The organism is Butyricimonas paravirosa, assembly GCF_032878955.1.
Classification (GTDB): Bacteria; Bacteroidota; Bacteroidia; order Bacteroidales; family Marinifilaceae; genus Butyricimonas; species Butyricimonas paravirosa.
The window spans coordinates 634388-865073 of sequence record NZ_CP043839.1 but is presented as its reverse complement, the minus strand read 5'-3'; the positions used below and the strand labels follow the sequence as shown (position 1 = coordinate 865073).

Annotated in this window: 218 protein-coding genes, 2 tRNA genes and 3 pseudogenes (1 of these 223 only partly in view); 99 read left to right on the top strand and 124 right to left on the bottom strand. The window is 45.0% G+C overall.

Annotation, left to right across the window (positions count from 1 at the left end; genetic code table 11):
* The 6 genes from ftsZ to dacB form a co-directional block, all read left to right on the top strand.
* Window positions 1-680, top strand: partial view of a cell division protein FtsZ gene (ftsZ, locus tag F1644_RS03830; RefSeq protein WP_087420581.1) — the 3' portion only. Its footprint begins 532 nt before the window's first position; only the last 680 of its 1212 coding nucleotides appear in the window; the start codon falls outside the window, past its left edge; it ends in the stop codon at window positions 678-680.
* A 133-nt stretch (window positions 681-813) separates the two neighbouring features.
* Window positions 814-2652 carry a DEAD/DEAH box helicase gene (locus F1644_RS03825; protein ID WP_118302060.1) on the top strand — a complete coding sequence of 613 codons (1839 nt, stop codon included), beginning with the start codon at window positions 814-816 and terminating at the stop codon, window positions 2650-2652.
* 89 nt (window positions 2653-2741) lie between these two features.
* Complete coding sequence (gene yihA / locus F1644_RS03820) at window positions 2742-3344, top strand: ribosome biogenesis GTP-binding protein YihA/YsxC (protein WP_118302812.1); 603 nt, start codon at window positions 2742-2744, stop codon at window positions 3342-3344.
* Window positions 3345-3428: 84 nt separating this feature from the next.
* Entirely contained in the window at window positions 3429-4808 is a 1380-nt protein-coding gene (gene xseA, locus F1644_RS03815) for an exodeoxyribonuclease VII large subunit (RefSeq protein ID WP_118302061.1), read from the top strand.
* 13 nt (window positions 4809-4821) lie between these two features.
* The gene (gene xseB, locus F1644_RS03810; RefSeq protein WP_034502262.1) at window positions 4822-5019 is read left to right on the top strand and encodes an exodeoxyribonuclease VII small subunit; all 198 of its coding nucleotides are present in this window, start codon (window positions 4822-4824) and stop codon (window positions 5017-5019) included.
* Entirely contained in the window at window positions 5016-6392 is a 1377-nt protein-coding gene (gene dacB / locus F1644_RS03805) for a D-alanyl-D-alanine carboxypeptidase/D-alanyl-D-alanine endopeptidase (protein ID WP_118302062.1), read from the top strand. The genes xseB and dacB overlap by 4 nt, the downstream gene beginning before the upstream one ends.
* Before the next feature lie 47 nt (window positions 6393-6439).
* Here the strand turns inward: dacB and F1644_RS03800 are convergent, their stop codons facing one another.
* The gene (locus tag F1644_RS03800) at window positions 6440-6769 is read right to left on the bottom strand and encodes a DUF5684 domain-containing protein (RefSeq protein WP_027201036.1); all 330 of its coding nucleotides are present in this window, start codon (window positions 6767-6769) and stop codon (window positions 6440-6442) included.
* A 218-nt stretch (window positions 6770-6987) separates the two neighbouring features.
* Here F1644_RS03800 and F1644_RS03795 point away from each other — a divergent pair, with 218 nt between their 5' ends.
* Window positions 6988-8931 carry a response regulator gene (locus F1644_RS03795; protein ID WP_118302063.1) on the top strand — a complete coding sequence of 648 codons (1944 nt, stop codon included), beginning with the start codon at window positions 6988-6990 and terminating at the stop codon, window positions 8929-8931.
* Window positions 8932-9080: 149 nt separating this feature from the next.
* Here F1644_RS03795 and dnaK read toward each other — a convergent pair whose 3' ends face one another.
* Window positions 9081-10991: a molecular chaperone DnaK gene (gene dnaK / locus F1644_RS03790; protein WP_087420576.1), complete on the bottom strand. Its 1911-nt coding sequence runs from the start codon at window positions 10989-10991 to the stop codon at window positions 9081-9083.
* Window positions 10992-11316: 325 nt separating this feature from the next.
* On the opposite strand from dnaK, the gene F1644_RS03785 reads away from it, so the two are divergent.
* Together F1644_RS03785 and F1644_RS03780 are read left to right on the top strand one after the other, a co-directional pair.
* Window positions 11317-14367 carry a tetratricopeptide repeat protein gene (locus F1644_RS03785; protein WP_118302064.1) on the top strand — a complete coding sequence of 1017 codons (3051 nt, stop codon included), beginning with the start codon at window positions 11317-11319 and terminating at the stop codon, window positions 14365-14367.
* Between the two features lie 11 nt (window positions 14368-14378).
* A complete protein-coding gene (locus F1644_RS03780; RefSeq protein WP_118302065.1) occupies window positions 14379-15116 on the top strand; it encodes a glycosyltransferase in 738 nt (245 codons plus the stop codon).
* 218 nt (window positions 15117-15334) lie between these two features.
* On the opposite strand, the gene F1644_RS03775 is transcribed toward F1644_RS03780, so the two are convergent.
* Complete coding sequence (locus F1644_RS03775; RefSeq protein WP_118302066.1) at window positions 15335-15601, bottom strand: GNAT family N-acetyltransferase; 267 nt, start codon at window positions 15599-15601, stop codon at window positions 15335-15337.
* A 103-nt stretch (window positions 15602-15704) separates the two neighbouring features.
* Here F1644_RS03775 and F1644_RS03770 point away from each other — a divergent pair, with 103 nt between their 5' ends.
* A complete protein-coding gene (locus tag F1644_RS03770; protein ID WP_118302067.1) occupies window positions 15705-16547 on the top strand; it encodes an endonuclease VIII in 843 nt (280 codons plus the stop codon).
* Window positions 16548-16586: 39 nt separating this feature from the next.
* Here the strand turns inward: F1644_RS03770 and F1644_RS03765 are convergent, their stop codons facing one another.
* Together F1644_RS03765 and F1644_RS03760 are read right to left on the bottom strand one after the other, a co-directional pair.
* Window positions 16587-18086, bottom strand: a complete 1500-nt coding sequence (locus tag F1644_RS03765) for an IMP dehydrogenase (RefSeq protein ID WP_027201042.1) — start codon at window positions 18084-18086, stop codon at window positions 16587-16589.
* A gap of 182 nt (window positions 18087-18268) precedes the next feature.
* A complete protein-coding gene (locus F1644_RS03760; RefSeq protein ID WP_117689357.1) occupies window positions 18269-18448 on the bottom strand; it encodes a hypothetical protein in 180 nt (59 codons plus the stop codon).
* 69 nt (window positions 18449-18517) lie between these two features.
* Between F1644_RS03760 and F1644_RS03755 the strand changes: the two genes are divergently transcribed.
* Entirely contained in the window at window positions 18518-19741 is a 1224-nt protein-coding gene (locus tag F1644_RS03755) for a site-specific integrase (protein ID WP_008766703.1), read from the top strand.
* A 22-nt stretch (window positions 19742-19763) separates the two neighbouring features.
* Window positions 19764-21071, top strand: a complete 1308-nt coding sequence (locus F1644_RS03750; protein WP_168044564.1) for a site-specific integrase — start codon at window positions 19764-19766, stop codon at window positions 21069-21071.
* A 59-nt stretch (window positions 21072-21130) separates the two neighbouring features.
* On the opposite strand, the gene F1644_RS03745 is transcribed toward F1644_RS03750, so the two are convergent.
* The 9 genes from F1644_RS03745 to F1644_RS03705 all read right to left on the bottom strand — a co-directional run bounded on the left by F1644_RS03745 (window position 21131) and on the right by F1644_RS03705 (window position 32330).
* Window positions 21131-21442: a helix-turn-helix domain-containing protein gene (locus F1644_RS03745; RefSeq protein WP_025076665.1), complete on the bottom strand. Its 312-nt coding sequence runs from the start codon at window positions 21440-21442 to the stop codon at window positions 21131-21133.
* A complete protein-coding gene (locus F1644_RS03740) occupies window positions 21439-21732 on the bottom strand; it encodes a helix-turn-helix domain-containing protein (protein WP_008766700.1) in 294 nt (97 codons plus the stop codon). The genes F1644_RS03745 and F1644_RS03740 overlap by 4 nt, the downstream gene beginning before the upstream one ends.
* A gap of 5 nt (window positions 21733-21737) precedes the next feature.
* Window positions 21738-22067 carry a helix-turn-helix domain-containing protein gene (locus tag F1644_RS03735; protein ID WP_008766699.1) on the bottom strand — a complete coding sequence of 110 codons (330 nt, stop codon included), beginning with the start codon at window positions 22065-22067 and terminating at the stop codon, window positions 21738-21740.
* 214 nt (window positions 22068-22281) lie between these two features.
* Complete coding sequence (locus tag F1644_RS03730; protein WP_008766698.1) at window positions 22282-22698, bottom strand: hypothetical protein; 417 nt, start codon at window positions 22696-22698, stop codon at window positions 22282-22284.
* A 304-nt stretch (window positions 22699-23002) separates the two neighbouring features.
* Window positions 23003-24319 (bottom strand): sigma-54-dependent transcriptional regulator, encoded by a 1317-nt coding sequence (locus F1644_RS03725; protein ID WP_008766697.1) that lies wholly within the window; start codon window positions 24317-24319, stop codon window positions 23003-23005.
* Window positions 24294-26618 (bottom strand): ATP-binding response regulator, encoded by a 2325-nt coding sequence (locus tag F1644_RS03720; protein WP_008766696.1) that lies wholly within the window; start codon window positions 26616-26618, stop codon window positions 24294-24296. The genes F1644_RS03725 and F1644_RS03720 overlap by 26 nt, the downstream gene beginning before the upstream one ends.
* Window positions 26619-26739: 121 nt before the next feature.
* A complete protein-coding gene (locus F1644_RS03715) occupies window positions 26740-28098 on the bottom strand; it encodes an efflux transporter outer membrane subunit (RefSeq protein WP_005809240.1) in 1359 nt (452 codons plus the stop codon).
* Entirely contained in the window at window positions 28099-31212 is a 3114-nt protein-coding gene (locus F1644_RS03710; RefSeq protein ID WP_122350854.1) for an efflux RND transporter permease subunit, read from the bottom strand.
* Entirely contained in the window at window positions 31209-32330 is a 1122-nt protein-coding gene (locus tag F1644_RS03705) for an efflux RND transporter periplasmic adaptor subunit (protein WP_005809248.1), read from the bottom strand. Before F1644_RS03705 ends, F1644_RS03710 begins: the two co-directional genes overlap by 4 nt.
* A gap of 61 nt (window positions 32331-32391) precedes the next feature.
* Between F1644_RS03705 and F1644_RS03700 the strand changes: the two genes are divergently transcribed.
* From F1644_RS03700 to F1644_RS03675, 6 genes are all read left to right on the top strand, one after another.
* Complete coding sequence (locus F1644_RS03700) at window positions 32392-33369, top strand: IS982 family transposase (protein ID WP_065538169.1); 978 nt, start codon at window positions 32392-32394, stop codon at window positions 33367-33369.
* A gap of 109 nt (window positions 33370-33478) precedes the next feature.
* Window positions 33479-34051 (top strand): Ig-like domain-containing protein, encoded by a 573-nt coding sequence (locus F1644_RS03695; protein ID WP_007655484.1) that lies wholly within the window; start codon window positions 33479-33481, stop codon window positions 34049-34051.
* Between the two features lie 294 nt (window positions 34052-34345).
* Window positions 34346-34621, top strand: a complete 276-nt coding sequence (locus F1644_RS03690) for a hypothetical protein (RefSeq protein WP_007655485.1) — start codon at window positions 34346-34348, stop codon at window positions 34619-34621.
* A 266-nt stretch (window positions 34622-34887) separates the two neighbouring features.
* A complete protein-coding gene (locus tag F1644_RS03685; protein WP_016270806.1) occupies window positions 34888-37173 on the top strand; it encodes an outer membrane beta-barrel family protein in 2286 nt (761 codons plus the stop codon).
* Between the two features lie 155 nt (window positions 37174-37328).
* Window positions 37329-39122, top strand: coding sequence for an LTA synthase family protein (locus F1644_RS03680; RefSeq protein WP_032560190.1), 1794 nt, complete (start codon window positions 37329-37331; stop codon window positions 39120-39122).
* A gap of 261 nt (window positions 39123-39383) precedes the next feature.
* The gene (locus tag F1644_RS03675) at window positions 39384-39923 is read left to right on the top strand and encodes a GNAT family N-acetyltransferase (RefSeq protein ID WP_117616111.1); all 540 of its coding nucleotides are present in this window, start codon (window positions 39384-39386) and stop codon (window positions 39921-39923) included.
* Between the two features lie 39 nt (window positions 39924-39962).
* Here the strand turns inward: F1644_RS03675 and F1644_RS03670 are convergent, their stop codons facing one another.
* The 5 genes from F1644_RS03670 to F1644_RS03650 form a co-directional block, all read right to left on the bottom strand.
* Window positions 39963-40940 carry an IS982 family transposase gene (locus F1644_RS03670; RefSeq protein ID WP_065538169.1) on the bottom strand — a complete coding sequence of 326 codons (978 nt, stop codon included), beginning with the start codon at window positions 40938-40940 and terminating at the stop codon, window positions 39963-39965.
* 151 nt (window positions 40941-41091) lie between these two features.
* The gene (locus F1644_RS03665) at window positions 41092-41244 is read right to left on the bottom strand and encodes a hypothetical protein (protein ID WP_016270804.1); all 153 of its coding nucleotides are present in this window, start codon (window positions 41242-41244) and stop codon (window positions 41092-41094) included.
* Between the two features lie 5 nt (window positions 41245-41249).
* Complete coding sequence (locus tag F1644_RS03660; protein ID WP_229782505.1) at window positions 41250-41723, bottom strand: hypothetical protein; 474 nt, start codon at window positions 41721-41723, stop codon at window positions 41250-41252.
* A gap of 249 nt (window positions 41724-41972) precedes the next feature.
* Window positions 41973-43262: an IS1380-like element IS612 family transposase gene (locus F1644_RS03655; RefSeq protein WP_008766692.1), complete on the bottom strand. Its 1290-nt coding sequence runs from the start codon at window positions 43260-43262 to the stop codon at window positions 41973-41975.
* 68 nt (window positions 43263-43330) lie between these two features.
* The gene (locus F1644_RS03650) at window positions 43331-44509 is read right to left on the bottom strand and encodes an IS4 family transposase (RefSeq protein ID WP_168044627.1); all 1179 of its coding nucleotides are present in this window, start codon (window positions 44507-44509) and stop codon (window positions 43331-43333) included.
* Between the two features lie 238 nt (window positions 44510-44747).
* On the opposite strand from F1644_RS03650, the gene mef(A) reads away from it, so the two are divergent.
* The 5 genes and pseudogenes from mef(A) (at window position 44748) to F1644_RS03625 (ending at window position 48287) form a co-directional block, all read left to right on the top strand.
* On the top strand, window positions 44748-45965 hold the full coding sequence (mef(A), locus tag F1644_RS03645) for a macrolide efflux MFS transporter Mef(A) (protein WP_055167363.1): 1218 nt from the start codon (window positions 44748-44750) through the stop codon (window positions 45963-45965).
* A gap of 77 nt (window positions 45966-46042) precedes the next feature.
* Window positions 46043-46614: pseudogene (locus F1644_RS03640) on the top strand (aminoglycoside adenylyltransferase domain-containing protein); the annotation flags it as partial.
* A 102-nt stretch (window positions 46615-46716) separates the two neighbouring features.
* Window positions 46717-47034: a hypothetical protein gene (locus tag F1644_RS03635; protein WP_428844997.1), complete on the top strand. Its 318-nt coding sequence runs from the start codon at window positions 46717-46719 to the stop codon at window positions 47032-47034.
* Window positions 47015-47755 carry a class I SAM-dependent methyltransferase gene (locus tag F1644_RS03630; protein WP_005816203.1) on the top strand — a complete coding sequence of 247 codons (741 nt, stop codon included), beginning with the start codon at window positions 47015-47017 and terminating at the stop codon, window positions 47753-47755. Before F1644_RS03635 ends, F1644_RS03630 begins: the two co-directional genes overlap by 20 nt.
* A gap of 37 nt (window positions 47756-47792) precedes the next feature.
* The gene (locus F1644_RS03625; protein WP_007897426.1) at window positions 47793-48287 is read left to right on the top strand and encodes an HD domain-containing protein; all 495 of its coding nucleotides are present in this window, start codon (window positions 47793-47795) and stop codon (window positions 48285-48287) included.
* A gap of 159 nt (window positions 48288-48446) precedes the next feature.
* Here the strand turns inward: F1644_RS03625 and F1644_RS03620 are convergent, their stop codons facing one another.
* The gene (locus F1644_RS03620) at window positions 48447-48812 is read right to left on the bottom strand and encodes a hypothetical protein (RefSeq protein WP_168044566.1); all 366 of its coding nucleotides are present in this window, start codon (window positions 48810-48812) and stop codon (window positions 48447-48449) included.
* 127 nt (window positions 48813-48939) lie between these two features.
* The gene (locus tag F1644_RS03615) at window positions 48940-49242 is read right to left on the bottom strand and encodes a hypothetical protein (protein WP_007664625.1); all 303 of its coding nucleotides are present in this window, start codon (window positions 49240-49242) and stop codon (window positions 48940-48942) included.
* Between the two features lie 788 nt (window positions 49243-50030).
* On the opposite strand from F1644_RS03615, the gene F1644_RS03610 reads away from it, so the two are divergent.
* A complete protein-coding gene (locus F1644_RS03610; protein WP_168044575.1) occupies window positions 50031-52397 on the top strand; it encodes a beta-L-arabinofuranosidase domain-containing protein in 2367 nt (788 codons plus the stop codon).
* Window positions 52398-52518: 121 nt separating this feature from the next.
* Window positions 52519-53085 (top strand): DapH/DapD/GlmU-related protein, encoded by a 567-nt coding sequence (locus F1644_RS03605; protein ID WP_168044574.1) that lies wholly within the window; start codon window positions 52519-52521, stop codon window positions 53083-53085.
* Between the two features lie 50 nt (window positions 53086-53135).
* On the opposite strand, the gene F1644_RS03600 is transcribed toward F1644_RS03605, so the two are convergent.
* The 4 genes from F1644_RS03600 to F1644_RS03585 are packed head-to-tail and all read right to left on the bottom strand — an operon-like array spanning window position 53136 to window position 55782.
* Window positions 53136-53705 carry a helix-turn-helix domain-containing protein gene (locus F1644_RS03600; RefSeq protein WP_229782490.1) on the bottom strand — a complete coding sequence of 190 codons (570 nt, stop codon included), beginning with the start codon at window positions 53703-53705 and terminating at the stop codon, window positions 53136-53138.
* A 43-nt stretch (window positions 53706-53748) separates the two neighbouring features.
* Window positions 53749-54414 carry a DUF5034 domain-containing protein gene (locus tag F1644_RS03595; RefSeq protein ID WP_032934843.1) on the bottom strand — a complete coding sequence of 222 codons (666 nt, stop codon included), beginning with the start codon at window positions 54412-54414 and terminating at the stop codon, window positions 53749-53751.
* Between the two features lie 15 nt (window positions 54415-54429).
* The gene (locus F1644_RS03590) at window positions 54430-55104 is read right to left on the bottom strand and encodes a porin family protein (protein WP_016270801.1); all 675 of its coding nucleotides are present in this window, start codon (window positions 55102-55104) and stop codon (window positions 54430-54432) included.
* A 30-nt stretch (window positions 55105-55134) separates the two neighbouring features.
* A complete protein-coding gene (locus F1644_RS03585) occupies window positions 55135-55782 on the bottom strand; it encodes a hypothetical protein (protein ID WP_032934842.1) in 648 nt (215 codons plus the stop codon).
* A 325-nt stretch (window positions 55783-56107) separates the two neighbouring features.
* Between F1644_RS03585 and F1644_RS03580 the strand changes: the two genes are divergently transcribed.
* Window positions 56108-57199, top strand: a complete 1092-nt coding sequence (locus tag F1644_RS03580) for a sensor histidine kinase (protein ID WP_168044573.1) — start codon at window positions 56108-56110, stop codon at window positions 57197-57199.
* Window positions 57180-57935, top strand: a complete 756-nt coding sequence (locus tag F1644_RS03575; RefSeq protein WP_168044572.1) for a LytR/AlgR family response regulator transcription factor — start codon at window positions 57180-57182, stop codon at window positions 57933-57935. Before F1644_RS03580 ends, F1644_RS03575 begins: the two co-directional genes overlap by 20 nt.
* Window positions 57936-58022: 87 nt before the next feature.
* Here the strand turns inward: F1644_RS03575 and F1644_RS03570 are convergent, their stop codons facing one another.
* The 10 genes from F1644_RS03570 to F1644_RS03525 all read right to left on the bottom strand — a co-directional run bounded on the left by F1644_RS03570 (window position 58023) and on the right by F1644_RS03525 (window position 67192).
* Window positions 58023-58811 (bottom strand): PRTRC system ThiF family protein, encoded by a 789-nt coding sequence (locus tag F1644_RS03570; protein WP_008766689.1) that lies wholly within the window; start codon window positions 58809-58811, stop codon window positions 58023-58025.
* On the bottom strand, window positions 58808-59527 hold the full coding sequence (locus tag F1644_RS03565; protein ID WP_008766688.1) for a prokaryotic E2 ligase family D protein: 720 nt from the start codon (window positions 59525-59527) through the stop codon (window positions 58808-58810). The genes F1644_RS03570 and F1644_RS03565 overlap by 4 nt, the downstream gene beginning before the upstream one ends.
* Before the next feature lie 3 nt (window positions 59528-59530).
* Window positions 59531-60619, bottom strand: a complete 1089-nt coding sequence (locus F1644_RS03560; RefSeq protein WP_008766687.1) for a hypothetical protein — start codon at window positions 60617-60619, stop codon at window positions 59531-59533.
* A gap of 49 nt (window positions 60620-60668) precedes the next feature.
* Window positions 60669-60890, bottom strand: a complete 222-nt coding sequence (locus tag F1644_RS03555) for a PRTRC system protein C (RefSeq protein ID WP_008766686.1) — start codon at window positions 60888-60890, stop codon at window positions 60669-60671.
* Between the two features lie 4 nt (window positions 60891-60894).
* The gene (locus F1644_RS03550) at window positions 60895-61875 is read right to left on the bottom strand and encodes a PRTRC system protein E (protein ID WP_008766685.1); all 981 of its coding nucleotides are present in this window, start codon (window positions 61873-61875) and stop codon (window positions 60895-60897) included.
* Window positions 61876-61906: 31 nt separating this feature from the next.
* A complete protein-coding gene (locus F1644_RS03545; RefSeq protein ID WP_025076690.1) occupies window positions 61907-62128 on the bottom strand; it encodes a hypothetical protein in 222 nt (73 codons plus the stop codon).
* Window positions 62129-62495: 367 nt separating this feature from the next.
* The gene (locus F1644_RS03540; protein WP_008766683.1) at window positions 62496-62732 is read right to left on the bottom strand and encodes a hypothetical protein; all 237 of its coding nucleotides are present in this window, start codon (window positions 62730-62732) and stop codon (window positions 62496-62498) included.
* A 196-nt stretch (window positions 62733-62928) separates the two neighbouring features.
* Entirely contained in the window at window positions 62929-65025 is a 2097-nt protein-coding gene (locus F1644_RS03535; RefSeq protein ID WP_032585083.1) for a type IA DNA topoisomerase, read from the bottom strand.
* A 96-nt stretch (window positions 65026-65121) separates the two neighbouring features.
* The gene (locus F1644_RS03530; RefSeq protein ID WP_008766681.1) at window positions 65122-65382 is read right to left on the bottom strand and encodes a DUF4099 domain-containing protein; all 261 of its coding nucleotides are present in this window, start codon (window positions 65380-65382) and stop codon (window positions 65122-65124) included.
* 40 nt (window positions 65383-65422) lie between these two features.
* Window positions 65423-67192: a DUF3945 domain-containing protein gene (locus tag F1644_RS03525; protein WP_008766680.1), complete on the bottom strand. Its 1770-nt coding sequence runs from the start codon at window positions 67190-67192 to the stop codon at window positions 65423-65425.
* A 713-nt stretch (window positions 67193-67905) separates the two neighbouring features.
* Between F1644_RS03525 and F1644_RS03520 the strand changes: the two genes are divergently transcribed.
* Both F1644_RS03520 and F1644_RS03515 read left to right on the top strand, forming a co-directional pair.
* Window positions 67906-68709 (top strand): type IV toxin-antitoxin system AbiEi family antitoxin domain-containing protein, encoded by an 804-nt coding sequence (locus F1644_RS03520; protein ID WP_008766679.1) that lies wholly within the window; start codon window positions 67906-67908, stop codon window positions 68707-68709.
* Window positions 68706-69500, top strand: coding sequence for a nucleotidyl transferase AbiEii/AbiGii toxin family protein (locus F1644_RS03515; protein WP_008766678.1), 795 nt, complete (start codon window positions 68706-68708; stop codon window positions 69498-69500). The genes F1644_RS03520 and F1644_RS03515 overlap by 4 nt, the downstream gene beginning before the upstream one ends.
* A gap of 259 nt (window positions 69501-69759) precedes the next feature.
* On the opposite strand, the gene F1644_RS03510 is transcribed toward F1644_RS03515, so the two are convergent.
* The 11 genes and pseudogenes from F1644_RS03510 to F1644_RS03460 form a co-directional block, all read right to left on the bottom strand.
* A complete protein-coding gene (locus F1644_RS03510) occupies window positions 69760-70053 on the bottom strand; it encodes a DUF4120 family protein (RefSeq protein ID WP_008766677.1) in 294 nt (97 codons plus the stop codon).
* A gap of 11 nt (window positions 70054-70064) precedes the next feature.
* A complete protein-coding gene (locus tag F1644_RS03505; RefSeq protein WP_008766676.1) occupies window positions 70065-70562 on the bottom strand; it encodes a hypothetical protein in 498 nt (165 codons plus the stop codon).
* Between the two features lie 11 nt (window positions 70563-70573).
* Window positions 70574-70828, bottom strand: a complete 255-nt coding sequence (locus F1644_RS03500; RefSeq protein ID WP_008766675.1) for a DUF6926 domain-containing protein — start codon at window positions 70826-70828, stop codon at window positions 70574-70576.
* An 11-nt stretch (window positions 70829-70839) separates the two neighbouring features.
* Window positions 70840-71106 carry a hypothetical protein gene (locus F1644_RS03495; protein ID WP_008766674.1) on the bottom strand — a complete coding sequence of 89 codons (267 nt, stop codon included), beginning with the start codon at window positions 71104-71106 and terminating at the stop codon, window positions 70840-70842.
* Window positions 71107-71139: 33 nt separating this feature from the next.
* Entirely contained in the window at window positions 71140-71673 is a 534-nt protein-coding gene (locus F1644_RS03490; protein ID WP_008766673.1) for a DUF4326 domain-containing protein, read from the bottom strand.
* Window positions 71674-71890: 217 nt separating this feature from the next.
* Window positions 71891-73000, bottom strand: a pseudogene (locus F1644_RS03485) (TraM recognition domain-containing protein); the annotation flags it as partial.
* Between the two features lie 121 nt (window positions 73001-73121).
* On the bottom strand, window positions 73122-74774 hold the full coding sequence (gene ltrA, locus F1644_RS03480; RefSeq protein ID WP_005647985.1) for a group II intron reverse transcriptase/maturase: 1653 nt from the start codon (window positions 74772-74774) through the stop codon (window positions 73122-73124).
* Window positions 74775-75414: 640 nt separating this feature from the next.
* Window positions 75415-76335 (bottom strand): annotated as a pseudogene (locus tag F1644_RS03475) (YWFCY domain-containing protein); the annotation flags it as partial.
* A gap of 36 nt (window positions 76336-76371) precedes the next feature.
* On the bottom strand, window positions 76372-77625 hold the full coding sequence (gene mobB, locus F1644_RS03470) for a conjugal transfer protein MobB (protein ID WP_008766671.1): 1254 nt from the start codon (window positions 77623-77625) through the stop codon (window positions 76372-76374).
* Window positions 77615-78082 carry a conjugal transfer protein MobA gene (gene mobA, locus F1644_RS03465; protein ID WP_032560424.1) on the bottom strand — a complete coding sequence of 156 codons (468 nt, stop codon included), beginning with the start codon at window positions 78080-78082 and terminating at the stop codon, window positions 77615-77617. Before mobA ends, mobB begins: the two co-directional genes overlap by 11 nt.
* A gap of 415 nt (window positions 78083-78497) precedes the next feature.
* Window positions 78498-78629, bottom strand: a complete 132-nt coding sequence (locus F1644_RS03460) for a hypothetical protein (protein WP_262640236.1) — start codon at window positions 78627-78629, stop codon at window positions 78498-78500.
* Between the two features lie 126 nt (window positions 78630-78755).
* On the opposite strand from F1644_RS03460, the gene F1644_RS03455 reads away from it, so the two are divergent.
* From F1644_RS03455 to F1644_RS03440, 4 genes are all read left to right on the top strand, one after another.
* A complete protein-coding gene (locus F1644_RS03455; protein ID WP_071149229.1) occupies window positions 78756-79523 on the top strand; it encodes a ParA family protein in 768 nt (255 codons plus the stop codon).
* Window positions 79520-79957 (top strand): DUF3408 domain-containing protein, encoded by a 438-nt coding sequence (locus tag F1644_RS03450; RefSeq protein ID WP_071149228.1) that lies wholly within the window; start codon window positions 79520-79522, stop codon window positions 79955-79957. The genes F1644_RS03455 and F1644_RS03450 overlap by 4 nt, the downstream gene beginning before the upstream one ends.
* A 2-nt stretch (window positions 79958-79959) precedes the next feature.
* On the top strand, window positions 79960-80415 hold the full coding sequence (locus F1644_RS03445) for a DUF3408 domain-containing protein (RefSeq protein WP_071149227.1): 456 nt from the start codon (window positions 79960-79962) through the stop codon (window positions 80413-80415).
* 89 nt (window positions 80416-80504) lie between these two features.
* Window positions 80505-81173 carry a DUF4122 family protein gene (locus F1644_RS03440; protein ID WP_235817066.1) on the top strand — a complete coding sequence of 223 codons (669 nt, stop codon included), beginning with the start codon at window positions 80505-80507 and terminating at the stop codon, window positions 81171-81173.
* Window positions 81174-81336: 163 nt separating this feature from the next.
* Here F1644_RS03440 and F1644_RS03435 read toward each other — a convergent pair whose 3' ends face one another.
* Entirely contained in the window at window positions 81337-81642 is a 306-nt protein-coding gene (locus F1644_RS03435; RefSeq protein WP_071149226.1) for a hypothetical protein, read from the bottom strand.
* 13 nt (window positions 81643-81655) lie between these two features.
* Window positions 81656-82237, bottom strand: coding sequence for an SLOG family protein (locus F1644_RS03430; protein ID WP_071149225.1), 582 nt, complete (start codon window positions 82235-82237; stop codon window positions 81656-81658).
* 35 nt (window positions 82238-82272) lie between these two features.
* Here F1644_RS03430 and F1644_RS03425 point away from each other — a divergent pair, with 35 nt between their 5' ends.
* The 15 genes from F1644_RS03425 to F1644_RS03355 are packed head-to-tail and all read left to right on the top strand — an operon-like array spanning window position 82273 to window position 93836.
* Complete coding sequence (locus tag F1644_RS03425; RefSeq protein ID WP_189021512.1) at window positions 82273-82545, top strand: hypothetical protein; 273 nt, start codon at window positions 82273-82275, stop codon at window positions 82543-82545.
* A 59-nt stretch (window positions 82546-82604) separates the two neighbouring features.
* Window positions 82605-82901 carry a DUF4134 domain-containing protein gene (locus tag F1644_RS03420; protein WP_005801791.1) on the top strand — a complete coding sequence of 99 codons (297 nt, stop codon included), beginning with the start codon at window positions 82605-82607 and terminating at the stop codon, window positions 82899-82901.
* Between the two features lie 2 nt (window positions 82902-82903).
* Window positions 82904-83236, top strand: coding sequence for a DUF4133 domain-containing protein (locus F1644_RS03415; protein WP_005801790.1), 333 nt, complete (start codon window positions 82904-82906; stop codon window positions 83234-83236).
* Window positions 83233-85731 carry a TraG family conjugative transposon ATPase gene (locus F1644_RS03410; RefSeq protein ID WP_032944426.1) on the top strand — a complete coding sequence of 833 codons (2499 nt, stop codon included), beginning with the start codon at window positions 83233-83235 and terminating at the stop codon, window positions 85729-85731. Before F1644_RS03415 ends, F1644_RS03410 begins: the two co-directional genes overlap by 4 nt.
* 33 nt (window positions 85732-85764) lie before the next feature.
* Window positions 85765-86379, top strand: coding sequence for a hypothetical protein (locus F1644_RS03405; protein WP_032944423.1), 615 nt, complete (start codon window positions 85765-85767; stop codon window positions 86377-86379).
* A 40-nt stretch (window positions 86380-86419) separates the two neighbouring features.
* Window positions 86420-87052, top strand: a complete 633-nt coding sequence (locus F1644_RS03400) for a DUF4141 domain-containing protein (protein WP_055172651.1) — start codon at window positions 86420-86422, stop codon at window positions 87050-87052.
* Window positions 87053-87070: 18 nt separating this feature from the next.
* Window positions 87071-88075: a conjugative transposon protein TraJ gene (traJ, locus tag F1644_RS03395; RefSeq protein WP_032944415.1), complete on the top strand. Its 1005-nt coding sequence runs from the start codon at window positions 87071-87073 to the stop codon at window positions 88073-88075.
* Window positions 88076-88095: 20 nt separating this feature from the next.
* Window positions 88096-88719: a conjugative transposon protein TraK gene (gene traK / locus F1644_RS03390; protein ID WP_029426967.1), complete on the top strand. Its 624-nt coding sequence runs from the start codon at window positions 88096-88098 to the stop codon at window positions 88717-88719.
* 12 nt (window positions 88720-88731) lie between these two features.
* Window positions 88732-89025, top strand: a complete 294-nt coding sequence (locus F1644_RS03385; RefSeq protein WP_071149221.1) for a TraL conjugative transposon family protein — start codon at window positions 88732-88734, stop codon at window positions 89023-89025.
* 4 nt (window positions 89026-89029) lie between these two features.
* Window positions 89030-90322: a conjugative transposon protein TraM gene (traM, locus tag F1644_RS03380; protein WP_168044571.1), complete on the top strand. Its 1293-nt coding sequence runs from the start codon at window positions 89030-89032 to the stop codon at window positions 90320-90322.
* A gap of 20 nt (window positions 90323-90342) precedes the next feature.
* The gene (gene traN / locus F1644_RS03375) at window positions 90343-91314 is read left to right on the top strand and encodes a conjugative transposon protein TraN (protein ID WP_032944397.1); all 972 of its coding nucleotides are present in this window, start codon (window positions 90343-90345) and stop codon (window positions 91312-91314) included.
* Window positions 91315-91316: 2 nt separating this feature from the next.
* Window positions 91317-91889 (top strand): conjugal transfer protein TraO, encoded by a 573-nt coding sequence (locus tag F1644_RS03370; RefSeq protein WP_168044570.1) that lies wholly within the window; start codon window positions 91317-91319, stop codon window positions 91887-91889.
* Between the two features lie 6 nt (window positions 91890-91895).
* Entirely contained in the window at window positions 91896-92774 is an 879-nt protein-coding gene (locus F1644_RS03365) for a toprim domain-containing protein (protein WP_168044569.1), read from the top strand.
* Between the two features lie 32 nt (window positions 92775-92806).
* Window positions 92807-93310 (top strand): DUF3872 domain-containing protein, encoded by a 504-nt coding sequence (locus tag F1644_RS03360; RefSeq protein ID WP_005801773.1) that lies wholly within the window; start codon window positions 92807-92809, stop codon window positions 93308-93310.
* 13 nt (window positions 93311-93323) lie between these two features.
* Window positions 93324-93836 carry a glycoside hydrolase family protein gene (locus F1644_RS03355; RefSeq protein WP_071149218.1) on the top strand — a complete coding sequence of 171 codons (513 nt, stop codon included), beginning with the start codon at window positions 93324-93326 and terminating at the stop codon, window positions 93834-93836.
* A 58-nt stretch (window positions 93837-93894) separates the two neighbouring features.
* Here the strand turns inward: F1644_RS03355 and F1644_RS03350 are convergent, their stop codons facing one another.
* The 3 genes from F1644_RS03350 to F1644_RS03340 form a co-directional block, all read right to left on the bottom strand.
* The gene (locus F1644_RS03350) at window positions 93895-94959 is read right to left on the bottom strand and encodes a DUF1848 domain-containing protein (protein WP_168044576.1); all 1065 of its coding nucleotides are present in this window, start codon (window positions 94957-94959) and stop codon (window positions 93895-93897) included.
* A 116-nt stretch (window positions 94960-95075) separates the two neighbouring features.
* Entirely contained in the window at window positions 95076-95999 is a 924-nt protein-coding gene (locus tag F1644_RS03345; RefSeq protein ID WP_071149216.1) for a DUF932 domain-containing protein, read from the bottom strand.
* Window positions 96000-96044: 45 nt separating this feature from the next.
* Window positions 96045-96335 (bottom strand): DUF4120 family protein, encoded by a 291-nt coding sequence (locus F1644_RS03340; protein ID WP_071149215.1) that lies wholly within the window; start codon window positions 96333-96335, stop codon window positions 96045-96047.
* Between the two features lie 334 nt (window positions 96336-96669).
* On the opposite strand from F1644_RS03340, the gene F1644_RS03335 reads away from it, so the two are divergent.
* Entirely contained in the window at window positions 96670-97014 is a 345-nt protein-coding gene (locus F1644_RS03335) for a hypothetical protein (RefSeq protein ID WP_168044568.1), read from the top strand.
* Window positions 97015-97068: 54 nt separating this feature from the next.
* On the opposite strand, the gene F1644_RS03330 is transcribed toward F1644_RS03335, so the two are convergent.
* From F1644_RS03330 to F1644_RS03215, 24 genes are all read right to left on the bottom strand, one after another.
* The gene (locus F1644_RS03330; RefSeq protein WP_072544857.1) at window positions 97069-97782 is read right to left on the bottom strand and encodes a hypothetical protein; all 714 of its coding nucleotides are present in this window, start codon (window positions 97780-97782) and stop codon (window positions 97069-97071) included.
* A gap of 4 nt (window positions 97783-97786) precedes the next feature.
* Window positions 97787-98494 carry a hypothetical protein gene (locus F1644_RS03325; RefSeq protein WP_071149212.1) on the bottom strand — a complete coding sequence of 236 codons (708 nt, stop codon included), beginning with the start codon at window positions 98492-98494 and terminating at the stop codon, window positions 97787-97789.
* A 10-nt stretch (window positions 98495-98504) separates the two neighbouring features.
* Complete coding sequence (locus F1644_RS03320; protein WP_071149211.1) at window positions 98505-99524, bottom strand: LPD29 domain-containing protein; 1020 nt, start codon at window positions 99522-99524, stop codon at window positions 98505-98507.
* A gap of 11 nt (window positions 99525-99535) precedes the next feature.
* Window positions 99536-99745 (bottom strand): hypothetical protein, encoded by a 210-nt coding sequence (locus F1644_RS03315; RefSeq protein WP_071149210.1) that lies wholly within the window; start codon window positions 99743-99745, stop codon window positions 99536-99538.
* Window positions 99746-99756: 11 nt separating this feature from the next.
* Window positions 99757-100353, bottom strand: a complete 597-nt coding sequence (locus F1644_RS03310) for a hypothetical protein (RefSeq protein WP_071149209.1) — start codon at window positions 100351-100353, stop codon at window positions 99757-99759.
* A gap of 10 nt (window positions 100354-100363) precedes the next feature.
* Window positions 100364-100594, bottom strand: a complete 231-nt coding sequence (locus tag F1644_RS03305; protein WP_071149208.1) for a hypothetical protein — start codon at window positions 100592-100594, stop codon at window positions 100364-100366.
* Window positions 100595-100607: 13 nt separating this feature from the next.
* Window positions 100608-101189: a hypothetical protein gene (locus F1644_RS03300; protein ID WP_057254238.1), complete on the bottom strand. Its 582-nt coding sequence runs from the start codon at window positions 101187-101189 to the stop codon at window positions 100608-100610.
* A 39-nt stretch (window positions 101190-101228) separates the two neighbouring features.
* Window positions 101229-101717 carry a DUF4313 domain-containing protein gene (locus F1644_RS03295; RefSeq protein WP_025279125.1) on the bottom strand — a complete coding sequence of 163 codons (489 nt, stop codon included), beginning with the start codon at window positions 101715-101717 and terminating at the stop codon, window positions 101229-101231.
* Between the two features lie 31 nt (window positions 101718-101748).
* Window positions 101749-102681: a hypothetical protein gene (locus F1644_RS03290; RefSeq protein ID WP_057254240.1), complete on the bottom strand. Its 933-nt coding sequence runs from the start codon at window positions 102679-102681 to the stop codon at window positions 101749-101751.
* Window positions 102682-102765: 84 nt separating this feature from the next.
* The gene (locus F1644_RS03285; RefSeq protein ID WP_022460396.1) at window positions 102766-103053 is read right to left on the bottom strand and encodes a hypothetical protein; all 288 of its coding nucleotides are present in this window, start codon (window positions 103051-103053) and stop codon (window positions 102766-102768) included.
* Window positions 103054-103065: 12 nt separating this feature from the next.
* Window positions 103066-103380 (bottom strand): hypothetical protein, encoded by a 315-nt coding sequence (locus F1644_RS03280; RefSeq protein WP_005801751.1) that lies wholly within the window; start codon window positions 103378-103380, stop codon window positions 103066-103068.
* Between the two features lie 12 nt (window positions 103381-103392).
* Window positions 103393-103884 (bottom strand): hypothetical protein, encoded by a 492-nt coding sequence (locus F1644_RS03275; protein ID WP_057254243.1) that lies wholly within the window; start codon window positions 103882-103884, stop codon window positions 103393-103395.
* 1 nt (window position 103885) lies between these two features.
* Window positions 103886-104095, bottom strand: a complete 210-nt coding sequence (locus F1644_RS03270) for a hypothetical protein (RefSeq protein ID WP_225226238.1) — start codon at window positions 104093-104095, stop codon at window positions 103886-103888.
* 11 nt (window positions 104096-104106) lie between these two features.
* Complete coding sequence (locus tag F1644_RS03265; RefSeq protein WP_118686911.1) at window positions 104107-107109, bottom strand: N-6 DNA methylase; 3003 nt, start codon at window positions 107107-107109, stop codon at window positions 104107-104109.
* 80 nt (window positions 107110-107189) lie between these two features.
* On the bottom strand, window positions 107190-108131 hold the full coding sequence (locus F1644_RS03260; protein ID WP_072544855.1) for a hypothetical protein: 942 nt from the start codon (window positions 108129-108131) through the stop codon (window positions 107190-107192).
* A gap of 12 nt (window positions 108132-108143) precedes the next feature.
* Window positions 108144-108974 (bottom strand): DUF4121 family protein, encoded by an 831-nt coding sequence (locus tag F1644_RS03255; RefSeq protein WP_118686912.1) that lies wholly within the window; start codon window positions 108972-108974, stop codon window positions 108144-108146.
* A gap of 796 nt (window positions 108975-109770) precedes the next feature.
* Entirely contained in the window at window positions 109771-110949 is a 1179-nt protein-coding gene (locus F1644_RS03250; protein WP_118302068.1) for a TlpA disulfide reductase family protein, read from the bottom strand.
* Window positions 110946-112100, bottom strand: coding sequence for a TlpA disulfide reductase family protein (locus F1644_RS03245; RefSeq protein ID WP_118302069.1), 1155 nt, complete (start codon window positions 112098-112100; stop codon window positions 110946-110948). Before F1644_RS03245 ends, F1644_RS03250 begins: the two co-directional genes overlap by 4 nt.
* A gap of 11 nt (window positions 112101-112111) precedes the next feature.
* Complete coding sequence (locus F1644_RS03240) at window positions 112112-113518, bottom strand: RagB/SusD family nutrient uptake outer membrane protein (protein WP_118302070.1); 1407 nt, start codon at window positions 113516-113518, stop codon at window positions 112112-112114.
* Window positions 113519-113534: 16 nt separating this feature from the next.
* Window positions 113535-117038 (bottom strand): TonB-dependent receptor, encoded by a 3504-nt coding sequence (locus F1644_RS03235; protein ID WP_118302071.1) that lies wholly within the window; start codon window positions 117036-117038, stop codon window positions 113535-113537.
* Between the two features lie 88 nt (window positions 117039-117126).
* A complete protein-coding gene (locus F1644_RS03230; RefSeq protein WP_118302072.1) occupies window positions 117127-118269 on the bottom strand; it encodes a FecR family protein in 1143 nt (380 codons plus the stop codon).
* A gap of 199 nt (window positions 118270-118468) precedes the next feature.
* Complete coding sequence (locus F1644_RS03225; RefSeq protein WP_118302073.1) at window positions 118469-118810, bottom strand: type II toxin-antitoxin system RelE/ParE family toxin; 342 nt, start codon at window positions 118808-118810, stop codon at window positions 118469-118471.
* Complete coding sequence (locus F1644_RS03220) at window positions 118800-119042, bottom strand: hypothetical protein (protein WP_308424616.1); 243 nt, start codon at window positions 119040-119042, stop codon at window positions 118800-118802. The genes F1644_RS03225 and F1644_RS03220 overlap by 11 nt, the downstream gene beginning before the upstream one ends.
* Before the next feature lie 63 nt (window positions 119043-119105).
* On the bottom strand, window positions 119106-119663 hold the full coding sequence (locus F1644_RS03215; RefSeq protein WP_158571855.1) for an RNA polymerase sigma factor: 558 nt from the start codon (window positions 119661-119663) through the stop codon (window positions 119106-119108).
* A gap of 79 nt (window positions 119664-119742) precedes the next feature.
* Here F1644_RS03215 and lgt point away from each other — a divergent pair, with 79 nt between their 5' ends.
* On the top strand, window positions 119743-120570 hold the full coding sequence (gene lgt, locus F1644_RS03210) for a prolipoprotein diacylglyceryl transferase (RefSeq protein ID WP_118302076.1): 828 nt from the start codon (window positions 119743-119745) through the stop codon (window positions 120568-120570).
* A gap of 570 nt (window positions 120571-121140) precedes the next feature.
* Here the strand turns inward: lgt and F1644_RS03205 are convergent.
* Window positions 121141-122058, bottom strand: a complete 918-nt coding sequence (locus F1644_RS03205) for a PCMD domain-containing protein (RefSeq protein WP_370819008.1) — start codon at window positions 122056-122058, stop codon at window positions 121141-121143.
* A 272-nt stretch (window positions 122059-122330) separates the two neighbouring features.
* Here F1644_RS03205 and F1644_RS03200 point away from each other — a divergent pair, with 272 nt between their 5' ends.
* The gene (locus tag F1644_RS03200) at window positions 122331-123404 is read left to right on the top strand and encodes an NAD(P)H-dependent flavin oxidoreductase (protein WP_118302814.1); all 1074 of its coding nucleotides are present in this window, start codon (window positions 122331-122333) and stop codon (window positions 123402-123404) included.
* Window positions 123405-123567: 163 nt separating this feature from the next.
* On the opposite strand, the gene F1644_RS03195 is transcribed toward F1644_RS03200, so the two are convergent.
* On the bottom strand, window positions 123568-124269 hold the full coding sequence (locus F1644_RS03195) for a phosphatase PAP2 family protein (RefSeq protein ID WP_118302079.1): 702 nt from the start codon (window positions 124267-124269) through the stop codon (window positions 123568-123570).
* Window positions 124270-124585: 316 nt separating this feature from the next.
* Between F1644_RS03195 and ispE the strand changes: the two genes are divergently transcribed.
* Window positions 124586-125401: a 4-(cytidine 5'-diphospho)-2-C-methyl-D-erythritol kinase gene (gene ispE / locus F1644_RS03190; RefSeq protein ID WP_118302080.1), complete on the top strand. Its 816-nt coding sequence runs from the start codon at window positions 124586-124588 to the stop codon at window positions 125399-125401.
* A 233-nt stretch (window positions 125402-125634) separates the two neighbouring features.
* On the opposite strand, the gene F1644_RS03185 is transcribed toward ispE, so the two are convergent.
* Window positions 125635-126183: an HdeD family acid-resistance protein gene (locus F1644_RS03185; protein WP_118302081.1), complete on the bottom strand. Its 549-nt coding sequence runs from the start codon at window positions 126181-126183 to the stop codon at window positions 125635-125637.
* A gap of 128 nt (window positions 126184-126311) precedes the next feature.
* Between F1644_RS03185 and F1644_RS03180 the strand changes: the two genes are divergently transcribed.
* A complete protein-coding gene (locus F1644_RS03180) occupies window positions 126312-127214 on the top strand; it encodes a bifunctional methionine sulfoxide reductase B/A protein (RefSeq protein ID WP_118302082.1) in 903 nt (300 codons plus the stop codon).
* Window positions 127215-127294: 80 nt separating this feature from the next.
* Window positions 127295-127681 carry a NifB/NifX family molybdenum-iron cluster-binding protein gene (locus F1644_RS03175; RefSeq protein ID WP_118302083.1) on the top strand — a complete coding sequence of 129 codons (387 nt, stop codon included), beginning with the start codon at window positions 127295-127297 and terminating at the stop codon, window positions 127679-127681.
* 159 nt (window positions 127682-127840) lie between these two features.
* Here F1644_RS03175 and F1644_RS03170 read toward each other — a convergent pair whose 3' ends face one another.
* The 5 genes from F1644_RS03170 to F1644_RS03150 form a co-directional block, all read right to left on the bottom strand.
* Window positions 127841-129118 carry a hemolysin family protein gene (locus tag F1644_RS03170; RefSeq protein ID WP_118302084.1) on the bottom strand — a complete coding sequence of 426 codons (1278 nt, stop codon included), beginning with the start codon at window positions 129116-129118 and terminating at the stop codon, window positions 127841-127843.
* 261 nt (window positions 129119-129379) lie between these two features.
* Entirely contained in the window at window positions 129380-131647 is a 2268-nt protein-coding gene (locus tag F1644_RS03165) for a cation:proton antiporter (protein ID WP_168044567.1), read from the bottom strand.
* A 20-nt stretch (window positions 131648-131667) separates the two neighbouring features.
* Window positions 131668-134604 carry a calcium-translocating P-type ATPase, PMCA-type gene (locus tag F1644_RS03160; protein WP_118302086.1) on the bottom strand — a complete coding sequence of 979 codons (2937 nt, stop codon included), beginning with the start codon at window positions 134602-134604 and terminating at the stop codon, window positions 131668-131670.
* 15 nt (window positions 134605-134619) lie between these two features.
* Window positions 134620-135240 (bottom strand): DedA family protein, encoded by a 621-nt coding sequence (locus F1644_RS03155; RefSeq protein ID WP_087420555.1) that lies wholly within the window; start codon window positions 135238-135240, stop codon window positions 134620-134622.
* A gap of 68 nt (window positions 135241-135308) precedes the next feature.
* On the bottom strand, window positions 135309-135704 hold the full coding sequence (locus F1644_RS03150; protein ID WP_118302087.1) for a hypothetical protein: 396 nt from the start codon (window positions 135702-135704) through the stop codon (window positions 135309-135311).
* Window positions 135705-135832: 128 nt separating this feature from the next.
* Here F1644_RS03150 and F1644_RS03145 point away from each other — a divergent pair, with 128 nt between their 5' ends.
* Window positions 135833-136441 (top strand): MarC family protein, encoded by a 609-nt coding sequence (locus tag F1644_RS03145; RefSeq protein WP_087420553.1) that lies wholly within the window; start codon window positions 135833-135835, stop codon window positions 136439-136441.
* Here F1644_RS03145 and F1644_RS03140 read toward each other — a convergent pair.
* From F1644_RS03140 to F1644_RS03075, 14 genes are all read right to left on the bottom strand, one after another.
* Window positions 136419-136994, bottom strand: coding sequence for a GrpB family protein (locus F1644_RS03140; protein WP_209279565.1), 576 nt, complete (start codon window positions 136992-136994; stop codon window positions 136419-136421). The two genes, F1644_RS03145 and F1644_RS03140, sit on opposite strands and share 23 nt — an antisense overlap.
* A gap of 25 nt (window positions 136995-137019) precedes the next feature.
* Window positions 137020-137607: a phosphoglycerate mutase family protein gene (locus F1644_RS03135; RefSeq protein ID WP_118302089.1), complete on the bottom strand. Its 588-nt coding sequence runs from the start codon at window positions 137605-137607 to the stop codon at window positions 137020-137022.
* 549 nt (window positions 137608-138156) lie between these two features.
* The gene (locus tag F1644_RS03130; protein WP_118302090.1) at window positions 138157-138933 is read right to left on the bottom strand and encodes a class I SAM-dependent methyltransferase; all 777 of its coding nucleotides are present in this window, start codon (window positions 138931-138933) and stop codon (window positions 138157-138159) included.
* A gap of 283 nt (window positions 138934-139216) precedes the next feature.
* The gene (locus tag F1644_RS03125; protein ID WP_118302091.1) at window positions 139217-140068 is read right to left on the bottom strand and encodes an urea transporter; all 852 of its coding nucleotides are present in this window, start codon (window positions 140066-140068) and stop codon (window positions 139217-139219) included.
* A 26-nt stretch (window positions 140069-140094) separates the two neighbouring features.
* Entirely contained in the window at window positions 140095-140928 is an 834-nt protein-coding gene (gene nudC / locus F1644_RS03120; RefSeq protein WP_118302092.1) for an NAD(+) diphosphatase, read from the bottom strand.
* A 270-nt stretch (window positions 140929-141198) separates the two neighbouring features.
* On the bottom strand, window positions 141199-141744 hold the full coding sequence (locus F1644_RS03115) for a hypothetical protein (protein WP_118302093.1): 546 nt from the start codon (window positions 141742-141744) through the stop codon (window positions 141199-141201).
* A gap of 20 nt (window positions 141745-141764) precedes the next feature.
* A complete protein-coding gene (locus F1644_RS03110) occupies window positions 141765-142967 on the bottom strand; it encodes a DUF4857 domain-containing protein (protein ID WP_118302094.1) in 1203 nt (400 codons plus the stop codon).
* Between the two features lie 20 nt (window positions 142968-142987).
* A complete protein-coding gene (locus F1644_RS03105; protein ID WP_118302095.1) occupies window positions 142988-143656 on the bottom strand; it encodes a hypothetical protein in 669 nt (222 codons plus the stop codon).
* A gap of 20 nt (window positions 143657-143676) precedes the next feature.
* Window positions 143677-144561 carry an ABC transporter ATP-binding protein gene (locus F1644_RS03100; protein WP_118302096.1) on the bottom strand — a complete coding sequence of 295 codons (885 nt, stop codon included), beginning with the start codon at window positions 144559-144561 and terminating at the stop codon, window positions 143677-143679.
* Between the two features lie 19 nt (window positions 144562-144580).
* On the bottom strand, window positions 144581-146101 hold the full coding sequence (locus tag F1644_RS03095; RefSeq protein ID WP_118302097.1) for a DUF6850 family outer membrane beta-barrel protein: 1521 nt from the start codon (window positions 146099-146101) through the stop codon (window positions 144581-144583).
* 19 nt (window positions 146102-146120) lie between these two features.
* Window positions 146121-147320 carry a DUF4876 domain-containing protein gene (locus tag F1644_RS03090; protein ID WP_209279564.1) on the bottom strand — a complete coding sequence of 400 codons (1200 nt, stop codon included), beginning with the start codon at window positions 147318-147320 and terminating at the stop codon, window positions 146121-146123.
* A 24-nt stretch (window positions 147321-147344) separates the two neighbouring features.
* On the bottom strand, window positions 147345-148544 hold the full coding sequence (locus F1644_RS03085; protein WP_158572087.1) for a DUF4876 domain-containing protein: 1200 nt from the start codon (window positions 148542-148544) through the stop codon (window positions 147345-147347).
* A gap of 18 nt (window positions 148545-148562) precedes the next feature.
* Window positions 148563-151334 carry a TonB-dependent receptor gene (locus F1644_RS03080; RefSeq protein ID WP_118302099.1) on the bottom strand — a complete coding sequence of 924 codons (2772 nt, stop codon included), beginning with the start codon at window positions 151332-151334 and terminating at the stop codon, window positions 148563-148565.
* A gap of 322 nt (window positions 151335-151656) precedes the next feature.
* Window positions 151657-152445, bottom strand: coding sequence for a M48 family metallopeptidase (locus F1644_RS03075; RefSeq protein WP_118302100.1), 789 nt, complete (start codon window positions 152443-152445; stop codon window positions 151657-151659).
* 186 nt (window positions 152446-152631) lie between these two features.
* Between F1644_RS03075 and F1644_RS03070 the strand changes: the two genes are divergently transcribed.
* The 3 genes from F1644_RS03070 to F1644_RS03060 all read left to right on the top strand — a co-directional run bounded on the left by F1644_RS03070 (window position 152632) and on the right by F1644_RS03060 (window position 154928).
* A tRNA-Arg gene (locus F1644_RS03070) sits at window positions 152632-152704 on the top strand.
* Between the two features lie 129 nt (window positions 152705-152833).
* Window positions 152834-153214 (top strand): ASCH domain-containing protein, encoded by a 381-nt coding sequence (locus F1644_RS03065; protein ID WP_118302101.1) that lies wholly within the window; start codon window positions 152834-152836, stop codon window positions 153212-153214.
* Window positions 153215-153830: 616 nt separating this feature from the next.
* Complete coding sequence (locus F1644_RS03060; protein WP_118302103.1) at window positions 153831-154928, top strand: SIR2 family protein; 1098 nt, start codon at window positions 153831-153833, stop codon at window positions 154926-154928.
* Window positions 154929-155059: 131 nt separating this feature from the next.
* Here F1644_RS03060 and F1644_RS03055 read toward each other — a convergent pair whose 3' ends face one another.
* Window positions 155060-156223, bottom strand: a complete 1164-nt coding sequence (locus F1644_RS03055; RefSeq protein ID WP_008666211.1) for an IS4 family transposase — start codon at window positions 156221-156223, stop codon at window positions 155060-155062.
* Window positions 156224-156440: 217 nt separating this feature from the next.
* Here F1644_RS03055 and F1644_RS03050 point away from each other — a divergent pair, with 217 nt between their 5' ends.
* The 13 genes from F1644_RS03050 to pbpC all read left to right on the top strand — a co-directional run bounded on the left by F1644_RS03050 (window position 156441) and on the right by pbpC (window position 176009).
* Window positions 156441-157721, top strand: a complete 1281-nt coding sequence (locus F1644_RS03050) for a cysteate synthase (protein WP_118302818.1) — start codon at window positions 156441-156443, stop codon at window positions 157719-157721.
* A 119-nt stretch (window positions 157722-157840) separates the two neighbouring features.
* The gene (locus F1644_RS03045; RefSeq protein WP_229128236.1) at window positions 157841-158410 is read left to right on the top strand and encodes an RNA polymerase sigma factor; all 570 of its coding nucleotides are present in this window, start codon (window positions 157841-157843) and stop codon (window positions 158408-158410) included.
* A gap of 49 nt (window positions 158411-158459) precedes the next feature.
* Window positions 158460-159644 (top strand): FecR domain-containing protein, encoded by a 1185-nt coding sequence (locus F1644_RS03040; protein ID WP_158572088.1) that lies wholly within the window; start codon window positions 158460-158462, stop codon window positions 159642-159644.
* Window positions 159645-159766: 122 nt separating this feature from the next.
* Entirely contained in the window at window positions 159767-163099 is a 3333-nt protein-coding gene (locus F1644_RS03035) for a SusC/RagA family TonB-linked outer membrane protein (protein WP_229782433.1), read from the top strand.
* A gap of 28 nt (window positions 163100-163127) precedes the next feature.
* Window positions 163128-164534 (top strand): RagB/SusD family nutrient uptake outer membrane protein, encoded by a 1407-nt coding sequence (locus tag F1644_RS03030; RefSeq protein WP_087420531.1) that lies wholly within the window; start codon window positions 163128-163130, stop codon window positions 164532-164534.
* A gap of 9 nt (window positions 164535-164543) precedes the next feature.
* Entirely contained in the window at window positions 164544-165254 is a 711-nt protein-coding gene (locus F1644_RS03025) for a DUF4843 domain-containing protein (RefSeq protein ID WP_118302106.1), read from the top strand.
* A gap of 32 nt (window positions 165255-165286) precedes the next feature.
* Window positions 165287-166765 carry a PKD-like family lipoprotein gene (locus tag F1644_RS03020; protein ID WP_118302107.1) on the top strand — a complete coding sequence of 493 codons (1479 nt, stop codon included), beginning with the start codon at window positions 165287-165289 and terminating at the stop codon, window positions 166763-166765.
* Between the two features lie 11 nt (window positions 166766-166776).
* Window positions 166777-169215 (top strand): TlpA family protein disulfide reductase, encoded by a 2439-nt coding sequence (locus tag F1644_RS03015; protein WP_118302108.1) that lies wholly within the window; start codon window positions 166777-166779, stop codon window positions 169213-169215.
* Window positions 169216-169323: 108 nt separating this feature from the next.
* Entirely contained in the window at window positions 169324-170673 is a 1350-nt protein-coding gene (locus F1644_RS03010) for a YihY/virulence factor BrkB family protein (RefSeq protein ID WP_087420527.1), read from the top strand.
* 85 nt (window positions 170674-170758) lie between these two features.
* Window positions 170759-171136 carry an START-like domain-containing protein gene (locus F1644_RS03005; RefSeq protein ID WP_118258286.1) on the top strand — a complete coding sequence of 126 codons (378 nt, stop codon included), beginning with the start codon at window positions 170759-170761 and terminating at the stop codon, window positions 171134-171136.
* A gap of 77 nt (window positions 171137-171213) precedes the next feature.
* Window positions 171214-172671, top strand: coding sequence for an LptF/LptG family permease (locus F1644_RS03000; RefSeq protein WP_118302109.1), 1458 nt, complete (start codon window positions 171214-171216; stop codon window positions 172669-172671).
* Window positions 172658-173620 (top strand): methionyl-tRNA formyltransferase, encoded by a 963-nt coding sequence (fmt, locus tag F1644_RS02995; protein ID WP_229782434.1) that lies wholly within the window; start codon window positions 172658-172660, stop codon window positions 173618-173620. Before F1644_RS03000 ends, fmt begins: the two co-directional genes overlap by 14 nt.
* A 10-nt stretch (window positions 173621-173630) precedes the next feature.
* Complete coding sequence (pbpC, locus tag F1644_RS02990; RefSeq protein WP_229782432.1) at window positions 173631-176009, top strand: penicillin-binding protein 1C; 2379 nt, start codon at window positions 173631-173633, stop codon at window positions 176007-176009.
* A gap of 221 nt (window positions 176010-176230) precedes the next feature.
* Here pbpC and F1644_RS02985 read toward each other — a convergent pair whose 3' ends face one another.
* From F1644_RS02985 to F1644_RS02975, 3 genes are all read right to left on the bottom strand, one after another.
* Window positions 176231-176953 carry a hypothetical protein gene (locus F1644_RS02985; protein ID WP_118302111.1) on the bottom strand — a complete coding sequence of 241 codons (723 nt, stop codon included), beginning with the start codon at window positions 176951-176953 and terminating at the stop codon, window positions 176231-176233.
* Window positions 176954-176990: 37 nt separating this feature from the next.
* Window positions 176991-178160, bottom strand: a complete 1170-nt coding sequence (locus F1644_RS02980; protein WP_118302822.1) for an ATP-binding protein — start codon at window positions 178158-178160, stop codon at window positions 176991-176993.
* A gap of 210 nt (window positions 178161-178370) precedes the next feature.
* Window positions 178371-179126: an SDR family oxidoreductase gene (locus F1644_RS02975; protein WP_087420522.1), complete on the bottom strand. Its 756-nt coding sequence runs from the start codon at window positions 179124-179126 to the stop codon at window positions 178371-178373.
* A 166-nt stretch (window positions 179127-179292) separates the two neighbouring features.
* Here F1644_RS02975 and F1644_RS02970 point away from each other — a divergent pair, with 166 nt between their 5' ends.
* From F1644_RS02970 to F1644_RS02935, 8 genes are all read left to right on the top strand, one after another.
* A complete protein-coding gene (locus F1644_RS02970; RefSeq protein WP_118302112.1) occupies window positions 179293-180837 on the top strand; it encodes an NAD(P)/FAD-dependent oxidoreductase in 1545 nt (514 codons plus the stop codon).
* Between the two features lie 145 nt (window positions 180838-180982).
* The gene (locus F1644_RS02965) at window positions 180983-181252 is read left to right on the top strand and encodes an HU family DNA-binding protein (RefSeq protein WP_027202174.1); all 270 of its coding nucleotides are present in this window, start codon (window positions 180983-180985) and stop codon (window positions 181250-181252) included.
* A gap of 184 nt (window positions 181253-181436) precedes the next feature.
* Complete coding sequence (locus tag F1644_RS02960; protein ID WP_118302113.1) at window positions 181437-182111, top strand: TrmH family RNA methyltransferase; 675 nt, start codon at window positions 181437-181439, stop codon at window positions 182109-182111.
* Between the two features lie 3 nt (window positions 182112-182114).
* Window positions 182115-182972, top strand: a complete 858-nt coding sequence (locus tag F1644_RS02955) for a hypothetical protein (protein ID WP_118302114.1) — start codon at window positions 182115-182117, stop codon at window positions 182970-182972.
* The gene (locus F1644_RS02950; RefSeq protein ID WP_118302115.1) at window positions 182969-184873 is read left to right on the top strand and encodes a dipeptidyl-peptidase 3 family protein; all 1905 of its coding nucleotides are present in this window, start codon (window positions 182969-182971) and stop codon (window positions 184871-184873) included. The genes F1644_RS02955 and F1644_RS02950 overlap by 4 nt, the downstream gene beginning before the upstream one ends.
* Before the next feature lie 11 nt (window positions 184874-184884).
* The gene (locus F1644_RS02945) at window positions 184885-186951 is read left to right on the top strand and encodes a cation:proton antiporter domain-containing protein (protein WP_168044330.1); all 2067 of its coding nucleotides are present in this window, start codon (window positions 184885-184887) and stop codon (window positions 186949-186951) included.
* A 201-nt stretch (window positions 186952-187152) separates the two neighbouring features.
* Window positions 187153-187857, top strand: a complete 705-nt coding sequence (locus tag F1644_RS02940) for a hemerythrin domain-containing protein (protein ID WP_229128239.1) — start codon at window positions 187153-187155, stop codon at window positions 187855-187857.
* Complete coding sequence (locus tag F1644_RS02935) at window positions 187844-188452, top strand: response regulator transcription factor (RefSeq protein WP_087420514.1); 609 nt, start codon at window positions 187844-187846, stop codon at window positions 188450-188452. The genes F1644_RS02940 and F1644_RS02935 overlap by 14 nt, the downstream gene beginning before the upstream one ends.
* Window positions 188453-188990: 538 nt before the next feature.
* Here the strand turns inward: F1644_RS02935 and F1644_RS02930 are convergent.
* Window positions 188991-190190, bottom strand: coding sequence for an MFS transporter (locus F1644_RS02930; protein WP_118302117.1), 1200 nt, complete (start codon window positions 190188-190190; stop codon window positions 188991-188993).
* Between the two features lie 150 nt (window positions 190191-190340).
* On the opposite strand from F1644_RS02930, the gene F1644_RS02925 reads away from it, so the two are divergent.
* Together F1644_RS02925 and F1644_RS02920 are read left to right on the top strand one after the other, a co-directional pair.
* Window positions 190341-191177, top strand: coding sequence for a PepSY-like domain-containing protein (locus F1644_RS02925; RefSeq protein WP_118302118.1), 837 nt, complete (start codon window positions 190341-190343; stop codon window positions 191175-191177).
* 288 nt (window positions 191178-191465) lie between these two features.
* Window positions 191466-192056: an RNA polymerase sigma-70 factor gene (locus F1644_RS02920; protein WP_118302119.1), complete on the top strand. Its 591-nt coding sequence runs from the start codon at window positions 191466-191468 to the stop codon at window positions 192054-192056.
* Here the strand turns inward: F1644_RS02920 and F1644_RS02915 are convergent.
* Entirely contained in the window at window positions 192040-193224 is a 1185-nt protein-coding gene (locus F1644_RS02915; RefSeq protein ID WP_118302120.1) for an ATP-binding protein, read from the bottom strand. The two genes, F1644_RS02920 and F1644_RS02915, sit on opposite strands and share 17 nt — an antisense overlap.
* Window positions 193225-193372: 148 nt before the next feature.
* Here F1644_RS02915 and F1644_RS02910 point away from each other — a divergent pair, with 148 nt between their 5' ends.
* The 6 genes from F1644_RS02910 (at window position 193373) to F1644_RS02885 (ending at window position 201791) form a co-directional block, all read left to right on the top strand.
* Complete coding sequence (locus F1644_RS02910; RefSeq protein ID WP_118302121.1) at window positions 193373-194518, top strand: FecR family protein; 1146 nt, start codon at window positions 193373-193375, stop codon at window positions 194516-194518.
* A 109-nt stretch (window positions 194519-194627) separates the two neighbouring features.
* Entirely contained in the window at window positions 194628-198188 is a 3561-nt protein-coding gene (locus F1644_RS02905) for a SusC/RagA family TonB-linked outer membrane protein (protein ID WP_118302122.1), read from the top strand.
* A gap of 4 nt (window positions 198189-198192) precedes the next feature.
* Complete coding sequence (locus F1644_RS02900; protein ID WP_118302123.1) at window positions 198193-199737, top strand: RagB/SusD family nutrient uptake outer membrane protein; 1545 nt, start codon at window positions 198193-198195, stop codon at window positions 199735-199737.
* Window positions 199738-199761: 24 nt separating this feature from the next.
* A complete protein-coding gene (locus tag F1644_RS02895) occupies window positions 199762-200403 on the top strand; it encodes a hypothetical protein (protein ID WP_118302124.1) in 642 nt (213 codons plus the stop codon).
* 10 nt (window positions 200404-200413) lie between these two features.
* Window positions 200414-200938: a hypothetical protein gene (locus F1644_RS02890; protein WP_147344525.1), complete on the top strand. Its 525-nt coding sequence runs from the start codon at window positions 200414-200416 to the stop codon at window positions 200936-200938.
* A gap of 250 nt (window positions 200939-201188) precedes the next feature.
* Window positions 201189-201791, top strand: a complete 603-nt coding sequence (locus tag F1644_RS02885; protein ID WP_229782431.1) for a GNAT family N-acetyltransferase — start codon at window positions 201189-201191, stop codon at window positions 201789-201791.
* A gap of 46 nt (window positions 201792-201837) precedes the next feature.
* On the opposite strand, the gene ung is transcribed toward F1644_RS02885, so the two are convergent.
* The 3 genes from ung to F1644_RS02870 form a co-directional block, all read right to left on the bottom strand.
* Complete coding sequence (gene ung / locus F1644_RS02880) at window positions 201838-202500, bottom strand: uracil-DNA glycosylase (protein WP_118302126.1); 663 nt, start codon at window positions 202498-202500, stop codon at window positions 201838-201840.
* Window positions 202501-202582: 82 nt separating this feature from the next.
* Window positions 202583-203893, bottom strand: a complete 1311-nt coding sequence (locus F1644_RS02875) for an RtcB family protein (RefSeq protein WP_118302127.1) — start codon at window positions 203891-203893, stop codon at window positions 202583-202585.
* 448 nt (window positions 203894-204341) lie between these two features.
* Window positions 204342-205922 carry a TROVE domain-containing protein gene (locus F1644_RS02870; protein WP_158572083.1) on the bottom strand — a complete coding sequence of 527 codons (1581 nt, stop codon included), beginning with the start codon at window positions 205920-205922 and terminating at the stop codon, window positions 204342-204344.
* A 113-nt stretch (window positions 205923-206035) separates the two neighbouring features.
* Between F1644_RS02870 and F1644_RS02865 the strand changes: the two genes are divergently transcribed.
* The gene (locus F1644_RS02865; protein WP_168044327.1) at window positions 206036-207055 is read left to right on the top strand and encodes a helix-turn-helix transcriptional regulator; all 1020 of its coding nucleotides are present in this window, start codon (window positions 206036-206038) and stop codon (window positions 207053-207055) included.
* Window positions 207056-207058: 3 nt separating this feature from the next.
* On the opposite strand, the gene F1644_RS02860 is transcribed toward F1644_RS02865, so the two are convergent.
* From F1644_RS02860 to F1644_RS02850, 3 genes are all read right to left on the bottom strand, one after another.
* Entirely contained in the window at window positions 207059-207601 is a 543-nt protein-coding gene (locus tag F1644_RS02860) for a DUF2500 family protein (RefSeq protein ID WP_117722522.1), read from the bottom strand.
* Window positions 207598-208515 carry a DMT family transporter gene (locus tag F1644_RS02855; RefSeq protein ID WP_118302130.1) on the bottom strand — a complete coding sequence of 306 codons (918 nt, stop codon included), beginning with the start codon at window positions 208513-208515 and terminating at the stop codon, window positions 207598-207600. The genes F1644_RS02860 and F1644_RS02855 overlap by 4 nt, the downstream gene beginning before the upstream one ends.
* A 265-nt stretch (window positions 208516-208780) precedes the next feature.
* A complete protein-coding gene (locus F1644_RS02850; RefSeq protein WP_118594399.1) occupies window positions 208781-209401 on the bottom strand; it encodes a nuclear transport factor 2 family protein in 621 nt (206 codons plus the stop codon).
* Window positions 209402-209570: 169 nt separating this feature from the next.
* On the opposite strand from F1644_RS02850, the gene F1644_RS02845 reads away from it, so the two are divergent.
* On the top strand, window positions 209571-210158 hold the full coding sequence (locus tag F1644_RS02845) for a hypothetical protein (RefSeq protein ID WP_118302131.1): 588 nt from the start codon (window positions 209571-209573) through the stop codon (window positions 210156-210158).
* A 4-nt stretch (window positions 210159-210162) separates the two neighbouring features.
* Here F1644_RS02845 and F1644_RS22705 read toward each other — a convergent pair whose 3' ends face one another.
* Window positions 210163-210228: a hypothetical protein gene (locus tag F1644_RS22705; protein ID WP_370819010.1), complete on the bottom strand. Its 66-nt coding sequence runs from the start codon at window positions 210226-210228 to the stop codon at window positions 210163-210165.
* A gap of 909 nt (window positions 210229-211137) precedes the next feature.
* Here F1644_RS22705 and F1644_RS02840 point away from each other — a divergent pair.
* From F1644_RS02840 to F1644_RS02820, 5 genes are all read left to right on the top strand, one after another.
* Window positions 211138-211764, top strand: coding sequence for a Type 1 glutamine amidotransferase-like domain-containing protein (locus F1644_RS02840; RefSeq protein WP_004315354.1), 627 nt, complete (start codon window positions 211138-211140; stop codon window positions 211762-211764).
* The gene (locus F1644_RS02835) at window positions 211761-212693 is read left to right on the top strand and encodes a helix-turn-helix transcriptional regulator (RefSeq protein WP_005645910.1); all 933 of its coding nucleotides are present in this window, start codon (window positions 211761-211763) and stop codon (window positions 212691-212693) included. Before F1644_RS02840 ends, F1644_RS02835 begins: the two co-directional genes overlap by 4 nt.
* A gap of 31 nt (window positions 212694-212724) precedes the next feature.
* Window positions 212725-212964, top strand: coding sequence for a hypothetical protein (locus F1644_RS02830; RefSeq protein WP_005645908.1), 240 nt, complete (start codon window positions 212725-212727; stop codon window positions 212962-212964).
* A complete protein-coding gene (locus F1644_RS02825; RefSeq protein WP_005645906.1) occupies window positions 212918-213337 on the top strand; it encodes an RteC domain-containing protein in 420 nt (139 codons plus the stop codon). The genes F1644_RS02830 and F1644_RS02825 overlap by 47 nt, the downstream gene beginning before the upstream one ends.
* A gap of 130 nt (window positions 213338-213467) precedes the next feature.
* Entirely contained in the window at window positions 213468-213800 is a 333-nt protein-coding gene (locus F1644_RS02820) for a helix-turn-helix domain-containing protein (RefSeq protein WP_005645903.1), read from the top strand.
* Window positions 213801-213842: 42 nt separating this feature from the next.
* Here the strand turns inward: F1644_RS02820 and F1644_RS02815 are convergent, their stop codons facing one another.
* The 6 genes from F1644_RS02815 to F1644_RS02790 form a co-directional block, all read right to left on the bottom strand.
* Entirely contained in the window at window positions 213843-214568 is a 726-nt protein-coding gene (locus F1644_RS02815; protein WP_117673324.1) for a hypothetical protein, read from the bottom strand.
* Window positions 214569-214572: 4 nt separating this feature from the next.
* Window positions 214573-215496: a relaxase/mobilization nuclease domain-containing protein gene (locus tag F1644_RS02810; RefSeq protein WP_117673322.1), complete on the bottom strand. Its 924-nt coding sequence runs from the start codon at window positions 215494-215496 to the stop codon at window positions 214573-214575.
* Complete coding sequence (locus tag F1644_RS02805; RefSeq protein ID WP_117673319.1) at window positions 215462-215845, bottom strand: MobC family plasmid mobilization relaxosome protein; 384 nt, start codon at window positions 215843-215845, stop codon at window positions 215462-215464. Before F1644_RS02805 ends, F1644_RS02810 begins: the two co-directional genes overlap by 35 nt.
* Window positions 215846-216001: 156 nt before the next feature.
* Complete coding sequence (locus F1644_RS02800; RefSeq protein ID WP_168044325.1) at window positions 216002-216982, bottom strand: toprim domain-containing protein; 981 nt, start codon at window positions 216980-216982, stop codon at window positions 216002-216004.
* 325 nt (window positions 216983-217307) lie between these two features.
* Complete coding sequence (locus tag F1644_RS02795; protein ID WP_005645989.1) at window positions 217308-218540, bottom strand: virulence-associated E family protein; 1233 nt, start codon at window positions 218538-218540, stop codon at window positions 217308-217310.
* Window positions 218521-218829, bottom strand: a complete 309-nt coding sequence (locus F1644_RS02790; protein ID WP_005645988.1) for a helix-turn-helix domain-containing protein — start codon at window positions 218827-218829, stop codon at window positions 218521-218523. Before F1644_RS02790 ends, F1644_RS02795 begins: the two co-directional genes overlap by 20 nt.
* A gap of 337 nt (window positions 218830-219166) precedes the next feature.
* On the opposite strand from F1644_RS02790, the gene F1644_RS02785 reads away from it, so the two are divergent.
* Window positions 219167-219454 carry a helix-turn-helix domain-containing protein gene (locus F1644_RS02785; RefSeq protein ID WP_005645986.1) on the top strand — a complete coding sequence of 96 codons (288 nt, stop codon included), beginning with the start codon at window positions 219167-219169 and terminating at the stop codon, window positions 219452-219454.
* 4 nt (window positions 219455-219458) lie between these two features.
* Window positions 219459-219740 (top strand): helix-turn-helix domain-containing protein, encoded by a 282-nt coding sequence (locus F1644_RS02780; RefSeq protein ID WP_005645984.1) that lies wholly within the window; start codon window positions 219459-219461, stop codon window positions 219738-219740.
* Window positions 219741-219886: 146 nt separating this feature from the next.
* Here the strand turns inward: F1644_RS02780 and F1644_RS02775 are convergent, their stop codons facing one another.
* From F1644_RS02775 to truA, 4 genes are all read right to left on the bottom strand, one after another.
* Complete coding sequence (locus F1644_RS02775) at window positions 219887-221104, bottom strand: site-specific integrase (RefSeq protein WP_005645982.1); 1218 nt, start codon at window positions 221102-221104, stop codon at window positions 219887-219889.
* A gap of 251 nt (window positions 221105-221355) precedes the next feature.
* A tRNA-Phe gene (locus F1644_RS02770) sits at window positions 221356-221428 on the bottom strand.
* Between the two features lie 76 nt (window positions 221429-221504).
* Window positions 221505-222659 (bottom strand): Lnb N-terminal periplasmic domain-containing protein, encoded by a 1155-nt coding sequence (locus F1644_RS02765; RefSeq protein WP_118302132.1) that lies wholly within the window; start codon window positions 222657-222659, stop codon window positions 221505-221507.
* A gap of 11 nt (window positions 222660-222670) precedes the next feature.
* On the bottom strand, window positions 222671-223417 hold the full coding sequence (gene truA, locus F1644_RS02760) for a tRNA pseudouridine(38-40) synthase TruA (RefSeq protein WP_118302133.1): 747 nt from the start codon (window positions 223415-223417) through the stop codon (window positions 222671-222673).
* 265 nt (window positions 223418-223682) lie between these two features.
* On the opposite strand from truA, the gene F1644_RS02755 reads away from it, so the two are divergent.
* From F1644_RS02755 to F1644_RS02745, 3 genes are read left to right on the top strand one after another with little or no spacing between them, the layout of a single operon-like run.
* Window positions 223683-224363 carry a YggS family pyridoxal phosphate-dependent enzyme gene (locus F1644_RS02755; protein WP_118302134.1) on the top strand — a complete coding sequence of 227 codons (681 nt, stop codon included), beginning with the start codon at window positions 223683-223685 and terminating at the stop codon, window positions 224361-224363.
* 38 nt (window positions 224364-224401) lie between these two features.
* Entirely contained in the window at window positions 224402-225397 is a 996-nt protein-coding gene (locus tag F1644_RS02750; RefSeq protein WP_087420492.1) for a dihydroorotate dehydrogenase-like protein, read from the top strand.
* A 3-nt stretch (window positions 225398-225400) separates the two neighbouring features.
* Window positions 225401-226582, top strand: a complete 1182-nt coding sequence (locus tag F1644_RS02745; RefSeq protein WP_087420491.1) for a transglutaminase-like domain-containing protein — start codon at window positions 225401-225403, stop codon at window positions 226580-226582.
* Window positions 226583-226784: 202 nt separating this feature from the next.
* On the opposite strand, the gene F1644_RS02740 is transcribed toward F1644_RS02745, so the two are convergent.
* The 4 genes from F1644_RS02740 to F1644_RS02725 all read right to left on the bottom strand — a co-directional run bounded on the left by F1644_RS02740 (window position 226785) and on the right by F1644_RS02725 (window position 230686).
* The gene (locus tag F1644_RS02740; RefSeq protein WP_118302136.1) at window positions 226785-227630 is read right to left on the bottom strand and encodes a PepSY-like domain-containing protein; all 846 of its coding nucleotides are present in this window, start codon (window positions 227628-227630) and stop codon (window positions 226785-226787) included.
* 59 nt (window positions 227631-227689) lie between these two features.
* The gene (locus F1644_RS02735; RefSeq protein ID WP_118302137.1) at window positions 227690-228520 is read right to left on the bottom strand and encodes a PepSY-like domain-containing protein; all 831 of its coding nucleotides are present in this window, start codon (window positions 228518-228520) and stop codon (window positions 227690-227692) included.
* Window positions 228521-228734: 214 nt separating this feature from the next.
* Entirely contained in the window at window positions 228735-230003 is a 1269-nt protein-coding gene (locus F1644_RS02730; RefSeq protein ID WP_118302138.1) for a sensor histidine kinase, read from the bottom strand.
* Window positions 230000-230686, bottom strand: coding sequence for a response regulator transcription factor (locus tag F1644_RS02725; RefSeq protein ID WP_087420487.1), 687 nt, complete (start codon window positions 230684-230686; stop codon window positions 230000-230002). The genes F1644_RS02730 and F1644_RS02725 overlap by 4 nt, the downstream gene beginning before the upstream one ends.

Genomic DNA, 230686 nt, shown 5'->3' with positions numbered 1-230686 from the left:
TCGGATCGCAAACATTGTCGAGTGCATTTGCCAAGGCTAACGACGTGTTGAATATTGCTGCCAAGGGTATTGCGGAGATTATCACGTTACCGGGATATATAAACGTCGATTTTGCCGACGTGAGAACGGTGATGACGGATAGTGGAATTGCTATTATGGGTGCGGCGAAAGCCTCCGGTGAAGACCGGGCGAAGCGGGTGATTGCCGAGGCTTTGAATAGCCCTCTGCTGAATAAGAGCGATATACTGGGAGCTAGTGACATCTTGTTGAATATTACATCCGGGACGGATGAAATTACGATGGATGAGATGAGTGAAATCACGAATTACGTGATTAAGGAAGTAGGTGATAATGCAGCTATAATCTGGGGAGTGGGAACCGATGAGGCGCTGGAAGATGCAATTTCCGTGACGGTGATTGCTACCGGCTTTCCCATGGAGGACGTGGAAAACACGTTCACGAAACCCTTGAAGGGAGTTGCGTCCGTGAATGATGTTTCGGAAGAGGCGGTGGATGCCGCCCGTACGAAAAAAATCAAGGACGGGGTAAAGGATTACGTACAGGTCATTTTAAAGGAATCGGAGGTTGTGCTTCAACCGGATCTGTCACCCGAAAAAATAGAAGAATTGGCAACGACTCCGGCGTATACACGGAGACATTTAAAAATAGACAGACCCTAGCGATTTAGTGATTTAATGATTTAGCGATTACGTGATTTCTGGTTATAAGTAGAGGTGTTAGCCTCGTGGGGAGGAATCTAAAATCAAAAATCACTAAATCCGAAATTGTAAGGGGGTAATTTAAAACAGTTTAATGGAAAAATTTAGAGAATTAGGATTAGACGGGGACATTCTTAAAGGAGTCGCAGATTTAGGGTTTGAAACACCGAGTCCGGTACAAGAGAAGGCTATCCCTGTTATTTTGGGCGAAGAAAATGATTTGGTTGTGTTAGCCCAGACCGGGACGGGAAAAACAGCGGCTTTCGGATTGCCGTTATTACAGAAAATTAATCCGGAATGGAATAGTGTACAGATATTGGTTCTGAGTCCCACGCGAGAGTTGTGTATGCAGATCGGGAGTGATTTGAAGAACTATGCAAAGTATCTTCCGGATATTCGTGTGACCTGTGTATATGGGGGTACGGATATTAGGAGACAAATGAAAGAGTTGCAGAAGGGAGTACACGTGGTTGTGGCTACTCCGGGACGTTTGGTTGACTTGTTGAACCGGAAGGCATTGAATATCGAGACCGTGTTTGCTGTCGTGCTGGATGAGGCCGACGAGATGTTGAACATGGGATTCCAGGAAGATCTGGACTTTATCTTGAGTAACACGCCTAAGGATAAAAATACATATTTGTTTTCGGCGACAATGCCGAAAGAGGTAGAGCGGATTGCCCGGAATTATCTGGTGAACCAGAAGGAGATTTCCGTGGGTAAGAAGAATCAGGGTGCAGACACGGTGTCTCACCAATATTATATGGTTCGTGCGAAGGATTGTTACGAGACATTACGCCGAATCGTGGATTGCGCTCCCAGTATGTACGCTATTATTTTTACCCGCACGAAGAATGATGCGCAGGATATTGCGAAACATTTGCAGCGTGATGGGATTGATTGTGATGCATTACATGGGGATTTGAGTCAGGCACAGCGGGATAACGTGATGAACGCTTTCCGGGCGAAACGGCTGAAAGTGTTGGTGGCAACCGATGTGGCAGCTCGTGGGTTGGATGTGGATTGCCTGACACACGTGATCAATTATAATTTGCCGGAAGACGTGGAGAGTTACACGCATCGTAGCGGTAGAACGGGACGTGCCGGAAAGGAAGGAATCTCTATTGCGATTATTCACTCGAAAGAGAAAGGGAAATTGCGTCGGATTGAAGGTATCTTGAAAAAGAAGTTCGAGTACAAGCAAGTTCCGGTAGGGGAAGAGATTTGTCGGGCTCAGTTGGCATTCTATGCAGATAAGATTTTAGCATCGGAGGATCAAGAGGATATGGATCTGTATGCTCCGGATGTGTACGAAAAGTTCGCAGAGCTGACGAAAGAAGAGTTGATCCAACATTTGGTATCTTATGAGTTCGGTAAGTTACTGAAGAAGTATAAGAATACGGCTGATTTGAATATTAGCGAGGATGACCGTGGAGGTCGTTCAGAGCGAGGTGAACGTGGAGATCGGGGAGATAGACGTGACCGTCGGGGACGTGGAGAAGAGACTGTGTACAGCACGTTTATGCTGAATGTCGGTCGGGAAGACGGGCTGACACCTCGTGATTTGATGGGCTTGATTAATAAATATTCTCGTCGTCGGGGGATTGGTGTCGGAGGTATTCGTATTTTTGATACAGATACTAAATTCGAGATTGACGAGGAGAGTGCATCTGATTTCGCCGTAGATTTCAGCAAGGTTCTCTTTAATGGTATTCCATTGGAGATAAAGGCTATCCCGACTCGGGACAATGGACGTCGTCGGGATGACCGGAGTCGAGGCGAGTTTTCTGGAAGACGGGAACGTCGAGATCGGGACAAACGAGATAGCCGAGGTGGCGGACGTCGGGAAGAAAAGAGTGGTGGAAAGAGAAGAGGAAGACCGGGAAGTGATCCGAAAAAGCCGAGAAATTTCAATAGATCGTCTTCTCGCGGCTAGAAAATAATTTGTACATTTGAACATGGGAAATGTAAAGTTTACTTTACATTTTCACATGTTCAATGTTTATATATTCAAATTAAAAAATGATGGAAATTAAGAGTGCCAATTTTGTGATAAGTAACACGGATGTGAAGAAGTGTCCGGATCCGGATAGACACGAATATGCGTTTATCGGGAGATCGAACGTGGGGAAATCTTCGTTAATTAACATGTTGACGAACCACAGTAAACTGGCCAAGACATCCGGCAGTCCGGGAAAGACACAGTTAATCAATCATTTTTTGATTAATGATGAATGGTATCTGGTGGATTTGCCCGGATACGGCTATGCCAGAACATCTAAATCTCAGCGAGGACAATTCAGTTCCATGATAAAGAATTATATTTTAAAACGGGAGAATATGGTATGTCTTTTCGTGTTGATTGACAGCCGGCACGATCCGTTGAAGATTGACCTCGATTTCATGGAGTGGCTGGGAGAAAACGGGGTACCTTTTGTTATGGTCTTCACGAAGGCTGATAAGTTGACGACCACGGAACGAATGAATTGTATTGCCAAATATCAGGAAAAGATGAAAGATACATGGGAAAGTATGCCCATGGCGTTTATTACTTCTGCTGAAACAAAATTGGGACGGGTGGAGTTGTTGTCTTATATTTCTGAGTTGAATAGATTAGAACTAGAATAGTTTTAGATTGTAGATTCCAGTGCGCAAGGCTAACGTTAGGGAATCTTTTAATCTGAAATCATAAATTGTAAATCACAAATTACCATGGAGGCTATTGGATTATACCAATTGAATAGTTTGGTGAAACGGGAGTTAAAGAATCGTTTCCCGGATAGTTTTTTGGTTATAGCCGAGATTGCTGATGTGAAAGAAAATCGGTCTGGGCATTGTTATCTGGAGTTGGTGGAGAAGAGGGAGGAAGATGATGCGGTGATTGCCACGGCTCGGGCTACGATATGGGCGTTTACTTATCGGATGCTAAGACCTTATTTTGAAACAACCACGGGAAAATCTTTACAGAAAGGGATCAAGGTGCTGGTTCGTGCGGAGATCGTTTTTCATGAGTTGTACGGGTATTCTTTAAATATAAAAGATATTGATCCGACTTTCACGGTTGGAGATCTAGAGCGGAAACGTAAAGAGATTATTGATCGATTGACGCAAGAGGGGGTAATTGATATGAATCGGGAACTGGAATTTCCGATGTTGCCGAAGACTGTGGCTATTATATCTTCCCCCACGGCTGCCGGGTATGGTGATTTTGTGGATCAGTTACATCGTAATGTTTACGGGTATGCTTTTCATACCAAGTTGTTTCCTGCCGTTATGCAGGGGGAGAAAACAACAGAATCTATTATTGCTGCCTTGGAAAGAATTTACGAGTATGAATCACTTTTTGATGTGGTGGTGATTATTCGAGGGGGTGGTTCACAAACGGATTTGGGTAGTTTTGATTCCTACGAGCTGGCAGCTAACGTGGCGCAGTTTCCTATTCCTATTCTTGCTGGTATTGGACATGAACGGGATGAAACGATCGTGGACCGGGTGGCTTATCGAAGTGTGAAGACCCCCACGGCAGCGGCGGCTTTTCTGATTGAGTGCTTTAACGAGGTGGATAGTGTATTGGAGGACGCTAAGGAAACCTTGGTGAGAGAAACCAGAAGAATTTTGCAAGAAGAAAAAACTCGTCAGGTAGTACGAATTACGGAGTTCAAGCAATTTACCCGTCTTTTTTTAGAGGGGCAAGCAAATAATTTGACCTTGTCGTCCCGGAGAGTAGAACATGCCTCAAGGCTTTTTGTACAGGGTCGGATCAATGGATTGAATCAATTGAAGATGAAGGCAGAAGGGAAGGTCGGAGCCTTGTTTGAGCGTCAGAGGAATCGTTTGGACGATATGCAAAAGACAATGGTACGTAAAACAACAGAATTGTTTACGGCTAATCGTTATTTTCTGGAGTTGGCAGAAACGAAAATGAAGTATGTTGATCCGAAAAATATACTGGAAAAGGGATTTTCGATCACTCGTGTCAACGGAAAAGCGGTTCGGGAGACGGCTCGTGTGAAGAAAGGGGATGTACTTGAAACAGAGTTGTTCAAAGGAGTTATTCGAAGTGAAATTAAAGATATTGAGACAAACATCTAATATATAATCGGTTATGGAAGAAAAATTGACATATAAATCCGCTATGGAGGAGATAGAAAGTTTAGTGAAGTTGTTAGAAGAAAATAAGTTGGATGTGGATGAATTGAGCGAGAAAGTAAAACGGATGGCAGTACTTGTTGAGTTTTGTAAGGGCAAATTACACCGGACGGAAGAAGATGTAAATAATGTATTGAAATCAATTACCGAATGATGAAATCCGGTTGGCTGTTGTTTTTCATGCTGGTTTCAGTGGCTTCTGCGTTAGGGCAGACTCGAACAGCAGAACGAAATTTGTGGGGAAGGGATGAAGTGAAACATGCAGCGATAGGGGTTTGCGTGAAGAACGTGGAGACGGGACAGGTTGTGTACGAGCATAATCCGGGAATGGCATTGCGTCCGGCCTCCGTGGTTAAATTGCTTTCTTCTGCATTAGCATTAAAACGGGAAGGAGATTCTTTAACTTACACAACAAAGGTTTTTTACACCGGGGAGATTGATGAAGGGAGACTTTTGGGAAATATTGTTGTACAGGCAGGAGGTGATCCAACATTAGATTCAAAGTATTTTCCCAAAGCATGTTTTATGGATAGTCTTGTTTCTAAGGTTGTGAGCTTGGGAATCAAACAAATTCATGGAAATATTATTATAGAGACAGAGGGAGAACCAGTTCGTATTCCGGGGTCTTGGCCGTGGGAAGACGTGGCAAATTATTACGGGGCTCTTTATCATTCATTTAATTACCGGGATAATACGTACACGATAAACTTGAAATCCGGAAAACCGGGCACTCGAACCAAGATCGTGTCTGTTGAGCCTTCTGTTCCGGGAGTAAAATTGCGGAACGAAGTGATGGCTTCTGCCAAGAATGCGAATGATGCGTGGATATACGGGGGGCCAGAGACTGCGACGTTATTAATTCAGGGGACTATTCCAGCCAATCGTTCTTCTTTTGCGGTGAAGGGAGCTATGCATCATCCGGATGCTTGTTTTAGGGCTGAACTGGAAAAACGATTGAAGGAGAAAGGAGTTTTGTTGGATAAACAAAGGATAGAGGAGGGAGAACGTCATGCATTGCTGGCTATGGATTCTCCTTTTTTGAAGGATATTGTTTATTATACGAATAAGAATAGTGTTAATCTTTTCGCCGAGGCTTTGGGCGAATTGATCAGTCCGACAGATTACGCGAGAACGGTAAAGGTAGAATTAAGTCATATCGGGATAGATTCATGTGGAATTACGTTGAAAGATGCCAGTGGTTTATCGCCGGCAAATGCTGTTCCGGCGGAAGTGTTCACGGATTTATTAATTTGGGCAAAGGGGCATTTAAGTGATGCTTTTGTTGCCTCCTTACCACAAGGAAATGTGGATTGGGGATTACGAATTTATTCCGATCATCCGGTTTTAAGGGAGAATGTTATTGCCAAGACCGGCTCTATGTCAGGAGTCCGGGCTCTTGCCGGATACTTAAAAAATCAGAAGGGAGAAACGTTAGCTTTTACGATTCTTGTGAATAATTACGTGGGTGATCCCGTAAAGGTTCAGGAGACTATTAGGGATTTATTGAAAGATATAGCAGATAAATGAAAAAACCGGCACGTTGCCGGTTTTTATTCTAAAATATATAGAAAGAATTATTCATTCTTGAACTGATCATCTCCGAATGCTAACATCGGGAAAGTGATAAAGGGAAAGAAAATAGTTGCAATGGTAAATCCAATACCTTTTCCGAATTTCTCCAAGAATTCTTTTAAAGCGATGATAGAGAAGATGATGTTTGCAATCGGAACAAAAATCATGATCAAAAGCCACCACCACGGTCTGTTAATGATTTGGAGCATTACGTAAAGATTGTAAATAGGGATAATGCCTTCCCAACCTTGTCTTCCTGCTTTTTCGTACACTTTCCACATGGAAACAAGTAATAATACGACAATAAGCAAGTAAATGATAGATACTAACATAGTTCTGATTTTTTAGTTAAACATTTATAAGTAAACTCGTTTTTTCCTTTCGTATACACACAGCATTTTCGTTCGCAAATGTATAAAAATCTATACGATTGTCAAAGTTTTTTCTTTCTATTATCTGTGTTTTTACCGTTAAAACTTTTATTATCTGTTTTTTTAGACAATAGATTTCTTTTGTATTTGTTTTTTAATACATTTGTAATATCGAATGTATGCTATTTATGGGCGATTTGGAGAATGGTGTATTAGGAAAAGAAAATGTTGCGGGGGATAACGGAAATGAAAGTTCTAAAAACGAGATTGATGTTATTCGTTACGCACTGGATCACGTGGATCAGGAAATTTTTGTATTCCGTCCAGGTGGAGAACTCGTGTATACCAATCAACCGGGTAGAGACAGGTTCCATCTACCGGAAAATCTGACTGGAATTTACGCATGGACGTTAGATCCGACGTTAACATTAGAGTCTTGGAACAAGAGAACTCAGCCAGTTAGGGAGCGTGGGGAGAACTTCGAGAGTATGTTGTATTTAAACCGGCCCGGTGGGGGATGTGATGTCTTGAAAATGTTTGCTCACTCGACGATTCGTGTTTCCGGGGAAGAGTTAATCTGGGTCTTTGGACGAGATGTATCCCTGCATGTGAAAAATGAGAATAAAATTAAAGAGCTTAATTCCATTATGAACACCGTACTAGACAATATTCCCGTGTATTTGTTCGTGAAAGATGCCGGACCGGAATTTCGTTACGTGTATTGGAATAAAGCTTTTGAGACATATTCTCATATTTTACGGGAGAATGCTCTAGGTAAAACCGATTTTGAGGTTTTTCCCAATCCAAAAGATGCAGAACGTTTCAGACGAGATGATAAAGAATTACTTCATACGGGAAAAGATATTGAATTCTTGGAGACCTATGAGACGAAAAAAGGGGAGATAAGAACTGTGAAGACGTTGAAGACTTTGGTCCGGAATGACTCTGGTGATCCCTGTTTTCTAGTTGGTGTTTCGTGGGATATAACAGATTTAAAAAGTACGGAACAAGAGTTGGTTAAGGCTCGTTTGAAAGCGGAACAGTCGGACAAATTAAAGTCTGCTTTTCTGGCGAACATGAGCCATGAAATTCGTACGCCTTTGAATGCTATTATCGGTTTCACTCGTTTGGTGGCAGAAACGGAGGATGCGGGAGAGAAAGATTATTATCTGAATATCGTAGAGAACAATTCGGAGTTGCTGACACAATTAATAAATGATATACTTGATTTATCAAGGATTGAAGCCGGGAGCTTGGAGTTCGTCTATAAACCGGTTAGTATCCGGGAGTTGTGCTTGAAAATTCAAGAGGTACATCGGGTACGCATGAAAGAGGATGTACAGTTGGAGTTTGAGGATGGTGGTTTAAATACCCACGTGTTAACAGATGGAAACCGACTATTTCAAGTTATATCTAATTTGATCACGAATGCCTCAAAGTTTACAGCGAAGGGATTTATACGTTTCGGTTATCAACAAGTAGATGATTTTATCGAATTTTACGTGGAGGATTCCGGGTGTGGAATTCCCAAAGATAAAGTACCTACAATCTTTGATCGTTTCACAAAATTGAATACCTTTGTGCAAGGCTCTGGCTTAGGATTGGCGATATGTAAAATGCTTGTAGAGAAAATGGGAGGGAACATATTTGTTCAATCTGAGGAGGGACATGGTTCTATATTTAAATTTACAATTCCTTATCAAAGAATTACTATCGAAACAGACATAAACGATATGGAAAATAACGAGATTAAAGAAAATGTAAGCATGGGAAGAACGATTTTAGTGGCGGAGGATGTGGAGAGTAATTTTCTTCTATTGAAAGCAATTATCGGGAAGACTTATACATTGCTCCATGCTTGGAATGGAAAGGAAGCTGTTGAGATATATGAACAATCCCAACCTGATCTTATTCTTATGGATATTAAAATGCCGGAAATGGACGGGTTAGAGGCAACTCGAATCATTCGTAAAGTTTCTCAAGAAATTCCGATTATAGCTTTAACAGCATTTGCTTTTGACGATGATCGGGTAAAAGCGTTAGAGGCTGGTTGTAATGATTATTTGACCAAGCCGTTGTCTGCTCCTTTATTAAAGGAAACGATTGCCAAATATCTGGTTTGATTGATATTATTAAAATTATTATATTTCTAATTTACGTGCATGGAAGTTCGTCATGAATTTCCATGTCGTGTATAAAGAAGGATGTCATTGGAGTATGAAAAAAGCTGTAAACGATAAGTTTACAGCTTTTTTATGTAGATGTTAGAATTTTATTTCACCTCCTCGAAGTCAACGTCAGTTACTTCTTGGTCTTTACCACCATTGTTCGCTTGTTGTTGTTGATCAGCGTGAGGGGCTCCTTGTTGTGCTCCTTGTTGTTGTTGGGCGTTGTACATTTCTTGAGATGCAGCCTGGAACACGTTGTTCAGTTCATCAATAGCCGAGTTGATAGCGGTAACGTCCTGAGCCTTGTGAGCGTCTTTCAGTTTTTGCAAAGCAGCCTCGATCGGTTGTTTCTTGTCGGCAGGTAATTTGTCTCCAAACTCTTTCAATTGTTTTTCTGTTTGGAAGATCATACTGTCGGCTTTATTGATCGTGTCGATTCGTTCTTTTTCCTTCTTGTCAGCCTCTGCATTAGCGGCAGCCTCGTCCTTCATTCTCTTGATATCGGTATCGGAGAGTCCGGATGAAGCCTCGATACGGATAGATTGTTCTTTTCCGGTAGCTTTATCTTTTGCAGATACTTTTAGAATACCGTTAGCATCGATGTCGAAACTAACCTCGATCTGTGGAACACCACGTGGGGCTGGTGGTAGTCCGTCCAAGTGGAAACGTCCGATCGTCTTGTTGTCTTTTGCCAAAGGACGTTCTCCTTGTAATACGTGAATTTCAACAGACGGTTGGTTGTCGGCAGCCGTGGAGAATACTTCCGATTTCTTGGTCGGGATCGTGGTGTTGGATTCAATCAATTTAGTCATCACTCCACCTAAAGTTTCAATACCTAAAGAAAGCGGGGTTACGTCAAGTAACAACACGTCTTTTACTTCTCCGGTTAATACACCACCTTGGATAGCGGCACCAACGGCAACAACTTCGTCCGGGTTAACTCCCTTGGAAGGAGCTTTGCCAAAGAACTCTTCAACTTTCTTCTGTACAGCCGGGATACGGGTAGAACCACCTACCAGAATTACCTCGCTGATGTCTGATGCACTCACGTTTGCATTCTTCAATGCACGACGGCAAGGCTCGATGGTTGCTTGTACCAGATGGTCTGTCAATTGCTCGAATTGTGATCGGGTTAAGGTTCTTACCAAGTGTTTTGGAATTCCATCAACCGGGAATATGTACGGCAAATTGATTTCCGTGGAGGTTGAGCTGGAAAGTTCGATTTTAGCTTTTTCAGCAGCTTCTTTCAGACGTTGGTGAGCCATCGGGTCTTTCCGGATGTCCACGTTCTCGTCTTTCTTGAACTCGTCAGCCAACCAGTTGATAATCACGTCGTCGAAGTCATCTCCTCCTAGGTGGGTATCACCATCAGTTGATTTTACCTCGAACACTCCGTCACCTAATTCCAAGATAGAAATATCGAAGGTACCACCTCCCAAGTCGAAGACGGCGATCTTCATATCTTGATCTTGTTTATCCAATCCGTAAGCCAATGCAGCAGCAGTCGGCTCGTTGATAATACGTTTCACGGTCAACCCGGCAATTTCTCCGGCCTCTTTCGTCGCTTGACGTTGAGCGTCGTTAAAATATGCAGGAACGGTGATTACCGCCTCTGATACCTCTTGTCCCAAGTAATCTTCGGCTGTCTTCTTCATTTTTTGAAGAATCATGGCAGAGATTTCCTGCGGGGAATATTTACGATCACCAATTTCAACACGCGGGGTGTTGTTTTCTCCTCTTACCACCTTGTAAGGTACACGATTGATTTCTTTATCTACCTGATCATAGGTTTCACCCATGAAACGTTTGATAGAATATATTGTTCTCGTCGGGTTCGTGATAGCCTGACGTTTTGCAGGGTCACCTACTTTTCTTTCGCCATTGTCAACAAAAGCAACAATAGATGGTGTTGTTCTCCTACCTTCACTGTTCGGGATCACCACCGGCTCGTTACCTTCCATTACGGCAACGCAAGAGTTTGTGGTTCCCAAGTCTATACCAATAATCTTTCCCATATTGTTTAATATTTATAATGTTATTATTTTCTATTTACTTTTTCGTTCTTTGTCCCTGAATAGTTTCAAGAACATTTATCTTTTATCAAACGGTGTGCCAGTTCCCAAATAAGACTTATTTTCATAAAAATCTCTTACAGGCACGTGGTTGGTGTCATATTTACTGACAGAACGTCATAAATTGAACGGGTCAAGACGTTTCAATCTGACAATGAAATGGCAGAAAGAGTATTGGGAGTTGATAACTTATTTTATATCTTTATACCCGTTAAAGGTCGTAAGTAGGCGGTAAAATATATTAACTAGTTGTGTAAAAGATTTTACAGTGGAAGAAGTCGTAAATAAGTCTATTCAGGTAATTGGTTTCTCGAGAAATGCCGATTTTCAATTACCCGTTTTAAATACCAATAAAGAATTCTTGCAGGAGAATATCATCCTGCTACGGGTTGGTTGTCAACATGAAGAGTTTCTAAACGTGTTACAAGAGGTACGGGCCGAGGATATAATGCTTGTCGATCTGGACCGGGTGGCCTTGCCTGTGTTGAACGCTCTTGGGCAAGCTTACGGAAAAACGGAACGAAAGGATCATGTTTATTACGTGAGTAACCGGAAACGTAAGCTGTGGCTTGGGTTTGTGGATGCAGTCCTGTGGCGGGGTGATCGGAGTATCACGGATTCTCCTGTGTTGATTGGTAACAAGGCTTTGTTCATGAAGGCTTACGCTGGGGATGACTTGGACGGAAATCTATTGCGGGCTGTGAGTTACAGTTTACAGAAAGCTTTCGTGAAATTCGGGACCTTGGAGGTGTCTGTTACCTGGAAAGATTCGGAAAACGTTTCGAACCCTGCCGTGAATTATTTTTGGAAGATACCTTTTCGTTTTTTGACCACAGGCCGTTTCTTTACCACCTTGTTTGATGTTTCCGGTCAGTCTCGTCGGGATATGACATTCCGAATGCTTATGCTGTTATTCGGTTTGTTCATCTTTTTTTATATGCCTTATATCAGTAAGGATTACGGGATTAGCGGGGACGAGTTTGTCGATCACCGGCATTCCGGTTATGTACTTGATTTTTTCACGAAAGGGGATAAGGCCGCGTTGAATCAGCCTCAAACGGCTTTACACCTTTACGGTAATTCGATGCAGGTGGTGGCGGCTGTCGTGGCTAACATGATCGGTGCGGATGATGTTTATGCCGTGCGTCATGTCGTGTGTGCCTTGGTGGGAGCTTTGGGGATAATTATGATCGGTTTGATGGGAATGCGTTTCGGGGGAGGGTTGTGTGGACTCATTTCCATGTTGTTACTCTTTTTTTCGCCTCGTTTCTTCGGGCATAGTATGAATAACCTGAAGGACATTCCGTTTGCCGTGGGATACTTGGTTGCCATATTTTACTTCGTGCGGATGTTCGATCGTTATCCCGTGGTCAAACTACGACACATGATCGGGGCCATGCTGGGAATCGCTTTGGCATTGGGAACCCGTTCCGGGGGCTTGCTTTTATTTCCGTACTTGTTGATGTATGGCGGTTTGTTTTACATCTTATGGGTCGGATTCAAGGAGTTTTATAAATTTATGAAATATCGTAAAGATGTCGAAAACATCTTGTTTTTGATTATACTCGTTTTATTTGTTGGGTATTTCTTGTCTATTATCACGTGGCCTTTTGCGTTGGCTCGCCCGTTTACTAACGTGGTTGTGTCATTGAAGGAATTCACGAATTATAATATCGGGTTGCGCACGATATTCGAGGGAGAACAGATGATGTCGAATATGCTGCCTGTTCATTATGCCCCGAAATACTTGATGATCGGGTCACCCTTGGTGGTTGTTATCGGTTTTATCGGGTATCTTTTTTTCATGGCTTTCCGGAAGAAGGAATTCTCTCTGTTGTCGTTCTTCATTTTATTCTCACTGGTATTTCCCGTGTTTTGGGTGATTTACCAGAAATCAAATTTGTACGGGGGAATTCGTCATTTGTTGTTCGTGATGCCTTTCATGGTGTTGCTGGCAGCCCGGTTCTGGACGTTAATGTTATCTGTTTCCCCTAAATATTTGAAGGGTGTCATGGTGGTTGTGCTTGTCGGGTTGTTATTTCTGCCTGCACGTCACATGGCCGTGAATCATCCCAATGACTATGTTTATTTTAACGAGTTGGTGGGAGGGTTGCGAGGTGCTTACGGAGATTACGAAACGGATTATTATTATAATTCCTTGAAAAAAGGGGTGGATTGGTTCAAGAAGAACGTGGATTATAAGGGACGTCCTCTCCGGATCGTGACGAATCATAGTGCGAATCTGCAACATTATTTCCGGAAAGATACGAATGTTACCATCGTGTATAGCCGGTATTACGATAAATTCAGCAAGGAGTGGGATTACATGATATTCGATAACGTGTATATCAATAGTTTCCAGTTGAAAAATGGTCTTTTCCCGGTGAAAGAGGGCTTTTTGTATTCGGTGGATGCCGATGGGTTGCCGATGTGCGTGGTGGGTGAGAGAACGTCTAGGGATGATTACGAGGCGATCAAGTTGGAGGAACAGAAGAAGTACCCGGAGGCGATCGCGAAATTGGAGAATTATTTGAAGGATCACCCGTGGAACGAGGAAATGTGGATGCGTTTATCCCGGATGTACTACACGATTGGCAAGCCGGAGGAGGCTCTTCGGTGTACGGGTGAATCTCTGAAATGGCAACCGCAGTTGATGGATGCGTTGAATATCCGGGCGTTGAGTGCTTTGGATTTGAAAAAGTTCACGACGGCTCATCAGGCGGTTGACGCGATGTTGGCCCAAAATGACGTGGCATCTTCTTCTTATTATTTGAAGGGGTTGATTTACTACACGGAGGGAAAGGATAAGGAGGCGCTGGATAATGTCAATAAAGCGTTGAGGTATAACGGTGGAAACGTGCAGGCGTTGGCCTTAGGTGGGGATATTTTACGGCGAAACGGGAGTTATTCGAAAGCGATAGAACCTTACGAGAAGGTGGTGAGAGCCAAACGGGCGGATGAGCGGGTGTTGCTTTCTTTGGCGGAATGTTACTGTCGTGTGAATAACTACAAGTTACTGGAACAGATCACATCATTGTTACGTGAGCAAGGACGGGATAAAGAGGCGTTGCAGAAGATTGAACTCCGGGCTTTGATTCAGCAAAAACGCATGGAGGATGCCGAGAAATTGTTGAAACAGATGAACGGGGTCAAGGAGGATAGCGAGTTTGTATTGTTACGTGCGCTATGTGAACTTGCGGCAGGACGCCGGGCTACAGCCACAGAAATGGCTCAAAAGGCGATAGAACTGGACCCGAAGAACAGGGAGGCGATTGAATTACAGCGTTTCTTGTCGAAAGAAATGGAGATTCGGAAATAAAACGATTATAAATGAAAAAGATATGTGTCATCATCCCGTGTTATAACGAGGCGCAACGTTTGGAGTTGGAGGTCTTCCGGGAATTCGTGGGTAGAGAAGAACGTTTTGATTTTTGTTTCGTGAACGATGGTAGTCAGGATAATACATCCGAGGTTTTACGGCGGGCCGTGGAGTTGGAACCGGGGCGTTTCTTGCTGGTAGACAACACGGACAACCGGGGAAAGGCGGAGGCCGTCAGGAGTGGGATGTTGTATGTCAGTTCCTTGAATCGTTACAATATCGTGGGGTATCTGGATGCCGATTTGGCCACGCCATTGGAGGACCTGTATCTGCTGGCAGAGGTGATGGACAGGAAACCGGGAGTGTGCATGACGATGGGGGCCCGTCTGAAACGCTTGGGGGCCAACGTGCAAAGGAAAGCGTATCGCCATTATTTGGGGCGGGGCTTTGCGACGTTAGTTTCGATGTTATATCAACTTCCCGTGTACGATTCTCAATGTGGGGCTAAGCTTTTGAAAAGTGAGTTAATACCTGTTGGATTTAGCGAGGAATTTCGTTCCGGTTGGCTTTTCGACGTGGAACTAATCTTACGAATCCGGGAAAAACACGCTGATTATGACCGGATTATTCATGAAGTTCCCTTGAACACATGGGTGGAGAAGGGGGACAGCCGTATCAAGTTCAAGCATTTGTTGAAGATGCCCAAGGAATTGTTTAATATTTATTGTCGATACATGGGGCGTGAATAAGGGAGCGTCTTCCGGGCTACTCTAAACTTAATATTTCGAATAAGTTACCGTCTACTCGCGTCGCAGTCTCGTTAGTAAGTTACCGATAAGTTGCCGATAAGTTATCGAGCGGGAGTGGTAACTTGTCCCAAAGTTCGTGTCGATGAATGATTGGATTACGCCCGAGTCACAGGCGGAACACCGGAGGATGTGTCTGCCAGTAGATTTGCATAATGTTTCTATTGTAAATATTCCGGATGTCGTTTCAACCACACGGCCGCATACGAGCAAGTGCCTTCCGGTTTGAGGTGATTGGCTTTTGCGTAGTCATAAGCGGCTTCCGTGAGTGCGCTAGCGATTCCTCTCCCTTCTAAAGCCGGGGGAACAAACGTGTGAATAATGTCAAGACTATTGTCCGTTAACTTGTATTCTGCATAAGCCGTCATGTTTTCCAACTCGATTTCGAAACGTTGCCGGGTAGGATAATGTGTCACTTTGTAATTCATAGTTTTTGTTTTTTGATGTAACGAAGATAAGCAATAAAATGTTTTGTATCGTTTTTTCGATTATATTTGAGGAAGAAAGAGTATAAATTTAAATGATGGAATTATGATAGAGGCACCTGAAGCGCTTTGTTTGTCGGAACAGTTGAACGGGGTTATCAAAGGAAAGGTCGTAACGGATGTTATACCTTGCTACACCCCGCATAAATTTGCCTTTTTCAACGGGGATCCGGAAAAATACCCGGGGATGTTACTTGGTAAAATGGTGGACGGGGCTTGTGCTTACGGGGGAATGGTGCAAATAAACGTGGGGGATGCCAAGGTGGTGTTTAGCGACGGGGTAAACCTCCGTTATTACGAACCTGAGGCGAAGTTACCGAACAAGCACCAGTTACTGATCGGGTTTGAAGATCAGAGTTGCATAATCGTTTCCGTGAGGATGTACGGTGCTGTATGGTGTTTCGTGGGGGATTCTTTCGAGGGTGGTTTGGTGTCATATTACGGGGGGGCAAAAAATAAACCGCAGGTGTTGTCGGATGCTTTTGACAAGGCGTATTTCATGTCCCTGATTAATGACGAAGGGGTACAGAAAAAGAGTGCCAAGGCGTTTCTTGCCACGGATCAGATGATTCCCGGTTTGGGAAATGGCGTGTTGCAAGATATTCTGTATCTGGCTCGGGTACATCCGAAGACGAAGATTGCGGTTCTTTCGCAGGCGAAAAGGGAAGAGCTTTTCGGGTGTGTGAAGAAGGTTTTGCGGGAGATATACCGACTGGGAGGACGTTGTTCCGAGAAGGATTTGTTTGATCAAAAAGGGGGGTACGTTCCTTACTTGTCTAAGGATACTGTGGGGAGCCATTGTGTGTACTGCGGGGATTATATATTAAAAGAGAATTATTTAGGGGGTAGTATTTACTATTGCAACACTTGTCAGCAAGAAGAAAGATAGAATAAAAAATCCCGGAGTTTAATCCGGGATTTTTTGATATTATCTGTTATGATCTTTTAATATCACGTCGTGGGCACCGCCTTCCACGATACTGGTTGAAGAAACCAGGGTGATTTTAGCATTCTTTTGTAATTCAAAGATAGATGTTGCTCCGCAGCTACACATCGTGGAGCGGATTTTACCGATGGTTACATCCAAGTTGTCTTTTAATTTTCCGGCGTATGGAACGTAGCTATCCACGCCTTCCTCGAATTTGAGGGATTCACTGCCGCCCATGTCATAACGTTGCCAGTTGTGGGCGCGGTTAGAACCTTCTCCCCAGTACTCTTTCACGTAGGAGTTATTCACCATTAGTTTTTTGGTGGGGGATTCATCGAATCGGGCGAAATAACGTCCCATCATCAAGAAATCGGCACCCATGGCAAGAGCCAACACCATGTGGTAGTCATGTACGAGACCGCCATCACTACAAATCGGCACGTAGATACCGGTATCCTCGAAGTATTTATCGCGGGCTTTGGCCACGTCAATCACGGCTGTAGCCTGTCCGCGGCCGATACCTTTCTGCTCGCGGGTGATACAAATGGAACCTCCACCGATGCCCACTTTGATAAAGTCAGCCCCGGCTTCCACTAGATAACGGAATCCGGCCTGATCTACCACGTTTCCGGCACCAACGAGTACTTTGCCGTTGTATTCTTGTTTAATCCATTGTAATGTTTCTTTTTGCCATTCGGAGAAACCGTCAGATGAATCGATACATAAAACGTCCACCCCGGCTTCTACTAACGCGGGAACACGTTCTTTGTAATCACGGGAGTTAATCCCGGCACCTACCAGTAATTTCTTGTCCGTGGTGTTTAATAATTCATTCGGGTTATCTTTGTGGCTATCATAGTCCTTGCGGAACACGAAGTAAGCAAGGTTTTGATCTTTATCGATGATTGGTAAGGTGTTCAGTTTATGATCCCAGATGATTTGGTTTGCCTCGCTGAGGGTCATCCCGATTTCTCCAACGGTTAATTTGGAAAAGGGAGTCATGAATTCTTTCACTTTTCTGTCTTTCGGGTCTTTTTCTCCCCGGTAATCCCGGCTGGTAACTATACCCAGCAATTTGCCGTTCGGGGTTCCGTCATGGGTAACACCCATTGTGGTATGTCCCGTGCGTTTCACCAAAGCAAGCACGTCTGCCAACGTGGCTTCCGGGGTGATGTTGGAGTCACTGGTAACGAATCCGGCCTTGAATTTCTTTACCTTGCGAACCATTTCTGCCTGTGATTCGATAGGTTGCGAACCGAAGATAAATGACAATCCCCCGTTCCGGGCAAGTGCAATTGCCAATCCAGAATCGGAAACGGACTGCATAATCGCTGAAACAAACGGGATGTTCAGTTCAATGGCTGATTTCTCGCCTTTTTTATACTTCACCAAGGGTGTTTTCAATGAAACGTTGGTTGGGATACACTGTTTCGTGGTCAGACCGGGAATAAGCAGATATTCTCCGAAAGTTCTTGATACATCGTCCAAATAGATTGCCATAGAATTTATCTTTATGCGGTTTGATTAAAAATTGGGCAAAGATAGTAAAACTCGCTCACATACGGATGGATTTCGCAGGAATAATGCAAACTATTGGAATAAAAGGGAGATATGTAGGTTTTACCTATATTCGTCCATTATATGGTTTTGCCCCGTTTTGGAGGAGTTAGGAAAATAAATTGCTACTTATCCGTTGCCTGTTCAAGGTCGAAAACAATATTGGAAAAAGGTCTATGCACTGCCACTGACATCACCGTAAAGAACGCTGTTTCACTCATATTTTGCGAGTACAAAGTTAATGCTTTTTTCGCTAAAGGGAAAAAATACGGGTTCTGAATGTTACGCATGGAGCTTCTTTCCATATTCCGCTATATTCGTCATGCCGTTCATTTGCTCGATATCCGGTAATTTTGCAAACAAAGTAAAAGGTTATGGAACAAGCGAATGTAAAGGTGTCGTTCTACCTCAAAAAGAGCGAGGCGGATGCCGATGGTATGTGTCCTGTAATGGCAAGGCTGAACATCGGCAAGTATTCTGAAGCGGCTTTCAGCCTGAAACTCCGTGTGCCGCAGGCAATATGGAGTTCGGGGCGTGCTTCAGGCAAAAGTGTGAAGGCGAAGGAAATCAACAATCGGCTGGATGAAATCCGTGCGATGGCATTGGGAATCTATGCTGAACTGTCGGTTGTTCGTGACAGTGTGACTGCGGATGATGTCAAAAGTCTGCTGTTGGGTATGGCTGGTGAACAGACAACGTTATTGAGCTACTTCCGCACGTTTATTGAGAACTTCGCGAAGCGCGTGGGTGTAAACCGGACCGAAGGCAGTTTGAGAAGCTATCGGAACGCCTACAACCATGTGGAAAGGTTCATGCGGGAAAAGTACAACTTGTCGGATATCCCGTTTTCGGCATTGACCCTCTCCTTCATACAGGATTACGATTCGCACCTTCGGACAGATTGTCGCCTCTCTCCGGGAACGATTATCAACCTGACCGTGCAGTTGAAAATCATCGTTGGTGAAGCCGTAGCGGACGGCATCATCACCACCTACCCGTTTACCGGCTATGAACCCGTACGCCCGAAACAGAAACGGAGGTATCTCACATCCGAGGAACTGCAACGGCTTATGACCATGCCTCTTCACAGACCGAACCTTTATCTCACACGGGATTTGTTCCTCTTCTCATGCTACACCGGCATCCCGTATAGTGATATGCGGCTTCTGTCGAAAGAGCATCTGTCACTTGCCGATGACGGCACATGGTGGATCAGAAGCTCGCGCCGGAAAACCGGAGTCGAGTTTGAAATCCCCCTGCTGGACCTGCCGTTACATATCATGGAGAAATACAGGGACACAGCGCCGGACGGGAAACTGCTACCCATGTATTCCAACAGCACGATGAACCTTAACTTAAAACGTATCGCAAAACTCTGTGACATAGACTGTCCGCTGGTTTTTCATGCCGGCCGCCATACCTATGCGACCGAAATCACGCTCGGACATGGGGTTCCGCTTGAAACGGTCAGCAAGATGTTGGGACACGCCCGGATTGAGACGACCCAAATCTATGCCAAAGTGACTGACGACAAGATAAATGCCGACACCCGTGTGCTGAACGAGAGGATAGCGGAACGCTTCTCCGTGGTTATTTGACAAACGACTAAAACGCAATAAGATGAAAAAGAAAAGTGAACATGCAGACAAAACCATCAGACATCGCAGTACATTCGCGATACTGTTTTATATCAACCGCACCAAAATGCGCAAGGACGGAACCTGTCAATTATTGTGCAAGGTAAGCATTGATGCCGAATGGGAACAGATTGGCACGAAGGTATCCGTCAATCCCGACATCTGGAATCCGGAAAAAGGCCTTGCCAACGGACGCAGTGCGAATGCGGTGACAGTGAACCGTGCCATAGACGAATTGACGGAGGAGATTACCGGACATTACAACCGGATTAAGAACAGCCTGGGATTCATCACGGCGGAACTGGTGAAGAACGCCGTAATGGGTGTCGGGCTGAAACCGCTTACCCTGCTGGCTCTCTTCCGGGAACATAACGAAGATTTCAGAAGACGTGTTGGGCTGGACCGCATCAAGGAAACGCTTGATTCTTACTTGAGATCGTACAAGCACCTTTCCGCTTTCATCAAGGATAAGAAAGGCGTGGAAGATGTCACGCTACGTAGCCTTGACAAGAATTTCTATGATGATTTTGAACTGTTCCTTTGCAAGGACTGCCACATGATGCCCAAGACCGTGCATGAGCATCTGTACCGCCTGAAAAAGATGACCAAACTGGCAGTCAGCCAGGGAACGCTCCGCCGTGACCCGTACTGCCGTCTCCACCCTGCGTTGCCACGACGGAAGAGCCGCCACATGAAGCTGGAAGACCTCAAGAAACTTATGGAGACTCCCGTGGAGAAACCTCAACTGCAATTCGTGAGGGACATGTTCCTGTTTTCGACCTTTACCGGACTGGCTTACGCGGACTTGAAAAGGTTGAAGACAAGTGACATCACACAGTCCGAAGACGGCGCATGGTGGATTCACATACGCCGTCAAAAGACAGACACGCTTTCATCCGTCCGCCTGTTGGATATTCCCTTACGAATCATTGAAAAATACCGGAACCAGCGACAAGGGGATAATGTGTTCAATGTTTACCGCCGCGGCTATTTTATCCTGCTGACGCGGGAACTGGGAAAGGTGTACGGTTTCGATTTGACCTTCCATCAGGCCCGGCATAATTTCGGAACCCATGTCACACTCTCACTCGGAGTCCCGATAGAGACGGTCAGCCGCATGATGGGACACATGTCGATTTCTACAACGCAACTTTACGCGCAGGTGACGGACAAGAAAGTGGACGAGGACATGAAGGCTTTGAAAGCAAGCGGTTTCAGCGGCACGACTGAACTTTGCGAGGAGGATTTCACCGCTCGGAAAGGCAGAAAAAGGACACCCCACGCTATCTGAAAATCAAGAACGGAGAAACGCATGTCCCTATGAACGAGCCGTTTCTCCGTTTTGTCATGTCACACCCACCGCATATCTTCTTTGCACCGTTTGTAGGCATCCTCTAATATTTTAAGGATGTCCGATTCCTTGTAGAGGGCCTTACCCTGTACCAGATAGTAAGGGACAACACCAAGTGTGCGGTATTCCTGCAATGTCCGTCTGCTGACCCTCAGAATTTTGGATAGTTCCTCGTCCGTCAGGAAACGTTCGCCGTGGAATACGGATTTAGGGGTGTCCTCCATCGCTGCGATTAACCGCTCCATATTGTCAAGTCCCTGAAACAGGACATCGACACGCGGGTCTTTCCGTTCTAAAAAATGATAGCTCATAGTTCTCGTTTTAAGTGGTAGTAATTCGATTCCAATAGTTTGTGTACGTCTTCGGTTTTGAAGAAAATCTTGTGCTTGATGCGTGAGTAAGGCAGGATACCCTTGTCACGGTACACCTGAAGCGTCTTTTTGGATATGCGCAATATCTCGCACACCTCCTGGTTGTCAAGCCACTTTTTTAAGCCGAGGTCTTCCACCGGACGGCACATACCCATTACCTTTTCCTCCAGTTTGCCGAAACGTACCCGAAGTTCATCGAACGTCTGTTTGTCGATACATACTATTTCCATACCAGTCATTTTTTGAGTTGAACATCCATCCGGTTTTTCAGTTTTGGGGGCAACACCTTCCCTTTTTGGTTGAGGAACGCTTCCACTTCGGAGGCCTTGTAGTAAGTCCGTCCGTCAATCATGTAATAGGTGACATACTTCTTCTGGCGGTAACGTGCCAGCGTGCGTTTGGTGATACCGAGCAATTGGCAAAGGTCATAGTTATCCAGAAGTGTGTCGCCTTCCAGACACTCTTTCAACTTGTTCATCCGCTCCAGGGTACGGTCGATCCTATCAAACCGTTCCATGATTTGCATGAGCATTATTTGGACACTTTCGCTGTTTATCTGTAGCATAATGCATTCTGTCTTTAGTGTAAATAATAGTTTTGCTTACACCTTGTCGCGCAACAGGTTATACTACATATAGGGCTAATGGCGTACCAATGACCATGTATTTCACTGAATGGCATTGGCATTCCATTGAAATACAGCGGAATAAAAATTTTTAGTATGAAAAGTGGAGATGAAAATGTTCTTGCAAAATGCAAGTTTTTTCGCAAAATGCAAGTTACATCTTGCAAGATTTGCGGTAGATCAGACGGCAGATGCCGTTGGAAAAAGAGGTGGTTTTATGCAGTTCCCAATGTTGTGGTCGGAATGTATTCAACACGGGAATCCCTTGTCCGGCAGAAAACGGCAGCTGGTAAACCACAAGTTCATCAACAAGATCATAGAGGAAAAGCCCGCGAAGCAGCTCCACCGATTCCGGTTCTATGATTTCAGCAAGGTAAATGAATGAATCGTCCCTGTTGTCTTTCTCGCAAAGCAAATCAAGGATGGAATGGGGCAATATAAGGGCCGAGCAGCGTTCACGCCAAAAGGGGAAACCCCGCCTGTCGTTTCTTACCCAGGACACAAGTGCTCCGGCCGGTTCCGGAAGGAAACCGTCCAATGTTATTGCCGTCACAACTTGAATCCTTGCCATAGCTTTAATTCTTTTTCAACCGGAAACTGTAAAAAAGAAGCGTGCAATCCACGCTATTTCTAATGGAGGCTCTGGAATGCCCTTAACAGGAATAGGTGAATGCACGCTATGCCAAGGCATAGCATAAGCAATCACGCAATAGTTCCTGTTAATGTTCATTTTCCAGATTCCCATTAGGACGCTTGCGGTCTTATGTCTATATATAAACGGCAACTGCCCATTAGACAGCACGCCGCATTTTTCGCTATTTAAATGCAAAAGTACACATATTCAGTGACATTTGCACTATTTTTAGTCGTCAAATTCATTTCAGCCCGTATTTCTTCATCTTCCTGTACAGTGTTGCCGGGTTGATGTTCAGCATTCCAGCCGCTTGTTCCCGGTGACCGTTGCAGGCTTTGAGAGCCCTGATAATGCTTTCTTTCTCAAATGCTTCACCTTTCAGAGGCAGGATTGCAAGTGTGTCTGTTTCTTCATTTCTACATACACAGACAGTTATTTCCAATCCATCCACGTCAAGCATCGGAGACTCAGAGACCAGTACGGCACGCTTGACACGGTTTCGGAGTTCACGCACGTTGCCCGGCCACCGGTAGGCAAGCATCCTCTGTTTGGTCTCTTCGGTAAATCCTTGAGTAGTCCTTTTCAGTTCTTTCGAGAAACGTTCACGGAAAAACTCCGCCAACGGAATGATATCTTCCGGGCATTCCTCCAGGGAGGGTTGCCGGATCTCAAACTCGTTCAGACGATGGTAAAGGTCTTCCCTGAACCGTCCCTCCTTGATGGCCTGTTCCATATTCTCGTTTGTCGCGGAAATGACCCTGACATCCGAAATCCGTTCCCTGCCGCTTCCTATCGGGGTATATACATTCTCCTGCAATACTCGTAACAGCATGGATTGGATTTCATGCGGCATCGTGCCTATCTCGTCAAGGAACAGTGTGCCGCCTTTCGCCAGGTCAAAATATCCGGTCTTTGCCGTGTCCGCCCCGGTGAACGCGCCTTTCTCATGCCCGAAGAACAGCGAGGCTGCCAGCTCACGGGGTAACGCGCCGCAGTTTACGGCGACAAAAGGCTTGCCGTATCGTTCGCTATTGTCATGGATGGTCTGCGCCACCGACTCCTTGCCGGTCCCGTTGGCCCCGAGTATCATCACGGACATATCGGACGGGGCGACCAGTCTGGCGAATTTCTCCACTTTCAGGATCATGGGACTTATACGGCGGAACAACTGCCGTTCCTGCTTTCTCACGGTGGCTACCGGGTGGAACACATCTTCCGCCAGTTCCAACAGATGTTCCCGGTGTACCGGTTTGGGCAGGTAGTCCCTGGCTCCCAGTTTGATGGTACGCACAACGTCCGGGACGGAAACGAATTCGGTCGTTATGATGAACGGGATGTCTTTCTTCTCCTTGCGCAACCATTCCAACAGGGAAATGCCGTCGCCTTCCGGCAACCGCACGTCCGACAATATAAGGTCGAACTGCGTTTTGCGTATCAACGAGCGGGCTATCGGCTCGCTCATGGCTGTCACAGCGTCATAACCGGCCCGGGAAAGCCAGTCTTTCTGTATTTGCGACAGCCCCACGTTGTCTTCAACTATCAGTATCTTCCGTTTCATTTGTCAGTCTTTTTATCTCGGCTTCCGCCGCCTTGATGAGCATGGCGGTGCTGTCTATTATCTGCCGGGTATATTCTTTTAACTCTTTGTCGCTTGTTTTACTGTCTTTCAACAAAGCACGGTAAGCCAGCAGGGGCTCTTCCATCCGTAGGAACTCCCACATCGGTTGCATACGGTGGGTGATTTCACGCAACTTATGCCTGTCGCCGTTTTTCATGGCGGCATCAAGTTCTTCTCGGTCTTTCTCTGATTGGGATATAAGAGAAAGCAGTGCCTTGTGCTTGTCATTGACCTCTGAAAGGACCAAACTGAAATCAACCTCCGGTTTTTTCTCCCGCCTGTCTGTCTTCATCCTCGAAAGCAGGCCGAGCAGTTCCGAGGATGAAAACGGTTTATAGATGTAGTCCGTAAATCCGGCATGGAGAAAAGCTTCCTTGTCCCTGTCTCCGCGTGCGGTCATGGCTACAATAGGGATGGTACGGGAGTTTCCGATGTTCGAGTTGCGCAATAGGGTTAATAAATCAATACCGTTGGTACCCGGCATTTGAATGTCGGAAAGCAGCAGGTCATAATCCTTGCCCCGCATCGCCTTGACCACGTCCTTGGAGGTTACGCAGGTAGTACAATTCATCCCGTTACGCTCCAGCATTTCCTTTATCACATTCAACAGCATCGTGTCGTCATCAATGACAAGTACATTCCGAGGCAAATGTGCCGGATGTGGAATTATCAAGTTCTCGCTCTCTACCGTTTCATCCGTGGTTTTCAATGGAAGTGTAACACGGAACGTGCTACCCTGGTCAATGCCGCTCGTCACGTCTATTGTCCCGCCAAGCAGGTTGACAAGACCTTTTGTTATCGGCAGGCCCAATCCGAAACCCTCCGCGTTTCTGACGGAACCCAATCGTTCAAACGGGCGGAAGATACGTAAAAGCGCATCTTCACTCATGCCAATGCCGGTATCCTTGATTTCCAACACCAACTCCCCTTTGTTATAACGAGCATTCAAGCTGATTGTGCCGGTTTCTGTAAATTTGACGGCATTGCTAAGCAGGTTGTCCAGAATCTGTTCGATACGGTCCACGTCACCGCAAAGCTTGACATCGGTACCGGTAAAATCGTGATTGAATAGGATGCCTTTGTTATTGATTACGTGGGAGAAGCCGAAGGCAATGCGTTCCAACAGGGCATTCAGGTTGAACGGCACATCGTTGCGGGTTTCCTTGGCCTCGTTCAGGCGGTACACGTCCAGCAGGTTGTTAAGCAGGTGTACAACGTGCCGGCACACGATCCTGATGTTGTTCAGGTGCGTGTTCCTGCGTTTCTTTTCACGGGTATCCACGGCAAGTTCCGCACTGCCGCTGATTACGTTCAGAGGGGCGCGGATGTCATGAGAGATTGTCAGGATGATATTCTTCCGCATTTCTAACAGCGCGATGTTCTGCTCTATCGTTTCTTCCAGATGCTTCCTGTTTTTTGCCTTGACCTTAATATCCCGTTGTATGACAAGATACGAAATGAACAACAGGATGATTGAGAATATAATCAAGCCGGTAATGACCAAAGTCGAATGTTCGTAGGAAGCTTTCAGACGCTCTTCCTTGCTCCTGAAGGCGTTCCATGTCTGCTCATCCAGACTTGTAATAAGTAAACGCAATTTCCGGTTGAGTTCCCTATTGCACAACCGCAGGCTGTCCGTATAAGTTTCTATGTCCCGTTTCCGTTTATTCAACAACGAGATCAGTTCCTTATCCGGTGCGGTTTGCCTGGTTGTAACAACCGGCATCTGTACGGTTTCCTTGCCACCGAAGAATCCGGCGATACCTTTCTTCTTTCGGGTAACGGTCCGGGTGGTTGTCTGTGTCGTTACAGTCGGTTTTTGATGAAATAGAAGGCTATCCGTTTTCTTTTGTTCTCGGGTCGCTTCCATTATTTGAAACAGATGGTCTTCTTTAGCTGCTAACAATGTACGAAGAGAATCTATCTGTTCGGGTTGTATGAAATCCTTACATTGTGTACGTAATGTTTGCAGCATGGAATCAGTCCGTACACGTCGTTCCCGGTAAGCCCCAGAATCCTCATCATTCCATACCATGACGGATTCACCATAAGTTACTAACGTGGTCACATAGCGGTGTGTGGTATTGATATTGTGCTGGGTTTGAAAAATAGCGATTGATTCATTCTCTATTTTCTGTACACGACTACGCTCGTGCAGAACAATAGCGACCATGCTGCCAATGATCGCCATTAAAAGAAAGTATCCTATAAATATTTTATGCTGCAAAAGTATTTTCATTGGCTTGATATTTTACAATCCAAATATTGCTTTCGTACAATATCTACATGCGGCAGAATCACGAAAAATATCCAAGATGAATAACACTAATAATAATTTCAAATTTTTCTATTTATTGCAGTTACATTCCTCCTCCCAACACATGATAAAGTTTGATTACACTTTGTATGCGTTCAAAACGAGTTTGTAGCTGTTGCACTTCCGCTTCGAGAAGAGACTGTTGGGCGGTCAACACTTCCAGATAGGTGGCATTGGAATGACGCATAAGCGATTCTGTCTTTCGCACAGCATCGCATAATGTTTCAACCTGTCGAGCATTGATTTCAATTTGCGATTTTGCCGTCTGCCATGCAGTCAGAGCATCGTTCACTTCTTTTCCAGCGTTCAGCAATGATTGCCGGAACAACAGTTTGGCTTCTTCCTGACGGCTTTTGGCTATCTTCAAGTTGGCGATGTTTGTGCCCCGGTTGAATAAGGGCTGTGTCAGGGAACCGATGGCATTGAGCAACCATTGTCCGGGATTTACGATTACGCCACCGCCGTTATTAGTCCATCCAAGAGTCCCCGAGAGGGTAATATTGGGATAGAAGGCGGCACGAGCCGCATTGGTGGCGTAGAACGCCTGCGCCAGTTCCATTTCAGCCTGACGCACGTCGGGACGGTTGGAAAGCAGTTGCAAAGGGACTCCAATCGAGACAGTATCGGGGAAAGCAGCCTCGGCCAGATTACTTCGTCCAATCGAGTGTGACGGCATGGCAAGTATCGCAGACAGGGCATTTTCTGTTTCGGAAATACTCTTGCGTATGGATAACAGGGATGCTTCGAGTCGCATCACGTTCGCCTTTGCCTGCAATACGCCGGCTTCGTTTGATTTCCCCACTTTTTTCAACGCTTCAAGAGTACGTACGGTAGTCCGCCAGTTCTCCAAAGTCCGGTTACTTATTGCCATTTGTGCGTCAAGCATGGCAAGGGTGTAGTAACTGTCTGCAATAGTGGCGACAAGCTGTGTCTGTACGGCCTGCCGGTAGGCACGGCTTCCTTGTAACGCGGCGGCTGCACCACGCTTTGCCGCCGTAAGTTTGCCGAAGATGTCCAGTTCCCAGCTTGCCGACGCTCCCACATTATATGTCTTTGCCGTTGCTCCGTCATGTTTATTGGCATTACCTTCGGCAGTCAGTCCCAGTGATGGAAGATATGATAGTCTGGCAGTCATCAGGACGGCTTCTGTCGCTTCCACGCGTAACCGTGCCACATTGAGGTCTGTGTTCCGTTCAAGTCCGGTTTCAATCAAGGACTGGAGTTTCGGGTCGGTAAACATTTCCCGCCACGACAGGGACGCGATGGTCGTTGTATCAATGTCCGCCGGTACGTCCCGATACAGATTCTCCGTTGAGAGGTCAGGACGATGATACCGGCTGTATGTGCCACAACCGGCAAACATCCATCCCGACAATATGATATATATTACTGTCTTCTTCATTTAATTATGCTTAACACGTTCTTGAATATATTGGAATACAATAAACAATGACGGCACAAGGAACAACAGAGCCAAAGTACCGACAATCATTCCACCGATTACACCTGTGGCAAGCGAACGGCTGCCGTTGGCACCCACTCCGTGCGCCATCATCAGCGGGACAAGACCGAACACCATGGACAGCACAGTCATCAATATAGGGCGCAGGCGGACTTTTGCCGCACTGTATGCTGCCTGTGCCAGCGTCATGCCTTCCGACCGCCGCTTGCCGGCGTATTCGGTAAGCAGGATGGCGGTCTTGGCAAGCAGGCCGATAATCATGATTAATCCGGTCTGCATGTAGATGTTGTTCTCCAGACCGAAGAGCCACGCAAACAGGAAACTGCCCATTAGTCCGCAAGGCACCGACAACAGAACCGCGAAGGGTATGAACACGCTCTCATACAAGGCGCACAGAATCAGATAGACCAGAACCATGCAGAGCAGGAATATAAGCGTGGCATTGTTGGTCGTCTTGCTTTCCTCACGCGAAATGCCGCCAAACTCGTATGTGTAATTTGACGGAAGCACTTCACGTGCCGTCTCGCCGATGGCTTCGAGCACCTGCCCTGAACTGTAACCCTGCGCCGGCGACCCGCTAATCGAGATGGCGTTGAACAGGTTGAAACGGGTGAGGTCTGACGGGCCGTTGGTCTTGGTCAGGCGCACGAACCGGCTCAAAGGCGACATGCCGCCATCGGAGGCGCGCACATACATGTGGTGCAGGGATTCCGCATTCACACGATATTCCGCCGGAGCCTGCATGGTCACATGGTAGAGCTTGGAGAACCGGTTAAAGTCGGAAACATATTGTCCGGTATAATAGCCCGACAATGTGGAAAGCACATCTGCGGGCGACACACCCGACTGCTCACATTTGGCGGCATCGATATCCACCCAGTATTGCGGATAGTCCGTGGCAAAGGAGGAATAGACTTCGCCGATTTCGGGTCGTTGCGACAAGGCTTCGACAAACTTGTCCGCCTCTTCCTTGAAAGCGGCGATGTTTCCGCCCGCCTTGTCCTGCAAATAAAGCTCGAAACCGTTTCCCATGCCGTACCCGGCAATCATCGGAGGCGACATGGCGAACACCGTGGCATCGGGAATATCTGAAGTGGCGGCATAAATCTTTCCGATGACATCATTCACCGACTGCCCCTCTCCCTTACGATCCTCCCAGTCTTTGAGTGTCACGAAATACATCGCCTGCGAGGGACCGGAACCGCTGAAAGAGAAACCGGCTACCGCACCGCTGTATTCAATCTCGCCGATGCTGTCGAGACGGCTGTTGATACGCTCCATCACCTTACTTGTCTGAGCCATGGATGTGCCGGGCTTCGTGTTCATGCTCACCATGACCGTCCCGGTGTCCTCTTCGGGAATAAGTCCCGTCTTTGTGACATTGACCAGCAGCACCAGCAACCCGAAAGAAATGCCTATGATGCTCCACAACAGCCATCGGCGATGGATAATGAACATCACTCCACGTACATAGCGTCGGCTCAGACTGTCGAAGACGGCATTGAACGCTTTACGGAAACGGGCTGCAAAATTGTTCTTAGTGTTGCCCTGCTCATCGATATAGGGTTTCAGCAGCAGCGCGCAAAGTGCCGGTGAGAGTGTGAAGGCATTGACTGCCGAGATTCCCACGGCAACAGCCATCGTGATACCGAACTGCGTGTAGAACGCTCCCGAAGTCCCGCCCATCATGGCTACGGGGAAAAACACTGCCATAAAGATTATGGTAGAGGTCAGGATAGCCGACGAAACGCCTTTCATGGCATCATCAGCCGCGAGAACTGCTGATTGATAGCCCTCATCGAACTTCGCCTGCACCGCTTCCACCACCACAATGGCATCATCGACCACGGTTCCGATGGCAAGCACAAGCGCGAACAGGGTGAGCAGGTTGATGGAGAATCCAATCATGGACATCACGGCAAATGTGCCGATGATGGAAACGAAGATGGATATGGTAGGGATAAGCGTTGACTTGATGTCCTGCAAGAACACATACACCACCACGATGACCAGAAGTATCGCTTCCAATAAGGTGCGGAGGACAGAGTGGATGGAGGCATACAGGAACTTGTTGGTATCGGTAAGCACCACGAATTCCGTCCCTTCGGGCAAGTCCCGGCTAAGGTCGTCAAGCACTTCGTGAATCTCCTTGATGGTGCTTGATGCATTGGACCCGGCTTTCTGGTTGATGAGCATCATAGCTGCCGGATGCCCGTTCACCTCGGAGGAATAGTTGTAGTATTCATCGCCCAGTTCCACATCGGCAACCTCTTTCAACCGAAGCACATTGCCGCCCGGCAGTGACTTGACGACCAGCTCACCGAACTCTTCCGCTCCGGACAAGCGTCCGCGGTATTTCATCGTGTATTCATTGGCGGTAGGATGATTGGCACCGAAGGAGCCGGTGGCGGCCTCGATGTTCTGTCGTGCAAGTACGGCAGAGATGTCATCGGGGATAAGCCCGTATTGCGCCATCTTGTCGGGACGCAGCCAAAGTCGCATGCTGTAGTTGGAACCGAACAACTGTGCCTTTCCCACGCCGCTGATACGTTTCAGCCTCGGCTCGACATTGATTTTCACGTAATTGTTCAGGAAGGTCTGGTCGAAGCGGTCATCGGGCGAATAGAGCGCGAAAGTCATCAGTTCGGCATTCTGCTGCTTTTCAGTGGTGACACCGGTCTTGGTGGCTTCCGCCGGAAGTTGGCTCAGTGCGCCGTTCACGCGGTTCTGCACGTTTACCGCCGCCATGTCCGCGTTGGTTCCCTGTTTGAAATAGATGTTGATGGAAGCATCTCCCGTATTCGATGCCGTGGAAGTCATATAGGTCATGTCTTCCACTCCGTTGATGGCTTCTTCCAGAGGGGTTATCACTGCCTTCTGCACGGTTTCAGCGTTTGCTCCCGGATAAGTTGCGAATACGTTGATGGTCGGAGGTGCGATGTCGGGGTATTGTTCCACCGGCAAGGAAAACATGGAAATCATGCCCAACAGTACAATCACCACCGAGATAACGCCCGAAAACACCGGGCGGTCTATAAAAAATCGCAGGTTCATTTCGTTTCGTTTTTAGGGGTTATGCTCATGCCTTCTCTCACCAGTCCCACGCCTTCGGCGACAATGGTGTCACCGACCGAAAGACCTTCTTTTACGATAAACCGGTTGCCGTCGTTCAGGCGGTCCACCGTGAGATAGGCGGCTTCCGCCTGTCCGTTTTTCAGACGGTAAGCGATAATCTTGTCCTGCAGTTCCACGGTGGCGGTCATGGGAATGGTTACGGCCTCCGTTTTCGGGTTTTGAAGGATGACATTGCCGATGCTGCCACTCAACAGTTCGCGGTCGGGATTGGGGAACAGGGCTTTGATTTGTACCGTTCCGGTAACAGGATCCACCACGCCGCTTACGGTTTCAATACGTCCTTTCGCCTTGTACAGGCTGCCGTCGTTGAGTTGCAGGCCCACTTCCGGCGTCCCGGCTATCATGCTGTCAATCGAGCCATAGCGAGCCGAATATCGCCGTAGCATATTCTCCGAAATGGAGAAATAGGCATACATCTCCGCATTGTCGGACACGACCGTGAAAGGCTGTGCCATATTGGGACCGACAAGCGCACCGATGCGATAGGGCAATGTGCCTACTACTCCGTTGCTCGGGCTTTTGATTTCCGTATAGGAGAGATTGTTGCGTGCATCCGATTCTTGTGCCTTTGCCTGTTCGAGTTCAGCACACGCCACTGCCAGTTGGTTCCGGGCGAGAGAAAGCTCGTAGTCGGATATGACCTTCTCGTCAAACAATGCCTGCTTGCCCCGCAGCTCGATTCTTGCCGTTTCCACTTTTGCCTGTGCCGCGCTGACATTGGCCTGCGCCGTGCGTAATGCCGCCCGATAGGGCACTTGGTCAATTACAGCCAATACTTGACCGGTCTTCACCCGTTCACCCTCTTTCACTTTCAGACGGATAATGCGCCCGGATATTTGCGGCAGGATGTCCACATCCTGCCGTCCGCGTATGGCGGCGGAATAGGACTCGGAGATTTCCACCGGACTTGCCGCGACCTTTATGACCCGATAACTCTGCACCGCATCCTGCTTGCCGTCCGCCTGCCTGCATCCGGTCGGCAGGAACAGCATGAGAGCAAATGCGGCGAAATTCGTGATAATGAATTGCTTGTTCATATTTTCTTCTTGTTTTGTATTAATTACCCGTTGGTTGAATTAAAATTCTAAATATTTACAAATGAAAAAGTTGCACAATTTGCGGATTATTATTAAATTAGTGGTAACCACACCGTTAACTACTATTGCACTGCTTATGCGCAACTTCATAGCAAATTTCGTCAGAATCCTCGGAATCTGCAAGGATTTTGCCGGAAATCGAGTTAATGAACATGGAAACGTACCCAGGTGCGGTGTTGTTCCCAAGTTTTCCGACCTTGAAGTCATTGCTCTCGGGATAACCGCCGAGTCCTTCGGCTTCGACAGCGAGAATCTTCTTTTTTATCGTCTGCACCATGAGTGTAAGGAGGATTTGCCTAACCTGATCAGTCGCAGACAATTCAATGCCCGACGCAAGCTCACGGCCCGACTTGCAGAAGAAATCCGCAAGGATGTAGCCAGAGCTATTGATGGCCCCGAAGATGTATTCTGCATTGATTCTAAACCAGTAAAGGTATGCCGGAACGCACGGGCCAAACGATGCACCATGGGACAAGACAATCCCGATGCTGCTCCCGACTGGGGATACTGCGCTTCGCAAGGCTTGCATTATTATGGCTATAAGCTCCATGTTGTCTGCGGAATACTTGGTGTTATCCATTCCTTTGACATGACTGCCGCAAGTGTTCATGACCTTCATTTTCTCAAGGACGTACGCTGGGAATATCATGATTGCATGATGCTTGGAGACAAAGGCTATCTCTGTGCTGAGATTCAGAAGAATCTCTTTGAGGCAGCAAATATCACTCTTGAAGTTCCATATCGGCTGAATCAGAAAAACTGGCATCCGCCTACATGGGCATACAAGAGATTCCGTAAACGTATCGAAACGATATTTTCCCAGCTCAACGACAATCTTATGATGATACGAAACTATGCAAAACAATCCTGCGGTCTTTTCACCCGCATAGCAGGCAAAATAGCAGCAATGACGTTCATGCAATATGTCAATTTCGTTAATCATCATCCGATTGGGCGGATAAAATATTCTCTAATTTAATTCAACCAACAGGTATGTAATTGAAGAGCTTACACTGAAGTACTACTTTTGTTTTGCAATTGCATAAAAGAGCGTTCAACAAAACAACAAGGTTTTAAAAAAAAGAACAATGAAAAAAGTAAAATTTATCAAATTCACTATGGCGTTTTTCGCCTGTGTTCTTGCAGTAACCATGGGTTCCTGCGATAAGAACGATGACCCCAAAGTTCCAGATCTCAAGTGCACCCCTTCTAAGGTAGAAGTGGCTCCCGGTAAAACAGCAACGGTGACTGTAAGCGGTGGCACGGCTCCATTTACAGTGACCTCAAGTGATAGCAAGATTGCAACAGCTAAAGCAGACAAGAACACTATTACAATTACCGGTGTCAAAAATGGTACAGCGACCATACTCATCTCCGACTCAAAGAAACTTACAGGAAAGGTTCCTGTGATGGTCAAAGATATGGCATCCGAACTTGATTTCGATAAAAAGTCTATATCCGTAACTGCCGGGAAGGAAGAGACTGTCACTGTAAAAGGTGGTTCCGCTCCTTTTACAGCAACCGCCAAGGACACGAAAATTGCCACAGTCACAATCAAAGATGGAAAGATTATTATCAAAGGTGTCAAGGCTGGCAGCACTTCAGTGACTGTTACTGATAAGGATAAGAAAGCTGGAACTATTTCAGTTACAGTAAAATAAAGTGTTAAAAATCCTATTGGGAAGGAAGAAGAAACGCATGTATTTTTTCTTTCCAATAGGATTGTTATGTATTATGGTTTGCTAACAAAAATGAATGGAGTAATGGGATATCGAAAAAGGAGTCGTATTGACAATTGTCTTTTTATTAGTTATTTGCATGACAAATTGCCGTTCATGCTGCTACGGATAAGGGTCAGTAATAATTTTGGAGATAAACATGGATTATATAAGACCCCGTTATTGTATCCTTACCTAAGTTTTGGATATACTATTAAATAACGTCAATAGTTCAAAATGGAAAATCCACTTCCTTTGAAACTCATAGAAGAGCAAGAGTTATTTGAAAAACTGTTGGAACTTCTGGTTTTATCAACGCATTCTCCCAAAGGACGATTTTCAAAAGATAATAGTTACATTATATTTAAGAAAAAGATGGAAACAACAAAAGATGGGAACACTGTAAAATTGGTATTGCCTTTCCCTCATTTTTTGTGGATACTTGCCAACCAACCTGAGATCCTCAAAGGAAAAGCAAATAAAGTCAATAAAAACGGAGAGGATAATAAGTAATATTGACATACTGTGAGGCGTTGTCTTTATTCAGATCATCATGTTGCCCCCAATTAATTATTAATGACTGCATTTACATGTGGGCTCGGTGTATTCACTTCATCCTTATGTTTTCTGAAAATTATTATGAAGTGGGATAATCTTGCGTTTTATCTGGGGATAAATTACTGGAATGCAAACATTAATGGCAGCAGCAAATGGGGAAAGAATATGGCTGACAATCGGATACGGTTCGTTATTTTGATAACATAAATATTTTGGCAAAAATGCATAGTAAGAAATCAAATATTGGCATGGCGGCAAAGGCATTCCTGCTAACAGCTATAGGATTACCTATGGGGGTAAGTGCACAGGGGGTAATCGAGGAAAAGGCAGATACGATAGTTGTTTATCCGACACAGCACCTTGAGGAGGTTGTCATCGTGCATCAGATCCCGATAGTCAAACTAAAAACCGACAAGGTGACTTATCAGGTGAGTAATGATGTGGAGTCAAAGACACGCAGTGTATTGGACATACTGCGCAAGGTTCCTATGGTGACCGTGGACGGACGAAACAATATCATGGTAAACGGCTCCGCACAGTTCAAGGTTTATGTGGACGGAAGATTGAGTACTGTCATCACTCGCAATCCAAAACAGACGTTACGCAGTATGCCTGCCAGTCACGTGAAGAACATTGAAGTTATCACCAATCCAGGTGCCCAGTATGATGCAGAGGGAACTGGAGGTGTCCTTTGCATCACCACCAAGAAAGGTGGTGCCAAACAAGCATTGGCATTAGAAGATGACGGGTATGACGGAGCCACAAGTGGCTCCGTACACCTTCTGACAGGTATTCTGAGCAACGGAGTTGACGCCAGTCTCTCCGGTCAACAAGGCAAATGGTCGTATGACGTAAATTTGAACGGAGAATATATGTATTCAACGGGTATCATTGTAGAATCGGAGGTGACCGGCAACGGGACACGTCAATGGATGCGACAAAAGTCCTCATCGAAAATGCCATTCTCAATGGGCGAAGTTGGTGTGGGATACGAGATTGATTCCGTCCAATCACTCCATGTTTCCATGTCCACGACTTGGTTTGCTACAAAAGAAAAGAGCCGTCCCTCCTATCTTTACTCAGGCGGTATGTGGGGACAGGAGATGGCTTTCAGTGGTAGTCAGAAGATGAATATGAACGAGATTTCGGTAGATGGAGGCATCGATTACCAACGTCAGTGGGGTGACAGGGGCAGGCTGTTTGCGAGTTATCAGATAAGCCATGCTCCCAACCGAAATGATACAGAGAACAGATACGATGGTCTTGACACCTCCTTGCACCCCGAAATCACTTCCACTGTGAAGGACATCCGGACAGAAATTTGTGATCGCACCACACAACACCACCTATCCACCGACCTTACCATTCCGCTTACCCGGCATCAACAACTCAACACCGGTGTGAAGTTCTCCTTCGACCGTGGAGAGAGTCAGGCTACCGAAATGCGCTTTTTGAATGGCGGTTTCGTGGAACAAAAGGCGGCTGCCATGCACTACCGACAATCTCAAAACATAGCCGCCCTGTATGCCGAATGGGAGGCTCAATGGGGATGGCTGGGCTTGAAGGAGGGCCTTCGCTATGAACATACCTGGCAGAAATCACGCTATCTGAAGGGAGAAGGGAGTAAATTCTCGCTTCACTATGGCGACCTCGTACCATCCGTCTCTCTTACTGCCAAAGCTAAGGAGAACAGCACATTTGGCGTGAGCTACACCATGCGTATACGTCGGCCAAGAATCAATGAACTCGACCCATATGTCAATAAGTCCGACCCTACCCAGCTTTCGTATGGCAATCCCAACCTGAAAGCACAACATCTAAATAATCTGGCTATTGTACATACGTTGAGGGCAAATACGTTAGCAATGCGAATCAGCCTCAATCATTCATGGAGTAACGATGGTATTGTCCGGTATTCATCAATGAAGGACGGGCGTATAAATACCACCTTTGGCAATATAGCCAGAAATCGCAAGACATCGCTGAATGCTTATGCCTCATGGAATGCGACACGTTCAACCCGCTTGATGCTGAATGGAGAGGTGGGCTATAGTGACATGCGAAGCCGGGAGATTGATGCCCGTAACTATGGTTGGCATGGTAACCTGAATCTGGGGTGGCAACAGAATCTGCCTTGGCAGTTGAAATGGAGCAGTAATCTGGAATGGATGTCGCGTCGGTACTCTCTCCAAGGTTACGATTCGGGTATGATGATGATAAGCGCAACACTCGCACGCTCCTTCCTCAATGACAAACTGGATGTGGCTATCAGTGGCATGAGCGGTTTAGGTCATGGTGGTAAAATGTATTGGGAGTCGGTATCTCGCACCAAGGACTTCACGAATATATCACGATTCATTGAACCCATGCAGGACATCACCATAGGTATCACTTATACGTTTGGTGGAAAAAGTAGGAAATATACAGAAAAAACCGTATCGGATTCATTTGAAATGGGGGACAGTCGTATCGTAAAACAGCAGACAAAACGAAGAGGAAAATTATGAATCGTATTTAGCATGAATGCAACTATCCGGACTGTTTTGAGAGCAACCCAGATTAAAATAATTGATGGTGATATATTTTATCTTATGAGACAAGATATTATCGTTCTCTGTGTAGTGAAAAATAATTAGGAAGAATCGCTAAACTGAATTAGCCAATGACTGTTGGTAAACAAGAAAGGGATGTCACGGACAACAAGATGCTGTCCGTCATTCCAGTAGCAGGAATATTTTTCAAGTTTCTCCTGTTCAATGCAATATGGTGTTATTACACCACCTTTACACCTTTTTCATGCTGGGAATCGTATGCCACTGCTTTTGTGGCAACCCTTCTGTTGTCTGTCCCTTATATATTGACAAGGCATATTGCGGCAGGCGTGCTTGTCATGTCTGTGCTGGATATATGGATGGTTGCCAACCTGATGTATTACCGTACCTATTTTTCAGCCATTCCTCTGTCAAGTTATATGTTGGCGGGAAATCTTGCAGACTTCCTGCCAAGCGTGACCGCTTCGTTACGATGGTGTGATTTATTGTTCCCAATTTCGACAGTCGTCACCGTATTCCTTACATTTCGGATAGGTTGCCGGCAGAAAATCACATTGCGATTTAGCAGACGGACATATTTCGTATTGCTGATTTTTTCATGTGCCCTGTTAAGTATCAATTTATCCGTCCGGGGAGGTTTCATTGCGATATACAGGGCATTGAGGTCATCCGCACATCAACACGCCAGTGGCCCGCCACTCTACACGCTGTTCGGCACACTTTATTTTGATTATGCGGAGGAGTTGCCCGAACTTACAGAAGAACAGGAGCGTGAGATTCATATCTGGCTCTCCGGAAGACCGCCGCTTGTTCCCGTACCGGACATTGAATGCAGGGACAACTGCATCCTTATTTTGGCTGAATCACTGGAAAGTTGGGTGTTGAATCTTACGGTCGAAAATCAGGAAATCACACCTTACCTTAACAAGCTCCTCAAAGAGCCATCCACGCTGTATGCGCCCCATGTGCTTACACAAGTCAACGGAGGGCGTTCCATTGACGCCCAGTTGCTTATGCTTGCCGGTCTGTTGCCATTGCAGACCGGCGCATACAGTTGCCGTTTCCCTTTCAATACATACCACACTTTGCCCAAAGCTATGAAGGAGCTGAAAGGCGCACGTAACTATCTTCTCACGGTGGACAAGACAAAGACATGGAACCAAGGAGCAGTGGCACGGAGTTTCGGGATAGACACAATTATCTCTTATCCCGATTTCCGAATGACAGAAACATTCGGAAATCGGAAGCGACTGGGTGATAAGGCATTTTTTGCCCAATGCATGGAAAAGATTGAAAAAGGAGAAGTTTGGCACTCCGGTGAAAACGTATTTATCCAGATGGTCACTTATTCCGGTCATTCACCGTTCAAGATGCCCGAATCGCTTAAAACCGTTCATTTCTCTAATCGGGTTCCCGAAATCATGGCAGACTATATGACAGTGGCGCATTATACAGACGAAGCTATCGGGAAATTCGTGGAATATCTGAAAAACCGTCCCGAATATGAACGTACAATGGTTGTAATAACCGGTGACCACGAGGGCTTGGCAGACCACCGGAAAGAACTGTGCCATACAAAGGCTGGGAAAGGAATAATTTCCGAAGACGAGTTCACACCATTCATAGTATTGAACTCTCCTGTTCCGATGCACTATCTCAAAGTTATGGGACAGATTGACATATATCCTACTCTTCTGAATTTACTCGGTCTGGAAAAATTCCGATGGAGCGGTATTGGTCAAAGCATTCTTGACCCTCGAAAGCCGGGCATTGCCATCAGTCCGAAAAGAAAAATAGAAGGTGATACCTTGCATATATCTGCGGATGAACTTTTACGGATGCAGCAATCTCAAGTAATCTCTGACCGGATAATACGATTCGATAAATTGAAAGATCTACGATAGCCGATACTTCGGAAGTCATTTTTGTTGTTTCAGGCGTGTTTTTCTCTGTTTCGATTGTATTCCGATTGCTACGACCTCGGATACGAAATAATTTTGCACCTAAAAAATGAATAACATGATTATCGAAACGATTAAACGGCTGTCAATAGATATGTTCATTGCAATCATGGCGATTGAAGCAATTGTCATTGCGGCAATCGCTTTGTCGCTTTTGATTGGTACGTTTTGCAAATAATCCCACAGGACATGGAGCAAAAGGAAATATATATCGAAACCGAACGAATTATCATTCGAAATTTCAAGCAGAAGGATGCCGAAGGATTGTTGGAGTATCTTTCTAATCCTCGTGTGAATTGCTTTGCCGGAGACCGCCTTTGTTCCGAAGAGGCGGCATGGGCATATATGCAGTATTCCCCGAAAGACATGCTGCGCTATGCGGTGAGTCTGAAAAAAGATGACTTTATTATCGGTGACGTGTTTGCTTTGCGTGAGAATGAGGACACTTATAATGTGGGGTGGCATTTCAACAAACGTTTTGAAGGCAAAGGATTCGCTTGTGAAGCGGCAGCCGGATTGTTGGATTATCTTTTCCGGGAGGCGGGCGCACGGCGTATCTATGGATTTGTGGAAGATGACAATATCCGCTCCAAACGCTTATGCGAACGTCTTGGTATGCGCCGCGAAGGATGTTTCAAAGAGTTTGTGACATTCGTAAACAATCCTGACGGCTCCCCAAAATATGAAGATACCTGTGTTTATGCCATTCTCGAAAAAGAGTGGAATACCATCCGTCAGTGGTGACACACCAAACCTATTATGAATTAATACCTGTTGGTTGAATTAAATTAGAGAATATTTTATCCGCCCAATCGGATGATGATTAACGAAATTGACATATTGCATGAACGTCATTGCTGCTATTTTGCCTGCTATGCGGGTGAAAAGACCGCAGGATTGTTTTGCATAGTTTCGTATCATCATAAGATTGTCGTTGAGCTGGGAAAATATCGTTTCGATACGTTTACGGAATCTCTTGTATGCCCATGTAGGCGGATGCCAGTTTTTCTGATTCAGCCGATATGGAACTTCAAGAGTGATATTTGCTGCCTCAAAGAGATTCTTCTGAATCTCAGCACAGAGATAGCCTTTGTCTCCAAGCATCATGCAATCATGATATTCCCAGCGTACGTCCTTGAGAAAATGAAGGTCATGAACACTTGCGGCAGTCATGTCAAAGGAATGGATAACACCAAGTATTCCGCAGACAACATGGAGCTTATAGCCATAATAATGCAAGCCTTGCGAAGCGCAGTATCCCCAGTCGGGAGCAGCATCGGGATTGTCTTGTCCCATGGTGCATCGTTTGGCCCGTGCGTTCCGGCATACCTTTACTGGTTTAGAATCAATGCAGAATACATCTTCGGGGCCATCAATAGCTCTGGCTACATCCTTGCGGATTTCTTCTGCAAGTCGGGCCGTGAGCTTGCGTCGGGCATTGAATTGTCTGCGACTGATCAGGTTAGGCAAATCCTCCTTACACTCATGGTGCAGACGATAAAAAAGAAGATTCTCGCTGTCGAAGCCGAAGGACTCGGCGGTTATCCCGAGAGCAATGACTTCAAGGTCGGAAAACTTGGGAACAACACCGCACCTGGGTACGTTTCCATGTTCATTAACTCGATTTCCGGCAAAATCCTTGCAGATTCCGAGGATTCTGACGAAATTTGCTATGAAGTTGCGCATAAGCAGTGCAATAGTAGTTAACGGTGTGGTTACCACTAATTTAATAATAATCCGCAAATTGTGCAACTTTTTCATTTGTAAATATTTAGAATTTTAATTCAACCAACGGGTTACATTTTATCTAAAACGGCGAAAACAGCATCCGAAACGCCATATTCATTATTTGAAATAACTTTCTTACGGGTTTTGCAATCTTATTTTAGATTATCGCATAATCATATGAACTTTATTTTATGGGCTGTTTAATAGTCACTGTCACTTGTTCCGCCTTGTTGGACGGATTGTATAGCAGATGGCTACACGACTCCATACATACCACGCATCCGCATAGCAGAATCCATACTGCAATAATCGTTATTTTGCTTTTTTTCTGTTTCATACTTGTCAATGATTAAAGAATAAACCTTTCAGGATTTGCTGGAACATCCCACCAAAATCAGCGTTTATTTCGCTGCCGTTATGCTTATACGACGGACGTATAATCGGCACAGTCCATTGCTGGTGGAACAAGTTGTTTCCATAACGTCTCATGCCCACATCCATTGACCATCGTTCTGCCAAATCAAAAGACAGATAACCGCCATAATGATAGCCGTCTAAACACCTCTTCGGTTTCATATCCAACAGATAGTATGTACCAAAGAGATGAAGCGATGTTTTGGGATAGAATTTATAGGAAACATCGGCTCCCATTCCGAATGTATTGCTACTCGAACGAGGAATACTCAGTTTGTGCGCATAGAGGCTTATGCCCAATTTCCATCTCTCGTTTGGAGAATATGCCGTTTTAACTTCAGCATAGTTCGATACGCCAACTCCTATGATGTTCTCCTGTCTGCCACGACCCCAAACATTCACCTTGTCAAACCGATGAATAACTCCGCCAACGCGATATTCGCCTTTATGTAAGGATGAACGGTCAACAGGGATTCCTAACCCTAAAATCCGCAACTATCATCCAATACACGATTAAGGGTAGATTTATGAGTCGTTAGTAGTAGCTTTCAGTAAAAAGCAACAGCACAACATCAATATGTAGCCAACATCCCCTTACCCCACGATGCGACTTGAGGTAATACGCAGATTCTAACCGGAAAGAAAGGATTCTTATCCGAATTCTGTTTTGAAGGGTTTTGCATAAGCGCGGTTCTCTGTGTAGATATTCAGCACGTATTGCCTTGCAGTCATGATCCACTTGGCAGGTACGGAGATGAATCTGAAGACAAAAGCCTTTATGCGACTCGTTTTCTTGAGCCCAAAAGCCTTGGTGTCAAGCCTGCTCATGATGGTCTTGTAGAAATTGTGTATCAATGCAGTAAGCAGAAGAAAGACAGTATTCTCCGCCATGAATGACTTGGGGAGCCTGCTCCAACCGAATCCGTTGTTCATGTCGTCAAAGATACGTTCCTTGCCGCCACGCAGATTGTAGAATTCAACAATGTCCCTTGTCGATGACTTGTAATCGTTGGTCAGAATACAACGGTAAGTGTATTCGCCTTCCCACAGGTCAAGGTCGCCACTGTTGCGTCTTTGTCTCTGGATGACAAGACGATAGCACTTGCCTTCCCATTTCTCAACGAGAATGGAATTGAGTTCGAACTGGATGCCGTTAATCTCCTCCGTCTTCCATCCTCTCAGAGCAAAGATGTCATTGTAGAGCGAACTGCATCGGTTGGCACGGATGTAGAAATGTTTGCAATGCTTCTCTATCTCACTGACGATTTCCTTCGAGCAGGAACCGCAGTCTGCCCTGAAGCGATTTACACGGATGTTCTGGGATTCCAGAAGAGCGAAGAATCTCTTATGGGTGTCTGCCTGATGAAAACGCACATTCGTGTTGCCATCGCTGTTCTCGATATAGACTATCTTGTCACCGATAACATATACGCCAGGCCTGTAGCCGAGGAACTTTTTGTAGGTCGGTTTTGCATCATACTTCTCCGTTTCAAGAAACTGATGGTCAAAGTCAACATCGTATTCCTCAATTTCCTTCAACTCGCCTGTAGAAACCAAAGCGTTTATAAGCAATGTGTTGAGTTTGTCTGCAGTATTGAAATCATAGGTCTTGCCTTGGTCGGAAGTATAGGAGATGTTTTCCTTTGTCAGTTCCTTGATGGCTCTGAGGATGGTATCAGAGCTGCATGTACGAAGGGTAGGATGATACGAGAGATGGCGCATCAGTTGTGACGTTACGTCTTCCACGCATGAGCCGCCACAGAAATAAACGCTCATCAGCGAACGGACTATCTCGCTGAACTGATATCCGATGATACTGCGGCATCTCTGACCCAGTGTTGAGTCGATAACGGGTGAAAGCATGGAGTCAAATTTCTCCATGATTGAAAAAATTCCTCCAAAAGGTGTGAGTTTCTCAGATTTTATTTGTACCTTTGCCATGCCTTGTTACGATTTTCGCTTGTTTTCTAATTGCAACATACTACTGGTGCGATAAAATCGCATTAGTTTTAAATATCATCAAATAACGAGAGTTCTTTGACATTTTGGTTTGAAATGATTGATGAGTCTAGCTTGGTTATCAACGACCGCAGGTCAGTCCTTTCCAACGCGGATATTCTAATCAGGGTAGCCACCTCGGTGATTGAATAAGGGCTGTTGCTGGCAACCTTTATTCTTACTACTGTCAGATACGATATGATGGCAGCCCAAAGATGGATTTTGACAGCATTTTCCGAATATCCCCACAGAGTTTTTACGGTAATGTTCTGTTTAATCCACTTGAAGAATACCTCTATATCCCATCGATGGCGGTACAAGTTGGATATTTCCAAGGCACTGACTTCAAAGTTATTGGATATAAAGTCCACAATAGTATCATTATCAGGGTCATAAACGCGGACAAATCTCATGGCTTCGGGATACAGCTTGCTTGAGTTATACCCCGTTACCCTTATACGGGAGTCTTCCAGTACGCCAGACTTGACATCGGAAATATCCATCTGCTCGACAGTCTCGAATTTCATGTTCTCTTTTGGACGTGATACCCAAAATGCCTGAGCCTGATGAAATCTGAAAAGTGCTTTAAAGTCAACATAGGCCTTATCCATCACGTAGAAAGCATAAGGCTCCGGTGCCAGTGCATCAAGCTCGTTGCTGTCATGCCACTTGCCGTCCGTGATATGGATATTGGCAGGTATGCTGCCTCTCAAATCCAACAGGGCGTGCATCTTGACAGCTCCTTTGCTGTATTTCCCCAAAGCCCACGTTGCAAGCCTTATACTGGTTGATATGGTCGTGGAATCAAGCGCATATATCACGTTATCAATGGTAATTTGAGACAGTTGGATATTTGAGAACATCGGTCTGACCGTGGCAATCAAATAAAGGCCCAGCCCCTCAAAAATGCGATAATCCCTGCTTTCGTTTGCACGAGACAATGAGGTATGGTTCACGGCCTTACGAAAACCGAGATGATAAAGCATCTTGTTATGGGCTTCGAGGCATAGACAAATATCCCTCAGAGAATCACATCCTGTCAACTGTCCGAAAAGCAGATGAAGGAGGTGATTGTAACTGCTGAGATTTTTGGTATGCCAATCTCCTTTATATTGCTTTACGAGTTTATCAAACTGATAACGCGGTATATACTCGACAACTTGGGAAAATACAAACTTGCCTTGATTCATAATCCTGATGTGTTGAAACTACAGGACTAATAAATCATTTTCAAATCAAAAAATCAATGAACGCTTATATTTGACTAAAAATTAATCGTTTAACTACAGTGGTGTGGTTTTTATCGCACCACTAATAATTGCAACACTAAGATAAGTGAAAAATCTGACACAGCAAAATCCTGGGCAACTTTTTGTTGCTCAGGAACTTATAAATTAATTTAAATCAAAGTGTTGCGGAATTAAGGAAATGGAAAAATACAACAATTGGAAACTTAAGTTTTATACAATATGGGCAGGGCAGGCAGTATCATTAATCACTAGTGCCATCCTGCAAATGGCGATTATTTTTTACCTTACAGAAAAAACAGGATCTGCGATGGTCTTGTCTATGGCTTCACTTGTAGGTTTTTTACCCTATGCGGTCTTTGGACCAGCCATTGGTGTATTAGTGGATCGTCATGATAGGAAGAAGATAATGATTGGTGCTGATTTAATTATCGCAGCAGCTGGGGCCGTGCTAGCTATTGTTGCATTGTATATGGAGTTACCTATCTGGATGGTTATGGTAGTATTGTTCATCCGTAGCATTGGAACAGCTTTTCATACCCCGGCTCTCAATGCGGTTACTCCACTTTTAGTACCAGAAGAACAGCTTACGAAATGTGCAGGCTATAGTCAGTCTTTGCAGTCTATAAGCTATATTGTTAGTCCGGCGGTTGCAGCACTCTTATACTCCGTTTGGGAACTAAATGCTATTATTGCCATCGATGTATTGGGTGCTGTGATTGCATCTATTACGGTAGCAATTGTACGTATTCCTAAGCTAGGTGATCAAGTGCAAAGTTTGAAACCAAATTTCATAAGAGAAATGAAAGAAGGAATGGCTGTACTACGGCAAAATAAAGGATTATTTGCTTTATTACTCGTTGGAACATTATATATGTTTGTTTATATGCCCATAAATGCATTATATCCTTTAATCACTATGGAATATTTTAATGGTACACCGATGCATATTTCTATTACGGAGATTGCTTATGCCTCTGGTATGTTGATAGGGGGTCTATTATTAGGGTTATTTGGGAATTACCAAAAGCGAATCTTATTAATAACGGCATCAATTTTTATGATGGGGATAAGCTTAACCATTTCAGGATTACTTCCTCAAAGTGGATTTTTCATATTTGTAGTCTGCTGTGCAATAATGGGGCTTTCGGTTCCGTTTTACAGCGGTTTGCAAACAGCTCTTTTTCAGGAGAAAATTAAGCCTGAATATTTAGGACGTGTATTTTCTTTAACTGGAAGTATCATGTCTCTTGCTATGCCAATTGGGTTAATTCTTTCTGGATTCTTTGCTGATAGAATCGATGTAAATCATTGGTTTTTACTATCAGGTATTTTAATTATTTGCATTGCAATAGTTTGCCCAATGATAACTGAGATTAGAAAATTAGATGCAAAATAAAATAAAGGGCGTGTTCGTATGATAGATAATATTATTCAATCAGTGACAGAAAAATTATCCTCTTTGCCTTATATAGAAACATAAATGCTATTAGACCACTTGAAGTTACGGTCATAAATCAAAAGGATGTTGTCCCTTGGAAATTTCCTCCTAAACATGAATTTATGTATGGTGAGTGGCTAAGGGAGCAGTTTGATAAGGGAGCAATTCCTGAGCCAACTTATGATCCCGATTTAGCAATTCTTTTATCTCAATTAAGAGAAAATAGTATTAACCTTTTCGGACCAGAGGCAACAGAAGTGATTGAGCCTGTACCAATGACAGATATTCGAAGGGCGATTAAAGAATCCTTACCCGGGTTGATAGCTAGCATTGAAGGTGACGAACGCAATGTGATTTTAACTTTAGCCAGAATGTGGCTGACATCCTCTTCCGGTAGAATTTGCTCAAAAGATCAGGCTGCTGAATGGGCGATACCTAAATTAGCCAAAGAGCATGCTACTTTACTTGAAAAAGCAAAAAAGGCTTATTTGGGAGATTATGATGACAAGTGGGAAGGAATGGAGACTGAGATAATTGAACTCGTTAATTATTTGAAAAGATCTATAGAGTCTTCCCTTAATATTTAAATCCTTTTCGAATAGTTTAAATACAACAGTGATTAGTTTTTAATGCGTATTATTGGTGATTATTACTTCGATATGTTCCCTCATACCTCGTTTTCTCAAAAAACAGTAAAAAATTGATAGATATGTTTCCGCATACGTCGGGCTCTAAAATTAGCCAAAGACATCAATTCCATCAACTCGAGCCACGTGGAGTGCGTAGTTTTGATGTCAAGGGTAAGCAAATAAAGGGCGAAAAGAAAGCTATAAAACTGCTTGAAACTTTTGAATATAAACCTGAAAAATATGCCGAAAGGGTTAATCATATTTTTGAAGTACTCGGTCTTTCACTTTTTGAATGCTACGATATGACCGAGAAGCTTTATAAAGAAGTGAAAAAAATTGCAACGGAGATAAATAACTTTTTAAACGAGGAGAATTCAGATGAAAGAAAACAAATATGATGATAATATATTTTTTCAAAAATACAGTCAAATGAGTCGCTCACAGCAGGGACTAGCCGGTGCAGGAGAATGGGAAACATTGAGAAAGCTGCTGCCGGATTTTAAAGATAAGCGTGTGCTTGATTTAGGATGCGGCTATGGATGGCACTGTATTTATGCGATGGAACACGGTGCTTCTTCTGTTGTAGGTGTTGATATTTCTCATAAAATGCTCGAGGTAGCCAAAGAAAAAACACATTTTCCACAGGTTGAATATAAATGCTGTGCTATAGAAGATGTGGAATTCCCAGAGGAGAGTTTTGATGTAATATTAAGTTCACTTGCGTTTCACTATGTAGCAGATTATGAGATTTTAGTAAAAAAGATATATAGAATACTGAAGTCTGGTGGTAAGCTAGTTTTTACGGTTGAACATCCTGTTTTTACTGCCTATGGAACACAAGACTGGCATTATAACGAAAAGGGAGAAATATTGCATTTTCCGGTGGATAATTATTATTATGAGGGCAAACGGACAGCTGTGTTTTTGGGAGAAAAGGTTACAAAATATCATAGAACACTGACCACATATCTAAATACACTGCTTTCAAATGGTTTTATAATAAATCAGATTGTGGAGCCGCAGCCGCCGGAAAACATGATGGATATTCCGGGGATGCAGGATGAAATGCGCCGTCCCATGATGCTGATTGTATCGGCCAACAAAAAAATGGATAGATAGAACGAAAACACCTATAAGGTATAAATGGAGGTAATTTATGTTTAAAGAAAAAATTATTATAGAGATGAAAGAAGTATTCAAAGAAATTCCTTTTGGCATAGAGCATACTCTTAAAGTTTTGAAAAATGCAGAAGATATAATGAACGGAGAAAATATCGGAGAGGAAGAAAAAGAATTCATCAGTATTATTGCTATACTACATGATATTGGTGCGGTTGAAGCACAAAAAAAATACGGTTCTATTGATGGTGTCTATCAAGAAAAGGAAGGACCAGCAGTAGCGAAAGAAATATTAAAAAAGGTAGGCTATAACAAAAATATTGATAGAATATGCTTTATAATAGGCAACCATCATACTCCATCTAAAATTGATGGACTTGATTTTCAAATACAATGGGAAGCTGATTTGCTTGAAAATTTAACGGTTATGGATAAAGAAAAAGAACAGGAAAAGATAAAAAAGTGTATAGGTGAAAACTTTAAAACAAACACAGGAAAAAGGATAGCTTATAATCGCTTTATTTTAGATTAGTAGTAGATTATTACAGTTATGTATTTTACTCAAGTTTCGGATTTAGGTTTTATGCAGTCTGAGCGATCAGTTGCATGGCCTTGAACCTGCGGTTATCCCGTATAATTTGCTCCATCAATTCGTTCTCGTCAATGGTAAAAATCTCAGCCACGATTGCTATTACATCAATAATGATTGACCAGATCTTTTCCACGACGGTGAGCTCGTGTACGCCTTCATATATATCGGCGAACAATCCTCCAATGGTCTCTTCACCATGCTCTTCAGGCGCTCAAGCTTGGATACGAAATACTCTTCCTTGCGTTTTTCGGTCTGGCAGTCTCTGTCACGCTTGCGGTTGTAGCGCCTCTCGCGCTGCCGGGCCGTAAGACCTTGTTCCTTGCCATCGACCTTCCCTCTCTCGCCGTGAATCGAGAAGTCCACGACAAATTGAGAGCGGCCGTCGCTCCAGCACAGGGCCAGCAGCTTGTAGCCGAGAATGCACCGCTGAAACACGTGCGAGAATATCTTGCCAATACACTCCATCCTCAATCCGGTCTTCGGCAGGTCGGAATCATCCACAATAAGCACTGCCGGAAGATGGCTCTTTTGATAGTCTTTCCTTATGGTCACGGCCTTGATGAGATGACAGGCGATGTGCCAGATGATGTTGCTAGTCTATATTGTCCTTGGCCATAAACGAATAGAGTAGGTCCTTCTTACCCCCGAACAGTTTCGAGATTGACGATCCGGCATAATGAGAAAAACCCGGGACGGCCATAAACGGCAGAATCAATATGATCTGGAAAAGTTGAAGGTTGGTAAGCTGACAGTTCTCACGTTTTTTCCCTCCGAGATCTTTGTCTGAAATCCTCATCCCCTCAAGGAGGGTCATAAACTTGGAAAATGCGGGATTGATTCGTTTTCCCGTGAAAAAGTTGCGGATCTCCGATGGAATTTTTGTAATTTTGCTCATGGCTTTGAGTGATTGTAATTAGTTGTTTGGGCACCTCTAAATTACTAAATTTCCGTGACATACGGAAATCCTCAAAGCCTTTTTTATGCCCAAATCTATCCTCTCAACCTAAATCCGAAACTTGAGTAAATTATAATTATGAGATGCTACGTGCTTTTGTTCAATATACCCTAAACGTCGATTTAAATGCGCCTGTGATAAAGGATTTAGTTGAAAAGTATAAGGATATAGAACAATTTAATAGGAGCATAACAGATAAATACGTTGCAATATGTAAACGCTTTTAATATTTGAATTTAGCCGTTTATGTAGAATGAAGGTGTGCAAACAAACAGACCCTGAAAAGGGTCTCACCCCCGTTAACCGCAATGTCAAAGACTTGCGGATGGCCAGATGACTCCTATACATCCGACCCCAACGGGGTCGAACCATATAATCTGTAGAAAGGTTCGACCTCCGTTGGGGTCGTGGATTAGGAAAACACCTCAACCCGCATATTGGATCATGTGCGGTTACCAAAAGCGTTGCCTCCTGACCGAAGATCCGCTTGAAGCCAATGTCTCTAAAAGGATTGATGTAATTTGCCAGATTTAATGAGTTTTGTTTGTTACGGTGGCAAAAGAACGATAATTGCACCACTTTGCCAGACGGCTGTTGGGGAAAATCAAATAAGCAATATTTTCGGTCATTATTAAAACATGGATTGGGTGGATTGTAACTTACTTTGCGCAATCCTTAAAATAAGGAGAAGTTAAAGAGCTTGGAAGACTTGGCCAAATAAGAATATCATGAGAAGAATTTATCAGTTAGCAATGGTTGCCAGTGCTTGGCTGCTGGCAGCAGAGACGAATGCCCAATTCAAGTACAACAATGATGCGGAAGTGGCTGCTACTCATTTGGGCGTGGAGCGTGCGGCGCGCATCTATTATGCGCATTACCAATCCATGGCCACAGACAACAACCAGGTGCGGTGGGTGCAGATTGATTTGGGTAGTGAGCAAACCTTTGACCAGATCAAGCTGCTGCCGGACAACTTGGAGGGTAGTTTTTTGTCTTTTGGTTTTCCATCCCATTTCAGGATAGAGGTGAGTAATGATTCTACCTTTGCGACAGCGGCCATGTACACGGACTACTGTGTGCGATTGGATGATTATCACAACGCGGAGAATGAGACATTCTCGGTCCAAAAACAGGCCACGGGACGTTATGTCCGTCTGACCGCCACCAAATTGCGCGATTCCCGGTTGGCCCTGCAAAAGATGATGATCATTCGACAAGGAAAAGATATCGCCGAAGGTTGCCAAGTGACTGAGTCAGATCCCGCTCCGGGCAATAATCCCCAAGCTTTGACCCGATCGGAACGACCGATGGGGGAATATGTCGTGACTGACCATCCGGAGAATGTCATTCTTCCTAAAGATTGGCATCCCGTGCCGAATGTAGTGGAAACCCCGGTCACAGGGGTTTCGTTGGGCAATGGACTGTTCCGACGGGTGATGGAGAACAACATTCACTATCTGATGAATACCTTCACGCTGGATGAGTTGGTCTATAACTTCCGGCAGAAGGCGGGATTTCCCGTGCCTCCGCACAGTGCACGTCATAGCTATTTCTGGACGCATCAGCTGCCCGGCTCCACGGCGGGACGCTTCTTGATGGGTGCAGGAGGGACACTGCGATGGATGGAGAACGCAGGCTTGCGGGCTCGAATGGATAGTGTCATTGAGATCATCGACCAATGCAAAGAACCGGATGGCTATCTAATGGCCTATCCCAAGCGTGCGATTTTCGACTTCGAGAACGGGGCGTATGTACGTTCTTGGATCACCCATGGATTGATTGAGGCCGGCTATGCCGGCAACCCGAAGGCGTTCGGCCTGTTGCGTGGCTTCTACGATTGGTTCGAGGCCTCGCCTTTCCTGCCGGAGATGCTGCGCAGGCCGGGGCAAGGTGTGCAAGGAGCTATCCCGCTCACACGAACTTACTTCTCACCAGTAGGCAAACCTGAGGAGATCTTAGTCATGCAACGTTACTTTCAACAGAATTATTGGATGGAATGGCTGATGGAAAGGAATCCAGATGCCATTTGGAAATATCCGTATGACCGTCCACATAACTATTTGGTCACCGCCATAGAACCCTACATGGATCTCTATCGTGCAACGGGAGCTGAAAACTACCTGGAAGCTGTCAAGGGTTTCTGGGATCTGTTCCACGACAACTGGGAGCACATCGGAGGTTCATTGGCCATCAATGAGGGCTATTTCCCTTATCCTCCCAAATCCCTTTATCTGAAGGCCAGGACAGGTGAGTTGTGTGGCAACGCTTTTTGGGTAAAGCTGAATCAACGTTTCCATAATCTATACCCCTATGAGGAAAAATATATGGCAGAGATCGAGAAGTCGCTATATAACGTGATCATACCGAATCAGGTCTCAGACCGGGGCATTTCCTACTTTGCACGGATGCACGGCAGGAAGCAGGGCTTTGAGCCCAATGCGGAGATTGCCACCAATACCTGCTGCGAGGGGCAGGGGACACGCATGTACGGCTCTTTACCGGAATACATCTATTCATTGACACCGAATGGCGTGCAGGTCAACCTATTTGAGGCCTCTACGCTGACGCATCAGGTGAATGGACACCCCTTGCGCTTGCACATGCAGACGGCGTTCCCCTACAATAATGAGGTGAGTATCGAGGTGTCGTGCGATGCTCCATTAGATGCCTGCTTGGAGATCCGAGTGCCCGGATGGGCAACGCAAGCTTTGGCCGTCAAAATGAATGGAGAACGAGTGGCGACGGGCAAACCTGGGACCTATATCAAGTTGCAACGGGTGTGGAAAGCGGGAGATAAGATCGAGTTTACGCTGCCTGCTTCCTTCCGCACGACTCAGTATGTCGGCATGGAGAGCGGCTTTGAGTCTGGTCATTATGCGTTGGAGTATGGCCCTGTATTGATGGCCGCCGTTTGCACCAAAGATAACACGGAGCCTTTCGTACCTTGTTTGGCTAAAGAGATTACCTCCAAACTAAGGCCAGTGAGTGGCAAACCGCTTCATTTCACAGTGGCTGGGTGTGACGACATTGAGTTCATGCCCTACTACGAGGTGGAAGGACAGGCATTCTCCAATTTCCCGGCATATTTATTCTGAATCTTAGCATCTTGTGCTCCCATCCACAAAAATGGTAATTATTTCCATAATAAGGGTAGGGGAGAGAGGTGTTTGGTGTCGTATTTTTGCATCGTTGAAAGCATAAAATGTAATAGATACGATGACAATAACAGAATTTAAAGCTTACGTAAGGACAGGAAAGGCACTTGATACGGATGAGATCCATGGGTTTATGCATGAGATGAGTGAAGAGGCCCGTCGTGTCACCTTCCGTCTGAACACCGCCTATCATACGGCCGATGAGGTGCGTGAACTGCTTTCCGAATTATTCGGTTATCAAGTGCCCCAATCGCTTCGTGTGTTTCCCCCGTTGTATGCGGATTTTGGAAAGAACATCTCTGTGGGTGAAGGTGTGTTTATCAATGCCTGTTGCCATTTTCAGGATCATGGTGGAGTGACCCTTGGCGATGGATGTCAGATTGGACACAATGTGGTGTTTGCCACGCTTAACCACGAACTACCACCGGAAAGAAGGGGTGTCACCCGTCCTGCCCCGATTAGGTTAGGCAAAAAGGTATGGGTCGGCTCCAACGCCACCATCCTGCAAGGCGTGACGATTGGCGACAATGCCGTTGTAGCCGCCGGAGCCGTTGTGACCAAAGACGTACCGGCCAATACGATTGTCGGCGGTGTCCCAGCACGAGTCATCAAGCGTATTGACGAGTGAATTGAGCAAGCAGTACGCTTTTAACAAGTTGTGAAGATTTTATTGCATTTCTATCGAATGCCATTCACATACTCGGAGGGTGAAAGGCCCTCCTTTTTCTTGAATAGGCGGCTGAGGTGTTGCGGATAGGCAAAGCCAAGGTCGTAGGCAACTTCGGTGATGGTTTTGCCAGCGGAGAGGAGGCTTTTCGCTTTTTGCAGGATAAACCGATGGATGTAGTTGATGGCGGTATCGCCGGTGTGTCTTCTCACCAGGTCACCCAAATAGCCTGCCGACATGCAGAGCTGGTCTGCGCAATAGGCGACGGTGGGCAGACCCGACTGGAACGGATTCTCTTGCGTATAATAGGCTAACGTGTAATCAGGGCGAAAATTCAAAAGCATTTCAGGCTTCTTGTGAATGATACCAAAATGTGGAGACAGAAATGACTTTCCATATTCAAAAGACGGCAGTTTGGTGGTGTCAATGCCCGGTGCAATCCGTTTGGTATGTTCAGGGGACAACATTGGTTTTTCTTGCCCGTACAATCGGGAGCAAACGGACAACATAGCCATGATAATGAGAACCACAATATATGCCGCCAGATTAATACCGCAAATTTTCAATTTCTGTTTCCACATAATGATACTTTAAATCTTAAAGCTAAACTTGAATAGTTTTATATTAAAATTCATATTCAATGGAATCTTTTATTTCTTTTTCTTCCAAATGAAAGACTAAATTGAATTGGAATTTTCCTTTATTCTCTGGCTCTTTTTTGAATTTTAAAACAAGGGTTGGTGCAATAAGCTTCGTATTTCTATTATTTATTTTCGTAAGTTCATCTTTCAGCATCTTTGCTCCTTCAATTCCCCAATATTCTGTCATATCTATATATTGTCCAACATCTTTATCTTCTTTCTTATAACCACTTTGTATGTAATCATAATAAGAAATATACCTACATTCTATCAAATCTGAAATATCACTTCCAGCAGGATGCGATGCATCAAAATTCTCGACAGTGTAGACTTCAATCTTGTATATACTATCATTAATTGCCGTACGTGGTCCATCAATAGTATATCTATTATAAGATAAATCATTGTAATATATTGATAAAGCATCAAAACTCCTACCAGAAGTAATCAAATCCCCCTTAAACGTGATTTTAATTCCTGAATTCATTTTTGATATGACAATAGATTCGGGTGTCAAATAACCAGTAACAAATGTTTTATTGAATGTAGCACCTGTTGGTGCATCTTCTTTTTCTTTAGAGTAGCAGAACAAACAACAGAGTGCCCCAACCATCATGATATACGTGAAAACTTTCATGGCTTTTGTCATTTGCGAATACCTATTTCAGAACATATAAGCGCAAGATGCCACAAATGTCCTGTTCTTGTTGTCCACACCACTCTTGTTTATATTCTTCATCCCCCAATCATACCCAATGGAAAGCTGGATATGGCGGGCAATCTCCGTTCCGGCACGGAATCCCAGCCCCCAATCGAAGCGATTAAGCATCTTGTCACTGAACACATTGCCTACCATCTCTTTTGTCGTGGCAGTTCCCTTATCGGGAGTGATGGTTTCTTTTGCTTTACCAAACAGGCCGATGTTAAAATATGGTCCAGCGTTGATGAACAAACTGACGTTCCGTCCTACGGGAAACTTGTAACCGATATGGATGGGAATATTCAGGTAGTAAGGGGTACACTTATTGTCTGAAGTATAGCCAGATGATGGTTTGTCCGGTTTTTCGCCTGCAGAGGGGTTATAGTTACCGTCGTAATAGTATCCCGGACTCTTCCAGCCATGTGAAGAGAGCATCAATCCGAAGTCCATGTAAAGGCCTTTTGTCACTATAGGAAGACCAAGTTCTCCCTTTACACCGACATGAAAACCGGACTGAGATTTGTAACCACTTGGAGAACTGAGATTGTAACCTCCCGTTATTCCCACTCTGAAATCTTGTGCTTTCGCCACCATGCAGAATGGCAGGGCGAGAAGCAATGTCAATAGAATTTTCTTCATACAAAAATCATTTATAAAAAAACAAATAAGTTACTTTTCATGCCTCATGGTCTCATTATGTGCCAATATGTACATACAATATAACTGGCCGAATGTACGCTTGGACAAACGTAAATCATCTTCGTTCTCAACATCTAATTTATGGAAGCCTTGGCTATCTTTTACTATATGCTTTATAAAGCGTCGTTTTGCGATTTCCCATTTAAGGAACAGGCCATCGTCCAAAGAAGGGGGCAAACTCAATTTCTTCTCAATATTCCAAAAATCAATATCAATATAGATGCTATCATTCTTTCTGATACGTTCTTGGAAACTGTGATTATGTATAGCTATTGCTTTCTTCTCTTTCTCTTGTGACGTATGAGGATAATGTAAAGTTATGCTATCTCCTTTCTGGATAGAATACAGATCAAAATCATACCTGTCATCCAACAAATAAATTTTCACCTCATCATCACTAAAGCTGTATCCGACAATCGCAGACGTTGCAATGTTCCTCTCTTCATATTTTTTTTGCAAATCCGTTGTTAAATCGACATTTGCAATAGCTAACACATAGCAAGTATCTAAAGAATTGTTTTCAAACAATTCTTTAGATTCAGCTCTCTGATAGACAAGACACAAAAGTAAGCAGAATACTATATTGGCATGTCTTCTCAAAAAACTTAAATGTTTCATGCTACTTAAAAATTTGGTTGATTCAGACTTTATCATGCGGTATTTACCCTATATGGATGCAAAATTACCCGTGTTGCTTTGGCTGTAACAGTAAAATTCGGCTGAAACGGATAAATTTATATCTGAACCGCCCAAATAGGCGGTTTATTTTGAAAAACAGATTTTCTAAATGGTATTTCGGCAAACATAAAGTGCAACTCCATCCGTTTCAACATTCATTTTCATCACTTCAATGGTGATTTTATCCGTTTCAGTCGGTTTTATCCTATCAACTAAAGATGTAAATCCCTATTTTTGCGGAATATGAAGTAACTTTGTATCTGATATGGCCAACGAGAATATAAAAATAATGAATTGGAAGAACGGTCTGTTGTTATCAACCGTTTCCTATATGCTCTACCTCATTCTGTGGTTTATACTCGATGATGAAACCGCCGGCCAATTACCGGAGATGGCAATAGCCGATTATATCATCGATTATCTGTTGTGTATGCTGTTTACCTACATCTCTTTAGGATTTTCCTTTTTGGTCTTTAGGGTATTGCCATTTAGGACATCTTATGTGTGGGTGATTGTCTATGCTTCCTGCCTTTTTACCCTGAACAACGTTGTCGCATTCGGCATGATTTCTTTGTTCAACTTCTTATGGGGTGAAAACGGCAACGGGCTTCTTGACGAGCTCCTCAACATGAAAGGCGCATATACTTTTGCCATGATTTCCACATTCTTGTCAAGCGTCTATGCCAACACGTTCTATCTTCAGTTTTACATCAAGGCACGCAACGAGAAACAGGCACTTGAAATGGCACTGATGAAAGAAAAGGAGATAGCCTTGCAGTCACAGCTCAATTCCCTGAAACTGCAAATCAATCCGCATTTCATGTTCAACAACTTCAACAATCTGCTGGAGCTGATTGAGGAGGATAGCGGACTTGCCGGAAAATTCCTGAGCAATCTGTCGAAAGTATACCGATACATCATCACCAACTTGGACCGAAACCTGATACCTGTCGCGGACGAAATCAAGTTTCTTGATTCATACTTGTACTTGATGAAAGTGCGCCACGACGAAGGTGTCATTGCAAAAGTAAGTCCGGGCGTCAGACAATGCAAAGGTTTTCTTCCACCGGCTGTATTGCAGCTTCTTGTGGAAAACGCAATAAAACATAACAGCTTTTCATCTGAACATCCGCTGGTCATCGACATAAAGCTGTCCGATGATTATATAACAGTCAGCAATCTTAAGTCACCTTTGATGTCCCCAATCGAATCAACCGGTTTAGGACTTAAAAATATCACAGAACGATACGCTTTGCTTTGTGATAAAAAGGTCAAGATAGAGAATGCCGAAAACTTCTATTCGGTAAGTCTGCCCATCATAAAAAACACCATCCCCTATGAACATACTGATTCTTGAAGACGAGCCACGCAATGCCAAACGCCTCATAAGGCTGCTGAACGACATTGACAGAACATTTATTGTCGAAGGCCCTCTTGCCAGCATCAAAGAGACGGTCGAATTCTTTCAATCCGGCAAAACCACAAACCTCATTCTGGCGGATATCCGTTTGACTGACGGTTTGAGTTTCGAAGCTCTAAAATATGCCCCGGCAACCATACCCATCATATTTACCACCGCATACGACGAATATGCGGTACAAGCATTCAAGTTCAACAGTTTCGACTATCTTCTGAAACCGTTGGATTCGGATGAACTTGAAGCGGCCATTGACAAGGCGGCCAAAGCCGGTAAGAATTACACCGACGAAAACCTACAGCAGCTTTTCGATGCCTTACAGAAGAACAAGTTCCGTTATCGGGAGCGTTTCTTGCTTCCTTACCGTGACGGATATAAGACCGTGCGCGTTTCGGACATCAACCACATCGAAACAGAAAACAAGATTGTATATCTCCGTCTTAACAACGGCACTTCCGAAGTGGTCAATGTGTCAATGGATGAACTTGAACACCAACTGAATCCCGACTATTTCTTCCGGGCAAACCGCCAATATATTATCAATGTAGAGCACGTTTTGTTCCTCGGTAATTATTTTGGAGGAAAGTTGATTGTCCGTTTGAAAGGTTATCCGAAAACGGAAATACAAGTGAGTAAGGAAAAGGTGCAGAGGCTTAAGGAATGGATTGACAGGTAATTATTAACATGTGCGTAAAGTGAAATTATGTTCGTTTAGATTTGATTCTTACAAAATTTGCATTTGGCTCATCCTCTTTTAAACAAGTTATATCATTATCGGATTCACTTTCATCGTTTCTAAATTAAGGAACAGCCCGTGATGTTCCAACATCCCGTTACGGAACATCTTCCAAAGGATATTGCATCCGAGTTGTGCCAGTGTGGAGTTGATGAACAAGTCCTGCTTTTCCAACGCCTCCGCCAAGGAGCAGCTCGGTCCTGAATCCGCCTCCTTCACCCTCGCGTATTTCACGAACCGGGTAATGACCTTCAACGAATCGACAGTCTTGTACAACTCGGAAGCGGGCTGTTTTATTTTCTTGGGTATGGTTCCCAACACAACCTGACCCGTACTTTGTGTGTTCCCGAAATCCATCCAGTAAAGCGGTGTTTCGTAATCACGGTAATTCGAGGTGGGCACGGCTTTCAATACGTTCCATAAGTCAAGCCGTGACTTGATGTTGTCGGTACAGGTGACGGTGATATTCGCCATGTCATCCCGTCTGGCATCTTTCAGCACGGTCGGGAAAATATCCGGTACCGCTTTCCAGTCATTGCCGAAGAAATTGTTCACTCGGGTAATCAGGCATTGCGCCTTGTTCAGTCCAAGGTCGGAACAGCCGAAAAGCTGGCGACCGATGTTGGCATCCGTCACTATGTCCGGGTCATAAAGTGTCACGAACAATCCCGGATGTCCGAGTGCCCGCAATGTCACGTCCAGCCGTGCCAGACAGGTCAATACCTGCGAGCCGGTTCCTCCCGCGCCGATCAGGTTCACCGTGACCGGGTGCTGCGGGTTCAGCAGATAGTTATCTATGTAGTGTACTCTTTTCATTTCAATATATCTTTCAATTTCAAGTTATTCAAAGGTTTCAGTTCGTCGAGGTTGAAAGGCTTGTCCTTTGCGGCCTTTGTCACCAATATCAGGTTTGATCTGGTCGGGTTGCCCCCTCCGCCCAGGTGTGAAAACTCCGTCAGCCAGAACTTCTTCTCCCAATACTCCAACAGGTTTTTGTAGGTCAAATCTCTCGGCTTGTCTATTTTAGCGGAACCCAGACAGACATTTGCCCCTGTCACGTTGAAGAACGGTGCGGCATAAAGCTCCGTCTTTTCCGTCAGTTTCTTGTCCTTGTAAGCATATATACTCAACGAACTGCCACCTGCCACGTAAATGACTCCCGGCAGGTTGTATTTTGCATTCTCTACTTGAAGGGATTCCTTGAAAAACATCATCCGTTTCTGTGGGGAGTTGTACCAGATATACCTCTCACTGCCCTTGCGCGGGTCGCACCACAGCATATTGGGCGGAATCCTTCCGTATGGCGTGGTGCTGTGGCTTTCGGAATAACCGCGCACCAGTTCGTTCATGAAATCCACCGTGACGGGCCGGCCTTCTCCCATCATTCCGTTATCGTCTATATCCCTTATCTCAACAAAATAGTTGTTGTCAGAGGCATAAGAGTTGTCTTTCTCGCCTGAATAGGCAATCAACGCCGCCCTCGGATGGAGCAGCGTCCTCAATTTTTGGGTAAGTTCATTCGTTTCCAACATAATTCAACTGATTAAAGATATGAATTCGTCCGCCCACCGAAAGAACCGTTCCGGGTAATCGTCCATGCTGAACAGTTCTTCGGTATCGGGCGACAGGTCAAGGGCAGTCACCGGAGTGATGTCGTAGGTCTCCCTGCTACAGGAATTGTAATAGTCAACGAGATAGTCGGATACAATGTCGTTGATGTCATACACGACCCTTATCTGCTGTTGCAGGTACATCGGGTGGAAGTCCGGATTCTCCGAGTAATAGGCGTCATAAGCGTATTGCATGATGCCCCGTGCAGGCGTCAGAAACGGGAGACCCCGTTTCATCGCATCGACCAAAGGCTGTTCAAACCCGTTTTGGGGTTCGTATGTATCCAGTGCTTTCGGCAGGTTCTTGTAGTAGGATTTCGATTCCACCCGTTTGAGCAGCCTGCCGATTTTCCCTTCCTGATAGGAGTCCAGCAGTTTCATGCGTTCTTTCCACTCCTCCGGGTCGCTGCCGTCATCCTCCGAAAGCATTTCAAACAAAAAGTCCGATTCTTCGTAATCCACGAATGTATCAATGCCGTTTGCTTTCATCAGTTTATGGATAAAGGTAATGGCAATCCTCCTTAAAATGGGATTGAGCGATTCCAGAAACTTCACCGGGAAGTAGTACAGCGTGAAACTTCCCCACTTGTGGTATTTCCACAGCCGGAAGAAAAGCCTGCCGGCTTCCTGCTCGATGTTGACATGCAGTTCGTCACCGACAAGCGTGTTCATTTCATCGTACAGATTGGCGATGCCTTCCCCGATACTGTTTCCTGGCATGTGTACGCCCTCCTTCTGCAATAGCAGGGAATACCTGAAATACGAATCACGCAGGAATTCGTAGTTATCCCGCGTGATTACGTTTATACTGTTGCATTCGCCGCTGTCGTAACAATCCACGGTAAGATTATTCTGTGCCAGCGGTATGAAGGCTGTGCTTAGAAAAGAATTACGGCCCCGCTTGGAGCCGCAATCCGTTCTTCCCTGTTCACGCCGTACCGTACATTCCTCCGCGTCTGGCCGATGATGAGCCTCGCCAGCTGCCTTGACTGTTGTTCGTCCAATGGTACACATGGTTTCCTTTTCTTGTTGTTCTTTTTCTTTCGTTCCTTCTTCATGCTTCCTATCCTTTGGTCCCGATGGTGGTCTTGAACTCGTACACGGCTTTGTCGTCCTTGATGACCGGTCCGTGTACCGTTGCCGTTGTCAGCTCCGGGTAGAAGTTGGAGTAATAGCTCATGACCATTTCGGGGCTGTCCGACGGGTTGGGATCATCGAGCGTTACCATTCCGCTGCCTTTCTTGAATGTGAATGAGCGTGCCATTCCTGTTACTTCGAGTGCCATAATCTTATACTGCTTGATATTGTGAGACATGATTTTCTAACATGGACTGCGGAAAATCGGGATATTCCTCGTAATCCTCCGGACGGTAATTGGGTTCATCCTCTCCGGCGTGATAATGTGGGGAGAGTTCTTCAGGGTGCTGTACCGGCTCCTGCCAATGTGTCCCATGGTATCCCCCGTGTGCGGGTTGTGGAGCCTGTTGCGGTACTGGCTGCTGTCCCATATAGGGTTGCGGTTGTGGCTGGGCGTAATATTGTGCCGGTCCCTGCGGCGGTTGTTGCGGTGGCCACATTGTCTGCTGTTGCTGAGGATTGGCTGCCGGTCTCTGCTGTCCGCCAGGAGCCTGAGCCGCCATCGGTCTCTGTGCCTGCGGTTGCTGAGGATACTGTGGAGCCTGCCGCGGTTGTTGGACTGGTGCGGCTGCCGGTTGTGCCTGCGGCTGTTGTGGCTGCGGAGCCGGTTCTTCCATCAGTTCAAACAGACTGCCCTTGTTCATCGCCTTTGTCTGTTCCGCCACCATCTCGTCAATCTTCTTCTGGTCCTGCGGTTTGGCGTAAAGACGTGCCTGTCCGAGTGCGGTAACCGCCTCCTTGTGGTTCTTGGCAGCGATCAGTTCCTCCGCTTTCTTGAAATGTTTCTCGTACTTCTCCCGCTTCTCCTTTTCCTCCTTCGTCTCCTTCGCTTTGGTCTCCTTTGCCGCCTTGCTCTCGGACGCTGCCTTCTCAGCCTGCGCCTCGAACTGCGCCATGTTGGAAATCAGTCCGGTAGTCTTCTGTATAGGACGTGCTACGGCTTGTAGGAAGCCTGCGTCCAGTTCCTGCGGATGCCCGCTGACGGTCAGTGGTACGAGGTGGTTCTGGGCTTCGTCCTTCAGCCCGTTCGACTTCGGCAGTAAGGATACTGTCAGTTGTCCGTTCGCTTTGCGGATGACAAGCGTGAGATCCACGCCTTCGGTCATCATCTGGTGGATTGCTGTAAAAAACATAATTTGATGTATTAAAAGTTATTACTGGGTTTTATTCTTCACTGAACAGTTTGGCCAGCAGCCTGTTCCTGTCGGGATGGCGGCTGATTTCCAGAATCGGGTTCAACAGGGTGGAGATGTGTACCGGCCCTGTCGTCCCCCGTGGCGGGAACTTGACGGCAGGTTCGGGTTCCACCGTCCTTTTTCTTCTCGTTACCGGCATGGGCATCCTCATGGGAGCCGGCGGTGCGCTTGTTGCAAATGCTTGGTTCATGTCTCTTTATTTTTTTTAATTGTGAATATTCGGGCTTTGGCAGCCCGTGAACTACAAGGGCCCGACGGCAGATGCCTTCGGTAAGGCAAGGTTTTCGGGAAAAATACCGCAAGCCTCCGGCGAGGATGATTTTTTCCGAAACCGCAAGGCTTGACCTTGCCGTCCGAACAAAGGCATTTGCCAACTTTGCCCGGTAGTTTCCGGTATGCCAAGTCTGTGTTTTCATCCCTTTTCCTTTTATTCCTGTCGTTATGGTTTCCGGTTCCACAGAGGGCGGAAAACAAAAAGAGCCGTCCCGGAAGACAGCTCTGTTCTGTAAGGTTCCACTTGATTTTGTATGGCAGTTATGTTTCATGGTCAAATATTGTCAGGATACCAGAAAACTGAGTATGCAGAAAAGTATGGCCGCAGCCACCAGAAGGCAAGCTATCCGGTACAGGAACCTGAAGAATCCCCTAAAACACACGATGGCTACCGCAGCCCACACGGGGGATATGCCCCGTGTGTACATATAACTGAACACGATGAAGGCTGCAAAGCCCAATGCGATGGTCCGTACCCATCTGTTCGCTTGAATCTTGTCGATATATTCCCTTGTTTTCATGACATTCCGGTATTAACGGGTGAAACAGTCTTTTCCAATTTCAAGGGCCGGGATGCGTACCGCCTCCACAGGCAAGGTTTTCGGAGGAAAATACCGGAGCGGCGCGAGGATGATTTTCCCCGAAACCCGGAGGGCCTGACCTTGCCGGTGGAAAAAGGCGGTGCGCTACCTTTGCCCGCGAATTGGAATGACGGTGTTATTTTTTCTTTCCGTTCCCGGTTTTCGGGAACGAGAATACCGTGTTGTATTCCGCATCGAAGGTGACGGCGGCATCGAACGGTACACCTTTCTTTCCCTTGAACCCCTTGATGAGTCTGGTGGTGCCGGAGGAGAAAAGCTGTTCCATGTGGGTGTCGGTCAGTTCCTTGTTCAGAATACGGCGGAACACCAGCAGCCCGCACCCGTCATGGTCGCACCTGGCCACTTTGGAACGGAGGATGATTTTTCCCGTCTTGCACTTGGGGCAGGTGAATGCCCTTTCCTGCATCGCCGGAAAATCCAGACGCAGGATCTCTTCGGTTGCCCTGCGGGTGTAATCCAGGATGGACTGCATGAAGGTTTCCGTATCGAGGGTATGCCTCTCCACCTGCGCCAGGGTCTTCTCCCAGCTTCCCGTCAGTTCCACGTCCGCCACACGCATGTCCTTCACCGCCTCATAGATATACATCCCTTTTTCGGTCGGGATGATGCTTTTGCCGGAGCGGGCGATATAGTCACGTTTGATAAGGGTGGTAATGATGGCGGCACGGGTGGCGGGTGTGCCTATGCCCAATTCCTTGATAGCCTCCTTTGCCTGTTCGTCCGTGATGTTTTTCCCGCAGGTCTCCATCGCCGCCAGCAGGGTGGCCTCCGTGTACAGCGGCTTGGGTAGGGTCTTCTTCTGCGCCATCCCGTGTCCCATGACCGGAACAGTCTCGCCTTCGGCAAACTCCGCCGTCCCCCCGTCACGTTCCGGCTCGTCCTTCTCCCTGTCCTCCTTTCTGGCGAACACGCCGCGCCAGCCCGGTCTGACAATGGAGGAAGAGCGGGAACGGAACGCCATTCCCTCGCAGGCACATTCCATGACCAAAAGTTCCTTCTCGCAGGGTGGCGAGAATGCTTCCAGCATCCTTCCGGCTATCAGGGTGTAAACGGTAGATTCCGCCTCGGACAACCCTTCGGGTGAAATGCCCGTGATAATCAGGGCATGGTGGTCGGTCACTTTCGTGTCATCCACGCTGCGGGTATTCAGATCGGACATGTCGAAAGACTGTCCGTATTCCCTGAATTCCGGCATGGAAACCACTTTTCCCAGCAAGGAAGGAATGTGCCGCATGACATCCTCCGGGATATGGCGGCTTCCCGTCCTCGGATAAGAAATAAGCTTCTTTTCATACAAGGATTGGGCGATGGAGAGGGTCTTCTCCGCTGTCAGGTCATAATGGACGTTGCAATCTTTCTGGAGCGTGGTCAGGTCGTACAGAAGCGGGGCCTGTTGGAAAGTCCTCTTGTGTTCCGACCCAGTGACTGTCGCCACAGAACCGGAAGTGATTTTCCGGTATGCCGCCTCTGCCGCATCCTTTTCCTTGAACTCTTCCGTGTGGATGAACATGCGGTGCGCGTCCTGCCGTTTCAGCGTGAGGTGCAGCTGCCAGTAAGGGGTGGAGACGAAATTCCGGTTCTCCTTGAAGCGGGCACAGACCATGGCGAGCGTCGGGGTCTGTACACGTCCTATGGAGTTGTTCGCCGAGCCGGAGGCTACCGCCAGGGCACGGCTCGCGTTCATGCCCACCAGCCAGTCCGCCTTTGCCCGGCAGTCGGCGGCGGCATACAGGCTGTCGTAGTCGCTGCCGTCCCGGAGGTTCGCCAAACCCTCGCGGATGGCCTCGTCGGTGAGAGAGGAGATCCACAGGCGTTTGAACGGTTTGGTATAGCCTAAGTAGGAATATATCCAGCGGAAGATAAGTTCCCCTTCACGGGCACAGTCGGTAGCCACGATGATGCTGTCGCACCGGTCGAACACGCTGTCGATGATTTTCAGTTGTTTGGCGGCGGCGATGTCCGTCACCATCCCTTTGTCCGTCCTGACCTGGCGGGACACCAGACGGAACGGGTCCGGCAGCATCGGGAGGTTTTCGGCGGAGGTTTTCGTGTAGCCATACGCACCGGGCATGGCGAGCGACACCAGGTGTCCCAACGCCCACGTGACCATATACCCGTTACCTGTACAGTAGCCGTCTTTCTTGTCGGTAGCCCCGACCACACGGGCTATATCCATGCCGACACTCGGTTTTTCTGCAATGATTGCTTTCATGTTCGGATAAAATTTAAGCCGTTCCCCGCTACCGGAACCGGAAAACGGGAAACGGCGGTTTGACATTTTTTACTTGTTATAATGGATGAGCGTTTGTCAGGCCACCGGCTTGACACCGAGGATTTCAATCAGTGCCCCGTCGTCCTTGCGCACCAGTTGCAGGGTGGCGTCCATCACCACGTCCACGCCCAGCAGCACGAGGCTGAGTGACATCACTCCTGTCTTTTCTCCCTTGAGCAACGTATCAAGTTCCCCCGACATTTCCAGCTCGTCCTTCAGGATCCCGATTCCCGCGAGTTCTTCCCAGTTCACGTCTTCCGCCTTGAATGGCGTGTTGTTTTTATTGTTTACGTTCATATTTCTGTTTTTTTGATTTGACATTCATTCTGATTCACGCTCAGGCAATGCTTGCCCCCTTGGACTTGCGGCCAGCCTGTTCCTGTCCCTGCTTCTGGGCGTTCGCCACCACGTTGCGCTGCGATGCGTCACGCTTGCGGTCCGGGTTCTCGTTATAGAAGTCCAGCCTGCCCTGGTTGAAGTTCGCCTTGACATACTGCGAGATGGTCTTTCCATCGTAGCCTTTGATGCCCTCGACCAGTACCGCCTTGCCGCTCTGGAGGTCGGCACGCTGGTTTCTCGTCAGTTTTACGTCCCATACCTTTTCCGGTATCTTGAACTCGGCACGCTGCTCGAAGCCGTCCGGCGTGCGTGAGTAGCTCAGGCGTCCCGTTTCCAAATCCGCCTTGATGAAGGAGGAGAACTCCTCGCCCTTGCGGTTCACCATGTCGTTGAGGAAGATGACTTTGCCCTCGCGCAGTTGTTGCTGTTCCTCGGCGGTGATTTTCACGCCGCCTATTTCATTCGGGATGTAAATTTCACGCGCTCCCTCCGGGGAATCGGGATTGTAGCGTGTGTAGGAAGGTCTGCCCGTGGCCTCGTCCAGCTTGACATACGAGGAGAACAACTCACCGTCCTTGCGCTCCATACCCTCCACGAAGATGGCCTTGCCCGCGTTGAGGTCTTCAATCTGCTGCTTGGTAAGTTCCACTCCGCCCAGCGACTGTCGGTTGAAGAGTTTGTCGTTCTCGAAGATGTATTCGATGCCCCTGCGTTCGGCGTTGACCTGGATGTGGGCGTCGAACTCCTTGCCGTTATTGGAAATCATGCCTTCGATGAACACTTTCTTGCCTTCCCGCAGGTCGTTGATTTCCTGGTCGGTCAGTTTCACACCTTTGATTTCTTGCGGGATGTAGGCGTTTTCCGCGCGCATGGCGACCACCTCGTTGGTGAGCTTGTCGATGCTGATGAAAGAAGGGATGTATTCGCCGTTGCGCCCTTTCAGTTCCACCACACGCCCCATGTTGCCTGTCTCCAACAGGTTCTTCTTGTCCTCTTCGGAGAAGATGTGACCGAAGTACGGGCGTTCGAGTTCGGGTTTCTGGCGGATGCCGTGGATACCTAATACGATAGGGCCTCCCACGGACTGCTGGAATGACAGTCGTGCATCGGTACGTAATACGGCGGAGCCGAAATTCATGCTGATGGGTACCACCTGGTTGGTCTTGTAGCCCCTGAGCATCTGGTCAAGGAGACCGCGCTCCATGAGGTATTCACGGGAAAGTCCGAAATTCTTCAGTTCCTCCCAGTTGATCATGGACTCGTTGTAGCGGTACTTGGGTTGCTGCGTGCCGTCACCTTGGGTGGCCTGCTGCTGTGTCTCATTTTTCTTTGCCATTTCTTCTTGATTTTGATTGTTGATACTTTGGTTTTCCTTGTCGCGTGGAACGATTTCGTATTTTTTGAGGAAGTCTTCCACGGCTTTTGTCTGCTTTCCGGCGGCGAGGTCTTCGATGGCCTGCTTCACTTCCGGGCTGTCCAGCGTATCCGCCTTGACGGAGAGGATGCCGAAACGGGTCGGGTCTTTGAGCTGGCTCCAGAAGTTTTTCACGAAATTCTCGAACATGTTGGCGTACCGGTCGATTTTCAGGAAGGAGTTGCTGTGTTCCTTGTCTGCCGGAACGGTGCTGTATTTCCCGTCCTTTCCGATTTTTGACACCGCCTGTAAAATCAGTTCCATCTTGTCGAGTATGAACACGATGTCACTCATCTGTTCGTTCTCGCTCACTTGCGGCTTCAGGGGTTCGTCCCTCACATTTTTCTTTGCCATAACTTTGAGTTTTTAGAGTTGATAACTACTATTGTCACCGCAAATATATATAGCAAAATTTGATAAATAATTGATTTTTAATTAGTTGAACTACATATTACATCATTTGTCATCACGTTTCACCGCAGGGTGACAGCACGAAAACGAAAAAGGGAAAAAACAGAGGGAAAAGGGCGGGCCACAAGGTACGGGAAGGCAGAGAGAAACCGAAGCAGGGAAAGGGACGAAGAGGGAAAAAGAAAACCTATATTATGCAGAGTTGAGAGCGAGCTGCTTTTGTCCCTACTTCCTTGTATTTCTCATAAGACAGGCGACCGAAAGGAAAAGGATTTATGATAGGATAGATGTTCCAATTGGGACGGTCTGAATTTTATAAAGTACTCCCGTCAGGTTTTGTCTTGACCTTGTTCTATGCGTCGTAGGTCGCTTCGCTTGCTAAGTCCCGACCTTTTCACCCAACTCGGACGGCGATACCGGAACGTTTTTTCGAAGAAAAATTACCGCAGGGAATTTTTTGTACGAAAACCGGAGGCCTGAACGTGAAAGGTATCGTCCTCCGAGTTACCTTCTCAGAGGGACTTAGTGAGTGAAGCGTGACTTAGGATGGTAGTTTATGGAAGAATATGGAAAAATTACCCTTTGAACGAAAATGCGCATCTTTTTAGTGCAATGGTAATCATTTTTTGAGTACCTTTGCACTAAAATTACGCATTATGACAATACGTGAATGGATTAGAGATAGAGAGATAAGTGGATTTCCAACTTTTTCGGTTGAAGAAATTAGGTTGGCATTGCCACATTATTCAGAGCAGGTCATTAAAAATGATTTGTTCCGTATATCATCACAAGGTATAATATATCCGGTCTATAAAGGTTTCTACGTTATTATTCCTCCTCATTATGCTGCCAAAAGAATGGTACCACCGATATATTACATAGATCAGTTGATGTCGTATCTAAACAAGCCTTATTATATTAGTCTCTTAAATGCGGCAGAAATTCATGGTGCAGCTCATCAACGTCCACAGAAATTTTCTGTAATGTCGGTATTTCCAAAGTCTTCTGTTTCGCAATCAAAGAACAATACACTTGTTTGGGTATACCGCAAGGAAATTCCAACAGATTTTTTGTTATCAAAAAATTCTGAAACAGGAGTGATATATTATTCGAATGCAGAATTGACAGCTCTTGACATTGTACAATATGAGCAATATATAGGTGGACTTTCAAGAGCATCTACTATATTGGAAGAACTTACAGAAAAATTAGATTTTCGTGGTGCTTCCAATAAGTTGTTTGGTTATACATCAATCGCAACTATACAACGACTGGGATATATACTGGATGAAGTTCTAAATGCAGCAGAAATTGCAGATACGCTATATATGGAATTGACTTCATATGTAAAGCGTTTCAAATATATTCCTCTAACTATAAATAAACCAAAAGATTGCGCGGAAAGGAATAACCGTTGGAAAATTTTTGTAAATACGATAATAGAAACTGACGAAATATGATAAACAGAACAGCCATCACTCAATGGAATAAGATAGTTCCATGGAATGACAACGCACAAGTAGAGCAAGACCTCATTATATCACGTGCGTTAGTCGCTATTTTTAGCGATGAGTTTCTTGCTTCACAATTAGCATTCAGGGGAGGAACTGCACTCCATAAACTATATCTGACGCCACAGCCCAGATATAGTGAAGATATTGACTTAGTTCAAATTACTCCCGGACCGATAAAGCCAATAATGTTCAGACTTGGGGAAGTTTTGGATTTTTTGCCGGATAGAGTAACAAAACAAAAACGATATAATAACACGATGTTGTTTCGTATGGAATCGGAAATACCTCCCACAATTCCTCTACGCTTAAAAATCGAGATAAACTGTTTTGAGCATTTTAATGAACTTGGATTAGTCAAAATACCATTTGAAATGGAAAATAGTTGGTTCTCAGGCAAGTGCGGAGTAACAACATATCGTTTAAATGAACTGTTGGGAACAAAACTGAGAGCCTTGTACCAAAGGAAAAAGGGGCGAGACCTTTTTGACTTGTATGTCGCTTTGTCTGAAGCATCAGTTGATGTCGAAGAAATTATGCGTTGTTACCACCGTTATATGTCTTTTGTTGTTCAACAACCACCGACATACAAACAGTTCATTAATAATATGGAAGAGAAGATGTCTGACTCTGAGTTCTTAGGAGATACACAAAATCTTATCCGTCCGGAGAGGGAGTTCAATCCTCAGTTGGGGTACGACCTTGTTCGCTCTCAATTAATAGACAGATTGCAAAAATAGCATATCAATAAAAGTAACACCTGAAAAAGAAATATTGCCGGTATCTAAATTTGCCATATAACGATTTAATCTTTGATTTTTGCGGAAAACCTGCGAGAATTGATTTTTAATCCGTCAAATACAGATTTTAGCTTTCTGATTTTGGAGATTTCAGAATGAGCAGACGGAAATAAAATATGAGCGAAGAAAGTGTAAAAGGTAATCAGATTTTGAGTACTTCTGCGCTTTTTTCGCTCAACACAAACTGCGAAACGATTTTTCAAGTGTGTATGCTCCAGCCGTGAAACGGTCCACCAATCATTACAGCAAATGACCGATCCGGCTTGCCGTGATAGAGAAGCCCTCCGACAACGCCCCTTGTCCCGTCTTTCGCCACTTCAGCGAAACCGAATGAATATGGTGCGAAATCGGTGTACAGTTCGATTTCATACCTGCCATTGGAGTTGACCTCCCATTGCTTGAGCCGTTCAATACATTTGCTCAACGTTTCATCACCGATGCTTTTCGCATACTTGACGGTATTCTCGTAGTGTTCCTGACATTTGATTTTCATGTCTGATGTTTTTAAGTTGTTTGTAACAATTCTTCGTATATCCCGAAACCAATGCATCCGGCTATGATGAAATCCTCCTTACCTTTATCCGCCAGTGATTTTAAATTTTCCAAGCTGTCGCAGTAGAAGAATATCTCATCGTCCTTTTCGTTGTCGGAATCCATCGCCAGCGCAATCCTCACTTCTTCCGTTTCCAGCGTGTCGCACCACCGGATAGTGCAGTCCGCATAATGAGGTTCACGTCCCTGCTCACAGTAGAATTTCAGGAAATGGCTACCTATTTCCTTCTTGACTTCATCCGCCTTTTTCCAGATACTATCATCCACGATTTCAAATCCGAGTCCTTCCACCAGCAGGCATGTTCCCTTGTCATATACCATCATGGTGCGCTTTCCCATGTGTTTTTCGCGTATTTCCGCCCAATTCGGCAAGTCCCAACGCTCCACGGTCCAGATCCCTCGGTAATCCTTCGGGATGGAATTGTATTCGCTTAATGTTATCTTTCTCATAGCAGGTAGTTTTAGTTTGTTACAAAAGTCACCTTGTGAGTCTTGCACGGTTTCCCGAATGCCGGACGTGGGTTGAACTCCGTGCATGATTCCCAATCCACACTCATCGTGTAGCCGTTCGGGAAATTCTCGCCGATGAACCGGCTTATCATTTCCAAATCCTCGTTCGGCAGGAACAATTCTTCCTCGATGCCGTACTCCAATGCGAAAATCGCCCATTCAGGAATGTTATCCCAAACGAGCGTCTGTCTGTTTTTCTTGTGCATAATGTCAATGTTTATTGCGGTGATACCATAAGGCTGTTGATGATTCCTTCCAGTTCCGTTTCCCATTTGTCCGTACCGTCCATGACCGACGGATAGGTCAGTTGCTGCCACTGCCGGTAATCAAACAGTTTCATTCTCAGCGGATAGTAGTCGAACAATTTCCGGTTGCCAAAAAATACTCTCAGGTGGTTGGTTCCCACCTCCATCAGTTTCAGACCATAATTGTCAAGAATCTCATGGAATCTTTTCATCGGTGTAAAGTTGCTTCTCTTTTTCATGTCATTTCTGTTTTTTATTGTTTGAATTTTATTTCAGCAGCACATTCTGTACAGGTCATCATCGGTCAGTGTACATAGTTCCTCATCCGTGCAGTAACCGTCAATCTCCTCGCTCGCTTCCATCGCTTCATAAATGCCGTTATGCATATCGTTCACCAGCTCATCGCACAGGCTTTTTACTGACACCCTGAAAATGTCATTACCGACTTGGATTTCCCGAACTGGATAAGCCACTCCTTTCCAGTAGGTCTTTTCTATGGCTATTTCATCGGTACATCCCTCCATGCGTTCCAAGTATTCCTTGATGATGTCCCCATGACAAGGATTCGGCTTGCAGAAACACCCCAATGTCTTGCCCTGCAATTCTCCGATTCGTCTGCGGAACTTTTCATCCGTACTTAAACGATAGTAGAAATACTTCCTGTAACGGTCCAGCGTGCCGCCCCTTGTCATTGTCGCTTCCAGCCTGAACGGATTTCCGAAATAACCGTCTTTCCCTTGTCCCGCTCTTCCTATATATACATCACAGGATTCCTTGCGGATATTGACCACTCTTGTATTGCTCATAACTTGTTTTTTAGTTAAACAATTCCGACCGGCGAGCCGGTATTTTATTTCTTGCCTGCCTTACCGTTCCGTGCCGGATTGTGCAAGGCTTTTCGGGAAAATACCGCAAGCGGAGCGCGGAAGATTTCCCCGAAAACCCGTAGGGCTCGACCTTGCTCAATCCAAAAGGCACGGGACGACCTTTGCAGGCTAAAATAAAAAAGCGGCCTTTCAATGGCTATTCATTATCCTTGTCATTTTCTTCCTGTGGTATCAGGTGTTTCAAATCAGGGTCGTTCTTTATACGGGTCATCTCATCTTCGATTATCCGCACCACGTCCGCTTTTATCTGGGAATAGTTCCGGTCTATCTGCTGTTGCATGATGTCGTTGCCGTCCGCATCCTTGAACTCGTTGATGACGGGTATTTTCTTGTAGGCTTTGGTTTCCGCTGCTACCTTCTCATTATCGACAATAATGCGGGCATGGAAAATCTTCTGGTCAATCTCTTCCCCGAAGTTATCCGCTACGCTGCCCACGAATGTACCCTGTGAGAGGTTGGCTATTTTCGATGCCGGAATGAGCGAATCCATCTGCGTGTTGATGGAGGTGGAGGTGTCCTGCCGGTTGATGGAAATGGACTGCCGCTGTTGGAGTATCTTACCGAAGCGTTCCGAAAGGTTCTTAGCCGTTTCTCCCACGACCTGACCGCTGAAGATGTTGCCCACCGTATTTTGGATTACCTTCGCTTCTTTTTCACCGTAGTCACGGGTCAGCTGAGAGAAGTCCTGGAAGCCGAGACATACCGCCACCTTGTTGCTTCGTGCGGTGGCAATGAGATTGTCAATACCGCGAAAGTAAATCGTGGGCAGCTCGTCTATGATGATGGAAGACTTCAGTTGTCCCTTCTTGTTCACCAATTTTACGATACGGCTGTTGTACAGTCCGAGGGCGGCTGAATAGATGTTCTGCCTGTCGGGATTGTTACCGACACACAGGATTTTAGGGTGTTCGGGATTGTTCAGGTCGAGCGTGAAATCATCACCGGTCATCACCCAGTAAAGCTGCGGGGAAATCATCCTTGAAAGCGGGATTTTTGCCGAAGCGATCTGGCCTTGCAACTGGTCTTGTGCGCCCCCTTGCCAGGCGTCCATGAACGGGGAAAGGTAGTTTTCCAAAGACGGATACGAGGTAAGAATTGTGAAAATATCGGCATACGGCTTGTTCAGAAATTCTATCGCGTGAGGGAACGTGCAGTATTTTCCGTCCTGGTAGATGCGCAAATACCATATAATAGCCGCCAAAAGAATAATCGGGGATTCCACGAAGAAATCGCCCTGTTTCTGTATATCGGGTAAGTCAAGGGCATTGCTGCCCCCTTCTCCCCTAAGAACCGTACGTGAGAGTTTCCCCTCATACGGCTCAAGCAACTCAATATTTCTATTTGTTGTTAGAAATCGGCTCATACTTTCAACATTTTCGTTTATTTCGCTTGTAGCAGTTGTTGTGGACAAGTTGCCGTACAATCGAACCACCAACAGATATTTCGTTGACGTTCCATGCTTTTGTACAGTCTATTTCCTTGCCACATAACGGACAAATCCGGTTCTGCTTGTTCCATAAATATAAGAGAGACTTACGTCCTTTGAGAGATTCCAGCATTTGTTGCTCCTTACGCTGAGAGAAATAATCATCGTATTCCGGGTCAAAAGGATTTGCCTCTCCCTTGACTTGCTTGTACGGAGTATAATGTATATCCGACAATCTTTTAAGGGTCAGGTAGTTCACTTTCATACTTTTCGTTTCATATTTCCACGCAAACGTCCATTTGCGTCCCCGAATTTCATGCCAATACCTGTCTGCGACCCAAGACTTGCGTTTCTTAGGGTGACGACGTAAGGCCCATTTCTTCGTGAGATTATAAATGTGGTAGTCGCAACCATGAAAAGCATCGGTCGATGCACCATATCGGTAATAGTTACCCCATCCTGTGATTACAGGATTGAGCATTCGTATCAGCGATTCCTGCTTACACATCTTATGTCCTTTGACTATGTCACTGATTTTTGCCCTAAAGCGTTTCTGTGCGTCTTTGGACGGAGATGTGTATAGCTTTTTGCCGAACTTCCTTACATTGAAACCCAAGAAATCAAATCCGTCATATATGTTCGTAATAGTAGTTTTCTCTTCGGATAAGGTAAGACCTCTTTCTTTGAGAAATTCTATCACTATTGGTTTGACTTCGTTTTCCAATAGTTCCTTATCTCGGCCTGTGATTATAAAGTCGTCAGCATAGCGAATAAGATTTACCTTGTAATGGAATGTCTTGTTGTTACGCCATAGTCTTTTGAATCTTTTAGCCAAGAGCGGCTGAAGCCCGTCAAGTACCATGTTTGCAAGTGTCGGTGATATGATACCTCCTTGTGGCGTACCCTCTTCTGTCGGGAATAGTTTTCCGTTGAACACAGCTCCACATTTCAACCATTTTCTGAGTATTGTCTTATCCATAGGGATATTCTCAATGAGCCAGTCGTGGCTGATGTGGTCGAAACAGCCTTTTATATCTCCCTCCAAAATCCATTCGGGAGAATGTTGGCGGTTTAAAACCGTATCAATCTGACGGATTGCGTCCATTGTCCTGCGCTTCTTTCGGAAGCCGTAGGAGAAACGGTCGCCTGTCGTTTCGGCTATCGGTTCCAATGCCATGAGATATAAAGCCTGCATCGCCCTGTCTTTCATGGTCGGTATTCCCAACGGTCGGAGTTTACCGTTCTTTTTCTTGATGTGAACCCTACGGAGTGGCTGCGGATTGTAGCCACGGCGTTTCAGTTCACTGATTGCTTTGTACTTGCGCTTGGGAGAGTCCCAAAGCTGTTTATCTACTCCAGACGTTTTCTTCCCTTTGTTGGAAGTAACCCTCTTTACAGCCAATGCCTTGGCGTAAAAAGAGTGAGTGAGCATCCATTGCAAGGCTTTCACCTTGTTATGTCTGCCTTCTTTCTGAGCCTTTACAATACGCGCTTGAAGCTTTCGGACATAGGCTTCGCACTTGGACCAGTTCATACCGTCCCAAGTCAGATTCCTGTTGTCAGCAGGCGCACACGATGTCTTAGTTTCGTTCATTTGCTTTCCTCCTTTTGAAAGTTCTAAAAGTTATCTTGTAAAGAGTTACCATATACGGAAGTCTGCCCACTTTCGTGTCGGATGATGTTATCCACAATCAGCCCGTGATGTCGATTCAATCCGTATCCTCCCCATTACAGGGAGGCGTTCGCTTTCTCCGTTATCTCATACCTGCACCCCTTTCGGCTTGCCTTGCGGTTCGCTTACTCGCGTTGTTACGAGAGAGATACAGGCTTGCCCTGTTCCACGTAATTGACAAAAGGATAGTTTAGGTTCTGTCAAGTCCACCGGCAGTGCCATGTCCGTGTAACCCCAACATGGGCAGGGGTTATCCGACTGCTTACCTTTTGGTGAGAGCTAAAGTATCTTCCGCTCCTTCAAACCTCACGATGGCTAAAGACAGTTCACTTATGTTAACCATGCTATCCAGCCTCGCCACTCGGCAGTATGATACTAACCGCCCTTGACGTTCCCTCACGGTTCAGTCTTGTCCTTTCGGAGAGTGTACTTTGTCCTATAAGCTTGGCACAACCCATCACTGGAGATGCACCTTATAGTAGGCTACCGCTGACGGAACAGCGGGTTAAATCATGCAACTAATATCACTGTTTAACAATCAATTACGCGACTTTACAGGTCACACCCAGGTCTTGTTCAAATTGAGCATAATCGTGTAGGCAGATTCGTAGGCATCCGAGATGTCCGCCATGAATTTCGGGTTGATGGGATTGCACCTGTGCGAACGTCGCGGATCATCGAAATTGATGACATAAAATTCCGGCTTCACTTTGTAATTCTGAGTGTGTTTAAGTAGATGGTTATAAGCAATTTCGGACAAATCTGGAAACTTATAATCGTAAATATACATGGCGAAGGATTTTTCAATCTGCTGTTTTATGTAGTTGTTTACCACTGCGTAGCTCTTACCCGAGCCGGGAGTTCCAAGCACGATGGACGCACGAAAAACATTTACAACATTAATCCATCCGTTCCATTCCCTGCCTTGATAGACGAACTTTGTCGGCAGGTTGACGGAATACTCGTTCTCCATGAGCCGTGTCTCCTGCATGAAACTCTCGTTGGCGGTATTGAATACATCTTCCATGAGGTTGTGTTTCAGCATCCGGCTTATCCACACGCCGGACATCAACAACAGGATATACCCGGCTGTAAGTGTTGCCGTGTACAAGGTGGCATTGACCATCGGACTGAACGGCAGGTCGAGCATCCACCAGTTCATGAAAAACAGCACCAATCCGGCAAGGAAAGAGGCATATATTTTCTGCCATGTCATCTTCTGATTCTTTACGCCTTTTGTTCCCAAACACGAGAGGGCAAGGAATATGACGGCAAATACTTTTGTGATGAGCAGGTTGCTGAAAAGCCCCGCTGTCCTCTGGAAATTCAGGAGTATCCTGTCGACTACCCCGATATTGATACCCATATCCACGAATGAACGGTAGCAGTACCAATAGACGTGGATGACAATAAACACGATGGATATGGCACGCATGAACTCCATGACCTTGGCCAGTCCCCTCAAATCATCTTCTTGTTGCATAATGAATATAGTTTTAATGGTTTATAAAATCTGTAATCAGGATATTCCGCGGGAACGGCGTTTCTTTTTCTTCTTGCGTTGCAGCCTGCGGGCAAGCGCCTCTTCCTGCGGGTCGGGACCGTTGGCGTCAATGCCGAAGATTCCGAAAGCCTGTTCGATGGAGCTTTCCATTTCGGAGGAGAAAACGCCTTGCCGATTAAGAGCAGGCATTGGCATATCCAAGTCAGGCATATTGGTCGGACTGTTAAACAGCCGCTCAAAAGCGTTTGCCGAAAACTCTTTTCCAAGTCGGGAACCGTTATATACCTCACGGTTCTTATGGTCGATGAAAGTTGCGCCATAGATACGTCCTTCATCATTTTCACGGAATACCACATCAATACCTTTCCCGGCGAGCAAACGGGTGAACTCCTCCTTGTTTCCACGGCATCCGTGCATGGCAAGCGCCACTTCGTTCCGTATCTTCGGTTGCCATTTCTTGTTCTTGTATTCACGGGCGTTGTACCCGATACGCTTTTCCAATCCCTCGTAGCCGTAGCGTTTTTCGATAAGAGAAGATTTGACGGGCGTACATATCGGCTTGCCACTATCATCGGTCATCGTATAGACAATTCCATTATAGGGTGTTCCTTCAAATTCGCCTTTTACTTGTTTCGCCTCGATATTGAAACAGGAGAGCAAGGCGCTGTACTCGCCGAAAGACTGGAAACGATAAGTGGAGAATACACTCTTGACGATATTGGAAACCTGCCGCTTCACATCACCATTTTGGTAGTCAGCCTTTTTCAGATACGGCTCCAATAGTTCCTTGCGCTTGTCATCCACCTGTTTCAACCCGAATTTCTTTTCCAGTTCCCGGCAGGCTTTCATCGAGCGGTTCCACTCGTAGGCGTCGTCTATCTTTTCACCTTTTTCGTTCACGCAGGTGGAAACGATATGGATATGCCTCCGGTCTATGTCCTCGTGCATATATACAATGTAAGGCTGGTTGCCATAGCCCATTCGCTGCATATACTCCCTGGCCAGTTCCGTGAATTGCAAATCCGTGAGCCGGTCGTCCAAAGAAGGGTTCAACGATATATGCAGGACTGGCTTTTCTGTATTCTTGTTGGCAAGCAGGTAGTTGTCAAACGCCCACAGGGTCTGTTGCATGACACGCTCCGTGTTCCCCGACACATTGGCAATCATGCGGTTCCCGTAAATGATGCGGGCTGTATTGTCGTTCACTTTCTGCTGGTTGTAGATGATTGCACCGTAGAGCGAAGCACCTCTGTTGATTTTAGCCACCATTTTCCTCCTCCTTCCGTTGTTTTATCAGATAGTTTTCTTCAAACTCACGGGTCAGCATGATAATCCGCTTGCTCAGCAACACTAAGTCTATTGTTGCTTTTTCCAGATTACGGAGCAGGACGAAAGCCCGTTTCTCCCCGAAATTTGTCTTTACGGCTTTCACCGTCTGGTTGTAGTTGTTGCCGATACTCTGGAATTGGTGGTAGAAATTGGTCAGGCGGATATAATAATCCATCGTCGCCTTGTCTATTCTCACCACCTTGATTTCCTTGCCGAAAATCATTGTCTTGATAAACTTGGAGCGTTCTTTCAATCCTGATTTTTGGAATTGAATATCAAAACGTCCGTTCTCTTCCGAGTTCAACCGTACCACATAACGATGCACGGCAGGGTCGGATTTTGGTTTCCTGCCTGCGCTTTTTCTTGAGTTTTTCTTCTTGTTTTCTTCCATACGCATTGATATTTTCAGTTTCTAATCTTCCGGCCCCGGATTCACGACTTTGGAGTGAATCCTCCCCGAGCCGTCAGGCGAGTGGCAAGTTGTTTTGAGTGCCCGAATTTATTTCGGGTGCCTCAAAACACAACTTGCTATGTTCGCTTGAACATGAATTTGCCTGAAGTCAAATTGAGTTTTGACCTTCAGCCTCATTCTTCGGCTTCGGGATAGCTCCATCCGGTATCCATTCCGTTGTTGGTGGCAAAGTTACAGCGGTATATTTATCTGTAAAACAGTGGATTATATGTAACAAGATGTCATACGGTGACAAGGGTCGTCACCGTCTCCGGATGATGGTGATCATTCGGGAAAATCCCCTTTTATTTGCAGTGCGGACGGTTGCAACCGGCCTTCTGATAGCGGAATAATGGTCATGTTATCCGATGATTCCGGTAACGGTTGGGATGATGGAAGCAATATCGGACGGGACCGTTGACGGATTGTCATGACCAACAGACAGACCGCGGATGGAAGCGATGTCGGAAAGATGCGGTAACAGTAGCATCAAAGGTTATGACACTGGATGATACCGTTAATGGATGCGGATTCGGATGGTTGGAAAGAAACGTCTGCGGATTCACGGATTAGTGGATGACACCGGTATTTATTCAATAACAATTAAAAAGAAAGACTTATGAGTAAAGAAACTTTGTTCGTTGCGATTAGCAACCAGAAAGGAGGGGTCGGGAAATCGGCCCTGTCCGTAGTGCTTGCCAGTTACTTCCATTTCGAGAAGGGACTGAACGTGGCTATCGTTGACTGTGACTCTCCCCAACACAGTCTCGTACGTATGAGGGAGCGTGACAAAAAGGCTGTTTCCAACAGCGCCTATTACCGGCAACTGATCAAACAGCAGTGGAACCAAGTGCAGAAAAAGGCTTATCCCATTGTAGGCTCCACCGCTGAAAAGGCAAGGGAAGCGGCTGATGCGATTGCGGCAAGCGGGGATTATGACCTTATTTTCGTGGATCTTCCCGGAACGGTAGAATCCACCGGGGTATTCCGAACGATTGTCAATATGGACTACGTGCTTACTCCCACCGTTCCGGACCTGATTGTGATGCAGAGTACACTGTCCTTTGCCACGACCGTGCTTGACCATATCAAGAAGATGGAAAATACCCCGTTGCTCAAGGACATCTTCTTTTTCTGGAACAAGTTGAAAAAACGTACCAATGTGGAGATTCTCAAGTCATATTCGGAAGTCATGAGGGAGCTGCATCTGACAGTCCTCGACAGCACGCTTCCTGACCTGTGCCGTTATGAAAAGGAGATTACCCATGCCAAGCGTGCCTTTTTCCGTTGCACGCTGCTGCCGCCTCCGGCCAGACAACTGGAAGGCAGCGGGCTGGTGGAACTTGCGGAAGAGCTTATGGTCAAACTTAAACTCGGACAGTCATGAAAAAGAAAATCGTAGAGGTGGACGAAGATGTCCTGAAGGAAATCATTGTCGGCGACATACCTGTTTTCGGCAAGGACAGCCTCGCCCCGAAAGAAAAGCCCGTGGAACATCAGGAAGCGAAAAGCCCCGCCTCAACCGTACCGGCAGATACTCCAGCGGAAAAGCCCTCCGTGGAGAAGCCCAAAAGGAAAAAGGATGAATCCTGCGGATACCGGGAAAGGTTTCTGGTCAATATACCCGCGTCAAACCGTTCCCATGTGTATATCAACCGTGAAGTGGCCGAGTGCATCAAACGGGTACTGCCTGTCATCGCTCCGGAGATGAGCATATCCGGCTTTATCAGCAATATCCTTGTGGACCATCTGCAGAAACACTGGGACGAAATCAACGAATTGTATAACAAAGAGTATTATAAACCATTAAAACCATTTTGATTATGACACAGATTATTTTTCAGGCCATCGTTGCCTGTTGCTGCATTTACACTGCTTACAGATTGTCATTGTTTATTTTCCGTAGGCTGTTCAAGGGCAGGAAAAGAGGAAAGGATGTCCGCGACGTTTCTGGTGAAACGGCAGACATGACAAAAACTGACAACAGGGATGACGATACATCCGAGATTACGTTTGAGATACTGAAAGACATATCTGCTTCCAGGTCTCCGGAAAGCGGTTTCTATAAATCCATCTATCTGGTAAACTATCCTGTTGGAAATCGGATACAAGTCTATATCAACAAGGAAAATCACTCCCATATCAAGCGTTTTCTGGCAGTTACCGCTCCTGAGGTGCCCATTTCCGGTTTTGTAAACAGGATTATAGATGAACATTTGAAGAAGTACGAGCATGAGATGTCAAAGCTGTACACGGAATGTATCACCAAACCTTTATAATTATGACTGCGATAGTTTATTTTACCGTAAAGGCAGTATGTGCTGTCTATATATTGTGCCATTTGTGGACATTTATTTTCCACAGACATATGTACGGAATATGGGACCTCATTTTAAGGCTGATGCGGATTGCCCGTGTCAGAGTGTGGAGATACCGCAGACAACGCAAGGAAGAGGCGGAACGTCGTGCCCGCAGAAAGGCAAGGCGCAGAAAGCCGGAAACGGATAAGTCCAAAGGAAAAACCGAAACGGCTGTTCCGTCCTCTTCTTCGGATGACGATGATGTGATAGGCAAGACAAAGGTCATCTATCTGGAAGACCCGAAAGTTGCAAGGATGACTCCAACCCGTTCCGAGCCGATGGAGAAAATTCCATTGGAGGAAGACGAGGATATCGGTTCTGATGATGTGGAGCAGGAAAACAAAGGACTGACAGAAGAAGAGCGTGAGGAACTGATGGCTCCCGTAGATGCCGAACCCGACCCGGATTTCAACACGGCATTGACAATCGAGGAAATAAACAACGTAGCGGAAGTACTTACTTCCGGGATTGTTGACGAACAGAAAGCCCTGCGTGCCGCAAGAACCATCCATTACAAACTGAGTGAAACGGAGATACTGGCTTTCCTGACCGACAAGCTGAGCAATCTGGAGAAGGTGAACGGTTTGCTTGACAAGTATCTGGGAAACCGGAGGGGTGTATCAGGAAGAAAAGGCAGTAAGGAAGATGAGCCTTTCGATATAGACAAGTATGCGTGATCAGGAAGTTCAAACGTGGCCATCCTGAAACGGTCAGATGAAGGAGATTCTGGTTGAATCTGAAAGAGTGATACATACAGGATAACTTTAGTTTCATACCCCTGCTTTCCCTTTTTAATATTTAGGGGGAAGTGGGGGTATGCGATATGAGACGGTGGATATCCTATTTCCTATCCGGGTACAAAAGGTCGGGACTGACATTGATGAAACGTACGTAATCCTCCGTATGCGCGAAAGACTCGTCATTGATTCGTCCAGCCAGTTCATCGGGTGTCAGACATTCCACATCGTAGAATGTCTCGTCTTCAGGATCATCCAGACTTCTGGCGGGGGATTTCCTCCACATCTCAATGATTTTCTCATCAGAAACGTCTCTGCTGAAAAAACCGCAGTTCCATACAAAAGCGAGTAATCGTGTTTCTCTTTTCCCTGTATGGTCAGGGATTTTAATCTGTTCCTTTGATTTCATAAGTTCCTATCTTTTAATCTGTCCATTTTATATTCGGTTTATTTGGTTCATGATTGTTTTGCAATGCAGTTATGTCCGTTATCACTTCTCCAGTAAACAGATTGATGACTTCCCGTCCAGTTTCCACGGCCTTTTTCACGGTATGGTATGTACCTCCGTTGCACACGTTGTCCCAATATGCTATTACCATTGAAGCCCTGCTGACCATATAGGTGTCACGGCGCAGGTAACATCCCCTGTAATATTTTTCTGAAAGCATCACTACCCGGTCAGCCTTCTTAAGCAGTTCCCTGTAAAGCAGCTGGTCTTGCGGGTCAAACCATTCGGCTTGGGCTCTGAAAGGGATAGCAGCCGCCAGTGTCATATCCTCATATTGTTCTTTCAGTTGCAGGACAGCTTCAGCCGCTATCATGTCGAACCCTTCTGCCATGCCCGAATAAAATTCTCTGAAACCTTCTTCATAGAGGTTTTTTATCATAGTTATGACCTTTCCCCTGATTTGTCCGCTGAAGTTCCGGTAGTCCTTGTTTTCCTGCATCAGTCTTTGCTTCCGGTGTCCCGTGAATGCCGCTACCTTTTTTTCTTCCTGTTTCATGATGTTCTGTTTTTTGTTCTACATGTGTCCGGTATATGCCGGAGTTTGATTTCTTGCAGGCTTTTCTGTCCCGTGCCTGGATACTGCAAGGCTTGTCGGGAGAAAATACCGCAAGCGCAGCGAGGATGATTTTCTCCCGGGCAACCGGAACGGCCTGCCTTGCAGATTCCGTAAAGGCACGGGCTACCTTTGCCGGAAGAATCAAAGGACGTTTTCCCAGTGTTTTTCCTTTGCCGAAATCCCCCTGCCGATGTAACGTAATGACACCCGATGTCACGCATCGTCAGTGTTGTAAATCAATGGATTAAGCGTTATATATTCGTGGTCGAAATCATTTTTTTGTCTCACCAATTAAAAGTTTCGACACATGAAAAAAAGATTCTTTTTTGCAGCCATGATGCTGCTTGCAACGACAGGGGCTTTCGCCCAGGGTAATGGTATCGGCGGTATCACTGAAGCCACCAACATGGTCACTTCCTATTTCGATCCGGGAACCAAACTGATTTATGCCATCGGAGCCGTGGTCGGCCTTATCGGAGGCGTGAAGGTCTATTCCAAGTTTTCCTCGGGAGATCCCGACACCTCCAAGACGGCAGCCAGCTGGTTCGGTGCCTGCATCTTTTTAATCGTAGCCGCCACCATCTTACGTTCATTCTTCCTCTGATTATGGCGGAGTATCCTATCAACAAGGGAATCGGCCGCAGCCCTGAGTTCAAGGGGCTGAAAAGCCAGTACCTGTTCATCTTCGCCGGCGGACTGCTCGCCCTGTTCGTCCTGTTTGTCATCATGTACATGGCAGGCATCGACCAGTGGGTATGTATCGGCTTCGGTGTCATCTGCGCTTCGGTGCTTGTCTGGGTGACTTTCCGCCTGAACGCGAAATATGGTGAATGGGGACTGATGAAATTGCAGGCGCTGCGCCGCCATCCCCGCTACATCATCAGCCGGAAGGGTTTCCTCCGGTTGATTTGTCCAACCCCGAAAAAACGTAATGTATGAGAAATGTAATGAAAGCCGCCACACTGGAAAGCCGGTTTCCTCTGATGGCCGTCGAGCACGGGTGCATCATCAGCAAGGATGCCGACATCACCGTGGCCTACAGGGTGGAGCTGCCCGAAGTGTTTACGCTGACACGCGCCGAGTACGAGGCCCTCCATTCCACATGGGCGAAGGCTGTCCGGGTTCTGCCGAACTACAGCATTGTCCACAAGCAGGATATCTTCATCGAGGAGAGTTACAGACCTGACATCTGCCGGGATGACCTGAGTTTCCTCAGCCGAAGCTTTGAAAGGCATTTCAACGAACGGCCGTACCTGAACCATACCTGCTATCTGTTCCTGACTAAGACCACTAAGGAACACAGCCGCACGACAAGCAGTTTCAATGCCCTCACGCGCGGGTTTATCATCCCCAAGGAGATGCAGGACAAGGATACCGTTGCACGCTTCCTGGAATGCTGCGGGCAGTTCGAGCGTATCGTGAACGACAGCGGTCTGCTCCGCATGGTCAGGCTGACGGACGAAGAGATTACCGGTACGGAAACCTCCGCGGGCATTATCGAAAAGTATTTTTCGCTTTCGCAGGAAAATACGACCAGCCTGCAGGACATCACTCTCGGAGCCGGGGAAATGAAGGTCGGCGACAACCTGCTCTGCCTGCATACCCTCTCCGAAACGGAAGACCTGCCGTCATCCGTGGGTACGGACAGCCGTTATGAACGGCTGTCCACGGACCGCAGCGACTGCCGCCTGTCCTTTGCCGCACCGATAGGGATACTGCTCACGTGCAACCATATCGTGAACCAGTATCTCTTCATAGACGATTCGGCGGAAAACCTGAGGAAATTTGAGCAGACCGCCCGCAACATGCACTCGCTGTCCCGTTACAGCCGCTCCAACCAGATCAACCGTGAATGGATTGAGGAGTACCTGAACGAGGCGCACAGCAAGGGGCTCACTTCCATCCGTGCGCACTGCAACGTCTTTGCATGGAGTGACGACCGGGAGAAGCTGAAGCGTATCAAGAACGACGTGGGCAGTCAGATTGCCCTGATGGAGGCCAAGCCCCGTCAGAACACGGTCGATGTGCCGACACTCTTCTGGGCGGCCATTCCCGGCAATGCCGGTGATTTCCCGTCAGAGGAAAGCTTCTACACCTTCATCGAGCAGGCCCTGTGCCTGTTCATCGGGGAAACGTCCTACAAGGATTCACTCTCGCCGTTCGGCATCCGCATGGTGGACCGTCTGACCGGAAAGCCTGTCCATCTGGACATTTCCGACCTTCCGATGAAGAACGGTACGATTACCAACCGCAACAAGTTCATCCTCGGACCTTCGGGCAGCGGAAAGTCTTTTTTCACCAACCACATGGTGCGCCAGTATTATGAACAGGGAGCGCATGTGCTGCTGGTGGACACGGGAAATTCCTATCAGGGACTGTGCAGCCTTATCCATGCACGCACGCATGGCGAGGACGGCATCTATTTCACCTATGAGGAGAGCGATCCGATAGCCTTCAATCCTTTCTACGTGGAGGACGGTGTGTTTGACATCGAAAAGAAGGAGTCCATCAAGACGCTTATCCTTACCCTGTGGAAACGTGACGACGAGCCGCCGACACGTGCCGAGGAGGTGGCACTCTCCAACGCGGTCAATCTCTTTCTGGAGAAGATACGCACGGACAGTACCGTGGTTCCGTCCTTCAATACCTTCTATGAGTTCATCCGAGACGAATTTCAGGAAATCCTGAAGACCAAGCGTACACGGGAGAAGGATTTTGACGTGTGGGGATTCCTGAATGTGCTGGAACCTTATTACAAGGGTGGCGAGTATGACTTCCTGTTGAATTCCGACAGACAGCTTGATTTGCTTGGCAAACGCTTCATTGTCTTCGAGCTGGACAATATTCGTGACAACAAGGTGCTGCTTCCGATTGTCACCATCATCATCATGGAAACTTTCATCAGCAAGATGCGAAAGTTGAAAGGTATCCGAAAGATGATACTTATTGAGGAATGTTGGAAGGCATTGGCATCCGCCAATATGAGCAACTATATCCGCTACCTTTTCAAGACCGTCCGAAAGTTTTTCGGAGAGGCTGTTGTCGTTACCCAGGAGGTGGAAGACATCATTTCGTCACCCATCGTCAAGGGAACCATCATCAACAACAGCGACTGCAAGATTTTGTTGGACCAGAGGAAGTATGTCAACAAGTTCGATGAAATCCAGTCCCTGCTGGGCCTGACCGACAAGGAACGTGCTCAGATTCTCTCCATCAACATGGCCAACAGCCCGTCCCGCAAGTACAAGGAAGTGTGGATAGGTCTCGGCGGAACACAGTCGGCGGTCTATGCCACCGAGGTCTCGCCGGAAGAGTACTGCACCTACACGACCGAGGAGACGGAAAAGCTTGAAGTAATGCGGCTTACCCGGAAGCTGGGTGGCAATATCGAGCTGGCAATCAAGCAGCTGGCCGAGAGCAAGAGGAAAAAGTGAAATCATTTATCAACCCATTAAACTTCTGAATTTATGTATAGCGATCTGGAATCTAATGAAAGCAAACGCCGTGAGGTCGTGTCATCTCTCTACTGGTCCCTGATGCAGGGCTGGAATATTCCTCTTTCCATACAGGACTATTACGGGCTCACGGAGGATTACCGTCTGTTCCATCAGCTTGAAGGGATGGCTCCTGACGAATACCTGCGGAAGAGGCAGACGGGGGAAGTACCCGACATTCTGGAGGTGGATGCAAGACTGACACACGCGGTGGAGAAGATTTTTGAAAGTGTATGTCCCCGTCCTCCGGCTGAATACCTTGACAAGCTGAACGGGGAACTGGAGAGGCTGGGCAGTATTGCCGCCTCGCCGGGTTCCGTACATGACCCGATACATATCCGCCCGGATTTTCTCGTGAAATACGGCATTGACAGGAGCAGTCCGGAGGATGTGATACGGAAACAGGCGGAGAAGGCTTACCGGGAACTGGATGCCCGATTTGTCAGGATGACCGGCAGACGTCCTTATGCGGACGAGTTCTTCAGGAATATCAGGCCTGCCCGCACGGTCTCCTCGGAAACAACACTGCGGAGGAAACCGCACATCACCGTCCGTCCTAAGCCGAAAGGCCGCAAGATGGGACTCTGAACTAACGGAAAAGATTTATCAACCATTAAAGATTAACGACATGAAGAAAAGAATTCTGACAGCCTTATGCTGTATCTGCCTCCTTTCGGCAGGCAGGGCACACGCCCAATGGGTAGTGACCGATCCCGGGAATCTTGCCCAGGGCATCATCAATGCCGCCAAGAATATCGTCCACACGTCCTCGACGGCTGGCAACATGCTCAACAATTTTCAGGAGACGGTCAAGATTTACAAGCAGGGCAAGGAGTATTATGACGGCCTTAGGAAAGTGAAGAATCTGGTACGCGATGCCCGCAAGGTGCAGCAGACCATCCTGATGGTCGGCGACATCACGGAAATCTATGTGACCAGTTATGAGCGTATGCTCAGTGACCCTTATTTCACCCCTGAGGAACTGAGTGCTATCGCCCTCGGCTACACGAAGCTGCTGGAGGAGAGTGCCAATCTGCTGACGGACCTGAAGACGGTGGTCAACGAGAACGGCCTTTCGATGAACGACAAGGAACGTATGGACATCATCGACCGCTGTTATACCGACATGCTGCAATACCGCAGTCTGGTGCAGTACTATACCAACAAGAACATCGGCGTGTCGTACCTGCGTGCCAAGAAACAGAATGATCTTGACCGTGTGATGGCTCTGTACGGTTCACCCAACGAACGTTACTGGTAATTTCAAGGAGGATTGCTTATGGTATTGTTGGCTGTGAATTTTGACAATCTGCACCAGATCCTGCAAAGTCTGTACACGGACATGATGCCGCTCTGTTCGCAGATGACCGGCGTGGCCAAGGGCCTTGCCGGATTGGGAGCCCTCTTTTATGTGGCGTACCGTGTCTGGCAGTCGCTGGCCAGGGCCGAACCTATTGACGTGTTCCCTTTGCTGCGTCCGTTTGCTCTGGGTATCTGCATCATGTTTTTTCCGACCATCGTGCTGGGTACGCTCAACAGCATTTTGTCACCCGTCGTGACCGGAACGCACAGGATTCTGGAGACGCAGACCTTTGACATGAATGAGTATCGGCAGCAGAAGGACAAGCTGGAGATTGAGGCGATGCGGAGGAATCCCGAGACGGCCTACCTGGTGGACAAGGAGGCTTTTGACAACAAACTGGATGAACTGGGAGCTCTGGACGCTATCGAGGCTTGCGGTATGTATGTGGACCGTGCCATGTACAACATGAAGAAGTCCGTGCAGAATTTTTTCCGTGAGCTGCTGGAACTGATGTTCAATGCGGCCGCGCTTGTAGTGGACACGCTAAGGACATTCTTCCTGATTGTCCTTTCCATTCTCGGACCGATTTCCTTTGCCATTTCGTGCTGGGACGGCTTTCAGGCCTCGCTGAGCCAATGGTTTGTCCGCTATATCAGCATCTATCTGTGGCTGCCCGTCTCTGATCTTTTCAGCAGCGTGCTGGCACGCATACAGACCCTGATGCTTCAGAGGGACATCGAGCAGCTGTCCGACCCCAACTTCATTCCGGACAGTTCCAATGCCGTGTACATCACGTTCCTGATTATCGGCATCATCGGGTATTTCACGATTCCGACCGTGGCCAACTGGATTGTTCAGGCCGGTGGAGGTGCAGGAAATTACGGCAAGAACGTGAATCAGGCTGCTTCCAAGACAGGCTCCATTGTGGGCGGTGCCGCAGGTGCTACTGTAGGAAATGTGGCCGGAAGACTAATCAAGTAACAATCATAAAACGAATAAGAATGGAATTCAAATCATTGAAAAATATCGAGACCAGCTTCCGGCATCTGCGCCTGTTCGGAATAGTCTATCTGGGTGTCTGCACCCTGCTTGTGGGCTATTCCGTGTGGAAGGCATACAGTTTTGCCGAAGCCCAGCGCCAGAAGATCTATGTGCTGGATGAGGGGAAGTCGCTCATGCTCGCCCTCTCGCAGGACCTGGAGCAGAACCGTCCCGTAGAGGCAAGGGAACATGTCAGACGTTTCCATGAGCTGTTCTTCACGCTGGCCCCTGACAAGAGTGCCATCGAGGGGAACGTGCAGCGTGCCATGTTCCTGAGTGACCGTTCCGCCTATTCCCATTACGGGGATCTGGCCGAACAGGGTTATTACAATAGAATAATTTCGGGCAATGTCAGCCAGCGTATCGAGATAGACAGCGTGAAATGCGACTTCAACACCTATCCGTATGATGTCATGACATACGCACGCCTTTTCATCATCCGTGAGAAGAGCGTGACGGAACGCAGCCTTGTCACGCATGGCAGGTTGCGGAATTCCACCCGCAGTGACAACAATCCGCACGGGTTCATCCTGGAAGGGTTCCATGTACTGGAGAACAGGGATATCAGAATGTATGACAGATAAAACAATGTATGTATGAGAAAAATGTATGTAAAGTTCAAGGAATGTATCGGGGGCAGGCTGCGCGGCCTTTGTGACAGACTCACACCCCGTCAGAGGGCAATCGCCATCATCGTGATGGTTTCCCTTTTCGCGCTGGTGAATTTCTACATGATTTTCCGTGCGATTTATGACATCGGACGGGAGGATGCCCGGCAGGACATCATCAGGATAACCCCGCTTGAGGTTCCCGACTTTGTGCCTGCGGATACCCTCTCCGATATGAAAGTCCGTGAGATGGAAGAGTTTTTTAACCAGTTCAACAAGTAAGATTATGAGTACAGATGCAGAAAAATTGAAACAGAAGCAGAAAATCAGGAAATATCTGGTTTTCACAGGCATGTTCCTGCTGTTCCTCGGGTGCATGTGGTTAATTTTCGCCCCGTCCGAAAAAGACAGGCAGGAGGCGGAAAGGAAGACAGGCTTCAATGCCGAACTTCCCGATCCGAAAGGTACGGGTATAGAGGCGGACAAGATGGCTGCCTATGAGCAGGCGGACATGGTTCGCCGGCAGGAGGAGAAGAAGCGTACGCTGGCCGACTTCTCCGCCCTGACCGATGGACACAGACAGGATAATATCCCGGAAACAGAACCGGCGCAGGACATTGCAAGTGAAAATGAAAGCCGTGCGTACCATTCAGGAGGAAACGGCAGGACGGGAGCCTTCGCCTCTTCAGCCTCGGCCTACAACGACATCAACGCCACTCTCGGCAGTTTTTACGAGAGTCCTGAGGAAGACCCGGAAAAGGAAGCCCTGAAAGCAGAGGTGGAACAGCTCAGACAGGCTGCCGCAGCGCAGACGGCCGGACCGAGCTACGAGGAACAGGTGGCTCTGCTGGAGAAGTCCTATGAACTTGCCGCCAAATATATGCCTTCGGGCGGCAGCACGGGAACAGCGGACAGTCAGGAGACGGAAAGTCCCTCAAGGGAGAGGAAGGCGAAAGCCGTTCCCGTCGGGCTGGTGTCCTCTCCGGTCGTGTCGTCCCTTCCTCAGCCTCTTACCGATTCGGTACAGTTCGCGAGACTGCTTTCCGGTGCTGATATCGGCTTCCATACGGCTGTGGGCAGTGCCGGGACACAGATGGCGAGGAATACCATACGGGCCTGCGTGCATGGCGACCAGACCATTATCAGCGGACAAAGCGTGCGTCTCAGGCTGCTGGAGGCCATGCGTGTGGGAAGATATGTGCTTCCCCGCAATACCCTGCTGACCGGTGAGGGACGTATCCAGGGCGAGCGGCTTGGCATTGAAATCCTGCAGGTCGAATATGACGGCAATGTCATTCCCGTGGAACTGACCGTGCTGGACAGTGACGGACAGGACGGGATATTCATTCCCGGTTCGACGGAAGCGAATGCGGTAAGGGAAGTGGCCGCCAACATGGGACAGAATCTCGGCACGACCATCTCCATCACCAACCAGTCGGCAGGTGACCAGCTTCTCTCCGAGCTTGGACGAGGGGCCATACAAGGCGTGTCGCAGTACATCTCCAAAAAGATGCGCGAGGAGAAGGTACACCTCAAATCAGGCTACGGACTGATGCTTTATCAGAACAACAATCAATAACCCATTAAAACAGTAAAGACATGAAAAAGATTCTTTTGATGCTTGCCCTCGCAGGCGGCGTTGCAAGTGCACATGCACAGTCGGCTGATACCACGGCCGTAAATGATTTGACCCTGAAGGCGGATATCTATCCGCAGCAGGAGGACGGCGACCTCTATCACGGGCTGTCCAGAAAGCTCACCTTTGATCGGATGATTCCGCCTTACGGTCTGGAAGTGACGTATGACAAGACGACCCATATCATCTTTCCCTCGGCTGTCCGTTACGTGGATCTCGGTTCTCCGAATCTGATTGCGGGCAAGGCGGACGGTTCAGAGAATGTAATCAGGGTAAAGGCTACCAGAAAGAACTTCCGTGAGGAGACCAACATGTCGGTGATTACCGAAAGCGGAAGTTTCTACACCTTCAATGTGAAGTATGCCGATGAGCCTCTGCTGCTCAACATCGAGATGGCCGATTTTGTTCATGACGGCAGCGAGGTGAACCGCCCGAACAATGCCCTTGACATCTACCTGAAGGAACTCGGCAGCGAGTCGCCCAAGCTGGTACACCTTATATCCAAGGCCATCCACAAGGATAACAGACGTCATATCAAGCATATCGGGAGCAAGGCGTTCGGCATCCAGTACCTGCTGCGCGGACTCTATACCCATAACGGGCTGCTTTATTTCCATACCCAGGTGAAGAACACGTCGAACGTGCCTTATGAGGTGGATTTCGTGACGTTCAAGATCGTAGACAAGAAGGTACTCAAGCGCACGGCCATCCAAGAGCAGGTGATATTTCCACTGCGTGCCTACAACTATGCCACGGCTGTCGCCGGAAAGAAGGATGAGCGTACTGTCTTTGTCTTTGACAAGTTCACCATTCCCGCCGACAAGATGCTGGTGGTGGAGATGCACGAGAAGAGCGGAGGCCGTCACCAGACCTTCACCGTGGAGAGTGAGGACATCGTGAGAGCGAGGGTGATCAATGAACTTAAAGTGAAATGACCATGAAGAAGTATCTGTTCCTTTTTGCCGTATGCGTATCGCTTGCCCTGTCATCGGGGCAGGCATACGCCCAGCGTTACCTTCCCGGAATGAAGGGTGTGGAACTCAGGGGAGGCTTTGCCGGAAACCTGAAATCACCGGTTGACTGGTACACGGGCTTTGCCCTTTCGGGATATACGAAAAGGGCCAACCATTGGGTGGCTGGTGTGGAATACCTGCTGAAGAACTACGGTTATCGCGGGACTTCCGTCCCACGGGCCCAGTTTACTGCGGAGGGTGGCTACTACTTGAAGTTCCTGTCCGACCCGGCGAAGATATTCTTCCTTTCTGTTGGCGGTTCCGCCCTGGTGGGATATGAGACCTTGAACTGGGGAGAAAAGGTTCTGTATGACGGTTCCATGCTTTCCTACCGGGATGCCTTCGTCTATGGCGGAGCCCTGACGCTGGAGTTGGAAAGCTATGTGACGGACCGTATCGTGCTGCTTGCCCATGTGCGCGAACGAGTGCTATGGGGCAGTTCTCTGGGAAAGTTCACGACACAGTTCGGGCTTGGAGTCCGTTTCATCATCAATTAGACGCCTATGGATATAGAGATGATAAGAGGCATTCCCATTGAGGAATTCCTGTCCCGTCTGGGACAGGAGCCGGTCAGACGGCATGGCGACGAATGCTGGTATCTCTCCCCGTGCCGTGAGGAAAGGACACCTTCGTTCCATGTGAACACCCGTAAGGGCGTATGGCATGACTTCGGCACCGGGCATGGAGGCGACATCTTCACCCTTGCGGGGGAACTTTCAGGAAGCGACGGCTTCATGGCGCAGGCGAGGTTCATCGCCGGAGTATATGGAGGAACAGTCCCCGAATATGCCGGACAGAAAAGAGAAAAGGAAAGTGTCAGGACAGAAAAGCGCAAAGAGCCTTCCCGCTTCGAGGAGGTGGTTTGCGGTCCCTTGCGCTGTAATGCCCTGCTCGACTATCTGAAGGGACGCGGCATACCTGCGGAAATTGCCCGTGCAGAGTGCGAGGAAGTACGGTTCTGGCTGTACGGCAAGCGGTATTTCGCCGTCGGCTTCAGGAACATGGGCGGAGGCTATGAGCTGCGGACCAGGTTCATGAAATGGTGCCTGCCGCCCAAGGACATCTCCGTCATCCGCAACAGATCGCTTACCTGCAACCTTTTTGAGGGCTTTATCGACTTTCTTTCATGGAAGGTACTCGGCATCAGCCGCGGTGAGGATTATCTGGTCCTCAATTCGGTGACCCTGCTTGAACGTTCGTTCCCTTTTCTGGACAATTACGGGAGGATCCGGTGCTACCTGGACAATGACGATGCCGGAAAAAGGACACTGGCCGTCCTTCGGAAACGCTACGGTGACAGGATTGACGACTGTTCCGACCTGTATGCCGGATGCAAGGACCTGAACGAATATCTGGAAAGCAATTTTCCGCCTGAACAGTAATTTTTTATAAACCGTTAAAACAAGAAATGAATATGAAACCGATTATGAACAAGAAAGGGCTGTTTGCCCTTGTATGCGCCCTGATGGGCATGACCTTCAGTATATTGACCTCGTGCAGCGATGACCTTGACGTGCAGCAGTCCTATCCCTTTACTGTGGAGACGATGCCTGTACCCAAGCGTATCGTGAAAGGCGAGACCGTGGAAATACGCTGTGAACTGAAACGGGAAGGACGGTTCTCCGACGCCCGCTATACCATCCGCTATTTCCAGCCGGACGGCGAAGGCAAACTGCGCATGGATGACGGGATGGTGCTGCTGCCCAACGACCGTTATCCTCTGGACAGGGAGGTGTTCCGTCTTTATTACACCTCAGAGTGTGAAGACCAGCAGAGTATCGACATCTATTTTGAGGATAACAGCGAGCCGGCACAGCTTTTCCAACTGACCTTTGATTTCAACAACGAGACGGAGGACGAGGATACCGTGGTTACTTCCGGCGGCAAGGAACTGCCTGTCGTCATCGTATCACAATGAACCTGACCTGCCTATGGGAATAAAAGCAAATTTGTTTGCGGCGTTTTTCGCCATCATCTGCTTCGGGAGCATACCGTTGCGGGCGGAGAATCCGGTAAAGGAAAAACAGGACAGGTTCAGCCTTGCGGTTGAGTGCATTAAGCGGTTCGAGGGCTGGCATGGAGAAAAAAGACACTGGCCTTATGTCGGGTACGGGCATAAGGTCCTTCCCGGGGAAAGGCTGACCAATGACATTACAAAAGAACAGGGGGATTCAATCCTGAGAGCGGATTTACGCAAGCTGTGCCGTATGTTCAGTTATCTGGGACGTGATTCATTGATTGCCGCTGTTTTGAGCTATAATGTGGGGGCATACCGTCTGAAAGGTTACGGCAAGATGCCCAAAAGCAAATTGTTGAAGAAGCTGGAGGCCGGAGACCGGAATATCTATAAGGAGTATGTTTCTTTCCGGTGTTACAAAGGCAAGGTAGTGCCGAGCATTGAACGGAGAAGGAAGGTGGAATATATGCTGCTCTTCGAAGAGTAAAAAAACGAGGAAGAATCTTTCAGTCTTTTGACTGTCAGTTTCTTCCTCGTCTGTTGTTCTACTTTCCGGTTATCGTTTCCGCCATAGGGTTCTGCCGGTGCATTTCCCAGTTCATGATTGCCGATTTTTTGCTTGAATTTGCATAGCAGTATTCGCAGAGATGAGGGCAGGTATTGTATTCCCCAATATCCTTGGCTGCCATACATCCGCATGAGGCACGTTGTCCCGGATCCTTTTTGTGATTGCTGACGAAGTATTTGTTGCCAGGTAGAAGCACAGCACCGTAAGGAAGGTCATTCATGTCGAAAAAGGCTGGAGACGGCATTTCCTGTATGGTGACTCCCAATGCAGACATCAGTTCCTTGTCTTTCCATGCCAGACGTGCTATCAGGTCACCGTCGATGCAGCGGTTATGGGATATCCTGTATTTGCCAAAATCCAGATTTTCGCCGCAGGTAGCCAGCTCCAGATTCCATCCTCTGTTACGGTTCAGTACCGTCAGTTTTCCGGCAAGTTCCTCCATTTTTTCTTTATTCCATTCATGATACGGGATTCCGCTGTCTGTCATGTTGGCCTTGACCTTTCTGTACGAGTCTATGTCTGCAAAACTGAAAACCAGCTTTTCCGTACAATTGTGTATCTCCGTTCCTACACGTTCGATCTTTTCAATCAGAGTATCCACGGATATGTTGTCTGTGAGTATCAGCGGATCGAACCGCCATATTACGGCTTCTTTACCCAATATCTCAGAAAGGGTCCTGAATGTTTCAATACGTTCTGTCAGCGGAGGAACACCGGTTTCCAGTCCGTCTTCCTCATAATCATTCAAAGTGAACTGGATATAGCAACCGATACCTCTTTCTTTCAGGATCGGCAGATAAGGAAGAAGAGGTTTGGGATTTTTCGACCAGAACACTATGAATCTTGTATTCCGGTAAGAGATATAGCTCTTTTTTCCGTTGAACGGGTTGTTCCACACGGAATAGCCGGTTTCGAGCCGATGGAAGAACCAGTCCGCATAAAATGCCGGGATGTCCGTGCTGCGGCTTGCCGATATGATGTCGGGAGCCGGGACTTCCATCTTTCGGCCGTCTATGATGATATTTGCTTTTTTCCAAGTCATATTGTTAAAATTATATAGTAAAGACAGGCGTCGGTTATGAACGCCTGTCCGGGTTGTTGATATGTCATTGGTTTGCTTGCGGCAAAAATAATATGAATATTTCATTCTGTAGCCGTTCAGCTTACCAGAACCGCATCCTGTATTTCCACCTCTGCTGGAAGACGGGAAAGCAGGAGTTCCGCCATTGCCCCATTCTGTGGAATCAGTGCCGGGAAATCCGTTCTGCCCGGCTTATATATCTCAGTCGCTACGTTATACAAGTCCCAAGCGGTGATTTGTCCCTTTTCGCGGACCAGTTTCAGCACCTCTTCCGTGAAGATGGAAATCTGGCTCTGGTTCAGCGGGTAGGTTTCCACGGAGGATGACAGGTTCCTGTCCGAACTGTCATGGGAGACGCGCAATGCTGTCAGCAGCCCGATATACATATACACTTCCTCCAGGGAGACAATTCTGCGTTTCAGCCGCTGAATCCTTGCGATGTCCTCGTTCATGTTCACCTCGAAGTTTGCCAGCCAACCGTCCACCGTTTCGAATACCCCTTCCGTTGTCACCTTGTTTTTTCCGTAATTGCAGATGCTCCTTTCCGGTGATAGGATACACTGGTTATGGCATATCTTCACGCACGGGCCTATGGCCGCTTGTATGCCGTCCTGATGGTAGGCGACGACCAGCGTAGTCGTCAGCTCGTCCGTTTCCCAGTCCTTGATCCGGATGGTCGCGAAGATGCGTCGGAGGATGTGCGCTTCCACTGCTTTTTCACCAAGTGTCTGTTCCACCTGCGGGAGAATGCTTACTCCCGGCTGTGTCTTGTTCCTGTTCTGTGCCGCGAAGATTTCTTCCACCTCGTAATCGAGGTTGTACTTCTCGCAGATGTCCATCATACGCTGCAGGACCTGGTAGTGATAGATGCCCTGGACAGGCTTGCCGTAGATGTCATTTTCTTTGTAGGTACGCTGGAGAGTCTCGAAGTTCATTACTTCGATTCCGTTGTTCTGAAAATCAAACTGCTGTTGTTTTTCCAATACTGCCATTGCTTCCATAATCTTGAATTTTATAAAGTTAATACTATGATTGTCTATCTTTTTTCAGGTATGTATCTGCCATCCGTGGAACGGTTCAAGTGTCACGGCAAAAGACCGGTCCGGTATTCCGTGATAGAGCAGACCGCCTACGATGCCGATGCTTCCGTCGGGATAGCGTTGCGTGAAGCCGAACGAGTACGGTGCATGGTCATAATAGAGCGAGATTTCGCTTGGATGGTCTGGATTCTCCTCCCATTTTTTCAGTCTATCCAGACAGTTCTGGAGTGATGTGTCACCGATGGATTCGGCGTAACGCTTTACATTCTGGAAATGTTCTTCATTCAGGATTTTCATGAGTCATTGTATTTTATCTGTTAAACACGTCCGGCTTCGGGAGCCGGTATTTTTTATTTTTCGCCTGCCTGACTGTCCCGTGACCGTACCCGCAAGGTTTGGCGAAAGAAAATACCGCAGCCACCGGCGAGGATGATTTTCTTTCAGCCAACCCCATAGGGGCCTGACCTTGTCCGGGTACGTTGGACACGGGACTACCTTTGCTGGAGGAAAATAAAATATACAGGTTGTGTGTCGTTGTATTTTCTTGCAGCTATGTCGGTGAGAAACCCATTGATTTGTTCGTCTTTGACAAAGGAATGGTGTACTTTTGCAAATCCTAATTTGAAAAATCATGGAAGATTATATAAAGAAAGCTGCGGATGCTTTCCTTGTGGAGCGTCCGTATGGTATGCGTGTGGATTACAGTAAGCAGGGATACGTGCTGTTCAACCGTAACCTCAATGTGTTGGGCAATGGGGAACATGCCCGCCTGGAGGAACTGCCTCTGGAAGAGTTTGATGTGGACGAGATTCCCTTGGAAGGAGAAATCATAAAGGAACATGCGGGTTTTACCGATGTGTTTTTCTATTCGGATTGTACCAATCCCTATGCAGGGTATGTGCTGGATCTGAAGAAGCTCAAGGTCTATAACCAGTTTATATATCCCTTGGCGATGGTACTGAACAGAAAGCTGTAAAATTCAGATAATAGCGGTAACAGTTGCATAGGAGAGCTGTTACCGCTTTGGATCTTATTTTCTGATTTCATTTCCGGCAAGAAATGCAAGATAGTCTGCCACAGCCTTATGGCACCCGGTAAAGTCGGGAGTACGGCGGCCTTTGTATTTTCGGAAACTGACGGTTCCGTTCCTGTCGATTGCTGTCACATGCCTGTTGAATGTCCCTTTGGTTCTGATATGGATGTCAAAGCCGTCCCTTCCGGTAATTTCAAGAAACATTTCTGCCGTTATTTTCTCACCGTCCAGGAATTTCCGCTTGTTCTCGTCAAGCAACTGTTGCCATCGGGTTTCTTTCTCCTTTCTTTCCAGTTCTTCTTTTCTTTTCCGTTCCAGTCGCTTTTCTTCCTGCTTTTTTGCATATTCCTCACGGGCCTGTACCAAAGGGGTGGAGTCAAGACCGAGTGCATTGAATACATGGACAGACAAGAGGGGAATGATTTTTCCATCCTCTACATCCTTCAGGGTGTTTTCAATCCAGTTCTTGCAATAGGTCGCCGCTTCTTCCCGGTGCCCCTCCTTGTCAAGTATTCTGCGTGAATACTGTCCACAGGAAAAATGGACATCACCTATCTTGCAGATTATATGGAAACTGTCTTCACTTTCGTTTCCGTATTCGTTTTTTCTTGCCAGCGAGATGAATACATTCTCCGCATACGGCTCAAGTTCCATGTATGGGGCAACGATGGTGTTGCCGTCAAACTTGTATTTCAATACTTTTGCTTTCATGTTTCTATTCTGTTTTTCTGTCGGTAGATATTTCATCTATTATCTCATTCTCTTTTCTCTCACCTTTGAGGAAGGCAAGCAGCCGCCCGAAAAAGAACGGGGCTTGGTCTGTCCCCAGCTGTGAGCTTTCCCCGTTCCGGGTGGCGCATATTGCAAACCGTCCCAGTCCGAGACTGTCCTGTGGAGGTAGGATATGGAATGACAGGTTTCCCGTACCGTTGATATGAAGCCCGCCACGGTAGGTGTAGAATGTCTTTGCGGTTCTTCTGTCCGTATCAATGTCCACCCGGCTGTAGCCTGTTTTTTCCAGGTGCTCAATTATTTCCCGGACGGATATTTCCATGTCTGTACAACAGTTCGTCCAGTCCATGTTTGCCAGCACCGCCTCATAACGGTCATAAACCGTGTTGAACTGCTTCTGATATTCTTCAAGAAAATTTCCTTCGTCATCGCACATATCTTCAAGCGCAATGCCGCTTCTTTTCACGAGGGCGATATCCGCCAGTCCGCATACCGTTTCGATAAGCAGCGACCGTTCCATATCCCCGTTTTTCCCTATCCCGAATATTTTCATCCGGCAATACCGGAACATGGCAACCCGTGTCGACATGTCAAGGTCTTTCCATACATTGATATTTTCCTGTACATATAGCTTTTTTCTGATTTCTTCCGGCAACGAGTACCACCATTTGTTCAAATTTTCCGTATCCATAAATTTTGATTTAAGTTGTTTTAAAATTCCGCCTTGATTGCCATGTGCGGTATGCAGTGGCATATTCCTGCCTTTCCCGTTCCAGATTGCTTTCCGTTTCCGGGGTATATCCGAGCAGGCGTATGTATCCGCCGTTGCAGCCTGTCAGTTCGCAGCGCATTCCGGCTGCCTCCAGTTTCCCGATGCGTTTCTGTGCCGTCTTCGCACTCGAATATTCCTTGGGCCAGAAATAATGTTCGCCCTGTGAGCCGTAAAAGTCCTCTCCAAGTATCATTTCCCCGATATGTCTTCGGTTCTCGATGAAGCCGAACCGGGCCTTGCCCAGTGCCTGACGTATAGCCTTGTGTGCCGCTCCTTCGGGATGTCTGAAAGCTTCAGGATTGTCTTTTCCCGTAATTTTCGGCAGTTCCATCCGGTACGGCTGTCTGTAGCTGCCGATTCCGAGCGTGAGATAGAAGTTGGTGTGGAAATAGTCGGTCATGGGGTCGCTTTCATCGAAATTGTATGACATCACAAAATCCCTGACGTTTGTCATCACGTCCTTGGCCCGGTCGGTCAGACTGTCTGATGTCTGGATGTTGTAGTGGTTGATGTCTCCCTGTATTTTTCCTGACTCTTTGGTGAAAGCCTCGAAGTCTGCTTTCATCAGCCGGATAAGGATTGAATTGTATCCGTCCCTGCGGACCGAGAAGGTATATCTCGGGTAGGTTTCCTTGAGCCATGCCCTGACCAGTTCCGTGATCTCCGGTGCGGACTGTCCGGTATAGTTGTGTCCTTTCCAGCGGTATTCATTGTACACATATTCGGTGTATTCCTTTGCGGTGGCACCCTGAAAGTCGTGTTCGTAGCCTGTTGGAGCTGTGGAAACGCAGGGCTTGTCTTTCCAGACCTCGAACAATTTTCCGAATTCGGTGTTCACCTGCTGCATGAGGGCAGTGTCACCACCCTTGTCCGGGTGGTGAAGCATTGCCAGACGGCGGTATTCCTTTTTCAGGTCCGCCAGAGAGTGTATGTTTTGAAAATAAGTCATGTCTGTATCCGTTAAAGTCCCGCGAGACGGTTGATGAAATATATCTGCCAGTCCAGGTCAAGCCCGAGGTTGCTGCACGCGATTTCGAAGTCTTCGCTTCTCAGGTCGTTGTCCTCCTGAAGTTCCTGCAGGTTTCTTATCTCGTCGTCCAGGTATTCCTGTGCCTCTTCCTTGCCGCAACTGCATGAGTTGCAGATCAGGTCAATGATATTCCGTGCCATATCTGTTGTCTTTAATTGTTTGTCAGGTATATGTTCCTCTTCTCGTCATAGTTTTTGCCGTTCCACCATTCGTCGGCGGCCTCGGAGAATGTTTGCCCGGAATTGGCTGAAGGGAAATCGGATGTCTTGAATCCGGTCAGGTATTCAAGGTTATCGGTATTGTTGGATTTCCACCATTCCTGCATCTTTTCCAGAAAGGATTGCTTGGAGCAGGTCTCCACATTGTCCTCGCACTGGGAACACCAGATGTCATCGTCCACGTCACTGTGGTATTCGTTCGTGTTTACATCCACCCATGCCTGAATCTCAATCTCTGTTGAACCGCAGTCACTGCACACTTTGATTTTGGAATCGTCCGGGTGTTTGCGCCTGGCCTTGCCGTCATACAGGCTGACGGCCCGTTCCACCAGTTTTTCCCTGTAGCGGTCCGTCAGTTCCGCATAGAACCGTTCGGAGGCTCCGAATACACCCTTGTCCGTCATCAGACTCCATTTTTCCCAAAAATGTGGGTACATTTCCTTGAAGACTGTCTTGCACTCTTCCTCGCACCAGGTATTCCACATGTAGTAGAAGTAGCTGGACACTGCATTTTCCGCTTGATATTTCATACTGTTGTTTCTATTTGAGGTTATACATTTTTGCAAAATGGCTGTTCACTTCAGGAATCCTTTTCTTGTAATAGGGTTGGTTGTCCCTGCACCAGTCCGCCAGTTCCTGTTTGTTTCTGAAAGGTTCCCTCCAGCTTTGCCCGCTCATGATCATTTCCACCTGCGGGGCCAGCTCCCTGATGAACGCTCCGACAGTCCATCCCTCCCGGACGTGTCTGTCCATATTGACTTTTGTTGCCATATTGTCTTTCGTTTTAAGAGTTCCCGTTTGTATTTTCAAGTTGAAGCCTGACTGCTTCGTACATTTGATTGAGCCAATCAATGTTGCTGGCTCCAAGTTCGAAAGGACTCTGACAGAAAACCTCTTCCATACTGTCCTTTATTGTTGCCAACACGGTAATGAACTTGTCAGTAACCTCAATTCCTGTAACATAACACTCGTATGGGTCTCCATTATCGTCAAACCAGATAATCCATACGGGGTCTTCTTCGTTGTCGGTAAACGTGATTTCTTTCAGTCCCTGCGCATCAAGCAGCTCCCTGATGGCTTCGATTATGTCCTTTCTCAGTTCTTCAATCCTGTCGCTGAAACACATGGACGTGTATCTGACCTTGCCTTTGCCACCCCGTTCCCTGAAAGAAAGGATCTGCATGTCGGGGTGACAGCCGAATCTCCAGTCTGTCACCTCGTCATCATCGCAGGTAGTGTGGATGTTTCCGCCCAATACCAGACCGCAGTCTTCCGTTACAATTCTTTCCGCCTCGTCGCGGTCTTCCGCCACGACCTTGTAGGTACCCTCGAAGGTGTACCTTACTCTTACATCGTACTTTGCCATAATTCCTATGATTTGGTTAATGATTTCTGTTGTTGATTCTTATTCTTGGTTCTCGAACGATTCCGGTGACAACCGGTACAGTTCAGCCAGGTTCAGTTTGGCCATCGGGTATTCTACCCATCCGCTTTTGCGTCTGTATCCCGTATCTTCGGCAAGGCTGTTCCTTATGAGGAATTCCATCGCTTCCGGATTGTTGTTTATGTCAATGAATGCCTGGTCGGGAATCCCGAATGCCGGAGAGTCTTCCAGATTGACGGTAAGTACCGTGTATAGTTCCCCGTTGTCCGGTGATTCCAGACTCAGAACCGGCCATCCGTTCGGGTAGAAGCCGGTGACAAGCCTGAATTCCTTTCCATGGTACCGGAATGTCCTTTCAGACCGGTTTTTCCCGGATTCCTGAATTTTGAAGTCGTCTTCTCCTTCAGTGAATGTCCTCACCGGGCAGGACACATCGTAATGGCAGCCGTCTTCGTGTCCGCACAGGTATTCTTTTCCCTTGAATAGGATGATTGCATATTTCTTTTCCATGATTTGATATCTTTAATTGACCATACTTGATTTATGAAGCGACAAGACCTATCTTTTCTCCGAAGAAGGAATCGCATACCCCGTACACATGCTTGATGGAGCATTCATATTTTGAGTTCTCGCTGTCAAGACGGAAGCGGAATCCGTGATAGTCCCTGACTTCCAGTTTCAGTCTGACATCTTTCAGGAGTTCCATTTCCAGGAGGCTTCCACCGCCGTACATGGAGCTGAAGATGCCGCAGCAGTTGCCTTTGGGAATAATGACTTCCCCAAGCGAGAATCCGGCATCATAAAGTTCCTGCAGGCTTACCTTGCCGATATAGGTCAGCAGGTTGGCACCGCAGCAGGAGTTGATAAGTTCATGGTAGAACTGTTCATAGGATACCTGTTCCTTGCCGTCCCTGTATTTTTTGTCGGGGAACCGGCCATATACCGTGTAGCCTTTCTCCACCAGCATTTTCTTCACTTTGGCTGGATTGAGGTTCAGCGCGTCTATCATATCCCCGAAATAGGATTCCTTGTACCGGTATCCTTCCTGCGATTCCAGCCAGTTGGAATTGATGCAGTCGTAGTTTGACAGCATCTCGACACGCACGGGGATGTCATCCGTGTTTTTGAGAAGTTCTTTCAGCGTGTCAGAGTCGTTTCTGTCATAGATTTCTTCCCTGATTTCGTCTTCGTGTTCTTGAAAGAACTTGTCCACTTCCTCTTCCCCGAAATCATGGAAACGGATACATTCATCCTTCAGCTTTGAGACGATTTCACGGACAGCTTCCCATTCGGCGTCACCGTACCATTCGTCCACTTTCTCCCACAGACTTTCACAGCTCCTTTCTTCCAGACACTTCTGGATGGTGTCACGGCAGTTGTCGAGATTGTCGTTGTAGTCCACCCATACCAGCGTGTAGGACTTGTCCATGAGCGATTTCACGAGTTCCATTGTCAGTCTTTCCTGTTCTTCCATTTCTGTTACCTGTGTACGGCAGGATTCTGTTTCCCGTACATGTCGTTTATAAATGAGAAGAGCGACCTTTCGGCCGCTCCCTTGTCATTCGTACTCTTCCTTGAGCCTTTCATATTTCTCTGTTTCCATTTCCGTCTCGCCGTCGAAGTGGAAATGTGCCATATGACCGTATCCGGTTTTAGGCTCACCGCCGCATTTGTGCAGTGCGGTGTCTATTTCCCAGTCGGTATCACCGATGCCGAGGGATATGTATGTCCCTCTGAGCATACACCCGGCCAGCCTCAGTGCGGCATCCTTCCTTTTTTCCCGGCGGAGCCTGTCAAATGCCGCGAGCGCGATTTCCCGGTTGGGTATTTTTATCGTAGTTTCCATATCGTTTCATTTTCAGTTTGCCGTTTCCTTGTCTTTCCCGCTGTCTTTTGCTGCCAGGACACCGAAAGGCAGATCGAGTATCCTGTGGTTAAAACATAGCGTTGAATTGTAGTCCGTGCGTTGCCAGAGGGTAAAATGGTCTCCGGCGAACGACCATCTGAAATAGCCTGACAGTGAGCCGAACTGCGGATTGACATTCCTGCTTATGAGGAAGCGGTTCACATCCACGATGTGTCCCGCCGTCAGTAGTATGTTCAGTATTTCCACGAATGCCAGCTGCGAGTATGGGTCGATAGGCATTACAGGTCCTTTGAAGTTGATTTCCATATCTTTTGTCTTTTAGTCATAATTGTCATCAAATATTTCGTAACGGAATGTAAGCATGTCGCAGTAGTAGCTTGATACGCCCGTGTATATCAGGGCATCTTCTCCCGTGTCCGCGTCTTCTTCCGTTTCCGTGACGGTATCCCCGTACAGGTCATGGTAGTGTGATACCATCATGTGCGGGTCATCCGTGGTGATGTCATATCCGTAACTTCTGCTCCAGCTTATGAAAAACTCCGTTTCTTCCTCTTCGAGCCTTTCAAGGGCATCCCTGATCTCGAAGAAGTTGGGACAGAGCCATTCACGGCTGATCAGTGTGTCCGGAATGTTTTCCCATTTCGGATACCGGTATTCCGGTTCCTTTTCCCCGGGAAACAGGTCGGAACAGGCACTCAGGAACTCGCCCATGTCGCTGTAGTCGGACAGGTGCAGCCAGTAGTCCCTGTAATCCTTTATGTCAATGAGATGCTGTGTGGTCACGGCAATCTCTGCATTGTTCAGATCCATATTACTTGTCTTTTATGTATGTGGATGCCGGGGATTCCATTCCACCGACCTCGACAAGGTGCCGTGTCCCGGCTGTGCAGGGTTTTTCGGGAAAATACCGCAGCTCCGCGAGGATGATTTTCCTGAAAACCGCCTGCGGCCTGACCTTGCTCAGCCGATGGGGACGCGGCTTACCTTTGTCGGTGGGAATGGAACTCCCGGTCTTCTTCATACGGTTCATATTTATTCTGTTATGCGCTGGCTTCCCCAGCTGATGTGTATTTTGCCTTCACTGTCCTGCGTGCGGATGAGCAGGCTGTCGATGACAGACATTGTGATGTCGAACTCCTCGAAGATTTCTGACTGTTCTTTGACCTCACCGGTCTTGATGAATTCGTTCAGACGCTCCTTGGTCAGTACCAGTGCCATCAGGTTCTGTTCGACCGAATCTTCGTAGGTGACGTAGTGGACATCCTTCATTTCTTTGGAATCGAGACGGATGAAACGGAAGTAGAACTGTTCCATACGGGGGATGTTCCACTGCAGGGATTCCAGTATCACGTCGTTGCAGGTAGGTATGTTCACGGAGCTGCTCAGGCTCTGCTGTGTGCATATCAGGATGCCGTTGATGGTGGAGTCGAATTCGGTCACGATGCTCTGCCGTTTCTTGAAGGCTACATCTCCCTTGACCACAAATACAGGTCTGTCGGGAAAATGTTCCCGGATATAGCTCTCGTAGAGGTCGAAGGCCGCCAATGTGGTACATCCGATGGCAACCTTACCCGGTATTGTCCTTATGAGCCTTTCAATATAGCGGGTCTTGGAAGGATAACTGTCACCGTAGTATCCCTCTATCAGGTGAGGTACCGAACAGGCTTTGATAAGCAGCTTGATCTGCCTCATGAGTCTCAGTCCTGCATCCTTTTTCGTGTCTCCCGTGCTGTTGTAGTACAGCTCACAGATGCGGCAGAATTCCTCGATGATGACACGGTATACCTCGTGTTCTCCTTCCGAGGGACGGACGGTATGTGTCCGTATCCGGTATTTCTCTCCTGCGAAGTCCCTGAATTTACGGGTGATGACCGTTTTGCCGATAAGTTCGGAGAGTTCGTCCTTGTTGTACACGTCCTGGTTCTGTTTCTCGATGCCGAATACAGTGGCTTTCCCCGGACAGTGGCAGGCACGGAAAAGGACATGCCCCCTGAAGGCGGGGAACGGTGTTCCGTAATCCGGGTTGTTCTCTTCCTCTATCTCGTGGTCCCTGTTTTCGTGGTAGACCTGCGGGCTCCAGCATATCATATTTACGGAGTTGTTGTAGAGTAGTTCGAACTGGCTGTACAGTTCCGCGATGTTGTTGCGGGTGGTTGTTCCCGTGTCGAGGATCTTGTACCTGAGCCTCCTGAATATGCACAGGATGTTTCTTGTACGCTGCGATGTGGGATTGGTGATTTCGTCCGACTCGTCGAAGACAAGGCACAGCTTGCCGGAAGTGCGTTTCACGAAACGCATCAGTCCTCTTTTCAGTTTCCGGAGCATGGAGGTGGAGACGACAAGGAATGTCCCTTCCGGTATGTTGTTGAGGTCGCCGGCGGTCTGTATTGTACGGAAGCGTTCCTTGTTTATGGTAAGGAACGGTATCCAGGTCATGTTGGTGGCGATGGCCGGGGCAAGTATGATGACGTTCTTTGCCTTTCTGAACTTGAGCAGGTATTTCGCCCTGTGATAGACGGCGGCGGTCTTGCCTGAACCCTGCTGCCAGTTCAGCAGGGCGTAGCGTTTCTGCAACACGAGGTTCAGGTCGTGTTTCTGCAAGTCCGTGAATTCGCAGACTTCACCGTCCTTGTTGATGAATGTGGTGCGGTCCAGGTATTCCTTCAGGCCGGCATCTTCCCGCATTTCCGCAAACTGGAGATTCTGGGTCTCGTATTGCCTCTGTTTGCGCCGTATCAGTTTACTGGCGGCACGGATCTGCCGCATGTTCTTTTCTGTGACGTTTTCCGGCATCGGGAGTTCGGCCCTTCCGAGTATGAGGTCGTTGATGCCTGCGGCCTTGTGCGTGACCTTGTCAAGCAGACGCGGGGCATATTGCTTCAGCTTGAAGCCGTAGGATGTCTTCACCAATGCCACTTCCTTGCGCGGCACCACGTTCTGCGAGGTGATGTACCTGCGGATGATGCCGAGAACCTTGCCGGTGGTCAGCTTCTTGCGTTCCCATTCCTTTATCTGTTCCCGGGTGGCATTTTCCGGCGGTTTCTGGTTGCGGAATTTGGACACCAGCGCCTCCGCCTTTTCGACATGCCTGTTCAGCACGGCATGGGCTTTCAGCTCGTACATGTATTTGGCGAGCCTGTACTCGAACTGTTCCAGCTCTTCTTTGTCTATATGGTTGCACTCCCGCATCAGCTGGAGGCGCAGCCGGTGTTTCATTTTCCGCACTTCGGCTATGCGTTTCTTCAGCTCATCCATGCTGACAAACTCTTCCGCGTTGTAGGGCTGCATTTCAATATGGAGGGAACGGCGGAGGAATACCATGATTTTTGTTGCGAAATTCTGTACGCCCACCGTAGAGAAGGCTGAATGTTCCAGCCTGGTCTGGCCGATGAAGGAGAAATTCGAGTTGATTTTCGCCACGCGTGTCTTTTCCCAGAACTCGTTCTGCATGAAGGAGAGAGGGACGATGACCATCAGGATTCCGGCAGGGTTGAGCACGTCATAGGCCTTGTCCATGTAGAATTCCTGCGACAGCCTGTAATCAAATTTCAGGTTGAAGGGCGGATTTCCGACAATGATGTCGAAACGCTGTTCGGGATTGTACAGCTGTATGTCGCATTTCTCGATATGAGCTTCCGGGTAGAGGTATCTGGCAACGGCCACCGCCTTGCCGTCAATGTCGAATCCGTAGGCATTGTGCAGGTTGGGCAGATGGTTGAAGAAGTTGCCCATGCCGCAGCACATGTCAAGTACCATTTCCGCCGATGTCGGAGAAAGGGTCTCCACCATGCTCCGGCATATGTCGTGCGGGGTGAAGAACTGTCCCATCTCGAATTCCTTCTTGGCCTCGGCGTATTCATGGTAGCTGGTGAAATCCGACTGCCTGAGGTTGTGCAGTCCTCCGATTCCCGTGTAGCAGTTGTAGATGCTTTCCTTCGGAACGAGGTCCTTGCCGGAGTCTATGGCGAAAAGGATTTTCTCGTTGATCTCGGCACGCCTGTCCTGGGGAATCTGTTGGGGTATGATGGCATACATGTCTTTTCTTTTTTAATGGTTGGAAACGAAGACACCCCGCAAGGATGTCTTACGGGGTGTCTGAATAAGTATTTCATGAATCACTCTTCTCTGAGTGTGATTTCATCCAGCCGCAGCCTTCTGTAGCAGTTCTCTGCGGCCTGGCTGTCCTTGAAGCGTACGTCGATGCGTCCGTTCTTGTAGAACTTGATCTGTTCTGCGTTGCTCAGGGTGAGGTTGTACCATTCGGTTATATCCACATCGCGTCTGTCAAGGCCGATGACCATACCGCTTGAACCGTTTATCACGTCATCTGCCCCGTATGCGATACCTTCGCAGAAAATGTCCACTTTCCTTCCGCAGTCATACGAGAACTCATATTCCCGGTGGTATTCCAGATGGATGCTGTCCCAGGACACGATGTCAGGGAAAGTTATCTTGTCCTTTTTCAGTTCGGGCTTCACCTTGCTCCAGCGGGAAGGCTGTACCGTTTTCAGGAAACGGGCCAGCAGTTCTTCCTCTGCGGTCTCACGGAAACTTTTTCCGCCGAGGTGTTCAATGACCATGTCCACGTAAGTCTGGTAGACCGGACGGAATCCCATGCGCATGGCCTTCTCGTCGATTACAGGAATGGGTACGTCTACATTGTAGGTCCTGTTGAAATAGGAAATGATGCGATTCGCGAAATTCGCGTTGGCATTGCAGTTGTTGTCCGCAAGCTCGTTGATGAGGTCAAACGGTTTGAATTCGTTGTGGGTATAGTCATCCTCCCCGCTGTTGTTGAAATAGAAATTCCGTATGGAGACCTTACCGTTATCCTCATACTTGAAGCTCTTGATTTCCCGGTACCGTTCCGCTTCTTCCTTGAAGATGGCATACCAACGGTCGATACGGTCAAGCGTCTTGTAGAGCTGGTCCTGCTGGAGCTGGCAATACTGCCTGTCCTGTTCTGTAATCTTGTCCTCGTTCCTTACTTGCACGTTCAGGATACCTGTGAGCAGGTCAGTGTGGCTGCCTGCTGTTCTTGTTGCTGTTGTCTGCATAACTGTATTGTTTTAGAGATTGTCAATTTCGGGTTTGATACGGTAACAGTAGGTGATGTGGCTGTCCATGTCCTTGACCAGCTTGACCTGTTCGGGATAAAAGTTGAGACGCCGTTCCACGGCCTGGACATCTATTTTGTCCCACTCGTGCTGCGGCAGGAACCGGTTCTCATGACGGAAACACCAGAGAACGATATGGTTTTCCTGGTTGCCCTTGAACACGGTCCCTTCATAGTCCTTCAGGAACTGTAGGAAGTCCTCTTCGGTCCTGAAAGCCTTGTCGAAGCCTTGGTACAGGTTACGTGCGTCCGGACCCGTGTTTTTTGTCAGATAATACTGTCTCCATGTCTCAGTGGTGAAATCGCCGTAGAGAGGGTCAGGTTCGGAATAGGACCATAACGGCACTTTTGCCGTGAATGCGACGGCACCGTTGGCGCACGCACCGCAGTTGCCCCAGTCTTGGAATATCCCTTCCGTCCATCTGACGAACTTCAACTGGAGGGGGTCAATATGGTGGAAGGATCCTCCGCTGACACTTAAACCGATACCGTCATACTCTTCCCATATGAAAGGGATATAGGGGATTTCACAGATGGAAATCAGTCCGTCCGTATTTTTGCGTTTCTCGATGAGGGCGTTGCCGTAATATTTCCCGTATCTGTCCACATAGATGAGTCTGTCACCGACCTGTGGAATCTTTTCAGAGCGTGTCCTTTCTATCAGTTCCACATAACCGTTGGCCATATCCACGTCCTGCTGTGTCAGCCGGTGTTCATGATCGTACAGAATGTTCAGTGGTTTGAGTGTTTCCACCGTGTACTTGTTCTTTGTTGCCTGTAACATAACATTTGATTTTTTGTTAGTCCGGCTTCTGGGGCCGGAGTTCCCATAACTACAGGCTTAAAAAGGTCGTGTTCCGTACATGCAAGGCTTCGGGAAAAAATACCGCAAGCCCTCCGGGGCGAGGATGATTTTTTCCACGAACCCGAAGGGCTTGGCCTTGCTTGTACGGGAAGAACACGAATTACCTTTGCCTGTGGTTATGGGGACTCGGCTACGGTATGCTTGTTTTTCCCGATATGTTTTTATTCCGTAAGATTGCAGCCGTTTATATGGCCTTTTCAGAAAGAAATGTTATCTTTGCAGGTGAGATAAAGAGTTATTTGAAAGCATGAGAAATATGGCGGTTCGGAACAGTCCGGCTTTTTCTTATCCATTGCCCGTTCTCGTGCGAGTTTTATCCAATCTGTTGATAGTCAAATAAAACCTACCTGATTACAACAAATATAGCCAATTTCTCGGAATATGCAGGGTGTAGAGCCTTATTTTTTGTTTCGATGAATTTCATGCCATTTTTCAAGGTAGTTTAAAAAGTGATATAAAAAAGGGGCTGTCCCAAAAGTCATTTTATATCAAAAAACTCCTCCGTCACTTCGTGCCACCTCCTCTATAAACAGAGGAGGTGCTGGTGACTCTTCCCGAAAACCGGGAGTATTTCAACTCTCCCTCTGTTTATAGAGGGAGTACCCCGAAGGGGGGAGGGAGTTAAAAAATGACTTTTGGGACAGCCCCAATAAATGAATAATATAGAACTATTTACTTTTCTGATTTTAAATAATCAACAGAAAGTAAAGATTTTTTATTTCTTTTTCGCCAACCGTTCGTCCAGCCACGTTTTCAGCTCGTGCTTGTCTTTCGCTTTTCCCACGATTTTTCCGTCCGGGTCGATCAGCATCAACGTGGGGAGATAGGGGATAGCATAGAGAGTGGCCACTTTCGCCGGGGTATGGGGGATAGGGAATTCATCTATGACTTGCAGCCAGGGAAGTTGATCTTCTTCCAGTGCTTTCAACCAGTCGTTTTTCCGGCTATCATTCGTGACTCCGAGTATTTCAACCCCTTTTTTATGGTATTCGGCGTAGAGTTTCTTCATTTCAGGGAAAGAGGCTCTGCAAGGACGACACCAAGAGGCCCAGAAATCCAGAATCACGTATTTGCCTCGCAAATCGGATAGGGATAATTTTGTCCCGTCGGGTGTTTCCAACGTGAAGTCCGGGGCCGGCATACCCGGTTGTACACGAATTCTTGCTGCAATTTCCTCTCTAACATCTTTAGCGAATGAACTGTTTTGTACTTTAGGAGATAAGGCCTTGAATACTTGTTCCAATTCAGCTAACTCCATGTCGTTCTGAAGGAAATTTAAATAGTATGCTACTGCTTCTATCGTGTCATTTTTCAGGATCAATTCTTTTTGTTGCTTCCGAACCTCATTGCTGAATTCTTCGGTTATTGCCTCGGTTTCTGCTTGATACTTGTAGAAGGCTTCTTTATCCTCACCATTATGGAGTTCATTCAATTTAGTTTGTACTTCTGCGTATTCCTTAAAGCGGGGTTCTTGCATCAATTTTTCCCGAACGTTACTGATTTCCTGGTATATTTTTTCGTTTAATGAACCTGTCACATTAACATTCGGAATACTCCGATACCCGTATTGGTCGAGAACATCAGCCCATTTTCCAGCGAGAGTGATTGTGTTGTTTTCTCCGATAAAACCACAAGATGCCGGTTTTTCCTTGTCCGGACAAACTTGGATGCTGACCCAAGAGGGGGCTTCTAATTTTCCCGTGAAAGTAAAGACACCGTTTTTCATTTTTACCGTGTCTCCGGTAGTGGGTTCTTCTCTTCCGACGGGGAGTGTCATGATTGCGATCCCGTTTCCGGCACCTTCAATGTTACCTTTGATTTGGTAACCTTCCGTGTTGGATTGACAGGCTAATGCGGTTAACCCGATCCATCCGATAAATGTCATTTTGTTCATTTTCCAAATATTTCAATTAGTTTTTGATCTAAGTTTTCTTGTGGCTCACCACCTCCGCCGTAACGACCGATGATGATTCCGTTTTTATCAATTAGAATTTTCGTGGGTAGCGTGTGAATACCGTACCATTCTCCAATATCTTCGCTTTTGTCATATCCTTCGGCTGTACGTTTTATACCGCTTAACACGTGACGGAAGTTCCCGATTCCATCTTCCTCGACTGCTTTTCGCCAAGCCTGTGGTTTCGTGTCGTCAGATGCGATACACACAATCTCGAATCCTTCGGGGGCATATTTCTTGTATAGCTCTTTGAGATGCGGATTCCCCTTGCGACACGGGATACACCAGCTTGCCCAGAAATCTAAGAGAATGTATTTTTTGCCTTTTAGCTCTTCAAGATTGAGCATTTTGTCGTTAATGTCTTTCCGGTTAAACATGGTTGCGGGACTTCCGGGAGAACCTTGTTTTAGTTTTTTTATCTCTTCTGCGATCTCTTTACCGGAGCGGCTGTTTTTCACTCGTTCTGTCCAATGATTGTAAGCGTTTTCAACTTGACCGACAGGTAACGACATCAACCGGAAACGCATGAGGTAAGGGGATAGATAAGAGTCGGGATGGGTTTTGATAAACTCATCTGTGATCACGTCCATACGCTCGTTATAAGGTTCAAATTGGTCTCGAATGGCTGCGGCCTTTTCATGGTCTTTTTCTGCTTTATAAGCTTCTGTAAGTGGTCGCATCTCTTCCCGGATTGGTGCTTGCTGACGATTTAGTTCTTGTTCTTCCTCGTTTGTTTTCGAACCGGAAAGCTTGAACTCTTTGAATTTTCCAACGACAATTTCCAATTGCATATCGGAGGCCTCGATCCAGAAGTCTGTGAGATTCGGGTCATCCATGTAGCGAACGGTTGAATCCAATCTTAATGACATATTTGTCGGTTCGGAAATCGTTCCTTCCAGTTGGAACTTTCCATTTTTTACCGGAACATTCTTTTGTACGTACTGTTCGTTATTGTCTGTATAACCAAATAGGAGATGGCCGGAGGTCATTCCTTTTATTTCTCCGCGTAGCGTGAATTTATTATTTTGTGCGTGGAGTATTGTCGTGCTTAGTAAGAGCACGACAATAAAAAACAGTGATTTCTTTAACATATGGCGAATTTTTAGATTTTACTATATCCCGGATTCTGATCCCCAATCGTGGGATTTTTTTCGAACTCGGCAGCTGGGATCGGGAGAATGATATAATTTTTCTCCCGGATGGCCGGTTTTACTTTTAGGATGACTTCCATGGGGAAACGAAGTAGCATGCTCCATTCGATTCCATCTTCAAACATGAGGTTTTTCACCGTCTCTTTGTAGATTTCATAAAGCAATTCATCCCGGTTTGTGATAGCATCAATTTTTGTAAAGTCCGTGATCCCGGCGTGTCCCATGACGGTTTTCAAAGGTTCCTTGGCGTCACCCAGGTCTTTTCCGGCACGAACCGTAGCCTCTGCTTTTAACAGGTACATTTCAGTTAGTCGAATAGCATAACATTCTTCGATTTTCTCACCGACGTATTTTGTTATGGCATAAATGGTATCCTCGGGACTCAGTAACCCAAGCATCCATTCTTCCCTGGGATCATCTTTCAATAAATTTTTGAACATGGGAGTTGCTTTGTATTGAGCCGAATTATTATATATATAGGTGTCATATCGGGTAACCTGATTCGGAAGAGGTTGAATACCTAACATGACTTCTTTACTCGTCAATCCTTTTGTTTGGAAAATATCCCGCACGTGTTCTTCAAGTTCGTAAGGACCATTTTCGATGATGTCGCTTGTGAGCGTGATCACTTCTTCATAATCCTCGGTATTTCCCCGTAAGATCAGAACTCTTGCTTTTAAGGCTTTGGCGATCCAGCGGTTGCTGTAAATATTCTTATTTTCCAACGGGGCATTTTTGATGCCTTCTTCTAAATCTTCCAAAATCAGTTTATACGTGTTTGCCACGTTATCTCTTGATTGTGCAATGTTCGTGGTCGTGACAAATTCATCACGTAATAAAGCCCCATACTCGCTTTTCGTATCGTAGAATTGAGTGAAATACCGGAGTAAGTGGTAATGTCCGTAAGCACGCATGATTTTGGCTTCTGCGATGATTTCTGCTTTCCGTTCTCCCTCAAACATAGAAGTAGGAAGGGGGTTCATTTGCTTGATAACCCCATTGGCTGCATTGATTAATTTGTAACTATAACTCCAAATGCCTTCAGCAGAACCGTCCGTTGCTTGAACTTCTGCATTTTCATCTAGAGACCCTCCGTAGGTTCGCGTGATATAACCGGAAAGATAAGCAGGAACAATTTCTTGGGAATAGCCCCATTGTGTACTAGGTGTACCTCGGTCGTCCCCACCTTCAGCGAAGCAGTAATATACCCCGTTTAATGCAACCTCTGCGCTTTTTTGATCCACGATTACATTTCCCTCTACTTTTGATTGAGTGGGTAAGGCATTCAGTTGGTCATCACAACTCATTTGTGAAAGAATACCCAAAAAGGACAATATATAAATAATGACTTGTTTCATGATTTTATTTTTAGGATTAGAAATTAATTCTTATTCCAAAGGTGTATGATTTCACCGTGGGATAGGTACTGACATCCCGTCCTCCACCGATAACACTAGTCGGATCGTCACTGACTTCCGGGTCGGGTCCGGGGTAAGAGGTAATGGTGAATACATTAGTTGCTGTTCCATACACAGATGCAGATTTAATCCGAACTTTCCGACAAATGCTTTCCGGTAGATTATAGCTTAATGATAAAGTCTTTAATTTGAAATAAGAAGCATCATATACGTTAAGACTACTTAGCATATAAGTTGTTCCCCACATACTTCTTGGACGATTAGACGAGGTATTGTCTTCACTATAATGATTCAATACGCGTGTTCCTCGATTAGCCAAACTTGACATTCCGGAATCACTGACGTCTTTCTGATAGATAAGGTCATTTCCATAAGAGAATGTGAATAAGGCTGTTAATGTGAGACGTTTCCAAGTGATGGTATTCGTGTAACCTCCAAAGAAATCTGGAGTTGCATGACCAATGACATCTTGTTTCCAGCTATTATCTTCATATACATAGGCGATATCTCCTAAGTTTAAATATGGACTGGAAGAAGACCAACGGGGGAAGGCTTCTTTGGCAGCTTCTAATTGTTCTTGAGTCTTTATGATTCCTGTTGCAACTCTTCCGTAAAGTAATCCTAGAGGTTCTCCCTCTTTTACGACACTTGTACCTAGGTTTAATGCATCGCGATCATTCGGGTCGGAGAACGGACCACCGTTTATATCCAAAACTTTCGATACATTGCGAGAAATATTTAAACTTCCTGTCCAGCGGAAATCTTTTTTACGAATAAAGTCACCATGTATGTCGAACTCTAATCCTTGATTTCGTATTTTGGCAATATTGAAAACGACGGTTGAATAAGAACTACTCGGAGCCGGAGTCATGTTAAGTAAAGTTCCGTCAGTAACCTTGTGGTAATATCCGAAAGTACCTCCTAAACGCCCGCGCATGAAAGAAAAATCTAAACCAAGGTCTTTTTGTACGGTAGATTCCCATTTGATTTTGTCGTTTCCGAGTTGGGTAGGAATCAACGCATTCTTGTCTCCGTAGGATACCGGGCTGTAAAGTGTGCGCCACATATGGTCTCCAATACTTTGTGTTCCGGTTTTTCCCATACTGGCTCGAACTTTGATTTCGTCAATCCATTCGACCATGTTCAAGAAGTTCTCTTCAGAAATTCTCCAAGCGATAGCCCCGGAAGGGAAGAACCCGTATTGATTGTCCGGTGCAAATTTTGAAGAGGCATCGGCACGTCCCGTGAAGGTGAATAGATAACGATCTTTCCACACGTAGTTAGCTCTAACATAGAATGACAGTAATGAAGTCCGACTTTCCGGATTAGAACCTTTTACATTAGCCGCGATGGAGGCGGAACTTAAATTGTTCAGGTAATCATCGTCCGGATAACCGCGTCCACTTGCCGAGAAGTAGTCTTTCCGGTGATCTTCCCATGAAGTTCCCGCCAGCACGTTCAATCTGTGGTTTTCGTTGAACTCTTTGTCGTAGGTTAACGTGTTCTCGAAGAAAACGTCAATTACAGTTGATTGTGCCTGTGTACCCATTCCTCCTTGAGAATCCTCCCGTCCATAGAATCCTCCGACTTCAACAAAACTCGGAACGTAATTTAACTGGTTATAATTATTATAATTGATTGAAACGGTACTCTTGAATTTGAAATCTTTCAAAAAGGTGACTTCTCCGGCCACGGAACCCATGAAAGAATACGTTTTTGCCCGGTTTGTTCCGGCTGCTACGGCCAATGGGTTTTGATATCCCCGGTAGTCATTGTTCAAGTCGCCGAGGGCGGCATAAGTTCCGTCTTCATTATACGGGGAGAAAGTTGGAGGTGCGGTAAGTGCTTGACCGTATATACCGTTAGTGATATTGTTTTTCGTGTACCCGAAATTTAAATTGGTATATAATCTGAAGTAATTCGAAACATCGGTATCCAAACTGATTTTTCCGGAGATTCTCATGAAGTCGGTTCCGATCAAAGTTCCGTCTTGTCCGGTATACGAGAGAGAGGTATAGTACCTTGAATTGGCTCCACCTCCGGCAACTGAAACGTCTACGTTCTGAGAAGTTCCTGTACGTAAAACCAAATCAAGCCAATCCGTGTCTGCATTTCCAAAGAAAGCCGGATCGTTTATGATGCGTTGCGCTTGCTCAACCTGGCTACCCGTCATCGGTTTACCTGCATCTTCTCGTGCCGTAAGGAATCTTTGGGCCGCGTCCTTCAGTGCTGATTTATATTGCTCTGCATTCAAGACTTTTTCTTTGATCGGGTTCGTAAAGCCAATATAGTAATTTAGATTTAATTGAGGTTTCGTGTCTTTTCGTCCTTTTTTGGTGGTGATGATCACGACTCCATTGGCGGCTTTCGATCCGTAAATAGCCGTTGCTGATGCATCTTTTAAGATGTCGATGCTTTCGATATCCGCTATATTCAAACCCGATAGATTATTCAAACCGCGAGAGAAGGCTCCTTCCACGCTATTGTTGAAGTCATCCCCGTAGTTGGCAGCCTCCAACGGGTTGGTAATATCCGATTGTCCGTTGATGTAATTGTCTGAAACCACGGTTGGAATCCCGTCAATCACGTATAGCGGGTCATTCGTTCCCAACAACGATGCACCACCGCGAATACGGATACGAACTGCACCACCGGGGGAACCGTCTGCCTTTACCACGGAAACACCTGATGCTTTTCCGGCCAACGCGTCGTCCACGCTGATGAACGGTACATCCCTGATTTCTCTTGTTTTTACGGATGAAACAGATCCCGTGAAGTCTTTCTGTTTGGTGGTTCCATATCCCACGACAACCACCTCGTCAACTGCTTTCACATTTTCCCGTAAAACCACGTCGATGGTATCTTTACCCGTGTAAGTAATTTCTTGTGTCTGCATCCCGACGAACGAGAATACAAGTGTAAAGTTTTGACCGATATTGTTCGGGATAGAGAGTGTGTATGTGCCATTCACGTCAGTGGCAGCACCGAATTCTGTACCTTTTACCTGAATGGTCACTCCGGGTAAGCCTTGTTTTTGCTCGTCCCGCACTTTACCCGTGATTCGAATTGCTTTCACTTGTTGCGCTGTTTGGCTTTTTAATTTCGGAGAGATGATGATCACATCGTCTTCAATCGTGTAAGCCAATTTAGAACCGGATAAAAAGATTTGAAGAACTTCTTCGATCGTGGCATTTTTCACTTCAATTTGTTTCGCCGGTAATTGTCTGATTTCTTCGTGATTGTAAAGAAACCGATAATGGGTGAGTTCTTTTAATTGTTGGATTACCATTTCTGCCGGAATCCGGTCAACTTTGAAATTAATCCTTTCTGTTTGGGCTCTTCCCTCTGCAAATGATGCGAGGGTGAATCCCATGATCATGATAAATGTTAGTTTCATGATTCTGTAACCTTTTGACAACACTTTTCCTGTTAAGTGACAAGTGTTTCTGTTTTTTTTCATAACTTTGTCATTTAGTAATTCAACTTCGTTTGAGTTCCGCCGGAGTAGGGGTCGAAGTCTTCTCCGGCTATTTTATTGTTTTAGAATTTTATTCCGGTGTGATCGTGATTGTTTTCCCGTTGATCGAGAATGATATATTTGTCGTTAATTCAATCATGCGTAATACTTTGTCAATCTTTTCGTATCGGTCAATTTCCCCGCTAAAATGTAATTCTCTTGCTCGGGTTCCGACAAAGAAAATATTCACGTCATACCAACGTCCCAGTTGAGCCATAATGTCTTCCAGTCTCTCGTTGGCAAAGAGAAAACGTCCGTGACGCCACACGCTTTGTTGGCGGGCATCTACTTTTAAAATTTTCACGTCCTTCGAGGGGTTTAATATTGCTTGTTCGTTTGGGGTTAACCGGTATTCTTTGTCATCAACAAATAAACCGATAGAACCGCTTTCGAGCGTTGTCTTTTGGAACGAGTCGTCCGAGTAAGCTTTCACGTTGAAGGTTGTCCCGTAAACCCGGATGGTTGACTGGGATGTTTTCACGAAGAAAGGTGTTTGATCGTCGTGTTGTACCTCAAAATAAGCCTCTCCTTCCAGTTCAACTTCTCGTTTGTCACCGGAGAAAGAGGTCGGATATTTTAGACGGGAGTCAGCATTTAACCAGATTTTCGTGCCATCGGCCAGTACGAGAGAGAATTCTCCACCCTTGGGAACCACCAGGGTGTTTATTGTCGAGGCTCCGGTAACTGCGGAATGTTTTAATTCGTTATGAGCTACGACAACGGATGAATCCTGAGTTAACACGGCTTGCATATTTTCCTTGATTTCGATCACCTTATTGTCCCCGGTGTATAAAGTTGCCCTGAAACTTCCAGCCTGAATTTGAGCCGTGTGAACAGGAATAGGGGAGGTATTTTCGGGATAGAACCAGTAAGAGCCGATGGCGAGCAATAAGGCTATCGTGGCAGCTATACCTATAACCCGATAACGAATGATCCGTGTATGACGGTTTCGGGTTGCTTGCCATTTTTTCCAGCTTCCTTCAATGTCGGAATTTAAACGGTTATATTGTTCTAGCTTGTTTTCTATGTTTTGTTTGGATAAAACTTCCCGTACGATTTTCTCGTCTTCCTCTCGAGGCGAGTTTCCCGTATTTTCCTCACTCTTGTTCTTTCCCGTGAGGTACTGCCCGATTCGAAGGGCCTGTTTTATCGTTTCTTCAATTTGTCTCTTCATTTTTATTTCCTATTTTCATATAAGAAACACGCTCGTTAAGGTTTGGATGGAGACAAAAAGTGATTTTTTTTATAAAAAAATGAATACACTCTAAATTTTGCTCGTGTAAATATTGGAATTCAGTGTATTATGAAATGTGTTTTTTGAGTAAAAAAGCGTGGCAGGCTGAAAATATAAAAGAGAAGGTCCCGGTAATAGATCACTTTAACCCGTTTTTCTGGAGTAACTCCTCGATTTCTTTCTTGCTGATGGAGGTGCGTTCGGATTTGTCGTAAATATAAAGAAGATTGAGCGTGGCGTCTTGCGCGGACAGGATAACCGTGAACGAGATTACCCGTGCGCCGCCACTTTTGCCTTTTCCTTTGGAAGTAATCTTCATGCGAATTTTGCGAAGACCACCGCCGAGATCTGTTCCTAGTTGTGGGTTTTGGCTTAACTCTTCGAGTAATTTATTATAATCCCCGGCAAATGAAGCATAGTGTTTTAATAGTCTTTTGGCTTCCTTGTCAAAAGATTCCGAAGTTTCTATGTTATAGTTCATCGTATAATTCTCGAAGTAATTCTGTTGCAGGTCTTGTTCTTTTAGCTTTTACGTCTTTTAGGCCAGCATCTATCCCCGCCAGAATTTCTTCCTTGCTGATCGTATCTTCTTCCTGCTTTGGTGCTTTTTTCTTTAACTTGTCGAGCAGGCGTTTCACCTCGTCTAGCACGTTACGACTATTCGTCGTCAGTATTTCCCGTGCTAACTCGGCCTTGTAAGCTTCTAGTTCCATGCTTGTCATTGTCTATACTCCTTTCTTTTATTATAATCAAAGGTAGTGAGAAAAAATGAAATATCAAGAGAGTAAAAGTAACAATATTTTTAAATATTGTAGTTTTTCCCTTAGTACCGCGTAACCTTTTGCCTTATGGCTTTTCACGGTAGAGACGGCAATTCCCAGCTCTTGAGCGATCTCTTCGTTTGATTTTTCCTCTAGCGTGAGCAACAATACTTTTTGCTCCATTTCCGTGAGGTGGCTGATTTCTTGATGAATGACATGGAATATTTCTTCTTTCATGACAGTCTCGTGCATAAAACTTTCGCTTTCTAAGTACTGAAGGTTCTCTGCGAGATATTTATTTTGCACTTGTTGATGACGAATTAGGTTTAGACACGTATTACGGATTGATTTGTAGAAAAAAGCTCTTATGGCTATTAAATTGTCGAAATCATTTCGGGTATTCCAGTATTTTAGAAAAACATCATGTACCACGTCCTTGCATTCTTCTTCGGAAGGCAACAAATTGTTCGCAAAAGAGACAAATAGGGCAAAATACTCTTCATAAAAGCTTTTTAGTGTTCTCTCTTTTCCGTTTTTTAATTCTTCAACCAAAAGCTGATCATGGTTTTTCATACACATACACGTTATACGTGTACAAATATAGGATATTTTTGATTGGATCAACATATTTTAAAATGTATTTTTGTCCTTGATGAATTATATAGAATGGAACATAGATCCCGTTGCGTTTTGGGTAGGAGGAATCCCTGTCATGTATTACAGTTTGCTGTTGATTGCGGGGACCGTGGCGTCCGTGTGGATACTGAAACGTGTTTACCGGGAAAACGGGATACCGTGGGAGCATCTCCAGATACTCGTGATGCTGAGTATTGCCGGCTTGTTTCTAGGGGCACGTTTGGGCCATTGCCTGATTTACGAGTACGCGTATTATTTCGCACATCCATTGGAAATTTTGCTCCCGATACGGGTTAAGTCGGATGGAAGTGTTATTTTTTCCGGTTATCAGGGAATGGCCAGTCATGGAGGGCTTGTCGGGTGGATGATTGCCATGGTGATTTATTCCCGGATAACGGGTGAGAACGTGTTACGGACACTTGACACGATTGCTCTCGTTTTACCTTTAGCGGCGGGGTGTATTCGTTTGGGAAACTTGGCCAATTCCGAGATTATCGGAATCGAAACCAACGTGTCATGGGCTTTTGTTTTCGAACAGATAGATTCGGTACCCCGTCATCCGGCTCAAATTTATGAAGCCTTGGTCTATTTCTTTATTTTCGGGATAAATTTGTTGCTTTACCGACGAATCGGGTTGAAGTGTTATCGGGGAGTACTTTTAGGGAATACCCTTGTCTGGGTTTTCGTGGCTCGTTTTTTGATTGAATTTGTCAAGGAAAGGCAAGTCCCTTTCGAGGATCAAATGACCTTGGACGTGGGACAGGTGTTGAGTATTCCGTTTATCTTATTGGGTCTATTCCTGTTGATTCGCAGGTTTAAGTGTAAAAAGAATACGACACGGTGATTCATGTAACGTGTGTAAATCGTGTTTTGTTCCTGTGAAAGAAATGTTTATTGGGAGTTGTTATTAGATATGGCTATTATTATGTGATCATGCTGTTATTATAAATGTAACCAAATCATTCTATATACTAATAAATGTCTATTTTTTGTTATTGTGATAGGAGGGGAATAGGGGAGGAATGGGAGCGGAATGGGAGCGGCTCGCAATATGGTTCGTGTATGATTGAAATTTAGTAATGATAATTTACATGAATTTGTGAAAATTTAGGATTGAACTCGACTGAAGTTATCTTACTATGATGGTCTACCCCCTTCAAGGGGCTTTCCTAAAAGTCATTTTTCAAACTCCCTCCCGGCTTCGCCGTACTCCCTCTATAAACAGAGGGAGAGCTAAAATACTCCCTGCCTTCGGGAAGAGTCACCAGCTACTCCTTTGTTCTCCCTCCCCATCCCCCTTCAGGGTACTTCCCCTCAGGCAGGGGAAGAAAGAGGTGGCACGGAGTGACGGAGGAGTTTTTGAAATAAAATGACTTTTAGGACACCCCAGCTAATTTCCAAATGGTTACCGCTTTTAATAAGCTAACCGTACGTTATCTACCCAAAGTTTATTTCCCACGGTTCCAATGTAAGCCTCCCCGTAACTAGAGGATACACGCAAGAACAAATGGGTGGGTTTGTCGTCCGTATCTCCCCAACCTACTTCTTCCACGGGTACGGATTTACCTTTGCTGTTGATACAGTATAGAGATTGTTCTTTGGGGATTAATTGCATATAGGATTTACTACCGGGCTGATTTGCCGGGTCCCCGTAAAGAATATTCAATCTGTGGTTGTTTTTCCAGTCGGGAGTGTTTTCGGAAAGGCGTTCTATGGCTGTACCGATCCGTTTGGCATACACGTTACCATTCTCGTCTTCCCAACGTTTTTGAAGGATCACGTATACTTCGGCGGAATCCCGTCCCGCCACGTCAACAATTTTACTGAAACCGGTTGCTTTGATCCGGTGATCTGTTCCCGGGGTCTCCATTTTGTAGTCAAATACAACTGCGTTTGGGGTTTCCGTGAAAGGAATTCCGGCGTTCAGTTTACTTTGCGGGTTCTTCGTGTCCTTGATCGGTTCGTGCATCTGTCCCAGGTAAATAGTACCCGGTACAAGTACGGTGATGTTCACGATACCCAGTACTTTACATTTCTCCATGAGCGTTTCGACACGTACACAATAGCCGTCATCTCTTTTCTCCGGGAAAACAGAGATACTGCATTTCGTGACTCCACTGACTTTTGCCATGACGTTAGAAGTTCTCCACGGGGAAACCGTGGAACTGATATAGGGTTTGTCTCCTCGAATAGTGTCTACCGGGGCAACCTCGTAAAGGGTTTTCGTGTTACCACCAATGACAAATGATTCATCAATGATGCGTACCATCCAGCTATTGAAGTCCCCGAATGGGATTAATTTTTCATTTTCTTTTTCTGTCGTTTGTGCCATGGATATAACGCTTGTTCCCAGAATAATTCCTAGGCATAGCGTTTTTATAGTATTACGTGTAAATTGTTTCATATCAATTGATTTTCTTCTGTCTTGAATACTTTTATTACGATAAAATGACTTTAAGGTTTTATGCAAGAAACATGCCAGTGTTAATAATCGTGTTGAATAATGTAAATAATGTTGCTAACGTGTTTATTCTTAATGTGAAAATGAGAATGTTAAATAATAAAGAGTATCTTTGACTGTCTTAAATACTTTTATATATGATGATGAAAAAATTAAACATTGGGAATCTCTCAATCTCAGTTCCCATTGTACAAGGTGGTATGGGTGTTGGTATATCACTTTCCGGATTGGCGTCTGCGGTGGCAAATGAGGGAGGAGTTGGTGTGATTTCCAGTGCCGGATTAGGTTTGTTATATCGGAATTTATCCAAAGATTATATTCAGGCTAGTATCATGGGTTTGAAGGAAGAACTTCGTAAAGCTCGTGAGAAAACAAAGGGTGTGATTGGCGTGAATGTTATGGTTGCTATGTCTAATTTCGCGGATATGGTGAAGACTGCGATTGCTGAGAAAGCGGATATTATTTTCTCCGGAGCGGGATTGCCGTTGAATTTGCCGAGTTTCTTGCAAAAGGATAGCGTGACCAAGTTGGTTCCGATCGTTTCTTCTGCGCGTGCGGCAAGAGTTATTGCCGAGAAGTGGCATAATTTGTATAATTACCTGCCGGATGCGTTTGTCGTGGAAGGACCGAAAGCGGGGGGACACCTCGGGTTCAAAGATGAACAAATCAATGACGAGCATTTTTCGTTGGAACATATTTTGCCGGAAGTGATTGACGAGGTGAAGGATATTGAAACACATTACGGGAAAAATATTCCGGTAATCGTGGCCGGAGGAATTTACACGGGTGAAGATATTAAACGTTTTATGGATATGGGAGCTGCCGGGGTACAGATGGGTACTCGTTTCGTGACTACGGAAGAATGTGACGCATCCGATATTTTCAAACAGACTTATATCGAGGCAAAACAGGAAGATATACAGATTATCAAAAGTCCGGTGGGAATGCCGGGACGGGCGATATTCAGCAAATTTATCCAAAAGGTGAAGGAAGGGCAGAAACAGCCCAAAACGTGTATGTGCAAGTGTATCAAAACGTGTGATATAAGCAAGAGTCCTTATTGTATCATTGCGGCTTTGTACAACGCTTTCAAGGGAAATATGGATAACGGTTACGCTTTTGCCGGGGCGAATGCTTTCCGGGCCACGAAGATTGTTTCCGTGAAAGAGACTTTCCGTTCTTTATTGGACGAGTTTAATCGTGCTATCAATAAATAGTATAATCGGGAGTGTCAAAGAACCTTTGACACTCCCGATTATATTATTTATTGAGTTTATAAGGTTTATAAAGTTGAAGGTTCATAAGGTTTGCAGACCCCTGTGGGACATTTTGCTTACGGTAGCTAGAGCTGCCGAATCTAAAATCATAAATCTAAAATTATTAGATTCTCCACCAGATACTATACACGGCGAAAGCGGCAATCGTGAGTAATCCCGTGTAAATAATGATTGACGTGTGTTGCATGTGGGATGGGTGTTTTACGAGTTTACGATCTAGATGAAATTTTAGCCCGTTGGCAATGCTATCCACCCGAAGACAGAAACGGTATATTCCATAAGTGACGGCTCCCACGGCAAACCCGACAACTGTTCCGAAAAGTAGATCTCCGGGATAATGTACTCCCACGTACACCCTCGTGTAACAAGTTACAATTGCCCATAGCATAAAGAATGTAGTTAAGGCTCTGTTCTTGAACAGTAACATCATGAAACAAGCTAATGCGAACGTGTTAGCTGCGTGGCAGGAGGGGAATCCGAATTTTCCGCCTCGCTTTCCATTGACTAAATGTACCATGTCTGCAATATCCGGGTTGCGTGATGGTCGAGGACGTTCGAATATAGGGCGCAGGATGGAACTACATGTTTGGTCTGCCAATGCTATAAGCAAAGCGAACATCAAAGTAGTGAAAATGACCATGCGGATATTCATGTTTTTGTACAAAACGTACAGGATGGACGCATAAAGAGGAATCCATACAAGTTTACTTGTGAATATGTACATGAAGGAATCCAAATAAGGGGTGTGCATTCCGTTTAAGGCAAGAAATACCGTACGATCTAGTGCTTGTAGTGATTCTAACATGGAATTTGAATCTATAAGTTTAAATAAATAATGTTCAACCGCTATTTGAGGGGATGATTGAAGAGCAAATATATCATTTTTCGGTATATTTGCAAAATTGTTCTGCGAAATGGTAAAACTCCTCCGTCAGCTTCGCTGCCACCTCCTCTATAAACAGAGGAGGAGTTTTTGCTCTTGCCAAAGATGGGGAGTATTTCAACTCTCCCTCTATTTATAAAGGGAGTACGGCAAAGCCGGGAGGGAGTTTGAATGTGGAATTGAATGAATAACAAATAGTAAATCGGCAGGTGCCGGATCTTTAAATTTTGATGAGTTTATGGTAATATTTCCGAATGCAAAGATTAATATAGGGTTGTTTGTCACGGAGAAGAGATCGGATGGATTTCATAACCTAGAAACTGTTTTTTATCCGATTGATCTTCGGGATATACTGGAAATCACGGAAGTGAAGGGTGAGAAAGGGCGTTGCGTTTTTACTTCCACGGGAATCCCGATAGATTGCCCGCCGGAAAAAAACTTGGTGAGTAAGGCATACGCTATTCTGGCAGCCGAGTACGATTTGTCCTCGGTGGATGTGCATTTGCATAAGATCATACCGTATGGTGCCGGACTGGGTGGTGGTTCTGCCGATGCCGCTTTTATGCTGGTTGGGTTGAATCAGCTTTTTTCCTTGGGGTTGAACGAGGAACAATTAATGGGATATGCAGCTAGGGTGGGAAGTGATTGTCCTTTTTTCGTTTTGAATCATCCCGTGTTTGCTTTTGGGAAAGGCGAGTTGATGGAAACAATAGATTTGTCATTAAAGGACTATCATATGGTACTTGTGAAACCGAATCGGGGAGTTTCTACTCCCGAGGCATACCGGGGAATAACGCCTCGTGCGGCCTCTTTTGATTTACGAGAATTGGGAAAATTGCCGGTAGAACAATGGACCGGAGTGGTTGTGAATGATTTTGAAAATTCCGTGATTCCTAAAGTCCCGGAAATAGAAGAAGTAAAGAATATATTACGGGATCTGGGTGCGATTTATGTTTCCATGACTGGAAGTGGATCAGCCGTTTACGGGTTGTTCCGTCATCCTGTGGAGGCAGAAAAGGCGTTTCCGGAATATTTCGTGTGGCAAAGCGAGTGAATGAGTTTATAGCTTTACTGTTAAATATAAAATGACTAGAGGGTGTGTCAAAAGTCATTTTATCCTCAAAAAACTCCTCCGTCACTTCGTGCCACCTCCTCTATAAACAGAGGAGGAGCTGGTGACTCTTCCCGAAGACAGGAAGTATTTCAACTCTCCCTCTGTTTATAGAGGGAGTACCCCGAAGGGGGGAGGGAGTTTGAAAAATGACTTTTGACACACCCTCTAGTTTGTTAGCCTCTCCCCACGAATGCGTATACAAATGAAGAGATGCCGGCAAAGATGAAACTAAGGCCGGTCCAGATGATGATATTGAAAATTCCGAACAGGGGATAAAAGACGATCATGAAGGAAAAGAACAAGGTGATGATTCCCGCTATGAATATCCATCCCCATCCCCTGATTTTTAGCGATGACATCTGTAATGATTCGGCAATGTAATCAATGCTTTTGAACATGAGGATAAAGCCGACGATGTAAGGAAGTATGTCTTCCGTGATGATCGGGTGGATTAACAGGATAAAACCGATAATCAGGTCAAGTAACCCGATGAACAATCCCCATCCCCAATGCCGGGAATTACCGCCTGCAAAAGCGTTCATGATTTCACTGATTCCGATAACAATGATAACGATACTGAAATACATAGCCAGTCCGAAATAAGATGCCACCGGATGCCGGATGATGCCGACACCAAAAACGAATAACACGATACCCAGGATAAGATATAACCATCTGAATCCTTTGGGACCGGTAGATGTTGTTGCACTTGTTGTAGTCATTTCTCTGATATTTTTTAAGTTTAGTTTATTTCTTTATATGTGAAATGCATTCAAAAAGTTGTTATTTTGTCATTAAAAATAAATAACCAAATGCCGGGAAATACGTTTCAGAGTATAAAAGAGCGATGATGAGAAAAATTATATTATTCTTGATGTTGTTTTTAGTAAACTACATGATTATGGCACAAAAGAAAGAGTTGACAGCGGATGAAAAACAAGTGATTATTTATAAGGGGACGGAGAGACCTTTCACGGGTAAATATTATGATTTTAAAGCGAAAGGGACATACGTTTGCAAACAATGCGGGAGCCCGCTTTACCGTTCGGAGGATAAGTTTGATTCCCGGTGCGGGTGGCCGAGTTTTGATGATGAGATTCCGGGAGCGGTGAAACGGGTACCGGATGCTGATGGGAGGCGGACGGAGATTGTCTGCGCTCATTGTGGAGCGCACTTGGGACACGTGTTCACGGGTGAGGGACTTACCCCAAAGAATACCCGTCATTGTGTGAATTCGATTTCGATGGAATTTATTCCTGCCGAAGAATTGAAAATAGACACGGCTATTTTTGCCGGGGGATGTTTCTGGGGAGTGGAGTATTACATGAAAAAGGCACCCGGCGTGCTTGCCGTTGAGTCCGGGTACATTGGTGGAAAAGTGGAAGATCCGTCTTACGAGGAAGTATGTGAGGGAAACACGGGACACGTGGAGGCGGTACGAGTGTTGTTTGATACATCGAAGACTGATTACGAGACGTTGACAAAGTTGTTTTTCGAGATACATGATCCCACGCAACAAGATCACCAAGGTCCGGATTACGGGGAGCAATACCGTTCGGAAATTTTCTACAATAGTCCGGAACAGAAGGCCGTAGCTGAAAAGCTGATACAAGAGTTAAAAGAGAAAGGCTATGCGGTGGTGACCCGGTTAGCTCCGGCTACAACATTTTGGGTGGCAGAGGATTATCATCAGAATTACTATACTAGGAAAAGGACTTTGCCTTATTGTCATGGATATACGAGGCGATTTTGAAAAAATCATGTACCTTTGTTTGGATAAATATTTCAAAGGATAACAGAGAATTTATTTATATAAAAGAAAGGAATTGAATCATGAAAATTGCAGTACCAACAAGAGAAAACGTTGTTGATGATCATTTTGGACATTGCGCGTATTACACGCTGTTCACGGTAGATGACGATAAAAATATCACGAATACAGAAACACTCCCTTCTCCACAAGGATGCGGTTGTAAATCGAACATAGCTTCTGTGCTGAAAGAAAAAGGGGTTACCGTGATGCTTGCCGGCAGCATGGGTGACGGGGCTTTAAAGGTATTAAGTGACCAAGGAATTAAGGTTTTCCGTGGTTGTAAAGGGGATGTCCGGAAAATAGCGGAAGGTTATTTGAAAGGGTTTATCCTAGATTCCGGCATCGGTTGCCACCATCATCATGAGGGTGGTGAACACCAATGTAGTCATCATAAAGAGGTTGACTAAGAAGTCGTTTTAACTCCCTCCCCCCTTCGGGGTACTCCCTCTATAAACAGAGGGAGAGCTGAAATACTCCCTGTCTTCGGGAGGAGTCACCAGCTCCTCCTCTGTTTATAGAGGAGGTGGCCGAAGGCCGGAGGAGTTTGTTTAACAACAAATAGCACTTTAGTCAGTTTCTTTGTTTATTTTGACAAGAACTTTGTCGATTCGAGCGGCGTCCATATCCACGATTTCAAACTCGAAGTTATACCAGGTCAGTTTCTCTCCGGTCTGTGGTATATGTTCCAAAATCTTTAATATCAGTCCACTTAAGGTGTTATAATAGTGATTTGCGTACAAACTTTCCATGTCGAAATGGGCCAAGAAGTCATAGAAAGGGCATTGTCCGTCCACGAGATAAGTGCCATCTTCCCGTTGCACGATATCCGGTTCTTCCCCAAGTTCCGGCAAGTCTCCGATCAAGGCTTTCAGAATATCTTGTAAGGTAACAATACCTTCGATACTTCCGAATTCATCTGTGACCAGCCCATATTTTATATGTCCTTGTTTTAAGTGCTCCATAGCGTTGTACACGCTTTGATTCTGAGGAAAATATTGGGGAGGACGAACGATAGATTTCAAGTTAAAATCCGGAGCCTCCATTCTTCCGAAGAGGTCTTTTAGAAAAACAATTCCGACGATATTGTCCAGCTTCGTGTCTGCCACTGGGTAGATCGTGTGAAGATGTGCGTTTACCGTTTCTCGTAGAGTCTCGTTGCTGTCTTGTATGTTCAGCCAGATGAGATCACTCCGGTGTGTCATGATAGAGCCGAGATCCCGGTCACCGAGATTAAACACCCGTTCCACGATGTCTTGCTCCACTTCTTGAATCTCGCCTTCGGCGGTACTTTCTTGGATGATTGCTTTAATTTCCTCTTCCGTGATTTTGTTCTCTCCCGATTTATTCAATCCCAATAGTCTCATCATGAATGACGTGCTGGCAGAGAGTAACCACACGAAAGGTGAGGCTATACGGGAAAGAATATCCATTGGGGCGGCAATTAACTTTGCCATTCTTTCCGCGGCAACCATTCCTATGCGTTTGGGCACGAGTTCTCCGAAAATCAGCGTGAGATAAGTCACGACGATCACGATGAGCGTTTTGGATATTAGTAACGCGTGAGGTTGCAACATCTCTATTTTTTCCACCCATACGGCCAAGTCTCCAGCGAGGGCTTGCCCGGAATAAAGACCGGTAAGGATACCGATTAACGTGATTCCGATCTGTATGGTCGAGAGGAATCGATCCGGTTGATTCGCTAATTTTAATGCTCTTTGTGCGGATTTGTTCCCGCTTTTGGCTTCTGTTTCAAGACGGGATTTACGGGCAGAGACCATCGCTATTTCAGACATGGCGAGTACCCCGTTTAAAATGATAAGTCCTATGATGATTAGAAATTCCATATATTAATTTTAGATTTTAGATTTTAAATTTTAGATTTCCACCCACAAGGCCAGCGCTTCTTAATTTCCTACTTTTAGTTTTTAGTTTTTATCTTTTAGTTTTTAGATTTCCTAACTCCCTCCCCCTTCGGGTACTCCCTCTATAAACAGAGGGAGAGTTGAATTACTATCCCACTTTGGGAAGAGTTACCAGCTCCTCCTCTGTTTATAGAGGAGGTGGCAGCGTAGCTGACGGAGGAGTTGTTTTTTCCATTCTAAATTTTAAACTTTAAATTCTATTTGTTTTGGCCTTATGATTAGTAGTGAGGGTAACTTTGCAAAAAGTTCCTGATCTTTTGACAACTTTTCGCAAGTGGTATAACTCATCACTAGTAAGGTTTCTTTATTTTCAATAAAAGTGTTCATGGTTAATGGTTTGTCCAGTACAAATTTATGTGGATCAATTTGAACGAAATCATTCATGATTCTGGATTCTAGTTGTTTATCCACCTGTCCGTTGATAAAGCAAATCCGAATGGTCATGCTTTGTTCGCCCAACCGGGTTCTGGCGTAGTTGAAGAGAAACAAATCGTCTTCACTATCAACAAGAAGTAAGATATTGGAAGCCTGCGTGAAACCTCTGTTCACGAAGATTCCCACGGAACAATCCACGTGATCCATGATAGATTCCAGTTTTTGCCGGAGTAGTGTTCCCGGTAAATGTAACGGGCGATCTTTTAATTGTTTCAGCCAGCGGGCGATCGTGGTGAATCTTTTACCCAGTTTTCCGGGGGCCGTGCTATTGTCTTGCATGAATTGCTGTCCTGCTCCGACGAACAGGTAGTCCACGTGTTCTTTCTTGGCCACGTGAATCATTTCCTGAATGAGTTTGTCGGTTACCTGATAACGTTCGTCTACCTGTAAATTCAGATGTCGAGCCTCTTCCCGAAGGGGGATAAAGCTCTCTTCTGCAAACTCTTCCGCTTTGGCAGGATTTAAGTCTGTTCCCAGCGTGAAGTGGGTGGCTATAAGTTGACTGTTTTGCAGGCGATGTCCCAGTAAAAGATCGGCCATACCCAGTAAGGTTCTACCGGTTTCGGGACGACCAAAGGAGAGCAAGACTTTCTCGTGGTGATGGGCTTTTTCCTCTTGTTTGGCAAATATCTTTTCCACGAGCGACAACATGGGGGTTGCCATGAACGTGGTCAATAAAGACATGATCAATAACACCACGAACATTTGGGCAGAAAGGATTCCCATCTCGAACCCGATGTTCAGGGCCACGAGTTGCATAAGTCCCCGTGTGTTCATCAGCGTACCGACGATAAGACTATCTTTCCAGTTTTCGCCTACAGCCCGTGCAGCCAGCGTACACCCCCCAAACTTCCCGGCAATGGCTACCACGATGAACAGTAAGCACACGCCCCATAGCTCCGGTGTGTTAATCAAACCGATTTCCGTGTGTAATCCCGAAAAGGCAAAGAATAGGGGAAGGAAGAATACTAAAGAAATGTCTTCCACCTTTTCCATCATGACTTTACGGAACCCGATGTTCGTGGGCATGACCACCCCGGCGATAAATGCCCCGAAAAGGGCATGAATACCGATGATTTCTGTCGCTACCGACGAAAGTACGAGGAAGAGGAATATGAATCCCACGAAGGTCTTGTTGATGACTTCCGAGTTGGCATAAATATCCCCGATTTTACGCAGAAACGGGCGCATGACCATAAACATGAAGGCGATATAGACGAGCGTTAAGGCAATGGTGTAGAGGGCGCTGACGAAACTTCCCGCTTTAGCTAAGGCAATCACGATGGCCAGTAAACACCATGCGGTGACGTCATCATTGGCTGCCGAGGCTATGGATAACATCCCGACAGGGCTTTTTGTCATATTACGTTCCTGCACGATCCGGGCCAACACGGGGAAGGCCGTGATACTCATGCTTATCCCGATGAACATGGCAAAAGGTAAAAATTCCGCTTGCTGTGCCCCGTAGTCCGCGTATACCCAGATGGCAGCTACCACTCCTAGAAAAAAGGGAACCACGATTCCAGCATGACTGATGACTAGTGTTTCGTTTAGTTTGTCTTTTATGACACTGAAATCTAATTCCAGTCCGATGACAAACATAAACAGAACTAACCCGATTTGGCTTAACAGGTTCAAGTTCATCAGTGATTCGGGAGGGAATAGTGCGGCAGAGAATTCCGGAAAGAAATATCCCAGCAACGAAGGTCCCAAGACGATCCCGGCCACGATTTCACCCATAACACCGGGTTGCCCGATGTATTTGAAAAGGAACGAGAATATACGGACGGTGATCAAAATCACGATGATTTGTAACAACAAAATCGTTAGTGAGTTTGTCAGGTTGTCGGAAATGATTCGTTTGAATAGTTCAAATGAACTCATTTCTGTGCTTACCGTACTACTGACTTCTGAATGATCGATATGTTGACCCGTGCAAAGTGCAAAGTAAATCAAAGCACAGAAGACGGTCATCATGCCGAGATATATCCAGTAGTTTGTGTTATTCCTTTTCATGATCCCCGATGATTTTTACACTACTTTCTGTTTTTCATTCGTTTGAACGCCCTGAATATTTCTCCCACCCAAAGTACGAGGGACGTGGCAAGCGTGATCCAGATCCATTCGGTCCACGTCAACGGGATGGTTCTGAAAACAGAACCACCGAAGTTGACCACGAGCACCTGTCCCACGATAATGGCCATTCCCACGGTAAGGAAACCTTCGCTTTTGAATATATCCTTAAAGGCGGAATCATTTGTTCCGAAAGTCTTCGCGTTGAACATGTTCCAGAACTGTAACATCACGAATACCGTGAAGAAGATCGTCAGGTTACGAAGTCCTTCCGGTGTTCCGGCCTCAATACCTCCGGCATAGTTGGAGAGTACATATAGCAAGCCGAGTAGGATAACCACGAACGTGATTCCGGTGGCTAATATCAGTCGCTGCATTTGCGGGACGATGATAAAGGCATTCGAGTTTCTCGGCTTCCGTTTCATCACTTCCGGGCTAGGCGGGAGTGAGGCTAAAGCCCCGGCGGCAAACGTGTCCATGATGAGGTTTACCCACAACATCTGTGTCACCGTGATGGGGAGTTCCGAACCGAACAAAGAGCCTAGTAATACAATAATCAAGGCTGCCACGTTAATGGTAAGCTGGAACAGGATAAATCGTTGAATATTCTGATACACAGATCGTCCCCACATCACGGCAGAGGTGATGCTACTGAACGAGTCATCTAGCAAGGTAATGTCACTGGCCTCTTTAGCCACGGAGGTTCCGCTACCCATAGATAGACCCACGTGTGCATGATTCAAGGCGGGGGCGTCGTTCGTTCCGTCTCCGGTAACGGCCACGATGGCTTGTTTCTGTTGTAGCAATTGAACGAGGCGTTGTTTGTCCATCGGGCGGGCACGGGACATGATTTTTAAATCCAGTACTCGATCCAAGGCCTCTTTATCGGTTAATTGTGCGAATTCAACTCCCGTGATCACGTTCCGATCGGTATCTTTTTCCGTCCACAGACCGATTTGTCTTCCGATCTCTTTTGCCGTACCCGGTGTATCTCCGGTCACCATTTTCACTTGTATTCCGGCATCAAAACAGCGCCTTACCGCGTCCGGCACGTCCGGGCGGATCGGGTCTGAAATAGCCACGATCCCGAGGAATGTTAATTCCACGTTGTATAAACGTCCGTCTTTAAAATGCGATTCATTGTCCTCGATGACTTGGTAAGCAAAACCCAGTGTCCGCATGGCTTGATTTTGGTATTCCTGCAATTGGTTCTCCACGGTCGTTTTGTAATTGGCGATCGGTTGCCCTTCCCCGTCGATTAACGCGTTCTTACATTGAGCGAAGATGATTTCGGGAGCCCCTTTCACGTATAGGATCTTTTTTCCCATAGCGGGAGAGTCAACCAATGTGGCCATGTATTTCCGTTCCGTGGAAAAGGTTAATTGGTCGATCACCGTGGCATTTTCCCGGAGTTCTTGGTAATTAGCCTGTTGTCCGTTTAACCAGAGTAACAAGGCAGCCTCGGTCGGGTTACCTAGAGTTTTCACTTTGCCCGGATCGGAAAAGTCAAGAAACGCGGTTGTATTCACGGCAATACCCTCTTTTATCAGTCGGGAATTTTCATTATCAGCCAGTTGTTGATCTTTCAGACCGTAGAAGTTTGTTTTGTACACGGTCATCTGGTTTTGGGTCAGGGTTCCCGTTTTATCCGTACAAATAACGGTTGTAGCACCCATCGTTTCGCAAGCGTGCATTTTGCGAACGAGGTTATTGGATTTTAGCATTTTACGCATACTGAGGGCCAAGCTCAAAGTGACGCTCATCGGAAGACCTTCCGGAACAGTCACCACGATCAGGGTAACGGAAGCCATGAATGCCGACAGGATTTTCTTTCCCAGACTTAGCGAGATCCACGCTTGCGGGTCCCAAGGTTTAACCCCGAAGGCCAAACCGATGGCGAGCATGATAACCAATGCCCCTAATCCGTATAGAATCCAACGTACCCAACTTCCTTGCTCTATACTCTTGGGGAGTTCTTTTTCTTTTCCCCGTAGGGCATGAACATCGTATATGACAGGCACCCATACTTTAGCGAGTATGATGATCGCCGCGATAATCAAAGCCCCGATCAGTCCGAGTTGTCCTAATTCCGGGGTAGGGGATGCGGGATTAAAGAAGATGGCTTTAATGAATAGGATGGTGAACGTGACCGCGGCACCGCAGAATCCTACGATCCCGATGAATTTTGCCAGCGAATCCAGCTGTTTGTCGAGTGGGGTAGGTTCTTCGCTTTTTTCCGAAGATTTTTCTGCCACTTTTCCAAATTCCGTGGAGTCTCCCACGGCAAGTACCTGCATGATTCCGTGACCGTCGGAAACGGTTGTTCCTCTCATCACGTGATTGGAAGGATAGGTGGCTTCCAGGTTGAACTCGGATTCGATCACGGTTTTATTGGCGATCGGTTCTCCGGTTAAACTGGATTCGTTCACCTGTAAGGAGATAGCCTCTAGAAGTACCCCGTCGGCGGGGATCTCTTCTCCTTGCTCCAATAGCACGATGTCATCTACAACAATATCCTTTTTAGGGACTTCGTGTACATTACCGTTACGGATAACTTTGATCAACGTGTCGTCATTCACTTGATTCAGCACGTCGAATTTCTTGTTTGCATCCCATACAAACCAGGTGGCAACCCCGGTTGCAAGTAATATGGCCACGGCAATACCGATGGTTTCCGCGATCTCGATGATTCCTTCCGAGAAATACATGGATATGGCGATACCTCCCGAAAGAAATACCGCGACCATTAATATGCGAATGACGGGATCTTCAAAGTTCCCGATAAAAATCTGCCATAAAGAATCCCTTTTAGGGGGAGTTAACACGTTGGCCCCGTGTTTTTCACGACTTTCCAGCACTTGTTTATCCGTGAGGCCTGTGTAGTGTTTACGTGATTCCATGTTATAATTTAAGATTTAATTATTTTTTTTACGTGTTGACCGAATAATAAGATACGTGAAAAAGCCAATTCCAACGATTAACATGACGATGGAAATCTCGGTGAAATACTTTTCCAGTAACTCTTTTCGGGAATATAAAAAATAGCCGACGATAGCCAGTATCAAGTTCCAGATACCACTTCCGGCAGCCGTGTAAAATATAAAGCTGTTTAAAGGCATTTTGACCAATCCGGCCGGAAGGGAAATAAAGCTTCTTACCCCCGGGGTAAGCCTTCCGATCAGCGTGGAACTTTTGCCGTATTTCAAAAAATATTGTTCGGATTTTTCTACTTTTTCTTTTGACATCCGCAAAATCTTTCCCCAGCGTGATTCCGCGAAAGAATAAATGAATTTACGCCCTAACGTGTATGCTAACACGTAGTTGAAGAGGGCGCCTAGAACCGATCCGATTGTGCTGAAAATAACTACCAGCAGGAAATTGAGATCCCCGTTTGCAGCTTTCCAGGCTGCAGGAGGCACGATCAATTCCGCCGGAAAGGGAATGATGGAACTCTCAATGGTCATACATACGAGAACACTCCAGTAGTTCACGTTCTGCATATACCAATCGAGAATAGATTGAAGCCAATCGATCATATGTTGTTTCTAAATTTTTTTAATGTTTTTATTTGCTCTCACTTGTTATAATTATCGTTATGGTTTTGTCATAACAGCAATACTTTCAGCGAGTAGATATAAAAACCTTGACTATGTCGGGTGGTCAGATATTGGATAAAGTGCCGTTCTTTTTTAGCGAAAGACAATTTTATCGGAATATTTTTTCCACTCTGCATATTGTGATGCGAATACACGTTTGTTTTAGGAGTTTTGTTGAGTCCGAAACGTCGCCCGTGAGAGGTTGCGATTCCTTCGTCGGAGCCTAAATGAAGACCTCGTGAGAGGGTGTCATAATGATGGGCAATCTCGTCCGGTTCGGATAGTTGTTCTGTTTGTGTAGGCAATGCTATCTCGTCCTCGTTTCCCTCTGTCTGTAGTCCATTGACTATGAGTAGTAAAGAAAAAATAAAGATAGATATATATACAAAAAACAGCCTTTTCATTATAAAATTATTTACAGGCTCAAAAGTAATATATTTTTTGGATATATATCCAGTCTCGTTTACGCTTTTTCTTATCAATAAATCCGTTTTATTACGTACCTTTGCGGGGAATCAGAAATATTCGGATCATGACGGTAAAAATGATATTAGCTTGTATCGTGGCTCTCTTGGCGTTAGTAAACCCGGTACAGAAAGTTTTAATTGTTACTTCGTTGCAGGAGAGGTTCAGTCCTAAGGAATTGCGGTATATATCCATTAAATCATCTATTACTGCCGCGTTGATTCTGATCTTTTTTCTTTTCTTGGGAGAAGTTACTTTCAGTTACGTGTTCCATGTCGAGTTGTATTCTTTTCAAATCACTTGTGGAGCCGTGTTGATGTATAACGGTCTATCCGGTTTGTTGAAAGGTTTTTTCCTGAAAGTGGACGAGCATATCAAATTAGCCGATCTGACCACGGTACCTATCGCCATTCCAATGATCGCGGGCCCGGCAACCATTACGGCAGCCGTTACGTTTCCCGTTCAATACGGGCGTGAGATCACGATTATAGCCATCTTGATCGCTTTGGTGGTAAATCTGTTTTGTATGTTACAAGCCCGGCGAATCGGGAATTTCTTGATTAAATACAATTTCATGAACCCGTTGATCCGGATTATCGGGTTGATTGTTGCCACGATCGGGTTACAGATGATATTTGACGGAATCACGTTGTTTATAAAGTCGTTGACGGTGTAGTGTATTTGTTGCCCATTTCCTTTCTGGCCAGACGAGTGGCCTCTTGGATAAAGTCGGTTTTGGCCTCGGTGTAGGCATCCCGATCATGTTCATAGCGGAGTTGAAGGTTTTGTTTCAGTTTGCCGTATGATTTTGCCGTTTTCGGGTGGGAACGCAGGTAATCCCGAAAATAGAGTTCGTCCCAATCCCCCGGGAATCTCACGTGAAGATGAACGGCTTGGCCTCGGAAACCTTGAGGGGTATATCCTTTCATGAACATGAGGTGAGGGGCTGGGTTATTAGGCTGCATGTTGCAAATATATCCCGCAGAGATCAGGGCTGTGGTGAGAGACGGGATGTCCGCGTCAGTGGGGATTTCCAATAGAATGTCTATGGTTGGTTTGGCTATTAGACCGGGGACGGATGTACTGCCGATATGATTGATTCTGCTGATGTTTTTTGTCCCAAGAGCTGAAATGATGGTGTCTTTTTCTTGTTCGTAAAACTTTGTCCATTCTGCACGATGTTCGCTTAGGATGATCGGAAATAGAACCCAAAGTTCTTCGTTTGTCATTTTTTGTAAAGGGTTGTTCATTGTGTTAAGGTTTCCAGTCTATAATTCCGTTTGCAGGATGTGTTTTCCGCCAGTTTTGAAAAGCGGAATAATTTTTTATCCCGTCTTGAATGACGGCTTGATAGTACTCGATTCCCATGATTTCTTTGCCGTCGGGAGTCTCGTACTTTAGTTTCAATATGGTTTCCCGGATTTCGGGTGTCAATACCGCTAAGATTCGTTCGGCCACTTGCTCGAAATAGCCGTCATAGTAGGAACCTTTCAGGATGTGAATCATGTCGATTTGCCACAATTCGTAATCGGAATCCTCGTACCACGCGTGCCATTCTATACAATGTTCGTCCGTGTCGATCAGGTTTTTGTATTCGATTCGTTTGATCGCTGGGTTTGCGGCCAGTTGCGTGATTGCTTGGAAACTGATGGCCGGGGTTAATCGCGGGGTATAGACGTGGAAATCTATATCCCGGTGTTTCATCATCAATCCCATTTTTAATGACCCGACAAGATTGATTTCCGCCCCGATGGATTTCCAGATATTGATAATGTCAGTTGCTTGGACTATCTGTTTGGCTCGTTCTGTATTGCGAGCTGCAAGTTGTAATATCGTTTCCATGTGTTCGTGATTGAGAACGCGAAAATAACAATAAACTCTTGGAAAGTGGGTGAGAAGAATAAATTTATTTTTTAACGTAAAATTGGCTTAAATTAACAATGTACTTCCGTGTTTTCCCCTTTTTCCTGCCGGGAAAGGGGCGGGAGGCATGTAAGATGCTGGGGATCTTCGGGGTTCATTAACGACACCTTTTGTAAGTGTTCGATAAGTCTTCGACAAGTGTTCGATAAGTCTTCGATATAAGTCGAACACTTGTTACTCACAATCCGGTAATTTTCCCCAAAAAATGTAAACTTACAGTTAAGGTGCCTTTAAGCATTATTGAAGGTTTATTGAATCATTCAAGCGGAGGTAATATGCACGTGAAAAAAGAAAAGGAGCTGTCCAAAAAGTCAATTTTAAACAACTACCCCCACTAACTCCCCCTTACACAAGGGGAGAAACCGCTTGGTAATCAGCTCTCCCCCTGTGTAAGGGGGAGCTGGAGGGGGTAGTTGGCAAATACAAGCAGGACTTTTTGGACGGCCCCTTTTACTTGTATCTTCTTTTTTATTCATTTTTCATCCCGATATAAAAGACGTAACCGTAGTAACTTTTGTATTTCCGGTAATAGTCGATTTCATCTAATTCCCGTTGTACTAATTGTTGGGCAGGTGTACTGTTTTTATATTTTTCCAAGAAGAGAGGTATGTTTTCTTGCATGGGTTTGTAAAAACAGTCCAACCAACAATATTCAGGTAAAATGAAATGGGCTACCGGGGTGTATCCGGCTTCTTCCATTTTCTTGATTTTATTGGAAATGGTGTCAATTTCGGCATAATTAAAATTCCAGAATTGTTCAATCTCATCCGGTCGGGTATCCGTGAGCCAAGAAACTTCCGAAACGGCGATCATTCCTTCCGGTTTCAGGAATTGTTTCCATTCCCTTAGACCTCTTTCGAATCCGATGTTATAGATGGAGCCTTCCGCCCAGATTAAATTTAGTTCTCCGGGTTCAAAAGGTAGGTTCTCCATGGAAACTGCAATGCCGGAAATCCGGTCGCTGAGTCCATGACGAATGGCACGTTCCTTTAAAAGTGTGATCATCTTCGGGAATAAATCGATCGCCGTGATCTGCCCTTTCGTGTTCTCGGCAAGCGTGATGGTTTGTCCACCGCTGCCGCAACCGATATCGGCAATTTTGGCGTTATCCGATAACTCCCCGATAAAGCTCAAGGCTTGTCGGGTGACTTGTTGACTTCCGGGACCTTGACGGTTTAGACGTGAAAAAAAGTCTACGATCATGTCAAAGTCGAAGTCTGCTACTAATTGTAATTCCTGTTCCATAATTGTGATAAATATATGTGATTATATGGTGAATCCCATGCTTTAGACATAAAGATTCGGATAAAAATTTTGGAGTACCAGTAGGTACTTGAAAATCAAAAGTAAAGTCAATAGAAATAATTTCCGAGTAAGAAACCCGGGTAGGGAAATCCAGCCTGAAAGAATTCGGGCTGTTAGTTACGCATTTATCTTCTTAGAATTTGTTGTTTTCAAAAAGCGATATTTTGTTTGTCGGGACAAAGATAGATTATTTTCTTGAAAATAAACAGATTATTAATTTGATTTATTTTTTAGAGGACAAGTATTGCAAACCCATCGTGATCCAAACGGCAACCACGAATGGGGCAGTTAATGTCGTGATTCCCGCGTATATTCCCATAATTTGTATTCCTGTTGACAGGAGTATGGACAAGGTGGCCCAAACCATACTTTTGAAGGTTCGGTTTCCAAGGGCTATACTGCAAAGTACTCCGTTATATCCGAGTAATCCGGCATTGAATGTCGAAAAATCTGTTGTCAACGGTAAGGCTACCAGCAAAGGCAGAAAGGCTCCCCAAACCGTGTAAACTGCTTGTATCCGGGAATTGACAAGGATACCGATCAAGAAAAGTAATCCGGCAAAAATATTTCCTCCTTGAAACATGACCTGCCCGATGTTCAGGCAGAATGCTTTCGGCAGATGAGCTACAGCCTCGGAAACATGGGGTGTTGCGGGCAATAGGAGAGTGGGGAAAAGGTAAAGGTTCCCCAATAATAGAATCCATACCGTAATGATAAATGGTGCCGTGAAACCCGGAACTGTTCTCTGACGGTTGAATAACCGGGTGATCCCGGTGGAAAGGGCAGAGCCGAATAGTAATAAGAACATGGAACTAATGTTTATTTCCATGAACACCCCGATGGCGATACCAACCAATGTTCCATTAAAACCGTAGAGGCCGTTCCGAATGTCTTCCCGTGAGTATTTACACAGGCAGGCTGTTAATGTGCTAACTATATTTCCTGCTAAAGCGAGTAGTGCCAGTATCCAAGAATTGCAGGCAATCCCGGCTAACATAAGAAGTCCCGACAAGGCGTTATTCTGGAACATCACTTGCCCAATGCCCCGGGCTATGATAAATAGTCCTTCTTTCATAGTGTAACTGACTGAGGTGATATAAACTACTCTTGATGATTTCTAAAATACTCTATCATTTCACTGGTAAGACTAATGTCAGATTCAGAAACCGGAATGTTTTCCCGCTCAAACCATTCGGCCAAGGCCAGTTCCTCCCGGTCAAGCGTGATGCTGTCGTCTCCTTCCACTTCGGCAAAAAAGCCCATTAAAAGCGTGTCGGAGAATGACCACGGTTGACTTTTGTAGTATCTGAGGTTTTTAACGTGTAATCCGACTTCCTCCATGACTTCCCGTTTCACGGTTTCTTCGACGCTTTCCCCGATCTCGGTAAATCCGGCGAGTAAGGCGTAGCGGGTATATTCCCGGTTGGCGTATTTGGATAACAGAATTTTATTCCCGTTCGTGACGGCGATAATCACGGCTGGCATAATTTTCGGGTATTCCGTGTTATTACAAGTCAGGCAATGTAGCATTCGTTCCTTTTCATGGGGAACGAGTTTTGCCCCGCAATGACTACAAAACTGGTGGTTGTCGTACCATTTGTAGAGGCTGTATCCCGTGATGCCTGCAAATGCCAGGTGTCTCGGCTCGCTTGTCCGGAAAAGCCCGATGTCTTTTAGCTCGAATTCCGGTTGTCCTTCCGGGACTTGATGTACCAGGTAAAAACAGTCGTTGTCAATGGCGAATAAATAAATGGCTTTCTCGTAAACACTTTCTTCGATCCCGTTTAATTCTGAAAAACGGGGAAAACGTAGGGTTGCTGAAGCTTTACTTGCCAGAACCATATGCCCGTCGAAATAAAGCGCGTAGCTTGTTGCCTCCGGACGTTTGGGGGCGTAAGCATTTGAAAATATATGGGGCGCTATATCTTGTATCATACCTTATTTATTTTGCCTGTGAATTCGGGCGTCAAAGGTATTAAATTGTTGGATATGACGCTAGTTTTTAAAATGAAAAGTGGCTGTCTAAAAAGTCCATTTTAAACAACTACCCCCACTAACTCCCCCTTACACAGGGGGAGAAACCGCTTGGTAATCAGCTCTCCCCCTGTGTAAGGGGGAGCTGGAGGGGGTAGTTGTCAAATACTGGCAGGACTTTGGGACAGCCACTTTAAGAATAAAAACTTTGTAATTAAGGGTAATTGGCTCCTATTTTACCATCTCGTAATCGATGCCGTTTACATAGTAGATAGAATAGAAGTTTTTATTATGGTTTTTCATCCATTCCCGCATTTGTTGAATACTGTTCTTTTCAGAGTCACAGTGGTCGGCATCCTTGTCTCCTTTAGCCTCTTCTTCTGCAACTTCTTTTTCCCAGTTGTCGATGTATTCCTGTGATAAGCGTTGTTCCTGTAACACCCCGGTCACGACGATTTCGGAGTTAACCAGCTCTTTGTTGAAAGATTGTATGTTACCGCCAGCTTCAACACGGATTGTAAGTTTACCCGTGGAGTCCGCGATAAAACAGCGACGCCCGGAGTGAGAGCAGGTGTGTTTCACGACGCCTTTCAGAACGACCGTATCATTCAGTTGTTCTTCGGCCACGTTCAGAAGACCGTTAACGTCCAAGGCTTTGGAGGCCAAGGATATTTCAGTGGTATTCTCCTGCTTTGTTTTCTTGTTCGTGTTTTTGCATCCCACGATGGAAAGAGTTGCGATACAAGCAATAATAAAAATGAATGTACTTCTTTTCATGACGATATATTTATTTAATGTTATTTTCTTATTCTGGCAAAAAGGCATACAGTAATAAATCCGGCAATTCCCGTGAATAAGGTGATGATTCCCACAAGATATTTCCTGTATGATTTTTCTTTACGATACACGACAAAAGTAACTATTGTCAGTATAATATTCAACAAAAGAGACGGGAAATAATAACCCGAAACCCGGGGGTAGATGTAACTGTTCGTGCTATCTTGAAAGGTTACCGTGAACGGGAACAAGTAAGGTTGTGTTTTGTCCCACGTGGATTCCGGTGCCGGGCGGAACAGGCTGTCCACTTGACGCATACTTTTATTCTCCAAGGCGTAGGTACGTTCCCCGTCCGAAGAAATCTTGGCTACCGTCCAGTAGAACATATTGGCCATGATGGAAACCCGGTCTTTATCGGGATTCACGTCTTCCAACACTTTCACGAGTCGGTACCCGTCCGTGGAAAGATAGTAAAGCGTGTGATTCGTGTCGAACAGGAAGCCATACAGGCTCCGATTGTCAATTTCCATCGGGAACATACAGGAGATGTTACTTGCCTTCGTGTCCTTGACAAAAGGTTTCCCGTTTGTCATTTTTATATGGAAAAGATGTCCCTTGCTATCCAGAGCGAAATATCCTTCATCGTATGATTTCTGGCTCGTGGGAATCCCGGTGACCCACAGTGCGGGGAACGTGAAACCGGCCTTCTCCATTGCTTGCTGGAAACGGGCGGATTTCTGTTCGTCTACCCGGTTAGTGGCCATGTCGATGAATTCGATGTTCTCTTTCAGTCGGAACATATCGCTGGGGTTTTCAAGGTCTACTTTTCCCGAACAGGATTCGAACATGGGGTAGAGTTCTATGACCGGGGTATTTTTATCTTTGGGTTTGTACCAGAAGAAAAAGTTATTCCGGGCTATGGTTTGCCGGTCAACCGGGACCCCTTGGATGGAATCCGGGATGGCGTTTTCCATGGCTAACTGACGATAGTAGAACATGGGTAACACCCGGTCGAATTCCGCATCCGAGTAAACTTTCCCGCTCATGTCTTTTCCTCTCACGTTATCATTGTCCTGATCCAAATAACAGAATTGGTTAATGACAGAACTGTAATAAGTGAACGGGTACCGGGGAGAGGAATCCATGGTTAATTGAACGAGTGACGGGATAATCCATGATAATAGGAAAATGGATAATCCGATATATAGAATCTTTATTTTCATCTGCTTGAAATTTAATGATATTACTGCATTCCTTCTTTAAAGTGACGAATGGAGATTTTGGGGTATAGGGCTAAAAGTATAAGTGTCCCGAACAGGAAGGGGAGCATGTAAATGTAGCTACCCGGTACGCCTTGTACCATGAATAATGACAGGATCAATAACCCGATCACGGCATTATAGATTCGCTGGCTCCACACGGGTTCCAGAATAATCCACGCCGTAAGTAGATAGGATGCGAAACCGCATAATACTTGCGGGAGTATCGTGGCGAACCATGCCCCGACCACTTCTCTCGGGAAATCCGCGGATAGTCCCCACAGGAAACCACCATAGCTGACCGTGAAAAGGAGTAATAGGCATACTATCCCGTAACTTAGCATCAGGCATACGATCCGGTTCTCTCCAAGCGGGAGATGCAGTGTCAGTTTGAAACGTTTCTTCGTCATTTCCGGAATAAACTGGGTAATTCCCATGATGATCCCGGCAAGTAGCGGTAAGACTTTTATCTGGTCCAGCAAAACCACGTTTTTCAGGATAAATACTTCCCACAAGTGTGGCATCCCCACGTTACGGGCGGCACTTGAAATGCGAAGTGCAATGTAGCCCATGGCGAGGATAAATACCACGAACATCAGGAGAAACATCCAACGGGTTTTAATCCATTCTTTGAATAGTAGTGCTTTGTTCATCGTTTTAGTGTTGTTTTTGATTAATATTTTCCGGTTAACCCGATAAAAGCGTCTTCAAGGGATAAAGTTTCCTCCTTTAAATCTGCCACTTGTACACCTTTTGATTCCAATAATTGCCGGACGGTTTCGAGTGGTTCGAAAGAGTAGGTAATCCATTGACCGTTATTTTTTTCGGTGTTCCATAGTTTTTCATGTTCCGTGGGAACTTGCCCCTCGTTCAAGGAGAAACGGAAACGGTGGAAGTTTTCCATGATTTCCCGGGTCGGTTTGTGAATCAACAGGCGTCCGTAATCCAGAATCATACAATCGTCAATCAGCAATTCCATGTCTTGGATGATGTGGGAGGTCAGGAATATCGTTTTATCCCCTCCGGCGGCAAAATCCCGTAAGTATTCCACGAACAGACGGCGATAGCCGGGGTCCAGTCCCATGGAGAAATCGTCTAGGATCAGCAATTCCGGGTCTTGGGCAAATAGTAACCCAAGGGCGACTTGAGAACGCTGACCGCATGACATATGATTGATTTTTTGATGAGGAACAACTTTTAGTTTTTCCATCAAACCGTAGAATGCGTCTCGTTTCCAGTTCGGGAAAAAGGCCCGGTAATACTTTTCGATTTGCTCGATCGTGAAATAGGTGTGTTGCACGTGACCTTCCAGTAATAAGCCGATCTTGGCTTTCGTGGCGGGAGTGAGGTGATTCATGTTCTCGCCGAGAAGGTAACACTCTCCGGAATGGGGTTTTAAATAACCGTTCAATATGTTGATGATGGTGGTTTTTCCCGTTCCGTTTTTTCCGAGTAACCCGAGTACTTTACCTTTTTCTACTTCGAAGTTCAGGTTCTCGTAAATTAATTTTTCTCCGTAATAGTGCGTTATATTTTTACACTCGATTACTTTTTCCATGTATAAAAGATATTATGGTTTAAAAAACAATGCCGCAATGTGCTTGCAGGGTTTCCCGGTGCAAGTCGTTTTGGCAGGAGTCATGTTGCCAGTTTAATTTGATAAAGATACCCCTGTTTTTAGGCAGGGAATAATTCCAGCGGAGTTCTATATTCGTGGTCCAGTTGTCCGCGGAGAGATTGTCGTAAGCCTTGTAAACCGCAGCAAGGGCGATTTGCTCTTGGTCGATTTCCGTGAGCTGCAAATCGGCGGTTGAATTCTTACGATACACCCCGTCCAGAACGAACTGGAAAGAGTGCTTTTTGTAGCCGGTTGCGGCAAAGAAGTTCATCCCGCCGGATAAATAGTTTACTTTCATGAGGCGGGCAGGGTCAAGATATTCCATCTTGAACGAGTTGAACCCGGCTCTTGGTGACAGGTACCATGTAAAACGGTCTCCCTTGGTTTGCCCGTATACTCCCGAAACGGAAATATCTGCTTTTTTCACGGATAACTGTTCGGCCTCGCCCGTTTTTTCGTACACGTTGGTAGTGGCACTTCCGATAAGAGATTCAATCCCTTGACGATCTTGGTAGGTTGCCCGTGTCCGGACTCCCCACTGGTGCTTGTTCCGGAAAGAAGTGTAAGCGATTTCGGCTTTCATCTCGTCCTGATTCAACGTGTTCAAGGGCAGGTCGTTCAGGTCTGAAATAATCTTCTCGAAAGAGAATCTTTCATACCCGAAGGAGCCGGAGAAACCTTGTTTGTCGCGGGGGAAAATTTCAATGCTTGCCCCGTAGCGATGACCGTCGTAGAAGAGGGAAGTGGCCCCTCTGCGAAACCGGACGTAGTCCATGCCCAGACCGCTGAGATTATAGGTAATGGCGGAACCCAGTTCACTATAAAACTTCACGTCGTTGGCTTGCTTGTATTTTCCGGCATGGAAGGCGATTCCCATGGAGTATAGCTTGTTCAACTTGGCCGACATGCCGATGGAGGCTTTCAGGTCCGAGACGATGTTTCTGGGGCGGGGATCGATCTTCCGGTACTCGATAAGGGCCCGGTAATTGGCATATATCCCCCAAGTGAAACGTTTATGTTCCTGCGCGTATCCCCCGGCAAAATAATATTCTTCAAAGTCCATGTCCCCACCGACCGAGTCCGCGACCACGTAAGGATATACCATCAAATAATCGGACGTTTCGTTCCATTCTACTTTTTCCCTTTTCCCTTTTTTAAAATAGGCGTTTCCCCATGTCTTGCTGTTTTCTCCTAATGGCATATAAGAAAATGCGTGGAAGGAGAAATTACGAACTTCCGAGCCTAATTGGGGCAAAAATGCCTTGTTTGCATTCTGTTGTTCCCAACCGATTTGTAGTTCCGATATGGAGAACGTGTGAGCATAGTAATTTATAGCCGGGTTATCATAGATTTGCGACACGAAACTCTCCGTCGGGGAGAAGTAAATCCGTGCGCGGGTGTTTGCCGGAATACTATCCTGTGCCCATGCCTCGAAGGTCTGGAAAAGAAGACTAAAAATCAGAATGAAACGAAAAGTCATGATTTTGTCGGTTTAATAATTATTGTTTTAAAGACGGAGTGGCCTTGGCCTCAAAGTCTTCCGTGGAATTATTCGTGTCTTTCAGTATCTTGCGTCCGTCAGGAGTGGTGGAAAGTACTTTCCGGCGGACACTTTTGTTGTATCGGTTTTTGTCGCTTGCGACTTCCCCGCAGTAGGTGAATCCCATATCCAAAGATGGGTCAACGACATTCCAAACATATTGTGCTTTGTTACTTATGTTGACCGCATCGATGATCCATTCATTGGGAAACTTGTAGTAGTTTTTTGTCATGGTATATCCGGAATTAACATAGGAGCATTCGTATAAATAATCTTTTAGATATGTTTGTTTGTCTACACCCATACGAGCGATGGCATATGCTTTTAGACCTTGATTATTTAGGGTCCATATAGTTAGGGTGGAAGAATAGATTATATCTAAATTAGGAACCATCGGATTATCGACATCCTGATCATTATCATTGTACCATTCAAAATTTGCATTTCTCAGGTCAAACGAATTCGGTGTTGCAATAGTATGATCGATTGCTTTGTCACAAATCAGAATAGATTCTCCGGGTTGTACGGGATATTCTTTCCCGTTACCGGGTACCGCATATATATGTGTAACAGTCATGGCTTGGGACATGATGTCTGGTGTGTAGTCGTACTGGCGTGATGTTGTGAATTCTGATTCCAAGATCACAAGTCCGTCAGCATATAAAACAGAATCTGAATTGTTATATATTTTAAAATATTGATCTCCGGAATATTGTTTTCCTTCCAGTGTCGTACTTCCGGCGAAATAGACCTCTTCAATAACAAAATCCGCTTTCGAGTTGAAAAGGAATAATTTAATATTATCAGCGCTTGTTGTTCCGACAAGATTCACAGATTCTTTATATCCTTTTACCTGCCCTTCAACGTTTTTCTCGTCAACGATATAATTCATTTTCCCCTCTACGGTGATATTGTAAAGGCCTTCGTTGAGCGTGAGTTTCCCTGTGGTTCCGGTCATTGTGTTTGTTGTCAGTTTTCCGGTGTTCACGTTCTTGAACGTGACGTGCAGGTCGGATATACTTGTGACATTCAAGTCTTCCGGTTCCGTGAGTGTTAAAGTAAACTCTGTGATTTTTACTTTGTCATCATCCGTGCAGGCAATAAATCCTGCACAGATGAATAACATAAATACTAATACGTAAGAAATTTTGTTGACCATATTGTTTTTGTTTTTATAAAGTGTTTATTTCTTCAATGATGGTGTAGCTTCCGGGGTAAAATCCTCGGTTGAGTTGTTGGTATCTTGTAGAATTTCCCTTCCCTCTTCCGTGGTCATGAAAGTTTTCCGGAGAACGCTCTTTCCATATCGGTTTTCATCTCCGTCAATCACCCCGCAGTAGGTCCAGCCCATATCTATCGTGGGGGAGGTTACAATCCATTGGAATTCTGATTTGACACTTAAATTGACAGCATCTACAATCATTTCGTTCGGTACTTTGTAACAACTTTCTTCGCAGGGAATCTGGTATTCTTCAAAGACGAATAACCATTCGTAATCATAAGTGTAGTCTTGTAAAAACTTTTCGATATCTCCCAGTCGAGCTATTGCGTAGCTATTGAAACCACGATTGTGGAGTAAAAATTTGCCGTACGGGGTCAACATATTAGGAACTTCGTGGTTATCAATATCGTCACTATCTTCATAGAAGATTTCGAAATCCGCTTTACTTAAATCGATGGAGTTTGAGTTTTGGGCTTGATGATTTATCCCGTTATCTGCAATGATAATATATTCTCCGGGATTAACCGGGTATTCGGTTCCATTACCCGGGATGGTAAGAATTGCGCTTACGGCCATCGCCTCTTTCATGATGTTCGGGGTATAATCCTGCTTGTCCACGGTTTGGAATGCTGATCCCACAATGGACAATCCGTCTGCGTACAGCACTTTGTCCGTGTTGTTATATATTTTAATATATTTATCTCCGTCATATTGTTGTCCTTCTTCCGTCACCGTTCCCGTGTAAAAAATCTCGGCGATAATGAAGTCGGAAGATGTCTGGCTAATGAATAATTCGGTTGCTAAAGAGGCGGTCGTTCCCGATATGTTGACCGATTCTTCATATCCCCGGATTAGTCCTTCATGGCTTTCTCCCTCTCGCTTGTATTGAATAAAACCTTCCATGCTGATATGATACATTCCTTCCGGAAGGGTTACGTGGATTTGATTATTCTCGAACGTCGTGTTATTTGTCACTCGTCCGGTATTCACGTTGGTAAACTTTACTACCATATTGGATATACTAGGTTCTTCAAATCCTTCCGGGAGTGTTGTGTTTAATGTAAATTCGGTTGTGTTAACCGTTTTGTTATCGTCCGTACAAGACAGCACGCTAAAGATCGTCACGATCAGCGAACAGAAAATGATAAAATTGTTTTTCATATTCATGATATATTGGTGTTATAATTTGATGTTCAATTCCATGCCGAAATAGGGGACTGCTTTCCTTCTGATTTTCGCCCCGTTGGCCTCGTAGCTGGGATTGTAGTCCAGTATGTTGTTCACGAACAGGGAGAGTCCTATCTTTTGATTGAAATACTTGGTCGCCGAGAAATTGATGTTGATGGATACGGGAACCGTTGTCCGTTTGAAAGCGGCCTCGTTATAGTTCACTACCAGATGCTGGCGTTCCATGTCGGTTTGATCGGCAGCCGTGTAATCGTGTTCTTCGCCTTTGATGTCCACGTACTTGATCGGAACCCCGTTCTTTCTCATGCTCTCCTGTGCGGTAAACCACATGCATTGTACCGAAGTGGCGAAATTCAGTCCGAGCTTTTGCAGGTACGTGTCGAACATGAAGTTCGTGTTGAATTGTTCCCGAATGTACCCGTCGTCGTCCAGATATAACCCGATGTATTTTAATTCCTTCCCGTTCAATATCACGCTGGGTTTCCTGTACACCGGCTGGCTGTTGTGGTAGGTCGATTTGAACCATGCCCCGGTGACCGTGAGACGGGTGTGTATGGATTCGATACGGTTGGACGAGTATTGAAACTCAACTCCTTTTTTGATAATCATGCTACCGTTCGTGTTTATCCCGTACGTGCTGATCACCGTGTCGTTCGTGTAAGTCAGGTCACTTAATTCCGGTGGTCCCTGTAATGAGGTGTGGTCAATGGTTGAGGCGTCATATTTTTTATACTGGAAAGACCGGTAGTAATTGGTTGTTCTGAAACCGTCAGTCATTTTCTCGTAGAAATAATTCACGGAGAACAGGTGTTTGTCATAATCGAAATCCAGACGTACTTCCCATTTCTTGTTACGGGCGGGTTCCAGATCGTAATTCGTCGGGTCAATAATATAGGTCATCATGTTTAAACGCCGGAAGTCAGCGTTCGTGTGATAATAGTTCAATTGAGTCAGGTCGTAATAGATCTTCTCCGGGTAGAGTTGTGACATCACGGGCATTTTCCTTTGCCAGCCGATCCCGCCGACAAGTTGGATGTTTAATTGTCGGTCGAAGAGAAACAGGGTCGGGAATTTCCATTGCGCGTTTACCCGGGGATCAAAGTATATTTTACCCTGCATCCGGTAATCCGCATCCAAGTTGAGCGGGGAGAAGGCACGTATACCCCCGGCCACGATCAGCCGATGCCGGTCGATAGGAATATCAATCCGGTCCTCGATGAAAAACGATAACAGGTGATCTGCCGGAATCTCGTCATACGGTCTGGGGCGATAGGAGGTCGAGGGATAAAGAGGCCGTGTCAGGTCGTACACCTGACCTTCCCCTAGGTTTTTACTCATTCGCCATTCAACTCCCGCTTTCAATTTATTCGTGGTGTTGAAAAGATCGAAGTGAAATTCGCTCATCGTCTTCACGTAAGCATTGATGGGTTTGCCATCCACTTTTAAATGTGCCGTATAGCGATACGGGAGAAAAATCCCGTCGTGTTCGCCTTCTTCCGTGTTGTCGGGAATGGGGGTATCTTTATCCAGCGAGATAAATTTAGTCTGTTTGATTTTGTTGAGCGAGTAGTCCACGGCGGCGGTTAAGTTGACGTATTGCCAGTGCCGGGATTGGGTGAATACCCAGTTCAGCCTGTTTGACACGGACATCCGGTGATAGCTGGATTTGTATTTGTCTATCTTTTTGTAGCTGATGTCCGGATCGCTTTTCTCATCATCAATGGATTGCCCGTAGTCCAAGTCCAAATCCCATGATAATGACCGGGCGTTTGTTTTCCACACCCGTGCCACGTGGGTGGTTGCGGAGAGACGTTTGTAGTTTTCCAGATTGTTGCGGGGATCGATCTCTGCATCCAAGTAATCGAACCCGAAGTTGAATATCCATCCTTTGTTTGTCGCGAATCCTTTACCTAGGTACACGAGTTTACTTTCTGGGTCTGATTTTACGCGGGCTTCCCACGGATGGACTCCCGCTTTTCGTTGGATTTTGATTACTCCGCTGGTCAGTTCACCGTATTCAACGGAAGGAATTCCCCGGATCACTTCCACGCTTTCGATGAAATCAGTTGACAGCATACGCATATCAACCCCTTTGCCCGTGCTGTTCCGGTAGTAATCGTGATCGCTTTGACTGGCTCCCAGCACGTGTTGCATATTGGCATCCGTGTTGATCGGAACCCCGTTGACAAGAAAAGAGGTACCTAAGGATGAAATATCGTAATCGTCGCTGGAAACACCAACTTCCCGCAAACGGGCTTGGTTTACGCCACCGAGGGCGGGATCTTTCGTTCTTCCGCCCGGCAGTAATGCCAGTATATCCGTGAAACTTGACGGTTGCAGGAGTTCCATGGCCTTGCGGTTAATCTTGGAAGAGGTTGTAAGGCCTCTGGATTCGGATGCGGTGACAATAATGTCTTTTAGCGTGATATTGTCCGGTTGCAAGGCGATTGCAATTGTCGTATCCCGGTGGATGGACAGGGATTGATGTATCGGGGTATATCCGATAAAAGAGATGCTAAGAGAGTAGGTCCCGGTTGGAACGTTTTTTATACTGAAACTTCCTTTCGTATCACTGATCGCGTGAAGTTGCACGGAATCATTTTTTAATAATACGGTTGCGAATTCCAGTAATTCGTTCGTCTTGGCGTCTTTTATATTCCCTTGCAGGTGAAATTGTGTTTGACTTTGCGCTTGAATCGGTAGCGCGATAGATAGATAACCCAATAAACAAAGAATCTCAATAATCCCAAATCTGCATTTCATCACTTACTTCTTTTTGTCGACGCAAAGTTATAGGGTAGGATAATATGAATCCATCACCAAAAGTAAGGATATTGGGGGTGTTATTTGGAGGAAAGGTATCCCCGTTTATGGGGATAAAAAAAGAATGGGGCTGACCCCAAAGTCCATTTTAAACAACTACCCCCACTAACTCCCCCTTACTCAGGGGGAGAAACCGCTTGGTAATCAGCTCTCCCCCTGTGTAAGGGGGAGCTGGAGGGGGTAGTTGTAAATACAAACAGGACTTTTAGTCACCCTCATTCTTTTGTTTATAAGGTTATAAACCCAATGACTTTCTGGTATTTTATTTCTGTAATTTATCGGCTCTTTCTTTTAATCTTGCTGCACGAGCCTCGCTATCCGGGTGGGTAGAAAACATCTGTTGTATGCGAGAGGCTTTTTCACCCCCGGCATTGGAGAGTTCTACCAGTTTTGTCAATGCTTTTGACATGGCGTAGGGGTCAACCTTTTGTTGAAGGCAGAAATCAAAAGCGTAATCATCAGCGGCGAATTCTTGCTTTTGTGAGAATTGTGCCCCCATGAAAGCCTCTGCCAACGCTCCCAGTTGGGAATCGGTCAATTTCGACGCTGTTTCACTTACCGCACCTGCCACGTTCTTGGCGGCCGAGCGAAGATAGGCGTTTTTCATGGCGTGTTTAGTGTCTTGGTGTACCACGTGTCCGATCTCATGACCGATAACAGCCAGCACCTCGTCGTCAGTCATTAATTCCATCAGTCCGGCAAAGATACGAATGCTCCCGTCCCCGCAAGCAAAAGCGTTAACATCAACAACTTCATATATAGCAAAATTCAGTTTCAGTCCTTCAATTTTGGGGAAGTTTGCCGTGATCTTGGCCAAGCGTTTTCCTAATTCACTATCCGGTGCCGCCACTTTATTATGTGTGTCCATCCATTGTATGTATTCCTGGCTCATGTTAGCAATGTCCTCGTCGGAAAGAGTGATCGCCCCGGCTGCGTCCTTTCCGGCTTGAATAGCTTTTTTCGTGTCGATTTTCATTTTGCCGATTTTTATTTGCGCTTGTAAAGTTAAGGTTCCGGCAAGTAATAATACGCACATGAATAGTTTTCTCATCGTTGTAATGAATTTTAATGTTTGATTATTAAATATTTCCTTATTTATCGTCCGATTCTATAATACATGGCGCAAAAGTAAGCATTTCTCTTATATCTTCAACAGGAAAGAATTATTTAAAAATATTCTCGCGAGAAGTGAGCAAGTGAAGAAAATTATATTACCTTTGCATCGCTCAAATGAAAAGGACTCGTAGCTTAATGGATAGAGCACTTGGTTACGGCCCAAGAGGTTGTGGGTTCGACTCCCGCCGAGTTCACGAAAAAATGAAAACCTTGTAAATCGACTGATTTGCAAGGTTTTTTCTTTTTAGTAAGCGACAATAAAAACACTTGCAAAACAGAAGATTTCTATAACTTTGCTTCCAATCAAGGTAAATAAAATAAGAATGGAAATAAAACATAAAATACAATTTGGAACTGATAGCGATGAATTGGCAAAAAAAGTCCTGACAAAAGAAAAGATAGCAACATCTTCCTTGTATGATTATTACTGTATGAACCTAAAAGATACAATAAAAGAAAACGAATATGTTTCTATACTAGATTCACAAAATAGAGAAATATGCATCATACAGATAACTAAGATTGAAATTATTGAATTTCAAAATATCACGGAAGAATTTGCCATAGCGGAAGGTGATGGCAATCTAGAAAATTGGCAAAAAATACATACGGAATATTATTCTTTAATGTTAGAGAAAATAGGAAAAAGTCTTACGGGAGAAACAAAATTGCTTTGTGAGTGGTTCACGGTAATAACTTGTTGATAGATAACTATACAAATCCACCATCCACCATTAAAACACATTTCGTGTATATCCCGGCAGGAGCGCCTAGCACTGTTTTGAGGAATACTCAAATTCAAAATTATAAGATTTCTCCGTGTATTGCAAATTCGGGGAGAATAAAATATTTATTGGTTATAACAAAGTGTAAATCAATTATTTGTGTTTGATTTGTGTGATCAACAATATGTTCTAAAGCTTTGATCACGAAATTCGTGAGTTTGGTCTCGAATGGGTAATGCATACCTGAATTAGGGGATATTACCGGGTTATACATGGGTGAAAATATATTCTTGTTTGCCCGTAGTTTCCTTGCTGCCTAGTAGCATGAAAGTATAGTCGATGTAATTTTCATTTATCGTTTGTTAAAATGGCGGTGAGCATCGGGCGATAAGGCGGCGACAAGGCGGCGAGAGCGCCTAATTGTCGCCTAACAGTCATGCCATAGCCGGGTAATTCTCATGGCTAAGGGTAGAGAATCCCTGTAAAATCCCATGTTTTCCGTGTTTATAAAAAGAAAAGAAATTAAACCGGGATGTCATATTTTTGAAACTGATAAATGTTATTTTTGTGAAGATGTAAAAACAAAATGCGATAAATGGAGAAGACGGTTTATTTTTTGGGGTCGGGTTTTTCTAAGGAGGCCGGGGGATTGGTCCAGAACGAGATTATCAAGACTATTCTGGATGAAGATTTTACGCGGGGAAATGAGCGTCTGATCAAGGCCAAAGATAATTTTATCGGGTTCTTGAAGGAGGAATTGCATATTTACGAGGATCATTATTGTAACGTGCAGTTGGAAGATATTTTCACGCCGATTGACCGTTGCGTCTGGGACGGACTTTCTATCGGGCGGTATAGTGCGCGGGGGTTGGTGGAACTGCGGGAGGAGTTTAACGCACTGATGGGGGCGGCGGTAAATTACAGTTTTCAGAAGAATAAGGCTTGTTGTGATTATATCGATGAGTTTGCCGAGTATATTAATCAAGTTGCACGGCGGCGCATGGAGGATGGCGTGGACCGGGTATCGGTGATCACGACGAACTGGGATGTGATGTTCGACCATGCCTTGAAACGGGCCATCGAAAACGGGCATCCGGAAAAGTTGAGCGTGGTGGATTATTGTTGCTACGTGAGTTCGTGGGAGGCGAATGATGACACAATTAAACCGGGATTGCTTGCCGTGGGGTATGGGGGATATAATATTAAGTTGTTGAAGTTACACGGGTCGATGAACTGGTTTCAATGTCCCATGTGTCAGCGTATGTACGTGCGATTCGGCGAGGAGATCGAGATCATGAAGGCTGCCTATTGTCGGCATTGCCGGAAAAATTACGGGATGTCGGAGATTAACTCGATCAAGTTGCAGAGTAATTTGTTGCTACCGACTTATTTAAAGAACTTGAGTAATATCCAGATCAAGCTGGTGTGGCAGAATGCGGCGATCGAGCTGTCGGAGGCGACAAGAATCGTGTTTATCGGTTATTCTTTACCTGCTGCCGATTTCGAGATTAGGCAGTTGTTGGCTCGCATGATTCGTCCCGACGCGGAGATACAAGTTGTTCTCTATCCGAATACTCCGAACGTGGAGGCCGAGGCGGAGCGTTATCGTAATTTCTTCGGGAGCCGGATCTCTGAGCGGGACATCATGAGACTGACTGTGCCGGAATACGTGAAGGAGAAAACTAAAAACTAAAAGATAAAAACTAAAAGTTAAAAGATAAAAGTTGAGAAGAGCGGGAGATTGGGAGATACTTGTAACTTTTATCTTTTATTTTTTAACTTTTATCACTAGTGTCCACTAAAAATTTTTTGGTCACTAGTCGGTTAAAAATTAAATAAATTCGATTCACTTGAATCATTTAGCTCTTTGATATTTTTGAAATTCGATTTGTCGAACAAATCTCTAAGATGAGTTTTATCGGTTAGCGAGATGCCGAGTATTTGCAAGGTTTCGTAGATGCTTCGCTCTAACTTCATATCGTGTTGTACTATCGCCACAAGGCAGTAAGTAATTATGGCACAATATATTTGTATGCGTACAGCATTCTCCGAAGTTCCCCAAAACCTCTTTATCTTAAGGTGTTGTTTAATCCATTTGAAAAACAGCTCCACACTCCATCTATTTCGGTATAACCGAGAAATCAGCTCAGCCGAAGCGTCAAGATTGTTCGTCAGGAAAATGTATCGTGTGCCACTTTCGGGGTCTTCAACAATGAGCTTTCTAAGTTCATCGGGGTAATCCTTGGAACTTTTATAAACCGTAAAACATCCGATGACATCAGAAATGACACCTTCAGGCAATCTTCGCTTCCACGTTTTGGGCTTGATGCGTACATTGGTTTTGGCTCGTACAACGAAGAAAGCACCTATGCGGTCTATCGTATACAAGTTGCCAAAATCGTTGTAACCACGGTCAAATATATAATGCGCACCACGTTCATAAGGAATCACAGACATCGCTTTTGTATCGTGAATATTAGCAGGAGTAATATGCACAAATGCAGGAACTTCCGCTTCCACATCGTAGAGCGTATGCATCTTGATTCCGCCTTTATGCTTGCGGAATTTAGCCCACTCGAACACTGACAGACAAAGGTCAATCGTGGTGGAATCAAAAGCATAGACATGACCGTCAAGCTCAAAGATTCTTTCGATTCTACGCTTGCGCGCTTCGGCTATCATGAAGGTTGCATATTCCTGGAAGATGCGATAGTCACGTTGCTCGTTAGCCTTGCTAAGATTGCTTCGTGTTACGGACTTGCCGATTCCCAGATGATAGAGTTTTCCGGTGTGAGCCTCCAGTGACACGATGAGGTCTCTTAAACTCTCACGGTTGGAAAGTTGACCGAACATCATCGTAAGCAACTGATTCCAACAGGTATAGCTTTTAATGTATTTGTTGCCTTCATACTTCTTGACGATACGCAAGAACTTGAACTCATCAAGAAATGTGACTAATTGAGAAAAAACATATTTGTCTTTATTCATAACAGTCTGATTCAGACTGCAAAAGTAATTTCAAATCGTTGCGCACCAAATACCATTACAACAAACTGAATTTCAACAATTTCAAAGAACGACTATGATTTTTTAGTGGACACTAATGAACTTTTATCTTAAAAGTGGTATTTATACTCTATTATGGTAGGTCTGAATACTTTATTTTTGTACATATAAAGAAATGTACAATTCAAGGAAAGAATTTATGACAAGTTATCATTTAGAGTCAGCATGTTGCGGGACTACTTTTGAGGATAAAGAGTGGGAGTTGGAATGTCCCCATAAGGATGGTGCGGCTTTGATCTATGCGAATTATGCAAAACGTCAATTCGAAGTGAGAAATGATCTGCCCGGTATTTACAGGTACGCTAACTGGATGCCTATTTGCCGGACGCTGGAAGGTTCCGGTGCTCCCGTGACTTACAAGAGCGAGGGGCTGTCTGAATATTTAGGGCTGTCTAATTTGTACATCACGTTTAATGGCTATTGGCCGGAACGGAATGCCATGATGAAAACCGGGTCGTTCAAGGAATGTGAGGCGTTTACCGTGTGTGCGCGGACGAATGCTTTCAATGACAAGATCATGGTGGTGGCTTCTGCCGGTAACACGGCGCGGGCTTTCGGACGTGTGTGTTCGGAGAATCATATCCCGTTGTTGTTATGTATTCCGGAAGATAATTTGGAGGCAATTTGGGCGGATGGGCCGTGGAATGATTGCGTGAAACTGGTTTGCTCGGCTTCCGGGTGTGATTATTTTGATGCGATTCATCTTTCTAATATTATATGCGAGATGGAGTTTTTCTACCCGGAGGGAGGGGCTAAGAACGTGGCTCGTCGTGACGGGATGGGAACAACGGTGTTGTCAGCCGTGGAGAAGATCGGGCGTATCCCGGATTACTATTTCCAGGCCGTGGGTAGCGGAACCGGGGCTATTGCCGCTTGGGAGGCAAACAAACGTTTTGTTGCTGACGGGCGTTTCGGTTCGTATTTGATGAAATTGATGGTTTCACAAAATGCTCCTTTCTCGTTGATGTACGACGCGTGGAAGGCGGGTTCTCGTGCCTTGTTGCCTTTGGATGAAAATGTTGCCCGAGAACAGGTGAAAGAGATGTGTGCCAAGGTGTTGTCCAATCGTAAGCCGCCGTATTCTTTGAAAGGCGGATTGTATGATGCGCTAGTGGCAACGGGTGGCGATATGTTGTTGGTGACGAACGAGGAGGCGATGGAAGCACAGAAGTTATTCGAAAAATTGGAAGGAATTGATATAGAACCGGCGGCAGGGGTTGCCTTGGCCTCGTTGATGCAAGCTGTTAAAGAACAGCGAGTGGAGGAGGATGCCGTGATCATGTTGAATATCACGGGTGGCGGTGTGGCTCGTTACAAGAAAGAGTTTAACCCGGTGATGCAGAAACCTGATCTGGTATTCCCGGTAAACCCGGACCCGGAGATGGTGAAGGCGAAGGTGAGAGAGTTGATCGGAAAATAACAAACGCTATAAAAACCCCGTGACTTTGGTCACGGGGTTTTTCGTTATGATTTTTTTATTGAATCAGCGTGAAAAGATTCGATTTTTCATTATGTTTGTCTTGATAAATGGAAATTTGGATGAAAATGGGTGTGCCGGATTTGGAGATATTAACAGCTTTTCAAAAGGATATGAACGAGGGGGGAAAATTACTCTTCCAACGTTATTATAAGCCGTTGGTGTTATTCTCCGGGTCAATGCTTAATGATTGCACTTTCCCGGAAGATATTGTACAGGAGGTGTTTTACCATTTTATCAAGAATAATGTTTATCGACAGTTGTCTCCGGAAGCCTTGAGTACTTATTTGTTTCGTTGCGTGAAAAACGCTTGTTTAAACAAGATTCGGGATCAGAGGGAATTTGCACAAGCGGAATTACTGCGGTATGATGCCGTGGAGGAAGAGGCGATGACTGTTTCTCTGGAATTGATCGAGGCTATTCGGAAAGCGATCGAGGAATTACCGCGGAAAACTCGAATGGTGGTAATGTCTGTTGTCGTTGAAGGGAAAAAATACAAGGAGACGGCTGAGGAATTGGGCGTGTCCGTGAATACCGTGAAGACTTTATTGAGTGGTGGTTTGAAACAATTACGCCAACAATTTTCCGATGCCCTTTTGCTATTTTTCATCTTGGAGAAAAATAATTTTTAAAAAATTCTCGAAAGTTATTCACCCATTTTTCAATTCTTGTGTTTGTCTTATGAAATATGAATACAAATACGAGATGATGGATAAGAATGAAAAAGAGACACGAATCCGGGAGTATCTTTCGGGAGAATTAGGCGAGAAGGAAGAACGGGAGTTCAACGAGTGGCTTGTCGGTGACGTGGAGGCTCAACAAATTTTTAAGGAGAGGGTGAAACAGTATGATTTGATCCGTTGGGCAAAGCGGTGGGAATATATAGATGACGAGGTCGCTCGAAAACAGGTGGTAGACCGGGTGCGTCGTTATCGCTTGAAGATAGGAATTGTAAGGTATGCTGCCGTGATTGCCGTGATACTGGTGTCCGGGGTAATGGTTTGGAATTGGAAATACCGGTCGGTGGAACCTGCCACTTTGGCTACCGTTTCTGTTCCCTTGACCAATGTACCGATCCTAAAATTGGCTGATGGAGAAGAGATCCCGATTTCCTCTCGAAACATGGAGATTATTCGTTCCTCCCGGAGGGTTGATATTCAATTGGCTGATTCGGGGAGATTGGAATACGTGGCAAAATCGGATTCGATGGTAGGGCAGGTGGAATACAATACTCTCGTTATTCCCCGGGGATGTGAGTTTAGCCTCGTCTTGGCAGATGGGAGTCGGGTGTGGTTGAATGCGGGGAGTTCGTTGAAATATCCTGAAACTTTTTCGAATGGTGAACGACGGGTTTATTTGGAAGGGGAGGCTTATTTCGAAGTGGAACATGATGGGAATGCCCCTTTTATCGTGAACACGAGGTCCATGGATTTGCGCGTACTTGGGACGAGTTTTAATATAAAGGCTTATGATGACGAAAGCACGGTTATTACCACTCTCGTGTCCGGGAAAATCAGACAGGAATTCCCGGAAGTAGGTAAGGATGTCACGTTGACGCCCTCACGTCAATCGATATTCGACCGTGTTACCGGAAAGTTAGAAACGAAACAAACCGACGTACAAGCTGCCCTCGCTTGGAAAGAAGGTAAAATTATCGCAAATAACGAACGTTTGGAAGATATTTTCCGACAATTATCCCGTTGGTATGATTTTAAGGTGGTATACACTCAGCCCTCACTGAAAGATGTCCGCTTTTATCTTCATTCTAACCGGTATGCGGAAGTACATACAATTCTGGAATATCTCCAAACAACGAAAGGGATTCATTTCACTTATGCTGAAAAAACAATTTACGTGAGTCAATAAAATAAGGAGATGCCCTCACATCCCCTTACCTGTTAGCCCCTCAGCTAACACTGTATTAATTTAATAATAAGCTAAACAAAGTTATGAGAAAAAAACGGAAATTTCAACAAACGTTGAGAAAAATGAAATTACTTACGTTATTTATGCTTTTGGGTTTTTGTACCTGTCACGCTACCATTAGCGCTCAGGAGGCTCGTATCGACTTGAAAATGTCTGATGCGACGTTAAGTCAAGTGTTCAGAAATATAGAACAGTTGACAGAATATATGTTTATTTATAAATCCGAAGACGTGCAATCTATCCAGCATATCAATGTGGATGTACGTCAAACTATGGTGCGGGATGTTCTGGAGAAATGTTTGGAAAATACCGGGTTGTCATTTTTGTTTAAGGAGAACGTGATTATTATTCAAAAAAAGACTACCGATCAAGAGAAGAAAGAGAATCGGATTACAGGTAAGGTAACGGATGAAAAGAAGGAACCTTTACCGGGCGTGACCGTGATTATCAAAGGCACGAAGTTAGGCACCGTGACGGACGTGGACGGGAAGTATACCTTGGCGGTTCCGGTAGGAAATAATGCCCTGGTGTTTTCAATGATCGGGATGAAACAAAAAGAAGAGGTGATTGGAAAACGTACACAGATTGACGTGGTGATGGAGGAGGAGATAAGTGAGTTAGAGGATGTCGTGGTTACCGGGTACTATACACAGGCGAAAAATAGTTTTACCGGGGCTGCCCGGACCATCACGGCAGAGGAGTTGCAGATGGGGGGAAATCAAAATATCCTGACGGCTTTGCAAAATGTTGATCCTTCTTTCATGAAAATAGATAATAATTTGGCTGGTTCGAACCCGAACGTGGTTCCTGAATTCCAGATCCGGGGAGCTGGGAGTATTTCCGGGATCGAGAGTGAATATGAGGGAAATCCGAACACGCCGGTATTTATCGTTGACGGGTTCGAAACTACGGCAGAGAAGGTGTATGACATGGACCCTTACCGGGTGGCTTCTATTACTTTACTGAAGGATGCGGCTGCCACGGCAATTTATGGATCGCGAGCCTCCAATGGAGTCGTGGTGATCACGACTAATGCCCCGGCAAACGGTAAGATGCAGGTGAGCTATAACGTGGACGCCTCGTTTTATATTGCCGATCTGAGTGATTATAACGTGTGTAATGCGGTCGAGAAGTTAGAAATTGAAAAGTTAGCGGGGATGTATACGTCTAGTTCCGTGACTCAACAACTTACGTTAAATGAATGGTATAGCGAGAAGTTGGCGAATATAAAAAGAGGATATGATACCTACTGGCTGGATAAACCGTTGGATGCTGTGGCTGTAGCTAATAAACATTCTTTACGTTTAGATGGAGGTAATGACAATATTCGATATGGAATCGAACTGGGGTATAGTAATACGCCGGGAGTAATGAAAGAATCCGGTCGTCGTCGTTTGGCTTTGGGAATGGAGTTACAGTACATTTACAAGAATCTGACTTTTAGGAATAATTTGACTTATTCGAATGTAAAAGCGACAAACTCGCCTTATGGCTCGTTTAGTGTTTACACGAAACGTAATCCTTACGTGCGGTATAAGGATGATGATGGTAATTATATTTATAAAGTTGATGAGTATGTTCCGATCGGTGGTGGTGGATTAGGAAAGGATTACTATAATCCGTTGTATAATACGACATTGAATACGACAGATGAGGAGAAATACAATGACGTGACGAATAATTTCGGGGTGGATTGGAGTATTATGGATGGATTGCGGTTAAAAGGAAGTTTTTCGTTTACACATCAAAATACATATAAGGATAATTTTAAGCCAGCCAAGCATACGGATTTTGCGGATTATGAGGACGATGATTTTGATCGTCGGGGATCTTATGTTGGAAGTCGCGGGGAGAATTACAGTTATGATGCCAGTTTGGTAATGACCTATTTTTATCAATTGGAAAAGCATGTGATTAATGCTAATTTAGGTTGGAATCTTCAGGAGAGTGTGACAAGGGAATTTACGGTAAAGACGGAAGGATTTCCGAATGAAAATTTGGACTATATCAGTTTTGCAACACAATACGAGAAAGACGGATCTCCGGCTGGAGACGAATATACTTCTCGTTTAGTAGGTTTTTTGGGTAATTTGAATTACAGTTATGATGAACGTTACTTGTTGGATCTTTCTTTCCGTGAAGATGCATCTTCTCGTTTTGGTTCTGACAAGCGATGGGCGCCGTTCTGGTCTGTGGGTTTAGGATGGAATTTGCATAACGAGGAATTTCTGAAAAACGTGACTTTTATCAATCGGTTGAAGATTCGCGGTTCATACGGTTTGACAGGTAGCCAGAATTACAATCCTTATCAGGCGATGACGACTTACAAGTATTTGACGGGGGAGCGTTATCACCATACGGTGGGAGCCGAGGTGATGGCTTTGGGAAACGAAAAATTAGGGTGGCAGCGCACGTTGCAACAAAATTATGGAGTGGATATTGATTTGTGGGATGAACGGATTAATTTCACGGGTAACTATTACATAAAATTATCCAAAGACGTATTGACTTCAGTAACTTTACCGCCTTCTTTGGGCTTTAGTTCGTATATGGATAACTTGGGTGAAGTGAAAAATTACGGGTATGAGTTGAATCTGCGTGTGGCGTTGGTGAAGAATCTTTCCAAACAATTATATTGGAGTGTAAACGCAACAGCCTTGCATAACAAGAATAAACTACTGAAAATTTCGAATGCTTTACGTGCGTATAATGACGATCAAGATGAAGATACAATGTCCGGATCTAAAAGTAAAGAGTCAAATCGCCCTAAAGTTCGTTATGTTGAGGGGAAATCCATGAATTCTATTTGGGTAAATCAGTCATTGGGAGTGGACCCGGCAACAGGAAACGAGTTGTTTCAAGCTGTGAATGGAGATATTGTGACAACTTGGAGTACGGATAATTATGTAATTGGAGGGTGTACGGATTCAGATTTGGAAGGTACATTTGGGACAAATTTGGCGTGGAAAGGATTTCAATTAAATGTCATTTTCCGTTACAGCTATGGAGGACAAATTTACAATCAAACGTTAGTGGATAAAGTGCAGGACGCGGATTTGCGGGAGAATGTTGATCGACGTGTATTTGAGGAACGTTGGCAGAAACCGGGTGACCAGGTGATGTTTACGAAACTTATCGGTGGTGCTACCGCAAATGCGACAAGTGTGACTAAACCGACATCCCGTTTTATCGAGGATAATAATTGGCTGGAGTTGTCCACCTTGAATTTGTCGTATGAATTTAAAATGCCTTGGATGAAGAAAATCGGATTAAAACGGTTGAAAGCCTTATTCTATATGAACGATGTATTCCGGGTTTCGACAGTGAAACAGGAAAGAGGTATTGATTATCCGTTTGCCCGTAATTTTAGTATTGGTTTACAAGCCCGGTTTTAATTATTTATGAAATAAATAGGTCAGAATTATGAAATATAGAATTGTAAAATACATTGGGTTGGCAGGAGTCCTTTTGTTGGGTGGTTGCAGTGATTGGTTGGATGTGGACCCAAAATCACAAATAAAACAGGAAGCTCTGTTTGAATCAGAAGCGGGCTTTCGGGATGCATTGACCGGTATATATACGGTTATGGCGAGAACGGAAATGTATGGTGGGAATGAGACGATGGGTTTTTTAGATATGGTAGGGCAGGTGTATACGGATGTGTCAATTAATTATGAGGATGCTCTCAAGTATGATTATGAGTCAACTAAGGTTGAAGAATGTATTGATGCTATCTGGCGGGGAAATTATAACGCGATAGCGAATTGTAATCATATTCTTGCTAATGTTGATGAAAAGAAAGGTGTTTTCAGTAGCGGTGTGTATGAGGCCGTGAAGGCGGAGGCTATGGCATTACGGGGATTCTTGCATTTCGATGTGTTACGAGGGTTTGCTCCGTCGTATTTGAGGGGGGCTAATGTGGCTGCAATTCCTTATGTAGAAGAGGTGACCAATAAACCAATAGCCCAATTGACTGTAGCAGAGGTGATCGATAAGGTGATTGATGATGTGGAGGCTGCACGAAAATTGATCAAGGAGGTAGATCCGATCGGGCCATCATTTGATTCGTATACAGAGAAAGGTTACGAGACAGAGGATTATATTCAGGGAGATGGTTTTTGGCTGTATCGGAAATCCCATTTAAATTATTACGGAATGACGGCCTTGCTAGCACGTGTATATTTATACAAAGGCGACAAAACGAAAGCTTTGGAATGTGCAAAGGAAGTTATTGATGGGGAAAAGTTTACTTTGTTGGAGGAATCTCAGTTGGGGGATGGTAATACATGGGGAAATTTGTGTAGTGAAAATGAATACATATCTTCTTTGTACGTGTATGATATGGAAGAGGGGCGTTCGGATGTGTATTTTGGAGAAGAGAGTACCGTACAATGTCATATTTCTGATACTCGCCGGGCCAGTGTGTTTGGAACTCCCGGCGTGGATATAGATTGGCGGAACCAGAACACGTTTTTTTTGAAAACCGGGGAAGCTAAAACATATATTGGAAAATACCGGGGCGTGAATAGGATTCCTTTATTGAAATTGTCGGAGATGTACTTGATTGCCGCAGAGGCTTCGGGTGACAAAGGTTATTTACAAACCTTGCGTGATCATCGAGGATACGTGAATTATCCGTTGGAGGAGAATTGTGATCTAGCCGCGGAAATCGAGGCTGAGTATCGGAAAGAGTTTATGGCAGAAGGACAATTGTTTTATTATTATAAGCGGCTTGATTATAATACTTTGCCCGATATGGGTGTTGTGATGACCGGTAATTACGTGTTCCCGATGCCGGATGATGAAATGGAGTTTGGTGATATTAAATAAAGCGGAATTATGAAAAAGTTATATTATATTTTCTTGTTGTTAATTGCCTTTGGAAGTTGTAAGGATAATGCAGATTATCCTTTTACCGGGAAAGATGCCGTTTACTTCCAATTGCAGACGGAAAGTTATTATTGGACAAAGACGCTGGACAGTATAGTTTATTCTTTTGCAGGTAAAGGAGTTGACGAGGATACACTATGGGTTCGGGTAAATTTGGAAGGAAATGCTGCACCTGAAGGTCGTCCGGTGATTGTCGTGGTGGATGAGGAAAAGACAACGGCAGAGGTTGGTTTACATTATGAGGCGTTGAAGGCAGAGTATGAGTTGCCTTGCGATTCAGTATACGTGAATGTTCCGGTGATTATTTATAATACGGATAAGTCATTGGAAAACAGACAAGTTGTCATCGCGCTAGCCTTGAAATCTTCAGAAGAACTGGAATTGGGAATTACCGAGCGTTTAAGTTGTAGACTGATTGTTTCCAACATGTTGAGTAAACCGAGTTATTGGGAACAGACGATCAAGTATGATTTTGGTGATTATTCCCGGAGAAAACATGAGTTGTGTATACTTGAATTAAAACGGGATTTCCCTGTAGAAGCGAGCGAATATTCCAATGAACGTACGATGTGGCAAGTGTATGGGGCTTATATGAGTGATTATTTTAAAGAGAATTATCCGGTAAAGGATGAGAATGATGTCGTTATAGAGCCTTGGTGATTTTTGTATAATTTGGTAAATGAAAAGTATAAATGAAAAAAATATATTGTTTATTAGGGTTTATCATGTGCGCCTTTTATGCCTGTTTGGAAGATAAGGGGAATGATGTGTACAGAGAACTAAATGATGTTACTATCGAAAGGATAAAAGACACGACGGTGGAACAATTCACGCGTTTGCAGATAACACCGGAAATTACTGTACGTGATGGAGATTTTAATCCTGAAAATTACACTTATTTGTGGCAGATGTATATTACTTACAGTGGGGTTGGTAGTTCTACGAAGTTGGATACACTCTCTTTTGAGAAGGATTTGGACGTGGAAGTTACAAGTATACCAGAGACATATTCTCTTGTTTTCGAGATAACGGATAAAGAAACGGGAGTATCATATGTTCCTGATAGACGGGCACAAATTACGGTAGTCAATTCTTATTCGAAAGGGATGATGGCATTGAGTAACGTGAACGGGGAGGCTAACGTGACTTTCGTGAATGTTGTCGGTTCGGTGGTGGAGGATGCCTACCAGAAGGTAAATGGGGAAGTAGCCGGCAAAAACCCGACCGGGGTTCGTTATATAACAAGTATGATTGCTGGTGCGGAAAAGATGGTGGTGATTATGACAGATGATGAACGAGGTGGTGTTGTTGTCAAACCTTTGGATATGTCGTATGTGATGGATTTTAAAGATATGTTTTATTTCCAGCCAGAGATTGTAAAGCCACAGTCTTTTGGTACGCATAGTGTTACATTGTACGAGTATGTGAATAATAATGGAATTCTTTACCGGAGAGAGAATCGAGAGAATGGTTATCCAAAGTATGGAGTTGCTGTTAAAGGTGACTACGAAAAGATTGCTCCGTTTGATTTCTTTTTTTGTATGACTAATTATAGGGCTTATTTTTATGACCAAGGGAAAGAGCGCTTTATTTCCATGAAATGTCCTTTACAATGGGATGAAATTATCACTTTACCGGATGATCTGACGGGAGAGTTTAATCCTAATAGCGTGGGAATGCAGATGGTGTGGGGAGGATTGTTCGGTAACGAGTATTCTATGAGTAGCGGACGGGCTGTCATGGTTGATGATGCGGGCGAATATTATATGCTTTCTTTTGAGGTGGGTAAAGATAAGGACGGCAATCCTCAGTTTTCTCCGAAAAAGAAGAGGCAGTTGTCTCATCCGGGTGGTAAAGAGGCACATACTTTTACGACTTCCCAGAAAGCAAATTTCCTATATTATGGTTATGCCGGAAAGATAGCTTGTGTTAGTTTTGACACGGGAAATTTGTTGATGGAATATGAAGTGGGAGGAGGAAATGTTGATTACATTGAATGTGATCAGGTTGGAAATACTAACCAAATGTGGGTTGGTGTCAGCGATGGTTCGGGTGCAAAGAATTCGGGTTCTATCGTGGTGCTGGAGATGAGTACGGATGGTTCGTTAAAAGAAGTTGCCCGTTATAAAAATGTATGTGGGAAAGTGGTCGATTTCGAATATAAAAAATAACGATTAAAAAGATGAAAATTAGATTGATATTATGGGCCGCACTTTTGTGCGGTACCATCTTTCGTGCAAATGCTCAAGGAGTGGAATTTCGTGATCTGACTTTCCGGCAGGCTTTGGAACAAGCCCAAAAAGAGGGAAAGTTAGTGTTCATGGATTGTTATACCAGTTGGTGTGGGCCTTGTAAAAATATGTTGAACAATGTATTTACATTAGCCGAGGCAGGAGTGTTTATGAATGAAGAATTCGTATGTGTGAAATTCGATATGGAAAAGGGGGAAGGAATAGAACTCGGAAAACGTTTTGAAGTGCGTGCTTTTCCAACTTTCTTCATATTACGACCGGATGGAACGGTACAACATAAATTAGTGGGTGGTAGCCAATGGGAGCGATTCCGGATGCGTGTGGAGAGAGGTTTAAATGAAAAGACTTCATTGCTCTACTTGGAGGGGCGTAATCAAGCGGGCAAATTGTCTACAAAAGAATATGCCGCCTATGTAAATGCATTGAGAGATGCTTCGCGTGATGACGAAATTGAAACTTTTTGTCAGAAAGCGTTTGGTAAATTGAATGATAAGGTGAAATGTCGCAAGGAGAACTGGTATCTTTTTGAACAGGAGATGCAACCGAATGATGAACGATTTATTTATTTGGTAGAAAATAAGTCGGATATTGATAAAAATATTGGAAGTACAATTGTAGATGAACGGATTTGTTCCGTGTATTCGGATGCTTTGAATCGTTTACATAGTGATAAAGGGAATACGTGGGTTGAAATGTATGGATTGATAAAAACTCAATCGGGAAAGATTGAGTTTGATGGAAAGGATAAGATTAGTTGCCTGTTGGAGTATATTGTTGCTTTGAAAACCCGGGAGGTAGAGAGCGTGTTGCAATGTTTGGAGAAGAATAAGGAAAATTTACCGACTTATGTCGAGTTTGATATGCTCGGAGGCTTAAATTTTATCATGAATCTTGGTGATAACAGTCAAGTTGAACGTTATATTCATTTAGGAAGAGAGGCGGAGGATAAGGCTGAAACTCCACAATTGAAAGAGATTATAAAAAGAGTTTTCGATAAATTACAAGGAGAGTTGACAGATCGTACTACTTATGTCGAATTGAAAGGAAAGGTGACGAAGGATAAAATGGAGAATGTAAATCTGTATGAGGTGGTGGATGGTAAGGAACGTTTGGTGGCAACAACTCATATTAGTGAAGATGGGCATTATGGTTTTTCTTTTCAACCTGCATATCAGGGATTTTATACCGTGGGAGGAGAGAAAATTTTAGATCGTGTACGTCTGTATCTGGAGCCGGGTGATCGGGCTGAGGTGAACATCTTAGAAGATACGCTGATGATAACTGACCGTAATACTCCAGAAAATCTTTTACTGGCTCGTTGGGAATCAATGATGATACCTGTGAGGAAAAGGTTGGATGATATGAAATATGTTTTATTCGATTACAGAGATTTTTATCCTTATTTCGTGGCTTTTTTACCACAGGCGGAGAAGTTTAAGGATGAAATCTCTTTCCGGGATGCGGCTTTCGCGGCTTTAGTTAGGCAAACGGTTGATTATGATTTGGATTATGCTGCGTTTAGAATATTGAATGCTTTAAAAGCGACGAAAGAAGTTTATATGCGTGATGGCAGACCGACACATATTCCAAGTCGTCCGACACCGACAGATTATCCGGAATATTATAAGACAATCGTGAAAAAAGGAAAGTTATCGGATGTTTCGATATTAAGGCAACCTTATGGCTATGATTATTTACAACGTTATACGACTTTTGCTTGTGGTGGAGAAAAAGAACGGATTGCTTTGGAGAATCGTTTGGAATGGTTGTCAAGCGATCCGTTGAAAGCTGAAATGATTCTTTGGGAGATGGAAAAGTGTAGGAAGTATGAAGATTATATCGAACTTTTGGATACTTACGGGAACTATTTGACAACAGCCAATCATCAACAACGAGTTGATGCTGTTTCGGCTAAATTATACAAGGGTACTGCCGGAAAATTAGCATCTGATTTTACCTACCCGGATCGGGATGGAAAACTGGTTTCCTTGTCGGATTTTCGAGGAAAAGTAGTTGTCGTGGATGTTTGGGCTACATGGTGTGGGCCTTGTCGGGCAGAAATCCCACATTTGCTTAAACTAGAAAAGGAGATGAGGGGAAAAGACGTGGTCTTTATCGGAGTATCTGTCGACGAACAGAAAGACTATAAAAAATGGTTGGAGGCATTGGAACAGGAAGGATTGGAAGGTATTCAGCTATTTGCTAATGGTAAGAACAAGCAAGGTAGGGATAAAATAATGAATGATTATAAAATTAAAGGGATACCTCGGTTTATGGTATTTAACAAAAAAGGAAAGGTCGTTACGATTAATTCGCCCCGTCCCTCAAGTCCGGAACTGAAGAGCTTGTTGCAAAAGTTGTTGAAATAAAAAGAACTCCAAGGACAAGGAAATAATAAAATATATTAAAAACCCCGTAACGGAAGTTGCGGGGTTTTTCGTACCTTTGAAACTTGAATATTTTCAAAGAAAAGGGATATGAATAGATTGAAAGAGCATAAGGGGATAAGTCTGTTGCTTCGATATAAAAAAGAGATGCTCCGTCGTATGGATTGTCTGTTGGATTTGGATTATCATTACATGGTTTTGCGCAGGGATTATGGGAATCGTTTCGTGATCACGGAGTTCTTGCAGAAGGCGTTGTCTATCGTGGTGGTTTCTTTCAATCGTTTTATCAAGGATGCGTGTACGATTTCGGCATCGGCACTCACGTTTTATTCGATCCTGTCGTTTATCCCGCTGATGGCGTTGGCTTTCGCTTTGGCTGCCGGGTTTGGTGCCCGCGAGGCTTTGGAGAAGGAGTTTATGTTGCAATTGGGCGATAACCAGGAGTTTGCCGGGCAGTTGCTGGGGTATGTCACGAAAGCGATTGATCATGCCAAGGGCGGGGTGATCACGGGTGTCGGTATCGTGATTTTGCTTTGGTCGGTGATCAAGGTGTTGAATAGTACCGAAATGACGATGAATCGTATCTGGGGGGTGCGAAAGGGAAGGAGTTTACGGCGGATGTTCACGGATTATTTCTCGATTATCTTTATCGCCCCGATTCTGATGATTCTCGTGAGTAGCTTGAATTTGTTCATGACAAGTTCCGGGTGGCAGGAGAATTTTCCGTTGATCAGTTCCTTTCTCCAAATTGTGATCAAGTTGCTGCCTTATATGCTGGTGTGGATGCTGTTTATCTTCCTCTATATGTTTATGCCGGCGACCCCGGTGAAGTTCAAGCACGCTTTCGTGGCGGCGATGATTGCCGGGACGGTTTACCAGATCATTCAATGGTTTTACATCCGTTTCCAGATCGGCATGAGTTCTTACAGTGCCATATATGGTACGCTGGCCGCTTTGCCGTTGTTATTGGTGTGGTTGCAGTTAAGCTGGAGTGTCGTGTTGTGGGGGACGGAATTGTGCTATATTTTCCGGAACAGGCATTTCATGTACAAGAACGAGTTGTTCGGGGATACGGCTTGGATGGAGACGTTGGAATGTGCATTGAAAATCATGAGGTTCGTGGCTCGGGTGTACGTGAACGGAGGGGGTGGTCCGAGTTTAGGGATGATTAACAAGGAATTGAAGATTAATACCGGGAAATTACGTATCGTGTTGCAAGAACTGGTGGATTTACATATTCTGGTAGAGGCGAAGGAAGAGGACGATTATTTCTATTACCCGGCCTCGGATTTGCACACGATGTCGGTGGGAGATATTATCATTCGTTTTTCCCGGGTAGATGAAAGCCGGGATGAAGTCTGGAAAAAACAATTCAAGGAAACCGTGTTGTCCGGTTTTGCCGGCGATCGGTTGATTGAGGATTCTGAGGTTCAGCAATAACGGGAATGTATTCATCTTAAAGTCTCGTTTTTTCTTGTATATCCGGTAAAACTTTTATATATTGTCGGGCAAATTGAAATGAAGTATGAGGAAAAGAATCGATTTAGAGTACATTTTCTCATCGTCGGTAACAATATTGTTCTCCCGTCTAAGTTCTGCTCCCGGTTTGGCGGAGTGGTTTTCCGATGATGTGAAACATGATGGAAATATCTTCACGTTTGTGTGGGATGGTATTGGTGAAGAAGCGGAGTTAGTGGATATGAAGAAAAATTCTTACGTGCGCTTCAAGTGGCTGGATGCGGACGATGAGGAAGAATTTTTTGAATTTTCGCTCCACGTAGAGCCTTTGACGGAGGAGGTCGCTTTGATCATCACGGATTTTGTGGATGCTGATGAAGAGGGGGATGCCATTGAATTATGGAATAAACAGGTCGAAATGTTACATCGCACGGTTGGTGGATAAAGTTTTTTTCTATCTTTGTGGATTCGTTTATCACGAGTAAAGTAGAAAAATAAGAAAACCAATATAAGGTGCTAAAGATGAAGAAGCTCCACCTGTTTATGCTTAAAAGCTTTGTCGGTCCTTTCGTGGCCACCTTTTTTATCAGTATGTTCGTTTTGATCATGCAGTTCTTGTGGCGATATATTGATGATCTGGTGGGAAAAGGATTGGAAGGTCATGTTATTTCAGAATTACTTTTTTACGTGTCATTGACACTCGTGCCGATGGGTTTACCATTGGCAGTGTTGTTGGCCTCCATCATGACATTTGGTAGTCTAGGGGAGAATTACGAGTTAACGGCGTTGAAAGCGGCAGGTATTTCCCTGTACCGGATTATGAAACCGTTGATCGTGCTGATCGTTATTTTCACGATTGCGGCATTCTTTTTTTCCAACAATGTTCTTCCTTACGCTAACTTGAAGGCAAGTAGCTTATTGTACGATATAAAACGACAGAAACCGGAATTATCCTTGAAGGAGGGAGTGTTTATCAATGATATAGAGGGGTATAGTATTAAGGTGGATAAGATCGACAAGAAGTCGGGTATGATGTACAATATGTTGATTTACAATCATACGGATAGAAAGGGTAATTATGAGATGACAATTGCAGATTCCGGTATCATGGAGGCAGACCCGACGGGGCGTTTCATGGAGGTGGAATTGTATCACGGTTACACGTACACGGACGAGGGGTTGAAATCGAATAATAATAAAACCTATCCTTTCCGGCGAGTGCAGTTTGACAAGCAGTATTTTGTTATCCCCTTAGGCGATAAAGATTTGCAGCGTACGGATGAAGACTTGTTCAAGAATAGTTACGGGATGTTAAATATTGCCCAGCTGGATAGTACGGTTTCGGCCTTGTCCCTACGATTGGATAGCCGGAAACAAAGAAAAGCGCATGATATGCTCCGGGAGAATTACGTGAGGAAACAGGAGAGAAACCCCAAGCGGGATAGCGTGATTCGTGAAGAGACGAGAGGGGTTGTCAGGAATCTGGATAGTCTTTACCAGACTTTTGACGTGGAGGAACGGAAAAACACGATTGACCAGGCCGTGCAGCTTGCCCGGGGGGCTCAAACGAGTCACATGAATGATTTATCTATCAATAAACGGGACGAAGAGGCCGTTCGTAAATATAATATCGAATGGCACAGAAAGTTTACTTTGTCATTTGCCTGTTTTATTTTCTTCTTTATCGGGGCCCCGCTGGGGGGTATTATCCGTAAAGGAGGATTAGGGGCTCCGGTGGTGGTTTCGATCTTCCTGTTTATCGTGTATTATATTATTTGGATGATGGGGGAACGAGCGGCCCGGGAAGGGGTGTTGGAGCCTTGGCAGGGAATGTGGATTTCTTCCGTGGTTCTGTTACCGTTGGGGGCAGTGTTGACTTACACGGCCATGACGGATTCGGCTGTCATGAGTAGTGAATCCTATACTAATTTCATCAAGAAGATCATCGGTTTCTTTAAAAAGAAAGATAAAAATGCGTGAATTGAGAATCGTGTACATGGGAACACCGGATTTTGCGGTGTATCCGTTACAGAAGTTGCTGGAGGCCGGACACAAGGTCGTGGCTGTCGTGACCAATCCGGATAAACCGGCAGGGAGGGGACAAAAGATTCAAGAGTCTCCCGTGAAGAAGTTTGCCGTGGAGAAGGGGATTCCCGTGTTGCAGCCGGAGCGTTTCCGGGATGAACGGTTTTTGGAGGAGTTGAGGGGTTTTCAAGCGGATTTGCAACTCGTGGTGGCATTCAAGATGTTGCCGGAGGTAGTTTGGAATATGCCCCCGTTGGGAACGGTAAATTTACATGCGTCATTGTTGCCGGATTACCGGGGTGCGGCCCCGATCAACTGGGCGGTGATGAACGGGGAGACTTGTAGCGGGGTGACGACTTTTCTTTTAAAACACGAGATTGATACCGGGAATTTGATTTTTCAGGAGCGGGTGGAGATCGGACCGAACATGACAGCCGGAGAGTTGCACGATCAATTGATGTACACGGGTGCCGATTTGCTGGTGAAAACGGTGGAGGCTATGGCTGCCGGTGATTACCCGTCGCAGGATCAGGTCGGGTTGCTGGCCGGGCGTGAACCGAAACACGCACCTAAAATATTCAAGGAGGATATGAAGGTGGATTGGTCACTAGGTTTGGACGCTATTTTTAATCATATACGGGGACTTTCACCTTTTCCGACGGCGTGGACCGAATTCCGAAACAAGAAGAACGGGGAAGTTGTGTCGTTGAAGATTTTCGAGACGGAGCGAATCGTGAAAGATCATGGGAAAGAAGTGGGTCTGTCAACGGATAATAAAACTTACTTGGACGTGTTGGTAGAGGGGGGAGTCATTCGGATAAAAGAGTTACAGTTGTCCGGGAAAAAGCGGATGAAGACGGAAGAGTTCCTGCGGGGATTTCATATAGAGGATTACTCTTTGTAATCAATTTACTATGCGTGTCGGGCGAGAAACTATGCGAAGACCGATCCTTGGGTTAGGGATCGGGGGGAGTGTGTTACTCGCTTTGGTGATTGGGTGGTGGTATTTTCTACCAACCCCGTTGTTTACTGTGCCTTATTCCACGGTGATTTTGGATAAGGAGGGGGAGATTATGGGTATGACGGTGGCGAGTGACGGGCAGTACCGGGTGTCGGGCAGGGGGCGCCTTTCCATGAAGTATATGGCCGCCTTACTATGTTTCGAGGATAAGCGGTTTTTGACACACTCCGGGGTGGACCCGCTGGCGGTGGGACGGGCGTTGTGGTTGAACGTGCGGAGGGGTTCGGTGGTGAGTGGCGGGAGTACGTTGACGATGCAGGTAATTCGGCTGTCACGTGACAACCCGCCCCGAACGATTCCGGAGAAGATATTGGAAATGTTGCTGGCGATTCGTTTGGAACAGAGTTACACGAAATGGGAGATTCTGAATATGTACGTGGATCACGCCCCTTTTGGTGGGAATATCGTGGGAATACAGGCGGCTTCGTTGAAATATTTTAATCGTCAGCCGGATGAACTGAGCTGGGCCGAGGCGGCATTACTTGCCGTGTTGCCCAATGCCCCGGCTTTGATGTACCCGGGAAAGAATATGCCCGGTCTGAAAGGAAAGCGAGATGCTCTGTTGCGTGAACTTTATGAACAGGGATATTTTGAGCAAGGGGATTTAGAAATGGCGATGGCGGAACCTTTACCGGAACAGGTGTATAGTCCGGAATGTATCGCACCTCATTTGCTGGCAAGAGCTTACGGGCAGCGTCGGGGGAAGATCAGCCAGACGTTTATTGATTCCCGGTTGCAGGAACAGGTGAACGGGATTGTGAGGCGGCATATTGACGTGTTGAAACACAATCATATCTATAATGCTGCCGTGTTGGTAGCGCATATCCCGACCGGACAGGTACGGGCTTACGTGGGAAACGGGCCTAAGGTGCGTGATGATGGGGGAAATCAAGTGGATATTATCACGTCGAACCGTAGTTCGGGGAGTATTTTGAAACCGGCGTTGTACGCGCTGATGCAGCAATCCGGGTATATCTTGCCGGGGACGATCGTGTCGGACGTGCCGTCCCGTTTCGGGGGATATGTTCCCTCGAATTTTAACAAGGATTTCCAAGGGATTGTCCCTGCCGACAGGGCGTTGTCAATGTCTTTGAATATTCCTTTCGTGCGCTTGTTGCGGGAGTATGGGGTGGAGCATTTCTATGATGATTTGAAAAAGATGGGGATCACGACGTTAAATCGGAAGGCGGAGAATTACGGGTTAAGCTTGATTTTGGGAGGAGCCGAGTGTAAGTTGTGGGATTTGTGTAATATGTACGGGGGGATGGCTTCCATTTTGAGGCACTATAACGAGTGTGACGGGACGAGTTTTAACCACGAGTTTCGACGTTTACGACTTTGGGCAGGTGAACAGGTGGATAGTGTCGAGGTGCAGAATAACGTGGTCAATGCTGCGGCGGTATGGCTTACACTCAAGGCTTTGCAGGACGTGGAACGGCCGGATTTGGAGTCGGGATGGAAGAATTTTGCCTCTTCGATGAATCTTTCTTGGAAGACGGGAACGAGTTTCGGTTTCCGGGATGCCTGGGCGGTGGGGGTGAATCCGGAGTACGTGATTGGCGTGTGGGTTGGTAATGCGGATGGCGAGGGACGTCCCGGGCTGATCGGGGTACGGGCTGCGGCTCCGATTTTGTTTGAGGTGGCCTCTTTGGTGAGGACAGATGCCCGTTTTTATATGCCGAAGGAGGAGTTGTCCGCAGTTGCCGTTTGTCGTAAGAGTGGATATCGGGCATCTTCAATATGCCCGGAAATAGATACCGTTTATATTGCCCGTGCCGGGGAGAAAACAGAGGTTTGTCCTTACCATCGATTAGTGAATCTTGATTGGACGGGTAAATTCCGGGTGGATTCGGAATGTGAGTCCGTGTCACGCATGAGGATTGAACCTTGGTTCGTGCTGTCTCCCGTACAGGAGTGGTATTATGCCCGCACACATTCGGATTACAAGAAATTACCGCCTTATCGTGCCGATTGCCAGCGAGGGCAGGATGACGTGATGGAAATGATTTACCCGCAGCGGGGATTGCGGGTGTTTATTCCCAAAGATTTAGGGGGAGTGGTACGTGGTGTTGTGTTTGAAATGGCTCATCGGGAGCCTTCCACGTTGGTGTACTGGCATATCGACGATCAATTTCTGGGAACAACCCGTTATCATCACCAGTTAGAGGTAAATGTGGCCCCCGGACGACATACGCTTTATCTCGTGGATGCGAAGGGGAATTCACTACGGCAGAGTTTTGTTGTCGTGGATGGGGAAAAGGATTATAAATGAATTGGAACTTATATATGAGTTTACAGTAAACTAACTCCCTCCCGGCTTCGCCGTACTCCCTCTATAAACAGAGGGAGAGTTGAAATACTCCCTGTCTTCGGGAATAGTCACCAGCTCCTCCTCTGTTTATAGAGGAGGTGGCACGAAGTGACGGAGGAGTTTGAATATGAAAACAAGCATTACCTTAATGGACTGTAAAGTAGTATATGATTACCAACGAATTAATGTTTGTCGAGTTTTAGAAAATCATTTTTGCTGATCTTGGTGCGATGTTTTTCTTTGTCCCCAGATTTTACGACAATAGTTACCGAATCTTTCCAGTGCTGAAGGTTTACAAGTGATGAAATATCACATGATACGGTTCCGTGGTCGGTTAGAGTTTTTGACCAATCATCGGGAATATTCGGATTATAGTAAAGTTGCAATTTCAGTGAATCTTGGGTTTGTTCCTGTGGGTCATATACGATATTGATTTTACCTTGAATTTTCTCTCCGGTTACCGAGTTTACCGTGGAGAAACCTGCATGTAGATCAAAATAACCATGATACCCATAACCTACACCTAAGAATGATGGTAATTGACAATTCTCGGCTATGTTTGTATTATTGGCTTCCTCTTTGCTAATCGGGTGAATTATCTCGTATTTTGACCACGTGACGACATGGGCATTGTTGATAAACTTTTCACCGTTTGCGGAGGTTTCCCAGTCTTCCTCGTTATAATAAAAGCCGAAATAGCCTCTTTCCGCATCAGCGAGATTTTGATCGTATGAGATTACCAGTCCCCCGCCATCCAGATAGCAATGGAAACCGTTTGTCGTGTCCCCGATAATCGTGGCAACACACATGAAACCTCTTGAGCCGTCATCTTTGTTGTCATTGCAACTAGAGCTTATTACTAGACATATCAATAAGGTAATGGTAGTCAACAAATTTGTATTCATACATACTTGATTATAATACAGCAAATATAGTAAAATTTTAGTACGTCATTCCAAAATGCCAGAGTGGAATGATGTTCATGTACCCGAATTCAATATCATCTTTTACAATAAAGCTGTTTTCAATATTTTGAATTTGTTTTTGTTTTTTGTTCTTTCCCCCGACTTCAAACGTGATGTCATTGATCAGGAAATCGGATGCGGGGGATGCAATAACATCAGCAATGACTCTGGTTTGATTAAAAAAGAATGTTTCCCGGATATTCCCGATATTCGAGTTCTCGTGTGCCAGATTGTAAATTAAATTCGTGTTATCCAAGTAAATTTTGTTTACTTTTCCTAATCCTCGAACACCGCCGGTGGCATCACGTAGTTGTGAAATAAGTCCGGCTTCTTCAATGTACAGGCAATAATCGGCTATATTATTACGACTGGCTCCCAACATTTCCGCGATGCTACTTAGGTTGGGTTTAAATGGGACGCTTTTCGCTATGATCGCTAATAATTGTTTTAGTTTTCGGCCCGTGGATACATTCATATCCGCGTACAGGGGAATGTCGGATTCCAGCGTTTGGTTGATGATCTGTCGTAAACGCTGATCGTATGTGTCTTCTAGGGCAAATGGGTAGTAACCTCGTTTCAGGTAATCCTGAAAAAGGGGCAGGGGATGTATTGATTCCGGAATTTCCACCTTGTGGGTGATGATGTCCTGTAAATCGTAGATGTCGGTCGAGATTTGATGGAATAGTTGCAAGTATTCTCGGAAGGAAAGTCCCTGCATTTGGTACATGATGGCTCTTCGACTCAGATCGGAAACTCCTTTATTGATGTCTAGTATCGAGGACCCGGTAAATATGATTTTTAATTCCGGGTGGTAATCATAGATTAGTTTTAATTCTTTCGACCAATTTTTATACTTGTGTATTTCATCGATAAACAGGTGTTTACCGCCTACTTTCGTGTATGAATCAGCCAAGTCTAGGAGTTTATGGTCTGCAAAGTAGAAATCTTCTGCCGTAACGTACAATGCCGTGTTCGGATTCAAGTTCTCTTTAATGTATTGGAGTATTAGGGTGGTTTTGCCGACACCTCTTGGTCCGATTATACCGATCATTCGGCTGTTCCAATTTATTTTGGAATAAATGTATCGGTGGAAGTCGGTCTTTGTTTCTTGAAGTAGCTTGTTAAAATGTTCCAATAATTTTTCCATATCACGTTCCTTTTTCACAAAGATACAAAAAAATGCACTGCAAGAGTGCATTTTTATCTAAATCTTGCACTGTGAGAGTGCATTTTCTCTTTGTTTGGATCTCAACGGGACTGTTCAAAAAGTTTTATCTGGTAAAGCTACCCCCTCCAGCTCCCCCTTACACAGGGGGAGAGCTGATTACCAATCGATTTTCCCTTTTGAATACTCCTATTATTTCCTGTTCACGTCTCTAGAACTAGCTTGAGCGGTAGGCATAATCTGAATATCGTTCAAACAGATGTGAGCCGGACGGGTCACGGCAAACACGATCGTGTCGGCGATGTCTTCTCCCGTGAGAGGGGTAACACCCTTGTACACGTTGTCTGCGGCTTGTTGGTCACCTTTGTAGCGCACTACAGAGAATTCGGTTTCAACCATTCCCGGAGCGATGTTGGTTACCTTGATGTTGTGTTTCAACATATCGATGCGCATGGCTTTGGAAAGGGCGTCCACGGCGTGTTTGGTGGCACAATACACGTTCCCACCGGGGTAAACTTCCTTACCTGCCACGGAGGCGATGTTGACGATATGTCCTTTTTCATTTTTGATCATCAAGGGGGCTACTTCGTGGGTGATGTAAAGAAGGCCTTTCACGTTGGTGTCGATCATGCGTTCCCAATCATCCAAAATCCCATCTTGGATAGGAGAAGTTCCCACGGCAAGACCTGCATTGTTGACTAAAATATCTATATTTTGCCATTCTGCCGGTAGGTTGCTGATTGCGTTGTGAACTTCCTGTTGGTTACGAACATCGAATTGAAGAGTCAGTACTTGAATGCCTTTTGTCTTTAATTCGTCTTCCAGTGCGGTCAGACGATCGCCCCGGCGTCCGGTGATAATGAGGTTATACCCGATTTCGGCCAATTTGGTCGCTGTTGCCTTTCCGATACCGGAAGTGGCTCCTGTGATTAACGCTATCTTGTTCATAGTAGTAATTATTGTTTAAATCTGTCGTGCGAAGGTATGATTTTTTTCTTATTTTCGCACGAAATAATAGTTGCAAGTTACAGGTTACAAGTTGCAGGTTAATTACCGAACAAATAATTTTGAACTTGTAACTTGTAACCTGTAACGTGGCGAAGCCACCATATTTATGTATAAAGAAATAGAATTGAGGATTACGCCGGAAGAGGCACATGATCGAGAGATTGTTAATGAACTGTTGGCAATGATGTTGCACGTGGGGCAGGAGAGGATTGTGCATGTGGAGATTTTGCGAAAATCAATAGATGCCCGTCAGCGTAGGGTTGTTATTCAACTGAAAGTTGGTGTTCATCTGGATCGGGTGGAACAGAAGGAACGGGTATTTACTCCCCAATACCGGGATGTTTCGTCTGCCGGGACGGTGGTCGTGGTGGGTGCCGGACCGGCCGGTTTGTTTGCGGCTTTACGCTTGATCGAGTTGGGGAAAAGACCGATAGTTTTGGAGAGAGGGAAATGCGTGGAAGAGCGGAAACAGGATCTGAATCGTTTGTACAAAACCGGGGTGGCGAATGAAGATTCGAATTACGGTTTCGGGGAAGGAGGGGCCGGGACGTTCTCGGATGGTAAATTGTTTACCCGCTCGAAGAAGCGGGGGAATGTGGATCGTATTTTGGAAATCCTGGTCTATCATGGGGCGAATCCTAATATATTGATTGATGCACACCCGCATATCGGCACGGATAAATTGCCTCAGGTGATTGTGAATATGCGTAAGACGATTGAGAAGTATGGTGGCGAAGTACGTTTTAATAGTCGGGTGAGGGATATTATTATAGAGCAGAACCGGGTGAAAGGAGTGGTGACGGGTGATGAGGAGATTCGGGCAGAACACGTTATTCTTGCCACGGGACATTCGGCCCGTGACGTATACCGGATGTTACGGGCCCGGTCCGTGTTGATGCTGCCGAAGGATTTTGCCGTGGGGCTTCGACTGGAACATCCGCAAGAGTTAATTGACCGGATTCAGTACCATAACCCGCAAGGGCGGGGAAATTTTCTACCTGCGGCCGAGTATAGTTTCGTGACAAATGTGGATGGGCGAGGGGTATATTCATTTTGTATGTGTCCCGGAGGGGTGGTCGTTCCGGCTTGCACGGGACCGGAACAACAAGTGGTGAACGGTATGTCTGCATCCGGTAGAAACACGGCATGGGCAAATTCGGCCATGGTAACCTCGATCGGGGAAAGTGAATTGGCCGGGATGCGTTACAAGGGGTTATTTGCCGGGTTGGAATTTCAAGAGGATTTAGAGCGGGCGTCTTGGGAACAGGGAGGGAAAAATTTGTATGCTCCGGCTCAACGATTAACTCATTTTCTGAGAGGACATTTAAGTGAAAATTTACCAAAAAGTTCTTATAAACCGGGGGTACGGGTAACCTCTTTTCAGGAATGGTTACCCGAAGTTGTTTACCAGCGTCTTTGTGCCGGATTGGAGCAGTTCGGGAAAAAGGCCCGGGGGTTTATCACGGAGGATGCCCTTCTGTTGGGTGTGGAGAGTCGTACTTCTTCTCCATTGAGGATTCCGAGAGAAACAGAAAAGATGATGCATCCGGAAATTGTCGGGTTATATCCCTGTGGAGAAGGAGCCGGATATGCCGGGGGAATTGTCTCGGCCGCAATGGATGGAGAAGGCTGTGCAGAGGCAATTTGTTAAGAAACAAGAAGGGGCCTGATTGGTTATAACCGAATGTGTTAAAGTGACTTTGTTTTTTTGATAAAAAATTTGCATTAATCAAGAAAATATCTACATTTGCGAATGTATAAAGAATTTATTAGTTCTAATCCTAAAACTGTCTATTATGAATAAAGCTCAATTAATTGACGCGATTGCTGAAAAAGCTGGTTTGACAAAAGCAGATTCTAAAAAAGCATTAGAGGCTTTTGTAGCTACGATCGGAGAATCTTTGAAAAAAGATGAAAAAGTAGCATTGGTTGGTTTCGGATCTTTCTCTGTATCTGAAAGAAGTGCAAGAGCAGGTAGAAATCCGCAAACCGGGAAAACAATCCAAATTCCGGCTAAGAAGGTGGTGAGATTTAAAGCTGGTGCTGAATTAGAAGGCCAACTATAATTACCATTTAAGAGATTTAAAAGGGGGTGTTTTGAGACACCCTTTTTTTGTTCATCATCAAATTGATTTGGTGATGAACAAGTTGCAAGTTACAGGTTGTGAAAACCGGAGCGAAATGAACTTGTAACCTGCAACTTGTGAACTTGTAACTTTTAACGTGACGAAGTCACCTTAAAATAGCATTATGCATACTGTAAGAGAGCAGGTTGAGTATCTGAGTGAGTTTGTGACGGATTATAAGAATGATTTGTTTCGTCGGTTAATTGCGGAACGAACGAGTTATGTCACGATGGTACTTGAGGATTTTTACCAGCAACATAATTGTAGCGCCGTGTTGCGTTCGTGCGATTGTTTCGGGATTCAGAACGTTCATGTGATTGAAAATATGAATTCTTTCACGGATAATTCCGAGATTTCGATGGGAGCTGCCGACTGGCTGACCGTTCATCGGCATCGGAAGAGAGAGAATAACACGGTGGAGACGATTGAGATGTTGAAATCACAGGGATACCGGATCGTGGCGACAACCCCGCATGAACGAGATACTTTTATTGATGATATTGACCTCTACAAGGGGAAGATGGCTTTTTTCATGGGAACGGAGCTGACAGGATTGTCGGATGACGTGTTGTCGAGGGCCGACGAGTTCGTGAAAGTACCCATGTATGGTTTTACGGAGAGTTATAACGTGAGCGTGTGTGCCGCTTTACTGATGTATAGCGTGGTACAGCGTTTGCGACAAACAGATATAGACTGGCATTTACCGGAGGAGGAACGTTACGAAGTGTTATTTGCTTGGTACAAGCGTTCGATTAAGGCTTCGGCTCAGATATTGGAAAGGTTTAATCATAACGAGTGAGAGATGTATTATTTGAAATGTAAACATTGTAATCACCTGAACGAGGTGAAGTCCGAGTACTTGGTGGTATGTGGTTTGTGTAACCGGAAACTGGAAGATAATTATAAGGATTGGAAGGTGAAACATCCGGAGAAGTCATTCGAGGATTTCCAGCGAGAGGTTTGTTTGACGGAAGAACAGGTGAAGAAGGGAAATATGATGAAACCGACCGGGAAGAAAGGGAATAAGAAAGGTTTGATTGCCGGGTGCATCGGGGGAGTACTGGTCATATTGATGGTAGCGCTTGTCATAAACGGGATGAAGAATAGTTATGACGAGTTGTATGGAGATGATGCTACCCCGGTGTTGGAGCAGCAATGGCACACGGGAACATACGCGGGAGGGGTGTCCCTTGCCACGCCCAAGGCGATGAAGTCTGCGGGGTCCATGATCAATAAGTTGCCGGAAGAAGTGCGTCCTTTGATTAAAGAGATGCAAACTTTTAGTTATAAAGGGAACGGTTTGGAGTTTATGTATTTATATACCGAGTACACGCCCGAAGTCGGGCAGGTTGATTTGGAGGGGGCTGTAAACGGGGGATTGAATCAGTTGAAGAGTCAGCCGGGAGTGTTCGATCTGAAAAATGATATTGCTTACGTGGAGGAGGGTGATTTGAGCGGGGTCGTTATGCAGGGAACATACGTACAAAGAGGGACGGAATATGAATTTAAGATTACTTTATACACGACCGGATTGAAACTTTATCAATTTATTTCGAGTAATAAGAAAGGAGATGACACGGCCAGAGGTGTTGTGCGTCGAATATATGATTCGTTGAAAATCAGCGGACATGGAACATCAGAAACAGGAGGTGCAGAATGAAAGAACAAGTGTATTTATTGGAACAGTTTGACGATATAAAGATATTGCGTTACGATGTCCCCGCTTTTGAGGGATTGTCCTTGCGGGAAAAGTTATTTGTTTATTACTTGAGCCAGGCGGCTTTGGCCGGGAGAGATATTCTCTGGGATCAGAATAATAAATACAATCTTCGGGTCCGGGAGGCATTGGAAAGTATTCTTCGGGCATATCAAGGAAGCCGGGAGACGGAAGAGTTTCAGGCTTTTTTGGTGTACGCTAAAAAAGTGTTTTTTGCTAACGGGGTACATCATCATTACTCGATGGAAAAGTTTACCCCTTCCTTTACTCCCGAATATTTTAAGTCACTTCTTCGGGAAGTGGGAGCGGAACAGTTGTACGAGGAAGTGGAACGTGTTATTTTTGATCCGAAATATATGGCGAAGCGGGTGGTACTGGACGAGGGGAAGGATCTGGTGCAGGCGTCTGCCAATCATTATTACGAGGGGGTGACACAAGAAGAGGTGGAGAAATTCTACGGGGAGAAGAAAAAAGAGAATGCGTTGCTTTCTTGGGGATTAAATTCTACGTTGGTACGTGATGAAAAAGGTCAGTTGCAAGAGCAGGTTTGGTTTGCCGGGGGAAAATACGGGAAAGAGATTCGCCGTATTGTGGAATATTTGAAGAAGGCCGCGGAATATGCTTGTAACGAGCATCAGAAAGAGGTGATCGAGTTATTGATCCAGTATTACGAGACGGGTGATTTATCCTTGTTTGACCGTTACTCTATTGAATGGGTGAAAGAGGTGGCAGCCCCGATAGATTTTATCAACGGTTTTATTGAAGTGTATGGAGATCCGTTAGCATATAAGGCCAGCTGGGAATCCGTGGTTCAGATTATGGACGAAGAGGCCTGCAAGCGTACACGTAAATTGGCGGATAATGCTATGTGGTTTGAACGGAATGCACCGATTGATGAGCGTTTCAAGAAGAGTGAGGTGGTGGGTATTACGGCGAGAGTGGTACAGGCTGCCATGCTGGGTGGGGATTGCCATCCGGCAACTCCGATTGGGATTAATTTGCCGAATGCCGAATGGATTCGGGAACGTTATGGCAGTAAGTCGGTAACACTGGATAATATCACGTACGCGTACGACCGGGCTTCACTGAATTCCGGGGTACTGGACGAGTTTGCCTATTCGGACGAGGAAAAGGAATTGGTGAGAACGTACGGGTATGTCGGGGGAAACGTGCATACAGATTTGCATGAATGTCTGGGACATGGTTCCGGAAAGATGCTACCGGGCGTGGGACAGGAGGCGTTGAAAAATTATTATTCCACGATAGAAGAGGCTCGTGCGGACTTGTTCGCATTGTATTACGTGATGGACCCGAAACTGGTGGAGTTGGGGGTAATTCCCTCGTTGGAGGTGGCAAAGAGCGAATATTGCAATTATATCCGCAACGGTTTGGTGGTTCAGTTGACCCGGGTGAAGTTCGGAAATAATTTGGAAGAGTCGCACATGCGTAATCGCCAGTTAATAGCCTCTTGGGTTTACGAAAAAGGCAAAGCGGATAACGTGATCGAGCGGGTAAGTCGGGATGGAAAGACGTATTTCACGATCCGGGATTACGAGGCTTTGCGGAAACTGTTCGGGAGATTATTGGCCGAGGTGCAACGGGTGAAGTCGGAAGGTGATTTCGAGGGGGCTAGGAATTTGATCGAGAATTACGGGGTACGGATTGATCCCGTGTTGCATCAGGAAGTGCTGGAACGTTATCAAAAACTGAACGTGGCCCCATATGCCGGGTTTGTTAATCCGAAATATAGATTGGTGGAGGAAGAGGGAAAAGTGGTTGATGTGAAAATAGAATACCCGACAGATTTTCTGGCACAGATGCTGGAATACGGGGATAATAAATAATAATGATGTTTATGTTGCAAATAACACTGGCCGCGATAACCCTGCCGTTGACGGACCCGGTTTTGAAGTTCCTGTTGATTTTGGTAATTATCTTGGCGGCTCCTTTATTGTTGAATAAGTTGAGGATTCCCCATTTGTTGGGATTGATTATTGCCGGGGCAATTATCGGGCCGAATGGTTTTAACTTGGTGTTGCGGGATAGTAGTATTATTCTTTCGGGAACAGCCGGGCTTTTGTATATCATGTTCTTGGCGGGGCTGGAGATTGATCTGGGGGATTTTAAAAAGAATAAATGGAAGAGTTTGACCTTCGGGATGTACACTTTTTTGGTGCCGATGGCCTTGGGAACGCTTGTCGGGCTTTACGTGTTGAATTTCTCCATGTTGACTTCCATATTGCTGGCGAGTATGTTTGCCTCCCACACGTTGATTGCTTACCCGATTATCAGTAAGCTGGGGATCACGAAGGATAAGGCCGTGGGAATTACCGTGGGAGGGACGATGATCACGGATACTTTGGCGCTGTTGGTGTTGACGGTGATCGTGGAGATGGCCGTGGGGGATGTGGACGATTGGTTTTGGTACAGGCTGGGGGCAGCAATTATCCTCTTTTTTGCTTTCGTGATGATCGTGTTCCCGATCGTGGGACGTTGGTTTTTCAAACGGTGTGAGGATAACGTGTCACAATATATATTCGTGCTGGTCATGGTTTTCTTGGGGGCTTACTTGGCGGAATTGGCCGGACTGGAGTCTATTATCGGGGCTTTCCTTGCGGGAATGGCGTTGAACCGTCTGATTCCTTCGACTTCTCCTTTGATGAACCGGGTGGAGTTCGTGGGGAACGCGATCTTTATTCCTTTCTTTTTGATAGGGGTGGGAATGTTGATCGACTACCGGGCGTTCTTTACCAATTGGGACACGATTAAAGTGGGGGCGGTGATGATCGTGGTGGCTACCGTGGCTAAATTCGTGGCGGCTTGGCTCACGCAGAAGACGTTCCGGATGTCGGTGGACCAGCGGCGGGTGATTTTCGGATTGAGTAATGCACAGGCAGCGGCAACTTTGGCAGCCGTGATGGTGGGGTATAACGTGATATTGGGAGAGACCCCGGCGGGAGAACCGATTCGTCTGTTGAACGAGAGCGTGTTGAACGGTACGATTTTGATGATTCTGGTCACTTGCACGATGGCATCTTTCTCTGCGCAGAAAGGGGCGCATAATATCGCGATGAATGACGTGTCGGAAGAGAAAGAGGGAACCGGGGAACATCAGGAACGCATCCTGATTCCGGTGTCCTACGAGAAGAATGTGACCGAGCTGGTGAATTTGAGTACGGCAATCAAGTCGAAGAAGAATAAGAACGGGCTTTTTGCCTTGAATGTGATTAATAATCAGGCATCGGACGATAAAGCCTTCAAGCAATCCAAGAAGGTGTTGAATATGGCCGTCACGACGGCTTCGGCCACGGATAACGTGTTACAGGATTTGTTGCGATACGATCTGAACGTGGCGAATGCTATTATCAGCGTGATTAAAGAGCAGGGTATTACGGATTTGGTTTTGGGATTACATCAGGGAAAAGGTGTCGTGTCCTCCTTCTTGGGGAATATGACCGAGGCGATTCTGGGGCAGAGTAACGTGACTACATTGATTTATCGCCCCATACAACCTATAGCCACGGTGAAACGTCATCTGGTAGTGGTTCCGGCCCGGGCGGAAAAAGAGGTTGGATTCCCGATGTGGGTGAATAAGGTATGGAATATTATCCACAATTCGGGTGCGAAGGCCGTGTTCTACGCGTCAGAAGACACGATGGTGTACTTGAAGGAGATGTATAAAAAAAGACCGATCGAGGCAGAATTTTCGTCTTTTGATGATTGGGATGATTTCTTGATCATGTCCCGGGAAATAAAGAGTGACGATACGTTGTGGGTGGTGATGAGTCGTCGGGAACGGCTGTCCTATCATGCCAATATGAGTAGGATTCCCAATTATTTGAACAAGTATTTCCAATCCAATAGTTTCGTGTTGGTTTACCCGATACAGGCGGGAGAGACGAATAATCGGTATTTGGTATAGTTGAAAAGTAAAATTTAACACGCTGTCCACTCCCTATAATTGGGGAGTGGACAGCGTGTTTTTACCCGATTTTGAGGATGTGGGTTTTCAGGATGTATTTGTAATTTTGAAAGCTTGAAATATCATAAATAATTCTATAAACTAATGAATAAACTTGGTGTTGAATCAATTATTTCCAATATTTGCGGTAAAAATAAGGATATGAATTCACATCTATTTTCCGCGGATATGAAACTGGCGGACGTCATTCATGCCGATTATTCACTGTTGTTACTGTTACATCGGTTTGGAATAAATCTGGGATTCGGGGATAAAACAGTCCGGGAATGTTGCGAGGCGAATCATGTTTCGTGTACGTTATTCCTGATGATTTGTAACGTGTACAGCAACGAGCAATACTTGCCGACGGAGAAAGAGATCGAGGGAATAGGGGGGAACGTGGACCAGTTGATTGCTTACTTGAAAAATTCTCATTCTTATTACTTGGAAAACAGGATGCTTTCCATACAAGAACAGTTAAAGGAAATTTCCGAAGGGTGCGAACAGCAACATCAGCAAATATTGAATCTTTTTTTCAATGAATACAAGAATGAGGTGATTCGTCATTTTGATTACGAGGAAGTGACGGTCTTCCCTTATATCTCGAATATGGTGAAGGGCGCTCGTCCGGGAGATTACGAGATCGGGGTGTTCCGGGAAAATCATAGTAATATTGATGATAAATTGAATGACTTGAAGAATATCATCATGAAATATTTGCCGGGAGATACTTTGTCGGATATGCGTATCCGGGTGTTATTCGGGATCTTTGCCTTGGAAGAGGATTTGAGTAAACATTCTTTGATTGAGGATAAAATACTTATTCCTTTAGTAATGAAATTAGAGCAACGGTATGCAAAACAATAATAAAAGTTACAAGATTGTTATTATTGAGCCGTCAATGATTATTTCAACCGGACTGAGGAAGTTGATCGAAATGAGGAATGAGTTTGAGGTGGTAGCGGTTATTGCCGATTGTTTTCATTGTCTGGAGAGGATTAATCATTTGAATCCGGATATTATCATCATTAACCCCTCGGCCGTGGAGCTGAAAAAACGGCAGCATCTGGAAGAGTTGTTTGAAGGGGTGAAGGATACGGCTTTCGTGGCGTTAGTTTACCAGTATATCGATCCTGAGATTCTGAAACAATATCACACGACGATTGATATTGCCGATGATGGTGATAAGATTGCCCAGAAGTTACTACATTCAATCGATGCGTTAAGTGCCCCGGCTGATTTGCTTGATAAGAATGAACTCTCCGAACGAGAGAAAGAGATTTTGATTTCCCTTGCGAAAGGGAAGATTAACAAGGAGATTGCGGATTTGCATCATATATCGGTACACACCGTGATTACTCACCGGAAAAATATCATCCGGAAAACCGGGATAAAGTCTGTTTCCGGGCTTACGGTGTACGCTATTTTGAACAATCTCATCGATATTAATGAGGTGGAGTGATATTTTGATTGAAATATCCCCATTATAAGGGATTGCGGGAAAGGGTGGAATTGTTGATCTTTGTAATGTTAATAATAATATGATTTTTTTCTTTTCAACGTAAGCCATTGAAAGAATTTTGCCAAAAAAGACTGTTTAGCTATAAAAGTTATTCAGTCTTTTTTTATTTGGGGAGTCCCCGTGCGTCCCCTTGGGATTTTGGGGGTATGAAAACTGCATACCCGTGGTTGAAGGAATATTCTAGGCTTGCTAAATCTAAAATAATTTAAAATATGGTTATTAAATGATTATCAAATTCTTATCATATTGTTAGCCGCTCCCATTCCGCTCCCATTCCTCCCCTATTCCGCTCCTATCATAATAATGAAATATTGTAGAGTTATAGGATATGTTAACATTCGGATAGATGTATAATAGTAACTTGATCACGTGAATATAGCTCTATCCGGTAGAAACTTTACCCGACGATTGATTTTACGAGGATAAAACCTCGCTTTCCCTTGCGGTTTGCATGGGCGAGAGCGGATGGTTACCTTTGTTAATTTTCCATCAATTTTGAACCTTTATAAGCGATGGCGTACAGGATGAACGTGAGTAGAATCAATCCGGCGATAAACCATTGCCAACCGAAGTGGTCGAGAACGACCCCGGTGGCTGATCCCCAAACACTGGACCCCATGTAATAGAACAGGAGGTAGATGGAGATGGTGACCGAACGTTTTTGGAGGTTGTAGTCACTGACGATTCGGTTACAGATCACGTGTACCACGAAGAAATTAAACGTGAAAATGGCCAGTCCGAGCGTGACGATCCAGAAGTTGTTAATGTAAAGCAAAAGTAGTCCTGCCACGGAAAGGGCGATGATTGTTTTCAGTATTTTGAAGTGGTTGTACAATGCTGTTAATTTTGCCGTGGCGATCGAGCCGAATACCCCGAACAGGTACATGAAATAGATATAGTGAATCAAGTACGGGGAGAAGTTAAACGGTTCTTTTACCAGATAAAAACCGAGGTAGTTGTACAAGCTCACGAATATCCCTAACATGAGGGAGCCGATCAGATAGAAGGGGATCAGTTTCACGGAGACGATCAAGTGAAGGTTGGAAACGATCAATGATTTGAAATTCTCCCGTTTGGGCTTGAAATTGACAGAACGGGGACTGAATATCAGGAATGATATGGCGAATAAGGCACATAGTACACCTATGGAGACGGAGGCGATGCGCCACGAGAATTCACTACTGAGGTAGGAAGAAATTACTCGTCCACCCATTCCCCCCAGGGCGTTTCCGGCAATGTAGAGTCCGGTAATTTTTCCTTTATTCCGGGGTTGAACTTCTTCAGATATGTAAGCCAGTGAGACGGAAGTGGCTCCCGATAGCAAGAATCCTTTCAGGGCGCTTAATGCAACCAACAAGAAGAAGGAGGGTGAATAAGAGCAGATCACCGAAAAGACGGCCGACGATAATAGCGCCGCGCTAATCAGTTTCTTCCTTGGAATCGAGTCTGCCACGAACATTGCCGTGAACAGTCCTACTACCATTCCCAGCGTGGAGAATGATATGGCCAGACTACTGTAGCTGGCTGATAATCCAAACTCTTGAGCTAGATCGGGCAAGAGAGGCTGGAAATAGTATAACTGGGCAAAACAGGAGAACCCGGACAAGAAAACACAAATGGAGATCTTGCGGTCCTTGGTCATATTCTCCGGTGTGATAATTACTTGACTTGTATTCATGACTTTTCTTTATCCGGTGCAAAAGTACGTATTCTATGAGCAGGTTATTCTTTCGCGGAGAAGTTTTTCATCGGAAACTTTCTTTTCTTTTTCTCGTTAGAATGAGTATCAGAAAACAAGATTGTTAAACAGATAAATTTGAGAAAGATTATGAGAGGAAGGATTTTAATGGTAACGCTGTGGATGGCATCATTGTTTGTTTTTGCCGCTTGTCATGATGATGACGACGATGATGATAAGGGGTACACCCCGGGAAAGAGTGTCGTGGCCGCTTTTGAGGCGAAGTTCCCGAATGCCGTGGCTGTGAGCTGGGAGAAAAAGGGAGAGTATGAAAAGGCGGAATTTCATCAGAACGGGCAGGAAGTGGATGCTTGGTTTGATGCATCCGGAAAATGGATGATGACGGAGACGGACATTCTGTTTGCCAATCTCCCTACGGAGGTGAAGACGGGTTTCAACGAGAGCATATATAGCGCTTGGCAAGTGGAAGATGCCGACATGCTGGAGCGGTTGAATATGCCCACGGTTTATCGTTTGGAGATCGAGAAGGGAAACGAGGAGATGTTGATTTATTTCAACGAGAAGGGGGAGCTGGTAAAGGAGGTAAATGAAGAGGCTTCTACTTTACCGACGGCGGTGAGTAGTTTCATTACCCAGCAGTACCCGAAGGCTTTGGTTGTTACGATTGACCGTTGGCAGGATGGTATGTTGGAAGTCGGTATTCTGGATGGTAGCTTGGTAAAAGAAGTTTTGTTTGACCGGAATAACGGTTGGATGAAGACTTCTTGGCCGGTGTTGAAGGCCGATGTGCCTCAGGTGGTGCTTGACGTGTTGAAGGGCGAGGCGTATAATAGTTTTTCTATTGCCAGCGTGCAATACATAGAATACGCTTCCGGTAGTGATGTTTACCATTTTGTTTTGCAGAAAGAGCATTCGATGGATATAAGTGTAGAAATTGATCCTCAAGGGAATTTGGTTTTAGATTGATACTATATTTTATGGGAAGAGGGCTGTCCCAAAAGTCATTTTATTTCCAAAAACTCCTCCGTCACTTCGTGCCACCTCCTCTATAAACAGAGGAGGAGCTGGTGACTCTTCCCGAAGACAGGGAGTATTCCAGCTCTCCCTCTGTTTATAGAGGGAGTACCCCGAAGGGGGGAGGGAGTTTGAAAAATGACTTTTGGGGACAGCCCATTTTGTTTTATTTTAAAATTCAGGATAAAATCGTACATTATTGTAATATAATTGTTTATTTTGTGGAATCAATCTATGTGAATGAATCGATCAGAAGAAATATTGGCCGCATTGAAAAAAGGAGAAAAGAGCGCATTTCAGGCTTTTTTCTCGGAGTATTATGAGGTGCTGGTCTTGTTTGCCACGGGGATATTGAAAGACATGGATGCTGCCGAGGACGTGGTGCAGGATTGTTTCGTGAATGTTTGGGAGAATCGCCATTTTGAAAAGCTCTCGGACGGGTTGGATCGTTATATGTTTCATCTGGTAAAGAACGCCGCGTTAAATGATCTTCGAGGGACTCAACGTCGGGAGTTACGACATGAAAAGGTCATGGCGGAAATGGCCTCTGAGAATGAAAACAGGGGAGAAGGTGAGCTACATGAAATGGAAATTCTGTATGCAGCTATAAATCAGCTGCCCCTTGAACGTCGTCGGGTTTTTATGATGATCTGTGCCGAAGGCATGAAGTATCAAGATGTTGCGGATACGTTGGGTGTCAGTATTAATACCGTGCGAACGCAAATGGGACGCTCTATGAAATTTCTTCGGGAAAAATTGAAAGATCAGGTGTTCTCTTCTTTGCTTTGTTTCTGGTTGAAGGTGAAGAAACAATTTAAAACAATTCGATAGGGTTTATTTTTAGAAAATCAGCATACGGAATCCCGCCTGTGCCTACTAGTAATACCTTTTCCGGATGAAATTTTTGGGCAAAAACGCTCATGCCGGTATTATCGGAATGTATGCCGCTTTTTACTTCTAGGGCTATCGTTTTATTTCCTTTTTCCATGATAAAGTCAACTTCTTCATTTCCTTCTCTCCAATAATAGAGATTGTACCGTTCGGATATAGAATAATTAATCAAATGGGCTCCCACGGAGGATTCCACTAAACGTCCCCACTCTTTTGGATTTACACGTGTCTCTTGAAATGTCGTGTCATTTTGAGCTGTTAAAAGGGCGTTGTTGTGGACTTGGAATTTTGGAGAAGATGAACGTTTACGAATGACATCTCCGGCATATTTTTCTAATCCGCTTAAAAGTCCGCAATCAGAAAGTAATTTAAGATAGTTGGCTAACGTTGTTACATTACCGGCGTCTTGTAGTTGTCCTATAATTTTCGTGAACGATAAAATTTGTCCTGAATACAATGAACCCAATTCAAATAATTGTTTTAATAATGCCGGTTTGTCAACACGGGTGAGCATTAGAATATCTTTGGAGATACTTGTTTCAATAAGTGCATCATTGATGTAATTTTTCCAGCGATTTTCTTCTTCAATTAAAGATGCTGATCCCGGATAGCCGCCGAAATATACGTATTGTTCAACGCCCCATCCGAAAGCAGCCTGCATTTCGAGATAAGACCAATGTCCTAGATACAAAGTTTCGAATCTTCCTGTTAATGATTCTGTGAGTCCTTTTTGTATCAGAAGTCGTGATGATCCTAGTAATATAACTTTAATGTTTGTTCGTTCTCGGGAATCTTGATCCCATTGTTGTTTGATTACTTCACTCCAATTGTTGATTTTTTGGATTTCATCAATGACTAATAAATATTCATTTGTTTTACTGACCTTCATTTGCAATCGGGCTGTTTCCCAAACCTGTAATAGCCAAGTTGAGTTGGTTGCGGATATCGCATCAGCTGATTCAAACGTGTAAGGTATATTTATTTGTGATAACAATTGTGTCATCATGGTTGTTTTACCTACTTGTCTGGGGCCTAATATAACTTGAATGAATTTTCTTGATTCATTAATTCTTTTCTTAATAGTCTGTAAATGAATTCTTTCAAACATAGGTAACTAATTTACTCAATATCTTGAGTAAAATTACTCAATATGTTGAGTAAATCAAATAATAGGATTGATATTTTTTTGAAAAAAAATCACTTTTCCTGTCACATGATTTTGAATCTGCGGTGTTTTATGGGAAATATTGCAGATCATGGAAGATGAAATTTATGGAACTATAGCCAAAGTGGTCGCCGGGGAGACGCTATCGGACGAAGAGCGACAAGATTTGAAGGTTTGGAGGGAGGAACACGAGAGGGAGTATCAGTTGTTGGTCCGGTTGGAAGAACCCGTGCGATTTATTCGGGAACGAGGGGGAATTGTTCGGGAAGTCGCCTATAAACGGGTAGCAAGGCGGCTTGAACGAGGTAAACAAAGGAAGATCAGATGGTACACGTATATTTCCGCGGTTGCGGGAGTGTTGCTGGTGATAGGAATTGCCTTGACGTGGTGGGGGCTACCGTTTGGAGAGAAGGGGACGATGGAGCAACCGTTCAGACCGGGGAACGGGCAGGTAATGCTTACATTGAAACATGGGGAAGTGGTTCCGTTGAAAAGGGATGTGAAGGAAGTGATCGTGGCTGATACCACGTTGCGTGTGACTAACGAGGGTAATACTCTCGTGTATTCCGTGATGCAAGGTGAGGTGCGGGAAGATATTTACAACGTGTTGACAGTTCCGGTCGGTGGGGAATTTCGGGTTATTCTATCCGATGGAACAATGGTGTTTTTGAATTCCGGTTCGGAGTTACGTTACCCGGAAGCTTTTCGTGACGGGCAGAGGGAAGTCTTTTTAAAGGGCGAGGCTTGGTTTGAAGTGGCGAAAGATAGCGTGCGTCCTTTTAGGGTACACGCGGGAGAAATGGACGTTCGGGTACTGGGAACGTCTTTTAACGTGAAAGCGTACGAGCGGATGGAGTCGATAGCCATGACGCTCGTGACGGGGAGTGTTGAAATCACGTGTAATGATGAATCATTCCGGATTGTTCCGGGTGAGCAATTCGAATACCGTAAAGGGCTAAAATTGACAAGTGTTAGGGAAGTCGATACCGAGTTATACACTTCGTGGAAAGACGGGTACTATAAATTCAGGCAAGCCTCGTTGGAAGAGATTATGACAACTCTTTCCGTGTGGTATGGTTTGGAGGTCTTTTACCAGAATGAGGAGGCGAAGCGGCTGGAGTTTACGGGAAAAGTGAAACGGTACGAGGATGTCGGGAATTTACTTCGAAAATTTGAACAGACGGAGAACGTGGTATTTAATCGAAAAGGAAATAACGTTATTATTCAGTTGAAATAAAAAGCTGTTCACGATGGACGGGAACAGCTCTTAAAAGTAAAGCATGAGGGTAAGTCTGGTGGTACATGCAAACCCTGTATGCTATGTGTAACTTTCAAAGTATAAAAGTATGAAAAAAAATCGAATCGGCACAAGATCCGATGGTTGGATTTTTGTCCGAAAATGCGTGTTGATGATGAAATTTGTATTTATTTTTATGATGTGTTGTCTTTTTCAGATTCAGGCAGCGGTGTATTCTCAGCAGGCGAAAGTGTCTGTGGAGTTTCGGAACGTGTCGTTGGAAAAGGTGTTTCAAGAGTTGGAACGACAATCTAATTGTAGTTTCCTTTACAATCACCGGGTGGTGGAAGCCCGGGGGAGGGTGAGTATTCAAGTTGTTGATAAAGAGTTAAGTCAGGTTCTTGACGAGTTGTTGACAAAATTGGGACTGGGATTTACTTTCGATGATAATCTGGTGATTATAAAAGAACGTACTTCGATGTGGGGGAAAGATTCTGTTCAAAAAGGATTGCGGATCGTGGGGAGAGTCGTTGACGAGAAAAAACAGGCCATGCCCGGCGTGACGGTGAAATTGACGGGAACGACTTTAGGAACGGCGACGGATTCCAAGGGAATTTTCAGTATGATGTTACCTTTGGCCAAGGGGGCGTTAGAATTTTCTTTCGTGGGCTATAAGACGCAGAGCTTGACTTTTTCGGCAACCACGCGAGATACGATTCGGATCGTGATGCAAGAAGATATACAGGCTTTGGATGAGGCGGTTGTGGTGGCATACGGAACGACAACCCGTCGGGAGGCAACCGGGGCAATCTCGGTGATTAAAGCGGATGAATTGAGGGGAATTCCGTCGGGGAGTATTGCCAGCCTGTTACAAGGACGGGTTGCGGGAATGGACGTGACGAACATTACCGGGGCGCCCGGGGGAGGTGGAACGATTATTACTATCCGGGGATATAATTCTTTGGACGTGGAACAGAAGAGTCGCCAGTTTTCGAATCCCTTGTGGGTGGTTGACGGGGTGCCATTGAATTCGTTTACTTCACCGATTACGGGTACGAACCTGTTGGCCGAGATTAATCCCGATATGATTGAATCCGTGCAGGTTTTGAAGGATGCCTCGGCAGCCTCTATTTATGGATCTCGTGCCGCAAACGGCGTGATTATCGTGACAACGAAAAAAGGACGAGCGAATCAAAAGGCTACTTTTTCCGTGAATGTTTCCCAAACGTGGAGTGTACTACCCAAGTTACCGACGCTGATGGTCGGAAGGGCTGAACGATGGTGGCGGATAAAGGCATTGCGGAATATGCCTAAAGCTTATCTGGATTGGGAAAACAGGCAATATAAATATCCGAGTTCTATATCCGAGATGGAAAAGAATCGATTGTCTTTTTTGGATTGGTTTTATCCCAAAAGTGATGTACAACCGGTAGACGGGATTATTCTTCAGGATAGTTTAAATGCGTTTTATAATCATGCAACGAATTTTTTTCCAATGTACTTTGAAACAGGAAAAGTGACGAACGCGAATATACAGACATACGGAGGATCGGATAGAATAAATTATGGTTTCGGTTTGGGATATTATAATGAGGCAGGCGTGTTGAAAGGAACTGGATTTAATCGTATTGATTTGACTACCAATCTGAATGTAATCCCGGCGAATCGTTTAAACGTGGATTTGCGTTTCTATCTTTCATTGACGAATCGTAAAAGAAGTTCCGAGAATCAAATGGAGGGCTTTCAAACCAGCGCGAGCGTGGATGTTATTCCCGGTGATCCTTTTGAATTGACAACCCTACTTCCCGGTAAAGGGAGCGTGGTGTGGGATGAGGTGTTGAAATCTCTTCAGGGGATAAAGGAAAAAAATCGATCCGTGAGGGGAAGGGCCAACATAAAGATCGGGTATGATGTGCTGGATGGCTTGAACGTATCGACCTCTCTTGCCGCGGATTATTCGATTCATAGGCGGCATTATTTCTCTCCGTCTTACCTGGATACGGATGGGTATTCCATGAGTATAGGAGAGACCGGAATTAACGTGATGGCTTTGAGCGAAACCATGTTAACCTACACGAAGACGATTAAGGAAGATCACACGTTTAATTTACTTGCCGGTTTTTCCTACCAATATGATCAAGAGGAATATAATGGTGGAAGTGGCCGGAATTCTCCCAGTGATAAGATCCAGTATGTACCAAGTGGCTTCCCGACGTTGGCGGAAAAAGAAATTTACGATTATAAGGAGGTAATTCCCTTGCAGGCATACGAATCAGACATGAAAGAAAAATCCTTACTATCCTGGTTTGCCCGTTTGGAGTATGATTATCAGAAAAAGTATTTCATTTCAGCAAGTTTTCGTCGAGATGGAAGTTCAACCTTCGGGGCGAAAAATCGTTGGGGAACCTTTCCTTCCATTGCCGGGGGATGGAATTTTAGCGAGGAGAGTTTTATCAAGGATAATTTGGAATGGTTGAGTTTTGGAAAGATCAGGGCCAGTTGGGGACGTTCCGGGATGCATTTCGAGGAATGTTACCTGGCATTGGGATCGTTGTATTCCGGACAACCCTTTATGGGGGAGAGTACTTTGTCGTGGGGAAACGGGTTGTATAACGAGGAACTGTCCTGGGAGAAAACAGACCAGTATGATTTCGGGTTGGATATGGATATGTTCAATTATCGCTTGGGTTTGACGTTAGATTATTACTATCGCTATTCAAGTGATAAGTTATGGCAGATTGAATTGCCGGGGGATTATAACGGTTTTGCTTATCAGTGGAGAAATGCAGCGGCGGTATCTAACGAGGGGATTGAATTGTTGATCCGGTACGAGATCTTCCGGAAGGATAATTTGTACTGGAAAATTTCAGTGAACGGGGCCAAGAATTGGAATCGATTTGAGAAGTCATACACGGGGGAGGATATTCCTCGAATTGGTATTATCGGGAAGGCTTTAAATGGAATATATACCTTGGCGACAGATGGTTTTGTGAATAAACAGGATGAATTGCCTGTTACTTACAATAATGCGGGAATCAGTTCTTATTTGAATAATGGAGATAAAAGTACATTTTATAAGCCGGGAGATTATAAATTTATAGATGTAAATGGGGATGGAATTATCAGTGAAGAAGATCGGATTTACCAAGGGAGTGCCTTACCTGTCGTGACGGGAGGTATCGTGAACGAGGTACGTTGGAAGAATTTCGATCTGAATATGTCGGTTACCTTCCAAATCGGCCGACATATCGTGAATACACTGGCAAATTCCTCTCTAAAGACAAGTTATCCGAACGAAATCTTACATCCATTTATGATGAACATGAATAAACAACATTTTTGGCAGCAACCGGGAGATACGGGAGCAAGGTATACACAATGGCAAACCGATCAAGGGGTAGGGAATTATAATACTACGGATCGGGATGTGGAAAAGGTGAATTGGTTAAAGTTAAAAACATTGTCTATCGGGTATACGTTGCCGGCATCTTTAATGAAATCTTGTAAATTGGAACAGGTACGTTTCTTCGTGAGTGGGGAGAATCTTTTGTCTTGGCACAATTATTCCGGTCTCGATCCTGAAATCGTGGATGTGCGTACGGGATTCGATACGGGGAAAAATTATCCCTTGGCACGTAAGTTTACATTGGGTTTAACGGTTAAATTTTAAGCAGATGAGATATTTTATTATTTTAATAACAAGTATTTGGTTTCTTGTCGGGTGCGAGGATCTCTTGGATATGGAACCCAAAAATTCCTTGACTTACGGGAATAGCATGACGGAGAAAGAGTTGGAGGCATCTGTTCGGGGGGCGCAAGCGATTATCAGGACTTATATGATGATGCACTATAATAATGGTTCAAATTACGTGAATGGTAGTTACGCTGATGAAGTAGAATATACCCTTTCTTTGAGACGGAATCTGGACCCACAAGTAATTCCGGGTGGAGATTGGGGACAACACTATAACGTGATTTCCGTGGCTAACCGGACGATATATTTAGCGAAACATAGTGATCTTGATCAAGATCGGAAGAATTTGTATCTTGGTCAAGGGTATTTTTTGAAGGCTTTTATTTATTATGACTTATTGAAAGAATGGGGCGAGTGCGTGTTGATTAAAGATGAGGTCGAACCCAAGCCAGTGGCTAAATCCCCGTGGACGGAAATTGCAGATTATGCGATAGAAGTGGCACAGGAGGCCGTGGACGCTTTACCTGATTTCTCGGAAATAAAGGATTCTAAAGGACAATATGCTAGTTATAAGTCAACTCCTTGCAAGGGAGCAGCGAATGCTTTGTTAGCTCATTTATGCGCGTGGAAAGCCGGGGGAAAGTATTTTGCCCGGGAAGACCAAAGAAATTATGACGAACGGGAACTTTGGCTAAGAGCGGAACGGGCTTGTTCGTGGGTAATCGATTCATCTGTTTATCAATTGGCCTTGTCCCCGGAAGAGGTTTGCACGGAGGTCATGGTTGGGGGTAGTAAAGAAAGTATTTTTGAATCGGTGTATAAGGATCAGTGGATAGAATTGGGAAGTATGTGGCAAATGTTGAAATTTAATCCTGCAAGAGAGTACGAGAATTGGCCGATTAATAATCTTGCCACGCCTTCGGATAATGAATGGAATACTTTTAATATTAAAACAACGACTGTACGGGAGATGTTCCCGGATGGTGATTTGCGTAAAGACGCTTATTTTTATAAGTTTGAGGAAATGGCCCATCCGGATAGCGTGGAAATAACTCATGGCTTTGCTTATCCCTATAAATGGAGATATGGTTACTATCAAGATGATGGATGGATGAAATTTTTGAGTAATATTAATCAAAACAAAATCTGGTGGCGTTTAGCTGATATTATCCTATTACGGGCAGAATGTCGAGCCCGTTTGGGAGGGGAATATATTGCCGGAGCGATGGAGGATTTGAACACGATTCGTCGCCGGGCAAATGCTAAACTCTATTCTTCTTCAGAATATGGCGGGGATTTACGTTATGCAATTTTTAAGGAACGGGAGAAAGAGTTGTTGATGGAGGGATACCGCTATTATGACGTGATCCGGAATGGATACGTGCGGACGGAGTTGGAAGAGGGTTTCCGAAAAGCCTCTGATCAGGATTTTATAGACGGGTGTTTCTTTAATGCAATTGAAAGTGGTGCATTTAATAAAAATACGTTGATGCGTCAGAATTCATACTGGTTGCGGTATATGTAATTTAGAATTTTAAAATTTAGAATGATGAGAACTATAATATTGATATTGTGTTGCGTGGGGATATTGAGTGCTTGCACACAACAGGATGTGATTAATTCTGGAGTATCGTCACCTTACCATGATTGTAACATGATGGATTATATGCGTGGAGATACCTATAATTGGGAATTAACGGTACAAATGATTGAACATGCCGGGTTGACGGATTTGTTCGAGGGAAAAGTGGACACGATGCCGGAGATCACATTTTGGGGAATACCTTCTTATTCCATACAACGTTTTATTTTTGATTCACACGAGAATGAAGATTTGACGAAGGTGTACACGAAGGTTTCGGATATTCCGAAATCGCTTTGTAGGGAATTCCTGTTGAAGCACGTTACGAAAGGAAAGATTTTAAAGGAGGACATTGCTTATAAAAATAAAGAGTTCGAGATCAATGAATCGGGGCAGGACGGGGGAACTTGGATTACCTGTTTGGCGGGGAATCGTTTTATCGCTTACCGGGAGGGTAGCGATTACGCCGGGGTACCGGATGCCGGAGAAGTCAGTTTGAAATGCTGGTCGCTTTCATGGGGAAAGATTCCCATGTCTTCACCGGATATTCAACCGACGAATGGCGTGGTACATGCGTTGAATTACTCGTATCGATTAGGACATATTTAATAGGATGGTTATGAGAAATATAGTATGGATATTGTTTGTGGCGGTCTTGGCTTCTTGTCAGGATGTGACCATTGGGTTCTTAAATGTTGAGAAGGCCGGTTATGAAATTGATTCATTGGAGGTAAAGGCTGTTTTGGATAATGCTGTCCCGGAAATTATCCCTAACCCGGAATACGAGCGGTATGTTGACATGGGATTTGATCCTGAAAGGTGTATTGAAATGGGAATTTATCCCACGCTTGAAATAGGAGGAGGAGAGGATTATACACGGGATAAATATAACATCCCGTGGACGAGTACCCCGATTGAAGGGGTGGACGGAACTGCACCGATTTATGTTTCGATTAAAAGCGTGGCGAGTAATGATGGAGATGCCGGAAAATTGAAAGCCGTGTTGACCGTGAAAGGGGATGGTATGTTGAATGTGCCTTGTCATCATGATATTCCCGTGGGACGTTATGTGATTTCACTTACGTTTTCGAACGAGGGGTACTCTAAAGACGTGGATAATTGTTTCACGATTATCGTGAAGTAGTGTGTTTTTAATTTTGACGTGGTAGATTTGAAAGTCGGGTTAGCATAATATGCGGCCCGACTTTTGTTATTTTCTTTGTTGGAATACGGGATTTATCTTCGTGTTGGCTTGGCTGTTCTGTGAGATTGACGGTTGAAAAATTTATTTGAGGGGGACGGAACAAGATATTATTAAACTACGTATGTTTGCGTAGTTTTAATATACAAAAACAAAAAATGATAAAGGAGAGATTCCTTGGAATCTAGCAATTATGAAAACAGGTGTAAGCGATTTGCCCCGATCGATGAATCAGGGAAATGAGTTCTTAATGTTACGGGAAAAAAAGCACAGAGTTAGGATTGAAGGTGAGGGATTCGTGGTGCGTGAATGGCGTTTTTCGGATTGTGATTCTTTAGCCGAAAATGCTAATAATGAGAAGATTTGGAATAATGTTATGGATCACTTTCCACATCCATACACGAAACAAGATGCTTTTGATTATATCAGTATGGTTCATGCCATGCCTGTACCCCCGATGCGATTCGCGATCGAGGTGGATGGGAAAGCAGTAGGAAGTATCGGGTTTGGTTCAGAAGGTGACATTGAACGGGTAACAGCCGAAATCGGTTATTGGCTGGGAGAACCTTACTGGGGACGGGGAATCATGCCTAGAGTCGTGGCTGCCGTCACGCGATACGCGTTTGAAACGTTCGGTTACCAAAAACTTTACGCTTTGGTTTTTGATTACAATCCGGGATCCATGCGTGTATTGGAGAAAGCAGGGTATCAATTGGAGGCGGTGTTGCACAAGGCGGCCGTGAAAAATGGGAAGGTGATAGATTTCTATTATTACAGTATCATGAAAGAGAATTAATTAAAAAAGCAGTATCCGTGAGGATGCTGCTTTTTTAATTTCATGTTTACCAGTTGATTTCTTGAATACCCTTACTTCGTAGAAAAGCATTGGCTTTACTGAAATGTTTACAACCGAAGAAACCATACTCAGCAGAACGGGGAGAGGGGTGTACGGTAGTTAACACAAGATGTTTACGAGTATCAATAAGTGACATCTTTTGTTTGGCATAACTTCCCCATAACATGAAAACCAAGTTCTCCCGTTCATCACTTAATTTTTTGATCACGGCATCGGTAAAAATTTCCCAGCCTTTGTCTCTGTGAGATCCCGTTTCGTGCGCCCGAACCGTGAGTACCGAGTTTATGGGGAATACCCCTTGGGTTACCCAATGGTCCAGATTCCCGGAGGTCGGGATGGGTGTCCCCAGGTCCATGTGTATTTCTTTAAAAATATTTGCCAGAGAGCCGGGAATAGCTACCCCATCCGGTACGGAAAAACATACTCCGTAATATTGACCCGGATTAGGATAAGGATCTTGTCCCAAGATGACAATTTTTACTTTTTCAAAGGGGCAGGCGTTGAATACATGAAATATCTGGTGTCCCGGAGGAAGTACATGAGCTTTCTTGTATTCACTCTTGACAAACGCCACTAATTTCTCGAAATAGGGTTTGTCAAATTCATCCTGTAAGCGTTGTTGCCAACTTTCTTCTATTTGAACCTTCATAGATGCGTTTAGGTTGCTAAACGAAGACAAAAGTAAACATATTTTTCATTCGTTTATTTCCATTTTTTCAGAATTTTATTGTTTACAAAGCTTTGATGTTCATGATTGGTTTGATCGTGTCGATGATCGTTGCCGTGTCTTGTATCGCCAGCATGATCAAATCTTTATCTTTATACGCCATCGGGGATTCATCAAGGGTTTGTCGGCAGACGGAGGTGGAATAAATGCCTTCCATTTCTTTCGTGAATTCCTCCATATCCAGTATTTTCAGTGCTTTGTTCCGGGCAAGTACCCTTCCGGCTCCATGAGGGGCGGAACAGTTCCAGTCCGGGTTACTTTTTCCTTCGCAAATCAACAAACCGTCACGCATGTTGAATGGGATAACCATTTTTTCACCTTGATAGGCTCGAATGGCTCCTTTTCGAATGATCCAATCGGTCGTATCGATGAAATTATGCATGGAGTAAACCGTGTCCACGGCTCGGTAATTTTCACCCAAGTCTTTGAATATGGCTTTTGCCATGGCTTTATGGTTGAATTGCGCGTAAGTTTGAGCAATAACCATATCGACAAGATATTCATACATATCTTCTCCTTCAAGCATATACTCCCTTTTCCCGACGTGGTAACGTTTGTTTAACTCTTCCAGTTTCTGGGGAATATCACTTGTCGGTAGTGTATCACGCGTGATACACTTGAATTCTTCATGGTACTCTTCCGGAAGGACGGTCGTTTTATGCATTTTCTTGGCATGATAATTACACACCTTCAACCCGAAATGACGAGAACCGGAGTGAATGGTCAGGTAATGTGATCCATCCTTGGTAGATTCTCCCAATTCGATAAAATGATTTCCACCGCCTAATGTTCCCACGGAACAATAGAAGGTACTTTCTTTGATACCGATTTTTTTACACAAGCGGGAGATATATTCTTTATCGACTTGAATGGAACCTTTGGTTTCCCCGAATCGCTGGAACCATTTTTGTTGAAAGGCATGAAGGTTATTATTCACGGTTTCAAAATAGGGGGTAATCCACCAGTCTTCCAAATTCTTTTCCTTTCGGATATGCATTCCCATGGGGATGGAACGCCGGATGGCGTGGTCCAGTGTAGGGAATCGTTCTTTTTCGATTCGCTGGTTTAATTTGAACGTGGTGACGGAACAACCGATGTCCACACCAATATAGTTCGGGTTGACCATTCGTGTCACGGGCATGGTGAATCCAATCACGATACCCTTACCCACGTGGGTATCCGGCATGATTCGTACTTGTACTCCGGCAGAGATTTCCTGGTTTAGAATGTTCCGGACCAACTCGATGGCTTCGGTTTCCACTTCGTCGATGAAAATTTTACAATCTTGATTGTATGTTCCTTTTAATTCTATCATGATTTTTGTTTTTAATATACGCGGAGCAACGGGCAAACAAGGATCGTACGGGATTCGAACCCGTGGTGACCACTTTAACGAAGTAACCCTGTTTTACGGCATCCGCGTGAGTTTCATTTGTAAAAAACAGGAGTAACAAGCGAGAAAGGAAACGGGGCATGACTTGCCGGAGTCGAACCGGATAGTCTCGTCGATTTTACGACCTCACTATTCCTCCCCTAAATTGAGTCGAAGTAACCCTTCTCTACGACATCCTGTTTTAGTAATTTAAAAGCAAGGCTACAAGCGATAAGAGACTGTTTCCTGCTCTACCCACTGAGCTACACTCCCTTGTTCGTGATTTACAGATCGTGGAAGTGGCGGGATTCGAACCCGCGACCCAGGCGTTATATGCGAAGTAACTCTTGTCTACGGCACTTGCTTTATATTGTTGTTTCAAAGAACGCTTTTATATTTCTATTTTCATTATTTCGTTGACAACCGAGGAACCTTGTTCGATATAATATATCATATCGAATATTTTTTCACTCCACCCGCTGACGAGGATCACGTTGCCGTTATCTTTGGTCATGCTGTTCCCGTAACCTCTCAAGTCAATCGTATAGACCCTCACGTCCGGGTTGATCTTCAGGTATTTCTGGAAAAGGCGGTTGAAGTTTTCTCCCCGATTTCCTTTGTGATCGTACCAGTTGCATCCGTCACCGACTTGACAGTCAGAGAATATAATGATTCTGTCTACAATCGTTTTTGATTTTATCAAATATTCCATGTAGTCGAATATTCCTCTTTCCGTTGCCGGGCCGCATTTCTTGGCGGCTTGGTTAATGATGTTGAAATTCTCGAACACGTTTACCGAGCGACTCAAGTTCGCATCAATTAACCGATCACCAAACAGCCCGACGTAAGTGTCTTTGCATTTGTTCCAATACAACACGGCAAACAAGTTGGCAATATCCGAAGTTTTTCGTTCGCTCATGGCCGACACTAGGGATTTCCCACCCCGGTCCCCGTACATACTTCCGGAGTTATCGGATAGTATCACGGTTTTCCCCTCGCGGATCGGGATATTGTCACAACTGATTACCAGCGCTTTTTCCAAAGCTGTCAAGGCTTTCTTTATTTTCGCTTTTTCTCCTTCGAATATAGAGGTTTCTCTGGCCAGTTTGTCTATTTCCAGGAATGCTGACAAATAACGGAAAGGCATTTGTTTTGCTTTTCTGATCCGGTATTCGTTTGTCAGGATATTCAAGGTCATATCCAATGCTTTATCAGTGCTTTTCGTGACGATATTCCGCAAGTTGCGTAATAGAGCCATGTAACCCACTTGACCGCTTGACACTAGTTTCTCCCATTTTTCGGAAACGGCTTGGGCTTTCGCTTTCTCGTTTTCGAACGCTTGTTTACCCAGTTCGGATAATTCGGTTTCCCACGTGTAAGGAATAGCTAGTTGCCCCGATACGATTTTGTCAAATACAGCTTGTTGTGCTTCATCCTTTGCTTTCGGGTGAACCAGAAACAATGCGTCTCGCAGGCTTACAGCCGAGTTGGCATTGTATTTGGCGAATTGATACTCGTCAAACCTGTTGAACGATTCGATCAATCCTTTTTGTATTTGTTTTGACAATCGGTTCAACTTTTTGCTCCCTTCCCGTTTGTTGGCGATTTGGTAATAAGCGAGAATCTCGGTGATTTCGTCAGCTCGTTTTACTACACCCGCAACGGCACGTTTCACAATTTCGTTACCGGAATACAATCTTGCCAATTCAACAGTCAGTATCATCGGTACCGAACGCAAGTTCATTTCCGTGCGAGCATATACAGCGAGTCTGGCTACAAACTCGGGACTGCATTTCGCGATCAGATTTTTGATCCTGCAAACCCTGTCCGTGTTTGATTCGTAGTATGAATCATCGACCACGCAGGTGACTACGGTTGAATAGAGTTCCATTTCCGGCGTCATTTTGTAAGCCTTGGCTCCCATGTAATTCACGGTAGTGTCTTTTCCTTTGTTTGTAAAATTGAATTTCATAATTGTATCTTTTTTCGTTTTACACCACAAAGATGCATAGGTAGGTGCGCAAGCTTTTTGCGTAACTGAAATTATTTTCATATTTTTGAAAAAATAATTTTTATCCTGTTTTTATGCCAGCGAATCGTAATGCCCTAATCCGTTATAAAACAATAGATAACTGCCTGCGTAACAAATATAGAAGATGGACGCTTGAAGATTTGATTGACGCGTGTTCCGATGCCTTGTACGAGTACGAGGGGATCACGAAAGGAATCAGTCGACGCACGATTCAGATGGATATACAAATGATGCGTAGCGAGAAATTGGGTTATAATGCCCCGATCGTGGTATATGATAACAAATACTATAAATACGAAGACGAGGAGTATAGTATCACGAACACTCCCTTGTCGGAGCAGGATTTGAAAGTGATGTCGGAGGCCGTAGAGGTGTTGCGCCAGTTTAAAGGGTTCTCTTATTTCTCGAATATGGGGGATATTATCAGTCGTTTGGAGGATCATGTGACTTCAGCCCGTCAGAAAACAATCCCGGTGATTGATTTCGAGAAGAACGAGAGTCTGAAGGGGATTGATTATCTGGATATGATTTATCACGCGGTGGTGAGCAAACAAGTGCTGCGGATGAAATACCGGTCTTTCAAGGCCCGATCCGCGTCATCGTTTTTGTTCTATCCTTATTTACTGAAAGAGTATCGGAATCGTTGGTTCGTGTTCGGGGTAAAACAGGGAACGTCCGTGCTTGTAAACTTGGCACTTGACCGTATTCATAGTCTTGAAATCGCTAAAGAGGAATCTTACAGGGAAAGCACGGTGTTTGATCCGGTCACGTTTTTTGACGATCTTGTCGGGGTAACTAAAAACACAGGATCAAGGGCTGAAGTGGTTCGTTTTTGGGTAGATCGACTCAACGCTCCATACGTGGAAACCAAACCTCTGCATAAGTCGCAACGGGTGGTGGAAAGACAAAAAGATGGGTCTATCGTGTTCGAGATAGAGGTGGTTATAAATCAAGAGCTAAGACGGGAGATTTGTGGATTTGCCGAAGGGATTCGGGTGCTATCACCACCTATGTTGGTGCAACAGATGGCATCCAAATTTCAACAGGCAAATGATCTATACCGGCAGAACTGATTTTTATATTCCTTTTTTGATGATGGTATAACCAAAGAATCCTTTTTCCAAGGTTAGAGTTCTGGTTGCGTTAGTACGTGTCTTGTTATAGGTGGAGAGTGAAACCGGGAGTTTTTTTCGTGTCCCGTTTTCGAAAATTACTTGCAGGTAATATTCTTTTCTTTCCCCGGCTGGAACATAACGGTGGTTTCCGACTCTACGGGTTTGCTTGTGTGTTTCGATATGTTTTGATAGTACGGTTACTTTTTCTTCCCGGGTAGAAGACGGATCTGCGAGCATGAAGTTTCCGCCCAAGATCATGAGATAACAGAAAGCGCTTGCGTGAAATAGATGGCATATACCATTCAATATGTTATTATCGGAACGAGTTAGCCATTGCCATTTTTTTGCGAAAAACAGAGTTGCAATAGCGAGTATAAGAGCCATCGAGAGTGGTTCCCACCAAGCAATCAGTGTTTCTTTGTAAAGGACAGACCCGAAAGCCCAGGCCAGCATGGCGAGTAGCACAGTTACGTAAGGGATGATTTTGGAGAATAACGCTTTCATACGGCCGCCTCCATGTCTGCCCGACTTTTACTACGTGTTACCAGGAAAACTCCGGAAAAAACGCAAATAACAGCGATGATTTTTAACAGGTTGAACGAGTCCATACCCCAATAAACAGCAACACAGCTTGCGACAATCGGTTGAACATAGCAATACATACTTACCACGGTAGGACGTAAATAGCGTTGCCCGATAGGTGCCAACAAGTAACTGACGAACGTGCTACCCAGCAGGATAAAGCTGAGACCATACCATATATTGGGTTCAAGTGACAACCATTCCAGATGTGTTATGTCTTGAAAAGAAAATGGAATGATACATATTGCCGCATAAGTGAACATCCATTTCATGAGTGTGATAGGAGTGTAACGACTGATGAGTTGTTTGAACAGAACAAGATATAGGGCGAAACTAAGTTCGGCAGTGAGGCAAACAATATCTCCCCAAATATTACTGTTATGAGTTGTTCCTCCGGTATTTTGGTTACTTACGATCAATAATAAGGCTCCGGAGGCACCTAGAAATATACCCGATACTTTCTTGCTTGTGATAGGCTCTTTCAGGTAGATTGCGGCAATGATCATTGTTAGAATAGGAGTACTTGTTGTGATGATGGAGGCATCTACCGGGGAGGTCATGCCAAGTCCTATGGTGAACAATCCTTGGTTGAAAAGCACTCCTAACATGGAGGCGAAGAATAGTTTCAACAGGTCAGGAGGGGACACGTGTTCCCGTTTGGTGAAAATGGAGGCAATCCAGAATAAGATGGCAGCCCCGATAACCCGGATTTCGACAATAATGAAAGGTGTTATGATGCTGGTAATAAGTACCATTTTCGAGATGGGAGACATCAATCCCCACATCATATTGGCTGTGGTCATGGATAAATGGCCTTTTAATTCATCCTTTTTCATCTTCTGTTATTCATTTTGCGACCACAAAAGTAAAATAAGAAAAAAAAATTCCAGTATAATTTGAATAATTTATGTATTATACTACCGAAATAAGTTGCAGGATATTGGACAAAACGAAGATAAAGACGACTTAAAGCCGAGATATAGCTGAGTGGAGTCATCTTTATCTTTTAGTTATCCCCTTGTTACGTGTTGGTTGGGAGATGTCCTAGAATAATTAAGGGTTTGATATTGAATGATTCTTTTTAGTGGTGAGATGAAATTTTCATTCACATAACCATTCATCCACCTCGGTATACAATTTCTCGACTAGATCAGGGCGGTTGATACCCGGGAGGTTTTCATTAACGGTCATACCGTTTCTTTTGGTCATGTAAATAATGCTGGCATAACTCTGCCTGTATTTCGATATTTCGTCCGTGGGGATATGAATGTTATTGTTAGGAAAAACAGGTGTGATCGAATCTTTTTCATATATAGATTCAAAACCGACAATATACCATTGATCATTAATTTTTTGCGTACGGAAAATTAGTTTCGTGTCAGAGGATATTTCCACCGGGTTCCCATCAAGTTCCATGCGCATCTGAATCGTTGCCATCATGATCGTGACAGCTTTGTTGCCATTAAGCCATGTTTGAGTGTTGTGAATTTTATGTGGAGCATAATTTTTCATTTTGCTGGAAGCCTCTGCAAACCCGCGTCCTGTTCCTTGATACCATGAAATATTCACGTGAGAATCGACTGCATAGCATCTAGCCATTTCATCCCATAAGGCATTGTCCCGACAAAAACGTTCGAACTCTACCAACTCTTTTATCGCTGTTTTCTCTAAAACAGCCTTTTCGCTTTCTAAAAGCGGTCTTTTTAAGATAATCTTTGTCATTGCATGATGAATTTGGGAGTAAATATAAAAAATCGTATATAAGTTTTTTAAAAAATAATCAACAAATTGTTGCATATAACTTAAATTTTCATGTTTAATTTAGCTAAATAGTTTTATTATTAGAAATAATCTTTGTAAATTTGTATAGGATCTAACAAAAATCACGATTATGAAACGTGTGTTTATTTTATTGGTTATTCAAATTATATTTTTGGGTGTATTATCTGCCCAAAAGATGACTAGATCTTCAGAATACGATTTTTATGCAAAAAAGAAATTATGGAGAAGGTTGTTTCTTGATTCGGTAAGATTGAAAGAACAAAAAGAAATATATTTTTCATTTTCCCGTGATAGCACGCTAAAATTAGTTTCCGCAAAAGATATTTTTACGCGTGGAGATTCAATATATTTGAACAAACTGACTCTAAATAAATTTGATGTAAATTTAGATTTATTTCCTAGAGTTGATTTCAAGTATACCTTACCCGTGAAACCTTTGCTTTATATTTCATTACTGGATTATTCTTCGAAACCAGTTCTCGATCGCTACTCGCATTTTTATAACCCGTTTGATAGAAACAGAAACTCAAGGGATTTAAAATACTTGTGGTCAGGCGGTGCTACAAACTTTAAAGAGACTGGATACTCGGGCAATTTTACTAATCATACTAAACCGATGTATTTGCTTCATCTCGTAAGAGATGGGAAAAAAATTAAAGGTTTTGCATTGGAATTATTAGATGATGATGACTGGTAGTTCATCATATTGGCTTAGCTCTTCGTTTTAGTTGGATTTCTATATTCTGACTAGCTAAAGTGATTCTCATTTGAATGGGTGCTTCACTCGTTTTCAAAAGTTTTGTTTTCCTGATGAAAAAAACAGCACGCTAAAAGTTTGTTTCTGCATAATCTCTCCTGTTAAATTTGTAAATTCAAAGGTGAGGATTGCTCGATTAATGCTATTTGGTAATATGATGTAATACAGTGTTTTATCACCTCAATTGTGGGAGATTTTCGTGTAAAAAAAATCACCCACGAATTAAGCTATGTGAGATGCACTTTTTCGCTCAAATATTCGTGGATGATAAAAAAATAACCCTCGAATTTGCTTGAAATTCAAGGGTTTTCTCCGTTTTCTCTATTTTTGTGGTGCCACCAGCAACCGAAAGTCGGCTTGTATAGCACTATTTCTCAATAAGTTATATCTTTATTACGATGTTAGTCCCTTGAATAAGGTTTTCACAACTTTGCACCGTTCAACACAAGTTTGTGTCTTAGGTTCGATTTCTGCGTGCAAAGGTAGATATTTATTTGGAATTATCAATATTTCCAAGAACTTTTTTTGTATTTACTGCTAAAAGTCTGTTTGAATTTTGTTCAGTATTCTTTTAGGAGTTGTTTTGAGGATTTTTCTCTGTATCATTAAGAAGAATTGCAGGCTATGTGACGGAAGGTTTTCAATATCCATGAAGTATATAGAAAGAACTTTAGTCGAAATGTCAGGTATCAATTTTCCCAATAGATTGAATCGTAAAGGAGTATTTTTATCGAGTAATATGTATAACTACATAAACCCCACTGGTTTCGAAACGTGCAGCCACATTACAAATAGGGTAAATTTCAATAATGGATTGTTTTGATGAAAAAAACTCTTCAATATTAGACTTACTGACATAGGGCTGTCATAGAAGACGCTATCTTTGTATCAAAAAGTATTCAACTTAATATTATAGAATATGAAAAGATTATTTTTATGCTCATCATTTGCTGATGTTGCTAATCTATTTGTCGATTGTGCCAAAGAAGATTTGCAAGGGAAAATTATAGCTTTTATACCAACTGCAAGCCTTACAGAACCAATACGATTCTATGTAAAAAAGGGGAAAAAGGCTTTAGAAGAAGCAGGAATGATTGTTGAAGAAGTCGAGATTACCCAACTGCCCAAAGAGGAAATATCTTCTATATTACATAAATGCGATTATATCTACATAACAGGTGGAAATACATTTTTCCTTTTGCAAGAGTTAAAAAGAAAAGGTGTTGATAAAATTATATCTAAACAAGTGAAATTGGGTAAACTGTATATTGGGGAATCTGCCGGAGCAATAATAGCCTCTCCCGATGCAGAATATATGAGAAGTGTGAATTTTGATCCAATAGAAAAGGCTCCTGAATTGAAAGACTGTACTTCTTTAGATTTGGTCGATTTTTATACGATTCCCCATTATGGAAATTTTCCATTCAAGAAAAAAGGTGAAAAGATAGTTCAACTATATAATGAGAAGTTGCAGCTTATTCCTATAAGTAATAAACAAGCTGTTATTATTGAAGATTCAAATATTCAAATTAAAGATGCAAAATGAATAGAATAGACCGTATTTCTGCTATATTGATTCAGTTACAATCGTACTCGTTAGTGAAAGCACAGCAAATTTCAGAACGTTTTAATATAAGCATTCGCACTGTATATCGAGATATAAGAACATTGGAAGAGGCAGGCATTCCTATCATAGGAAATCCCGGTATTGGTTATTCACTTGCAGAAGGATTCAAATTATCTCCTCTAATGTTTACTCAAAAAGAGGCTTTGTCCTTTTTGATTGCAGAGAAATTAGTACATGAACTAACTGATTCAAATAGCAACGAACATTATAAGTCTGGAATAGAAAAGATTAGGTCTGTCATGCGTTTTGCAGACAAAAATATGTTAGAAACAATGGAAAAGTGCATGTCTGTATTGGATACTTATAAATCATCTACCTATAAACCTGATATTCTTTTACTTATTTTACAAAGTATATACCAAAAAAGAATTATTGAAATATCTTATTTGGGAAGTAATGCGTTAAGTGTTTCAGAACGAAAGATTGAAGCTGTTGGAATTTTCTTTTCGAGAACTAACTGGTATCTAATAGGCTTTTATCTTCCCAAAGAAATCTATCTTACATTTCGGATAGATAGAATTCAAAAAATGCACATTCTTAATGAATTACAATCACGGGAACATCCTCCTTTGGAAAAATTCATACGCGAGTTTTATGATAAAGAAAAATTACATGAAATCGTTATAAGAATAGAAAAGAATAAAACCTCCATAATGAATGATGATAAATATTATTACGGATTAACATCTGAGAAAGAGATAGGGGATATGTTTGAGCTTCATTTTCTAACATTTTCAATCAGTAAGTTTGCACATTGGTATCTGTCTTTTGCAGATAGTGCAACTATAATAAGACCAGATTCTTTAAAATATGAAGTTAAAAATATTATCAATAACATTTCTATTTGATTGCTGTCAAATAGTATTTTTAATCGACTAAATGAAAAAAATATTCGACCAAAGATTTTTCCGCTTATTGTCGGAATGCTCACAACGTAAAGTGTCTGCATCTGAATTTGCAGAAGCTATCGAAGAATTGGCGACCCATGTAGCCGATTTCAGTATCACAGAACAAGATTATAGCATTTTACTCCGCTATTTCTCTTTTGGTTTGTATCGTCTTAAATCATACCGTGTATGGTTTGAGCAGGAAAAAAATATCCTATTTGCATCTAATTGATGAAGCGATAGGGTTACTGAATACCGAAATACGCCTAATCGAATGGCGTATCAAGTACCCGGAACAGTTGCAGCAACGCACCAACAAACAAGCCCTTTCCCCTCTATATCTCGCTGACAGAACCACTCTTATCAATATCATGGAAATAGTTAGCGGGCTGTTCCTTTCCCAAAAGATTGTGTATCAAAATGGCAAGCCTGTTTATTTAGTGGACTTGACGAAAGCCTTTGAATGGCTTTTCAATATCAAGATAGGTGATTGTTACCAAAAGCATGAGGACGTGATAAAACGAAAGCCGGGCAAGCTGACAGAGTTTCTTAATGGACTGGCAGAGCTTATTCGCAAGGAACATGACAAGAAAGGGTACAGATAACCAACGGCTTACGATTTATTTATAGGGGATTCCATTAGCTCCCCCGTAATTTCTTTGCGTCCGTTTTCTGAACTTTGCTTCATCAATCGATTGACAGACCATAATGTATAATCAGAAAAATGAAGCAATCATGTATATAGACAATGACGATTTCAGCGTATGGATGCAGAAGCTGTACGCCAAATTGGAAGAACTCTGCAAGGATGTACGGGTACTGCGCAATGCCGACAGGGTGCTGCCCGAAGATGACAACCTGCTGGATAATCAGGACTTGTGCCTGCTCTTCAAGGTGAGTATCAAGACCCTGCAACGCTACCGGGCTATCGGTGCGCTGCCGTATTTCACAATCAGCGGAAAAGTGTACTATAAGGCTTCCGATGTCCGGGAGTTCATCAAGGAGCGGTTCAGCGTTACCACGTTGCGCCAGTTCGAGAAAGAACACTGCACGAAGAAAAAGAAGTGAATTAGAAAGCCGGGGCGGTTCTGCTCCGGCTTTGCTTTTGTTTTATGGCTTGCCTAATTTGTCGGCTTCCTCCTTTAGCTGCTCGGCTTGCTCGTTCAACAGCCTTGCCCGTTCCAACGCTTCCGCCTGTTTCCTGCTGCGGTATTCAAAGCCTTTCACCGAATCGGTCAGGCTTCGGATGAAAGCGTTGTCCCGTTCCCGGCTGAACTTCGTTTCCAGCAAATCAAGGCTGCTGCCGTCTGCCTTTCCTTTCATCAGGATATAGCGGTATTTTATATCGTTGTCCTGTAACCGTTGCATCCGTTCCGTAAAACGAATATTCAAGATTAGCGAAATGATACAGATAATAAAACCTGCTGAAAGAAGAAAAAACTTGGGTTTCAGGTAGGGAGTTACCCGATATATCAGTTTGCCGTACCATGAAACGGGCGTTATTTCTCCGGCTGGTGTATCATCAGCCGGGAACAACACCTTTAACCGCTCCTTGAAATATCGGTGCGAGGTCACGATAAGCCCCTTTATATCTTCAAGGTCTTGTTTTTGGTTCTCGGACTGACCTTTTCTGATACTGCCGATTTGGTTTAGAATCTCCTGCACCATGTTTTCAGGAATGCCGGATTTGCCCTGCATTTCCGAAATGCGCTGTTCGATAACGTCCAGTCGGTTAATCGTTTCCTCCCGGCTGGCTGGCGTTACCTGCTTCTCCTGCCGTTCTTTCAGTTCCGTAACCATAGAGAGAAGTCCCTCCAAAATTAAGTTATTTTCCATGTTCCTATAATTTTAAGTGTCGTTTCTTTTTCTTCTTTTTTCTTTCACCGGGATTGTCGGGTGTTTCATCAGCCGGAGAGGACGGGGCGGAGAACAGACCGCCCAAGCCTGTCAGTAACGGACTGTCGGCTTTGCCCAGTGTCTGCGATAGCTCCTGAACAGGTGCGGAAACCGTCTGTCGGTTGTTTCCGGCAGTGTTCAGCCCCGCATCCCCGAAACATTTATCCAGTTTGGAGAAACTGAAACTGCGGTCTATCTCCGAACCCTTGAACGTGTATTCACCTATGGAAAAAGATATGCCCTGCACTTCGCCAGTCTGTCCCCTGTGCTTGAAATGAATCCCGATACCCTTTTCTGCCAGCCGGGTTTGTAACTGCCGCCAGTTCCTTGATTTCCCGATTTCATCCTTTACGGCATTGTAAATCTCGTATTTGGATTTGTCCGGCTCTCTCAAACGGTGCTGTTTTACATGCTCCTTGCCTTTAGCGAAATAAAGCCCGTGTTTGGCTTTCAGCTTCTTGCATACCTGCTCGTTGCGGTACATGTCGTTCCTGTCCGAAATGGTCTTGCCGTTGTTGTCTATACGGTTGAACACGATATGTACGTGCGGATGTTCCCGGTCTTGGTGGCGCACGATGATGTACTGCGTATCGGTGATTTTCATTTCACGCATGTACTCCTGCGCAAGCTGTACCATTTTCCCGTCTGTCAGCTTGGGTGCGTCCACCGGGGAATAGCTTAGCGCAATATGTCCGACCGGCTTTTTCAGGTCGGGGTTCATCCCGGCTTGCAGTATGAAACTGCGTATGATGTCCCGGTTGCTTTCGGCTAATATTCCCTCCGCATGAAGCAAGGCTGCCTGTTCCTTGCCGAGTACATAGTTCACGCAGCCTTTAAATCTGCTTCCCTTTCTTATTTTTCCAATCATCCGACAGTTGGTTTATGATTTCAACAATCCTGTTCTTGAGTTTCACCAGTTCCACCGCTACCAGTGCAAACCCTCCGGCATTCGCCCGGTGCGCCAGCTGGTTGATGTTGTTGGCTTCGCCCGCCAGCTTGCGGATAGTGTCCGCATCCTGCCTGTTCAGCCGGGGCGTTACCTCTGCCGAAACGACCGCCTGCCGGACGTACTCGCTGACACGCAGCCCGGCTTCGGTGGCTCGCTTCCTGATTGCGTAGAACTGTAACTCGGTCAACTTCGTGCTGACTACCCGGTTCTGCTTGTCTATCCGGCTTTTTGCCGGGCGACCTCCCGGTTTGTTCCTTATCCCTGTCATACGTTTTTACTTTTAGGTGGTATCTTAAAAATTGCGACCAACGGGAGAAATTTTCTTTGCTGTCAAGCAAAGCAAGGTGTTTCGGTCTACCGAAACATAACCTTGCTCTCCCTAATCACACAGCCTGCCGTCTGTTCATGCCGCCAGTCTTGCAGGTCACATCCTTAGCCCTCTCTTTCTTTTTTCACCCGGATTTTGTCTGTTATCCTGCTCCGGCTGGGGCTTGTCGGTAACTGTCAAGTCTTGGGATTGTTTCACTTTAAGACTACGCAAATAGTCGTTCAGGTCATTGTGACCGCTGTACAGGTGTGATGCGTCACGTACACGCCATTTGTATTCCTGCCTTATGGCTTCAACCGCTTTCCTGCCTGCCTCGTCATTGTCAAGCATACAGTGTATATGCCCGTAATCAGCCAGCGGATATAAGGCTTTATCTACGTTGGCGGTGGAGTTCAGGATAACGTAGTCCTGCCAGTCGGTACAGGGCATACCCGGGCTTTTCTGTTGCCGGATAGTGAGGAATGAGAGGAAATCCATAAAGCCCTCGAACACGAAACAGGTATCTCTCGGCTCTCCCTTTTGCCTTATATGGGTGATGTCTTTCGATGTGCTGCCCTTGAAACGGGGATTGCGAAGCTCGTAACCTTCTGAATCATTCCTGAACGCCAGCGCAAAATAAGGCTTTCCACCGATGCGGTAATACATTTCCTGCACGTATGGGGCTGCCGTTCCGGGGGAAATCCCCCTTTTCTGCAAGTAGCGCATGAGTGCCGGATTCTGTAACGGCTGTATTCTGCGTATCTCTATCGGGCTGGTTGCCTGCCTTTTCGTGTCCCTTTCTGGTAGGTCTTTCCCGTGAAAGGAAAAAGAGGTGGTGCTGCCCTGTTCCAGTCGGCAGATAGCACCGTAGGCGTTGCACCCGTTCTGCTTCATCACAAGGTCGATGAGCGTCCCGCCCTCGCCAGTTCCGTAGTCACACCATAGATTGGCGTTATAATCCACCTTGAAACTCGGTGTGTTGTCCTCCCGTAAGGGGCTGCGGTACATCCCGTAACTTCCCTTTTCCGTGACGGGCTGGATTCCCAAAGAGTTCAGGTAATCCTTGATACTGATATTGTTGGCTTCCTTGTAGGTCATAATCTTTATTTTTTTGATGTTGATAAATTGCAGTAGCACAGTAAGAGGTCAGTAAGAAGAAAAGTTACTATGTTTCTGCACATAATTCTTTTTCTTTCAGCGGATTACCTCTTATACAGTAAGATAAGTAAGTTATTTCTTCAAAAGAAGATAGAAATATAACCCTGATATTTCCTGCGGTTTTTCTTTTTCCAAAAGTTTGCGGTTTTATCTTACTGCTTACTGCGCTATTGTTAAATATTTGATATACAGTATATAAAATAGGAATATATCTTACTATGGCAGTTACTGCGTTGCAGTAATAACCAATCGTAAAATGACCGTGCTAACCGTAATTGCTGTTTGTACAGGATGTTGGAACAGGCTTTATCCTGTACCCATATACCGAATAGGTCTGTTTGTCGATACGTTTCTGTACCCGTTTGAACCCGGCTTTGCGTAACGCTTCCCCCAGCCGTTTTTCGGATAGTTGCATGGGGCATATATCCCGTAAACGTGCCAGTATCTGTGCCGTTGTCATAAAGAACAGGGCTTCTTCTTCCTCTGTCGGCTTCTCAAAATATTGCGTCAGCATCTCAAACTCGACTGTCTGCACCTCAAATTCCGCATTTGTCAGGTGCAGTTCCCCAATCTCCGCATCATTGAACCAGTAGCGCACGCCCTGACGGTACAGGTACATGATTTCGGAATAGACGTTATCCATGCGGATGCTTTCTGCTGTGGGCTTGTCTATGCGCAGCACCTCAAACGGCAAAAAACGCCTGCTGCCTGTCGGGTCGGTCAGGAACTCGTTGCCGTTCACCGAAGCCATGAAGCTGGCGAGGTGGGGGTATTCCTCTATGTAAACATCATACGGTTTGCGATACTTTACCGCCGGGGTGGTGATAAGGTTCTTCAATGCGTTCTCGTTCTGCTTGTTGAGTTCCTTTAGCTGGTCGTCAATGTTGATGAATAGGTATTCGGCTATCAGTGTCAGGATGTCTTTGCCCTGCGGGTCTATCTTCCCGGTAAACAGGTAGTTTTTAAGCGGTGTCGGGCAAAGGTTGTCCAGCCACCACGATTTGAATTGTCCCTGTCTGTCCCCGGTCAGTACCAAACAGGTATGGTTCTGACATCCCGTGTCGTTCATCGCGTTGGCTACCACACCGATAAGCCATTTCGTGCAATATTCCTCCCATTTACCGGGGTTGGCTACCTGTACTGTGTTCAGAAGCCTGCCGATATGCCCGTGTTCGGCAGGATTCAGTAAGGGCAGGGCGTTGAAGTATTCCCGTATGGGATGTACCTTTCTTGCGAAATCGCTTTCCAGTATGGTACGGATGTTCTCGGCAGAGGTGACAATACCAGCGGTTGCGTCCAGCCTGCGCCTGAACGAGTTCAGGACGAATTTCGTAACGGGCTGGTACAAGTCCGAAGAACTTGCAGCCCGGTATTCCGTCCGGCTCTTTACGGTATTGAACCGGAAATCGTACAGGACGTTCAACAGGCTTTCGATGCGCTCGTTCTTTGACTGCCAGCCCTCGATATGCCGTGCATCATCACTTCTTTTCTTTTTCATCGGGAAGTCTGTTAGAAGCCGGGACATACTGCTGCTGCATCCACTTTTTGAGTTCCTCCATGTCAAAACGCAGGGTACGCCCACGCTTGACACACGGTATCATCCCCTTACTGGCTAAATGATACAGGTAATTGACCGAATACCCGGTTATGCCGCTGGCAACGGATATTTTGATTAACACAGGCTCTTTTCCGTCCTGCCGTTCTCCGGGCTGTACGCCCGTGACCGGGGCAATCATCTTTTCGATGTTCTCCAGCCGTTTGAAAATTTCTTCGAAAGGATTATTCATGAGTGCTTATTTTGAATTAGCACCACAAATAAAATAAGAAAAATCGGTAAAAAACAAAGCGTCAGCCATTTGGAATCGCTTTGCTTCGCTCTGCACCAAATTAATGTCGGCAAATAGAAAACGGTTTTGTGTTCATTACCTTACTTATTTAGTAAGTGAGGAAAAGACGGGGTTTTTGTTATCGTTTCGTTTCTTTCATGTTGTTTTTGGGTTGGTGGTGGACATTTTCGGACACGCAAGGTCATTTATGGACAGAGGAAAACAACCTATTATTCAGCCTTATATATTTGCACCAGTGAAGAAAAACGGAGTATTGACAAGAATAAATATATCGGTTATGGAAATAGTGACGATTGAAAAGAAAACCTTTGAACTATGGAAACAGAGGTTTGAAAATTTTGTGGGTCGTGTGGATGCGCTCTGCGTGCCTTTACGCAGGAAGCGTGACAAATGGCTGGATAACTGCGAAACCTGCCGTCTGCTGAACGTTTCAGCCCGGACGATGCAGACCTACCGTGACACGGGGAAACTGCCTTACTCGCAGATTAACAATAAGATTTACTACAAGGCTTCGGACGTGGAAACATTTTTGCTCAACCAAGTAAGGGACAATTCTAAAAAGTAGGCGTATGGATTTGATAACGAAAGATTCCGAAACCACGCTGGTACTGTTTTCTTCCCTTGACAGGGTGCTGGAAAACGTGGAGTATGTGGTAATGAACTATCGCCCGGTATTGAACGGTGAACACTACCTGACGAGCGATGAGGTGTGCAGGCGGCTTTGCATCAGCAAACGGACGTTGCAGGATTACAGGGACACGGGGCTGCTGGGCTACGTGCAGCTTCCGGGAAAAATCATCTACCGGGAAAGTGACATCATGGATTTGTTGGAAAGGTTCTATCAGAAATGAAATCTTGAAAACATGAAATCTTGTTTTCTTGCTTTCTTGAAATATTGAAGTATTGAAATATAGCTGTCTTGTTTTCTATATTGTTTGATTGATTGAAAGCCAGCAATCACGTTTTCTTGAAAACTGTGTTGCTGGCTTCTTCGTGGTTATATGGATAGCTGTTTCTCAACGGCTTGCATATCCCTTAGTATCGTTTGGTCTAATACTTTCGCATAATGCTGCGTCATTCGGGTGGATGAATGCCCCAGCATTTTAGCCACGTTCGGCAGTGACACGTTGTTAGCCAGTGCGATAACCGAAGCGAAACTGTGCCGGGCTGTGTGCGTGGTCAGGTTCTTTTTAATACCGCATAAGTCGGCAATCTCTTTCAGGTAGCTGTTCATCTTCTGATTGCAGGGAACGGGCAACAAAGTTCCTTTATCCATGCAGTAGGGGTTATCCTTATACTTTTCAAGTATCTGTTTGGGAATGCTCAAAAGCGGGATGTTGCAGATATTGTTTGTTTTTTCACGGGGTTTCACTATCCACAGGTTGCCGTTATTGTCCTCTGAAATGTGTTCGGGGCGCAAGTTATACACGTCTATGAATGCCAGCCCGGTATATACGCAGAAGATAAAAACATCCCGTACCAGTTCCAGCCGTTCAATCCTGAACTCTTTCTGCCATATCCGGTTTATCTCGGCTTGGCTTAGAAACTGTTTGTTTACCTCCACCTCGTGAAACTTGATTCCGGCAAACGGGTTCTTTGTCAGCCACTCGTTAGCAATGGCAAGGTTTATCACTTTCTTAAAACATTTCATGTACCGGATAACGGTATTCTGTGCGCAATGCTTCTCCGTCTTTAGGTATAAATCGAATTTGCGTACCAGTTCCCCGTTTACCTCACGCAGTAACATATCATCTACCTTGTAATCCCGTCTAACCAGTTCCATGAGGTATTTAAGGCAATTGTCGTAACGTCTTACGGTGATGTCGGCATAGTCCGTCCCGATTAGCTTCCGGCAGTTGTCGTTATGTTCCTTGAATACATTATGCAATGACTTGAAAGTTTCGTCCTTTCCCTGATAGCGGTTCACTATGGCACGTGCGGAGATAATCTTTCCCTCCAGTTCCAAATCTTGGTAAATCTGATAGAATTTCACACGCAGGGCGTCAATGTAATGGTTAAGTTCTACGGAGTTTCGGTCTTTGCCTGTCGATTTCTCTTTTTCCTGCGACCAAAGTGGGACTTTTACGCTCCGCTTTAGTTGAAGTTCCACGTATAGGCGGTCATAAGTGACACGCACACGCACGGGCGCTTCCCCGTTTTTTAACAGTTTGCTACGCTTGATGAAGAACAACACGCTGAATCTTTTTCTTTCCATACGGCTCAATTTTTAATGATACAAAGTTAGGAAATCGAACCGAGAACCCTGTTATGTAAAATAGTGCAACGTGCTGTAAAAGAATGAAGTAAATACTTCGCAGTGGAACATTCCGGGCTTTTGAAAACAGTCCCTTGAATAAGGACGTATGGTTTGCTTCAATCCCACTAATTTTGCCTATTCTTGGAAAAGAAAAATCCCTGAACTTCTTTGAAATTCAGGGATTTACATCGTTTTTCTTTCTTAAAAAGTGGTGCCACCAGGAATCGAACCGGGGACACAAGGATTTTCAGTCCTTTGCTCTACCAACTGAGCTATGGCACCATCGCTGAATTGCGAGTGCAAATATAGAGGTTTTATTTCAATCTGCAAGAGCTGAGGCAAAGAATCTCGAAAAATATTATTTCCCGCTTTGTCGAAGACGGATGCAGAGGTATATCATCCATACCATGATGACCATGGAAGCATAGGGAACTGCCGGAACGAACAGGAACCATAGCAAAAAACCGATGATCAAGAGGTAGAGGTAGATGAACAAGTATTTATTGATGATCCACGGTAGAGTGCGTTTACCGAGGAAGAATGCGGCGATGAGGTTTAACGGATTTGCCCAGAAGGCATTGAAGTTGGGGAACATCGTGGGATGTTTCGTGAAAAAACACAAAAAGACGATGAGGCACCCGACAACGCCTGTCGCGATAAAGAAGGGAATAGCGATAGCTTTTAGCAAACGGCGGCTTTTTACCTTTTGTAAAAGTAAAATGAGTGCAAGCGTACAAATGGCAAAAACAAAGAACGGGGAGAAGTACCAGGGTGTTGAAAGATCCTGCTCCGGTGCTTCATATATTGTCTCTATCGGCTGCACGAGTGGAGTTCCATTATATGCCGCGGAATCTAAACGATACATGAGGTAATCGGGAAGAAACATTTGTTCCCGGATGGTAGCCGTGGAGGTTGCGGGAGAGCCAAGGATCGTGTGAATACCCCATTGAATCCACGGGGAACGACCTAGATATTCATCCAGAAGGTTCCAAAAACTTTTCGTGGAAGGCTGAGCAATCCATGTGATTTGATTGTCTGTACTTTTCTCAATGATGTCCCGAACCCGGGTTGAACAATTGTCATATAGAAAGTTGTAAAGGTATTCCCGGTTTGCAGGTTCATAATTTTCAACGAGCAAGTCCATCAAGTATTGCTTTTGAATGGAATCCAAATTTAAGGTCTGGGAATACACGCTACGCTCGTCATAAATGTAGGAAGATAAAAAACGACGAAACTCGGAACACGATAATTGGTAGGGGAGTAGGCCACGTGCAAATTTGAAATAGAATCCCTGGGTTGCAAAATCAAACGTCCCGTAATTGAAAACAATATCCATGTTGTTTGCTTTGTCCACTACCCGGATGCCTGTGTGTCCGAACAGCGAGTAAAGTTCGTTACCCGGGGAACACGTCAGAATGCTGATCGTGGCATCTTTGGATAACTTGACGGAGGCAGAAGTACTCGTCGTGAGTAAAAACAGGAAAAAGGATATGATGAATAGTTTTGTTTTCATGTGTTTCAGTATTATAGTTTACACGGGGGATATTCAATGTCACAAAGAAACAAGGCATTGCCGGGAACGGAAGTTCCAGCTTTGCATCGATCCTTGCTTTCAATAATCTGTTGGAATTGTTCCAGCGTGATACGTCCTTGCCCTACATCCAACAATGTTCCCACGATGGCACGTACCATGTTACGCAGGAAACGATCGGCTTTGATCGTGAATACAAGTTGTTCATCCGTTTCTTCCCAGTTGGCCTTCATCAAATGGCAGATGTTCGTTTTTACATCCGTGTGCAGTTTGGAGAAACTGGTGAAATCCTCGTAACGTAGGAGAAGTTCACAAGCATTGTTCATTAACCGGATGTCCGGTAAGGGATGCGGCCGGTAGGCAAACGGGTAAGTAAACGGATTCTTGTTTTTATTGATATAATATTTGTACGTACGCGAGATAGCCGAAAAGCGAGCATGCATGTCAGGGTGTACGGTGTAAATATCTTTGATCGCAATGTTTTTTCCCAAGAAACGATTGAGCTTGTCCGTTAGGGCTTGCGTGTGGGCTATGACAACATCACTATCAAAGTGGGCCACAAAAAACGAGGCGTGTACTCCCGTGTCCGTTCGTCCGGCCCCGGTCACGTTGATTTCCTGTTTTAGCAGGAGGGTAAGTGCCTTGTTGATTTCTTCCTGGACAGAGGGGGCATTGGGTTGTATCTGCCAACCGTTATATTCACTTCCGTTATATGCTAATTCAATAAAATACCTGTGCATGTTTCCACTTTTTCAAGATTCAAAATTAACAAAATTCCGTGAGAGTAGAAGAACATGAAACGTTTTTTACTTTGTCTCTTCTTCGGGCTGCGAGAATGCCATCCACGGGTAAATTTCAATTAACTTGCAACTTGTGGCCCGAGAACCTGTAACGGAAGAATATAAACGTTAATTTTTAACGCTTGTACCCTGACATTATATCCTGATTTTACGTTATATTTGTGAGTCCGTAGTATTTCAAGGGCATGTTAAATGTTGAAAAGGAATGAGCAGTATTGTAGAAAATTTGAAAGAGATTGCCGGTAGTTTACCGGAAGGGGTAAAATTAGTAGCCGTATCGAAAACAAAGCCCGTGGAGGCGATAGTGGAGGCATACGAGGCTGGGCAGAGAGTATTCGGGGAAAATCGGGTACAGGAGTTGGCGGAGAAGTACGAGGTACTTCCTAAAGATATAGAATGGCACATGATTGGTCATTTACAAACGAATAAAGTGAAGTATATGGCCGCTTTCGTTTCTTTGATTCATGGTGTGGAGAGCTTGAAATTGCTGGAGACCATTGACAAGGAGGGGAAAAAACATGATCGGGTGATCCCTTGCCTGCTGCAATTTTATATAGCCAGTGAGGAAACCAAGTTCGGGTTGGATATGGAAGAGGCCAAAGCTCTTTTGGAGAGTGCCGATTACAAGAATATGAAGAACGTGAAGATCGTGGGCGTGATGGGGATGGCGACGAACACGGATGATGAGGTGCAGGTCAGACGGGAATTTCATCACCTGAAAGAGATTTTTGACGAGTTGAAGACAACTTATTTCGCAGAGAACCCTGAATTCAAGGAATTATCCATGGGGATGTCCGGAGATTACCGGATAGCCGTGGAGGAAGGAAGTACGATGGTACGTGTGGGGAGTTCCATTTTCGGTGCGAGAAATTACGCGAATATATAATTTGAAAGATTCATTATTAACTATTTAAATAAATCATTATGGCAGATTTGAAGACGAAATACATGGGACTGGAGTTACGGAGTCCGATTATCGCGGGAAGTTGCGGTTTAACGTCCGACGTGGAGAAGATGGTCGAGATGGAGAAAGCAGGAGTGGGAGCCGTGGTGTTGAAATCTATTTTCGAGGAACAGATTAACGAGGAGACTTCCGGTGTGTTCAAGGCCGGTTACGGGATGGGTGATGCTTACCCGGAGGCCGAGGATTATATCAAAGCGTACATTCGTTCCAACACGATACAGAAGTACGTGGAATTGGTTCGTAATGCCAAGAGTCGTTTGACGATACCCGTGATTGCCAGCGTGAACTGTTTTAGTGGTGGTGAATGGGTTTCGTTTGCTCGCCAGTTGGAAGAGGCTGGGGCAGATGCGCTGGAGTTGAATGTCTTCATTTTGCCGGTGAACGAGTTTAAGGAGAGTGCGGAAGTGGAGAATGTGTATTTTGAGATCGTGAAATCCATCAAGAGCCAGATAAAGATACCTGTTTCCGTTAAGATCAGTCATTATTTCACGAACCTTTCCGCTTTCGTGGATAAAATCAAGGCTTACGGGGCGAACGCGACCACGTTATTCAATCGATTCTACGAGCCGGATATAAATATTAATACATTGGAGATGGGGGCCGCATCCGTGTTTAGTACGGCTGCCGAATTGAGGACAACCTTGAGATGGACCGGTATTTTGGCCGGGAAGGATAAGAAGTTGGAAATTTCTGCATCCACGGGCGTGCATGGTGGTGAGGCTGCCGTGAAGTTATTGTTGGCAGGTGCGACAACGGTTCAAGTTTGTTCTGTTCTTTACGAGAAGGGTATTCACGTGATCGAGGATATAAATAATTTTATCGGGAAATGGATGGACTCGAAAGCTTTCAAGACAATCGGGGATTACCGGGGAATGCTTTCCTATTCGTCCATCGAGAACCCGGATCTTTATGAAAGAGCCCAGTTCATGAAATACTTTAGTAATAAACAATATTAATTTATGAGAAGTACATTTATCTTGTTGTTGTGTTGCATGTGCTTTGCATGTGCGAAGTATCCGGGAGTGCCGGAAAAATATCATGCTTTGTTGGACAAAGCTTTAGAAACGTCGGGAACGAATCAGCCGGAACTGGCAAAAGCGTTGGAAAGTGCTACTCCGGAAATGAAGGAAGGCGTGGCCTTTTTGATTTCTTACATGCCGGAGCGGGATTTGAAAACGATGAAAGGGGATGATTTGTTGTCGAATGTGAAATTGGCCTATGAAGCTCGTAATCGTTTTGCCTGGGCGAAGAGCGTGCCGGATTCTATTTTCTTGAATGACGTGTTGCCTTACGCTTCACTGAACGAGGAGAGAGATCAATGGCGTGCCGATTTCTACAAGAGATTCGCTCCTTACGTGGAGAATTGCAAAACATTGGAGGAGGCAATTAAAGCCGTGAACAAGAACATCCGGGATGAAGTGAAGGTGGATTACAACACGGCCCGCGAGAAACCGGATCAGAACCCGTCAGAGTCTATTCGTCAGGGAATGGCCTCTTGTAGCGGTCTGTCTATTTTATTGACGGATGCTTTGCGGTCGGTGGGTATTCCTTCCCGTATTGCCGGGACTGCCAACTGGCATGATAACCGAGGGAATCATAACTGGTGCGAGGTTTGGTTGGACGGTAAATGGTATTTTACCGAGTATTACCCGAACGAGCTCGATCGTTCTTGGTTCCTTGCCGATGCCGGGAAAGCTGATCCCAAAGATCGTATGCACGCAATCTGGGCCTCTTCTTTTAAACCGACGGGGGAGAGTTTCCCGTTAGTTTGGGATTTTAATATTAAGTACGTGCCTGCTATCAATGTCACTCAACGTTATCTGGATATTTATCAAGAGGTTTATCAATCTCAATTGGCCGGAGGAAATTACGTACCTCTAAAAGTCATGATGTTTAAAGATAAACGCAATATGCGTAAATCTGATGATCGGGTAGCTGCCAACGTGGATATTTTCTGCGGTAAAGATCAAATCGGTGGTGGACGTACTGCCGGACCTAGACAGGATATGAATGACGTGTTGGAATTTATGGTGGAAAAAAATAAAGTGTATACTTTGAATTATTTCGATAAAAACGGTCAGTGGGTTGGTGAAGAAGTGAAAGTGAAAGAGAAACCGGTAGAAGTGAAATTACACTTGTAAGAAAAATAAGAGGGGGGCAAAAATCTTTTGCCCCCCTCGTTTGTAAAGTTTATAAAGTAGAACCTTCGATTCTAAAAGTTCATAAAGTCCATTGACCCTAGCGGGCGCCTTATCTACGGCAACTTTGTTGCCGATGGATTCAGTCTGAGGGATAAACCTTATAACTTTACAAACCTTACGAACTTTTGCACCCTTTCGTTTATTAATTTTTCGGTATTGCGGATACAATTTTGAGATTGTTGGCATCTATCGTGACATCGAATTCCCGATCCCCTTGTTCAACTTCAAAAATGTAAACGAGCGAACCGTCTGCTCTTTCTTCATAATCAATGTCGTCAATCCGGTAATTCGCGTAGGAAGAAGTTTTCAGTACATTCATCACGTTGGTTGGTACATTATTGTGTGAAACTTCCCAAGTGGTGACAACCCATTGATTCTGGTGGTTGAACACGACTTCTTTCATGATTTGTTGATCAATAATATCAATCTTTAGTAACCCTTTATCCTGATCGATTTCCACGATATTGGCCTGTGGGTATTTCTGCTGAATGAATTGTAGGACTGTTTTGGGAGCGCTCTCCGGTTGATATCCCCGTCCATCGTTATCCATGAGGGTTTTTACTAGCGTTCCATTTTCCAAGTAGTGCAAGGCAACTTCTTGTTCCCCGAGTTCTGCCTCGATAATGTAAATTGTCTCCATCCCGGCTCTTTCCAGCTTGTCAACATCTTCTACTTCCCATCTCCCGTATTCTCCGGATTTAAAACTATTGCGGATTACCACGGGCAGGGAGTTATATTTGACGTCACTTTCGGTCATCACCCATTGGCCGTTGTTGTCAAACCAAGCCTCGACTTCCGTGAAGTCGATATGGAATTCGGCCACTTGATACGTGTTTTTCACTTCCCATTCTACTCGTTTTGCCGAGGGATATTTGGCTTTAAAGGCACTCACGACGTTTTTGGGTGGCGTGTAGCTGCTGTCTTTGCAGCTACTGAAAGCAAACGTGGTGGAGAGTAGGATTAGTGCGGTAACTAATGTTGTTTTCATAATTTCTAATTTAAGATCCTCTTGTTTTACGTTACTGCAATTTAAATGTTACCTGTCTATCATTTTACAACATTTCCCTCCATATTCACTGTTACGTGAATTTCTTGATTGCCTTTTTCCAATTCGAAGATGTATACTTCACTTCCGTCCGCGCTTTCTTTGTAATCAATATCATCAATTTTGAATCCCGGGTTATCATTCAGCACTTTGGTTGCAATGTCTTGAATCTCTCTTTCTCTAACATCCCAAGTCGTGTATAACCATTCGTTAGCACTATTGAAGTGTAATTCTTTTGCTTTGTTTTCGTGTAAGATGTCGATCTCGGTAATTCCTTTTTCGACTTCAATGTCCACGATGGTTGCTTGTGGATATTTCTCGTTAATGAAATTTTTCAGGACTTCAGGAACCGTGTTCGGTTGATAATTGTTGTTGTTGTCAATGTCTTCTACCGCTTTTATTAAAGTTCCGTCTTCAGCGTAGAATAAATCAAATTCCTGTTTGCTTTTTTCAACTTCGATCACGTATACGGTTTCCATTTCAATTCTTTCCAGCATGTCCACGTCGTCTACTCTCCAGTCTTTGTATTCCGACTCGTTGAATGCGGTTTGTACGGCATCCGGGAGATTGTTAAACAATATGTCGCTTTCAGTCATCACCCATTCCCCTTTGGTGGTGATCCATGCCTCCTTCTCGATGTTGTTGTCATAGAAGTCTGCCACGTAGTGGTCGTGTTGTAATTCCCAGTCGACACGCTGTGCGTTCGGGTATTTTTCGTATAGCACGTTCACGATTTTTTCATCCGGCGTGTAGTTATCGTCACTATCCTCACAGCTAGTGAAAGCAAATCCGGCTAACAATAAAGAAACGAAAATGGTCATTCTTGTTTTCATGGCATATAAATTTTAATGTTTGTATTCTTTGTTCTAATTTCTGAGAACAAAGTAAAGGGGTGATTTGGGAAAGATTTGGGAATCGAAATTATTTTAGATTTAAAAATTTGAAGATTCTGTGATTTGATGATTGCCGATTAAGTGATTTTTTCCCCGTGAATGTGTGCCTTTTTTAATCACGGAATCATTGAATCGGAAATCACAGAATGATATATTAAAATCGTAAATCGAATCGGTGTTTCCCATCGAAGGAGTAGGAAATGTGAAAATGGTAAAGGTGGACGATGCTTTGGATAATTGCCAATCCTAGCCCGGTGGAATCACTTTTTTTGTTGTCGGCTTGATAGAAACGAGTGAAAAGGCGGGATTGATCCAAAGAGGGACCATCCGTGCTGTTGGTGAAAGTGATTCCGGTTGATTGTACGCGAATAGTGATACTTCCCTCGTTCGGGGTGTGTATCATGGCGTTTTTCAACAGGTTCGTGATTAATATATTTGCTAGTGATTCATTCATGTGAACTTTACAAGCGGCATTTTCTTCCACTTCCACGTGCAGTTTTTTATGCTCGTAAATTTCTTGAAAATCTTCCACGAGTTCTTTTATGATCGGGTTGAATTCCACTTCTTTCGTTTCGTGGAATTGGCCATTCTCGATGCGGGAAAGGAGCAACAGGGATTTATTGAGTTTCACGATACGTCCCAGATTCCGGTGGATGTCCTCGATTTCTTCCAGTTGTCCTTCCGTGCAATCCGGCCGTTCTGCCAATAATTCCAGCTTGTTCCGGCAGATTGCTAACGGGGTCTGGAGTTCGTGGGATGCGTTTTCAATGAATTGTTTCTGTTGGGAATACATCTCTTCGTTTCGCCGGGTCATTTTAAGTATCGTCTCGTTTAGTTGGCGGAATTCTTTTATCTTGGTAGGGTTCTCCAATGGGGGATTTTTCCCGCCCAGGGTAAATTTGTTCAGCCAGCCCAGTAGTTTGTAGAATGGGGCCAGGCTTTTTCTGAAAACGACCTCAAAAACGATCAGTATACAAACAAGTAGCGAGACATACAGAATCACGATCGACCATAATATCGCCTCGATCATATCGTCCTGTTCCAGGGTTGAGATCATGATCGTTAACTCGTAAAACTTTTTATCCTCTCCCCGAAAGGCTGTCTTTAGTACTCGTACAGGATCAAAATCGTATTCAAGTTCGTAAAAACGTGTCGAGTCAAAGTATCGTTCTTTGTAATGAATAGCCTGCTCTTCAGGTATTTCTTTTATGAAGTATTGACTCATTAAATCGCTACTATTATTAATTGCGGCTGTATCCCTCAAAACCTGTTGAATAATAAGATGCTTGTAGTTTTCCAAGCTATCATCCGTCTCGTCCAGAATTTCATCCAGTATGCTAAAAAAGAAAAAGCCAGCCCAGAACGTGAGGATAATAATCATCACGATCGAGAGTTTGCTTATCGTGTGGTGGATGAGTTTCATGCTTCCGGTGTTGTGATTAGTTTATAGCCGAACCCGTACACGGCTTTTATTTCCGGGATAGCGTCAGCGGTTTTCATCTTTTTGCGTAAATTTTTTACCTGGGAATAGATGAAATCGAGACTGTCGGCTTGATCAATGTTATCACCCCACACGGATTCAGCCAATGTCGTTTTGTTGATCAATCGGTTCGGATTGGTGACAAAATAGTAGAGCAAGTCAAATTCTTTTCGATTGAGTTTCAGCTCTTCTCCATTGATGAACACGGTGTGATCGTCGGGACGGACGGTTAGGTTTTCAATTTCAATCTCGGTATTCCCGTCGGTTTGATGGCGTCGGATCACGGATTTCACCCTCGCGTGTAATTCTGCCAAGTGGAATGGTTTTGCGAGGTAATCATCAGCACCGAGGTCAAGCCCCGTAACCTTGTCTTCAATGGAATCCTTAGCCGACACGATGATCACGCTTTCCCGTTTCTTTAATTTCTTCAGCTCTTCCAGAATCGAAAGTCCGCTACCCCCGGGGAGCATAATATCCAGCAAGATACAATCGTAGTCGTAATCATTGATCTTTTGCAGGGCTGTAGAATAGTCTGCCGCTGTCTCCACGACAAAACGTTCTTTCTCCAGTGATCGAGTCATCACTTCTCGCAAGTCTTTTTCGTCTTCAATGATTAATATCTTCAT

What these genes read in the sequence shown, in the direction of transcription:
- F1644_RS03825 (WP_118302060.1), top strand. Translation starts at nt 814, where the DNA reads ATGGAAAAATTTAGAGAATTAGGATTAGACGGGGACATTCTTAAAGGA.
- yihA (WP_118302812.1), top strand. Translation starts at nt 2,742, where the DNA reads ATGGAAATTAAGAGTGCCAATTTTGTGATAAGTAACACGGATGTGAAG.
- xseA (WP_118302061.1), top strand. Translation starts at nt 3,429, where the DNA reads ATGGAGGCTATTGGATTATACCAATTGAATAGTTTGGTGAAACGGGAG.
- xseB (WP_034502262.1), top strand. Translation starts at nt 4,822, where the DNA reads ATGGAAGAAAAATTGACATATAAATCCGCTATGGAGGAGATAGAAAGT.
- dacB (WP_118302062.1), top strand. Translation starts at nt 5,016, where the DNA reads ATGATGAAATCCGGTTGGCTGTTGTTTTTCATGCTGGTTTCAGTGGCT.
- F1644_RS03800 (WP_027201036.1), bottom strand. Translation starts at nt 6,769, where the DNA reads ATGTTAGTATCTATCATTTACTTGCTTATTGTCGTATTATTACTTGTT.
- F1644_RS03795 (WP_118302063.1), top strand. Translation starts at nt 6,988, where the DNA reads ATGCTATTTATGGGCGATTTGGAGAATGGTGTATTAGGAAAAGAAAAT.
- dnaK (WP_087420576.1), bottom strand. Translation starts at nt 10,991, where the DNA reads ATGGGAAAGATTATTGGTATAGACTTGGGAACCACAAACTCTTGCGTT.
- F1644_RS03780 (WP_118302065.1), top strand. Translation starts at nt 14,379, where the DNA reads ATGAAAAAGATATGTGTCATCATCCCGTGTTATAACGAGGCGCAACGT.
- F1644_RS03775 (WP_118302066.1), bottom strand. Translation starts at nt 15,601, where the DNA reads ATGAATTACAAAGTGACACATTATCCTACCCGGCAACGTTTCGAAATC.
- F1644_RS03770 (WP_118302067.1), top strand. Translation starts at nt 15,705, where the DNA reads ATGATAGAGGCACCTGAAGCGCTTTGTTTGTCGGAACAGTTGAACGGG.
- F1644_RS03765 (WP_027201042.1), bottom strand. Translation starts at nt 18,086, where the DNA reads ATGGCAATCTATTTGGACGATGTATCAAGAACTTTCGGAGAATATCTG.
- F1644_RS03760 (WP_117689357.1), bottom strand. Translation starts at nt 18,448, where the DNA reads ATGGAAAGAAGCTCCATGCGTAACATTCAGAACCCGTATTTTTTCCCT.
- F1644_RS03755 (WP_008766703.1), top strand. Translation starts at nt 18,518, where the DNA reads ATGGAACAAGCGAATGTAAAGGTGTCGTTCTACCTCAAAAAGAGCGAG.
- F1644_RS03750 (WP_168044564.1), top strand. Translation starts at nt 19,764, where the DNA reads ATGAAAAAGAAAAGTGAACATGCAGACAAAACCATCAGACATCGCAGT.
- F1644_RS03745 (WP_025076665.1), bottom strand. Translation starts at nt 21,442, where the DNA reads ATGAGCTATCATTTTTTAGAACGGAAAGACCCGCGTGTCGATGTCCTG.
- F1644_RS03740 (WP_008766700.1), bottom strand. Translation starts at nt 21,732, where the DNA reads ATGGAAATAGTATGTATCGACAAACAGACGTTCGATGAACTTCGGGTA.
- F1644_RS03735 (WP_008766699.1), bottom strand. Translation starts at nt 22,067, where the DNA reads ATGCTACAGATAAACAGCGAAAGTGTCCAAATAATGCTCATGCAAATC.
- F1644_RS03730 (WP_008766698.1), bottom strand. Translation starts at nt 22,698, where the DNA reads ATGGCAAGGATTCAAGTTGTGACGGCAATAACATTGGACGGTTTCCTT.
- F1644_RS03725 (WP_008766697.1), bottom strand. Translation starts at nt 24,319, where the DNA reads ATGAAACGGAAGATACTGATAGTTGAAGACAACGTGGGGCTGTCGCAA.
- F1644_RS03720 (WP_008766696.1), bottom strand. Translation starts at nt 26,618, where the DNA reads ATGAAAATACTTTTGCAGCATAAAATATTTATAGGATACTTTCTTTTA.
- F1644_RS03715 (WP_005809240.1), bottom strand. Translation starts at nt 28,098, where the DNA reads ATGAAGAAGACAGTAATATATATCATATTGTCGGGATGGATGTTTGCC.
- F1644_RS03710 (WP_122350854.1), bottom strand. Translation starts at nt 31,212, where the DNA reads ATGAACCTGCGATTTTTTATAGACCGCCCGGTGTTTTCGGGCGTTATC.
- F1644_RS03705 (WP_005809248.1), bottom strand. Translation starts at nt 32,330, where the DNA reads ATGAACAAGCAATTCATTATCACGAATTTCGCCGCATTTGCTCTCATG.
- F1644_RS03700 (WP_065538169.1), top strand. Translation starts at nt 32,392, where the DNA reads ATGAAAAAGTTGCACAATTTGCGGATTATTATTAAATTAGTGGTAACC.
- F1644_RS03695 (WP_007655484.1), top strand. Translation starts at nt 33,479, where the DNA reads ATGAAAAAAGTAAAATTTATCAAATTCACTATGGCGTTTTTCGCCTGT.
- F1644_RS03690 (WP_007655485.1), top strand. Translation starts at nt 34,346, where the DNA reads ATGGAAAATCCACTTCCTTTGAAACTCATAGAAGAGCAAGAGTTATTT.
- F1644_RS03685 (WP_016270806.1), top strand. Translation starts at nt 34,888, where the DNA reads ATGCATAGTAAGAAATCAAATATTGGCATGGCGGCAAAGGCATTCCTG.
- F1644_RS03680 (WP_032560190.1), top strand. Translation starts at nt 37,329, where the DNA reads ATGACTGTTGGTAAACAAGAAAGGGATGTCACGGACAACAAGATGCTG.
- F1644_RS03670 (WP_065538169.1), bottom strand. Translation starts at nt 40,940, where the DNA reads ATGAAAAAGTTGCACAATTTGCGGATTATTATTAAATTAGTGGTAACC.
- F1644_RS03665 (WP_016270804.1), bottom strand. Translation starts at nt 41,244, where the DNA reads ATGAAACAGAAAAAAAGCAAAATAACGATTATTGCAGTATGGATTCTG.
- F1644_RS03655 (WP_008766692.1), bottom strand. Translation starts at nt 43,262, where the DNA reads ATGGCAAAGGTACAAATAAAATCTGAGAAACTCACACCTTTTGGAGGA.
- F1644_RS03650 (WP_168044627.1), bottom strand. Translation starts at nt 44,509, where the DNA reads ATGAATCAAGGCAAGTTTGTATTTTCCCAAGTTGTCGAGTATATACCG.
- F1644_RS03635 (WP_428844997.1), top strand. Translation starts at nt 46,717, where the DNA reads ATGTTTCCGCATACGTCGGGCTCTAAAATTAGCCAAAGACATCAATTC.
- F1644_RS03630 (WP_005816203.1), top strand. Translation starts at nt 47,015, where the DNA reads ATGAAAGAAAACAAATATGATGATAATATATTTTTTCAAAAATACAGT.
- F1644_RS03625 (WP_007897426.1), top strand. Translation starts at nt 47,793, where the DNA reads ATGTTTAAAGAAAAAATTATTATAGAGATGAAAGAAGTATTCAAAGAA.
- F1644_RS03620 (WP_168044566.1), bottom strand. Translation starts at nt 48,812, where the DNA reads ATGGAGTGTATTGGCAAGATATTCTCGCACGTGTTTCAGCGGTGCATT.
- F1644_RS03615 (WP_007664625.1), bottom strand. Translation starts at nt 49,242, where the DNA reads ATGAGCAAAATTACAAAAATTCCATCGGAGATCCGCAACTTTTTCACG.
- F1644_RS03610 (WP_168044575.1), top strand. Translation starts at nt 50,031, where the DNA reads ATGAGAAGAATTTATCAGTTAGCAATGGTTGCCAGTGCTTGGCTGCTG.
- F1644_RS03605 (WP_168044574.1), top strand. Translation starts at nt 52,519, where the DNA reads ATGACAATAACAGAATTTAAAGCTTACGTAAGGACAGGAAAGGCACTT.
- F1644_RS03600 (WP_229782490.1), bottom strand. Translation starts at nt 53,705, where the DNA reads ATGTGGAAACAGAAATTGAAAATTTGCGGTATTAATCTGGCGGCATAT.
- F1644_RS03595 (WP_032934843.1), bottom strand. Translation starts at nt 54,414, where the DNA reads ATGACAAAAGCCATGAAAGTTTTCACGTATATCATGATGGTTGGGGCA.
- F1644_RS03590 (WP_016270801.1), bottom strand. Translation starts at nt 55,104, where the DNA reads ATGAAGAAAATTCTATTGACATTGCTTCTCGCCCTGCCATTCTGCATG.
- F1644_RS03585 (WP_032934842.1), bottom strand. Translation starts at nt 55,782, where the DNA reads ATGAAACATTTAAGTTTTTTGAGAAGACATGCCAATATAGTATTCTGC.
- F1644_RS03580 (WP_168044573.1), top strand. Translation starts at nt 56,108, where the DNA reads ATGGCCAACGAGAATATAAAAATAATGAATTGGAAGAACGGTCTGTTG.
- F1644_RS03575 (WP_168044572.1), top strand. Translation starts at nt 57,180, where the DNA reads ATGAACATACTGATTCTTGAAGACGAGCCACGCAATGCCAAACGCCTC.
- F1644_RS03570 (WP_008766689.1), bottom strand. Translation starts at nt 58,811, where the DNA reads ATGAAAAGAGTACACTACATAGATAACTATCTGCTGAACCCGCAGCAC.
- F1644_RS03565 (WP_008766688.1), bottom strand. Translation starts at nt 59,527, where the DNA reads ATGTTGGAAACGAATGAACTTACCCAAAAATTGAGGACGCTGCTCCAT.
- F1644_RS03560 (WP_008766687.1), bottom strand. Translation starts at nt 60,619, where the DNA reads ATGTGTACCATTGGACGAACAACAGTCAAGGCAGCTGGCGAGGCTCAT.
- F1644_RS03555 (WP_008766686.1), bottom strand. Translation starts at nt 60,890, where the DNA reads ATGGCACTCGAAGTAACAGGAATGGCACGCTCATTCACATTCAAGAAA.
- F1644_RS03550 (WP_008766685.1), bottom strand. Translation starts at nt 61,875, where the DNA reads ATGTTTTTTACAGCAATCCACCAGATGATGACCGAAGGCGTGGATCTC.
- F1644_RS03545 (WP_025076690.1), bottom strand. Translation starts at nt 62,128, where the DNA reads ATGAACCAAGCATTTGCAACAAGCGCACCGCCGGCTCCCATGAGGATG.
- F1644_RS03540 (WP_008766683.1), bottom strand. Translation starts at nt 62,732, where the DNA reads ATGAAAACAAGGGAATATATCGACAAGATTCAAGCGAACAGATGGGTA.
- F1644_RS03535 (WP_032585083.1), bottom strand. Translation starts at nt 65,025, where the DNA reads ATGAAAGCAATCATTGCAGAAAAACCGAGTGTCGGCATGGATATAGCC.
- F1644_RS03530 (WP_008766681.1), bottom strand. Translation starts at nt 65,382, where the DNA reads ATGAACGTAAACAATAAAAACAACACGCCATTCAAGGCGGAAGACGTG.
- F1644_RS03525 (WP_008766680.1), bottom strand. Translation starts at nt 67,192, where the DNA reads ATGGCAAAGAAAAATGTGAGGGACGAACCCCTGAAGCCGCAAGTGAGC.
- F1644_RS03520 (WP_008766679.1), top strand. Translation starts at nt 67,906, where the DNA reads ATGACAATACGTGAATGGATTAGAGATAGAGAGATAAGTGGATTTCCA.
- F1644_RS03515 (WP_008766678.1), top strand. Translation starts at nt 68,706, where the DNA reads ATGATAAACAGAACAGCCATCACTCAATGGAATAAGATAGTTCCATGG.
- F1644_RS03510 (WP_008766677.1), bottom strand. Translation starts at nt 70,053, where the DNA reads ATGAAAATCAAATGTCAGGAACACTACGAGAATACCGTCAAGTATGCG.
- F1644_RS03505 (WP_008766676.1), bottom strand. Translation starts at nt 70,562, where the DNA reads ATGAGAAAGATAACATTAAGCGAATACAATTCCATCCCGAAGGATTAC.
- F1644_RS03500 (WP_008766675.1), bottom strand. Translation starts at nt 70,828, where the DNA reads ATGCACAAGAAAAACAGACAGACGCTCGTTTGGGATAACATTCCTGAA.
- F1644_RS03495 (WP_008766674.1), bottom strand. Translation starts at nt 71,106, where the DNA reads ATGAAAAAGAGAAGCAACTTTACACCGATGAAAAGATTCCATGAGATT.
- F1644_RS03490 (WP_008766673.1), bottom strand. Translation starts at nt 71,673, where the DNA reads ATGAGCAATACAAGAGTGGTCAATATCCGCAAGGAATCCTGTGATGTA.
- ltrA (WP_005647985.1), bottom strand. Translation starts at nt 74,774, where the DNA reads ATGAACGAAACTAAGACATCGTGTGCGCCTGCTGACAACAGGAATCTG.
- mobB (WP_008766671.1), bottom strand. Translation starts at nt 77,625, where the DNA reads ATGGTGGCTAAAATCAACAGAGGTGCTTCGCTCTACGGTGCAATCATC.
- mobA (WP_032560424.1), bottom strand. Translation starts at nt 78,082, where the DNA reads ATGCGTATGGAAGAAAACAAGAAGAAAAACTCAAGAAAAAGCGCAGGC.
- F1644_RS03455 (WP_071149229.1), top strand. Translation starts at nt 78,756, where the DNA reads ATGAGTAAAGAAACTTTGTTCGTTGCGATTAGCAACCAGAAAGGAGGG.
- F1644_RS03450 (WP_071149228.1), top strand. Translation starts at nt 79,520, where the DNA reads ATGAAAAAGAAAATCGTAGAGGTGGACGAAGATGTCCTGAAGGAAATC.
- F1644_RS03445 (WP_071149227.1), top strand. Translation starts at nt 79,960, where the DNA reads ATGACACAGATTATTTTTCAGGCCATCGTTGCCTGTTGCTGCATTTAC.
- F1644_RS03440 (WP_235817066.1), top strand. Translation starts at nt 80,505, where the DNA reads ATGTACGGAATATGGGACCTCATTTTAAGGCTGATGCGGATTGCCCGT.
- F1644_RS03435 (WP_071149226.1), bottom strand. Translation starts at nt 81,642, where the DNA reads ATGAAATCAAAGGAACAGATTAAAATCCCTGACCATACAGGGAAAAGA.
- F1644_RS03430 (WP_071149225.1), bottom strand. Translation starts at nt 82,237, where the DNA reads ATGAAACAGGAAGAAAAAAAGGTAGCGGCATTCACGGGACACCGGAAG.
- F1644_RS03425 (WP_189021512.1), top strand. Translation starts at nt 82,273, where the DNA reads ATGCCGGAGTTTGATTTCTTGCAGGCTTTTCTGTCCCGTGCCTGGATA.
- F1644_RS03420 (WP_005801791.1), top strand. Translation starts at nt 82,605, where the DNA reads ATGAAAAAAAGATTCTTTTTTGCAGCCATGATGCTGCTTGCAACGACA.
- F1644_RS03415 (WP_005801790.1), top strand. Translation starts at nt 82,904, where the DNA reads ATGGCGGAGTATCCTATCAACAAGGGAATCGGCCGCAGCCCTGAGTTC.
- F1644_RS03410 (WP_032944426.1), top strand. Translation starts at nt 83,233, where the DNA reads ATGAGAAATGTAATGAAAGCCGCCACACTGGAAAGCCGGTTTCCTCTG.
- F1644_RS03405 (WP_032944423.1), top strand. Translation starts at nt 85,765, where the DNA reads ATGTATAGCGATCTGGAATCTAATGAAAGCAAACGCCGTGAGGTCGTG.
- F1644_RS03400 (WP_055172651.1), top strand. Translation starts at nt 86,420, where the DNA reads ATGAAGAAAAGAATTCTGACAGCCTTATGCTGTATCTGCCTCCTTTCG.
- traJ (WP_032944415.1), top strand. Translation starts at nt 87,071, where the DNA reads ATGGTATTGTTGGCTGTGAATTTTGACAATCTGCACCAGATCCTGCAA.
- traK (WP_029426967.1), top strand. Translation starts at nt 88,096, where the DNA reads ATGGAATTCAAATCATTGAAAAATATCGAGACCAGCTTCCGGCATCTG.
- F1644_RS03385 (WP_071149221.1), top strand. Translation starts at nt 88,732, where the DNA reads ATGAGAAAAATGTATGTAAAGTTCAAGGAATGTATCGGGGGCAGGCTG.
- traM (WP_168044571.1), top strand. Translation starts at nt 89,030, where the DNA reads ATGAGTACAGATGCAGAAAAATTGAAACAGAAGCAGAAAATCAGGAAA.
- traN (WP_032944397.1), top strand. Translation starts at nt 90,343, where the DNA reads ATGAAAAAGATTCTTTTGATGCTTGCCCTCGCAGGCGGCGTTGCAAGT.
- F1644_RS03370 (WP_168044570.1), top strand. Translation starts at nt 91,317, where the DNA reads ATGAAGAAGTATCTGTTCCTTTTTGCCGTATGCGTATCGCTTGCCCTG.
- F1644_RS03365 (WP_168044569.1), top strand. Translation starts at nt 91,896, where the DNA reads ATGGATATAGAGATGATAAGAGGCATTCCCATTGAGGAATTCCTGTCC.
- F1644_RS03360 (WP_005801773.1), top strand. Translation starts at nt 92,807, where the DNA reads ATGAAACCGATTATGAACAAGAAAGGGCTGTTTGCCCTTGTATGCGCC.
- F1644_RS03355 (WP_071149218.1), top strand. Translation starts at nt 93,324, where the DNA reads ATGGGAATAAAAGCAAATTTGTTTGCGGCGTTTTTCGCCATCATCTGC.
- F1644_RS03350 (WP_168044576.1), bottom strand. Translation starts at nt 94,959, where the DNA reads ATGACTTGGAAAAAAGCAAATATCATCATAGACGGCCGAAAGATGGAA.
- F1644_RS03345 (WP_071149216.1), bottom strand. Translation starts at nt 95,999, where the DNA reads ATGGAAGCAATGGCAGTATTGGAAAAACAACAGCAGTTTGATTTTCAG.
- F1644_RS03340 (WP_071149215.1), bottom strand. Translation starts at nt 96,335, where the DNA reads ATGAAAATCCTGAATGAAGAACATTTCCAGAATGTAAAGCGTTACGCC.
- F1644_RS03335 (WP_168044568.1), top strand. Translation starts at nt 96,670, where the DNA reads ATGGAAGATTATATAAAGAAAGCTGCGGATGCTTTCCTTGTGGAGCGT.
- F1644_RS03330 (WP_072544857.1), bottom strand. Translation starts at nt 97,782, where the DNA reads ATGAAAGCAAAAGTATTGAAATACAAGTTTGACGGCAACACCATCGTT.
- F1644_RS03325 (WP_071149212.1), bottom strand. Translation starts at nt 98,494, where the DNA reads ATGGATACGGAAAATTTGAACAAATGGTGGTACTCGTTGCCGGAAGAA.
- F1644_RS03320 (WP_071149211.1), bottom strand. Translation starts at nt 99,524, where the DNA reads ATGACTTATTTTCAAAACATACACTCTCTGGCGGACCTGAAAAAGGAA.
- F1644_RS03315 (WP_071149210.1), bottom strand. Translation starts at nt 99,745, where the DNA reads ATGGCACGGAATATCATTGACCTGATCTGCAACTCATGCAGTTGCGGC.
- F1644_RS03310 (WP_071149209.1), bottom strand. Translation starts at nt 100,353, where the DNA reads ATGAAATATCAAGCGGAAAATGCAGTGTCCAGCTACTTCTACTACATG.
- F1644_RS03305 (WP_071149208.1), bottom strand. Translation starts at nt 100,594, where the DNA reads ATGGCAACAAAAGTCAATATGGACAGACACGTCCGGGAGGGATGGACT.
- F1644_RS03300 (WP_057254238.1), bottom strand. Translation starts at nt 101,189, where the DNA reads ATGGCAAAGTACGATGTAAGAGTAAGGTACACCTTCGAGGGTACCTAC.
- F1644_RS03295 (WP_025279125.1), bottom strand. Translation starts at nt 101,717, where the DNA reads ATGGAAAAGAAATATGCAATCATCCTATTCAAGGGAAAAGAATACCTG.
- F1644_RS03290 (WP_057254240.1), bottom strand. Translation starts at nt 102,681, where the DNA reads ATGGAAGAACAGGAAAGACTGACAATGGAACTCGTGAAATCGCTCATG.
- F1644_RS03285 (WP_022460396.1), bottom strand. Translation starts at nt 103,053, where the DNA reads ATGGAAACTACGATAAAAATACCCAACCGGGAAATCGCGCTCGCGGCA.
- F1644_RS03280 (WP_005801751.1), bottom strand. Translation starts at nt 103,380, where the DNA reads ATGGAAATCAACTTCAAAGGACCTGTAATGCCTATCGACCCATACTCG.
- F1644_RS03275 (WP_057254243.1), bottom strand. Translation starts at nt 103,884, where the DNA reads ATGGATCTGAACAATGCAGAGATTGCCGTGACCACACAGCATCTCATT.
- F1644_RS03270 (WP_225226238.1), bottom strand. Translation starts at nt 104,095, where the DNA reads ATGAAGAAGACCGGGAGTTCCATTCCCACCGACAAAGGTAAGCCGCGT.
- F1644_RS03265 (WP_118686911.1), bottom strand. Translation starts at nt 107,109, where the DNA reads ATGTATGCCATCATACCCCAACAGATTCCCCAGGACAGGCGTGCCGAG.
- F1644_RS03260 (WP_072544855.1), bottom strand. Translation starts at nt 108,131, where the DNA reads ATGCAGACAACAGCAACAAGAACAGCAGGCAGCCACACTGACCTGCTC.
- F1644_RS03255 (WP_118686912.1), bottom strand. Translation starts at nt 108,974, where the DNA reads ATGTTACAGGCAACAAAGAACAAGTACACGGTGGAAACACTCAAACCA.
- F1644_RS03250 (WP_118302068.1), bottom strand. Translation starts at nt 110,949, where the DNA reads ATGAACAAAATGACATTTATCGGATGGATCGGGTTAACCGCATTAGCC.
- F1644_RS03245 (WP_118302069.1), bottom strand. Translation starts at nt 112,100, where the DNA reads ATGTTAAAGAAATCACTGTTTTTTATTGTCGTGCTCTTACTAAGCACG.
- F1644_RS03240 (WP_118302070.1), bottom strand. Translation starts at nt 113,518, where the DNA reads ATGAAACAAGTCATTATTTATATATTGTCCTTTTTGGGTATTCTTTCA.
- F1644_RS03235 (WP_118302071.1), bottom strand. Translation starts at nt 117,038, where the DNA reads ATGAAAAAAAACAGAAACACTTGTCACTTAACAGGAAAAGTGTTGTCA.
- F1644_RS03230 (WP_118302072.1), bottom strand. Translation starts at nt 118,269, where the DNA reads ATGAAGAGACAAATTGAAGAAACGATAAAACAGGCCCTTCGAATCGGG.
- F1644_RS03225 (WP_118302073.1), bottom strand. Translation starts at nt 118,810, where the DNA reads ATGAACTATAACATAGAAACTTCGGAATCTTTTGACAAGGAAGCCAAA.
- F1644_RS03220 (WP_308424616.1), bottom strand. Translation starts at nt 119,042, where the DNA reads ATGGAACTAGAAGCTTACAAGGCCGAGTTAGCACGGGAAATACTGACG.
- F1644_RS03215 (WP_158571855.1), bottom strand. Translation starts at nt 119,663, where the DNA reads ATGAAAAACCATGATCAGCTTTTGGTTGAAGAATTAAAAAACGGAAAA.
- lgt (WP_118302076.1), top strand. Translation starts at nt 119,743, where the DNA reads ATGAATTATATAGAATGGAACATAGATCCCGTTGCGTTTTGGGTAGGA.
- F1644_RS03205 (WP_370819008.1), bottom strand. Translation starts at nt 122,058, where the DNA reads ATGGCACAAACGACAGAAAAAGAAAATGAAAAATTAATCCCATTCGGG.
- F1644_RS03200 (WP_118302814.1), top strand. Translation starts at nt 122,331, where the DNA reads ATGAAAAAATTAAACATTGGGAATCTCTCAATCTCAGTTCCCATTGTA.
- F1644_RS03195 (WP_118302079.1), bottom strand. Translation starts at nt 124,269, where the DNA reads ATGTTAGAATCACTACAAGCACTAGATCGTACGGTATTTCTTGCCTTA.
- ispE (WP_118302080.1), top strand. Translation starts at nt 124,586, where the DNA reads ATGGTAATATTTCCGAATGCAAAGATTAATATAGGGTTGTTTGTCACG.
- F1644_RS03185 (WP_118302081.1), bottom strand. Translation starts at nt 126,183, where the DNA reads ATGACTACAACAAGTGCAACAACATCTACCGGTCCCAAAGGATTCAGA.
- F1644_RS03180 (WP_118302082.1), top strand. Translation starts at nt 126,312, where the DNA reads ATGAGAAAAATTATATTATTCTTGATGTTGTTTTTAGTAAACTACATG.
- F1644_RS03175 (WP_118302083.1), top strand. Translation starts at nt 127,295, where the DNA reads ATGAAAATTGCAGTACCAACAAGAGAAAACGTTGTTGATGATCATTTT.
- F1644_RS03170 (WP_118302084.1), bottom strand. Translation starts at nt 129,118, where the DNA reads ATGGAATTTCTAATCATCATAGGACTTATCATTTTAAACGGGGTACTC.
- F1644_RS03165 (WP_168044567.1), bottom strand. Translation starts at nt 131,647, where the DNA reads ATGAAAAGGAATAACACAAACTACTGGATATATCTCGGCATGATGACC.
- F1644_RS03160 (WP_118302086.1), bottom strand. Translation starts at nt 134,604, where the DNA reads ATGGAATCACGTAAACACTACACAGGCCTCACGGATAAACAAGTGCTG.
- F1644_RS03155 (WP_087420555.1), bottom strand. Translation starts at nt 135,240, where the DNA reads ATGATCGATTGGCTTCAATCTATTCTCGATTGGTATATGCAGAACGTG.
- F1644_RS03150 (WP_118302087.1), bottom strand. Translation starts at nt 135,704, where the DNA reads ATGAAAAGGCTGTTTTTTGTATATATATCTATCTTTATTTTTTCTTTA.
- F1644_RS03145 (WP_087420553.1), top strand. Translation starts at nt 135,833, where the DNA reads ATGACGGTAAAAATGATATTAGCTTGTATCGTGGCTCTCTTGGCGTTA.
- F1644_RS03140 (WP_209279565.1), bottom strand. Translation starts at nt 136,994, where the DNA reads ATGACAAACGAAGAACTTTGGGTTCTATTTCCGATCATCCTAAGCGAA.
- F1644_RS03135 (WP_118302089.1), bottom strand. Translation starts at nt 137,607, where the DNA reads ATGGAAACGATATTACAACTTGCAGCTCGCAATACAGAACGAGCCAAA.
- F1644_RS03130 (WP_118302090.1), bottom strand. Translation starts at nt 138,933, where the DNA reads ATGGAACAGGAATTACAATTAGTAGCAGACTTCGACTTTGACATGATC.
- F1644_RS03125 (WP_118302091.1), bottom strand. Translation starts at nt 140,068, where the DNA reads ATGAAAGAAGGACTATTTATCATAGCCCGGGGCATTGGGCAAGTGATG.
- nudC (WP_118302092.1), bottom strand. Translation starts at nt 140,928, where the DNA reads ATGATACAAGATATAGCGCCCCATATATTTTCAAATGCTTACGCCCCC.
- F1644_RS03115 (WP_118302093.1), bottom strand. Translation starts at nt 141,744, where the DNA reads ATGAAAAGAAGTACATTCATTTTTATTATTGCTTGTATCGCAACTCTT.
- F1644_RS03110 (WP_118302094.1), bottom strand. Translation starts at nt 142,967, where the DNA reads ATGAAAATAAAGATTCTATATATCGGATTATCCATTTTCCTATTATCA.
- F1644_RS03105 (WP_118302095.1), bottom strand. Translation starts at nt 143,656, where the DNA reads ATGAACAAAGCACTACTATTCAAAGAATGGATTAAAACCCGTTGGATG.
- F1644_RS03100 (WP_118302096.1), bottom strand. Translation starts at nt 144,561, where the DNA reads ATGGAAAAAGTAATCGAGTGTAAAAATATAACGCACTATTACGGAGAA.
- F1644_RS03095 (WP_118302097.1), bottom strand. Translation starts at nt 146,101, where the DNA reads ATGACTTTTCGTTTCATTCTGATTTTTAGTCTTCTTTTCCAGACCTTC.
- F1644_RS03090 (WP_209279564.1), bottom strand. Translation starts at nt 147,320, where the DNA reads ATGGTCAACAAAATTTCTTACGTATTAGTATTTATGTTATTCATCTGT.
- F1644_RS03085 (WP_158572087.1), bottom strand. Translation starts at nt 148,544, where the DNA reads ATGAAAAACAATTTTATCATTTTCTGTTCGCTGATCGTGACGATCTTT.
- F1644_RS03080 (WP_118302099.1), bottom strand. Translation starts at nt 151,334, where the DNA reads ATGAAATGCAGATTTGGGATTATTGAGATTCTTTGTTTATTGGGTTAT.
- F1644_RS03075 (WP_118302100.1), bottom strand. Translation starts at nt 152,445, where the DNA reads ATGAGAAAACTATTCATGTGCGTATTATTACTTGCCGGAACCTTAACT.
- F1644_RS03065 (WP_118302101.1), top strand. Translation starts at nt 152,834, where the DNA reads ATGGAAATAAAACATAAAATACAATTTGGAACTGATAGCGATGAATTG.
- F1644_RS03060 (WP_118302103.1), top strand. Translation starts at nt 153,831, where the DNA reads ATGGAGAAGACGGTTTATTTTTTGGGGTCGGGTTTTTCTAAGGAGGCC.
- F1644_RS03055 (WP_008666211.1), bottom strand. Translation starts at nt 156,223, where the DNA reads ATGAATAAAGACAAATATGTTTTTTCTCAATTAGTCACATTTCTTGAT.
- F1644_RS03050 (WP_118302818.1), top strand. Translation starts at nt 156,441, where the DNA reads ATGACAAGTTATCATTTAGAGTCAGCATGTTGCGGGACTACTTTTGAG.
- F1644_RS03045 (WP_229128236.1), top strand. Translation starts at nt 157,841, where the DNA reads ATGAAAATGGGTGTGCCGGATTTGGAGATATTAACAGCTTTTCAAAAG.
- F1644_RS03040 (WP_158572088.1), top strand. Translation starts at nt 158,460, where the DNA reads ATGAAATATGAATACAAATACGAGATGATGGATAAGAATGAAAAAGAG.
- F1644_RS03035 (WP_229782433.1), top strand. Translation starts at nt 159,767, where the DNA reads ATGAAATTACTTACGTTATTTATGCTTTTGGGTTTTTGTACCTGTCAC.
- F1644_RS03030 (WP_087420531.1), top strand. Translation starts at nt 163,128, where the DNA reads ATGAAATATAGAATTGTAAAATACATTGGGTTGGCAGGAGTCCTTTTG.
- F1644_RS03025 (WP_118302106.1), top strand. Translation starts at nt 164,544, where the DNA reads ATGAAAAAGTTATATTATATTTTCTTGTTGTTAATTGCCTTTGGAAGT.
- F1644_RS03020 (WP_118302107.1), top strand. Translation starts at nt 165,287, where the DNA reads ATGAAAAAAATATATTGTTTATTAGGGTTTATCATGTGCGCCTTTTAT.
- F1644_RS03015 (WP_118302108.1), top strand. Translation starts at nt 166,777, where the DNA reads ATGAAAATTAGATTGATATTATGGGCCGCACTTTTGTGCGGTACCATC.
- F1644_RS03010 (WP_087420527.1), top strand. Translation starts at nt 169,324, where the DNA reads ATGAATAGATTGAAAGAGCATAAGGGGATAAGTCTGTTGCTTCGATAT.
- F1644_RS03005 (WP_118258286.1), top strand. Translation starts at nt 170,759, where the DNA reads ATGAGGAAAAGAATCGATTTAGAGTACATTTTCTCATCGTCGGTAACA.
- F1644_RS03000 (WP_118302109.1), top strand. Translation starts at nt 171,214, where the DNA reads ATGAAGAAGCTCCACCTGTTTATGCTTAAAAGCTTTGTCGGTCCTTTC.
- pbpC (WP_229782432.1), top strand. Translation starts at nt 173,631, where the DNA reads ATGCGTGTCGGGCGAGAAACTATGCGAAGACCGATCCTTGGGTTAGGG.
- F1644_RS02985 (WP_118302111.1), bottom strand. Translation starts at nt 176,953, where the DNA reads ATGAATACAAATTTGTTGACTACCATTACCTTATTGATATGTCTAGTA.
- F1644_RS02980 (WP_118302822.1), bottom strand. Translation starts at nt 178,160, where the DNA reads ATGGAAAAATTATTGGAACATTTTAACAAGCTACTTCAAGAAACAAAG.
- F1644_RS02975 (WP_087420522.1), bottom strand. Translation starts at nt 179,126, where the DNA reads ATGAACAAGATAGCGTTAATCACAGGAGCCACTTCCGGTATCGGAAAG.
- F1644_RS02970 (WP_118302112.1), top strand. Translation starts at nt 179,293, where the DNA reads ATGTATAAAGAAATAGAATTGAGGATTACGCCGGAAGAGGCACATGAT.
- F1644_RS02965 (WP_027202174.1), top strand. Translation starts at nt 180,983, where the DNA reads ATGAATAAAGCTCAATTAATTGACGCGATTGCTGAAAAAGCTGGTTTG.
- F1644_RS02960 (WP_118302113.1), top strand. Translation starts at nt 181,437, where the DNA reads ATGCATACTGTAAGAGAGCAGGTTGAGTATCTGAGTGAGTTTGTGACG.
- F1644_RS02955 (WP_118302114.1), top strand. Translation starts at nt 182,115, where the DNA reads ATGTATTATTTGAAATGTAAACATTGTAATCACCTGAACGAGGTGAAG.
- F1644_RS02950 (WP_118302115.1), top strand. Translation starts at nt 182,969, where the DNA reads ATGAAAGAACAAGTGTATTTATTGGAACAGTTTGACGATATAAAGATA.
- F1644_RS02945 (WP_168044330.1), top strand. Translation starts at nt 184,885, where the DNA reads ATGTTGCAAATAACACTGGCCGCGATAACCCTGCCGTTGACGGACCCG.
- F1644_RS02940 (WP_229128239.1), top strand. Translation starts at nt 187,153, where the DNA reads ATGAATTCACATCTATTTTCCGCGGATATGAAACTGGCGGACGTCATT.
- F1644_RS02935 (WP_087420514.1), top strand. Translation starts at nt 187,844, where the DNA reads ATGCAAAACAATAATAAAAGTTACAAGATTGTTATTATTGAGCCGTCA.
- F1644_RS02930 (WP_118302117.1), bottom strand. Translation starts at nt 190,190, where the DNA reads ATGAATACAAGTCAAGTAATTATCACACCGGAGAATATGACCAAGGAC.
- F1644_RS02925 (WP_118302118.1), top strand. Translation starts at nt 190,341, where the DNA reads ATGAGAGGAAGGATTTTAATGGTAACGCTGTGGATGGCATCATTGTTT.
- F1644_RS02920 (WP_118302119.1), top strand. Translation starts at nt 191,466, where the DNA reads ATGAATCGATCAGAAGAAATATTGGCCGCATTGAAAAAAGGAGAAAAG.
- F1644_RS02915 (WP_118302120.1), bottom strand. Translation starts at nt 193,224, where the DNA reads ATGTTTGAAAGAATTCATTTACAGACTATTAAGAAAAGAATTAATGAA.
- F1644_RS02910 (WP_118302121.1), top strand. Translation starts at nt 193,373, where the DNA reads ATGGAAGATGAAATTTATGGAACTATAGCCAAAGTGGTCGCCGGGGAG.
- F1644_RS02905 (WP_118302122.1), top strand. Translation starts at nt 194,628, where the DNA reads ATGAAAAAAAATCGAATCGGCACAAGATCCGATGGTTGGATTTTTGTC.
- F1644_RS02900 (WP_118302123.1), top strand. Translation starts at nt 198,193, where the DNA reads ATGAGATATTTTATTATTTTAATAACAAGTATTTGGTTTCTTGTCGGG.
- F1644_RS02895 (WP_118302124.1), top strand. Translation starts at nt 199,762, where the DNA reads ATGAGAACTATAATATTGATATTGTGTTGCGTGGGGATATTGAGTGCT.
- F1644_RS02890 (WP_147344525.1), top strand. Translation starts at nt 200,414, where the DNA reads ATGAGAAATATAGTATGGATATTGTTTGTGGCGGTCTTGGCTTCTTGT.
- F1644_RS02885 (WP_229782431.1), top strand. Translation starts at nt 201,189, where the DNA reads ATGAAAACAGGTGTAAGCGATTTGCCCCGATCGATGAATCAGGGAAAT.
- ung (WP_118302126.1), bottom strand. Translation starts at nt 202,500, where the DNA reads ATGAAGGTTCAAATAGAAGAAAGTTGGCAACAACGCTTACAGGATGAA.
- F1644_RS02875 (WP_118302127.1), bottom strand. Translation starts at nt 203,893, where the DNA reads ATGATAGAATTAAAAGGAACATACAATCAAGATTGTAAAATTTTCATC.
- F1644_RS02870 (WP_158572083.1), bottom strand. Translation starts at nt 205,922, where the DNA reads ATGAAATTCAATTTTACAAACAAAGGAAAAGACACTACCGTGAATTAC.
- F1644_RS02865 (WP_168044327.1), top strand. Translation starts at nt 206,036, where the DNA reads ATGCCAGCGAATCGTAATGCCCTAATCCGTTATAAAACAATAGATAAC.
- F1644_RS02860 (WP_117722522.1), bottom strand. Translation starts at nt 207,601, where the DNA reads ATGAAAGCGTTATTCTCCAAAATCATCCCTTACGTAACTGTGCTACTC.
- F1644_RS02855 (WP_118302130.1), bottom strand. Translation starts at nt 208,515, where the DNA reads ATGAAAAAGGATGAATTAAAAGGCCATTTATCCATGACCACAGCCAAT.
- F1644_RS02850 (WP_118594399.1), bottom strand. Translation starts at nt 209,401, where the DNA reads ATGACAAAGATTATCTTAAAAAGACCGCTTTTAGAAAGCGAAAAGGCT.
- F1644_RS02845 (WP_118302131.1), top strand. Translation starts at nt 209,571, where the DNA reads ATGAAACGTGTGTTTATTTTATTGGTTATTCAAATTATATTTTTGGGT.
- F1644_RS02840 (WP_004315354.1), top strand. Translation starts at nt 211,138, where the DNA reads ATGAAAAGATTATTTTTATGCTCATCATTTGCTGATGTTGCTAATCTA.
- F1644_RS02835 (WP_005645910.1), top strand. Translation starts at nt 211,761, where the DNA reads ATGAATAGAATAGACCGTATTTCTGCTATATTGATTCAGTTACAATCG.
- F1644_RS02830 (WP_005645908.1), top strand. Translation starts at nt 212,725, where the DNA reads ATGAAAAAAATATTCGACCAAAGATTTTTCCGCTTATTGTCGGAATGC.
- F1644_RS02820 (WP_005645903.1), top strand. Translation starts at nt 213,468, where the DNA reads ATGTATATAGACAATGACGATTTCAGCGTATGGATGCAGAAGCTGTAC.
- F1644_RS02815 (WP_117673324.1), bottom strand. Translation starts at nt 214,568, where the DNA reads ATGGAAAATAACTTAATTTTGGAGGGACTTCTCTCTATGGTTACGGAA.
- F1644_RS02810 (WP_117673322.1), bottom strand. Translation starts at nt 215,496, where the DNA reads ATGATTGGAAAAATAAGAAAGGGAAGCAGATTTAAAGGCTGCGTGAAC.
- F1644_RS02805 (WP_117673319.1), bottom strand. Translation starts at nt 215,845, where the DNA reads ATGACAGGGATAAGGAACAAACCGGGAGGTCGCCCGGCAAAAAGCCGG.
- F1644_RS02800 (WP_168044325.1), bottom strand. Translation starts at nt 216,982, where the DNA reads ATGACCTACAAGGAAGCCAACAATATCAGTATCAAGGATTACCTGAAC.
- F1644_RS02795 (WP_005645989.1), bottom strand. Translation starts at nt 218,540, where the DNA reads ATGAAAAAGAAAAGAAGTGATGATGCACGGCATATCGAGGGCTGGCAG.
- F1644_RS02790 (WP_005645988.1), bottom strand. Translation starts at nt 218,829, where the DNA reads ATGAATAATCCTTTCGAAGAAATTTTCAAACGGCTGGAGAACATCGAA.
- F1644_RS02785 (WP_005645986.1), top strand. Translation starts at nt 219,167, where the DNA reads ATGGAAATAGTGACGATTGAAAAGAAAACCTTTGAACTATGGAAACAG.
- F1644_RS02780 (WP_005645984.1), top strand. Translation starts at nt 219,459, where the DNA reads ATGGATTTGATAACGAAAGATTCCGAAACCACGCTGGTACTGTTTTCT.
- F1644_RS02775 (WP_005645982.1), bottom strand. Translation starts at nt 221,104, where the DNA reads ATGGAAAGAAAAAGATTCAGCGTGTTGTTCTTCATCAAGCGTAGCAAA.
- F1644_RS02765 (WP_118302132.1), bottom strand. Translation starts at nt 222,659, where the DNA reads ATGAAAACAAAACTATTCATCATATCCTTTTTCCTGTTTTTACTCACG.
- truA (WP_118302133.1), bottom strand. Translation starts at nt 223,417, where the DNA reads ATGCACAGGTATTTTATTGAATTAGCATATAACGGAAGTGAATATAAC.
- F1644_RS02755 (WP_118302134.1), top strand. Translation starts at nt 223,683, where the DNA reads ATGAGCAGTATTGTAGAAAATTTGAAAGAGATTGCCGGTAGTTTACCG.
- F1644_RS02750 (WP_087420492.1), top strand. Translation starts at nt 224,402, where the DNA reads ATGGCAGATTTGAAGACGAAATACATGGGACTGGAGTTACGGAGTCCG.
- F1644_RS02745 (WP_087420491.1), top strand. Translation starts at nt 225,401, where the DNA reads ATGAGAAGTACATTTATCTTGTTGTTGTGTTGCATGTGCTTTGCATGT.
- F1644_RS02740 (WP_118302136.1), bottom strand. Translation starts at nt 227,630, where the DNA reads ATGAAAACAACATTAGTTACCGCACTAATCCTACTCTCCACCACGTTT.
- F1644_RS02735 (WP_118302137.1), bottom strand. Translation starts at nt 228,520, where the DNA reads ATGAAAACAAGAATGACCATTTTCGTTTCTTTATTGTTAGCCGGATTT.
- F1644_RS02730 (WP_118302138.1), bottom strand. Translation starts at nt 230,003, where the DNA reads ATGAAACTCATCCACCACACGATAAGCAAACTCTCGATCGTGATGATT.
- F1644_RS02725 (WP_087420487.1), bottom strand. Translation starts at nt 230,686, where the DNA reads ATGAAGATATTAATCATTGAAGACGAAAAAGACTTGCGAGAAGTGATG.